This window comes from Enterobacter sp. 3U4, from assembly GCF_057224565.1.
The window spans coordinates 576,516-807,201 of sequence record NZ_CP136665.1 but is presented as its reverse complement, the minus strand read 5'-3'; the positions used below and the strand labels follow the sequence as shown (position 1 = coordinate 807,201).

Annotated in this window: 202 protein-coding genes, 8 tRNA genes and 1 pseudogene (2 of these 211 only partly in view); 71 read left to right on the top strand and 140 right to left on the bottom strand. The window is 55.8% G+C overall.

Going from position 1 to position 230,686, the window contains the following annotated elements; genetic code table 11:
- From RVY89_RS03825 to yejF, 8 genes are all read left to right on the top strand, one after another.
- On the top strand, nucleotides 1–885 hold the 3' portion of the coding sequence (locus RVY89_RS03825) for a CobW family GTP-binding protein (RefSeq protein ID WP_484826942.1). The gene continues 102 nt to the left of window position 1, outside the view; the window shows 885 of its 987 coding nt (coding positions 103–987); its start codon lies off the left edge, out of view; it ends in the stop codon at nucleotides 883–885.
- A gap of 33 nt (nucleotides 886–918) precedes the next feature.
- A complete protein-coding gene (locus RVY89_RS03820; protein ID WP_407601399.1) occupies nucleotides 919–1,632 on the top strand; it encodes a phosphatase PAP2 family protein in 714 nt (237 codons plus the stop codon).
- 415 nt (nucleotides 1,633–2,047) lie between these two features.
- Complete coding sequence (gene mepS, locus RVY89_RS03815) at nucleotides 2,048–2,617, top strand: bifunctional murein DD-endopeptidase/murein LD-carboxypeptidase (RefSeq protein WP_008500946.1); 570 nt, start codon at nucleotides 2,048–2,050, stop codon at nucleotides 2,615–2,617.
- Nucleotides 2,618–2,744: 127 nt separating this feature from the next.
- The gene (locus tag RVY89_RS03810; protein ID WP_484826941.1) at nucleotides 2,745–4,301 is read left to right on the top strand and encodes a cyclic di-GMP phosphodiesterase; all 1,557 of its coding nucleotides are present in this window, start codon (nucleotides 2,745–2,747) and stop codon (nucleotides 4,299–4,301) included.
- Between the two features lie 74 nt (nucleotides 4,302–4,375).
- On the top strand, nucleotides 4,376–6,181 hold the full coding sequence (locus RVY89_RS03805) for an extracellular solute-binding protein (protein ID WP_484826940.1): 1,806 nt from the start codon (nucleotides 4,376–4,378) through the stop codon (nucleotides 6,179–6,181).
- A 9-nt stretch (nucleotides 6,182–6,190) separates the two neighbouring features.
- Nucleotides 6,191–7,285 (top strand): microcin C ABC transporter permease YejB, encoded by a 1,095-nt coding sequence (locus RVY89_RS03800; protein ID WP_371897303.1) that lies wholly within the window; start codon nucleotides 6,191–6,193, stop codon nucleotides 7,283–7,285.
- The gene (locus RVY89_RS03795) at nucleotides 7,285–8,310 is read left to right on the top strand and encodes an ABC transporter permease (protein WP_484827896.1); all 1,026 of its coding nucleotides are present in this window, start codon (nucleotides 7,285–7,287) and stop codon (nucleotides 8,308–8,310) included. Before RVY89_RS03800 ends, RVY89_RS03795 begins: the two co-directional genes overlap by 1 nt.
- Nucleotide 8,311: 1 nt before the next feature.
- Nucleotides 8,312–9,901 (top strand): microcin C ABC transporter ATP-binding protein YejF, encoded by a 1,590-nt coding sequence (gene yejF / locus RVY89_RS03790; RefSeq protein ID WP_484826939.1) that lies wholly within the window; start codon nucleotides 8,312–8,314, stop codon nucleotides 9,899–9,901.
- Between the two features lie 3 nt (nucleotides 9,902–9,904).
- Here yejF and RVY89_RS03785 read toward each other — a convergent pair whose 3' ends face one another.
- From RVY89_RS03785 to rsuA, 3 genes are all read right to left on the bottom strand, one after another.
- Nucleotides 9,905–10,249 (bottom strand): YejG family protein, encoded by a 345-nt coding sequence (locus tag RVY89_RS03785; RefSeq protein WP_047744298.1) that lies wholly within the window; start codon nucleotides 10,247–10,249, stop codon nucleotides 9,905–9,907.
- Between the two features lie 279 nt (nucleotides 10,250–10,528).
- Nucleotides 10,529–11,725 carry a Bcr/CflA family multidrug efflux MFS transporter gene (locus tag RVY89_RS03780; protein WP_045402783.1) on the bottom strand — a complete coding sequence of 399 codons (1,197 nt, stop codon included), beginning with the start codon at nucleotides 11,723–11,725 and terminating at the stop codon, nucleotides 10,529–10,531.
- 15 nt (nucleotides 11,726–11,740) lie between these two features.
- A complete protein-coding gene (gene rsuA, locus RVY89_RS03775) occupies nucleotides 11,741–12,448 on the bottom strand; it encodes a 16S rRNA pseudouridine(516) synthase RsuA (protein ID WP_484826938.1) in 708 nt (235 codons plus the stop codon).
- A 152-nt stretch (nucleotides 12,449–12,600) separates the two neighbouring features.
- On the opposite strand from rsuA, the gene radD reads away from it, so the two are divergent.
- Together radD and rplY are read left to right on the top strand one after the other, a co-directional pair.
- Nucleotides 12,601–14,361, top strand: a complete 1,761-nt coding sequence (gene radD / locus RVY89_RS03770) for a DNA repair helicase RadD (protein ID WP_484826937.1) — start codon at nucleotides 12,601–12,603, stop codon at nucleotides 14,359–14,361.
- A gap of 125 nt (nucleotides 14,362–14,486) precedes the next feature.
- Entirely contained in the window at nucleotides 14,487–14,771 is a 285-nt protein-coding gene (rplY, locus tag RVY89_RS03765) for a 50S ribosomal protein L25 (protein WP_023312497.1), read from the top strand.
- A 52-nt stretch (nucleotides 14,772–14,823) separates the two neighbouring features.
- Here rplY and yejK read toward each other — a convergent pair whose 3' ends face one another.
- Nucleotides 14,824–15,831, bottom strand: a complete 1,008-nt coding sequence (gene yejK / locus RVY89_RS03760) for a nucleoid-associated protein YejK (RefSeq protein WP_008500957.1) — start codon at nucleotides 15,829–15,831, stop codon at nucleotides 14,824–14,826.
- Between the two features lie 134 nt (nucleotides 15,832–15,965).
- Here yejK and RVY89_RS03755 point away from each other — a divergent pair, with 134 nt between their 5' ends.
- The 3 genes from RVY89_RS03755 (at nucleotide 15,966) to RVY89_RS03745 (ending at nucleotide 18,122) form a co-directional block, all read left to right on the top strand.
- Nucleotides 15,966–16,193 carry a YejL family protein gene (locus tag RVY89_RS03755; RefSeq protein WP_008500958.1) on the top strand — a complete coding sequence of 76 codons (228 nt, stop codon included), beginning with the start codon at nucleotides 15,966–15,968 and terminating at the stop codon, nucleotides 16,191–16,193.
- Between the two features lie 19 nt (nucleotides 16,194–16,212).
- Complete coding sequence (yejM, locus tag RVY89_RS03750; RefSeq protein WP_484826936.1) at nucleotides 16,213–17,973, top strand: LPS biosynthesis-modulating metalloenzyme YejM; 1,761 nt, start codon at nucleotides 16,213–16,215, stop codon at nucleotides 17,971–17,973.
- A gap of 72 nt (nucleotides 17,974–18,045) precedes the next feature.
- Nucleotides 18,046–18,122, top strand: a tRNA-Pro gene (locus RVY89_RS03745).
- A 38-nt stretch (nucleotides 18,123–18,160) separates the two neighbouring features.
- Here the strand turns inward: RVY89_RS03745 and RVY89_RS03740 are convergent.
- Entirely contained in the window at nucleotides 18,161–19,348 is a 1,188-nt protein-coding gene (locus RVY89_RS03740) for an MFS transporter (RefSeq protein WP_484826935.1), read from the bottom strand.
- A gap of 125 nt (nucleotides 19,349–19,473) precedes the next feature.
- Nucleotides 19,474–19,734, bottom strand: coding sequence for a DUF2534 family protein (locus RVY89_RS03735; protein ID WP_008500962.1), 261 nt, complete (start codon nucleotides 19,732–19,734; stop codon nucleotides 19,474–19,476).
- 209 nt (nucleotides 19,735–19,943) lie between these two features.
- Here RVY89_RS03735 and eco point away from each other — a divergent pair, with 209 nt between their 5' ends.
- Nucleotides 19,944–20,447, top strand: coding sequence for a serine protease inhibitor ecotin (eco, locus tag RVY89_RS03730; RefSeq protein ID WP_048991686.1), 504 nt, complete (start codon nucleotides 19,944–19,946; stop codon nucleotides 20,445–20,447).
- Nucleotides 20,448–20,551: 104 nt separating this feature from the next.
- On the opposite strand, the gene mqo is transcribed toward eco, so the two are convergent.
- Nucleotides 20,552–22,201: a malate dehydrogenase (quinone) gene (mqo, locus tag RVY89_RS03725; RefSeq protein ID WP_484826934.1), complete on the bottom strand. Its 1,650-nt coding sequence runs from the start codon at nucleotides 22,199–22,201 to the stop codon at nucleotides 20,552–20,554.
- Nucleotides 22,202–22,388: 187 nt separating this feature from the next.
- Between mqo and RVY89_RS03720 the strand changes: the two genes are divergently transcribed.
- Nucleotides 22,389–23,678: a SulP family inorganic anion transporter gene (locus RVY89_RS03720; RefSeq protein WP_484826933.1), complete on the top strand. Its 1,290-nt coding sequence runs from the start codon at nucleotides 22,389–22,391 to the stop codon at nucleotides 23,676–23,678.
- Here RVY89_RS03720 and mgtE read toward each other — a convergent pair.
- The 7 genes from mgtE to RVY89_RS03685 form a co-directional block, all read right to left on the bottom strand.
- On the bottom strand, nucleotides 23,641–25,077 hold the full coding sequence (gene mgtE / locus RVY89_RS03715; protein WP_484826932.1) for a magnesium transporter: 1,437 nt from the start codon (nucleotides 25,075–25,077) through the stop codon (nucleotides 23,641–23,643). The genes RVY89_RS03720 and mgtE overlap by 38 nt on opposite strands.
- Nucleotides 25,078–25,225: 148 nt before the next feature.
- On the bottom strand, nucleotides 25,226–26,869 hold the full coding sequence (locus tag RVY89_RS03710) for a multidrug ABC transporter permease/ATP-binding protein (protein WP_484826931.1): 1,644 nt from the start codon (nucleotides 26,867–26,869) through the stop codon (nucleotides 25,226–25,228).
- A gap of 69 nt (nucleotides 26,870–26,938) precedes the next feature.
- A complete protein-coding gene (gene alkB, locus RVY89_RS03705) occupies nucleotides 26,939–27,595 on the bottom strand; it encodes a DNA oxidative demethylase AlkB (protein ID WP_484826930.1) in 657 nt (218 codons plus the stop codon).
- Nucleotides 27,595–28,653 carry a bifunctional DNA-binding transcriptional regulator/O6-methylguanine-DNA methyltransferase Ada gene (gene ada, locus RVY89_RS03700; protein ID WP_484826929.1) on the bottom strand — a complete coding sequence of 353 codons (1,059 nt, stop codon included), beginning with the start codon at nucleotides 28,651–28,653 and terminating at the stop codon, nucleotides 27,595–27,597. Before ada ends, alkB begins: the two co-directional genes overlap by 1 nt.
- 72 nt (nucleotides 28,654–28,725) lie before the next feature.
- On the bottom strand, nucleotides 28,726–29,745 hold the full coding sequence (gene apbE / locus RVY89_RS03695) for an FAD:protein FMN transferase ApbE (RefSeq protein WP_484827895.1): 1,020 nt from the start codon (nucleotides 29,743–29,745) through the stop codon (nucleotides 28,726–28,728).
- A 150-nt stretch (nucleotides 29,746–29,895) separates the two neighbouring features.
- Nucleotides 29,896–31,011 (bottom strand): porin OmpC, encoded by a 1,116-nt coding sequence (locus RVY89_RS03690; RefSeq protein WP_371897317.1) that lies wholly within the window; start codon nucleotides 31,009–31,011, stop codon nucleotides 29,896–29,898.
- A 341-nt stretch (nucleotides 31,012–31,352) separates the two neighbouring features.
- Nucleotides 31,353–31,616 (bottom strand): hypothetical protein, encoded by a 264-nt coding sequence (locus RVY89_RS03685; RefSeq protein WP_484826928.1) that lies wholly within the window; start codon nucleotides 31,614–31,616, stop codon nucleotides 31,353–31,355.
- A 138-nt stretch (nucleotides 31,617–31,754) separates the two neighbouring features.
- On the opposite strand from RVY89_RS03685, the gene rcsD reads away from it, so the two are divergent.
- Nucleotides 31,755–34,427, top strand: coding sequence for a phosphotransferase RcsD (gene rcsD, locus RVY89_RS03680; RefSeq protein ID WP_484826927.1), 2,673 nt, complete (start codon nucleotides 31,755–31,757; stop codon nucleotides 34,425–34,427).
- A 16-nt stretch (nucleotides 34,428–34,443) separates the two neighbouring features.
- Nucleotides 34,444–35,094 (top strand): response regulator transcription factor RcsB, encoded by a 651-nt coding sequence (gene rcsB, locus RVY89_RS03675; RefSeq protein WP_003859405.1) that lies wholly within the window; start codon nucleotides 34,444–34,446, stop codon nucleotides 35,092–35,094.
- Nucleotides 35,095–35,183: 89 nt separating this feature from the next.
- Here rcsB and rcsC read toward each other — a convergent pair whose 3' ends face one another.
- Together rcsC and gyrA are read right to left on the bottom strand one after the other, a co-directional pair.
- Nucleotides 35,184–38,030: a two-component system sensor histidine kinase RcsC gene (gene rcsC / locus RVY89_RS03670; RefSeq protein WP_484826926.1), complete on the bottom strand. Its 2,847-nt coding sequence runs from the start codon at nucleotides 38,028–38,030 to the stop codon at nucleotides 35,184–35,186.
- 135 nt (nucleotides 38,031–38,165) lie between these two features.
- Nucleotides 38,166–40,802, bottom strand: coding sequence for a DNA topoisomerase (ATP-hydrolyzing) subunit A (gyrA, locus tag RVY89_RS03665; RefSeq protein WP_371897320.1), 2,637 nt, complete (start codon nucleotides 40,800–40,802; stop codon nucleotides 38,166–38,168).
- 146 nt (nucleotides 40,803–40,948) lie between these two features.
- Here gyrA and ubiG point away from each other — a divergent pair, with 146 nt between their 5' ends.
- From ubiG to yfaE, 4 genes are all read left to right on the top strand, one after another.
- Nucleotides 40,949–41,677, top strand: coding sequence for a bifunctional 2-polyprenyl-6-hydroxyphenol methylase/3-demethylubiquinol 3-O-methyltransferase UbiG (gene ubiG, locus RVY89_RS03660; RefSeq protein WP_045908709.1), 729 nt, complete (start codon nucleotides 40,949–40,951; stop codon nucleotides 41,675–41,677).
- 347 nt (nucleotides 41,678–42,024) lie between these two features.
- Nucleotides 42,025–44,310 carry a class 1a ribonucleoside-diphosphate reductase subunit alpha gene (gene nrdA, locus RVY89_RS03655; RefSeq protein WP_484826925.1) on the top strand — a complete coding sequence of 762 codons (2,286 nt, stop codon included), beginning with the start codon at nucleotides 42,025–42,027 and terminating at the stop codon, nucleotides 44,308–44,310.
- A gap of 100 nt (nucleotides 44,311–44,410) precedes the next feature.
- On the top strand, nucleotides 44,411–45,541 hold the full coding sequence (gene nrdB, locus RVY89_RS03650; RefSeq protein WP_111965288.1) for a class Ia ribonucleoside-diphosphate reductase subunit beta: 1,131 nt from the start codon (nucleotides 44,411–44,413) through the stop codon (nucleotides 45,539–45,541).
- A complete protein-coding gene (gene yfaE, locus RVY89_RS03645; protein ID WP_008500234.1) occupies nucleotides 45,541–45,795 on the top strand; it encodes a class I ribonucleotide reductase maintenance protein YfaE in 255 nt (84 codons plus the stop codon). Before nrdB ends, yfaE begins: the two co-directional genes overlap by 1 nt.
- A 105-nt stretch (nucleotides 45,796–45,900) precedes the next feature.
- Here the strand turns inward: yfaE and glpQ are convergent, their stop codons facing one another.
- Nucleotides 45,901–46,959: a glycerophosphodiester phosphodiesterase gene (gene glpQ / locus RVY89_RS03640; RefSeq protein ID WP_484826924.1), complete on the bottom strand. Its 1,059-nt coding sequence runs from the start codon at nucleotides 46,957–46,959 to the stop codon at nucleotides 45,901–45,903.
- A gap of 11 nt (nucleotides 46,960–46,970) precedes the next feature.
- The gene (glpT, locus tag RVY89_RS03635) at nucleotides 46,971–48,323 is read right to left on the bottom strand and encodes a glycerol-3-phosphate transporter (protein ID WP_024908206.1); all 1,353 of its coding nucleotides are present in this window, start codon (nucleotides 48,321–48,323) and stop codon (nucleotides 46,971–46,973) included.
- Nucleotides 48,324–48,574: 251 nt separating this feature from the next.
- Between glpT and glpA the strand changes: the two genes are divergently transcribed.
- The 3 genes from glpA to glpC are packed head-to-tail and all read left to right on the top strand — an operon-like array spanning nucleotide 48,575 to nucleotide 52,597.
- Entirely contained in the window at nucleotides 48,575–50,203 is a 1,629-nt protein-coding gene (gene glpA / locus RVY89_RS03630) for an anaerobic glycerol-3-phosphate dehydrogenase subunit A (RefSeq protein ID WP_484826923.1), read from the top strand.
- Nucleotides 50,193–51,410, top strand: coding sequence for a glycerol-3-phosphate dehydrogenase subunit GlpB (gene glpB, locus RVY89_RS03625; protein ID WP_484826922.1), 1,218 nt, complete (start codon nucleotides 50,193–50,195; stop codon nucleotides 51,408–51,410). The genes glpA and glpB overlap by 11 nt, the downstream gene beginning before the upstream one ends.
- Nucleotides 51,407–52,597 (top strand): anaerobic glycerol-3-phosphate dehydrogenase subunit GlpC, encoded by a 1,191-nt coding sequence (gene glpC / locus RVY89_RS03620; RefSeq protein ID WP_371897324.1) that lies wholly within the window; start codon nucleotides 51,407–51,409, stop codon nucleotides 52,595–52,597. Before glpB ends, glpC begins: the two co-directional genes overlap by 4 nt.
- 33 nt (nucleotides 52,598–52,630) lie before the next feature.
- Here the strand turns inward: glpC and RVY89_RS03615 are convergent, their stop codons facing one another.
- The 10 genes from RVY89_RS03615 to RVY89_RS03570 form a co-directional block, all read right to left on the bottom strand.
- Complete coding sequence (locus tag RVY89_RS03615) at nucleotides 52,631–53,830, bottom strand: nicotinamide mononucleotide deamidase-related protein YfaY (protein WP_484826921.1); 1,200 nt, start codon at nucleotides 53,828–53,830, stop codon at nucleotides 52,631–52,633.
- Between the two features lie 93 nt (nucleotides 53,831–53,923).
- A complete protein-coding gene (locus RVY89_RS03610; protein ID WP_257260627.1) occupies nucleotides 53,924–54,463 on the bottom strand; it encodes a YfaZ family outer membrane protein in 540 nt (179 codons plus the stop codon).
- A 124-nt stretch (nucleotides 54,464–54,587) separates the two neighbouring features.
- The gene (gene menE / locus RVY89_RS03605) at nucleotides 54,588–55,949 is read right to left on the bottom strand and encodes an o-succinylbenzoate--CoA ligase (RefSeq protein WP_484826920.1); all 1,362 of its coding nucleotides are present in this window, start codon (nucleotides 55,947–55,949) and stop codon (nucleotides 54,588–54,590) included.
- Nucleotides 55,946–56,911, bottom strand: coding sequence for an o-succinylbenzoate synthase (menC, locus tag RVY89_RS03600; protein WP_484826919.1), 966 nt, complete (start codon nucleotides 56,909–56,911; stop codon nucleotides 55,946–55,948). The genes menE and menC overlap by 4 nt, the downstream gene beginning before the upstream one ends.
- The gene (gene menB, locus RVY89_RS03595; RefSeq protein WP_484826918.1) at nucleotides 56,911–57,768 is read right to left on the bottom strand and encodes a 1,4-dihydroxy-2-naphthoyl-CoA synthase; all 858 of its coding nucleotides are present in this window, start codon (nucleotides 57,766–57,768) and stop codon (nucleotides 56,911–56,913) included. Before menB ends, menC begins: the two co-directional genes overlap by 1 nt.
- Complete coding sequence (menH, locus tag RVY89_RS03590) at nucleotides 57,765–58,541, bottom strand: 2-succinyl-6-hydroxy-2,4-cyclohexadiene-1-carboxylate synthase (RefSeq protein ID WP_484826917.1); 777 nt, start codon at nucleotides 58,539–58,541, stop codon at nucleotides 57,765–57,767. The genes menB and menH overlap by 4 nt, the downstream gene beginning before the upstream one ends.
- Nucleotides 58,538–60,208: a 2-succinyl-5-enolpyruvyl-6-hydroxy-3-cyclohexene-1-carboxylic-acid synthase gene (gene menD / locus RVY89_RS03585; RefSeq protein WP_484826916.1), complete on the bottom strand. Its 1,671-nt coding sequence runs from the start codon at nucleotides 60,206–60,208 to the stop codon at nucleotides 58,538–58,540. The genes menH and menD overlap by 4 nt, the downstream gene beginning before the upstream one ends.
- Before the next feature lie 88 nt (nucleotides 60,209–60,296).
- Nucleotides 60,297–61,592 (bottom strand): isochorismate synthase MenF, encoded by a 1,296-nt coding sequence (gene menF / locus RVY89_RS03580; protein ID WP_484826915.1) that lies wholly within the window; start codon nucleotides 61,590–61,592, stop codon nucleotides 60,297–60,299.
- A gap of 86 nt (nucleotides 61,593–61,678) precedes the next feature.
- Entirely contained in the window at nucleotides 61,679–61,984 is a 306-nt protein-coding gene (elaB, locus tag RVY89_RS03575) for a stress response protein ElaB (RefSeq protein ID WP_008500219.1), read from the bottom strand.
- Nucleotides 61,985–62,037: 53 nt separating this feature from the next.
- Nucleotides 62,038–62,499: a GNAT family N-acetyltransferase gene (locus RVY89_RS03570; protein ID WP_484826914.1), complete on the bottom strand. Its 462-nt coding sequence runs from the start codon at nucleotides 62,497–62,499 to the stop codon at nucleotides 62,038–62,040.
- 71 nt (nucleotides 62,500–62,570) lie between these two features.
- On the opposite strand from RVY89_RS03570, the gene rbn reads away from it, so the two are divergent.
- Together rbn and RVY89_RS03560 are read left to right on the top strand one after the other, a co-directional pair.
- Entirely contained in the window at nucleotides 62,571–63,488 is a 918-nt protein-coding gene (gene rbn / locus RVY89_RS03565; protein ID WP_484826913.1) for a ribonuclease BN, read from the top strand.
- Nucleotides 63,489–63,552: 64 nt separating this feature from the next.
- On the top strand, nucleotides 63,553–64,557 hold the full coding sequence (locus tag RVY89_RS03560) for a chemotaxis protein (protein ID WP_058841552.1): 1,005 nt from the start codon (nucleotides 63,553–63,555) through the stop codon (nucleotides 64,555–64,557).
- Nucleotides 64,558–64,649: 92 nt separating this feature from the next.
- On the opposite strand, the gene nuoN is transcribed toward RVY89_RS03560, so the two are convergent.
- The 14 genes from nuoN to lrhA form a co-directional block, all read right to left on the bottom strand.
- Nucleotides 64,650–66,107 carry an NADH-quinone oxidoreductase subunit NuoN gene (nuoN, locus tag RVY89_RS03555; RefSeq protein ID WP_044597877.1) on the bottom strand — a complete coding sequence of 486 codons (1,458 nt, stop codon included), beginning with the start codon at nucleotides 66,105–66,107 and terminating at the stop codon, nucleotides 64,650–64,652.
- Nucleotides 66,108–66,113: 6 nt separating this feature from the next.
- Nucleotides 66,114–67,643: an NADH-quinone oxidoreductase subunit M gene (nuoM, locus tag RVY89_RS03550; RefSeq protein ID WP_484826912.1), complete on the bottom strand. Its 1,530-nt coding sequence runs from the start codon at nucleotides 67,641–67,643 to the stop codon at nucleotides 66,114–66,116.
- A 76-nt stretch (nucleotides 67,644–67,719) separates the two neighbouring features.
- Nucleotides 67,720–69,561: an NADH-quinone oxidoreductase subunit L gene (gene nuoL / locus RVY89_RS03545; protein ID WP_484826911.1), complete on the bottom strand. Its 1,842-nt coding sequence runs from the start codon at nucleotides 69,559–69,561 to the stop codon at nucleotides 67,720–67,722.
- A complete protein-coding gene (nuoK, locus tag RVY89_RS03540; protein ID WP_003861496.1) occupies nucleotides 69,558–69,860 on the bottom strand; it encodes an NADH-quinone oxidoreductase subunit NuoK in 303 nt (100 codons plus the stop codon). The genes nuoL and nuoK overlap by 4 nt, the downstream gene beginning before the upstream one ends.
- Nucleotides 69,857–70,411 (bottom strand): NADH-quinone oxidoreductase subunit J, encoded by a 555-nt coding sequence (gene nuoJ / locus RVY89_RS03535; protein ID WP_008500212.1) that lies wholly within the window; start codon nucleotides 70,409–70,411, stop codon nucleotides 69,857–69,859. The genes nuoK and nuoJ overlap by 4 nt, the downstream gene beginning before the upstream one ends.
- Before the next feature lie 10 nt (nucleotides 70,412–70,421).
- Nucleotides 70,422–70,964: an NADH-quinone oxidoreductase subunit NuoI gene (gene nuoI / locus RVY89_RS03530; RefSeq protein ID WP_003861491.1), complete on the bottom strand. Its 543-nt coding sequence runs from the start codon at nucleotides 70,962–70,964 to the stop codon at nucleotides 70,422–70,424.
- 13 nt (nucleotides 70,965–70,977) lie between these two features.
- Nucleotides 70,978–71,955, bottom strand: a complete 978-nt coding sequence (gene nuoH, locus RVY89_RS03525) for an NADH-quinone oxidoreductase subunit NuoH (RefSeq protein ID WP_008500211.1) — start codon at nucleotides 71,953–71,955, stop codon at nucleotides 70,978–70,980.
- Complete coding sequence (gene nuoG, locus RVY89_RS03520) at nucleotides 71,952–74,675, bottom strand: NADH-quinone oxidoreductase subunit NuoG (RefSeq protein ID WP_484826910.1); 2,724 nt, start codon at nucleotides 74,673–74,675, stop codon at nucleotides 71,952–71,954. The genes nuoH and nuoG overlap by 4 nt, the downstream gene beginning before the upstream one ends.
- Before the next feature lie 55 nt (nucleotides 74,676–74,730).
- Nucleotides 74,731–76,068 (bottom strand): NADH-quinone oxidoreductase subunit NuoF, encoded by a 1,338-nt coding sequence (nuoF, locus tag RVY89_RS03515; RefSeq protein WP_023312536.1) that lies wholly within the window; start codon nucleotides 76,066–76,068, stop codon nucleotides 74,731–74,733.
- Entirely contained in the window at nucleotides 76,065–76,565 is a 501-nt protein-coding gene (gene nuoE, locus RVY89_RS03510; protein WP_006176513.1) for an NADH-quinone oxidoreductase subunit NuoE, read from the bottom strand. Before nuoE ends, nuoF begins: the two co-directional genes overlap by 4 nt.
- Before the next feature lie 2 nt (nucleotides 76,566–76,567).
- Nucleotides 76,568–78,370, bottom strand: a complete 1,803-nt coding sequence (gene nuoC, locus RVY89_RS03505; protein WP_134347778.1) for an NADH-quinone oxidoreductase subunit C/D — start codon at nucleotides 78,368–78,370, stop codon at nucleotides 76,568–76,570.
- A gap of 89 nt (nucleotides 78,371–78,459) precedes the next feature.
- On the bottom strand, nucleotides 78,460–79,134 hold the full coding sequence (gene nuoB / locus RVY89_RS03500) for an NADH-quinone oxidoreductase subunit NuoB (RefSeq protein WP_003861482.1): 675 nt from the start codon (nucleotides 79,132–79,134) through the stop codon (nucleotides 78,460–78,462).
- A 15-nt stretch (nucleotides 79,135–79,149) separates the two neighbouring features.
- Complete coding sequence (nuoA, locus tag RVY89_RS03495; RefSeq protein WP_006176516.1) at nucleotides 79,150–79,590, bottom strand: NADH-quinone oxidoreductase subunit NuoA; 441 nt, start codon at nucleotides 79,588–79,590, stop codon at nucleotides 79,150–79,152.
- A 630-nt stretch (nucleotides 79,591–80,220) separates the two neighbouring features.
- Nucleotides 80,221–81,159 (bottom strand): transcriptional regulator LrhA, encoded by a 939-nt coding sequence (gene lrhA, locus RVY89_RS03490; protein ID WP_021241557.1) that lies wholly within the window; start codon nucleotides 81,157–81,159, stop codon nucleotides 80,221–80,223.
- Between the two features lie 938 nt (nucleotides 81,160–82,097).
- On the opposite strand from lrhA, the gene alaA reads away from it, so the two are divergent.
- Both alaA and yfbR read left to right on the top strand, forming a co-directional pair.
- On the top strand, nucleotides 82,098–83,312 hold the full coding sequence (gene alaA, locus RVY89_RS03485) for an alanine transaminase AlaA (RefSeq protein WP_008500204.1): 1,215 nt from the start codon (nucleotides 82,098–82,100) through the stop codon (nucleotides 83,310–83,312).
- Between the two features lie 118 nt (nucleotides 83,313–83,430).
- Complete coding sequence (gene yfbR, locus RVY89_RS03480; protein WP_090419955.1) at nucleotides 83,431–84,030, top strand: 5'-deoxynucleotidase; 600 nt, start codon at nucleotides 83,431–83,433, stop codon at nucleotides 84,028–84,030.
- A gap of 53 nt (nucleotides 84,031–84,083) precedes the next feature.
- Here the strand turns inward: yfbR and RVY89_RS03475 are convergent, their stop codons facing one another.
- From RVY89_RS03475 to yfbV, 4 genes are all read right to left on the bottom strand, one after another.
- Nucleotides 84,084–85,916: an SLC13 family permease gene (locus tag RVY89_RS03475; RefSeq protein ID WP_484826909.1), complete on the bottom strand. Its 1,833-nt coding sequence runs from the start codon at nucleotides 85,914–85,916 to the stop codon at nucleotides 84,084–84,086.
- 75 nt (nucleotides 85,917–85,991) lie between these two features.
- Nucleotides 85,992–86,651: a sugar phosphatase gene (locus RVY89_RS03470; RefSeq protein WP_484826908.1), complete on the bottom strand. Its 660-nt coding sequence runs from the start codon at nucleotides 86,649–86,651 to the stop codon at nucleotides 85,992–85,994.
- Nucleotides 86,652–86,662: 11 nt separating this feature from the next.
- The gene (locus RVY89_RS03465; protein WP_008502874.1) at nucleotides 86,663–87,157 is read right to left on the bottom strand and encodes a YfbU family protein; all 495 of its coding nucleotides are present in this window, start codon (nucleotides 87,155–87,157) and stop codon (nucleotides 86,663–86,665) included.
- Nucleotides 87,158–87,248: 91 nt separating this feature from the next.
- Entirely contained in the window at nucleotides 87,249–87,704 is a 456-nt protein-coding gene (yfbV, locus tag RVY89_RS03460; RefSeq protein ID WP_484826907.1) for a terminus macrodomain insulation protein YfbV, read from the bottom strand.
- Between the two features lie 337 nt (nucleotides 87,705–88,041).
- On the opposite strand from yfbV, the gene ackA reads away from it, so the two are divergent.
- A complete protein-coding gene (gene ackA, locus RVY89_RS03455; RefSeq protein ID WP_063145415.1) occupies nucleotides 88,042–89,244 on the top strand; it encodes an acetate kinase in 1,203 nt (400 codons plus the stop codon).
- A gap of 76 nt (nucleotides 89,245–89,320) precedes the next feature.
- Nucleotides 89,321–91,462, top strand: a complete 2,142-nt coding sequence (gene pta / locus RVY89_RS03450) for a phosphate acetyltransferase (protein ID WP_047174245.1) — start codon at nucleotides 89,321–89,323, stop codon at nucleotides 91,460–91,462.
- Nucleotides 91,463–91,579: 117 nt separating this feature from the next.
- Here the strand turns inward: pta and RVY89_RS03445 are convergent, their stop codons facing one another.
- The 5 genes from RVY89_RS03445 to RVY89_RS03425 form a co-directional block, all read right to left on the bottom strand.
- A complete protein-coding gene (locus RVY89_RS03445; protein ID WP_484826906.1) occupies nucleotides 91,580–92,533 on the bottom strand; it encodes a transketolase family protein in 954 nt (317 codons plus the stop codon).
- Nucleotides 92,526–93,356, bottom strand: coding sequence for a transketolase (locus tag RVY89_RS03440; RefSeq protein WP_484826905.1), 831 nt, complete (start codon nucleotides 93,354–93,356; stop codon nucleotides 92,526–92,528). Before RVY89_RS03440 ends, RVY89_RS03445 begins: the two co-directional genes overlap by 8 nt.
- Nucleotides 93,353–94,744, bottom strand: coding sequence for a PTS ascorbate transporter subunit IIC (locus RVY89_RS03435; protein WP_023617386.1), 1,392 nt, complete (start codon nucleotides 94,742–94,744; stop codon nucleotides 93,353–93,355). The genes RVY89_RS03440 and RVY89_RS03435 overlap by 4 nt, the downstream gene beginning before the upstream one ends.
- Nucleotides 94,745–94,765: 21 nt before the next feature.
- Nucleotides 94,766–95,038 carry a PTS sugar transporter subunit IIB gene (locus RVY89_RS03430; protein ID WP_023336413.1) on the bottom strand — a complete coding sequence of 91 codons (273 nt, stop codon included), beginning with the start codon at nucleotides 95,036–95,038 and terminating at the stop codon, nucleotides 94,766–94,768.
- Between the two features lie 80 nt (nucleotides 95,039–95,118).
- Nucleotides 95,119–95,562 carry a PTS sugar transporter subunit IIA gene (locus tag RVY89_RS03425; protein WP_484826904.1) on the bottom strand — a complete coding sequence of 148 codons (444 nt, stop codon included), beginning with the start codon at nucleotides 95,560–95,562 and terminating at the stop codon, nucleotides 95,119–95,121.
- 234 nt (nucleotides 95,563–95,796) lie between these two features.
- Here RVY89_RS03425 and RVY89_RS03420 point away from each other — a divergent pair, with 234 nt between their 5' ends.
- Nucleotides 95,797–96,816, top strand: coding sequence for a LacI family DNA-binding transcriptional regulator (locus RVY89_RS03420; protein WP_023336415.1), 1,020 nt, complete (start codon nucleotides 95,797–95,799; stop codon nucleotides 96,814–96,816).
- A gap of 3 nt (nucleotides 96,817–96,819) precedes the next feature.
- Here the strand turns inward: RVY89_RS03420 and yfcD are convergent, their stop codons facing one another.
- Genes yfcD through yfcF form a run of 3 tightly spaced genes read right to left on the bottom strand, consistent with a single transcriptional unit; the run spans nucleotide 96,820 to nucleotide 98,682 of the window.
- Nucleotides 96,820–97,374 carry an NUDIX hydrolase YfcD gene (yfcD, locus tag RVY89_RS03415; protein ID WP_023312551.1) on the bottom strand — a complete coding sequence of 185 codons (555 nt, stop codon included), beginning with the start codon at nucleotides 97,372–97,374 and terminating at the stop codon, nucleotides 96,820–96,822.
- Nucleotides 97,375–97,429: 55 nt separating this feature from the next.
- Nucleotides 97,430–97,981: a phosphodiesterase gene (yfcE, locus tag RVY89_RS03410; RefSeq protein WP_484826903.1), complete on the bottom strand. Its 552-nt coding sequence runs from the start codon at nucleotides 97,979–97,981 to the stop codon at nucleotides 97,430–97,432.
- Between the two features lie 56 nt (nucleotides 97,982–98,037).
- On the bottom strand, nucleotides 98,038–98,682 hold the full coding sequence (gene yfcF / locus RVY89_RS03405) for a glutathione transferase (RefSeq protein ID WP_484826902.1): 645 nt from the start codon (nucleotides 98,680–98,682) through the stop codon (nucleotides 98,038–98,040).
- A 140-nt stretch (nucleotides 98,683–98,822) separates the two neighbouring features.
- Here yfcF and yfcG point away from each other — a divergent pair, with 140 nt between their 5' ends.
- The 4 genes from yfcG (at nucleotide 98,823) to RVY89_RS03385 (ending at nucleotide 101,357) form a co-directional block, all read left to right on the top strand.
- Nucleotides 98,823–99,452 (top strand): GSH-dependent disulfide bond oxidoreductase, encoded by a 630-nt coding sequence (gene yfcG, locus RVY89_RS03400; protein ID WP_032646621.1) that lies wholly within the window; start codon nucleotides 98,823–98,825, stop codon nucleotides 99,450–99,452.
- Nucleotides 99,453–99,527: 75 nt separating this feature from the next.
- Entirely contained in the window at nucleotides 99,528–99,896 is a 369-nt protein-coding gene (gene folX, locus RVY89_RS03395; RefSeq protein ID WP_395304324.1) for a dihydroneopterin triphosphate 2'-epimerase, read from the top strand.
- A 13-nt stretch (nucleotides 99,897–99,909) separates the two neighbouring features.
- Nucleotides 99,910–100,803, top strand: a complete 894-nt coding sequence (locus RVY89_RS03390; protein WP_484826901.1) for a TIGR01777 family oxidoreductase — start codon at nucleotides 99,910–99,912, stop codon at nucleotides 100,801–100,803.
- Nucleotides 100,804–100,847: 44 nt separating this feature from the next.
- Nucleotides 100,848–101,357, top strand: a complete 510-nt coding sequence (locus RVY89_RS03385; protein WP_484826900.1) for a GNAT family N-acetyltransferase — start codon at nucleotides 100,848–100,850, stop codon at nucleotides 101,355–101,357.
- Nucleotides 101,358–101,496: 139 nt separating this feature from the next.
- Here RVY89_RS03385 and hisP read toward each other — a convergent pair whose 3' ends face one another.
- The 15 genes from hisP to pdxB all read right to left on the bottom strand — a co-directional run bounded on the left by hisP (nucleotide 101,497) and on the right by pdxB (nucleotide 115,607).
- Nucleotides 101,497–102,270, bottom strand: coding sequence for a histidine ABC transporter ATP-binding protein HisP (gene hisP, locus RVY89_RS03380; protein WP_023312558.1), 774 nt, complete (start codon nucleotides 102,268–102,270; stop codon nucleotides 101,497–101,499).
- An 8-nt stretch (nucleotides 102,271–102,278) separates the two neighbouring features.
- Nucleotides 102,279–102,995, bottom strand: a complete 717-nt coding sequence (locus RVY89_RS03375; protein WP_008502590.1) for an ABC transporter permease — start codon at nucleotides 102,993–102,995, stop codon at nucleotides 102,279–102,281.
- Nucleotides 102,992–103,678: a histidine ABC transporter permease HisQ gene (locus RVY89_RS03370; RefSeq protein WP_014832782.1), complete on the bottom strand. Its 687-nt coding sequence runs from the start codon at nucleotides 103,676–103,678 to the stop codon at nucleotides 102,992–102,994. Before RVY89_RS03370 ends, RVY89_RS03375 begins: the two co-directional genes overlap by 4 nt.
- Before the next feature lie 88 nt (nucleotides 103,679–103,766).
- Nucleotides 103,767–104,549, bottom strand: coding sequence for a histidine ABC transporter substrate-binding protein HisJ (hisJ, locus tag RVY89_RS03365; protein ID WP_024908950.1), 783 nt, complete (start codon nucleotides 104,547–104,549; stop codon nucleotides 103,767–103,769).
- Between the two features lie 226 nt (nucleotides 104,550–104,775).
- Nucleotides 104,776–105,558, bottom strand: a complete 783-nt coding sequence (gene argT / locus RVY89_RS03360) for a lysine/arginine/ornithine ABC transporter substrate-binding protein ArgT (RefSeq protein ID WP_032642008.1) — start codon at nucleotides 105,556–105,558, stop codon at nucleotides 104,776–104,778.
- A 291-nt stretch (nucleotides 105,559–105,849) separates the two neighbouring features.
- The gene (locus RVY89_RS03355) at nucleotides 105,850–106,419 is read right to left on the bottom strand and encodes a UbiX family flavin prenyltransferase (protein WP_484826899.1); all 570 of its coding nucleotides are present in this window, start codon (nucleotides 106,417–106,419) and stop codon (nucleotides 105,850–105,852) included.
- An 89-nt stretch (nucleotides 106,420–106,508) separates the two neighbouring features.
- Nucleotides 106,509–108,026, bottom strand: coding sequence for an amidophosphoribosyltransferase (purF, locus tag RVY89_RS03350; RefSeq protein WP_021241570.1), 1,518 nt, complete (start codon nucleotides 108,024–108,026; stop codon nucleotides 106,509–106,511).
- A 33-nt stretch (nucleotides 108,027–108,059) separates the two neighbouring features.
- Complete coding sequence (cvpA, locus tag RVY89_RS03345; RefSeq protein ID WP_000262116.1) at nucleotides 108,060–108,548, bottom strand: colicin V production protein; 489 nt, start codon at nucleotides 108,546–108,548, stop codon at nucleotides 108,060–108,062.
- Nucleotides 108,549–108,802: 254 nt separating this feature from the next.
- The gene (gene dedD / locus RVY89_RS03340; RefSeq protein ID WP_045908737.1) at nucleotides 108,803–109,501 is read right to left on the bottom strand and encodes a cell division protein DedD; all 699 of its coding nucleotides are present in this window, start codon (nucleotides 109,499–109,501) and stop codon (nucleotides 108,803–108,805) included.
- On the bottom strand, nucleotides 109,491–110,759 hold the full coding sequence (gene folC, locus RVY89_RS03335; protein ID WP_484826898.1) for a bifunctional tetrahydrofolate synthase/dihydrofolate synthase: 1,269 nt from the start codon (nucleotides 110,757–110,759) through the stop codon (nucleotides 109,491–109,493). The genes dedD and folC overlap by 11 nt, the downstream gene beginning before the upstream one ends.
- Nucleotides 110,760–110,829: 70 nt before the next feature.
- Nucleotides 110,830–111,735 (bottom strand): acetyl-CoA carboxylase, carboxyltransferase subunit beta, encoded by a 906-nt coding sequence (accD, locus tag RVY89_RS03330; protein ID WP_484826897.1) that lies wholly within the window; start codon nucleotides 111,733–111,735, stop codon nucleotides 110,830–110,832.
- A 154-nt stretch (nucleotides 111,736–111,889) separates the two neighbouring features.
- On the bottom strand, nucleotides 111,890–112,549 hold the full coding sequence (locus RVY89_RS03325; protein ID WP_484826896.1) for a DedA family protein: 660 nt from the start codon (nucleotides 112,547–112,549) through the stop codon (nucleotides 111,890–111,892).
- A 28-nt stretch (nucleotides 112,550–112,577) separates the two neighbouring features.
- Nucleotides 112,578–113,390, bottom strand: a complete 813-nt coding sequence (gene truA / locus RVY89_RS03320; protein WP_484826895.1) for a tRNA pseudouridine(38-40) synthase TruA — start codon at nucleotides 113,388–113,390, stop codon at nucleotides 112,578–112,580.
- Nucleotides 113,390–114,403, bottom strand: coding sequence for an aspartate-semialdehyde dehydrogenase (locus tag RVY89_RS03315; RefSeq protein ID WP_395314438.1), 1,014 nt, complete (start codon nucleotides 114,401–114,403; stop codon nucleotides 113,390–113,392). Before RVY89_RS03315 ends, truA begins: the two co-directional genes overlap by 1 nt.
- Before the next feature lie 67 nt (nucleotides 114,404–114,470).
- Nucleotides 114,471–115,607 (bottom strand): 4-phosphoerythronate dehydrogenase PdxB, encoded by a 1,137-nt coding sequence (pdxB, locus tag RVY89_RS03310; RefSeq protein ID WP_484826894.1) that lies wholly within the window; start codon nucleotides 115,605–115,607, stop codon nucleotides 114,471–114,473.
- A 113-nt stretch (nucleotides 115,608–115,720) separates the two neighbouring features.
- On the opposite strand from pdxB, the gene flk reads away from it, so the two are divergent.
- Complete coding sequence (flk, locus tag RVY89_RS03305) at nucleotides 115,721–116,725, top strand: flagella biosynthesis regulator Flk (protein ID WP_484826893.1); 1,005 nt, start codon at nucleotides 115,721–115,723, stop codon at nucleotides 116,723–116,725.
- 84 nt (nucleotides 116,726–116,809) lie between these two features.
- Here the strand turns inward: flk and RVY89_RS03300 are convergent, their stop codons facing one another.
- Nucleotides 116,810–117,988, bottom strand: a complete 1,179-nt coding sequence (locus RVY89_RS03300) for an arabinose transporter (RefSeq protein WP_484826892.1) — start codon at nucleotides 117,986–117,988, stop codon at nucleotides 116,810–116,812.
- A gap of 208 nt (nucleotides 117,989–118,196) precedes the next feature.
- Nucleotides 118,197–119,414 carry a beta-ketoacyl-ACP synthase I gene (fabB, locus tag RVY89_RS03295; RefSeq protein ID WP_023336433.1) on the bottom strand — a complete coding sequence of 406 codons (1,218 nt, stop codon included), beginning with the start codon at nucleotides 119,412–119,414 and terminating at the stop codon, nucleotides 118,197–118,199.
- A 158-nt stretch (nucleotides 119,415–119,572) separates the two neighbouring features.
- On the opposite strand from fabB, the gene mnmC reads away from it, so the two are divergent.
- Nucleotides 119,573–121,570, top strand: a complete 1,998-nt coding sequence (gene mnmC, locus RVY89_RS03290; protein ID WP_484826891.1) for a bifunctional tRNA (5-methylaminomethyl-2-thiouridine)(34)-methyltransferase MnmC2/FAD-dependent 5-carboxymethylaminomethyl-2-thiouridine(34) oxidoreductase MnmC1 — start codon at nucleotides 119,573–119,575, stop codon at nucleotides 121,568–121,570.
- A gap of 64 nt (nucleotides 121,571–121,634) precedes the next feature.
- Here the strand turns inward: mnmC and RVY89_RS03285 are convergent, their stop codons facing one another.
- The 6 genes and pseudogenes from RVY89_RS03285 to prmB form a co-directional block, all read right to left on the bottom strand.
- On the bottom strand, nucleotides 121,635–121,910 hold the full coding sequence (locus RVY89_RS03285) for a YfcL family protein (protein ID WP_167211729.1): 276 nt from the start codon (nucleotides 121,908–121,910) through the stop codon (nucleotides 121,635–121,637).
- 13 nt (nucleotides 121,911–121,923) lie between these two features.
- Nucleotides 121,924–122,469: an elongation factor P hydroxylase gene (locus tag RVY89_RS03280; RefSeq protein WP_371897351.1), complete on the bottom strand. Its 546-nt coding sequence runs from the start codon at nucleotides 122,467–122,469 to the stop codon at nucleotides 121,924–121,926.
- Nucleotides 122,469–123,278 (bottom strand): sulfite exporter TauE/SafE family protein, encoded by an 810-nt coding sequence (locus RVY89_RS03275; RefSeq protein WP_008502609.1) that lies wholly within the window; start codon nucleotides 123,276–123,278, stop codon nucleotides 122,469–122,471. Before RVY89_RS03275 ends, RVY89_RS03280 begins: the two co-directional genes overlap by 1 nt.
- Nucleotides 123,278–124,101 (bottom strand): annotated as a pseudogene (gene mepA, locus RVY89_RS03270) (penicillin-insensitive murein endopeptidase). Before mepA ends, RVY89_RS03275 begins: the two are co-directional and overlap by 1 nt.
- Nucleotides 124,102–124,103: 2 nt before the next feature.
- Nucleotides 124,104–125,189 carry a chorismate synthase gene (gene aroC, locus RVY89_RS03265; protein WP_484826890.1) on the bottom strand — a complete coding sequence of 362 codons (1,086 nt, stop codon included), beginning with the start codon at nucleotides 125,187–125,189 and terminating at the stop codon, nucleotides 124,104–124,106.
- 60 nt (nucleotides 125,190–125,249) lie between these two features.
- Nucleotides 125,250–126,182, bottom strand: a complete 933-nt coding sequence (gene prmB, locus RVY89_RS03260) for a 50S ribosomal protein L3 N(5)-glutamine methyltransferase (RefSeq protein ID WP_008502612.1) — start codon at nucleotides 126,180–126,182, stop codon at nucleotides 125,250–125,252.
- Nucleotides 126,183–126,327: 145 nt separating this feature from the next.
- Between prmB and smrB the strand changes: the two genes are divergently transcribed.
- Nucleotides 126,328–126,879: an endonuclease SmrB gene (gene smrB / locus RVY89_RS03255; RefSeq protein ID WP_484826889.1), complete on the top strand. Its 552-nt coding sequence runs from the start codon at nucleotides 126,328–126,330 to the stop codon at nucleotides 126,877–126,879.
- A gap of 46 nt (nucleotides 126,880–126,925) precedes the next feature.
- On the opposite strand, the gene sixA is transcribed toward smrB, so the two are convergent.
- From sixA to RVY89_RS03235, 4 genes are all read right to left on the bottom strand, one after another.
- Nucleotides 126,926–127,411 (bottom strand): phosphohistidine phosphatase SixA, encoded by a 486-nt coding sequence (gene sixA, locus RVY89_RS03250; RefSeq protein WP_032659231.1) that lies wholly within the window; start codon nucleotides 127,409–127,411, stop codon nucleotides 126,926–126,928.
- A gap of 209 nt (nucleotides 127,412–127,620) precedes the next feature.
- Complete coding sequence (gene fadJ, locus RVY89_RS03245) at nucleotides 127,621–129,768, bottom strand: fatty acid oxidation complex subunit alpha FadJ (protein WP_484826888.1); 2,148 nt, start codon at nucleotides 129,766–129,768, stop codon at nucleotides 127,621–127,623.
- A complete protein-coding gene (gene fadI / locus RVY89_RS03240; RefSeq protein WP_032643460.1) occupies nucleotides 129,768–131,078 on the bottom strand; it encodes an acetyl-CoA C-acyltransferase FadI in 1,311 nt (436 codons plus the stop codon). The genes fadJ and fadI overlap by 1 nt, the downstream gene beginning before the upstream one ends.
- A 238-nt stretch (nucleotides 131,079–131,316) precedes the next feature.
- A complete protein-coding gene (locus RVY89_RS03235) occupies nucleotides 131,317–131,601 on the bottom strand; it encodes a YfcZ/YiiS family protein (RefSeq protein WP_484826887.1) in 285 nt (94 codons plus the stop codon).
- A gap of 372 nt (nucleotides 131,602–131,973) precedes the next feature.
- On the opposite strand from RVY89_RS03235, the gene fadL reads away from it, so the two are divergent.
- Nucleotides 131,974–133,296: a long-chain fatty acid transporter FadL gene (gene fadL, locus RVY89_RS03230; RefSeq protein ID WP_484826886.1), complete on the top strand. Its 1,323-nt coding sequence runs from the start codon at nucleotides 131,974–131,976 to the stop codon at nucleotides 133,294–133,296.
- Between the two features lie 44 nt (nucleotides 133,297–133,340).
- Here the strand turns inward: fadL and mlaA are convergent, their stop codons facing one another.
- A complete protein-coding gene (gene mlaA / locus RVY89_RS03225; protein ID WP_023336447.1) occupies nucleotides 133,341–134,093 on the bottom strand; it encodes a phospholipid-binding lipoprotein MlaA in 753 nt (250 codons plus the stop codon).
- A gap of 315 nt (nucleotides 134,094–134,408) precedes the next feature.
- On the opposite strand from mlaA, the gene RVY89_RS03220 reads away from it, so the two are divergent.
- Nucleotides 134,409–135,338, top strand: a complete 930-nt coding sequence (locus RVY89_RS03220; protein WP_484826885.1) for a formate/nitrite transporter family protein — start codon at nucleotides 134,409–134,411, stop codon at nucleotides 135,336–135,338.
- Between the two features lie 75 nt (nucleotides 135,339–135,413).
- A tRNA-Arg gene (locus tag RVY89_RS03215) sits at nucleotides 135,414–135,485 on the top strand.
- Nucleotides 135,486–135,514: 29 nt separating this feature from the next.
- Here RVY89_RS03215 and RVY89_RS03210 read toward each other — a convergent pair.
- The 24 genes from RVY89_RS03210 to tssB all read right to left on the bottom strand — a co-directional run bounded on the left by RVY89_RS03210 (nucleotide 135,515) and on the right by tssB (nucleotide 164,678).
- Nucleotides 135,515–136,867, bottom strand: a complete 1,353-nt coding sequence (locus RVY89_RS03210; RefSeq protein ID WP_484826884.1) for a VasL domain-containing protein — start codon at nucleotides 136,865–136,867, stop codon at nucleotides 135,515–135,517.
- Between the two features lie 104 nt (nucleotides 136,868–136,971).
- Nucleotides 136,972–137,442: a hypothetical protein gene (locus RVY89_RS03205; RefSeq protein ID WP_484826883.1), complete on the bottom strand. Its 471-nt coding sequence runs from the start codon at nucleotides 137,440–137,442 to the stop codon at nucleotides 136,972–136,974.
- Between the two features lie 14 nt (nucleotides 137,443–137,456).
- On the bottom strand, nucleotides 137,457–137,909 hold the full coding sequence (gene tssE, locus RVY89_RS03200) for a type VI secretion system baseplate subunit TssE (RefSeq protein ID WP_484826882.1): 453 nt from the start codon (nucleotides 137,907–137,909) through the stop codon (nucleotides 137,457–137,459).
- Entirely contained in the window at nucleotides 137,902–138,438 is a 537-nt protein-coding gene (tssJ, locus tag RVY89_RS03195; RefSeq protein ID WP_484826881.1) for a type VI secretion system lipoprotein TssJ, read from the bottom strand. Before tssJ ends, tssE begins: the two co-directional genes overlap by 8 nt.
- Nucleotides 138,419–139,522 carry a type VI secretion system baseplate subunit TssG gene (gene tssG, locus RVY89_RS03190; protein WP_484826880.1) on the bottom strand — a complete coding sequence of 368 codons (1,104 nt, stop codon included), beginning with the start codon at nucleotides 139,520–139,522 and terminating at the stop codon, nucleotides 138,419–138,421. Before tssG ends, tssJ begins: the two co-directional genes overlap by 20 nt.
- Complete coding sequence (gene tssF, locus RVY89_RS03185) at nucleotides 139,477–141,240, bottom strand: type VI secretion system baseplate subunit TssF (RefSeq protein ID WP_484826879.1); 1,764 nt, start codon at nucleotides 141,238–141,240, stop codon at nucleotides 139,477–139,479. The genes tssG and tssF overlap by 46 nt, the downstream gene beginning before the upstream one ends.
- Nucleotides 141,241–141,260: 20 nt before the next feature.
- On the bottom strand, nucleotides 141,261–142,856 hold the full coding sequence (gene tssA / locus RVY89_RS03180) for a type VI secretion system protein TssA (RefSeq protein WP_484826878.1): 1,596 nt from the start codon (nucleotides 142,854–142,856) through the stop codon (nucleotides 141,261–141,263).
- Complete coding sequence (locus RVY89_RS03175) at nucleotides 142,856–146,275, bottom strand: ImcF-related family protein (protein ID WP_484826877.1); 3,420 nt, start codon at nucleotides 146,273–146,275, stop codon at nucleotides 142,856–142,858. The genes tssA and RVY89_RS03175 overlap by 1 nt, the downstream gene beginning before the upstream one ends.
- Nucleotides 146,262–147,416 carry a hypothetical protein gene (locus tag RVY89_RS03170; RefSeq protein ID WP_484826876.1) on the bottom strand — a complete coding sequence of 385 codons (1,155 nt, stop codon included), beginning with the start codon at nucleotides 147,414–147,416 and terminating at the stop codon, nucleotides 146,262–146,264. Before RVY89_RS03170 ends, RVY89_RS03175 begins: the two co-directional genes overlap by 14 nt.
- Nucleotides 147,417–147,419: 3 nt before the next feature.
- Nucleotides 147,420–147,686, bottom strand: a complete 267-nt coding sequence (locus RVY89_RS03165) for a PAAR domain-containing protein (protein WP_484826875.1) — start codon at nucleotides 147,684–147,686, stop codon at nucleotides 147,420–147,422.
- Between the two features lie 53 nt (nucleotides 147,687–147,739).
- Nucleotides 147,740–148,306, bottom strand: coding sequence for a tetratricopeptide repeat protein (locus RVY89_RS03160; RefSeq protein ID WP_484826874.1), 567 nt, complete (start codon nucleotides 148,304–148,306; stop codon nucleotides 147,740–147,742).
- Between the two features lie 78 nt (nucleotides 148,307–148,384).
- The gene (locus RVY89_RS03155) at nucleotides 148,385–149,032 is read right to left on the bottom strand and encodes a DUF2931 family protein (RefSeq protein WP_484826873.1); all 648 of its coding nucleotides are present in this window, start codon (nucleotides 149,030–149,032) and stop codon (nucleotides 148,385–148,387) included.
- 97 nt (nucleotides 149,033–149,129) lie between these two features.
- Entirely contained in the window at nucleotides 149,130–149,777 is a 648-nt protein-coding gene (locus RVY89_RS03150; RefSeq protein ID WP_484827894.1) for a DUF2931 family protein, read from the bottom strand.
- Nucleotides 149,778–149,874: 97 nt separating this feature from the next.
- On the bottom strand, nucleotides 149,875–150,522 hold the full coding sequence (locus tag RVY89_RS03145) for a DUF2931 family protein (protein WP_484826872.1): 648 nt from the start codon (nucleotides 150,520–150,522) through the stop codon (nucleotides 149,875–149,877).
- Nucleotides 150,519–152,102, bottom strand: coding sequence for a T6SS phospholipase effector Tle1-like catalytic domain-containing protein (locus RVY89_RS03140; RefSeq protein WP_484826871.1), 1,584 nt, complete (start codon nucleotides 152,100–152,102; stop codon nucleotides 150,519–150,521). The genes RVY89_RS03145 and RVY89_RS03140 overlap by 4 nt, the downstream gene beginning before the upstream one ends.
- On the bottom strand, nucleotides 152,099–154,624 hold the full coding sequence (locus RVY89_RS03135) for a type VI secretion system Vgr family protein (protein WP_484826870.1): 2,526 nt from the start codon (nucleotides 154,622–154,624) through the stop codon (nucleotides 152,099–152,101). The genes RVY89_RS03140 and RVY89_RS03135 overlap by 4 nt, the downstream gene beginning before the upstream one ends.
- A 291-nt stretch (nucleotides 154,625–154,915) precedes the next feature.
- Nucleotides 154,916–155,557, bottom strand: a complete 642-nt coding sequence (locus tag RVY89_RS03130) for a hypothetical protein (RefSeq protein ID WP_484826869.1) — start codon at nucleotides 155,555–155,557, stop codon at nucleotides 154,916–154,918.
- Nucleotides 155,558–155,582: 25 nt separating this feature from the next.
- Complete coding sequence (gene tssH, locus RVY89_RS03125) at nucleotides 155,583–158,216, bottom strand: type VI secretion system ATPase TssH (RefSeq protein WP_484826868.1); 2,634 nt, start codon at nucleotides 158,214–158,216, stop codon at nucleotides 155,583–155,585.
- A gap of 156 nt (nucleotides 158,217–158,372) precedes the next feature.
- Complete coding sequence (gene hcp, locus RVY89_RS03120; protein WP_023325816.1) at nucleotides 158,373–158,864, bottom strand: type VI secretion system effector Hcp; 492 nt, start codon at nucleotides 158,862–158,864, stop codon at nucleotides 158,373–158,375.
- Between the two features lie 5 nt (nucleotides 158,865–158,869).
- Complete coding sequence (locus tag RVY89_RS03115) at nucleotides 158,870–160,594, bottom strand: OmpA family protein (RefSeq protein ID WP_484826867.1); 1,725 nt, start codon at nucleotides 160,592–160,594, stop codon at nucleotides 158,870–158,872.
- A gap of 3 nt (nucleotides 160,595–160,597) precedes the next feature.
- Nucleotides 160,598–161,251 carry a type VI secretion system protein TssL, short form gene (gene tssL / locus RVY89_RS03110; protein WP_484826866.1) on the bottom strand — a complete coding sequence of 218 codons (654 nt, stop codon included), beginning with the start codon at nucleotides 161,249–161,251 and terminating at the stop codon, nucleotides 160,598–160,600.
- Nucleotides 161,248–162,585 (bottom strand): type VI secretion system baseplate subunit TssK, encoded by a 1,338-nt coding sequence (gene tssK, locus RVY89_RS03105; RefSeq protein WP_484826865.1) that lies wholly within the window; start codon nucleotides 162,583–162,585, stop codon nucleotides 161,248–161,250. The genes tssL and tssK overlap by 4 nt, the downstream gene beginning before the upstream one ends.
- An 18-nt stretch (nucleotides 162,586–162,603) precedes the next feature.
- A complete protein-coding gene (tssC, locus tag RVY89_RS03100; RefSeq protein WP_484826864.1) occupies nucleotides 162,604–164,148 on the bottom strand; it encodes a type VI secretion system contractile sheath large subunit in 1,545 nt (514 codons plus the stop codon).
- A 32-nt stretch (nucleotides 164,149–164,180) separates the two neighbouring features.
- Complete coding sequence (tssB, locus tag RVY89_RS03095) at nucleotides 164,181–164,678, bottom strand: type VI secretion system contractile sheath small subunit (protein ID WP_484826863.1); 498 nt, start codon at nucleotides 164,676–164,678, stop codon at nucleotides 164,181–164,183.
- A 757-nt stretch (nucleotides 164,679–165,435) separates the two neighbouring features.
- Between tssB and lpxP the strand changes: the two genes are divergently transcribed.
- Nucleotides 165,436–166,392 carry a kdo(2)-lipid IV(A) palmitoleoyltransferase gene (lpxP, locus tag RVY89_RS03090; RefSeq protein WP_484826862.1) on the top strand — a complete coding sequence of 319 codons (957 nt, stop codon included), beginning with the start codon at nucleotides 165,436–165,438 and terminating at the stop codon, nucleotides 166,390–166,392.
- A gap of 359 nt (nucleotides 166,393–166,751) precedes the next feature.
- Entirely contained in the window at nucleotides 166,752–166,823 is a 72-nt protein-coding gene (gene ypdK / locus RVY89_RS03085) for a membrane protein YpdK (protein WP_099458937.1), read from the top strand.
- Nucleotides 166,824–166,874: 51 nt separating this feature from the next.
- On the opposite strand, the gene alaC is transcribed toward ypdK, so the two are convergent.
- The gene (gene alaC, locus RVY89_RS03080; RefSeq protein ID WP_484826861.1) at nucleotides 166,875–168,113 is read right to left on the bottom strand and encodes an alanine transaminase; all 1,239 of its coding nucleotides are present in this window, start codon (nucleotides 168,111–168,113) and stop codon (nucleotides 166,875–166,877) included.
- A gap of 386 nt (nucleotides 168,114–168,499) precedes the next feature.
- Here alaC and RVY89_RS03075 point away from each other — a divergent pair, with 386 nt between their 5' ends.
- The gene (locus tag RVY89_RS03075) at nucleotides 168,500–170,206 is read left to right on the top strand and encodes a sensor histidine kinase (protein WP_024907633.1); all 1,707 of its coding nucleotides are present in this window, start codon (nucleotides 168,500–168,502) and stop codon (nucleotides 170,204–170,206) included.
- A gap of 3 nt (nucleotides 170,207–170,209) precedes the next feature.
- On the top strand, nucleotides 170,210–170,941 hold the full coding sequence (locus RVY89_RS03070; RefSeq protein ID WP_159125739.1) for a LytR/AlgR family response regulator transcription factor: 732 nt from the start codon (nucleotides 170,210–170,212) through the stop codon (nucleotides 170,939–170,941).
- A gap of 35 nt (nucleotides 170,942–170,976) precedes the next feature.
- Here RVY89_RS03070 and glk read toward each other — a convergent pair whose 3' ends face one another.
- Nucleotides 170,977–171,942, bottom strand: coding sequence for a glucokinase (gene glk / locus RVY89_RS03065; RefSeq protein ID WP_048029635.1), 966 nt, complete (start codon nucleotides 171,940–171,942; stop codon nucleotides 170,977–170,979).
- Between the two features lie 205 nt (nucleotides 171,943–172,147).
- On the opposite strand from glk, the gene RVY89_RS03060 reads away from it, so the two are divergent.
- Nucleotides 172,148–173,383, top strand: coding sequence for an ion channel protein (locus tag RVY89_RS03060; RefSeq protein ID WP_484826860.1), 1,236 nt, complete (start codon nucleotides 172,148–172,150; stop codon nucleotides 173,381–173,383).
- Here the strand turns inward: RVY89_RS03060 and ipdC are convergent, their stop codons facing one another.
- Nucleotides 173,384–175,042 (bottom strand): indolepyruvate decarboxylase, encoded by a 1,659-nt coding sequence (gene ipdC, locus RVY89_RS03055; protein ID WP_484826859.1) that lies wholly within the window; start codon nucleotides 175,040–175,042, stop codon nucleotides 173,384–173,386. It abuts the gene before it with no gap.
- Nucleotides 175,043–175,229: 187 nt separating this feature from the next.
- On the opposite strand from ipdC, the gene mgrA reads away from it, so the two are divergent.
- Nucleotides 175,230–176,228 carry an L-glyceraldehyde 3-phosphate reductase gene (gene mgrA, locus RVY89_RS03050; protein ID WP_484826858.1) on the top strand — a complete coding sequence of 333 codons (999 nt, stop codon included), beginning with the start codon at nucleotides 175,230–175,232 and terminating at the stop codon, nucleotides 176,226–176,228.
- A 127-nt stretch (nucleotides 176,229–176,355) separates the two neighbouring features.
- The gene (locus tag RVY89_RS03045; RefSeq protein WP_484826857.1) at nucleotides 176,356–176,706 is read left to right on the top strand and encodes a DUF2502 domain-containing protein; all 351 of its coding nucleotides are present in this window, start codon (nucleotides 176,356–176,358) and stop codon (nucleotides 176,704–176,706) included.
- Nucleotides 176,707–176,739: 33 nt separating this feature from the next.
- Here the strand turns inward: RVY89_RS03045 and RVY89_RS03040 are convergent, their stop codons facing one another.
- Entirely contained in the window at nucleotides 176,740–177,978 is a 1,239-nt protein-coding gene (locus RVY89_RS03040) for an Nramp family divalent metal transporter (RefSeq protein WP_484826856.1), read from the bottom strand.
- A 349-nt stretch (nucleotides 177,979–178,327) separates the two neighbouring features.
- Between RVY89_RS03040 and RVY89_RS03035 the strand changes: the two genes are divergently transcribed.
- On the top strand, nucleotides 178,328–179,515 hold the full coding sequence (locus RVY89_RS03035; protein WP_484826855.1) for a NupC/NupG family nucleoside CNT transporter: 1,188 nt from the start codon (nucleotides 178,328–178,330) through the stop codon (nucleotides 179,513–179,515).
- Nucleotides 179,516–179,559: 44 nt separating this feature from the next.
- On the opposite strand, the gene RVY89_RS03030 is transcribed toward RVY89_RS03035, so the two are convergent.
- The 3 genes from RVY89_RS03030 to RVY89_RS03020 form a co-directional block, all read right to left on the bottom strand.
- Entirely contained in the window at nucleotides 179,560–181,749 is a 2,190-nt protein-coding gene (locus RVY89_RS03030) for an EAL domain-containing protein (protein ID WP_484826854.1), read from the bottom strand.
- 214 nt (nucleotides 181,750–181,963) lie between these two features.
- Nucleotides 181,964–182,039, bottom strand: a tRNA-Ala gene (locus tag RVY89_RS03025).
- 41 nt (nucleotides 182,040–182,080) lie between these two features.
- Nucleotides 182,081–182,156, bottom strand: a tRNA-Ala gene (locus tag RVY89_RS03020).
- Nucleotides 182,157–182,373: 217 nt separating this feature from the next.
- On the opposite strand from RVY89_RS03020, the gene RVY89_RS03015 reads away from it, so the two are divergent.
- The gene (locus tag RVY89_RS03015) at nucleotides 182,374–182,736 is read left to right on the top strand and encodes a YfeC-like transcriptional regulator (RefSeq protein WP_045909399.1); all 363 of its coding nucleotides are present in this window, start codon (nucleotides 182,374–182,376) and stop codon (nucleotides 182,734–182,736) included.
- Nucleotide 182,737: 1 nt separating this feature from the next.
- Nucleotides 182,738–183,130, top strand: coding sequence for a YfeC-like transcriptional regulator (locus RVY89_RS03010; protein ID WP_484826853.1), 393 nt, complete (start codon nucleotides 182,738–182,740; stop codon nucleotides 183,128–183,130).
- Nucleotides 183,131–183,174: 44 nt separating this feature from the next.
- Here RVY89_RS03010 and gltX read toward each other — a convergent pair whose 3' ends face one another.
- The gene (gltX, locus tag RVY89_RS03005; RefSeq protein ID WP_484826852.1) at nucleotides 183,175–184,590 is read right to left on the bottom strand and encodes a glutamate--tRNA ligase; all 1,416 of its coding nucleotides are present in this window, start codon (nucleotides 184,588–184,590) and stop codon (nucleotides 183,175–183,177) included.
- Between the two features lie 258 nt (nucleotides 184,591–184,848).
- Between gltX and RVY89_RS03000 the strand changes: the two genes are divergently transcribed.
- The 4 genes from RVY89_RS03000 to RVY89_RS02985 all read left to right on the top strand — a co-directional run bounded on the left by RVY89_RS03000 (nucleotide 184,849) and on the right by RVY89_RS02985 (nucleotide 185,226).
- A tRNA-Val gene (locus RVY89_RS03000) sits at nucleotides 184,849–184,924 on the top strand.
- A 41-nt stretch (nucleotides 184,925–184,965) separates the two neighbouring features.
- A tRNA-Val gene (locus tag RVY89_RS02995) sits at nucleotides 184,966–185,041 on the top strand.
- A 29-nt stretch (nucleotides 185,042–185,070) separates the two neighbouring features.
- Nucleotides 185,071–185,146 (top strand) — tRNA-Val (locus RVY89_RS02990).
- Between the two features lie 4 nt (nucleotides 185,147–185,150).
- Nucleotides 185,151–185,226: transfer RNA gene (locus RVY89_RS02985), tRNA-Lys, on the top strand.
- Nucleotides 185,227–185,269: 43 nt separating this feature from the next.
- On the opposite strand, the gene RVY89_RS02980 is transcribed toward RVY89_RS02985, so the two are convergent.
- The 3 genes from RVY89_RS02980 to xapA all read right to left on the bottom strand — a co-directional run bounded on the left by RVY89_RS02980 (nucleotide 185,270) and on the right by xapA (nucleotide 188,354).
- Nucleotides 185,270–186,154 (bottom strand): LysR family transcriptional regulator, encoded by an 885-nt coding sequence (locus RVY89_RS02980; protein ID WP_484826851.1) that lies wholly within the window; start codon nucleotides 186,152–186,154, stop codon nucleotides 185,270–185,272.
- Between the two features lie 67 nt (nucleotides 186,155–186,221).
- On the bottom strand, nucleotides 186,222–187,478 hold the full coding sequence (locus RVY89_RS02975; protein ID WP_484826850.1) for a nucleoside permease: 1,257 nt from the start codon (nucleotides 187,476–187,478) through the stop codon (nucleotides 186,222–186,224).
- A gap of 51 nt (nucleotides 187,479–187,529) precedes the next feature.
- Nucleotides 187,530–188,354 (bottom strand): xanthosine phosphorylase, encoded by an 825-nt coding sequence (xapA, locus tag RVY89_RS02970; protein WP_484826849.1) that lies wholly within the window; start codon nucleotides 188,352–188,354, stop codon nucleotides 187,530–187,532.
- Nucleotides 188,355–188,561: 207 nt separating this feature from the next.
- Here xapA and RVY89_RS02965 point away from each other — a divergent pair, with 207 nt between their 5' ends.
- A complete protein-coding gene (locus RVY89_RS02965; RefSeq protein ID WP_484826848.1) occupies nucleotides 188,562–188,900 on the top strand; it encodes a FlxA-like family protein in 339 nt (112 codons plus the stop codon).
- On the opposite strand, the gene RVY89_RS02960 is transcribed toward RVY89_RS02965, so the two are convergent.
- Nucleotides 188,897–189,832 carry a LysR family transcriptional regulator gene (locus RVY89_RS02960; RefSeq protein WP_484826847.1) on the bottom strand — a complete coding sequence of 312 codons (936 nt, stop codon included), beginning with the start codon at nucleotides 189,830–189,832 and terminating at the stop codon, nucleotides 188,897–188,899. The two genes, RVY89_RS02965 and RVY89_RS02960, sit on opposite strands and share 4 nt — an antisense overlap.
- 89 nt (nucleotides 189,833–189,921) lie before the next feature.
- On the opposite strand from RVY89_RS02960, the gene RVY89_RS02955 reads away from it, so the two are divergent.
- The gene (locus RVY89_RS02955) at nucleotides 189,922–190,917 is read left to right on the top strand and encodes a bile acid:sodium symporter family protein (RefSeq protein ID WP_024907615.1); all 996 of its coding nucleotides are present in this window, start codon (nucleotides 189,922–189,924) and stop codon (nucleotides 190,915–190,917) included.
- Here RVY89_RS02955 and RVY89_RS02950 read toward each other — a convergent pair.
- The 3 genes from RVY89_RS02950 to zipA all read right to left on the bottom strand — a co-directional run bounded on the left by RVY89_RS02950 (nucleotide 190,914) and on the right by zipA (nucleotide 194,199).
- The gene (locus RVY89_RS02950) at nucleotides 190,914–191,129 is read right to left on the bottom strand and encodes a DUF3820 family protein (RefSeq protein WP_003861328.1); all 216 of its coding nucleotides are present in this window, start codon (nucleotides 191,127–191,129) and stop codon (nucleotides 190,914–190,916) included. The genes RVY89_RS02955 and RVY89_RS02950 overlap by 4 nt on opposite strands.
- A gap of 1 nt (nucleotide 191,130) precedes the next feature.
- Nucleotides 191,131–193,146, bottom strand: coding sequence for an NAD-dependent DNA ligase LigA (gene ligA / locus RVY89_RS02945; protein ID WP_484826846.1), 2,016 nt, complete (start codon nucleotides 193,144–193,146; stop codon nucleotides 191,131–191,133).
- Between the two features lie 69 nt (nucleotides 193,147–193,215).
- On the bottom strand, nucleotides 193,216–194,199 hold the full coding sequence (gene zipA / locus RVY89_RS02940; RefSeq protein ID WP_371897389.1) for a cell division protein ZipA: 984 nt from the start codon (nucleotides 194,197–194,199) through the stop codon (nucleotides 193,216–193,218).
- 230 nt (nucleotides 194,200–194,429) lie between these two features.
- On the opposite strand from zipA, the gene cysZ reads away from it, so the two are divergent.
- From cysZ to crr, 5 genes are all read left to right on the top strand, one after another.
- Nucleotides 194,430–195,191 carry a sulfate transporter CysZ gene (gene cysZ, locus RVY89_RS02935; protein ID WP_369604386.1) on the top strand — a complete coding sequence of 254 codons (762 nt, stop codon included), beginning with the start codon at nucleotides 194,430–194,432 and terminating at the stop codon, nucleotides 195,189–195,191.
- A 163-nt stretch (nucleotides 195,192–195,354) separates the two neighbouring features.
- A complete protein-coding gene (gene cysK, locus RVY89_RS02930) occupies nucleotides 195,355–196,326 on the top strand; it encodes a cysteine synthase A (RefSeq protein ID WP_014832831.1) in 972 nt (323 codons plus the stop codon).
- A gap of 317 nt (nucleotides 196,327–196,643) precedes the next feature.
- Nucleotides 196,644–196,901, top strand: coding sequence for a phosphocarrier protein Hpr (ptsH, locus tag RVY89_RS02925; RefSeq protein WP_045909449.1), 258 nt, complete (start codon nucleotides 196,644–196,646; stop codon nucleotides 196,899–196,901).
- 44 nt (nucleotides 196,902–196,945) lie between these two features.
- On the top strand, nucleotides 196,946–198,673 hold the full coding sequence (gene ptsI, locus RVY89_RS02920) for a phosphoenolpyruvate-protein phosphotransferase PtsI (RefSeq protein ID WP_023332954.1): 1,728 nt from the start codon (nucleotides 196,946–196,948) through the stop codon (nucleotides 198,671–198,673).
- Between the two features lie 40 nt (nucleotides 198,674–198,713).
- Nucleotides 198,714–199,223, top strand: a complete 510-nt coding sequence (gene crr / locus RVY89_RS02915; RefSeq protein WP_003861316.1) for a PTS glucose transporter subunit IIA — start codon at nucleotides 198,714–198,716, stop codon at nucleotides 199,221–199,223.
- Nucleotides 199,224–199,267: 44 nt separating this feature from the next.
- On the opposite strand, the gene pdxK is transcribed toward crr, so the two are convergent.
- The 10 genes from pdxK to RVY89_RS02865 form a co-directional block, all read right to left on the bottom strand.
- On the bottom strand, nucleotides 199,268–200,104 hold the full coding sequence (gene pdxK, locus RVY89_RS02910) for a pyridoxine/pyridoxal/pyridoxamine kinase (protein WP_484826845.1): 837 nt from the start codon (nucleotides 200,102–200,104) through the stop codon (nucleotides 199,268–199,270).
- Nucleotides 200,105–200,109: 5 nt separating this feature from the next.
- A complete protein-coding gene (gene cysM, locus RVY89_RS02905; protein ID WP_484826844.1) occupies nucleotides 200,110–201,021 on the bottom strand; it encodes a cysteine synthase CysM in 912 nt (303 codons plus the stop codon).
- Nucleotides 201,022–201,139: 118 nt separating this feature from the next.
- Nucleotides 201,140–202,234: a sulfate/thiosulfate ABC transporter ATP-binding protein CysA gene (gene cysA / locus RVY89_RS02900; RefSeq protein WP_196366499.1), complete on the bottom strand. Its 1,095-nt coding sequence runs from the start codon at nucleotides 202,232–202,234 to the stop codon at nucleotides 201,140–201,142.
- Nucleotides 202,224–203,099 carry a sulfate/thiosulfate ABC transporter permease CysW gene (gene cysW, locus RVY89_RS02895; RefSeq protein WP_484826843.1) on the bottom strand — a complete coding sequence of 292 codons (876 nt, stop codon included), beginning with the start codon at nucleotides 203,097–203,099 and terminating at the stop codon, nucleotides 202,224–202,226. Before cysW ends, cysA begins: the two co-directional genes overlap by 11 nt.
- On the bottom strand, nucleotides 203,099–203,932 hold the full coding sequence (cysT, locus tag RVY89_RS02890; protein WP_004123378.1) for a sulfate/thiosulfate ABC transporter permease CysT: 834 nt from the start codon (nucleotides 203,930–203,932) through the stop codon (nucleotides 203,099–203,101). Before cysT ends, cysW begins: the two co-directional genes overlap by 1 nt.
- A complete protein-coding gene (locus RVY89_RS02885; RefSeq protein WP_484826842.1) occupies nucleotides 203,932–204,945 on the bottom strand; it encodes a sulfate ABC transporter substrate-binding protein in 1,014 nt (337 codons plus the stop codon). Before RVY89_RS02885 ends, cysT begins: the two co-directional genes overlap by 1 nt.
- A 177-nt stretch (nucleotides 204,946–205,122) precedes the next feature.
- Nucleotides 205,123–206,022: a Dyp-type peroxidase gene (locus RVY89_RS02880; protein ID WP_484826841.1), complete on the bottom strand. Its 900-nt coding sequence runs from the start codon at nucleotides 206,020–206,022 to the stop codon at nucleotides 205,123–205,125.
- Between the two features lie 92 nt (nucleotides 206,023–206,114).
- Nucleotides 206,115–206,690, bottom strand: coding sequence for an RpoE-regulated lipoprotein (locus tag RVY89_RS02875; protein ID WP_024907606.1), 576 nt, complete (start codon nucleotides 206,688–206,690; stop codon nucleotides 206,115–206,117).
- A 63-nt stretch (nucleotides 206,691–206,753) separates the two neighbouring features.
- Complete coding sequence (locus tag RVY89_RS02870) at nucleotides 206,754–207,203, bottom strand: DUF2919 domain-containing protein (RefSeq protein ID WP_484826840.1); 450 nt, start codon at nucleotides 207,201–207,203, stop codon at nucleotides 206,754–206,756.
- Complete coding sequence (locus tag RVY89_RS02865) at nucleotides 207,190–207,615, bottom strand: GNAT family acetyltransferase (protein WP_023308738.1); 426 nt, start codon at nucleotides 207,613–207,615, stop codon at nucleotides 207,190–207,192. The genes RVY89_RS02870 and RVY89_RS02865 overlap by 14 nt, the downstream gene beginning before the upstream one ends.
- Nucleotides 207,616–207,827: 212 nt before the next feature.
- Here RVY89_RS02865 and amiA point away from each other — a divergent pair, with 212 nt between their 5' ends.
- Both amiA and hemF read left to right on the top strand, forming a co-directional pair.
- Complete coding sequence (gene amiA / locus RVY89_RS02860; protein WP_024907603.1) at nucleotides 207,828–208,703, top strand: N-acetylmuramoyl-L-alanine amidase AmiA; 876 nt, start codon at nucleotides 207,828–207,830, stop codon at nucleotides 208,701–208,703.
- A complete protein-coding gene (gene hemF / locus RVY89_RS02855) occupies nucleotides 208,703–209,602 on the top strand; it encodes an oxygen-dependent coproporphyrinogen oxidase (RefSeq protein ID WP_484826839.1) in 900 nt (299 codons plus the stop codon). The genes amiA and hemF overlap by 1 nt, the downstream gene beginning before the upstream one ends.
- 79 nt (nucleotides 209,603–209,681) lie before the next feature.
- Here hemF and maeB read toward each other — a convergent pair whose 3' ends face one another.
- Nucleotides 209,682–211,961, bottom strand: coding sequence for an NADP-dependent oxaloacetate-decarboxylating malate dehydrogenase (maeB, locus tag RVY89_RS02850; RefSeq protein WP_484826838.1), 2,280 nt, complete (start codon nucleotides 211,959–211,961; stop codon nucleotides 209,682–209,684).
- Nucleotides 211,962–212,250: 289 nt separating this feature from the next.
- Here maeB and tal point away from each other — a divergent pair, with 289 nt between their 5' ends.
- Together tal and tkt are read left to right on the top strand one after the other, a co-directional pair.
- Nucleotides 212,251–213,201, top strand: coding sequence for a transaldolase (gene tal, locus RVY89_RS02845; protein WP_484826837.1), 951 nt, complete (start codon nucleotides 212,251–212,253; stop codon nucleotides 213,199–213,201).
- A 19-nt stretch (nucleotides 213,202–213,220) separates the two neighbouring features.
- Complete coding sequence (gene tkt / locus RVY89_RS02840; protein WP_484826836.1) at nucleotides 213,221–215,209, top strand: transketolase; 1,989 nt, start codon at nucleotides 213,221–213,223, stop codon at nucleotides 215,207–215,209.
- Nucleotides 215,210–215,301: 92 nt separating this feature from the next.
- Here the strand turns inward: tkt and RVY89_RS02835 are convergent, their stop codons facing one another.
- From RVY89_RS02835 to aegA, 3 genes are all read right to left on the bottom strand, one after another.
- Nucleotides 215,302–216,345, bottom strand: coding sequence for a DUF1176 domain-containing protein (locus RVY89_RS02835; protein ID WP_484826835.1), 1,044 nt, complete (start codon nucleotides 216,343–216,345; stop codon nucleotides 215,302–215,304).
- Between the two features lie 101 nt (nucleotides 216,346–216,446).
- Nucleotides 216,447–217,040 (bottom strand): GDP-mannose pyrophosphatase NudK, encoded by a 594-nt coding sequence (nudK, locus tag RVY89_RS02830; protein ID WP_484826834.1) that lies wholly within the window; start codon nucleotides 217,038–217,040, stop codon nucleotides 216,447–216,449.
- A 66-nt stretch (nucleotides 217,041–217,106) separates the two neighbouring features.
- Nucleotides 217,107–219,083: a formate-dependent uric acid utilization protein AegA gene (gene aegA, locus RVY89_RS02825; protein ID WP_484826833.1), complete on the bottom strand. Its 1,977-nt coding sequence runs from the start codon at nucleotides 219,081–219,083 to the stop codon at nucleotides 217,107–217,109.
- A 151-nt stretch (nucleotides 219,084–219,234) separates the two neighbouring features.
- On the opposite strand from aegA, the gene narQ reads away from it, so the two are divergent.
- Nucleotides 219,235–220,929: a nitrate/nitrite two-component system sensor histidine kinase NarQ gene (narQ, locus tag RVY89_RS02820; protein WP_484826832.1), complete on the top strand. Its 1,695-nt coding sequence runs from the start codon at nucleotides 219,235–219,237 to the stop codon at nucleotides 220,927–220,929.
- Nucleotides 220,930–221,071: 142 nt separating this feature from the next.
- A complete protein-coding gene (gene acrD, locus RVY89_RS02815; protein WP_484826831.1) occupies nucleotides 221,072–224,185 on the top strand; it encodes a multidrug efflux RND transporter permease AcrD in 3,114 nt (1,037 codons plus the stop codon).
- 109 nt (nucleotides 224,186–224,294) lie between these two features.
- Here acrD and ypfM read toward each other — a convergent pair whose 3' ends face one another.
- Nucleotides 224,295–224,354 carry a protein YpfM gene (gene ypfM / locus RVY89_RS02810; RefSeq protein ID WP_015572204.1) on the bottom strand — a complete coding sequence of 20 codons (60 nt, stop codon included), beginning with the start codon at nucleotides 224,352–224,354 and terminating at the stop codon, nucleotides 224,295–224,297.
- Nucleotides 224,355–224,741: 387 nt separating this feature from the next.
- Here ypfM and RVY89_RS02805 point away from each other — a divergent pair, with 387 nt between their 5' ends.
- The 3 genes from RVY89_RS02805 to RVY89_RS02795 are packed head-to-tail and all read left to right on the top strand — an operon-like array spanning nucleotide 224,742 to nucleotide 226,452.
- Nucleotides 224,742–225,092: an ArsC family reductase gene (locus RVY89_RS02805; protein ID WP_484826830.1), complete on the top strand. Its 351-nt coding sequence runs from the start codon at nucleotides 224,742–224,744 to the stop codon at nucleotides 225,090–225,092.
- A gap of 10 nt (nucleotides 225,093–225,102) precedes the next feature.
- Nucleotides 225,103–226,230, top strand: coding sequence for a succinyl-diaminopimelate desuccinylase (gene dapE, locus RVY89_RS02800; protein ID WP_023294260.1), 1,128 nt, complete (start codon nucleotides 225,103–225,105; stop codon nucleotides 226,228–226,230).
- A 24-nt stretch (nucleotides 226,231–226,254) separates the two neighbouring features.
- Nucleotides 226,255–226,452 (top strand): YpfN family protein, encoded by a 198-nt coding sequence (locus RVY89_RS02795; protein ID WP_014171111.1) that lies wholly within the window; start codon nucleotides 226,255–226,257, stop codon nucleotides 226,450–226,452.
- A gap of 39 nt (nucleotides 226,453–226,491) precedes the next feature.
- Here RVY89_RS02795 and ypfH read toward each other — a convergent pair whose 3' ends face one another.
- The 4 genes from ypfH to purC form a co-directional block, all read right to left on the bottom strand.
- On the bottom strand, nucleotides 226,492–227,187 hold the full coding sequence (gene ypfH / locus RVY89_RS02790; RefSeq protein ID WP_484826829.1) for an esterase: 696 nt from the start codon (nucleotides 227,185–227,187) through the stop codon (nucleotides 226,492–226,494).
- A 73-nt stretch (nucleotides 227,188–227,260) separates the two neighbouring features.
- The gene (locus tag RVY89_RS02785; protein WP_484826828.1) at nucleotides 227,261–229,339 is read right to left on the bottom strand and encodes a tRNA(Met) cytidine acetyltransferase TmcA; all 2,079 of its coding nucleotides are present in this window, start codon (nucleotides 229,337–229,339) and stop codon (nucleotides 227,261–227,263) included.
- Nucleotides 229,339–230,208: a KPN_02809 family neutral zinc metallopeptidase gene (gene ypfJ, locus RVY89_RS02780; protein WP_032659348.1), complete on the bottom strand. Its 870-nt coding sequence runs from the start codon at nucleotides 230,206–230,208 to the stop codon at nucleotides 229,339–229,341. Before ypfJ ends, RVY89_RS02785 begins: the two co-directional genes overlap by 1 nt.
- A gap of 120 nt (nucleotides 230,209–230,328) precedes the next feature.
- Nucleotides 230,329–230,686 carry the 3' portion of a phosphoribosylaminoimidazolesuccinocarboxamide synthase gene (gene purC, locus RVY89_RS02775; RefSeq protein WP_484826827.1) on the bottom strand. It continues 356 nt past the right edge of the window, so 358 of the gene's 714 nt are visible here — the last part of the coding sequence; its start codon lies beyond the right edge, outside the window; the stop codon is at nucleotides 230,329–230,331.

Genomic DNA, 230,686 nt, shown 5'->3' with positions numbered 1-230,686 from the left:
CTGGTCAATGAATTTGGCGAGGTGGGCATTGACGGCGCGTTGCTGTCATCCAGCGGCGCGATGATTAAAGAGATCCCCGGCGGATGCATGTGCTGCGTCAATGGCCTGCCGATGCAGGTCGGACTCAATACCCTGCTGCGTCAGGGCAAACCTGACCGCCTGCTGATTGAACCCACCGGACTGGGTCACCCGAAGCAGATCCTCGATTTACTCACCGCCCCGGTTTACGAGCCGTGGATCGATTTGCGCGCCACTCTGTGCCTGCTCGATCCGCGTCAGCTTCTGGATGATAAGGCGGTGGCTAACGAGAACTTCCGCGATCAGCTCGCCTCGGCGGATGTTATCGTCGCCAACAAGGAAGATCGCGCCACGGCTGAAAGCCAGGCCGCGCTTGACGCGTGGTGGCAACATTTTGGCGGTAACCGCACGCGGGTGCAGACCACCCAAGGGAATATTGATAGCGCCCTGCTTGACCTTCCACGACTGAACCTCACGGCGTTGCCTGCCAGCGCGGAACATGCGCACAGTCACCCGGTTAAGCAGGGTTTAGCCGCTCTCAGCCTGCCGGAACATCAGCGCTGGCGTCGTAACCTGAACAGCGGCCAGGGATATCAGGCCTGCGGATGGATTTTTGATGCTGAAACCGTTTTTGACACCATCGGGATCCTCGAGTGGGCTCGCCTTGCGCCCGTCGATCGCGTGAAAGGGATCATGCGCACGCCGGACGGACTGGTGCGGATCAACCGCCAGGGCGACGATTTCTTTATTGAAACGCAAAACGTGGCTCCGCCTGACAGCCGAATAGAGTTAATTAGTGCGGTTAACGCCGACTGGAATGCCCTCCAGTCCAGCCTGTTGAGGATTCGTTTAAGTTCGGGCGGCTAACGTTGCCCCAGTTTTCACTCTATGCAGAACGTTATGACAACTCGATTTCCCCTGATATTACTGCTTAATGTCGCCGGTCTGGCGCTCTTCTTCTCCTGGTATATCCCGGCGGATCATGGTTTCTGGTTCCCGCTGGATTCTGCCATTTTTCACTTCTTCAACCAGGAGCTGGTGAAGAGCAACGCGTTTCTGTGGCTGGTGGCAATTACCAACAACCGCGCCTTCGACGGTTTCTCGCTGCTGGCCATGGGCTGCCTGATGCTCTCTTTCTGGCTGAAAGAGGATAAAGCCGGGCGTCGCCGTATTCTGATTATCGGTCTGGTGATGCTGCTGTTTGCCGTCGTCATAAACCAGCTGGCAACAGCGATTATTCCGGTTAAGCGTTCAAGCCCAACGCTCTTCTTCACCGATATTTATCGCGTCAGCGAACTGCTGCATATTCCAACAAAAGATGCGTCGAAGGACAGTTTCCCCGGCGATCACGGCATGATGCTGCTTATTTTTTCCGCAATTATGCTGCGCTATTTCGGCAGAAAAGCCTTTGCCATAGCCCTGATTATTTTTGTGGTTTTTGCCTTCCCGCGCGTAATGATTGGCGCGCACTGGTTCACCGATATTGCCGTCGGTTCGCTCTCCGTGGCGCTGATTGCGCTGCCGTGGTGTTTGATGACCCCACTTAGCGACAGGATAATAGCGCTGTTCGATCGCTATCTCCCTGGTAAAGCGCAACAACAATTAAACAAATAACTAACCTAAATTAACGTGGGCTATCAGGGATCGACATGATCCCTGATAGCGTTCTCGCCGCGATCTTTTCCCGCTGTCATATTCTCGTCATCATATTCATGATAAAAATGAAGCAATTGCACACTGGCGCAGCGGATCCGTCGCTATTTTGAGCAATTCTATGTTTTTACTTTCTGTATCACATTTTCTTATAAAAAAAAGGCTTTTTTTTCTCGCAATACCCCTGGCAATCGGTTAATCTCGAACTCGTTTTGCCCCATAGAGATAATTATTTCACTGGCGAATAATTTTGTGCGCTGTGCCACAAATGTGACCAGAAAGAATTGTCTCAATGTGAACAGATAATTAGTCTCGTCACGTTTGGCATTTTTATAACGATATTTGTCGTTAAGGACTTCAAGGGATAATAAACAAAATGGTCAAATCTCAACCGTTTCTGAGATATATCTTACGGGGGATCCCGGCGATAGCAGTCGCGGTACTGTTGTCTGCATGTAGTACATCGAACACCGCAAAGAATATGCATCCTGAGACGCGTGTTGTGGGAATGGAAGATTCCTCGTCACTGCAAGCCTCTCAGGATGAATTTGAAAATATGGTACGTAATCTGGACGTGAAGTCCCGCATTATGGACCAGTATGCTGACTGGAAAGGCGTGCGCTATCGTCTTGGCGGCAGCACAAAAACAGGTATTGATTGTTCCGGTTTTGTACAGCGTACTTTCCGCGAGCAATTTGGGTTAGATCTTCCGCGTTCGACCTATGAACAGCAGGAGATGGGCAAGTCGATTTCACGTACCAAACTGCGCACCGGTGATTTAGTCCTGTTCCGTGCCGGTTCTACAGGTCGACATGTTGGCATCTACATTGGTAATGACCAGTTCGTACATGCCTCCACCAGCAGCGGTGTGACCATTTCCAGCATGAATGAACCGTACTGGAAGAAGCGCTACAACGAAGCACGCCGCGTACTGACCCGCAGTTAATATGACTATTGTATCGTTGGTTATCCCTTGGCTGACGATATGATGAAAAAAAGCACTGCTTCGGCAGTGTTTTTTTTTGCCCGTTACACTGAATACATCCAGCGGCATTTCAGGAATCACGACGTCTATGCTCACCCGCTACTTCTCCAGTAATCGTAAGATACTGATCCTCAGTATTATCACGGGTCTCATCACCGCCCTGCTCCTGGGTATCCTGCAATTTTCCTGGAGTTACCACAAGCGGGAAGCCAAATTCGACACTCTGGTGAATGATGTAAGCGCCTATATGGGGAGCTATTTCGACGATTTAAAAAAAGCTGTCAATGTTCTCCAGCCCCTCACGCTGAACACGTGCCACGACGTCAATCAGGAACTCACCTCACGCGCGGCCTTCAGCATTAACGTTCGCGCCTTCCTGCTGGTCAGGGACAAAATGGCGTTCTGCTCTTCCGCCACAGGCCCAATGAATGTCCCGATGGAGACGCTGATACCTGAGCTGAATATCGATAAACCGATCGATATGGCGCTGCTTCCGGGTACCCCCATGCTGCCTGATGAGCCTGCAATTGCGATCTGGTACCGCAACCCATTAGTAAAGGGCGGCGGTGTGTTCACTTCAGTGAATATTAATCTGACGCCTTACCTGCTCTACACGGAGCGCCAGGACGAGTTCGCCGGTATAGCCATCATCATCGGCGATAATGCGTTGTCGACGCAGTCCAGTACCCTGGTTCATGCGCACGAATTACATGACATCCCGGTCCGTACCGCAACGCTGAAAGACGTTCCCCTGACCATCAACCTGTATGCGGACGCATGGACCAGCGATGAAATTCTCTACGCCGTGTTCTTCGGGCTGGTATGCGGTATTTGTGCCGGATCGCTTAACTACTACATCCTCAGCATTCGGCTCAACCCGGGTAAAGAGATTTTAAGCGCCATTAAGCGCGGTCAGTTTTACGTGGTTTATCAACCCGTCGTTGATGCCAAATCGCTCCAGATGACCGGGCTTGAAGTGCTGATGCGCTGGAAACACCCGACAATGGGGGAAATTCCGCCGGACGCGTTTATCAATTTTGCCGAAGCGCAGAAGCTGATCGTCCCGCTGACGCTGCATCTCTTTGATCTTATTATCGACGATGCGCCGGTATTACAAACGCTGTTACCTCCGGGCGCAAAGGTGGGCATCAACATTGCGCCGGGACATCTGCACGCGGAAAGCTTTAAGGACGATATGCGCACCTTCAAAGCGCTACTGCCGCCGGATTATTTCCAGATCGTGCTGGAAATTACCGAGCGCGACATGCTCAATCATCGGGAAGCTAACAGCCTCTTCGAATGGCTGCACAACGAAGGGTTTGAGATAGCCATTGATGATTTTGGCACCGGCCACAGCGCGCTGATTTATCTTGAGCATTTCACCATGGACTACCTCAAGATCGACCGAGGTTTTGTTAATGCGATTGGCACTGAGACCGTGACGTCGCCGGTGCTGGATGCCGTCCTGACGCTGGCAAGACGACTGAATATGTCGACCGTCGCCGAAGGGGTAGAGACGCCGGAACAGGCGGCCTGGCTGCGCGAACACGGCGTTAACTTCCTGCAGGGATACTGGATTAGCCGCCCGATGCCGCTGGCGCAGTTCCGCGAATGGCGGCCTGATATTTCGCCCGAAGGCGATTAATTTCACATTGCCCGCGACGTCACTTATTATTCAGCTTAACCGAGCCGGTCTGTAAAAGAGGGAGCTGCCGCGAGATGCTTATGCGCTTTATGTTGCTGATGTTGGCATTCACGAGCCTGTCCAGCCAGGCGCAAGCCATCAAAGAAAATATCGCCTTCGCGGTGATTGGCGAGCCGAAATATGCGGTCAATTTTACGCACTTCGATTACGTTAACCCTGCCGCGCCGAAGGGCGGAAAGGTCACCCTTTCCGCCACGGGGACATTCGACAACTTCAACCGTTTTGCCCTGCGCGGCGTGGCGGCCGCGCGGACGGAATCGCTTTACGATACGCTCTTTGTCACGTCGGATGATGAACCCGGCAGCTACTATCCGCTGATTGCCGAGAACGTGCGTTACGCCGATAACTTCGCCTGGGCGGAAATCTCGCTTAACCCACGAGCACGTTTTCACGATGGCACACCGGTTAAGGCCAGCGACGTTGCGTTCACCTTCCATAAATTCATGACCGAAGGCGTCCCCCAGTTCCGCATCGTGTATAAAGGGGCTTCCGTCAGAGCCATTGCGCCGCTCACCGTACGCATCGAGCTGAGCGAACCGAACAAAGAGAATATGCTCAGCCTGTTCTCGCTGCCGGTAATGCCGGAATCGTTCTGGAAAAGTCATAAGCTGAGCGACCCGCTTTCGACTCCCCCACTGGCAGGCGGCCCCTACCGCATCACCGACTGGCGCATGGGGCAATATGTCGTCTATTCCCGCGTCAAGGACTACTGGGCGGCCAATCTGCCGGTAAACCGCGGGCGCTGGAACTTCGACACCCTTCGCTATGATTACTACCTCGACGATAACGTGGCGTTTGAAGCGTTCAAAGCCGGGGCCTTCGATTTGCGCGTCGAGAGCAGCGCCAAAAACTGGGCGACCCGCTATATCGGCAAAAATTTCGCTAAAGGCTATATCGTCAAAGACGAGCACAAAAATGAGTCTGCGCAAGACACGCGCTGGCTGGCGTTTAATATTCAGCGCCCGGTATTTAATGACCGCCGGGTGCGAGAGGCGATATCTCTGGCCTTTGATTTTGAATGGATGAACAAAGCGCTGTTTTACGGGGCTTACAGCCGCGCCAACAGCTATTTCCAGAACACAGAATATGCCGCGCGTGATTACCCGAAAGCCGACGAGCTGGTCCTGCTGGCGCCGCTGAAAGCAGAGCTGCCCCCGCAGGTTTTCACCACCGTGTTTCAGCCGCCCGCCTCGAAGGGTGACGGCTATGACCGTGAAAACCTGCTGAAGGCCAGCAAGCTGCTGGATGACGCGGGCTGGCACCTGAAGAATCAAAAGCGTGTGGATGCCAAAACGGGCAAGCCTCTCAGCTTTGAGCTGCTGCTCTCGTCCGGAGGCAACGATCAGTGGGTGCTGCCGTTTAAGCACAACCTTGAGCGCCTGGGCGTGACTATGAACATTCGCCAGGTCGATAACGCGCAGATCACCAGCCGCATGCGCAGCCGTGATTACGACATGATGCAGCGCCTGTGGCCGGCGCAGCCGTGGCCCAGCTCGGATCTGCAAATCTCCTGGGCCTCCAGCTACATCGACTCCTCCTACAATGCGCCGGGAGTAAAAAGCCCGGCAATTGATGCCCTAATTGCGAAAATCGTGGCGGCGCAGGGTGATAAAGAAAAGCTCCTGCCGCTCGGGCGCGCCCTCGACAGGGTCTTAACCTGGAACTACTACATGCTGCCGATGTGGTATATGGGCGAAGATCGCCTTGCGCGCTGGGACAAGTTCTCCGTGCCTGCCGTGCGCCCTGTCTATTCCCTGGGCTTTGATACCTGGTGGTATGACGTTAACAAAGCCGCCAGACTTCCCGCTGAGCGGCGATAAGGAATCATCATGGGTGCCTATCTTCTCCGCCGTCTCCTGCTGGTTATTCCCACCCTGTGGGCCATCATCACGATTAACTTTTTTATCGTGCAAATCGCCCCCGGAGGACCGGTCGATCAGGCCATTGCCGCCATTGAATTTGGCAACAGCGGCGGCATGCCCGGCGGCGGCGGTGAAGGGATGGGCGCCAGCCATGCGCGAACCGGCGTAGGGAATATCAGCGAAAGCCACTACCGCGGCGGACGCGGGCTGGATCCGGAGGTGATCGCCGAGATCACCCACCGCTACGGCTTTGACAAACCGATTCACGAGCGCTATTTCAAAATGCTCTGGGATTACATCCGCTTTGATTTTGGCGACAGCCTGTTTCGCAGTGCGTCAGTATTAACGTTGATCAAGCAAAGCATGCCTGTTTCGATCACGCTCGGGTTATGGGGAACGCTGATTATCTATCTGGTCTCTATACCGCTCGGGATCCGCAAAGCGGTTTATAACGGCAGCCGGTTCGATATCTGGAGCAGCACGTTCATCATCATAGGCTACGCCATACCGGCGTTTCTGTTTGCCGTCCTGCTGATCGTCTTTTTTGCCGGGGGAAGCTATTTCGACCTCTTCCCGCTGCGGGGGCTGGTCTCCGCCGATTTCAGCTCCCTGCCGTGGTACCAGAAAATTACCGACTACCTCTGGCATATCACCCTGCCGGTTCTGGCAACGGTCATTGGCGGGTTTGCGGCCCTGACCATGTTAACCAAAAACGCCTTTCTCGATGAAATTCGTAAACAGTACGTCGTCACGGCCCGCGCCAAGGGCGTAAGCGAGAAGCAGATCATGTGGAAGCACGTGTTCCGCAACGCCATGCTGCTGGTGATCGCCGGGTTTCCGGCCACGTTCATCAGCATGTTTTTTACCGGCTCGCTGCTGATAGAGGTGATGTTCTCGCTCAACGGCCTGGGGCTGCTGGGCTATGAGGCCACCGTGTCGCGCGATTATCCGGTAATGTTTGGCACACTCTATATTTTCACCCTGATTGGCCTGCTGCTGAATATCATCAGCGATATCAGCTATACGCTGGTCGATCCCCGAATCGATTTTGAGGGCCGATGATGCCGCGCTTAAGCCCCGTCAACCAGGCCCGCTGGGCCCGCTTTCGCCACAACCGCCGCGGCTACTGGTCGCTGTGGATTTTTGCCGTGCTGTTTGTTTTAAGCCTGTTTTCAGAACTGATCGCCAACGACAGGCCGCTGCTGGTGCATTTTAACGATCGGTGGTACGTGCCGGTCATCGCCAATTACAGCGAAAGCGACTTTGGCGGCCCGTTTGCGACGCCGGCGGAATATCAGGATCCGTGGCTTCGCCAGCAGATTGAGCAGCACGGCTGGGCGCTCTGGGCGCCGGTGCGCTTTGGCGCAAACAGCATTAACTTCTCCACCACGACCCCCTTCCCTTCCCCGCCCTCCGCGCAAAACTGGCTGGGAACGGATGCTAACGGCGGCGACGTGCTGGCACGCATCCTGTACGGCACGCGAATCTCGCTGCTCTTTGGGCTGATGCTGACGCTCTTCTCCAGCGTGATGGGCGTCGTGGCGGGCGCCGTTCAGGGCTACTACGGCGGGAAGATTGACCTGTGGTGTCAGCGGATTATTGAAGTCTGGTCAGGCATGCCGACGCTGTTTCTGATCATCCTGCTTTCCAGCGTCGTACAGCCCAACTTCTGGTGGCTGTTAGGCATCACCGTCCTGTTCGGCTGGATGGCGCTGGTGGGCGTGGTGCGGGCGGAGTTTCTGCGCACCCGCAATTTTGACTATATTCGCGCCGCGCAGGCGCTTGGCGTGAGCGACCGCGGGATCATCTTCCGCCATATGCTGCCCAACGCCGTGGTGGCAACGCTCACCTTCCTGCCGTTTATTCTGTGTAGCTCCATCACCACCCTCACCTCACTGGATTTTCTCGGCTTCGGGTTACCGTTGGGTTCCCCGTCGCTTGGCGAACTGCTGCTGCAGGGCAAGAACAACCTGCAGGCGCCGTGGTTAGGCATCGCCGCCTTTCTTTCCGTGGCCGTGCTGCTGTCGCTGCTGATTTTTATTGGCGAAGCCGTGCGCGATGCCTTTGATCCGAACAAGGCGGTATAAGATGACCCAGCCCCTGCTCAGTATTGATAACCTGTCGATTGCTTTTTCAAAGCAGGACGAGACGCGCACCGTGGTCAGCGACCTGACGCTGCAGATCCAGCGCGGTGAAACGCTGGCCCTGGTGGGTGAATCGGGTTCAGGCAAGAGCGTTTCGGCGCTCTCCATCCTGCGGCTGCTGCCCGCTCCGCCGGTGAGCTATCCGCAAGGGGATATTCTGTTTCACGGCCGTTCGCTGCTGCACGCCGACGAACAGACCCTGCGCGGCATTCGCGGCAACAAAATCGCGATGATCTTCCAGGAGCCGATGGTATCGCTTAACCCGCTGCACAGCCTGGAAAAACAGCTCTATGAAGTGCTTTCCCTGCACCGTGGGATGCGCAAAGAGGCCGCGCGGGGAGAAATTCTGGATTGTCTTGAACGAACAGGCATACGCAATGCGGCCAAACGACTGAATGATTTTCCGCACCAGCTCTCCGGCGGCGAACGCCAGCGCGTGATGATCGCCATGGCCCTGCTCACGCGCCCCGAACTGTTGATAGCCGATGAGCCCACAACGGCGCTGGACGTGACGGTACAGGCGCAAATACTGACGCTGCTGCGGGAACTGCGTGACGAGCTGAACATGAGCCTGCTGTTTATCACGCATAACCTGAGCATTGTGAGAAAGCTGGCCGACAGCGTTGCGGTGATGCAGAACGGACGCTGTGTTGAACAGAACACGGCGTCAACGCTGCTGAGCGCACCGCAGCACCCCTATACGCAGCGGCTGCTCGACAGCGAACCCTCCGGCGACCCGATTCCTCTCGATGCGGACAGCACGCCGCTGCTGCGCGTTGAGGATCTGTCCGTCTCGTTCCCGATCCGCAAAGGTATTCTGCGGCGCATTGTCGATCGCAACCTGGTGCTGAAAAACATCCGCTTCTCGCTGTGCCCGGGGGAATCCCTGGGACTGGTGGGCGAATCCGGTTCGGGTAAAAGCACCACCGGTCTGGCGCTGCTGCGCCTAATCGCCTCGCAGGGCGAGATCCTCTTTGACGATATGCCGCTGCACCGCTGGAACCGCCGCCAGATGCTGCCCGTGCGGCCCCGCATGCAGGTGGTCTTTCAGGATCCCAACTCATCGCTTAACCCACGGCTCAGCGTGTTACAGATTATCGAAGAGGGTCTGCGCGTGCATCAGCCCGGCCTGAGCGTTCAGCAGCGAGAGCAGGAAGTTATGCGGGTGATGGCCGAAGTGGGCTTAGATCCCGAGACCCGCCACCGCTATCCGGCTGAATTCTCCGGCGGTCAGCGCCAGCGTATCGCCATTGCCCGCGCGCTGATCCTGAAACCAGAGCTGATTATTCTGGATGAACCGACGTCGTCGCTGGACAGGACCGTTCAGGCGCAGATCGTGGCGCTGCTGAAAGGGCTACAGGAAAAGCACCGGCTGGCCTATATCTTTATCAGCCATGATTTGCAGGTGGTGCGGGCGCTATGCCATCAGGTGATTGTGTTGCGACAGGGAGAGGTGGTCGAGCAGGGTGATTGCCAGCGCGTATTTAGCGCGCCAACGCAGCGCTACACGCGCCAGCTGTTGTCGTCAGACTAGCGCTCAGAACGGGTACTGGCCGGAGAAAGGCTCGGCAATGGCAACCCCAAAATTTTTCAGGCGGCAGGTGGCGGCAAACTCGTCCTGGCTTTTCACAAACAGGCACGGCTCCCCTTCGCACTCCAGCACGGAGCTGTCCACTTCGATATCCGTCAGGGCCTGACTGAGACGTTCCATCACCCGCCAGGCATTTTCGTCACTCGGGCTCAACAGCTTGAGCGCCACCAGGCAGTTTTCACAGCCCGTGACGTTTTGCGGAATCGGTTCAACTTTCGAACCAGCAAAACCCGCCGACCAGCGATAGCTCTGGGGCAAGCGATGGACAATAGAAAGTTGTAATGTATTCACGTTCGTTCCCCGGAAGCAAAATTTACTTCACAATTTATTTACATTTATAGTAACACATCATCGTCAGCCTGCACTATTCAGCACTTTTTTATCGGTATTCAGGCTCGCGTCGGCGCTATATGTACCCGTTTCTGCGATCTAACTCAACCTTTTTGAATACAATGATGTGACTTTTTACACAAATAGATTTTACATAAAATAAACAAACACGGCATAAACGAACGGGGGTTTGGTTGATATGTATCAACAAAAAAGGCCCTGCCGGGCCTTCTCTGTGTTTTAGTGGGCCGCTTTTCGCGGTCGACTGGCGTAAAGATAGAAGAGTATCGAGCTGGTAGCGCAAAAAGCCATCGCCCACAGCATGGGCCATGCCGTCGTAAAGGTGGCCATCGAAAGCAACGCTCCGACGATAGCGCCGATGCCAAAGCGGAACGTCCCTGCCAGGGAAGATGCGGTCCCCGCCATGTGCGGGAACTCATCCAGGATCACCGCCATCGCATTGGACGACACCATCGACACGCAGCCGACAAAGGCCGCCACGCCGACCACCAGCGCCCAGAAGCCCACGCCCAGAAACGCGCTCACCACCAGCCAGATCGCCATCACAAACTGGATCCACAGCCCGGCGCGGAACATGTTCAGCGCCCCCACCCGCCGGACAAAGCGGCTGTTAATGATGGTCATAATGAACAGGAAGACGATGTTAAGCGCAAAGTAATAGCCGAAGTGCTGCGGCGAAACGTGGTTCAGTTCGATGTAGACAAACGGCCCGGCGCTCAGGAAGGAGAACATTCCGGCGAAGCTGAACCCGCTTGCCAGCATATAGCTCAGCACCCGCTTGTGGCGAAACAGCGAGGCAAAGTTGCCGATGGTGGTTCGGATGTGAAACTTCTGGCGACGCTCGACGGGAAGCGTTTCATCAATAAAGAAGAAGATCATCGCAGAGGCCAGCAGCGCGGCCAGGGCCAGGATCCAGAAAATCACATGCCAGCTGAACCACACCAGCACCGCACCACCGGCCATCGGAGCCACCAGCGGCGCAATCGTCGTCACCAGCATGACAAACGACATCATGCGGGAGAACTCTTCTTTCGGGTAAATATCGCGCATCAGGGCGTTAATCACCACGCTTGCCGCTGCCGCCGCCAGACCATGGAAGAAGCGCATGACAATCAGATGATCGATGGTCTGCGCCAGCGCACAGGCAACCGCTGCGGCCGCAAAGACCAGCGTCCCGCCCAGAATGACGGGCTTGCGTCCAAGGCTGTCGGCCATCGGGCCATAAAACAGCTGGCCGAGGGCAAAGCCGAGAATATAGGTGCTGAGCGTCATCTGTGCGCTGCCCGCCGGAACGCCAAACTGCGCGGAAATCACCGGCAGCGCGGGCAGGTACATATCGATAGACAGCGGCATCAGCATGGCCAGCAGGCCAAGAATGAAGACGATTTTGAACGACGAGTGTGGCCTGGTGGTCACAGAGTTCTCCTGAAATTAGTGCGAAGGCAGACCGACGCTGGCGATCTCTTCTTCCGTTAACGGGCGATATTCGCCAGGCGCCAGGTCGGGATCGAGCTCAATCGCACCAATCCGCTCACGATGCAGGCCAACAACGTGGTTCCCCACCGCGGCAAACATACGTTTCACCTGATGGTAACGCCCTTCGCTGATGGTCAGACGGACTTCCGTCGGTGCGATCACCTCAAGCTCGGCGGGTTTGGTCAGATCTTTTTCATTATGCAGCTGAACGCCTTTCTTGAATTGCTCTGCCGTGTCATCCGACACCGGAGACTCCAGCGTGACCAGATAGGTTTTCTCGCAGTGGTGACGCGGGGAAGTAATGCGGTGCGACCACTGCCCGTCGTCGGTCATCAGCACCAGACCGGTGGTGTCGATATCGAGTCGACCTGCGGCGTGCAGCTTGTGCGCCACCGGCTCGTCGAGGAAATAGAGCACCGTCGGGTGATCCGGATCGTCTGTTGAACAAACGTAGCCTTCCGGCTTATTGAGCATGAAGTAGCGCGGACCGTGCTGCTGGGTCAGCGGATTGCCGTCATACTCTACCTGATGGTCAGGTTGCAGTTTGAACGCGCTGTCTCTCACAATGTCGCCATCCACGGTAACGCGGCTGGCGCGAATTTCGCGCCCGGCAATAGCGCGGCTTACGCCGAGTTGCTGAGCGATAAACTTATCAAGTCGCATGAAATCTTTTTAGCCTTAATGGTGCTGGAAGTCGGACAACAGGTCCGAAAAAAGAAGCAGTCTGGAACGGTTCAGTATAATGGTCTGGTTGCGCCACTCAAGGGAAAAAGTTTCGTGGCATACTATGTGCGGAATAACGAAACCGAGACCCCATGACTTTTACACTTCGTCCCTATCAGCAGGAAGCCGTTGACGCTACCCTCGCCTGGTTCCGTAAACATCGCGAGCCGGCGGCGATTGTGCTCCCGACCGGTGCAGGCAAAAGCCTGGTCATTGCCGAACTGGCGCGTCTGGCACGCGGCCGCGTGCTGGTGCTGGCACACGTCAAAGAGCTCGTCGCGCAAAACCATGCCAAGTATTGTGCGCTTGGGCTGGAAGCCGATATTTTCGCCGCCGGGCTAAAGCGTAAAGAGAGCCACGGCAAAGTGGTGTTTGGCAGCGTGCAGTCGGTGGCCCGCAATCTGGATCTGTTTCGCAGCGAATTTTCGCTGCTGATTGTCGACGAATGCCACCGCATCAGCGATGACGACGACAGCCAGTATCAGCAAATCCTGTCCCACCTGAAAGAGGTGAACCCTCACCTGCGCCTGCTGGGCCTGACGGCGACCCCGTTTCGTCTGGGGAAAGGCTGGATCTATCGCTACCATTATCACGGCATGGTGCGCGGCGATGACAAGGCCCTGTTTAGCGACTGCATCTACGAGCTTCCGCTGCGCTACATGATTAAACATGGCTATCTGACACCGCCTGAACGGCTGGATATGCCGGTGGTGCAGTACGATTTCAGCCGCCTGCAGGCGCAAAGCAACGGTTTATTCAGCGAAGCGGATCTTAACCAGGAGCTGAAAAAGCAAAAGCGCATTACGCCGCACATCATCAGCCAGATTGAGGAGTTCGCCACGACGCGCAAGGGGGTGATGATCTTTGCCGCCACCGTTGAGCACGCACGCGAAATCACCGGGTTACTGCCCTCCGGCGACGCGGCGCTCATCACCGGCGAGACGCCCGGCCCGGAGCGCGACCGCCTGATTGAGGCTTTTAAAGCCCAGCAGTTCCGCTATCTGGTTAACGTGTCGGTATTGACCACCGGCTTTGATGCCCCGCACGTCGACCTGATCGCCATTTTGCGCCCGACCGAATCGGTCAGTCTGTATCAGCAAATTGTTGGCCGCGGCCTTCGTCTGGCGCCGGGGAAAACCGACTGCCTGATTCTGGATTATGCCGGTAACCCGCACGATCTCTATACGCCTGAAGTCGGCGCGCCTAAAGGGAAAAGCGACAACGTGCCCGTACAGGTCTTTTGCCCTGCCTGCGGGTTTGCCAACACCTTCTGGGGCAAAACCACCGCCGACGGCACGCTGATCGAACATTTTGGCCGCCGCTGTCAGGGCTGGTTTGAAGATGATGACGGGCATCGCGAGCAGTGCGATTTTCGTTTCCGCTTTAAAAACTGCCCGCAGTGCAACGCCGAAAACGACATTGCCGCGCGCCGCTGCCGGGAGTGCGACACGGTGCTGGTTGACCCGGACGACATGCTGAAAGCGGCGCTAAAGCTGAAAGATGCCCTGGTGCTGCGCTGTTCCGGCATGGCGCTGCAGCCCGGCGCCGATGAAAAAGGTGAGTGGCTGAAAATCACCTATTACGACGAAGACGGAGCGGACGTCAGCGAGCGCTTCCGGGTGCAGACGCCTGCTCAGCGAATGGCCTTCGAACAGCTGTTTATCCGCCCGCATACCCGAACGCCGGGCGTGCCGCTGCGCTGGATCACCGTGGCCGATATCGTGCGCCAGCAGGTGCTGTTGCGCCATCCGGATTTTGTCGTCGCCCGTAAGAAAGGCCAGTTCTGGCAGGTGCGCGAGAAACTCTTTGACTACGAAGGTCGCTTCCGTCGCGCCAACGAATTGCGCGGTTAGCGGGACTTTTCATTGATGTGAGGGGCATTTGAGTATAAAATGCCGCCCGCTTCACATCCGTGAGGCAGAACACTCACCTGCTGCTGGGTCGCCTGTAGTAGGGTTTTAAATACAGAGAGAAATCAATGTTCACTATCGAAGCAGAAGTACGTAACGTGCAGGGTAAGGGTGCGAGCCGCCGCCTGCGTAACGCTAACAAGTTCCCGGCTATCGTTTACGGTGGCGAAGCTGCTCCAGTTGCAATCGAACTGGATCACGACAAACTGTGGAACCTGCAGACCAAAGCTGAATTCTACAGCGAAGTTCTGACCATCGTTGTTGGCGGTAAAGAAGAAAAAGTGAAAGTTCAGGCTGTTCAGCGTCACGCGTTCAAGCCAAAACTGACTCACATCGACTTCGTTCGCGCGTAATCGCAAACACGTCGAAAAAAAACCCCGCTTCTGCGGGGTTTTTTTATGGCTGCTATTTCCCGCCCGAGGTGCGGCGCTGAAGCTGATCGCGCAGGTTCGGCGGCGTACCTTTAATGGTCAGCGTATCGGTGGCCGGATCCCAGAAGATACGTTCCCCCAGCAGCATCGCATCAAAGTTGATGGTTAACCCACCGCCGCTGCCGGCAAACTTGGTTAGCTGACGCAGCGTGCTGCGATCCGCCGGGAAGCTCTCTTCAAGCTCATAGCCTTTTTCTGCGGTAAATTCCTGGAAGCTGACTTCGCTGACGCCCGCCAGCTCCTTTGACAGGGACTCCAGCTCGATCTCTTCCCCAGCCTGCAGCTGTTCGTTGCAGTAGCTGTAAACCTGCTGGCGCACGGTCTGGCGCTCAGATTTATCAAGCTGCGCTTCTGCTGTGAAGTCGTCAACCGCCTGGAGCAGCCCTTTGTTCTGCGCTTTGGCGTTAAGCCCTTCGCTGGCACCGAGGAAGTCCATAAAGAAATCCGCCACTTTGCGGCCCACGCGCCCCTTCAGGAAAGTCAGGTAGCGGGTCGACTCCGGGTTGGTTTCCCATTCGGTCAAATCAATACGCGCCACGATATCCGCATGGTTGATATCCAGATAATGCGTCGAGCTGATATCCAGCTGCTCGTTCACGCGCATGCTGCTTAAGTTATTCAGTACGGTAACCAGCAGATACTCTACCGCCAGATAGCGGTAATGGCAGAACAGCACAATCCCGCCGTCGGCGAAAGGATATTTCGCCAGCTCGTCGCGCAGACGCCCGGTTGCCGCACGGCTAAACGCCAGGAAATCCTCTTCGCCCTGGCGCTGCAGGCGCAGGCTATCGGCCAGTTCACTCTCTTCGCTGAACAGGCCATAGGCTTTATTTTTGGCGCTGTAGACGCGATGCAGCTCTGCCATCATCTCCACAACGGTCGCCGTGGGTTCCAGTAATGAATCGCGTAGCACCACTTCAAGGGTTTGCTCATCACGCTTGATAAGCTGGTGCAAGGCAATCTGGTTGATTTCCAGACTCATGATAAACTCTCCTTTTAGACCGGGCGGTATTCAACCACCACCAGGACATGTGTGCAACAACAGATAAAAAAGGGGAAAAAAAGCTGTTGCTACGGTAATATGTTGCCCTTTCATCAACAAACTGATTTTGATTTATGCCACAACATTCCCGCTACAGTGATGAACACGTTGAACAATTGCTCAGTGAGCTGGTCAACGTACTGGAAAAACATAAAACGCCGACCGATCTCTCCCTGATGGTTTTGGGAAATATGGTCACCAACCTGATTAACACCAGCGTTGCTCCGGCTCAGCGTCAGGCGATCGCAAAATCTTTCGCCCAGGCTTTACAGTCGTCCGTCAGCAACGACCCGGCCCATTAAGGGATACGAACAACAGTTTATGGTGACGAATCGTCAGCGCTACCGTGAAAAAGTCTCCCAGATGGTCAGCTGGGGGCACTGGTTTGCCCTGTTCAACATTCTGCTGGCGACGGTCATCGGCTGTCGTTATCTGTTTGTCGCAGACTGGCCAACAACGCTAACCGGGCGTATCTACTCCTGGATAAGCCTTGTCGGTCATTTTAGCTTTTTGGTTTTCGCCACCTATCTGCTGATCCTGTTCCCCTTGACGTTTATCGTCATGTCGCAGCGTCTGATGCGATTCTTGTCCGCCATCCTTGCGACGGTGGGGATGACGCTGCTGCTTATCGACAGTGAAGTGTTCACCCGCTTCCACCTGCATCTCAACCCCATCGTCTGGGAACTGGTGATTAACCCCGACCAGAACGAAACGGCCCGCGACTGGCAGCTGATGTTTATCAGCGTCCCGGTGATCCTGTTGATTGAGATGCTGTTTGCCACCTGGAGCTGGCAAAAACTGCGCAGCCTGACCCGGCGACGCCACTACGCGAAGCCCGTCGCTGCGCTCTTCTTCGTCTCTTTTATCAGTTCGCACATCATGTATATCTGGGCGGATGCGAACTTCTATCGTCCTATTACCATGCAGCGCGCGAACCTGCCGCTCTCGTACCCTATGACGGCCCGTCGTTTCCTCGAGAAACACGGCCTGCTTGACGCGCAGGAGTACCAGCGCCGTCTTATCGAGCAGGGTAACCCGGAAGCCGTCAGCGTGCAGTATCCTCTGAGCGATCTGCGCTATCGCGATATGGGGCGCGGGCAAAACGTCCTGCTGATCACCGTTGATGGCCTGAACTATTCCCGTTACGAGAAGCAGATGCCTGTGCTGGCCGATTTCGCGACTCAAAACGTCTCGTTTACTCAGCATATGAGCTCCGGTAACACAACCGACGCGGGTATCTTTGGCCTGTTCTATGGCATTTCAGCTGGCTACATGGACGGCGTATTATCTTCACGCACACCTGCGGCGCTGATCACCGGGCTGAATCAGCAAGGCTATCAGCTAGGGTTGTTCTCCTCCGATGGCTTTAACAGCCCGCTCTACCGTCAGGCGCTGCTGTCGGATTTCTCACTGCCGACGGCACAAAATCAATCCGATGCGCAGACCGCCGGCCAATGGATAAACTGGCTTCAGCGCTACGCTCAGGAAGATAACCGCTGGTTCTCATGGGTTGCCTTTAACGGCACAACGCTTGCTAACAGCAATAAGAATGACTTTGCGCGCCGCTACGGTCGCGCGGCTGGCGATGTTGATGCGCAGATAGGCCGAGTGCTTAATGCGCTTCGCGAGTCAGGCAAGCTGGACAATACCGTGGTGATCGTGACCGCCGGCCATGGCATCCCGTTGGGTGACGAGACGAAAAGTATGAGCTGGTCACGCCCGAACCTGCAGGTTCCGCTGGTCATCCACTGGCCGGGCACCCCGGCGCAGCGCATCAATATGCTTACCGAGCATAAAGATGTGATGACCACCCTGATGCAACGCCTGCTGCACGTCAGCACGCCAGCCAACGAGTATTCGCAGGGGCAGGATCTCTTCAGCGCCGCGCGCCGCCATAACTGGGTCACGGCAGCGGGGAGTAATACGCTGGTGGTGACCACGCCGAAGCTGACGCTGGTGCTGAACAACAACGGGAATTATCAGACGTATAATCTGCAGGGTGAACGGCTGAAAGACCAGAAACCGCAGCTAAGCCTGCTGCTGCAGGTCCTGACGGATGAGAAGCGCTTCATCGCTAACTGATTAATAATAAACCAGTTAGCGACGGATTCCCTTGCATTCAAAACGGAATCGAGTAGTATTCTTTCTATGCGTCGGCACGTAGCGCAGCCTGGTAGCGCACCGTCATGGGGTGTCGGGGGTCGGAGGTTCAAATCCTCTCGTGCCGACCAAAAACACATTTAAAACCAGCCTCTTATGGCTGGTTTTTTTATTTCGTCTCGTTCGGGGTTTTGCGCAAGTACATCAGCGTAACCAGGCAAATCACCGCTCCGGCATAGAACGTATATTCCGCGCCAAACGTTTCCCAGATGACCCCGGCGCCGAGGCTTGCGACTAACAATCCTACGCCGCTTACCAGACTAAAAATGCCGTAGGCGGTACCGCGCAGATCCGCAGGCGCAGTTTTCGCAATCATTGCCGCCAGCAGCCCCTGCGTCATCCCCATATGCACTCCCCAAAGCGCAACGCCCAGAAGCATTCCAGCCCAGTGGGTGCTCAGCGCCAGCACAATATCTGCCCCAATCAGCATCACCAGACCCCACTGCAATAGTCGGGTGTGGCTCATCCCGTCCGATAATTTGCCAAACGGATAGGCAGAGAGGAAATAGAGCAGATTCATGGCAACCATCACCAGCGGGATCAGCGCCAGCGGTACACCCGACTGCTGAGCGCGAAGCATAAGAAATGCTTCACTGAAGCGTGCGAGCGTAAAGATGGCCCCAAGGCCAATGACCCACCAGCAGCCTTTCCCGAGACGCTTTAGGTTCTCTTTTTTGATGGGGTTCGTGCGTTTATGTTCGACGGGCGTTTTCGGCTCATGCAGGCCGAAGAAAAGCAGCGCCACGGCGAGCACGCCGGGGATCACCGCGATCCAGAAAATCGTGCGGAAATCATCGTTCCACAGCAGCATTAATCCTACGGCCAGCAGCGGCCCGAGAAATGCGCCAACGGTGTCCATCGACTGACGCAGCCCAAAGGCCGCGCCGCGGAGTTCCGGCGGCGTAACGTCAGCGACCAGCGCATCGCGCGGCGCTCCCCGGATCCCCTTCCCGACACGGTCGATTAAGCGTGCCCCAAGGATCATGCCGGAAGAAGAGGCGATAGCGAACAACGGCTTACTCAACGCGCCAAGACCGTAGCCCAGAACCGCCAGTCCTTTACGCTTGCCCAGATAGTCACTGATGGCGCCGGAAAACACCTTGATAAACAGCGCCGTGGCCTCAGCCAGGCCTTCAATCAAACCAATGAAAATTACGCTGGCGCCCAGCGTCGTGACCATAAACAACGGCAGCAGGCTGTGAATAATCTCCGAGGAGATATCCATTAACATACTGACGCCACCCACAACCCAGACGCCTTTCGGGATCCGACTGAGCGTTGCAAACCGGGATAACATTGCGCATCTCCTGCTTTATGTCGAACAACCTTGTTCAAAACAGAATATCCTGGAAATGCGAATAAAAATCATCTGACATAAAAAAAGCCAGCCCGCAGGCTGGCTTCATTATCTGAGGTGAAGGCTTAGTGCTTCTCACGTCCACCCAGGAAGAAAATGCCCAGCGGGATGGCCAGCAGAACGGTGAACACCAGGCTGTAGACAAAGATCATCGCCGATTGCAGGACATACATGCTAGTTGTCCAGGCAGAGAGAGGAATGTTGTACTGTTCGATGACGCCAACAATGGTGGCCCGCCCCACGCACGCGGCAGCAATCATAAACACAACCAGCAGCGCCAGGAGGAACTTGCGGCCTTCAGGCGTTTTCAGTTTTGCACGAACCATCTCTCTTCCCTTTTACAGATGAATAACATTATATGAGGTCTAAAATAACACGAACTGGCACCTGACTCCACACCAGCATAAACAACCAATAAACAGGATGTTTAAAAGCGTATAACGCTATTCATATTGAAAATGTAAGTAAATAACACCAGTTATTAATAATCGATATGTTAACCTGTGCAGGATCGTTTTGACATAAAGGAATGACAATGAAAAACGCACCTAAATTTGCCATCGCCCTCATCGCCGCCGCGTGCGTCAGCACCAGCGCTTTCGCCAGCGAAACACCTAAAGAGCAGCCGCTGGAAAAAGTTGCCCCGTATCCGAAAGCGGATAAAGGAATGAAGCGTCAGGTGATCCAGCTGCCGGCACAGCAGGATGAAGCGAATTTCAAAGTAGAGCTGTTAATTGGCAAGACGCTGGAAGTGGATTGCAACCAGCATCGCCTGGGTGGTCAGCTGGAAAGCAAAACGCTGGAAGGCTGGGGTTACGACTACTACGTCTTTGATAAAGTCACCTCTCCGGTCTCCACCATGATGGCCTGCCCGGACGGCAAGAAAGAGAAGAAATTTGTGACGGCGTATCTGGGCGACAATAGCCTGCTGCGCTACAACAGCAAGCTGCCGATCGTGGTCTATACGCCTGAAAACGTGGAAGTGAAGTATCGCGTGTGGAAGGCTGAAGAGACTGTCGGACAAGCGGTAGTACGTTAAAACCAGGTGGGGTGCGCTCTGGTGCCCTCACCCCACCCCTCTCCCACCGGGAGAGGGGGAAAAACACCAAAAACGGCAACGTATGTTGCCGTTTTGCTTTTACCTTACAGCGCAATATCCGCAACCGGTTTGTTTTCCGGCTGAGGCTTCAGCTCCGCTTTTGGCGCAGCATCCGCAGCCTGCGGTTTGATGTACTGCAGCTGCAGTACGCGGCTGGTGTATTCCAGCTCCTGCTCCGTCGCGTCCACGTTACCGTTCAGCTTCGTGCCGTAGGATGGAATGATGGTTTTCAGCTTCGCCTGCCATTCCGGACTGGCGACTTTATCTTTAAACACTTTTTCCATCAGGTGCAGCATGATTGGCGCAGCGGTAGACGCGCCCGGTGACGCCCCCAGAAGCGCGGCGATGGTGCCATCCTTATCGCTTACCACTTCGGTACCCAGACGCAGCACGCCGCCCTCTTTCGGATCGCGCTTGATGATCTGCACGCGCTGACCCGCCTGCCACAGACGCCAGTCTTGTTTCTTCGCCTGCGGATAGTACTCTTTCAGCGCCTCGAAACGGTCGTCGTCAGAGAGCATCACCTGGCTAATCAGGTATTTCACCAGATCGAAGTTATCCAGCCCCACGTCCATCATCGGCTTAACGTTAGAGGTGGTGGTTGCGCTGAGCAGATCCCACAGGGAGCCATTTTTCAGGAACTTGGTGGAGAAGGTCGCGAACGGCCCAAACAGCACCACGCGTTTGCCGTCAAGCATACGAGTGTCGATGTGAGGAACAGACATCGGCGGTGCGCCAACTGAAGCCTGGCCGTACACTTTTGCCAGATGACGATTCACCACTTCCGGGTTATCGGATACCAGGAACTGACCGCCGACCGGGAAGCCCGCGTAGTCGTCAGCTTCCGGAATACCGGACTCCTGCAGCAGCTTCAGCGCCGCGCCGCCCGCACCGATAAAGACAAACTTCGCCTTGATGACGTGCTCGGCTTCGTTATTTTTCAGATCGGCAACGGTGACGCTCCAGCTGTTATCCGCGTTGCGCTTGAAACCGCGCACTTCGGTGCTGAGCTGCAGGTTGAAGTTCTCTTTTTTCTTCAGAGACGTCACCAGCTGACGGGTAATTTCACCGTAGTTAACGTCGGTACCAATTTCGGTACGGGTCGCCGCCACTTTCTGATTCGGGTCACGCCCTTCCATGACCAGCGGAGCCCACTCTTTAATCTGCGCGTGGTCTTCAGAGTATTTCATCCCGCGGAACAGCGTGCTCTGCTGCAGAGCGGCGTAGCGCGCGCGCAGGAAGTTAACGTTCTGCTCGCCCCACACAAAGCTCATGTGCGGCACGGTGTTGATGAAGGAGTGCGGGTCGTGCATCACGCCGCTGTTGACCTGATGAGACCAGAACTGGCGAGAAACCTGGAATGCTTCGTTGATTTCTACTGCCTTCTCGATACTAATGGAACCGTCCTTTTTCTGCGGCGTATAGTTCAGTTCCATGAGTGCCGAATGCCCGGTACCGGCGTTATTCCAGCCGTTCGAACTCTCCTGCGCCACGCCATCAAGGCGCTCGACCATAGTCATTGACCAGTCCGGCTGCAGTTCTTGCAGATAGGTTCCCAGCGTGGCGCTCATGATACCGCCACCGATTAAAAGGACGTCCGTTTCCTGCTCTTTTGGTGCGTCAGCTTTCGCCGCCATGGAGACGGTGTTAAGCCCCACGGCCAGAGAAAAGAGCATGGCAGTCATTTTTTTCATAATTTATGCCTTAGTGTAAAAGTGCTTGATGCGTGGAAATTGCAGGTGAAAAAAGCTGCGGGGGCACGGTAACAACTTTTAAATATTGTTTAAAGGTTACGAAATTATTGTAATTGTGAAATTTAATGATGGATTGTTTGTGAGGAATTATCGATGCGTCTGGTAAAGCGCGGTTTTACTGGCTAGTATGTTGCGTTTTGCGATTGCGCGCACGGAAGCCTGCCCTAACCAGCGAAACGTTATGTCCCTACCCCATTCTCCTTTATCTCCCGAAAACCGCGTAGCCAACGTGCTGCTTTCCCCTAAGCAGCTGACGCGTGAAACGCTGGCGGGCGTGATAACCGCCCTGGCGCTGATACCCGAGGTCATCTCATTTTCCGTGGTGGCGGGCGTTGACCCGAAGGTCAGCCTGATCGCTTCCGTGGTGCTCTGTCTCGCCCTGTCTGTACTGGGTGGTCGCCCGGCGATGGTCACGGCAGCGGCCGGCTCCGTGGCGCTGGTCATTGGCCCGATGGTGCATCAGCACGGCGTACAGTACATTCTTCCCGCCGTGCTGATGGCTGGCGTGATTCAGATTCTGTTTGGCGTGCTGGGCATGGCAAGACTGATGCGCTTTATTCCCCAGTCGGTCATGACCGGGTTTGTTAACGCCCTGGGGATTTTGATCTTCTTCGCTCAGGTGCCGCATTTCTGGAGCCGAAGCCCGCTGATTGTGGGTCTGTTCGTGCTGACGCTGCTGATAGTGCTGTGGGTGCCGCGCTATATCAAAAGCATCCCTTCCCCGCTGATTGCGATTGTTGTGCTTACCTTATTCACCGTTTCAACCGGTCAAATCCTGCCGACCGTGGGCGATGAAGGCTCCATGAGCGGCGGCTTGCCGGGTCTTACCGAACTTCTGGTCCCCCTCAATCTACAGACGCTGAGCATTATCTGGCCGTGCGCGTTGAGCATCGCGTTTGTCGGCCTGCTGGAATCCCTCCTCACGGCAAAGCTGGTGGATGAGCTGACCGCGACGCCGTCAGGTAAACGCCGCGAAAGCATTGGATTAGGCGTCGGCAATATTCTGGCCGGATTTTACGGTGGGATTGCGGGCTGCGCGATGATCGGACAAACCATCGTTAACGTGGAGATGGGGAAAGGCCGAAGCCGTATTTCAACCTTTGCGGCAGGTATTGTGCTGCTGATCCTGGTGACGGCGCTCAGCGACGTGATGGCCAACATCCCGATGGCGGTGCTGGCGGGCATTATGGCGATCGTCGCCGTCAAAACCTTCAGCTGGCATAGCCTTCAGCCAGCCACGGTGAAAGCTGCCCCGATAGCAGAAACGATCGTCATGCTGGTGACCGTTGCCGCCACGGTATCAACCGGCAATCTGGCGATTGGCGTGCTGGGCGGGATTATCGTCATGGTGCTGCTTCCCGCCCGCATTAAGCGTCGGCTTAAAGAAGAAAAATCGTCGCCAGCCCAAGAAAAATAAAGAAACCGCCGGTATCGGTGATGGCGGTGATCATCACGCTCGACCCCACCGCGGGGTCGCGCCCCAGTTTGGTCATCGTCAGCGGGATAATAACGCCCATCATCGATGCCACCAGCAGATTCAGCACCATCGCCAGCATCATCACCCCACCCAGCGCCAGATCGTCATACAGCCACCAGGTGATGCCGCCCATAATACCGCCCCACACCAGGCCGTTGATCAGCGCCACGCCCATCTCTCTGAAGATCAGAAAGGCGAAGTTTCCGGGCTGAATATTTTCCAGCGCCAGCGCGCGAACGATCATCGTGATGGTCTGGTTTCCGGTGTTGCCGCCAATCCCGGCCACAATTGGCATCAGCGAGGCCAGCGCCACCAGCTGCGAAATGGTGTGTTCAAAACCGTCGATCACGCGGGAGGCGATAAACGCGGTACACAGGTTAATGGCCAGCCACGCCCAGCGGGTTTTCACCGCCTTGCCGACGGAGGCATGGACGTCATCTTCCGCGCTGATCCCCCCGAGCGCGCGCAGGTCGTTGTCGGTTTCTTCGTAGACCACGTCAACGATCTCATCGATGGTCAGACGCCCCATCAGTTTGCCGACGGAATCCACGACGGCGGCACTCACCAGGTCGTCACGTTCGAAGGTACGCGCCGCTTTCTCCGCATCGTCTTCCGGGGAGAAGACCATCGGCTCGTTTTCCATCACCTCGCTCACCTTCCGCTGGGTGCTGTTGAGCAGGATGGTTTTCAGCTCCAGCTCGCCGAGCAGGGTTTTATCCCGGGAGGTGACAAACAGCTTATCGGTGTTGTCCGGCATTTTGCCCAGGCGACGCAGATAGCGCTGCACGGTGCCGAGCGTCACGTCCGGACGCACCGTGATAACGCCGAACTCCATGATCGCGCCGACGCTGTTTTTCTCGTAGTGCATCACCTGACGCACGCGCGCGCGTTCATCGGCAGGCAGTGACGCCAGCAGGCGACCGGTCAGATTTCGCGGCAGGTGCTGAACCAGGTAAATCTGCTCGTCGATATCCAGGGTTTGCAGAGCGTCAAGAATATCCCGGTCGCTCATCTCGTCGATCAGGTCGTCCCAGACGTTTTCGGAGGCCTCAAGCAGCACCTGCCCGCGCTCGTGATCCTGCACCAGCCGCCACAGGGCGTGGCGTTCCTCCGAGGGAAGCGCTTCCAGGGTATCCGCCAGATCCGGCGGGGGCAAGTGAGCAACCAGCGCACCTACCTCAGCAATATCGTCGGCTAAAGTGCCGACTTCATATTGCTCAGCCAGGGTGAGTTTGCCTAATAGCGTAGAGGTGACCGCTTTATCGGTCGTGAGAAGCCAGATGAGTCGCGCACGTTCCTGGTCACGCTGTCTGGCGCTGTTTTTCTTTAATACCGACATCAATCATAAATCCATGAAATAAGTTGGTATTAAGCATAGCGCGAGGATATGTAAATAAGAATAAACAACGGGGCGGGATGGAGAAAAAATCGGCATTACGGCTACGATCTATCCCCTCTCCCTGTGGGAGAGGGTTAGGGTGAGGGCATCAGGCCGTACGCGCCACCGCGTCACGCGAGGCAGCATCGCGCTCTTCACCGGTCAGCTCGCTCAGCCTGCCGTCGCGCATCTCCAGCAGGCGGTCGGCATGAATGAAGTAGTGATCGTCGTGGCTGATGGCGAAAATGGTTTTGCCCATCTCCTGCATCAGCGGCAGCAGCACCTGATAAAACTCGCGGCGGAAATGCGGGTCCTGATCCGCTGCCCACTCATCCAGCAGGATGATGTCACGCTCTTCCGCCAGCGCCAGAAGCAGCGCCACGCGCTTTTTCTGCCCTTTGGAAAGCTTCAGGTTGAGGATCTTCCCGTCCTGTAGCTCCAGCTTGTGCGACATCTGCAGCTGCGTCAGCCATTTTTCCACCAGCGCAGGATTAGCCTGTTGCCCGTCCGGCCCCAGCAGCCGATCGAACAGCCAGACGTCGGTGAACACCGCCGAGAAAAGCTTGCGGTAATCCTCGGGCTTTTCCGCGCTCAGCGCTCTGCCATCCAGTAAAATCTCGCCCGACTGCGGCTGATAGAGTCCGGTCAGCAGCATCGCCAGCGTAGATTTACCGCTGCCGTTGCCGCCAATCAGGAACAGCAGTTCCCCGCGGCGGATCGTCAGGTTGACCGGCCCCACGGAGAAGGCGCTGTCCTGATAGCGGAACGTGACGTTACGCAGCTCGAGCGTCTGCCAGTTCGGGAAGGCCTGCGGGCGCGGGAATTCGGCTTTAAACGGCGCGAGATCGAATTTTTTGAGCTTATTAAAGGCCACCTGCGCACTCAGCAAGGTGGGCAACGCGCCGACCGCCGAGAGCAGCGGCGTGCGTAAAAACAGCAGCGTCAGCGAGTAGGTTGCCGCTACGTTGGTGTCCGCCCAGCCCAGGCTGTTTGCCATCCAGAATACCAGGCCAATGGCGCCCAGCATCATAATGTTTGACCAGTTCACCGCGCTCAGGTGGAAGGTATCGGCGCGAATAATATGATGACGGTATTCTCGCGCGTCCGGGATATAGAGATGATTAAAGATATGCTCGGCGCGCTCGCGGTTAAGGGTGAGCTCTTTGCGCCCTTCCAGTACCGTCTGGTAATCGTTATAGAGCTTATCTTCGGTTTCGCGCAGCACCGCCATGTGTTTATAGACGCGTGACACCAGCACAAAACCGCCCCAGATGGTAATGGCAATCCACAGCGCGGTCACCGCCAGCATTTTGCTGGAGAGCCAGGCGAGATAGGCCGCCGAGCCAAAGGTCAGAATGATCCCCTGCACCAGCTCCGGCAAACGAACGAACGCGATGGTAATGGCGCGTACGTCGCTGGTCAGCCCCGCCAGCAGGGAGGCGCTGCCGAGCTGCTCAACGCGCTCTATCTGGGTGTCCAGGATCCGCTTGATAAACTCACTGCGCAAACGGAAAACGAAATGGTGCCCGAGTGCGGTTAGCGCAAGCTGGGAACCGAGCGTAACCGCCATCAACAGGAGCAGCAGGCCGAGAAACTCCGGCAATACGGAGAGCGAGGTATCGACCATTTCAATCAAGCGCACGTTAATAAACGCGATCAGGCCAATACCCAGCGCGGCGCTGGCAAGGCTTAACGCCATTACGGCAATAAAGGGCCAGCGGTACTGACGCCAGACAAGGAGAAGTAGTTGCATGCAGGCAATCCGGACAATAAAAATCAGCCAGCAGTGTAAACTGCCCTGCGCGGACATCAAGAATAATTCTTATTTTAGTTTACTCATACCCGCCTGACGGAAGGTCAGATTAAAGCGGTACTCACCCGTGAGGGAGTGGATGCCGGGCTTCAGCGGCTGAATGCCGTGATAATAAAGCCGCGATTCCCTGCCCCACACCACCACATCACCATGTTCCAGCATGATGCGTTTGAGCGGATCGTTGCGGCGTAATCCTCCAAACTGAAAGACGGCGGGCAGACCTAACGATACCGATACGATAGGCGCGCGCAGATCGGGCTCATCCTTGTCCTGATGCAGCGAGAGCTTCGCACCGACGGCATAGCGGTTGATCAGGCAGGCATCCGGCCGAAAGTCAGGATAATCCGCCGCCACGGCAGCCTCGTGACAAAGCGCCTGAAAAACCGCAGGCATGGGAGGCCACGGCTGGCCGGTCGTGGGATCGTTCGGAGCATACAGATAGCCTCGCTCGTTCGTCGCCCAGCCCAGTTCGCCGCAGTTGGCCATGGCCACCGACATGGTGTAGCCGCCCGGCGTCACCATATGGCGAAACGGCGAAACCGCCGTCACCTCGTCGATACCCGCAAGCAGCGCCGCCGCACGGGAGAGTGCAAAGCGGCGGAGAATCACCGCCCCCGGCGCAAGCGGCTCCTGCCAGGGTTCAGCATCCGCAAAAAGATCGAGCATTATCCCTCCCGGCGTTTCGCCTCGCGTTTCAGTAATAGCGCTTTTCGCGCCGTCCCCCAGCGATAGCCCGACAGCGCGCCGTCGTGACGAACCACGCGATGACAGGGGATCACAATTGCCAGCGTGTTTGCCGCACAGGCTCCGGCAACGGCGCGTACCGCATTGGGTTGACCAATCGCCTGCGCCACCTGCTGGTAGCTTGCCGTTTCGCCGCAGGGAATGTTGCTAAGGGCCTGCCAGACGCGCTGCTGGAACGCGGTACCGCGAATATCCAGCGGCAGCGCAAGCGGTGCGTCGCGGTTATCAATACTGGTAATCACCTGGTGGATCCGCTGCACAAAGGGTTCGTCCAGCGGCGCGTGCGTTGCTTTTGGAAATTGCGTGGCAAGCTCTGCGGTTAATTCAGCATCGGTGTCACCCAGCAGAATCGCGCAGATCCCCCGCTCGCTTTCGGCGACCAGACAGCGTCCTAACGAACAGTCATCGATGGCATATCGCACGGCCACCTCTCCTTTGCGATACTGCTTCGCCGTCATGCCCAGCGCATCGTTGGCTTTGCGATAATAGCTGCTGCTGTCGGGAAATCCCGCCGCCAGCACGGCGTCGGTAATTTTGTCTCCCTGCGCAAGCGCGGTGCGCAGACGCTGACCCCGCGCCGCCTGCTGCCAGGCTTTTGGCGTCATGCCGGTCACGGCTTTAAACAGACGGTGAAAATGGAAAGGACTCATGGCGACCTGCTCCGCCAGCCTCTCCAGGGTTAACGCAGGATCCTGCTCCAGAAGCCGGCAGGCATGTTCCACTTTTGCCAGCTTCTGCGCCTGCGGATCGCGTTTGTCCGGCATGCAGCGCTTGCACGGACGAAAGCCTGCCTGCGCGGCATGGTGGGCATCAGGATAAAAACGGACATTTTTACGCAGCGCGTGGCGGGCGCGGCATGACGGACGGCAGAAAATACCCGTCGTCTGCACGGCGAAGACAAACTGATCGTCAGCGAGCGGATCGCGGGCCAGCACGGCCTGCCAGCGATCCTCATCGGTATTTAAGGTTGGGTTTCTCATGATCGGCTCCTCTTGTAAGCATACATAGAGCGTGCCTGAGTGCCAGTGATAAAAAACCCGCAACCTTGCTTTTTAATTTTTGTCGCTTACCAGGAAACTGTTGAACTGCGGCGAGCTCCAGGTTTTGAACTCGTCGCCCTCTTTGGTGATCATATAAACCGCCAGCCCTTCCTGACGGACCACCTCTTTGGCTTTTTCCGGGCCGAGAACCATTAATCCGGTATCCCATGCATCCGCTTCCAGCGCGGTGGGGGCTATGACCGTCACCGAGACCAGGTTATGCGTGATGGGGCGTCCGGTCTGCGGATCAATCACGTGTGAAATACGCTTCCCGTCAAGCTCATAATAGTTGCGATAGCTTCCGGAGGTACTGATGCCATGTCCGTTGATATCCACTATCGCCTGCACGGCATTTTGCCGATCGGTCGGTTTTTGAATCGCTACGCGCCACGGCTTATCGCTGGCGTTCATGCCCCTGCTGACCAACGCGCCGCCCACGGAGACCAGATAACGGGAAATACCTTCCTGGGCCATCAGCGCAGCAAGATGATCCGCCGCATAGCCTTCCCCAACCGTCGACAGATCGACAAACAGATCGGGGATATCTTTTTGCAGATACTGCTGCCCGTATTGATTGATCACGGTCAGATGCTGTAGCCCCGTCCGGGCGCGGGCGTCATCAATGGCCGCCTGTTCAGGCGTGGTCACCGGCTGCTTGTTAGGGCCAAATCCCCAAAGGTTTACCAGGGGTCCGACGGTCACATCCATCGCACCGTTGGTTTTGTAACCCACGCGCATTGCCTCGGTCACGATATCGGCCATCGCCTCGCTCACCGGCCACAGGGAGGTGCTGGTGGAGAGATTAAAGCGCATCAGCGCCGAGTCATTTTTATAGGTCGACAGCAGCTGATCGTCGGCGTCCAGCTGCGACTGGATTTTGCCGCGAAGTTCATCTGTGCGTGTTTTATCGAGGTTCATCACGCTGACGCGCCAGAAGGTTCCCATCGTTTTGCCTTCGAGCACCGTCGCGGCGGGTGCGTCTGTTTTCACCACGGGAGTGGGATCGTTACACGCGGTCAGGAAAAAAAGCATAGCCAGAAAGCTGGCGCGTAAAAAAGTCATGTCCATTCATTATTATCCTCATGCCAGGGCGGCAAGAGTACACCAAAACGGGTGAGTAGTGAGAATCAGAGAGGCACAAAAAAGGGGCCATCTGGCCCCTTACGTCACACGATGAAGCGATTAGAACTGGTAAACCAGGCCCAGCGCGACGATATCGTCAGTACCGATACCCGCCTGACGGGTGAATTCATTTTCATCAACCAGGTTGATTTTGTAATCCACGTAGGTGGACATGTTTTTGTTGAAGTAGTAAGTCGCACCCACATCAACATATTTCAGCAGATCCTGATCGCCGTAACCTTCGATGTCTTTGCCTTTAGACTGCAGGTAAGCCACGGATGGACGCAGGCCGAAGTCGAACTGGTACTGAGCAACCACTTCGAAGTTCTGCGCTTTGTTAGCGAAGCCGTAAATCTGGCTGCTGCTCTGAGAGTTGCCGAAACGCGTTGCGTTGTAGGTCTGAGAGTACTGTGCCGCCAGGTAGATGTTGTTGGCGTCATATTTCAGGCCACCGGTATACACTTCAGCGTGGTCGCCTTCACCTTTCAGCGCCAGGTTAGCCGTGTTGTTCTGGTCAGCAGTGCGCTTAGAAGAAGACATTGCACCACCGATGCTGAACCCTTCGCCCAGATTGTAGGTCAGGGACGCACCGTAGCCGTCGCCGTTCTGTTTCAGGGTGCTACGACCGGTCTCGTTTTCACCGCTTACGCTACCGTTTTTACCCTGATACTGCAGAGCAAAGTTCAGACCATCGACCAGGCCAAAGAAGTCCTGGTTACGGTAGGTTGCCACGCCGTTAGCACGGGACTGCAGGAAGTTGTCAGCGCCGTAGGTATCGCCACCAAATTCTGGCAGAACGTCGGTCCAGGAGGTTACGTCGTAGATTACGCCGTAGTTACGACCGTAATCGAAAGAACCCGCGTCAGCGAATTTCAGACCCGCGAACGCCACACGCGTCCAGGCCTGGTTGTCGCTTTCAGAGGTGTTGCCCTGGATCTGGTATTCCCACTGGCCGTAACCGGTCAGCTGATCGTTAACCTGAGTTTCGCCTTTGAAGCCAAGACGCATGTAGGTCTGGTCACCGTCGGCACTCTTGTCGTCAGAGAAATAGTGCAGACCATCTACTTTGCCGTACAGATCTAATTTGTTGCCATCTTTGTTATAAATTTCGGCCGCATTTGCTGCGCCTGCCACCAGGAGTGCTGGTACCAGGAGGGACAGTACTTTAACTTTCATTTTATTAACCCTCTGTTATATGCCTTATAATTGCCACTGCTTACTGGTTAACCCTCATTAACCAGTCGGCAATTTCATTCTCCTCAAAATTACAGAATAATCCAATGCGAATATGATACGAAAACTTTGAAGATGTTTCATTCATCTATCAACATGTTTCAAAATGTAAATATCAAGGAACTTTTACAAAGCACAAATAGCTTAGAAAATTAGCACTTATAATCAAAATAAAGAATCACCGCATATACATCAATGAGTTACAATAAAATTCGTTACAGCACTGAATGACAAAACAAGATCGCACCTAATCTCTAAAATATCTCTCGCTATCATCATTAACTTTATTTATTACCGTCATTCAGTTTTGAATGTCTGTTTATCCCTAATTCAACCGGATGCTTCGCATTCGGTTTTTTTTTACCTTTCTTTACGTAACTTCTCTTTTTTTGTGCTACCGCACCGTAATTGTAACGACTATTAACTAAATTGCATCCCGGTATCCTTTGAAAGCCCGCAATTGATAGAAAACTTAATTTCTTGTTAATTCGTGCTATTTCTTGACTGCGTGCGCTGATTATTTGTACGCGCATGGCGAGTTTGTACATGTTTTCTGCACGCCTCGCCGCCGATATTGTCCGGAGAAAAAGTCGCCTTTTCCCGGATAGTCGCGCTGGAAATTCAGTTATTACCCTTTATACTGCCCTATCGCCACAGAGCACGACCATAACGGGTTAAAGATATCAATGAGTCAGACTGAAACTACCGCCCCGAGCAAATTCTCCCTCCTTCCCGGGAGCATCACCCGTTTCTTTCTTCTTTTGATCGTTGTGCTGTTAGTCACCATGGGGGTGATGGTACAAAGCGCGGTTAACGCCTGGCTGAAGGATAAGAGCTATCAGGTCGTTGATATCACCCACGCCGTGCACAAGCGCATCGATACCTGGCGCTACGCCACCTGGCAGATTTACGACAATATCGCGGCTGCCCCTACCTCCTCGTCCGGGGATGGACTTCAGGAGACGCGGCTTAAGCAGGATGTCTATTATCTCGAAAAACCGCAGCGTAAGACCGAGGCACTTATCTTTGGCTCTCACGACAGCGCGACGCTTGAAATGACGCAGCGTATTTCGACCTATCTGGATACCCTCTGGGGTGCCGAAACCGTACCGTGGTCGATGTACTATCTGAACGGTCAGGACAACAGCATGATCCTGATCTCAACGCTGCCCTTAAAAGATCTCTCGTCCGGGTTTAAAGAGACCACCGTGGGCAGCATCGTCGATTCCCGCCGTGCGGAGATGCTGCAGCAGGCGAACGCCCTTGATGAGCGTGAGAGTTTCTCTTCCCTGCGCCGTCTGGCCTGGCAAAACGGTCATTATTTTACCCTGCGCACCACGTTCAATCAGCCAGGGCATCTGGCGACGGTAGTAGCCTTCGATTTACCGATTAATGATTTAATCCCGCCGGATATGCCGCTCGATAGCTTCCGTCTGGAGCCAGACAGCAGCACCCAGAATCTGCGTGCTGCGTCTGACAAAGAGGCCGCAGAAAGCGTATCGATCTCCTTTAACGGCTCGAAAATCGAAATTGCCTCATCGCTGAATTCGACCGGTATGCGTCTGGTGTGGCAGGTGCCGTTTGGTACGCTGTTGCTGGATACCCTGCAAAACATCCTGCTGCCTCTGCTGCTGAATATCGGTCTGCTGGCGCTGGCCCTGTTTGGCTACAGCACCTTCCGTTTCCAGTCGGGGCGTCAGAGCGACGCCTCTGCGGTCCCGGCCGGTACCAGCAATGAGCTGCGCGTATTACGCGCGCTGAATGAAGAGATTGTTTCCGTGCTGCCGCTTGGGGTCTTAGTTCACGACCAGGAGGCGAATCGGACGGTGATGAGCAACAAAATTGCCGACCATCTGCTGCCGCATCTTAACCTGCAGAACATCACCACCATGGCGGATCAGCACCAGGGGGTGATTCAGGCCACCATTAACAATGAACTGTACGAGATCCGCCAGTTCCGCAGCCAGGTGGCTCCCCGCACGCAAATCTTCATTATTCGCGACCAGGATCGTGAAGTACTGGTCAATAAAAAGCTCAAGCAGGCGCAAAGGCTGTATGAGAAAAACCAGCAGGGGCGCGCCGCATTTATGCAGAACATTGGCGATGCCTTCAAGCAGCCGTTAAAAACGCTGGCGACCCAGGCAGCGGCGTTGAACACCGCCGAAAGCCACCAGCTTGCCTGCCAGGCCGATTCGCTGGTCAGAATGGTTGATGAGATCCAGCTGGCGAACATGCTGGAGAATGATTTCTGGAAGGGAACGCCAGCCCTCTTCTCCATTCAGGACCTGATCGATGAAGTGGTGCCGGAAGTGCTGCCCGTCATTAAGCGCAAGGGGCTGCAGCTGCTGATCAATAACAATCTTCCTGCGAATGACGAACGCCACGGCGATCGCGAAGCGCTGCGCCGCATTCTGCTGATGATTATTCAGTACGCCGTGACCACCACGCAGATCGGCAAGATCACCCTTGAAGTCAGCACCGAGGAGTCGGCAGAAGACCGTCTGACGTTCCGCATCCTGGACACCGGGGAAGGCGTCACAACGAGTGAAATTGATAATCTGCACTTCCCGTTCCTGAATGACACGCAAAGCGATCGCTACGGCAAGGCCAATGCCCTGACCTTCTGGCTTTGCGATCAGCTGGCGCGTAAGCTCGGCGGCCATCTGAATATCAAAGCCCGTGAATCACTCGGCACCCGCTACTCTCTGCACGTGAAAATGGCGGCCAATCCGCAGGAAGAAGATGAGGAGCGTCTGCTGGATGATGTCGTGGTGATGGTCGATGTGACCTCAAACGAGATCCGCAATATCGTTGTTCGTCAGTTAGAAAACTGGGGTGCGGCCTGCATCACGCCGGATGAAAGACTTGCAAGTCAAGAATTTGATCTGTTTTTAACTGATAATCCGTCTAATCTTACTGCCTCCGGCTTGCTTTTAAGCGATGATGAGTCTGGCGTGCGGAAAATTGGCCCTGGCCAGCTGCGCGTCAACTTTAATATAAGCAATGCGATGCAGGAAGCTGTACTACAACTAATAGAAGAGCAGCTGGCGCAGGAAGAGATAACGGAATCACCGTTAGGCGGCAATGAAAATGCCGAGCTTCACGCCAGCGGATACTATTCACTCTTTGTTGATACAGTACCAGATGATGTTAAGCGGTTGTATACTGAGTCCGCTGCGAATGATTTTGCAGCGCTGGCACAGACAGCACACCGGCTTAAAGGGGTGTTTGCCATGCTTAATCTGGTTCCCGGCAAGCAGTTATGTGAAACGCTGGAACATCTAATTCGTGAGAAAGATGCCTCTGGCATTGAAAAATACATCAGCGACATTGACGCCTACGTCAAAAGCTTGCTGTAGCAAGGTAGCCTTATACATGAACAATATGAACGTAATTATTGCCGATGACCATCCGATTGTACTGTTCGGTATTCGCAAATCACTTGAACAGATCGAGTGGGTGAATGTAGTCGGTGAATTTGAAGACTCTACAGCACTGATCAATAACCTCCCAAAGCTTGATGCACACGTGCTCATTACCGATCTCTCCATGCCTGGGGACAAATATGGTGATGGGATCACGCTCATCAAATACATTAAACGTCACTTCCCTGATATCTCGATCATTGTTCTGACCATGAACAATAACCCGGCGATCCTGAGCGCGGTGTTGGATCTGGACATCGAAGGGATTGTGCTGAAACAGGGCGCACCGACCGATCTGCCAAAAGCGCTCGCTGCGCTGCAGAAAGGCAAGAAGTTCACGCCTGAGAGCGTCTCTCGTCTGCTGGAAAAAATCAGCGCGGGTGGCTACGGTGACAAACGCCTGTCCCCGAAAGAGAGTGAAGTTCTGCGCCTGTTCGCAGAAGGTTTCCTGGTGACCGAAATTGCCAAGAAGCTGAACCGCAGCATTAAAACCATCAGCAGCCAGAAGAAATCAGCGATGATGAAGCTGGGCGTGGACAACGATATTGCACTGCTGAACTATCTCTCCTCCGTCACGCTGAGCGCAACGGACAAGGATTGATCTCAACGGGTGTGCGGCCTGATGCCCTCACCCCGTCCCTCTCCCACCGGGAGAGGGTGAAAAACGTAAAAGGCCCTTGCGGGCCTTTTTTATATTCTGGTTTTTCTCACGCGATCCGCGTAAATCGACAACGTCTGTTTCAGCACGTCCAGCGTCACCGGTTTCGACAGACAGCTGTCCATACCTGACTCCAGACAGCGCTGCTTCTCTTCCGCCAGCGCGTTCGCCGTTACGCCCACCACCGGCAGCGTCAGGCCCAGCTGTCGGATGCGCTGCGTCAGACGGTAGCCGTCCATATTTGGCATGTTGACGTCGCTAAGCACGATATCAATATGATTTTTACTCAGCACATTCAGCGCATCCACGCCGTCGTTGGCGGTTTTGCACTGGTAACCCAGCGATCCAAGCTGGTCAGCCAGCAGGCGGCGGTTAATCGGATGGTCATCCACCACCAGAATCATCATATCGTCATTCACCGACGCCAGAGACTCCGGTGACGGCAATCCGCCCGCACCGTCGCGCTCTTCAAGTTCCACTTTGTAGATGCGCGCCAGCAGGCTCAACAGCTCGTGCGGCGTTGCGACACTGTGTACCCATTCTCCAGGCGCACGCTCGACAGGAATGCCGATGTGGCGACGACAGAAGAGCACCGACCCTCTCCCCTGCCACGGCTGCTCCGGCATCTCGTCGGCGATCAGCACATCGTCCACATCCGGTGTTTGACCTTCATAGCGACACACCCTCACGCCGCTGTGGGCAAGCAGCGCCGTCAGGTAGTCATTCAGCGAGGCGTTATGCACCGCCAGCCAGCAGCGCTTGTCGCTCAGCCCATCCACCGTCGCTTTTGCCGGATACTGCGCCGAATAGAGCGGAATGCGGATGGTGAACTGGCTGCCCATGCCGGGCTCGGTATCCACGGAGATATCACCGTCCATCATGCTGACGAGCTTCTCACAAATCGCCAGCCCCAGTCCGGTACCCTGGAAGTTACGCTGCACGCCGGTCCCGACCTGGAAGAACGGGTCGAACAGGCGAACCACTTCCTTCGCCGGGATGCCGACGCCCGTGTCGCGCACGCGAATGCTCAGGTAATCCCCCGCCCTGCAGACGTGCAACACGATACAGCCAACATCGGTGAATTTAATGGCGTTGCTGAGCAGGTTAGAGATGACCTGCTGCAGGCGCATCGGATCGCCGTGCAGCGTCAGCGGCACGTCCGGTTCGATAAAGCAGTAGAGCCCCAGCTGTTTACGCACCACCAGCGGGAGATAGTTGGCGCTGATATGGTTCATCACCTCGCGCGGCGAAAACTCGCGCGGCTCGATTTTCAGCTGCTCGGACTCGATTTTAGAGAAGTCGAGAATATCGCTGATGATTTTCAGCAGCAGGCTGGAGGAGTTATTCATCGCCGTCACCAGCCGGTCGACGCCTTTCGGCAATTCCTTCGTCTGCAGCAGATCGAGGTTACCGATAATCCCGTACAGCGGCGTACGCAGCTCGTGGCTGACGGTCGCAAGGAACATGGACTTCGACTGGCTGGCCTGCTCTGCCGCCTGCGCCATCTCCTGCAACGACTCTTCCATTTTTACGCGCGCGGAGACATCCACCAGCACGCAAATCGCCACGTTTTCATTGCGATAGCGGGAATGGACAAAGCTAATCTGCAGATTGGTGTGCGTGCTGGTGAGCACGTCGACAAAGTTAACCTGCTGACCGCAGATAATTTGCGTCAGCCTCTGCCGGTCTTCGTGCGTCAGCATGTTCAGGTAGTTATGCGCCAGTTCGTTACTCAGGATATTGGTCCCGTCCTGGGTACGCAGAATACAGATCCCCACCGGCGCCGAAGCGACAATCTTCCGGTTAAACTGCTCGTGTTCCTCCAGCCGCTGGGCGTCGCTTTCGGCGGGAATAAAGATTTTCCGCTCATACATGCGCGCCAGGGTGAACAGCGCCCCACCCGCGATGAGGTTCAGCAGAATGGCATTCATGATGAGAATGCGTATCCGCTCAAGCACCATATCCACCGGCAGCGAATAGACGATACTGAGCGACGAAGGCGGCAGGCTCTTCTTCAGCACCAGCTCGCGGAAACCAGAGGTATAGCCAAACCACGACCGCTCCTGCATCCAGTGCGGTTCGACGTTTAGACGGTTATCGGGCCCGGCAAGCGAGATCAGCTGATGACCGTTTTCATCCAGAATGGTCACGCCCATGGGCAGGCTGCCCGGGGTGAAGAAGTTTTCCATGCGAATGGTCTGCTCAATCCCCAGCAGCGCCTGCAGGCGATTGCCCAGATACACCGGCGTCAGGGCGTAGAAATAGCCCACGCCCGGGCGCGGGCCCTGGCTCACCCAGAAGATGTTATTCCCGCGCTCGTCCTGCGGTGCATTGCGGTATTTGACAATACGTTCATGCAGGCTTTTCAGCGCATCGTCACGCTCAACGGGCACGTCGCGCAGGCCAAAATCAGCCATGCAGAGATTCTCGCTGCCAATCAGGAAAACGCGGTTCAGGTCATAGGCGGCGGAGAAATTGTCACGCCAGTAGCGCATAAACCAGGCAAGGGATTCCAGCGATCCGCGCCAGGAATTGCTCATTGTGGAGCAATCGGAGTCCGGAAACAGCGGCTGGAAATCCGGGACTTCGGTTTTGTCATCACGTCCGCGAAGCGCAAGGATGCCGTTTTCCGCCGTCAGACGATTTTCGGCAATATACTTCAGCTCCTTCATTACGTCAGACGTTCGCTGAATGTAACGCTGGGCCTGGTCGGAGCTTAAATTAAACTCCTGGCGGATCTCCGCTTCTTTCTGGTGCAGGGCGTTAACGATGTAAAACACCGAGAACAAGGCCACCAGCAGCCAAAGCAAGAGCGCCAGCGCCCGAAACAGATAGCGAGAGACTTTCAGCGTAGTACGAAAGGAGACGAGGTATTTCAAGGGGGCGAGGCTCCGCCGTCGGGGTCAAAAGAATGTGGTTAAGGTAGCGGTAAACGCGCCAGGTCGCAACGTTGACTTATCTGCTTGTGCAAAAGAAAAGGGCCGGAATCCGGCCCTTTTTTGCATCAGAAGACATTACTCGTCAGCGTCATCCGCTGCGTCATCGTCGGTGTCGGCTTCCGGTGCGATATCATCATCGCCTTCCGCAACGCTACCGTCGATGGAGTCAAGCTCTTCGTCATCTACCGGCTCAGCAACGCGCTGCAGACCCACCACGTTTTCATCTTCCGCTGTACGGATGAGGATAACGCCCTGGGTGTTACGACCCACCACGCTGATCTCAGACACGCGGGTACGCACCAGCGTACCGGCATCGGTGATCATCATGATCTGGTCGGCATCGTCTACCTGCACCGCGCCGACAACGGAACCGTTGCGCTCGGTCACTTTGATAGAGATAACGCCCTGCGTGCCGCGAGACTTGGTTGGGTATTCCCCTTCCGCCGTACGTTTACCGTAACCATTCTGCGTCACGGTCAGGATAGCCCCTTCACCGCGCGGAATAATCAGAGAAACAACGCTGTCTTCGCCAGCCAGTTTGATACCACGAACGCCCGTAGCGGTACGACCCATCGCACGGACGGCGTTCTCTTTAAAGCGCACCACTTTACCGGCGGCAGAGAACAGCATCACTTCATCAGAACCGGAGGTCAGATCCACACCGATCAGCTCGTCGCCTTCGTTCAGGTTCACCGCGATGATACCGGCGGAACGCGGACGGCTGAACTCGGTCAGCGCGGTTTTCTTCACGGTACCGCTGGCGGTGGCCATAAAGACGTTCACGCCCTCTTCATACTCGCGTACCGGCAGGATAGCGGTGATACGTTCGTTCGCTTCCAGCGGCAGCAGGTTAACGATTGGACGACCACGCGCACCACGGCTTGCTTCCGGCAGCTGATAGACTTTCATCCAGTACAGACGACCGCGGCTGGAGAAGCAGAGGATCGTGTCATGGGTGTTCGCCACCAGCAGGCGGTCAATAAAGTCTTCTTCTTTAATACGTGCTGCAGACTTGCCTTTACCACCACGACGCTGTGCTTCGTAGTCGGTTAACGGCTGATACTTCACGTAGCCCTGGTGAGACAGGGTCACAACAACGTCTTCCTGGTTGATCAGGTCTTCGATGTTGATGTCCGCGCTGTTGGCGGTGATTTCGGTGCGGCGTTCGTCGCCGAACTGATCGCGGACCAGCTCCAGCTCTTCGCGAATCACTTCCATCAGGCGCTCTGCGCTGCCCAGAATGTGCAGCAGCTCAGCAATCTGTTCCAGCAGCTCTTTGTATTCGTCGAGCAGTTTTTCGTGCTCAAGGCCGGTCAGTTTCTGCAGGCGCAGATCCAGAATCGCCTGGGCCTGCTGTTCAGTCAGGTAGTACTGACCGTCACGCACGCCGAATTCAGGTTCCAGCCACTCAGGACGCGCTGCATCATCGCCCGCACGTTCCAGCATCGCGGCAACGTTACCCAGATCCCACGGACGGGAAATCAGGGCAGCTTTCGCTTCCGCCGGGGTTGGCGCACGACGGATCAGTTCGATGATCGGGTCGATGTTGGCCAGCGCAACCGCCAGCGCTTCAAGGATGTGCGCACGGTCACGCGCTTTGCGCAGTTCGAAGATGGTACGACGGGTCACCACTTCACGGCGGTGACGAACGAACGCGCTCAGGATCTCTTTCAGGTTCATGATCTTCGGCTGACCATGGTGCAGTGCCACCATGTTGATACCGAAGGAGACCTGAAGCTGAGTCTGGGAGTACAGGTTGTTCAGCACAACCTCACCTACCGCGTCGCGTTTGATCTCAATCACGATGCGCATACCGTCTTTGTCAGACTCGTCACGCAGCGCGCTGATGCCTTCAACACGTTTTTCTTTTACCAGCTCGGCGATTTTTTCAATCAGACGCGCTTTGTTCACCTGATACGGGATCTCGTGAACAATGATGGTCTCACGGCCGGTTTTAGCGTCCGCTTCCACTTCGGCGCGGGCACGGATGTAAATCTTGCCGCGGCCGGTGCGGTACGCTTCTTCAATACCGCGACGACCGTTGATGATCGCCGCCGTCGGGAAGTCCGGGCCCGGGATGTGTTCCATCAGCCCTTCAATGCTGATGTCTTCATCGTCGATATAGGCCAGGCAGCCGTTGATCACCTCGGTGATATTGTGCGGCGGAATGTTGGTTGCCATACCGACCGCGATACCGGACGAACCGTTAACCAACAGGTTCGGGATCTTGGTTGGCATCACATCTGGGATGCGCTCGGTGCCGTCGTAGTTATCGACGAAATCAACGGTCTCTTTTTCCAGGTCGGCCATCAGCTCATGAGCGATTTTCGACATACGGATTTCCGTATAACGCATCGCCGCAGCGGAGTCGCCGTCGACTGAACCAAAGTTACCCTGACCATCTACCAGCATGTAACGCAAGGAGAATGGCTGCGCCATACGAACGATGGTGTCATAAACGGCGGTATCACCATGCGGGTGATATTTACCGATGACGTCACCGACGACGCGGGCAGATTTTTTATAGGCTTTATTCCAGTCATTGCCCAATACGTTCATGGCGTATAGTACGCGACGGTGTACCGGCTTAAGGCCATCGCGGACGTCCGGCAGCGCACGGCCAACAATGACCGACATCGCATAGTCCAGATAGGAGCTCTTCAGCTCTTCCTCGATGTTAACCGGTGTAATTTCTCTCGCAAGGTCGCTCATCTAACCGCTATCCCTCTACTGTATCCCGGATTCAAAGGTCGCAAATTATAACACAGCCGAGGTGATTGAGGTAAACCTATACGCTTTATTCACGGGGATTGCCTGATATACTCATTCGTCTTGCTAAATAAGGAGTAAAAGCGCCCATGAATGCCGAAAAATCCCCGGTGGCTCACAACGTTGACCACGAAGAGATTGCCAAATTTGAAGCGGTGGCGTCCCGCTGGTGGGATCTCGAAGGTGAGTTCAAACCGCTGCACCGTATTAACCCGCTGCGTCTGGGCTATATCGCGGAGCGTTCCGGCGGTCTGTTCGGTAAAAAAGTGCTCGATGTGGGCTGCGGCGGCGGTATCCTGGCGGAAAGCATGGCGCGCGAAGGGGCGAACGTCACGGGCCTGGATATGGGCTTTGAACCGCTGCAGGTTGCCCGTCTTCACGCGCTGGAGTCCGGCATACAGGTAGACTACGTGCAGGAAACCGTGGAAGAACACGCGGCAAAACATGCCCATCAGTACGATGTGGTGACCTGCATGGAGATGCTGGAACACGTTCCCGATCCGCAGTCCGTGGTGCACGCCTGTGCAAAACTGGTGAAACCGGGCGGCCAGGTCTTCTTCTCAACCCTCAACCGCAACGCTAAAGCCTGGCTGATGGCCGTCGTCGGCGCGGAGTATGTGCTGCGCATGGTGCCGAAAGGCACGCACGACGTGAAGAAATTCATCAAGCCTGCGGAGCTGTTAAGCTGGGTTGACCAGACGTGGCTCAAAGAGCAGCACATCACCGGCCTGCACTACAATCCGCTGACCAATAAATTCAAACTCGCACCGGGCGTTGATGTTAACTATATGTTGCACACAACCGCCAAAAACGACTAACGTCATTCGTTATTCTTATAAAGATTGCGCGACACCATGTTGCGCAATTCTGACCTCTCGTTGAAGAAATCAGCACTCGATCAAATTTTGAATTTTTTTTCTTAATTATTGACATGTCTTCCAGGCCTTACGGTACGAGGACTTAGCCTTTTTTACCCTTTCACAACCTCAATTTAACGTCAAAATCAACCCTTGTGCTGAAAAGATTCGATACTAGAATACTCACCATATAGCGTTTTTCTTATCGCAAACCCCCTATATGTAGTATTTATCCACAGAGTTAGTCACAAGACGGATCTGTGGATAAGCGGGGGATATTTTTTATTTCACGGACAGGTAAAACCCACATGAATCAGAGTCTGCTGGTGACAAAGCGCGACGGTACTACCGAGCGTATCAATCTGGACAAAATCCATCGAGTTCTCGACTGGGCAGCAGAAGGACTGAACAACGTATCTATCTCCCAGGTTGAACTGCGTTCTCACATTCAGTTCTACGACGGCATCAAAACGTCTGATATCCACGAAACGATCATTAAAGCAGCGGCAGACCTCATCTCCCGCGAAGCACCGGATTATCAGTACCTCGCTGCACGTCTGGCGATTTTCCACCTGCGTAAAAAAGCCTACGGCCAGTTTGAGCCGCCGAAGCTTTACGATCACGTGGTGAAAATGGTTGAGCTGGGCAAATACGACACGCATCTGCTGGAAGACTATACGGAAGAAGAGTTCGAGCAGATGAACGGGTTTATCGATCACTGGCGCGACATGAACTTCTCCTATGCGGCGGTGAAGCAGCTCGAAGGCAAATACCTGGTTCAGAACCGTGTAACCGGTGAGATCTACGAAAGCGCCCAGTTCCTCTACATTCTGGTGGCTGCCTGCCTGTTCTCAAACTACCCGCGTGATACCCGTCTGGATTACGTGAAGCGTTTCTACGATGCGGTATCAACGTTCAAGATTTCTCTGCCTACGCCAATCATGTCTGGCGTGCGTACCCCTACCCGTCAGTTCAGCTCCTGCGTGCTGATCGAGTGTGGTGACAGCCTGGATTCCATCAACGCCACCTCCAGCGCCATTGTGAAATACGTTTCCCAGCGCGCCGGTATCGGCATCAACGCCGGACGTATCCGTGCCCTGGGCAGCCCGATTCGCGGCGGTGAAGCGTTCCACACCGGCTGTATCCCGTTCTATAAGCACTTCCAGACGGCAGTAAAATCCTGCTCTCAGGGCGGCGTGCGCGGCGGCGCTGCGACCCTGTTCTATCCGATGTGGCACCTGGAAGTGGAAAGCCTGCTGGTCCTGAAAAACAACCGTGGTGTCGAAGGCAACCGCGTGCGCCACATGGACTACGGCGTGCAGATCAACAAGCTGATGTACACCCGTCTGCTGAAGGGCGAAGACATCACCCTGTTCAGCCCGTCCGACGTCCCGGGCCTGTATGACGCGTTCTTCGCCGATCAGGACGAGTTCGAGCGTCTGTACACTAAATACGAAAAAGACGACAGCATCCGCAAGCAGCGCGTAAAGGCGGTCGATCTGTTCTCCCTGATGATGCAGGAACGTGCCTCTACCGGCCGTATCTACATCCAGAACGTTGACCACTGCAACACCCACAGCCCGTTTGACCCGGTGGTTGCGCCAGTGCGCCAGTCTAACCTGTGCCTGGAGATCGCCCTGCCAACCAAGCCGCTGGAAGACGTGAATGACGAAAACGGCGAAATCGCGCTGTGTACGCTGTCTGCGTTCAACCTGGGCGCAATTAAGAGCCTGGACGAGCTGGAAGGGCTGGCCGTGCTGGCAGTTCGTGCGCTCGACGCCCTGCTGGATTACCAGGATTACCCAATCCCGGCAGCAAAACGCGGTGCGATGGGCCGCCGTACCCTGGGTATTGGCGTGATCAACTTCGCCTACTGGCTGGCGAAAAACGGCAAGCGTTATTCCGACGGCAGCGCTAATAACCTGACGCACCAGACGTTCGAAGCCATTCAGTACTACCTGATGAAAGCGTCCAACGAGCTGGCGAAAGAGCAAGGCGCGTGCCCGTGGTTTAACGAAACCACCTACGCGAAAGGCATTCTGCCGATCGACACCTACAAGAAAGACCTGGATGCGATCGTCAGCGAGCCGCTGCATCTCGACTGGGAAGGCCTGCGCGAGTCCATCAAGACTCACGGTCTGCGTAACTCCACCCTCTCTGCCCTGATGCCGTCTGAGACCTCTTCGCAGATCTCTAACGCCACCAACGGTATTGAGCCACCGCGCGGCCACGTCAGCATCAAAGCCTCGAAAGACGGCGTGCTGCGTCAGGTTGTACCGGATTACGAGACGCTGGGTGACAACTACGAGCTGCTGTGGGAAATGCCAAACAACGACGGCTACCTGCAGCTGGTGGGTATCATGCAGAAGTTTATCGACCAGTCGATCTCTGCCAATACCAACTATGACCCGACGCGCTTCCCGTCAGGCAAGGTTCCGATGCAGCAATTGCTGAAAGACCTGCTCACAGCCTACAAATTTGGCGTGAAAACCCTGTACTATCACAACACCCGTGATGGTGCGGAAGACGCGCAGGATGACCTGGTACCGTCAATTCAGGACGATGGCTGCGAAAGCGGCGCATGTAAGATCTAAGCACTTCGCCGGGTGGCGCTACGCTTACCCGGCCTACGGTTTTGTAGGCCCGGCAAACGCAGTGCCGCCGGGCAATAAAATCTCAACAGGACTCACCGCAATGGCATATACCACCTTTTCACAGACGAAAAACGACCAGCTCAAAGAGCCGATGTTCTTCGGCCAGCCGGTCAACGTGGCACGCTACGATCAGCAAAAATATGACATCTTCGAAAAGCTGATTGAAAAGCAACTCTCCTTCTTCTGGCGTCCGGAAGAAGTGGACGTCTCCCGCGACCGTATTGACTACCAGTCGCTGCCGGATCATGAAAAACATATCTTCATCAGCAACCTGAAGTACCAGACGCTGCTGGACTCCATTCAGGGCCGTAGCCCGAACGTGGCGCTGCTGCCGCTGATCTCGATTCCAGAGCTGGAAACGTGGGTGGAAACCTGGGCGTTCTCCGAGACGATCCACTCCCGCTCTTATACGCACATTATCCGCAACATCGTGAACGATCCGGCGGTGGTGTTTGACGATATCGTCACCAACGAGCAGATCCAGAAGCGCGCGGAAGGCATCGCCCATTACTACGACGAGCTGATCGAGATGACCAGCTACTGGCACCTGCTGGGCGAAGGCACCCACCACGTGGATGGTAAAACCATCACCGTGAACCTGCGCGCGCTGAAAAAGCAGCTGTACCTGTGCCTGATGAGCGTCAACGCGCTGGAAGCGATCCGCTTCTACGTCAGCTTCGCCTGCTCCTTCGCCTTTGCCGAGCGCAAGCTGATGGAAGGCAACGCCAAAATCATCCGTCTGATTGCCCGTGATGAAGCCCTGCACCTGACCGGCACCCAGCACATGCTGAACCTGCTGCGCAGCGGTACGGACGATCCGGAGATGGCGGAAATCGCTGAAGAGTGCAAGCAGGAGTGCTACGACCTGTTCGTGCTAGCCGCTCAGCAGGAGAAAGAGTGGGCAGACTACCTGTTCCGCGACGGCTCCATGATTGGCCTGAACAAAGATATTCTGTGCCAGTACGTTGAGTACATCACCAACATCCGCATGCAGGCTGTCGGTCTCGATCTGCCGTTCCAGACGCGCTCTAACCCGATTCCGTGGATCAACACCTGGCTGGTGTCCGATAACGTGCAGGTTGCGCCGCAGGAAGTGGAAGTCAGCTCTTATCTGGTCGGTCAGATTGATTCTGAAGTCAACACCGACGACCTGAGCAACTTCCAGCTCTGATGTCACGCGTCACGTTAAGTCTTTCCGGCACTGAGGTGCTGTGTCGGGAAGAGCATCCTTCTCTGCTTGTGGCGCTTGAGGCGCATCAGGTAGAAGTAGAGTACCAGTGTCGTTCGGGCTACTGCGGCTCCTGCCGCTGCCGTCTGGTCGCCGGCCAGGTGGACTGGCTGACCGAACCGCTGGCCTTTATCAACGAAGGGGAAATTTTGCCCTGCTGCTGCCGGGCAAAAGGCGATATAGAGATCGAGATGTAATGTTGTCCGTATCCCCTCTCCCGGTGGGAGAGGGTTAGGGTGAGGGCATCAGGCCGCAGAGCCTGATTGTCGGGTGGCGGCTTCGCCTTACCCGACCTGCCAAACCTACTTCCGGTGAATGAATTCGACCGCTTTATCCGGGAAATCCGTAAACAGTCCGTCCACGCCCGCCTGGTTATACAACACCTCATAAAGCTGATTCACATCCGTGGCATACGGCGGCAGCTGGTCGGCACGCACCGTATACGGATGCACCTGCATCCTGCTGGCATGCGCCTCTTTCACCATCGCCGTCAGCTTCACGTGGCCCGGCGCTGAGCCCTCCGCCACCAGCATGTGATAATCCGGCCCGATGCCGTCGGCATACTGCGCAATCTGCTTCATCGCCCCCGGCTTAAACATCCAGTCGTAGTTGTAGTTAACCCACTTCCCGTCCGGCTGCTTCTCCTGGGTTTCATTCCAGTCGGTGTAGGCAATCAGCTGTACCAGATTGAGATCCATCCCCATCTTCGGCTCCAGCTCGGTTTTGATGCGCTTCAGCTCGGCGGCATCAAAACACTGCAGGTAGACCTTGTCCTTCTTGCTGGTGTAGCCGTACTGTTTCAGCACCTCCAGCGTCTTCGCGGCAATGTCCTTCCCTTCCTGATGGTGGAACCACGGCGCTTTGATTTCCGGGTAGATGCCGATGTTTTTACCGGTGGAGTGGTTCAGCCCCTGAACAAACTCAATCTCTTCCTGGAAGGTATGAATGCGGAAGTCAGATTTGCCCATCGGGAAACGTCCCGGATAGACCTGCACCTTCTTACCGTTTTCAATCTCGAAGCCTTCGGTAAACTTCAGAGAGCGGATCTCCGCCAGCGTGAAGTCGATGGCATAGAAGCGCCCATCTTTACGGGCGCGGTCCGGGAAACGCTCCGCCACGTCCGTCACGCGGTCAAGATAGTGATCGTGCAGGACGACCAGCTGGTCGTCCTTCGTCATCACCAGATCCTGCTCCAGGTAATCCGCGCCCTGCGCATAGGCCATCGCCTTCGCCGGCAGCGTATGCTCCGGCAGATAGCCGCTCGCGCCGCGGTGGGCAATAACAATTTTATCCGCCGCCAGCGCGGACCCGGTCATCAGGCCCGCCAGCAGCAGGCCTGTCGCTAACTGAGTTAATTTCATCGCAAAGCTCCTTATTGACGACGTGCCAGCACTTCCGCGTGGTGACGTTTCTCACCGATCATCACAACAATCAGCAGCAGTACCGCCAGCACGCTACCGCCGATCATAACCATAAAGCCGCCGTCCCAGCCGAAGAAGTCAACGGTGTAGCCCACGATGGCGCTCGCCGCAACCGAACCGCCGAGGTAGCCGAACAGGCCGGTAAAGCCCGCCGCCGTGCCCGCCGCTTTTTTCGGCGCCAGCTCCAGGGCATGCAGACCGATCAGCATCACCGGACCGTAAATCAGGAAGCCGATGACGATCATGCAGGCCATATCTACTGATGGGTTGCCCGGCGGGTTGAGCCAGTACACCACGGTAGCAATGGTCACCAGAGTCATAAAGAACACGCCCGTCGCGCCGCGGTTACCTTTAAACACTTTGTCCGACATCCAGCCGCAAAGCAGCGTGCCTGGGATCCCGGCGTATTCATACAGGAAATAGGCCCAGGAGGATTTATCCAGCGCGAAGTGCTTCACCTCTTTCAGGTAGGTTGGCGACCAGTCGAGGATGCCGTAGCGCAGCAGGTAAACGAACACGTTCGCGACCGCGATGTACCACAGCAGCTTGTTCGGCAGCACGTACTTCATGAAGATCTGTTTTGCGGTCAGCTCCTCTTCATGCTCCTTGCTGTAATCATCCGGATAGTCGTTTTTGTACTCTTCAATCGGCGGCAGGCCGCAGGACTGCGGCGTATCGCGCATCAGGGCGAAAGCGAAAATCGCCACGACGATGGCGCCAAAGGCAGGCATATAGAGCGCCGCATGCCAGTCGTTGAACCAGGCCATCCCCAGCAGGAACAGCAGCGGCGGAATACCGCCGCCCACGTTATGGGCGCAATTCCACACCGACACGATGCCGCCGCGCTCTTTCTGCGACCACCAGTGCACCATGGTACGCCCGCACGGCGGCCACCCCATTCCCTGGAACCAGCCGCAGAGGAACAGCAGCACGAACATGATGGCAATGCTGGAGGTAGCCCACGGCACAAAGCCCATGAATAGCATGACCGCGGCCGCCAGGATCAGACCGGCGGGCAGGAACACTCGCGGATTCGAGCGATCCGACACGGAGCCCATGATGAATTTGGAAAAACCGTAGGCGATGGAGATCCCCGACAGCGCGAACCCCAGATCGCCTCGGGAAAAGCCCTGCTCCACCAGATACGGCATGGCGAGCGCGAAGTTTTTACGTACAAGGTAGTACGCCGCGTACCCGAAGAAGATCCCCAGGAAGATTTGCCAACGCAGGCGGCGATAGAGCGGATCTATTTCTGCCTCTGGCAGACGCGCCCTGTGGGGCGCAGGTTTGAAGATACTGAGCATAACAGCCTCCGTGGCCTTGAAATGAATGAGCAGGTGGCTCGCACCTGAATTCCAGAGGCGGGGATGTTAAGAAATCACGGTGATTGTTACTGTGAATCAACGCACAGATTGTTACAGAAATATGACAGAATGCGCAAAAAAGCGCATGAAATCACGTTTCACTTTCGAATTCCGCGCGTTTATGTTCGAAATCAAACAAACCACAAAATTAATATGGCTAAATGATAAAAAACGAACATAGAGGGTAAACAATGACCAGTCACGATCCTCGTTATAGTGATGTGATAATCATTGGTGGTGGCGCAACCGGCGCCGGGATCGCGCGCGACTGCGCCCTTCGCGGCTTAAGCGTCACGCTTCTGGAACGCCATGATATCGCCACGGGCGCTACCGGACGTAACCACGGCCTGCTGCACAGCGGCGCCCGGTATGCGGTCACCGACGCGGAATCCGCGCGCGAATGTATTGCTGAAAACCAGATTCTCAAGCGTATCGCCCGCCACTGCATTGAGCCGACCGACGGCCTCTTTATTACCCTTCCCGAAGATGATCTCGCTTTTCAGGACACCTTTATTACCGCCTGCACTGTAGCAGGCATCCAGGCTGAGGCCATGGATCCGGCGCTGGCGCGGCGGCTGGAACCGTCGGTTAACCCGGCGCTTATCGGCGCGGTAAAAGTCCCTGACGGCACCGTCGACCCGTTCCGCCTGACCGCCGCCAACATGCTGGACGCCCGGGAGCATGGCGCGCATATCCTCACCGGGCACGAAGTGACCGGTCTTATCCGCGAAGGCCACCGCATCTGCGGCGTGCGGCTTTTTAATGCGCAATACAATGAACACAGCGAGCTGTATGCCACCGTGGTGGTCAACGCGGCGGGCATCTGGGGGCAACGGATTGCGGAATACGCTGACCTGTCGGTGCGCATGTTCCCGGCGAAAGGCTCGCTGCTGATCCTCGACCACCGCATTAATAACCACGTGATCAACCGCTGCCGCAAACCGTCTGACGCCGATATCCTCGTGCCGGGAGATACCATTTCGTTAATCGGGACGACCTCAACCCACGTGGACTACAGCGAGATTGACTACAACCGCGTCACGGCTGAAGAGGTGGATATCCTGCTGCGCGAAGGGGAAAAACTGGCGCCGGTGATGGCCCAGACGCGTATTCTTCGCGCCTACGCGGGCGTGCGTCCGCTGGTCGCCAGCGACAACGATCCGAGCGGACGTAACGTCAGCCGGGGCATCGTGCTGCTCGATCACGCCGCGCGCGACGGCATGGACGGGTTTATCACCATCACCGGCGGCAAGCTGATGACCTACCGCCTGATGGCCGAGTGGGCGACCGATGCCGTCTGCCGCAAGCTAGGCAATACCGAGCCGTGCGTGACGGCAGAACAGCCGCTCCCGGGATCGCGGCAGTCCACCGAAAAAACGCTGCAAAAAATCATCTCCCTGCCCGCGCCGCTGCGCGGGTCCGCTATTTACCGCCACGGCGACAGAACGCCACCGTGGCTTGGTGAAGGACGACTGAGCCGCAGCCTGGTGTGCGAGTGCGAAGCCGTCACCGCCGGTGAGGTGCAGTACGCGGTGGAGAATCTGACGGTCACCAGCCTGCTCGATCTCCGCCGCCGCACCCGCGTTGGAATGGGGACCTGTCAGGGCGAGCTGTGCGCCTGTCGTGCCGCTGGATTATTGCAGCGCTTTCACACTACCACCGCCACCCAGTCGCTCGATCAGCTCAGCGCGTTTTTAAACGAGCGCTGGAAAGGCATTCAGCCCGTCGCCTGGGGCGATGCGCTGCGCGAAAGCGAATTTACCCGCTGGGTCTACCAGGGGCTTTGCGGTCTTGAGAAGGAGCAACGCGATGAAATTTGATACCGTGATTGTCGGCGGCGGGCTGGCGGGCCTGCTCTGCGGCATCAGGCTCACGAAGCAGGGTCTGCGCTGCGCCATTATCACCCGGGGCCAGAGCGCCCTGCACTTCTCGTCGGGCTCGCTGGATCTGATAGACGAAGCGTACCGCGATAAGCTGCCGCCGGAGCACCCGTATCACCTGATTGGCGCGCAGCATATTGACCGCTTTGCGCTGGAGACCGAAGCGCTGCTGGCGGACTGCGGCGCACGTCTGCAGGGAAGCGCCCGGCTCAATCACCAGCGCGTTACGCCGCTTGGCACGCTGCGTTCCGCGTGGCTCAGCCCGGAGGAGGTGCCCGTTGCCCCCATTCGCACGGGACGCGTGCGGGTGGTAGGGATTAGTGGCTTTCTGGATTTCCAGCCCCATCTCGCGGCGGCGTCACTTTGCCGCCAGGGGATCAATGCCGAAACGGCTGAGATAGAACTGCCTGAGCTGGATGTCCTGCGCGATAACCCGAGCGAGTTTCGCGCGGTGAATATCGCCCGTTTTCTGGATAACGAAGAGAAATGGCCGCTGCTGTATGACGCCCTCAGGCCGCTTAGCGACAGCTGTGACGCCCTGCTGATGCCCGCCTGCTTCGGTTTACGCGATAACCGGCTCTGGCGCTGGCTCTCGGATCGTCTGCCCTGCTCGCTCGGCCTGCTGCCGACGCTGCCCCCGTCGGTACCCGGCATCCGCCTGCACACCCAGCTCCAGCGCCAGTTTGTTGCCCAGGGCGGCGTGTGGATGGCGGGGGATGAGGTGAAGAAAATTACGCTGGTGGACGGCGCGGTGAGCGAAATCTGGACGCGAAACCACGAGGATATTCCGCTTCGCGCCCGCTATACGGTGCTGGCAAGCGGCAGTTTCTTCAGCAACGGGCTGCTGAGCAGCCGGGAGGGCATTCGGGAAGCCATTATGGGGCTGGACGTTCGCCAGCGAGCCTCCCGCGCGGACTGGTATCAGAGTGATTTCTTCTCGCCGCAGCCCTGGCAGCAGTTCGGCGTGATTGTCGATAACCACCTGCATCCGCAGCTTTCCGGTAAGCCCGTCAGAAATCTTTTTGCCATTGGTTCGCTGCTGGGAGGGTACGATCCCATTGCCCAGGGATGCGGTGGCGGAGTCTGCGCCGTCACGGCGCTGTATGTGGCAGAGCAGATTAGCCAGCGCACGGAGGCTGAACAATGAACGACACCCGTTTTGAAAGCTGCATCAAATGCACGGTGTGTACCACCGTCTGCCCGGTCAGCGGCGTGAATCCACGCTATCCCGGGCCAAAGCAGGCCGGGCCGGACGGCGAGCGTCTGCGCCTGAAGGACGGCAAGCTGTACGATGAAGCGCTGAAATACTGCATCAACTGCAAACGCTGCGAAGTCGCCTGCCCGTCGGATGTGAAAATCGGCGATATCATCCAGCGCGCCCGGGCGCGCTACAGCACGCAAAAGCCGTCGCTGCGGGACGCGATTCTGAGCCATACCGATCTGATGGGCAGCGTCTCTACACCGTTTGCCCCGCTGGTGAATGCCGCGACCTCCCTCAAACCGGTGCGCCAGCTGCTGGATGCCACGCTGAAGATAGACCATCACCGCAGCCTGCCGAAATATTCTCACGGCACCTTCCGCCGCTGGTATAAATCCGTGGCAGCGGAGCAGGCGCAGTACGACGAGCAGGTGGCCTTTTTCCACGGCTGCTATGTGAATTACAACCACCCGCAGCTGGGTAAAGATCTGCTGAAAGTGCTAAACGCCATGGGCACGGGCGTTCAGTTACTGAACAAAGAGAAGTGCTGCGGCGTACCGCTGATTGCAAACGGGTTTACCGATAAAGCGCGAAGGCAGGCTCAAAGCAATGTCACCTCCCTGCGCGAAGCGATTGTCGATAAAGGCATTCCGGTGCTGGCGACCTCTTCCACCTGTACCTTCACCCTGCGCGATGAGTATCCGCATCTGCTGGACGTGGACAACACAGGCCTGCGCGAGCACATCGAGCTGGCGACACGCTTCCTGTGGCGCAAGCTGGACAGCGGGCAGACGTTGCCGCTGGGGAAATTGCCGCTGAAAGTGGTGTATCACACGCCGTGTCATATGGAGAAGATGGGCTGGTCGCTCTATACGCTGGAGCTGCTGCGGTTAATCCCGGGGCTGGAGCTGACGGTGCTGGACTCGCGCTGCTGCGGGATTGCGGGAACCTACGGCTTTAAGCGTGAAAACTATGAAACGTCGCAGGCGATCGGCGCCCCGCTGTTCCGTCAGATTGAGGAGAGCGGCGCGGATATCGTGGTGACGGACTGCGAAACCTGCAAGTGGCAGATTGAGATGTCCACCAGCAAGCGCTGCGAGCATCCGATTACGCTGCTGGCAAAGGCGCTCGGGTGAACATGGCCGGGGCGAAAGGCCCCGGCACAGGCGTTACTCGATGAACAGCGACTCGACCACATGGATCCAGCCGTGCTCGCTGGCCACCTCTTTGCCATTCAGCCAGCGGCGCAGCATGTTCAGCGCCATCATCGCGCACACCTCCTGACGCACCGCCAGGCTGTGGCGGGTGATGCTCATTTTTACCCGCAGGGCCCAGGTGCCTTCCGGGGTCGCCAGCGCGAAGTTAAGGTATTCCTCGTCCAGCCCGCCGACAAACAGCGCCAGACCGGCAAAATGCTTCACCCTTCTCTCGGACGCCCAGCGGGCGGTCTGCGCCAGGGTCTCCTGCTGGAACGGCACCACTTCGCTCGCCAGCAGCGGCGCGTTGACGCGCGACAGCTGGAGCGCCAGCAGGCCACCGGTGAACTGCTCGCTTAAGGTCACGCTGAGCTGACGCGCCTGCAGCTGCGTCGCAATCTGTGCGGGCAACCCTTCCGTACCTTCAAAGATCAGGCTTTCGCCCGCCACGCGCTGTACCTCGGGCCACAGAGCCAGCATAGCCTCTTTCTGTTCGGCCGGGCCTGTCAGCTTAAGTTCAATGATCGGCATGGAGGAGCGATAGCCCATGGACACGCCCGGCGGCAGCGGAAGGTGATCGAGACTCTGGGCCAGATCGCTTTCCGAGCGGCCAAAAGTAGTCAGACGCAGGCACAGCGGCGGTTCCGGCAGGGTAAAACGATCGCGAAGGCGCGGCAGGATCTGCTGCTCGACCATCACTTTAAATTCTGAGGGCACGCCCGGCGTGAAGAACATCAGGCAGCGGTTCAGCTGCATGGCAAACCCGCACGCGGTACCGACCGGGTTATCGACCAGTTCAGCACTGGCAGGAATTTCAGCCTGTTTGCGGTTGCTGGGGGCCATGACGCGACCGCGTTCGGAGAAAAAGCGCTCCATCTGCGAGAGCCACGCCTCGTGCAGCACCAGCCCTTCGCCTTTTGCGGTCGCGGCGGCCAGGGCGCTGAGATCGTCGCTGGTGGGGCCGAGCCCACCGTTCACAATCAGCACGTCACAGCGTTCACTGCGCTCGCGCAGAATAGCGACCAGTGACTCAAGATTGTCGCCCACCGTATTGCGGCGCGTTAACGGTAATCCTTGCTCAAAGAAAAGATCGGCAAGCCAGGCAGCATTGGTATCAATAATTTGTCCATGCAGCACTTCGTCGCCGGTGGATAACATCTCCACGTTAATCATTATGTTCTCCCGCTTATTTGGTCAAAACACTATAGCGCAAACGCGGGGTGGAGAAGAGAGAAACTGGCGCGACAGAACGCCGCGCCGGAGTGATTAGAAGCCTGCGCTGACGCCCACGTACGGGCCGTCGGCCAGCGCGTTGTCGCGGTTGCCGTCTTTGCCGGCCAGGTTCAGATAGCGATAGCCCGCTTCGATGGTAATCGGACGCATGATGGTCCAGCGCGCGCCGGCGTTGGCCTCTTCATAGCTCTCGATACCGCTTGAGAGGGAATCCGGTGAATAGTAGTACTCACCAAACAGGCCGAAGCTGTCGCCAATTTTCCACTGCAGGCCGCCGCCTACTGCCGCCGCGTACCCTTCGTCACCGTCATTTGGGTTGGTATAGATACCTTTACCGCCGACGGTGGCCAGGAACGGGCCAAGAGGAACGTTCAGACCCAGGCCGAGGCTGGCCGCGTCGCCGTCGTCATCGTTATGCGTCCAGCCGCCGGTCATCGCCAGACCGGAAGTCTCGGTCCCCATGCCAAAGCCCAGGTGGGTATAATCCTGACCCGCCGAGCCGTTAATGCTGATGGCGTTAGCCGCCGCAGATACAACCATCAGGCCGAGGCCCAGTAATGCCACTTTTTTCATTGTCGTGATCCCACACAATTATTATAAAGAAGTCCCAAAACCGCGAGATTTTAACCGGAGTCTTCCGGGGATCAAGCACTCTGCGTGCGGCAGAACGGTAGATTGTAACTATTTGAAACGGCTGTTATCCCTTCAGCGATGCGTTGACCCACTCCTGCAACGCGCGACGTGAGACTTTAATGCCGCCATTTTTGAGTTCAGTCGGCAACAGCAGCCAGCGGACGGGTTGCTCAAAACGCGCCACCTTATCCCGCACCCAGTCAGGTAAACAGGTGATATCCGTTCCCGGCTCGCACTCCACTACCGCCACCGGACGTTGCCCGAATTCAGCGTCGTCCAGCGGAACGATAAACACCTGGTTAACCTGCGGGTGCGTGGCGATAACGCGCTCCAGCGATTCCGGCTGGATCCCTTCTCCGCCGCTAAAAAAGAGGTTGTCCATGCGGCCAAGGATCGTCAGACGGCCGTCATGCCATTCGCCGCGATCGCGTGTGGCGAACCATCCCTGCTCGTTAGTCAGCGGAATCAGTTCGCCATCCCGCCAGTAGCCTGAGGCCATGCTTTGCGCCCTGATCCAGACTTCCCCGTTAACGACCTGCACCTCTCTGCCCGGCAGCGCACAGCCCACGTCCGGCTCGCCGTCCGCCTCTTTCGCGCAGACGGTAGAGGCAAACTCGGTCAGACCGTAGCCGCAGAAGGTGCGTAAATCCTGCTCTCGCGCCTGCTGCGTCAATTCCACAGGGATGGCGGCCCCGCCCAGCAGTACCGCTTTCAGTGCGACAGGCTGGTGGGCATTAAGCAGACGCCAGAGCTGGGTTGGCACCAGCGAGGCGTGTGTGCAGCCTCGGAGAGCCTGCTCCAGAGGCTGTTTCTCGCGCACGGTTAACCGCGCGCCGGCCTGCAGCCAGCGCCATAAAATCCCCTGGCCGGAAACGTGGAACAGCGGTAGCGAAAGCAGCCAGTCGTCGTCTTCACCGTAAGGCATCAGCGACAAAACGCCGCGCGCGCTCGTAAGATGGGCCTCGCAGGTATGGACCGCCGCTTTCGGCAGCCCGGTGGAGCCGGAGGTCAGCGTCATGGAGGCCAGCCGCGCCGGTTGCCACGCTGGGCAATACGCATCGTCTGTCTCGTGCATGCGCAGGGCAGGAAGAGCGTCGTAGCTGCCGTCCAGCACCAGCGCAAAGCGCAGCGTCATCTGCGGGAGCAGCACGTCCAGCAGCGGGCGCGGCAGCTGTGGATTAGCGGGAAGAATACGCGCCCCGCACTGGAGCAGCGCCAGCCACGCCAGCAGGGTTTGCGGATGATTATGGGCCTGCAGCAGCACGCCGCAGCCCTCCTCCACCCCCTGCCGGTGAAAGCCCGCCGCAAGGCTGTCGATGCGCGCGCACAGCTGTTGCCAGCTGAGCACCTCGTCGTTCAGCCTGAGGGCCGGTTTATCGGCAAACTGTGCGCACCAGTGTCGCCACGGCCAGTCGTTAAAACTCATCGCAACGGCTCCAGCGCCGCGACGTCGAGGCACGGCAGCGCGCTGTCCGGCCACGAGCGGACAAGCTGAGCCTGCATCAGGTTCAGCGTGTCGAGGCCAGGAACCGTATCCGGCGTTAGCCAGGCGGCAATGCGCGCCAGCTGGGTTAGCCCAAGGCTGGACTCAATCGACGAGCTGATGACCGCCGTCAGCCCTGAGGCGTGCACCGCCGCGACCTGCTCGCGCACCTTCGCCAGGCTGCCGGTCAGCGTCGGTTTAATCACCACCGCGCTGACGCCGGGCTCGGCGACAAATTCAAAATCGTCCTCGCGCAGGCTTTCATCCCAGGCGATGGCAATCCCCGTTTCGCGGGCAAACGCGCGCGACTCGTCGCGGGTTTTGCACGGCTCTTCGAGGAAGGCAATGCGGCTGCGGTATGCCGGGTTGACGTACTTCGCAAACTGCTGCGCCTTGAGCGGCGTCCAGGCGCGGTTGGCGTCCAGACGCAGGTGCAGATCGGGAATCGCCTCCAGCAGCAGGTTGGCGACCATGCCGTCGCGCACCGCCTCGTAGAGCCCAACTTTAATTTTCGCCACCTTCTCCCCCGGCATGGCGGAGAGCAGCGCGAACAGCTCGTCAGGATCGCCCGTGCAGAGCGGCGCGGCGCGGTAATTCCCCGCTTCCGGCAGGCTACCATCCAGCTCAGCCAGCGCGCAGCTGATACCAAAAGCCGCGGAGGGCACCTCCGGCAGCGCCGGATCCGCACCCTCGCGCCACGCGTCCGCCCACGCCAGCAAGGCCGTCTGAGCGTCATCCAGCGACTCGAGGCTAAAGCCCGGCAGAGGCGAAATCTCGCCCCAGCCTTCCCGCTCGCCCTGCTGCAGATGCACGAAGAAGCCGTCACGGGTTTTTAACCGCCGTTCACGCAGCACCACGCCCGCGTCCATCGGTATCTGCCAGCGGTAAACCTGCGCGCGACGCATTACGGATTCCGTTTGTATTTGCTGAAGTCCGGCTGGCGTTTTTCGTTAAACGCGTTGCGCCCTTCCTGACCCTCTTCGGTCATGTAGAACAGCATGGTGGCGTTACCCGCCAGCTCCTGCAGACCCGCCTGACCGTCACAGTCGGCATTGAGCGCGGCCTTCAGGCAGCGCAGCGCCATCGGGCTGTTTTGCAGCATTTCACGGCACCAGCGCACGGTCTCTTTTTCGAGATCGGCAAGCGGCACCACGGTGTTCACCAGCCCCATATCCAGCGCTTCCTGCGCGTTGTACTGACGGCACAGGAACCAGATTTCGCGGGCTTTTTTCTGTCCGACGATGCGCGCCATGTAGGAGGCTCCCCATCCGCCGTCGAAGGATCCCACTTTCGGGCCCGTCTGGCCGAAGATGGCGTTCTCGGCGGCAATGGTCAGGTCGCACATCATGTGCAGGACGTGGCCGCCGCCGATGGAGTAGCCCGCCACCATCGCCACCACCGGTTTTGGACAGGTGCGGATCTGACGCTGGAAGTCGAGGACGTTCAGGTGGTGCGTACCCGCGTCGTCCTGGTATCCGCCGTAGTCGCCGCGCACTTTCTGATCGCCACCGGAGCAGAACGCTTTCTCGCCTTCGCCGGTCAGGACAATCACGCCAATGTTATCGTCGTAGCGCGCATCCGCCAGGGCCTGAATCATCTCTTTCACGGTCAGCGGACGGAAGGCGTTACGCACCTGGGGGCGGTTGATGGTGATTTTGGCAATACCGTCGGTGGACTTTTGGTAACGAATGTCGGTGTAGCCTTCGGAGCAGTCCTGCCATTCAACCGGGGCGTAAAGCATGTGTTCATCAGGGTAGATCATAGAGTGTCCTTTATTCGAAGACGCAGTATCTGAGCCAGACTTGCCGCAACCGCATCGGGGTTTTCCCGGTGGGCGTTGTGTCCGGCGTTGGGAATTTCATGACGGACGGCGTTCAGCTCCGCGGCAAGGGCCGCAAACTTCTCATCACGTTCGCCATAGAGATAATCAAAAGAGAAATCGCGCGCGCTCAGGGCGGCACGCAGGTCAGGCTGCACGGCCAGCGAGGTCGCCTCGAGCATCTTCGCCAGCGCCGCGCCGCTGTTCTGGCTGCGCAGGGTAATCAGCGCGTCGCGCTGGGCGTCCGTGAGGGAGGCGAACACGGGCTGTTGGTACCAGTCAGCGAACACCTTCTCCAGCGGTTCGCTGCGAAAACGCGTTGCCCAACGGCGGTCGGATGCCAGCCGCGCATGTCGCGCATCGGCATCCTGCAGGCCTGGATGTCCGCCTTCTACCGTCACGCCCAGCAGCCCCTTTGGCTGCTGGCAGGCATGGAACATCGCAATGCGGCCGCCGAGGGAGTACCCGATGAGCCAGAAATTAAGTATGTTGTAACTAATCAGAGTTCGGGTGAGCAACGCGCTCATCTCGTCAAAGCCCGCGACACCAAGGTGCCGGGATCCACCGTGACCCGGCAGATCCAGATACAGCCGGGGGTAGTCACGGAGTCGCTCACCAACGGCCTGCCACTCGCGGCAATCTCCGGAAAAACCGTGCAAAAAGACCAGCCAGGGATAGCCTGCTTTTCCGGCCTGCTGCACGCCTGAGAGGATCACAGCTGGCTCACCTGCGCCAGCAGGCTTTGCAGGGTCTGCGCACCGACAGCCTCGTTCACCACCAGCTCAATCAGCGTCGCGCCGGGCTGTTTCCAGGCCGCACCGAGCGCGGCATCCAGCTGTTCCCAGCTTTCCGGGCGATGATATTTCAGTCTGAACATCGCCGCGGCGTGTTCGAAATGCACGTTCTGCGGCATCAGATAGAAGCGCTCGCGCTCGCTCTGCGGCGTAGGCAGCAGAGAGAAAATCTGCCCGCCGTTGTTGTTGACCACAATCAGCACGAACGGGGCTGACGCCTGACGCAGCAGCGCCAGCGCGTTGAGATCGTAGAGTGCGGAGAGATCGCCTACAATCGCCAGCGTCGATTTCGCGCTGGCTCGCTGCACGCCCGCCGCCGTGGAGATCAGCCCGTCGATGCCGCTGGCGCCACGGTTGCTGTACACCGGGTAGCCCGCGGGCAGCTGCGAAAAAGCGTCAATCAGGCGCACCACCAGGCTGTTGCCGACGAACAATTGCCCCTGCTCGGGCAGGCACTGGCGAATACGGTGTGCCAGCCCGGCCTCGCTAAACGCTTCACAGTGCGCTTTGGTCAGTTCCCACGCCTGGCGCGAAAGGTCCGGGATGGCTACCGCCCAGGGCTTGCGTTTTTCAGCCGGATGAAGCGTCAGCCAGGCGTCGATACTGCTGACGAGACGACGACCGCGGTGGTGCGCCGGGTCAAGCCGCCCTTCCAGCGCGTCCACCAGCCAGTACTCTTCCGGCGTGCAGGTGGCCTGCCACTGCAGTAATCGTTTGCCGGTTAAACTCGATCCAAGCTGGACCACAATCTGCGCCTGCGACAGCTCGGTGACCGCTTTAGCATTACCCAGCCAGAGATCCGCGCACGGCAGCGGCTGACCGGTCTGAGAAAGTACGTCGCCTATCAGCGGCCAGCCCAGGGTTTGCGCCCATTCGGCAACCAGCTTGCCTTCGGCGGCGCTCATGCGCCCGGCAATAACCACGCCGCGCTTCTGCCGCCAGAAGAACCAGTCGCGCTGCTTCGCGCTCTCAAGATGCGTCTGCTCGCGCAGCCACGGTTTTTCACTCTGCCACCAGTCGCCGAGGGACTGCTGCCAGTCAAGACCCGTATCGTCCAGCTCGCCGTACAGCGGCTCGGCAAACGGGCAGTTGATATGCAACGCCCCGCTGCGCAGCGTCTCCATGGCGTGATCGACGGTGGAGACCAGCCAGCTTGCCGGGATATCCTGGGTGGGACGGGGTAACGAAATCGTCTGCGAAGGATGCGAAGAAAAGAGTCCCGGCTGACGGATGGCCTGATTGGCGCCGCAGTCGATAAGCTCTGGGGGACGATCGGCCGTCAGCAAAATAAGCTTTTCACCGGTTAACCCGGCTTCAATCAGAGCAGGATAGAGGTTCGCCACGGCAGTACCGGAAGTGACAATCACCGCCACGGGTTCTTTGCTGACCTTCGCCAGACCCAGCGCGAGATGCCCAAGACCACGCTCATCAAAGTGGGTGTGGTGAATCAACGCCCGGTTTTCAGCGGCCGCCAGCGTAAGCGGCGTTGAGCGAGAGCCCGGTGCAATACACACGTGCCTGACGCCATGGCGCGTCAGGGCTTCAAGGATCACCGCCGCCCAGCGTCGGTTAAAAGAACTTACTGACATGAGATTGTCCGGTATCAAGAATGCGACACAGTATAAATAATAGAAAAAATTGGAATTTTGATATGAATCGGGATTGCGCGATTCAGTATTAATCCCTTAGGAGCAGAGAGCGCAATCCGGCGGCTTTGTTTTCAATCTCCTGCCACTCCTGTTCCGGGTCAGACCCGCTGACAATGCCGGCACCGGCATAGAGCCGCAGGGAGTCATCCTGGACGCGAGCGGAGCGCAACGCCACGCAAAATTCACTCTGGTCAGGCGATAAATACCCGGCAGAACCGGCGTACCATTCGCGGTTAAAAGGCTCAACCTTCTGAATAAACTCGCGCGCAGGCTGTCGGGGTAATCCGGCAACGGCCGCTGTCGGCTGTAGCATATGCAGACACTGCTCATCATCGGCCTGTTTGAGCTCGGTCCAGATACAGCGGCGCAAGTGCTGCACTTTACGCAGGCGCACCACCTGAGGGGGCAGTACCTCAAGCGTCTGCGTATAGTGCTGAAGACGCTGGCAAATATCTTCCACGACCAGCATATTCTCACGCTGGTTTTTATCATCGTTCAGCAACCATTCGCCGAGACGCTGCGCCTGGCTATCATCGGTATGGCTGGCAACGGTGCCCGCCAGCGCTTCCGTGCGCAGCAGCTTGCCGCGCCGCCGCCAGAGACGCTCGGGGGTCGAGCCAAGAAACGCGTTGCTGGCGTCGAAAATCATGCAGAAATGGTAGCAGTGTAAATTCAGGGCGCGGCTGGCCGCCATCAGCGCGACAGGGTTAACGCGCTGTGTGAACTGCAGATCGGTTGCCCGGGCGAGAACCACCTTTTCAAAGTCACCGCGCGCGATGGTCTCAGTCGCTCTGCGAATAAGCTTCAGCCATTCGGCCTGCTGCGGCTGATGGGTTTCGTGCTCAACCTGAACGGACAGCGGGCGGATAGGCCTTGCGGGACGGAGCTGCTGTAAAAAATCCCGCGCGGCGTGGGCATCTTCCTGAAGCGAATAATCGCTCCACAGCTGCAGGCGCAGCGTGGCGGTGCCGGCGGTACGCCGCCAGAGCAGTCGCGGTAAAAAGAGGCTGCCCTGCTCCGGATTAAAGGCGTTCAGGCCGCAGATGCGGGTATCACCTGCCGCGTTTTGCTCGCGCAAAAACTGCGTGGCTAATGCCAGCGATGAAAATGGGATAACCGCCCCCAGCGCGGCAAGCTCTTCATCGCCGTTACGCTGCTGCCAGTAAAACTGCGGATAGCACTGCTGCTCGCCAAGCCAGGCGAGAGGATCGAAGGCATCGTTTAACGGGAAAGAGACGTCGAAATGACGTATGCCGGGTGCTGCGGGTAACGCTTGCGAAAGCTGGGTACGCAGTTGCTCCAGCGCGAGGAAAATTGAATTCACGCGAACCTCTCCCTGTTAAAACCTCGTATTATACGGGGTACTGGCAATAAATAGCAGTACCCACGTATAGGGAGTGGTTAAGCGGCTTAACGTCGGGCCAGCAGCAGCCCCAGCACCAGCCCTACGGCAGCGCCCACGCCAATACCTTGCCACGGTTTTTCATGCACGTAATCATCGGCACGATACACCGCTTTTTTGGCGCGGTAGTAGTAGGTATCAGACGCATGGCTGACGCGGTTTTTCACTTCATGCAGCGCCTGCTCGGCGCGGGCTTTTAGCTCAATATATTTCTGATCGGCAGGGTCGCCCGAGGAACGTAACACCTCTTCCAGCGTTTCGCTCAGTAAGGCCAGGTCGTCGTCGATACGGGTATCCCAGGATTGAAATGACATATTTTTCTCCATGTTAGTACACCAGTCCGCTAACTATAGCCAACGACTCGCCATTACGCCTGCTTCGCTTCCCGCGCCATGCCGATGTGGGGAATGCCGTCTTCGTCATACACTTCCGTTACCGGCGTGAAGCCAAAGTGGGCATAGAACGACTGCAGGTGCGCCTGCGCGCCCAGGTATAACGCCTTGTCCGGCCACTGTTTCTGGCATGCCTCGAGCGTTTTCTCCATCAGCTGATAGCCCAGTTTTTCACCACGCGCGCTACCGCTGATGATGACGCGGCCAATGACGACAGGCTCAAAATCGTCTTCGCTTTTCAGAATCCTCGCATACGCCACCAGCTCGTTATTCCACCAGCCGAGGATATGGCGGTTCTCGCCGACGAGGTCGTCTCCGTCGATGTCCTGATACGGGCAGGTCTGTTCAACCACAAACACTTCGCAGCGCAGTTTCAGCAGGGCGTAAAGTGAATGAACGGTGAGGTCACTATGGTGTAAATCTTGCCACTGGATCATGTCAGTCTCCTTCCTGGGGTTCATCACGTTATACTAAACCCCTCCCCGTTCGGCAAAGGGCTGATTGCGTTATGGAACTGATTTTTCTGGGTACGTCCGCGGGTGTGCCAACCCGCTCACGGAACGTGACGGCGATACTGCTGGATCTTAAACACCCCACCCGCGGCGGGCTGTGGCTGTTTGACTGTGGTGAAGGGACGCAGCATCAGCTGTTGCACACCGCTTATCACCCCGGCAAGCTGGATAAAATTTTTATCACCCATCTGCATGGCGACCATCTGTTTGGCCTTCCCGGCCTGCTGTGCAGCCGCTCGATGGCCGGTAACGCCAACCCGCTAACGATTTACGGGCCTGAGGGTATTCGTGAATTTGTTGAAACCACGCTACGCCTGAGCGGGTCGTGGACGGATTATCCGCTGGAGGTCGTTGAGATTAGCGAAGGCCTGGTTTTCGATGACGGCGATTATAAGGTGAGCGCTCAGCCGCTCAATCATCCTGTCGAGTGCTATGGTTACCGCATTGAAGCGCATGACAAACCCGGCGCGCTGGACGCCGCCGCGCTGATGGCCGACGGCGTAAAGCCCGGGCCGCTGTTCCAGCGTCTGAAGCACGGAGAGACCGTCACGCTGGAGGACGGGCGCGTCATCAACGGCCAGGATTATCTCGCCGCGCCACAGCCCGGCAAGAAGCTGGCGATTTTTGGCGATACGGCACCGTGCCCGGCGGCGCTCACGCTGGCCCAGGGCGTAGACGTAATGGTGCATGAAGCGACGCTTGAAACGGCGATGGAAGAGAAAGCCAACGGCCGGGGCCACAGCTCCACGCGTCAGGCTGCGCAGCTTGCCCGTGACGCGGGCGTCGGGAGGCTAATCGTCACCCACGTCAGCTCGCGCTACGACGCGCGGGGCTGTGAAAAGCTGCTGGCCGAGTGCCGCGCGCTGTTCCCGGAATGTGAGCTGGCCGAAGATTTCGCTCAGGTCAGCGTTTAGTCCTTCATTTTTCCCTCAGGATGCCGATAACGATTAAAAGGTCAGCATTTCTCTCGAGGGTAGAATGGATAATTTCCAGAAAGATATTGATGACAGGGCGAATCTGACCCTGTCGAACCGTTTTGAACTGTTGCTGTTCCGTCTTGGCACCTCTCTGAACGAAAATAAATCTGAGCTGTTTGGCATTAACGTCTTTAAGCTGCGTGAAATTGTGCCGATGCCGGAGTTCACGAAACCCGCCGGGATGAAGTCACCGCTGATGGGAATGGTGAATATTCGCGATCAGGTGATCCCTGTGATTGACCTGGCCGCCGTGGCGGGCTGTAAGCCCACCACCGGGCTGAACATCCTGCTGATCACCGAATATGCGCGCAGCGTGCAGGCGTTTGCCGTGGAATCGGTTGAGAACATCATGCGTCTGGACTGGAAGCAGGTGCACGCGGCGGAAACCGCCGTCAGCGGTCGCTACATCACCAGCATTGCGTGTCTTGACGAGAAAACCGATACCAACGATCTGGCGATGGTGCTGGACGTTGAGCAGATCCTGTATGACATCACTCCGGCCAACCACGATCTTCACGCCACGAACCTGAAGACCACCAAATTCCATATCAAGCCGGGCGCTGTGGCCATCGTCGCGGAAGACTCCAAAGTGGCGCGCTCGATGCTGGAGAAAGGTCTGCAGGCGATGGAGATCCCGGCGCAGCTGCATATCACCGGCAAAGAGGCGTGGGAAAAAATTGGCGTGCTGGCCGCGCAGGCGCAGGCTGAGGGAGTTCCCATCACCGATAAGATCGCGCTGGTGCTGACCGACCTCGAAATGCCGGAGATGGACGGTTTTACGCTGACGCGCAAAATCAAAACCGACCCGATACTGAAAGATATTCCTGTCGTGATCCACTCTTCCCTTTCCGGCAACGCCAACGAAGATCATATTCGCAAGGTGAAGGCGGACGGGTATGTGGCGAAGTTTGAGCTGAACGAGCTGTCGTCGGTGATTGAGGAAGTGCTGGACCGCTCGATGAAGAAGATTGACGGGCCGTTGATTAGCCGGAAGCAGCTGGCTTAGGTCCTGTGCGGGCTGGTGCCCTCACCCCATCCCTCTCCCACAGGGAGAGGGCGCAAACCATAAAAAAACCCGCCGAGGCGGGTTTTTTGTTTTTACATTAATGGCATTGCTCGCTGCACGATATCAATCAGCGGCTGCGGATAGATACCGAAGATCAGCACCAGCAGCGCGGAGATAAGCACTACGATACCACCGGCGCTGTACTGCCAGTTGGTTGGGGCATCGCGGTTGAGCTGCTGAGGCGCGCTCAGGTACAGGCTCACGGCCACGCGCAGGTAGTAGTAGAGACCAATCGCGGAACCGATCACCACGCCCGCAGTCAGCCACCACAGGTTCGCCTGCACACCGACGGCCAGCACGTAGAACTTACCGATAAAGCCGAGCGTCATCGGGATACCCGCCAGAGAGAGCATCATCACCGTCATCACCGCGGACAGGATCGGACGGTGCCAGAACAGACCACGGTAAGAGAACAGTGAATCGGCATCCGGACCACGGTACGGGCTGGACATCAGGCTCACCACGCCGAAGGCGCCGAGGCTGCTGAAGAGGTAGCCGGCCAGATACACGCCCACGGCTTCCATCGACATCTCACCGCTCTGCAGTGCAATCAGCGCCACCATCAGGTAGCCCAGATGAGAGATAGACGAGTAGCCCAGCAGACGCTTGATGTTGGTCTGGCTCAGCGCCATCAGGTTACCGAAGATGATGGAGACGAACGCGATAATGCCCAGCACCACGCGAACCGCTTCACTGTCACCCACCGGTGCGTACAGGAACAGACGCATAACCACCCCGAAGATGGCGATTTTGCTCGCCGTCGCCAGGAAGGTCGACACCGGAGCCGGAGCGCCCTGGTATACGTCTGGCGTCCACAGGTGGAACGGCACCAGAGAGAGTTTGAAGCCAAGGCCAACAATCATCATGCCCAGACCCGCCAGCAGCAGCGGCTCATGCAGCATGCCGTCACCGAGGCTCTTGCCGAGCGCCATAAAGGAGAGGTTACCGGACTGTGCGTACACCAGCGCAATACCAAACAGCAGGAACGAGGACGCCGCCGCAGACAGGATGGTGTACTTGATGCTTGCTTCCAGCGAGCGCTTCTGGCGGAAGGCGTAACCTATCAGACCGAACAGCGGCAGAGAGATCAGCTCAATGCCGAGGAACAGCGCGGCCAGGTGGTTCGCATTCGCCAGCAGAATGCCGCCCAGCGCGGCAATCAGAACCAGCAGGTAAAACTCTTCTTTGTTGTCGTTGTAGCCTTCGAGCCACGGGTACGCAAAGGTACAGGTTGCAAGGCTCGCCAGCAGCACCAGACCGGTATACAGCATGGCGTAACCGTCAACGCGCATCAGCGGGGTGACGTCCATCGCTCCGCCCTGGCCAACAAACCAGAGAGAGACTAACGCGGCGTTCAGGCCGATGACCGACAGCGTGGCATTCAGGAAGTGATTGCGTCGCCACGCAATGGAGAGCATCACAACCACCACCGTCAATCCGACGATCAGCAGCGGTAGCAGCGCGATCAGTTGTTGTGGAGTTATTGTCATGGCGAATTACGGCCTTGTAGTAGAAACAGAATTAACAAACCACTGCTGGATATTGCCCATCGCGCTGTGCGAGGTATCCAGAATCGGCTGCGGGAAGAAGCCCAGCAGCACCAGCAGTACGACCAGCAGCAGGATGATGAACAGCTCACGCAGCGACATCCCCGGCAGTTCTTGTGCAGCAATTTCGCTCTTCGCTTTACCGAAGTAAGCGCGGTGCAGCATCGCCAGCGAGTAGACGGAAGCGAACACCAGACCAAAGGTGGAGATCACGGTGATCACCGGTACCACTTTGAAGCTGCCGAACAGAATCATAAATTCGCCGACGAAGTTACCGGTGCCCGGCATCCCCAGAGTCGCCACCGCGAAGAACATGGACAGCGCTGGCAGCCATTTAATTTTGCTCCACAGGCCGCCCATCATACGCATGTCGCGGGTATGCAGACGTTCATACAGCTGGCCGCACAGGATGAAGAGACCGGCTGCGGACAGACCGTGCGCAATCATCTGGATCACCGCGCCCTGGTACGCCAGCTGGCTGCCGGTGTAGATGGCAATCAGCACGAAGCCCATATGGGAAACGGAGGTGTAGGCAATCAGACGCTTGATGTCGTACTGCGTGAAGGCCATCCAGGCACCGTAGAAGATACCGATCACACCCAGCCACATGGCAATCGGTGCGAATTCTGCGGAGGCATTCGGGAACAGCGGCAGTGCGAAACGCAGCAGACCGTAGGCCGCCGTTTTCAGCAAGATGCCCGCCAGGTCAACGGAACCCGCCGTTGGTGCCTGAGAGTGCGCGTCTGGCAGCCAGCCGTGCAGCGGAACCACCGGCATTTTCACCGCGAAGGCGATGAAGAAGCCCAGCATCAGCAGGTATTCCACGCCGTGAGACATTGGGGTCTTCAGCAGGTCTTCGTAGTTGAAGGTCCAGGTGCCGGTCGCGTTGTGGTGAACAAACACCAGCGCCAGAATGGCAATCAACATCACCAGACCACTCGCCTGGGTATAGATGAAGAACTTGGTTGCCGCCGTGATACGCGTTTTACCGTCGGACGCCTTGTGGCCCCACAGCGCGATCAGGAAGTACATCGGCACCAGCATCATCTCCCAGAAGAAGAAGAACAGGAACATGTCGATGGCAAGGAACACGCCGATCACGCCGCCCAGGATCCACATCAGGTTCAGGTGGAAGAAGCCCTGGTATTTTTCGATTTCTCGCCAGGAGCAAAGTACCGCCAGAACGCCGAGCAGGCCGGTCAGCACCACCATCAGCAGTGAGAGACCGTCAATCGCCAGGTGGATCGTAATGCCGAAACGTGGGATCCACGGCAGGATGAACTCAGACTGCCACTGCGGAATGCCCGCAGACTGGATCAGTGAGTAACCGCCCTGCAACCACAGTTGCAGGCCAAGCGCGAGCGTCAATCCCATGGTGATCAGCGCGATCCAGCGCGGCATCTTCACGCCAAAGCGTTCAGTCTGCCAGCACAGGAAGCCGCCGATGAAGGGAATTAATATTAGCCAGGGTAGTAACATGGCGATTTACATTCCTTTTTAAGGCCCCCAGCAGGGGCCTGATTTTCAACGAATTCGAATAAAATTCACTTAACGATCAACGCAACACCATCAGCAGCGCCAGCACGACAACCGCACCGATGCTCATGGACGCCACATACCAGCGCAGGTAACCGTTCTCGCTGTACAGCAGGCCTTTACCTGCAAAGCGGGAAAGGATCGCCGGGATGTTCATCAGGCTGTTCAGAGGGTCGCGCTTCAACAGCCACGCGATGCCCAGGAACGGCTTAACGAAGATCATGTCGTACAGCCAGTCGAAGCCCCACGCGTTGTACCACCAGGTGCCCAGCAGGCGGCCCGGCGCGCTGTTGGCAACGGCAGTCACCAGCGTACGTTTGCCCAGCCACAGCCATGCTGCAATCAGGATGCCCGCGATAGCGACCACACCGGAGGTGATTTCAAGCGTCAGAACGCGACCGTGCTCAAGCTCGGTGGTGTCTGGCAGTACGCCCTGCAGCGGCGGCACAATCATCGCGCCAACGAAGGTGGACAGTACCAGCAGCACAATCAGCGGCAGGTGATGGGTGATACCCTTCCCTGCATGAGCGTGAATTTGTTCTTTACCGTGGAATACGATGAAAATCATACGGAAGGTATACAGGGAGGTCATGAACGCACCGACCAGACCCGCAACCATCAGATTGATATGACCATTCGCCATGGCACCCGCAAGGATTTCGTCCTTACTGAAGAAGCCCGCGGTGATCAGCGGCAGTGCCGCCAGCGCCGCGCCGCCCACCAGGAAGCAGACATAGACCAGCGGGATGGACTTACGCAGTCCGCCCATCTTGAAGATGTTCTGCTCGTGATGGCATGCAAGAATCACGGAACCAGACGAGAGGAACAGCAGCGCTTTAAAGAACGCGTGCGTCATCAGGTGGAAAATGGCCGCGTCCCACGCCTGAACGCCCAGCGCGAGGAACATGTAACCAATCTGGCTCATTGTGGAGTACGCGAGAACGCGTTTGATGTCGGTCTGCACCAGCGCGGCAAAGCCTGCCAGCACCAGCGTTACCGCACCGACGATACCCACCAGATGCAGAATTTCCGGGGTCATCAGGAACAGGCCATGGGTACGCGCAATCAGGTAGACACCGGCGGTGACCATGGTCGCAGCGTGGATCAGCGCGGAGACAGGGGTTGGACCCGCCATCGCGTCGGCCAGCCAGGTTTGCAACGGCAGCTGCGCGGATTTACCCACGGCACCACCCAGCAGCATCAGCGTTGCCCACCACAGCATGTTGTTGCCTGCGGCGAAGTGCGCCGGCGCCAGTTCCACCATTTCGCGGAAGTTCAGCGTGCCCAGTTCGTTGTAAAGAATGAACAGCGCGAAAGCGAGGAATACGTCACCCACGCGGGTCACAACGAACGCTTTCATGGCCGCTGCGCCATTCTTCGGATCGGTATAGTAGAAACCGATCAGCAGGTAAGAACACAGACCTACGCCTTCCCAGCCCAGATACATCAACAGCAGGTTATCGGCCAGCACCAGAACAACCATGCTGGCGATAAACAGGTTGGTGTAGGCGAAGAAGCGGGAGTAACCCTCTTCACCGCGCATATACCAGGAGGCGAACATGTGGATCAGGAAGCCGACGCCGGTGACCACGGAGAGCATGGTCAGGGACAGACCATCCAGCACCAGGTTGAAACCGATGTTGAAATCACCGACCGACATCCAGGTCCACAGCGGTACGCTGAAAGGCTGACGCCCGTTGTTAAAGAAGTCGACACCCGCATACGCTGTCACCAGCGCGGCCAGGCCAACAGAGCCCATGCCGACGGTTGCAGACAGATTCTCAGACCAGCGGCCGCGAGAAAACGCCAGCAGCACGAAGCCAATCAGCGGAAAAATAATGGTTAAGGCAAGCATGTTCATCCACGCAACTCACTTACTGAATCGATGTTCAGATTCTGGCGGCGACGATGGAGCTGCAGCAACAGCGCCAGGCCAATACTCGCTTCAGCAGCCGCGAGGCTGATGGCGAGAATGTACATCACCTGACCATCGGTCTGGCCCCAGTAGCTTCCTGCGACCACGAAGGCCAGCGCGGAGGCGTTAATCATGATTTCCAGCCCGATCAGCATAAACAGCAGATTGCGGCGGATAACCAGACCGGTCAGACCCAGAACGAATAAAATCGCAGCGAGGATCAGTCCATGTGTTAAGGGGATCATGCGCGCTCCTCCGTTTTTCTTTTCGCGCGGTCGTCAGTGCGGTTGCTCAGCACCTCGCCAGCACGCTCTTCGCGGCCAACGTGGAAAGCCACAACCAGACCTGCCAGCAGCAGCATTGAGGCCAGTTCCACTGCCAGAACGTATGGGCCAAAGAGCGTGATACCCACCTCTTTCGCGCCAATCGGCGTGCCGTCGATGCCCTGATCGTTAACGCCCAGAATGGCGTAAACGATCACCACCAGCATGATGGCCGACAAAATTGCCGGGCCGATCCACACCTGCGGTTTTAACCACTGACGTTCCTGCTCAATTTCAGAGCCGCCCAGGTTCAGCATCATCACCACGAACACGAAGAGCACCATGATGGCCCCGGCGTAGACGATGATTTCCAGCGCACCGGCGAAGTGCGCGCCCAGTGCGAAGAACACCCCGGAAATGGCCAGCAGCGAGATGATTAAGTACAGCAGCGCATGCACCGGATTGGTGTGCGTGATCACTCGCAGCGTAGCCAGGATGGCGATAAGGCCACAGATATAAAAAGCGAATTCCATTGCCCTCTCCTTACGGTAACAGGCTCTTGACGTCGATAGGCTTAGCTTCGTTCTCTGCTTCGCCCTTATCTTTGCCGTCGATTGCCATACCCGCCATCCGGTAGAAGTTATATTCCGGGTATTTGCCCGGACCGGAAATCAGCAGATCCTCTTTCTCGTACACCAGGTCCTGACGCTTGTACTCACCCAGCTCGAAGTCTGGAGTCAGCTGAATCGCCGTGGTTGGGCACGCTTCTTCACACAGACCGCAGAAGATGCAGCGTGAGAAGTTGATGCGGAAGAACTCAGGGTACCAGCGGCCGTCTACCGTCTCGGCTTTCTGCAGAGAGATACAGCCTACCGGACACGCTACCGCACACAGGTTACAGGCAACGCAGCGCTCGGAACCGTCCGGGTCGCGCGTCAGCACGATACGGCCACGGTAGCGCGGCGGCAGATATACCGGCTCTTCCGGGTACATCCGGGTTTCGCGTTTGGCAAACGCGTGCAGGCCGATCATCCAGATACTGCGTACCTGGGTACCGAAGCCTACCAGTAATTCTTTTAAGGTCATGGTCTATAGCCCCTTATGGCTGCTGCCAGAGAATGACAGCGGCCGTTACCAACAAGTTGACGAGCGTCAGCGGCAGGCACACTTTCCAGCCGAAGGACATTACCTGGTCATAACGCGGACGCGGTAACGCTGCGCGAATCAAAATGAACATCATCATGAAGAACGCGGTTTTCAGCGCGAACCAGATGAACGGCGGTAAGAACGGGCCATGCCAGCCACCGAAGAACAGCGTTACCATCAACGCGGAAATGGTGACGATACCGATGTACTCGCCCACGAAGAACAGACCGAATTTCATACCGGAATATTCGATGTGGTAACCGTCGGCCAGTTCCTGTTCGGCTTCTGGCTGGTCAAACGGGTGACGGTGACACACGGCCACGCCCGCGATGGCAAAGGTGATAAACCCAAAGAACTGCGGAATAACGTTCCAGATGTCGGCCTGGTTGTTGACGATGTCGGTCATGTTGAATGAACCGGCCTGCGCCACCACGCCCATCAGGGAGAGACCCAGGAACACTTCGTAGCTCAGGGTCTGCGCGGAAGCACGCATCGCACCCAGCAGCGAGTATTTGTTGTTACTGGACCAGCCTGCGAACAGGACCGCGTAAACCGCGAGGCCCGCCATCATCAGGAAGAACAGAATGCCGATGTTCAGGTCAGCGACCACCCAGGTCGGGCTGACCGGCACGATAGCAAACGCCAGCAGCAGCGAGGTAAAGGCGATCATCGGTGCCAGAGTAAAGATCACGCGATCCGAGAAGCGCGGGATCCAGTCCTCTTTAAAGAACATCTTGATCATGTCCGCGACCAGCTGGAGTGAACCACCCCAGCCCACGCGGTTCGGTCCGTAACGGTTCTGGAACAGACCGAGCAGACGACGTTCACCAAAGCTCATGAACGCGCCGCAGGTGACCACCACCAGCAGGATAACAATCGCTTTCAGAATGCTCAGCAGGATGTCGATAAGATCCGGCGTTAACCAACTCATGCTTTTGCCTCCTGCAGATTATCAAGACGCGCACCCGCCAGAACCGGCGCGATGCCAGGCATACCCATCGGCAGACCGACCTGCCCTGCTGTCAGACTTTCAGAAATAATCAGCGGCAGGCTGATGGTCTGGCCGTCATAGCTAAAGGCGATGTTCGCACCCGCGTTAACGCCAAGCTTCGCGACATCCGCCGGGTTGAGCTTGATGTACGGCTGCGGCATACGGGTCTGGAAGACCGGTGAACGCTGGGAGAGCTCGTCGCTACCGAACAGATGGTAGTACGGGGCAATACGCCAGCTACCGTCCTGCGCCTGGAAGCTTGCCGGTACGGTGGTGAAGAAGTCCAGACCGGTTTCGGAAGCTTCAATCAGACGCACGCCCGGATCGCCGTGGCGCAGGGAGCCGCCCACTTCAGCCTGGAACTTGTTCCATGCCTGCGGGGAGTTCCAGCCCGGTGCCCATGCGAACGGAATTTGCGAACGCGGCGCAGACGGCTGGTTGTTCCCTTCCATGGAGAAGGCGAACATGGTGTCTTTATCCTGCGGCTGGCGCGGTTCGTGCACGCTGATATTGGCGCGCATTGCGGTACGGCCGCTGTAACGGTGCGGTTCACGCGCCAGTTTCTGGCCGCGAATGCGGAAGCTTGCTTCAGGCGCGGCATCTTTAATGCCTGCCAGCTGAGGCAGTTTTTCCACCACCGCGTCGATAACGTGGTCGAGCTGCGTCCAGTCCACTTCACGGCTCTGCACGGTGCTGTGCAGGGAGTGCAGCCAGCGCCAGCTTTCCAGCATCACGGTATTGCTGTCGTAGTAAGCCGGGTCATAAACCTGGAAGAAACGCTGCGCGCGGCCTTCGTTGTTGATAACGGTACCGTCGCTTTCTGCGAAGCTTGCCGCAGAGAGCACCAGGTGCGCTTTGTCCATAATCGCGGTGCGCTGATGGTCAATCACCATCACCAGCGGCGCTTTGGAGAGCGCGGCGTCAACGCGAGCGGCAGAAGCGTGACGATGCAGGTCGTTTTCCAGCACCACCACGGCGTCAGCGGCACCGGATTCCAGTTCGCTTAACGCAGCTTCCAGCGAGCCGCCGCCGATCATGCCCAGACCAATGCTATTCACCGCACGAGCAATCATGGTCACACCGACGTCAGCACCGCGGCCTTTCAGAGCTTTGGCCACGTTGGCTGCTGCCTGAATGATCTCTGCGCTACCGGCGTTGGTACCGGAAATAATCAGCGGTTTCTTCGCCCCTGCCAGGGCCTGAACAATCACGTCGACCTTGTTTTGCAGGTCGCGATCCAGCTCAACGGCCGGCGAGCTGTTGTCCAGCGCGTGGGCAATGGCAAAGCCAAGGCGCGCCTGATCTTCAACCGGTGCGCAGTAGGTCCACGCCGCGATATCGTCCAGACGGGTATTGTCGACGTTGGTCACAAACAGTGGATGCTTCGCGCGCTGACCGATGTTCAGGATCGCCGCAATCTGCCAGTCAGCCACTTTCTGCGCCGCCGCCATTTCACGGGCTTTACCCTTCACCGCCTGGCGAACCGCCAGAGCCGCGCGAGCGCCGGTCTGCGTCAGGTCTTCACCCAGCACCAGGACCGCATCATAGGATTCGATTTCGCGCAGCGCAGGGGTATGGATACCGCCTTCACGCAGCACTTTCAGTACCAGCTGCAGACGTTCCTGCTCGCCCTGGGCGATGCCGGTATAGAAGTTTTCCGCTCCAACCAGCTCGCGCAGCGCGAAGTTGCTTTCGATGCTGGCGCGCGGGGAGCCGATACCGATAACCTTCTTCGACTGGCGCAGAATATCTGCCGCGCCCTGCATCGCCTGTTCTGCGTTCAGGGTAATGAAGTCGTCGCCACGGCGCTGAACCGGCTGACGCGGACGGTCTTTCAGGTTCACATAGCCATAGCCGAAACGACCGCGGTCGCACAGGAAGTAGTGGTTAACGGTACCGTTGTAACGGTTTTCGATACGACGCAGTTCGCCGTAGCGCTCACCCGGGCTGGTGTTACAGCCGAGGGAACACTGCTGACAGATGCTTGGCGCAAACTGCATGTCCCATTTACGGTTGTAACGCTCGGAGTGGGTTTTATCCGTGAAGACGCCGGTCGGGCAGATTTCTACCAGGTTACCGGAGAATTCGCTCTCCAGCACGCCGTCTTCCGGACGACCGAAGTAGACGTTGTCATGCGCGCCATACACGCCCAGATCCTGACCGTCTGCATAGTCTTTGTAGTAACGCACGCAGCGGTAGCAGGCGATGCAGCGGTTCATTTCGTGAGAGATGAACGGCCCCAAATCCTGGTTACGGTGGGTACGCTTGGTAAAGCGATAGCGACGGAAGCTGTGACCGGTCATCACGGTCATATCCTGAAGGTGGCAGTTACCGCCCTCTTCACAAACCGGACAGTCGTGCGGGTGGTTGGTCATCAACCACTCCACCACGCTCTCGCGGAACTGTTTGGCTTCTTCGTCATCAATCGAAATAAAGGTGCCTTCGGTGGCTGGCGTCATACAGGACATCACCAGGCGACCACGCGTGTCTTCCGCGTTTTGATATTGCTTCACCGCACACTGGCGGCAAGCACCGACGCTGCCCAGCGCCGGATGCCAGCAAAAGTACGGAATATCGAGGCCAAGAGACAGACAAGCTTCCAGCAGGTTGTCCGCCCCGTTGACTTCGTATTCTTTGCCGTCTACATGAATCGTAGCCATTAGCATGCTTCCAGTTGGCTCGGTCGAAACCGAGCGTTAATCAAAATTCTTGTCGTTACCAGCGCGCTTTAAGCAGGTTCGGCTGAATCCCATTGATCGCATGGGTATTGCTGAACGGCTGCTTGATGCCTGCTTCGAACTCGTCGCGGAAATATTTGATCGCGCTCTGCAGAGGTTCGACGGCACCCGGTGCGTGGGCACAGAAGGTTTTACCCGGGCCTAAGAATCGACACAGTTGCTCAAGCGTTTCGATATCTCCAGGCTGGCCTTCGCCACGTTCGATTGCACGCAGGATCTTCACGCTCCACGGCAGACCATCACGGCACGGTGTACACCAGCCGCAGGACTCACGGGCGAAAAACTCTTCCAGGTTACGCACCAGCGAGACCATGCCGATCTCGTGGTCGACGGCCATCGCCAGCGCCGTACCCAGACGGCTGCCTGCTTTACCAATACTTTCGAATTCCATCGGCAGATCAAGGTGGGCTTCGGTCAGGAAGTCTGTCCCTGCCCCACCCGGCTGCCAGGCTTTAAATTTCAGGCCATCGCGCATGCCGCCGGCATAATCTTCAAGAATTTCGCGTGCGGTGGTACCGAACGGCAGTTCCCAGACGCCAGGATTTTTAACGCGACCGGAGAAGCCCATCAGCTTGGTACCGGCATCTTTGCTTGAGGAGATGCCCTGATACCACTCCACGCCGTTCGCGAGGATAGCCGGAACGTTACACAGGGTTTCAACGTTGTTTACGCAGGTCGGTTTACCCCATACGCCGGAGCTTGCCGGGAACGGTGGCTTGGAACGCGGGTTCGCGCGGCGGCCTTCCAGAGAGTTAATCAGCGCGGTTTCTTCACCGCAGATATAACGCCCTGCACCGGTGTGCACGAACAGTTCGAAGTCAAACCCGGTGCCCAGGATGTTTTTACCCAGCAGGCCCGCTTCGGTGGCTTCGGCAATCGCGCGACGCAGGTTTTCCGCCGCTTCGATGTACTCACCGCGCAGGAAGATGTAGCCACGGTACGCTTTCAGCGCAAACGCGGAGATCAGCATGCCCTCCACCAGCAGGTGCGGCAGCTGTTCCATCAGCAGGCGGTCTTTGTAGGTGCCCGGCTCCATTTCATCGGCGTTACACAGCAGGTAACGGATGTTCATGGATTCGTCTTTCGGCATCAGGCTCCACTTAAGGCCGGTGGAGAAGCCCGCACCGCCGCGCCCTTTCAGGCCCGAGTCTTTCACCGCATTAACGATGTCATCGGGCGCCATGCCGCCGAGGGCTTTACGCGCACCGGCATAGCCGTTTTTGCTCTGGTATTCGTCGAGCCATACCGGCTGTTTGTCATCGCGCAGACGCCAGGTCAGCGGATGCGTCTCAGCAGTACGAATTACAGTTTTCATTTGTACTGCTCCAGCAGGTCAGGAATCGCTTCCGGCGTCAGATGGCTGTGAGTGTCCTCATCAATCATCATGGTCGGCCCCTTGTCGCAGTTACCCAGGCAGCAGGTTGGCAGCAGAGTAAAGCGTCCATCGAACGTGGTCTGGCCCGGCTTGATATTGAGCTTCTTCTCAATCGCAGCCTGAATGCCCTGATAACCGGTGATGTGGCAGACAACGCTGTCACAGTAGCGGATCACATGGCGGCCAACCGGCTGACGGAAGATTTGGCTGTAGAACGTGGCTACGCCTTCTACGTCACTTGCCGGAATACCCAGCACTTTCGCGATCTCATAGATCGCCCCATCCGGCACCCAACCACGCTGTTTCTGTACGATTTTCAGCGCTTCAATGGACGCCGCACGCGGGTCTTCGTAGTGGTGCATCTCGTGCTCAATAGCGGCACGTTCTGCTTCACTCAGCTCAAAAGCCTCGGTTTGTGGTTGTTGATTCTCGTGCATAATTAGCGGTCCACATCTGACATAACAAAATCGATACTACCCAGATACACAATCAGGTCGGAGACCAGACTGCCGCGGATGGCGGACGGGATCTGCTGCAGGTGCGCAAAGCTCGGCGTACGCACGCGGGTACGGTAGCTCATGGTGCTGCCGTCACTGGTCAGGTAGTAACTGTTAATACCCTTGGTCGCTTCAATCATCTGGAAGGATTCTTGTGCCGGCATGACCGGTCCCCAGGAAACCTGCAGGAAGTGGGTGATCAGGGTTTCGATATGTTGCAGCGTGCGCTCTTTCGGCGGCGGCGTCGTCAGCGGGTGATCCGCCTTGAACGGGCCTTCCGGCATGTTGTTGAGGCACTGCTCAAGGATGCGCAGACTCTGGCGCAGCTCTTCCACTTTCAGCATCACGCGGGTGTAGCAGTCGGACACGCCGCCGCCCACCGGGACTTCAAAGTCGAAGTTCTCGTAGCCAGAGTAAGGACGGGCTTTACGCACGTCGAAATCAATACCGGTCGCTCGCAGACCTGCACCTGTCGTACCCCACTCCAGCGCTTCTTTCGCGCCGTAGGCAGCAACGCCCTGGGAACGGCCTTTCAGGATGGTATTGCGCAGCGCGGCTTTCTCGTAAGAGGCCAGACGTTTTGGCATCCAGTCAAGGAACTCGCGCAGCAGACGGTCCCAGCCGCGCGGCAGATCGTGTGCCACACCGCCGATACGGAACCAGGCCGGGTGCATACGGAAACCGGTAATCGCTTCTACCAGATCGTAGATTTTCTGACGGTCGGTAAAGGCGAAGAAGACCGGGGTCATCGCGCCGACGTCCTGAATGAACGTGGAGATGTACAGCAGGTGGCTGTTGATACGGAACAGTTCTGACAGCATGACGCGAATCACGTTAACGCGATCCGGCGTAACGATACCCGCCAGTTTCTCAACGGCCAGCACGTATGGCATTTCGTTGACGCAGCCGCCGAGGTACTCGATACGGTCGGTATACGGAATGTAGCTGTGCCAGGACTGACGCTCGCCCATCTTCTCAGCACCACGGTGGTGGTAACCGATGTCAGGCACGCAGTCGACAATCTCTTCGCCATCGAGCTGAAGAATAATACGGAAAGCACCGTGCGCAGACGGGTGGTTTGGACCGAGGTTGAGGAACATGAAGTCCTCGTTGTCGGTGCCGCGCTTCATGCCCCAGTCTTCCGGTTTGAAGGTCAGCGCTTCCATCTCCAGATCCTGCTTGGCTTTGGTCAGCTCAAACGGATCGAATTCGGTCGCACGTGCCGGGTAGTCTTTACGCAGCGGGTGGCCGGTCCAGGTCTGCGGCATCATGATGCGCGTCAGGTGCGGGTGGCCATCGAAGGTCATGCCGAACATTTCCCAGGTTTCACGCTCGTACCAGTTGGCGTTCGGGAAAAGTTTGACGATCGTCGGCAGATGCATGTCGTTTTCAGACAATGCCACCTTGAGCATGATATCCGTATTACGGTCTATTGAGATCAGGTGGTAGAAAACGGAAAAATCCGCAGCAGGGAGGCCCTGGCGGTGCGTTCTGAGACGTTCATCCATGCCGTGTAAGTCAAACAGCATGACGTACGGTTTTGGCAATTTCTTGAGGAAATCGACAACTTCCAGCAATTGTTCACGCTTCACCCAAACAACGGGTACCCCGGTGCGGGTAGCCTGAACAGTAAAGGCATCCGGCCCAAAACGGTTGCGCAGTTCGCCAATGACTGGGTCATCCAGATGATCCCGGGTCTGCCAGGCGGCTTCTTGCGCGGTTAAGTCGGTCATATTGTTCACCATTGCAAATGGTCCGTGGTGACTGTTGAGCCTGGCTTCGCGCTATTTGAGTAGTGATATGCGAAGGTGTTCTCCAGGCCTACAGGCGCAAATTAAATTTCGTCAGGCGTACGCAGATTGGTGACGGCAATACGTTCACCACGTTTACGCTCGCGCTCAGACTGCATGTTCGCGCGATACACACCCTGATCGCCAACGACCCACGACAGTGGGCGACGTTCTTTACCGATGGACTCCTGCAGCAGCATCAGCGCCTGCATGTAGGCTTCCGGACGAGGCGGACAACCCGGGATGTACACATCCACTGGGATAAATTTATCTACGCCCTGTACGACGGAATAGATGTCGTACATACCGCCAGAGTTTGCACATGCGCCCATGGAGATAACCCATTTTGGCTCCAGCATCTGGTCATAAAGACGCTGAATAACAGGTGCCATCTTAGTAAAGCAGGTACCGGCTACCACCATCAGGTCAGCCTGACGTGGGGAAGCACGCAGTACCTCTGCCCCAAAACGCGCAACGTCATGCACCGCAGTGAATGACGTCACCATTTCAACGTAGCAGCAAGAAAGGCCAAAGTTGTAAGGCCAGATGGAGTTCTTACGACCCCAGTTGACCATATCGTGCATGGCATGTTCGAGTTTGCCCATGTACACGCTTTTATTGACTTCTTGCTCCAGGGGGTCGGTTACGATCTCCTGTTTTTGCAGGGGGTAACGGTCATTCTCACCGTTAGGATCTATGCGGGTGAGCGTATAATCCATCTTATTGCCTCGCTGTTACTGCTGACGATTAGAGATACTGTTTTCCGGGTTGATGTGTTCACGACGTGAACGCGCAGGCGTCCAGTCAAGCGCGCCAATACGCACCAGATAAACCAGACCGGCCAGTAGCACTAAAATGAAAATTGCGGCCTCGACAAAGCCCACCCAACCACTTTCGCGTATGGACGTTGACCATGCGAAAAGGTAAAGCGCTTCCACGTCGAAGATGACGAAGAACATGGCTACCAGGTAAAACTTGGCAGACAGGCGTAAGCGAGCGGTACCTACTGAATCAATACCTGATTCGAAAGGTGTGTTTTTGTGCCTTGCACGGGCGCGACCGCCCAGGAACCAGCCGCCGACTAACATCAGGCAGCACAGGCCAATGGCTACAATAAGAAAGATTGCGAATGCCCAGTGATGAGCGATGACTTCTGTGGATGTTGACATACTCATTGCTTACTCATCAAAAGTGATACCAACGACACTGCTCTTGCTGGCAGATGGGCATCACATCGATTCATGGGGAGGAACAAATAACCTTACACTAACTGTCAGAAATGAGACGTAGACAGCAAAATGATGGGGTTTTTTACTCCTTTCTATAACCTATTGTCAACTTTAACAAAGGTTTCTTCACATTAAATTACATCGAGCGATTCTCATTAACATTTGGTGCCCTTTAACCCTGGTGGGTGCATGACTTTCCGTCAAATGTATGTTGTTGAATCGTGTCCGTTTCGGAAGTAAAAAAAATAACCCTCCTATTTTGACAGGATTTGCCAACGATTCCTCCCCCCAAATAGGAGTATTTTCTTGATCTGTGACACGCTTTTGTTAATTCAATCTGGAAAACGGCAACATATTTCCTGTTTTTTTAACATAGGAGGGATGTGGATGAAGTTAGAACGGAAAACGAGCAAGATTTTAGCAAAAGCATTTAGCATATTGATAAATATGAAGTATTTTGAAAATCCATACGCCATAAGCGGATATTTCTGCTAAAAAAAAGCCACTGCATGTGAAAATCACACGAGTGGCTTTTTTTTACACTTACATTTTGTTACCAGAATTCTGAGCTGGCGATCACTCAAAATCCCCTTCAACGATCAGGGAGTCATCCCCCCCTTCGGAGGTAACGCGCTCGAACTGCCACGGGTTATGGTAGTTTTCCATCGCCTCGAATACCACCTTGGCCAACTCGTTATGACTGGACGAATTGTGGCAGAGCAGATATTCAGTATCCGGCAGCGCAGGCAGGCCATCGGATTTGCCCAGAACGCGCAGATCGGGGCTCATCATCTCTACCGGACGTGCCGTAACACCCAGACCGGCCTTCACAGCGGCACGGACCGCTGGCAGCGTGGAGGCCACATACGCCAGACGCCACGGAATGTTGGCCTCATTCAGCGCCGTGAGCACCATATCGCGGAACGGGCTCGGATCATCCAGTAAGACCAGTGGAACCGGCTCGCCTTTTTGCAGCACGTATTCGGCTGCGCAATACCAGTGCGTAGGCGATGTGCGCAGCGTCAGGCAATCAAACTGCCCGGGACGATGCGTAGTCACCACCAGGTCGACTTTATTCTCATTTAACATCTCAACCATAAAAGCATTACGCTTTACGCTCACGTCCAGCGCAAGCTTCGGATAAACCGAACTAATTCGATTGAGAAGAAACGGCAATATAGTATCCGCCGACTCATCAGATGCACCTAACGTTAGCACCCCTTGTAGGTTGCTAAACATTAATGACATACATGCTTCATCATTAAAGCGAAGAATTTTCCTGGCATAACCCAGAAGCTGAATACCGTGTTCCGTTAAGAGCTTATTACGCCCATGACGCGCAAAAAGCTCTTTACCAACCAGTTGCTCCAGCCGCTGCATTTGCTGGCTGACGGCGGACTGAGTTCGGCAAACGGCGGCAGCAGCTGCTGCAAAAGTGTTGAGATCGGCGACCGCAACAAACGTTCTCAGCAGATCGAGGTCGAGATTCATTATCGGACGATTTGCATTTATCATATCTATTCACTTTCAGGTTGCTCGTGCGGAGCTGCCCGGGTTGAAGCTGTGTGTGTACAGTTAAGCAATTCCCTCTGAAGATTTTCCCTCGCATCCCGGCCCGGCAGACTGCCTGACAGATAGTTATTGTGCTGCTTTATATCAACAGTCAGAAAGCACGTTTCATGACGTTATTTTTATTCTCTTAAACGTTCAGGATATTTAGATGTTCGCAGGTTTATGTAAATTACATTAAAGGTATAACACCTTTTCTGCCATCTGTATCGCAGCGCTGTCAACGTAGCAGGAGATGTGCGACACATTCCAGCCAGAGATAACTCTAACAATAACAATCAATTAATTCGGAAAACCAGGGTCAGATATACAAAAAACGTGCATCTGTCCTCTGCTTTCCTGGAAGACATCTTAACCCAAATCCACTTTATTTATAAGTCTTATTGCAATATTAAGGATTAAAGAAGAATGTTAAGCTTCTAAACTAATTTTATTAAAATTAACTAAAGTTGCATTTTATAGGTTAATAATAAATAAATTTTAATTTAGATTAAGACCATTCATTAATGGCACTTAACATTAATTTCACATGGGTAACTTTTATCCACTGTCTGCTATTACAGAAACAGGTATCAAGCATTCAGGTTTTACGAAAAGTCACTCAGGGTGACTGCCACCGCTGTCCGGCTCACCACTTATTTTTAGCAGCACATTATACAGTATTTTGTTAAATGAATAGCACATTTAACCTAAGCTCTCGCTATGCGCACAACTTTAAGACAGTGAAAAAGCGTACGTGCAGCGAAAAAGATTCATCAAAAATTTGTACCCCGCGCAAAATCTTCTACTGCACACCCTTCAAAACGAAGCGAGGGGGGAGTACATTATTCCGTGCTGACTTCCACGGCAGGGAGCGGCAATAATAGCGAAAAGGTTAAAGGTTCATGTCCCCTATCGAAAAATCCAGCAAGCTAGATAACGTCTGTTATGACATCCGCGGCCCGGTTCTGAAAGAGGCAAAACGCCTTGAAGAAGAAGGCAACAAGGTTCTGAAACTCAACATTGGTAACCCTGCGCCATTTGGTTTTGAAGCGCCGGATGAAATTCTGGTTGATGTGATCCGCAACCTTCCTACTGCACAAGGCTATTGCGATTCAAAAGGACTTTACTCCGCACGTAAAGCCATCATGCAGCACTACCAGGCACGCGGTATGCGTGATGTTACCGTTGAAGATATCTATATCGGCAACGGCGTCTCCGAACTGATTGTGCAGGCGATGCAGGCGCTGCTGAACAGCGGGGACGAAATGCTGGTCCCTGCGCCGGACTATCCGCTGTGGACGGCTGCCGTGTCGCTGTCCAGCGGTAAAGCGGTGCACTATCTGTGCGACGAGTCCTCCGACTGGTTCCCGGACCTGGACGATATTCGCGCAAAAATTACGCCCCGCACGCGCGGTATCGTCATTATTAACCCGAATAACCCGACGGGCGCGGTTTACTCAAAAGAGCTGCTGATGGAGATCGTTGAGCTGGCCCGTCAGCACAACCTGATCATCTTTGCCGACGAAATTTACGACAAGATTCTGTACGACGCGGCGCAGCACCACTCCATCGCCGCGCTGGCCCCGGACCTGCTCACCGTCACCTTTAACGGCCTGTCCAAAACCTACCGCGTGGCCGGTTTCCGTCAGGGCTGGATGGTACTGAACGGTCCGAAAAAACACGCCAAAGGCTATATTGAAGGGCTGGAGATGCTGGCTTCCATGCGTTTATGCGCCAACGTTCCGGCACAGCACGCGATCCAGACCGCACTCGGCGGCTATCAGAGCATTAGCGAGTTTATCGTGCCCGGTGGTCGCCTGTACGAACAGCGTAACCGCGCGTGGGAACTGATCAACGATATCCCGGGCGTCTCCTGCGTGAAGCCGAACGGGGCGCTCTATATGTTCCCGAAAATTGACGCGAAGCGCTTCAATATTCACGACGACCAGAAAATGGTGCTCGATTTCCTGCTGCAGGAAAAAGTGCTGCTGGTCCAGGGGACGGCGTTTAACTGGCCGTGGCCGGATCACGTGCGTATCGTGACGCTGCCGCGCGAAGATGACCTCGAAATGGCCATCAGCCGCTTCGGGCGCTTCCTCTCTGGATACCATCAGTAACGTTGCCTTACGGCCGGGTGGCGCTGCGCTTACCCGGCCTACAAAACCTGCAAATTTGCATCTTCCCTCCCCTCCCCGCACAATGAACGCCTGTCGCAGTGAAGACAAAAGGTAACCTATGAGTCAGAGTCATTTCTTTGCCCACCTCTCCCGCCTGAAACTCATCAACCGCTGGCCGCTGATGCGCAATGTCCGCACGGAAAATGTGTCAGAGCACAGCCTGCAGGTTGCGATGGTCGCTCACGCTCTGGCCGCCATTAAAAACCGTAAATTCAACGGTCAGGTCAATCCAGAGCGCATCGCCCTGCTCGCGATGTACCACGATGCGTCAGAAGTGCTGACCGGCGATCTACCTACGCCGGTGAAATATTTCAACTCGCAAATTGCGCAGGAATATAAGGCCATCGAGAAAATTGCCCAGCAGAAGCTGATTGAGATGGTGCCGGAAGAGTTGCGCGACATCTTTGAGCCGCTCATCGATGAGCATCAGTACACGGAAGATGAAAAGTCGCTGGTCAAGCAGGCGGACGCGCTTTGTGCCTATCTGAAGTGTCTCGAAGAGTTGTCCGCAGGGAATAACGAATTTTTGCTGGCAAAAACGCGCCTGGAAAAAACGCTGGAATCCCGCCGCAGCGAAGAGATGGATTACTTTATGCAGGTGTTTGTACCGAGCTTCCACTTATCGCTGGATGAGATCAGCCAGGATTCGCCGTTGTAATTTTTCGCCGGGTGGCGGCTTCGCCTTCCCGGCCTACGTTTCTACGCTCACGCTTAAAACGGAAACAGGACCGGTATCAATACCACGCACACCAGCATCACCAGCACGGTGAACGGCACGCCCAGCTTCACGAAATCGCTGAATCGATAGTTCCCCGGCCCGAGCACCAGCGTGTTTACCGGTGAAGAGACCGGCGTCATAAATGCCGCGGAGGCCGCCATCGCCACCATCATCGCAAAGGGATACGGCGACACGCCCATGGTTTTGGCCATCGCCAGCGCGATAGGCGCCATCAGTACCGCCGTCGCGGTATTCGAGATAAACAGACCGATCGTGGCGCACATGATAAATAAACAGACCATCATCATGTACGGCCCATACCCGCCGCCAACGTCCATTAAGCCTTTAACGATCAGATCCACCCCGCCGGTTTTTTGCAGCGCCAGGGCGAAGGGCATCATTCCGACAATGAGAATTATGCTCGGCCAGTGAATGGCTTTATAGGCGCTTTCGGCGTCAATGCAGCGGAATTTGCCCATCAACAGACAGGCAATGATTGCGGCAACCGGATTGGGGATCTCATCGGTCAGCATCAGCGCCACCATCAATACAAGACAAAAAATCGCGTGTGGCGCCTGGCTGTGCGCTGGCGACGCGTCGCTCTCCTCAACAGGCATGTTGAGCACCACAAAATCGCGCCCTTTTTGCCCTAGCTGGCTAATCAGCTTCCAGTTACCGACAACCAGGAAGATATCGCCCAGCAGGATCGGCTCATCCACCACCGCCCCTTCCATCGCTACGCCATCGCGCTTCAGCCCCACGACGTTCAGGCCATAGCGGGTTCGGAACCCCATTTCCCGCACGGTTTTGCCCAACAGCTCCGATTCAGGGATGAGCGATACTTCGGCCATGCCAACATCCAGCGCCTGATCGGAGAAATACTCCCCGCGCAGCACCATCGGCTCCAGCAGCTGTTCGCTGCAGAACTCGCGCAGGTCCACATCGGCGGTGGACATATCAATCAGCAGGACGTCCCGCGCGCGGAATTCCGACACCCCGTTGACGTTGACGATCACCCGACGAAAACGGCGCCAGCGCTCTACGCCGATCACGTTCGCGCCATACCGCTCACGCAGCTTCAGGTCGTCAAGGCGCTGCCCCACCATCGGCGAGCCGGGGCGAATAGCCAGACGGCGCGCCCGCCCGGCAAGACGATACTCTTTAATCAGATCGCGGAAGGTGCGTCGCTTCCATCCTTCTTTATTTTTGTCCTGTTTTTCACCTTTCAGGGCGAACCGGGTCAGCAGCATGTAGACCACGCCCATGACCAGAATGACCAGCCCAAGCGGGGTGACGCTGAAAAAACTGAAGCCCTCAAATCCCTCCCGGATCAGTTCGCTGTTCACGACCAGGTTCGGCGGCGTTGCCACCAGCGTCATCATCCCGCTGATCAAACCGGCAAAACTCAGGGGCATCATCAGGCGCGACGGCGAGCTCTGCATCCGCATGGAAACGCTAAGCACCACCGGGATAAAGATGGCGACCACGCCCGTGGAGCTCATAAACGCCCCCAGCCCGGCGACGGTCACCATCAGGTAGATCAGCATTTTGGTTTCGCTGCTGCCCGCCACCTTAACCAGCCACGACCCCATGATGGTCGCTACGCCGGTACGCACCAGGCCATCCCCAATAATAAACAGAGCGGCAATCAGGATAACGTTGGGATCGCTAAATCCGGAGAAGGCTTCCGGTAGCGTGAGCGTACCGCTCAGCACAAACGCGACGATGACAAACAGGGCGACGGCGTCCATGCGTACCTTGCCCGTGGCAAAAAGAATGATGGCGATTAAAAGCAGGCTCAGGACCCAAATCAGTTCACCGTTCACAACCTATCCTTGTCAGTGGAAGATGAGGAATTTTGCCATAAAAAAGCCCCAGCAATGTGGGGCCATATCATGGGATTACACTTTTAGCGAGACGGTTACAACTCCGTCAGAGGCTTTTGAAACAGACAGGGCCGTCAGTGAATCCAGCACCAAATCTGCCTCGTCCAGCCGGGGGGATCCGGCCGGAACGTTAACAGCGATGACGTGGCTCCCTGCGTTCAGCCCGGCCAGTACGCCAGCCGCCGCATCTTCCACCACCACGCACTCTGCGGGGGCGAGGCCCAGCAGCTCAGCGCCCAGTAAAAAAGCGTCGGGCTCCGGTTTACCGCGCTTAACGCGCTCCGCAGTGATAAACACTTCCGGCTTCGGTAAACCCGCCGCCTTATGACGGGCGTGGGCAACGGGAATAGAGCCTGAGGTGACGATAGCCCACGGGATCTGCGCTTCGTTCAGATGCTCAAGCAGCTCGCGCGCGCCAGGTAAGGCGGTGATGCCGTCCGTGTCCGTGGCTTCAATGTGTTCCAGATACTTGAACTCCGCCTGAATTTCGTCCTCAGCGCGTCCGGCCAGGAAGTGCCGTAGCGAGGTGATGGCCTGTTTGCCATGGATAAAATTCAGCACCTCCTGATGGTCGATGCCATGTCTGTCAGCCCAATGGCACCAGGAACGCTCCACTACCGGCAGCGAATCCACCAGCGTACCGTCCAGATCAAACAGAAAGCCTCTACACTGCACACGCACCTCCGTCAGGCATTAATGATTTGTTGAATTTCGTTGCTGCTTAAATGGTACTGACGCGGGCAGGCGTGCCACGCGCTCAGCATACGCTGATATTTATCCCACATCGGGGTCTGCGCGTTGAAGCCGTGGGTTCCCGCATCAAAATGGGTATAGCGCCCTTCCGTATTCACCATAAAGCGAACATAGCTCAGATAACGCGCTTCCGTTGCGGCATCAAAGCCTAAGAAGGTCACGCGGCGCTCGTCAATGGACTGTTGATCTTTGAGATTCGTCCAGGACACGTGCAGGGCGTGATACATCTCCATAATGTCGATCACGATGCGGCAGGTTTCTTCTTTCAGCTCGCCAAACTCGCGGTCAAGTTCGCGCATTTGCAAACCAAAACCGCGTTCGACGATGGTTTGCAGGCGGCTGTAGCGCGCAGCGTTATCGGGATCAAGCATAGTCATCATCTTGTACTGGTTAGACAAAATCAGACGTTGAGCATGGGTCATTTCCATCTTTCGACTCCTGTAGCGCATTGCACTTAAAAAAAAGACACGGTAACTGATTGTTACTGTGCCTTCTTTTCGTCGTCGTTTCGATGATCAATCACAAATCATCGAGGAATGTTTTATCCAGTTGCTTAAAAGCACGATTTAACGTGTCCGCCAGCGCCTGGTAATCCGGCTTGCCTTCAACCGGGGCGAGCGCCTGTCCGGCCTCCTCCAGTTTTCCGCGCACTTCATAAAACCAGTGTAAAATAGAAGGGGGAAGTGGGGTGATGGAGCGTTTACCTAACCACCACAGGCCCTGCATAGGCAGGCTTAACGCGAAGAGCGCCGTCGCGACCGCGGGGCCAAGCTGCCCGCCCAACGCAATCTGCCAGCACAGCGTAAAGACAGCGACAGGCGGCATAAAGCGAATCGCGTAGCGCGTGGCGCGGATGGTGCGATTCTCAATGAACATAGGCGCAAGGCGCTTTTCCATCGGCCACGTCTTTGCGTAATGCTGTCCCCGACGAAACAGACTGAAGAAATTTACGGACGGGTTCTCTGGTGTCGACATGGCTGTACCTCAACTTCACATATAAAAATTAAAATTTTCGTGCAAAACCACAACAAGCTATGACAACGTTCAAAATATTTTGTCATCTCTACCCCGTATCGGGTATCCTGTGCCAGCCTGATAGGGCCATAGACGAGAATCATTAACTCGTCAAATTATTGCATATTATGCCATTGGCTGAAAATTGTGCAAAATGGCATAAAATCATAGTTATTTCTTTCATCATGCCACAATGTTCGTTTGGCATGATGTTAATCATAAATGTCTGAGTCGTCATGCGTTACGCTGTTAGACTCACTGACGTTTTTTTAGCCACGTATCAATAATAGGTACTTCCATGTCGAGTAAGTTAGTACTGGTTCTGAACTGCGGTAGCTCCTCACTGAAATTCGCCATCATCGATGCGCTCAACGGTGACGAATACCTCTCTGGTTTGGCCGAATGTTTCCATCTGCCTGAAGCACGTATCAAGTGGAAGATGGACGGCAGCAAACAAGAAGCGGCTTTAGGTGCAGGCGCCGCTCACAGTGAAGCGCTGAACTTTATCGTTAACACTATTCTGGCACAAAAACCAGAACTGTCTGCTCAGCTGACTGCGATTGGTCACCGTATCGTCCACGGCGGCGAAAAATACACCAGCTCCGTCGTCATCGACGAATCTGTGATCCAGGGCATCAAGGACTCTGCGTCCTTCGCACCGCTGCACAACCCGGCTCACCTGATCGGTATCGCTGAAGCGCTGAAATCCTTCCCGAATCTGAAAGACAAAAACGTGGCCGTGTTTGACACCGCGTTCCATCAGACCATGCCGGAAGAGTCTTACCTCTATGCCCTGCCGTACAGCCTGTACAAAGAACACGGCGTACGTCGTTACGGCGCGCACGGCACCAGCCACTTCTATGTGACTCAGGAAGCCGCAAAAGTCCTGAACAAGCCGGTTGAAGAACTGAACATCATCACCTGCCACCTGGGCAACGGTGGTTCTGTTTCTGCTATCCGCAACGGTAAATGTGTTGATACCTCCATGGGTCTGACCCCGCTGGAAGGTCTGGTGATGGGTACCCGTTCCGGTGACATCGATCCGGCGATCATCTTCCACCTGCACGACACCCTGGGTATGAGCGTTGACCAGATCAACAAAATGCTGACCAAAGAGTCTGGCCTGCTGGGTCTGACCGAAGTCACCAGCGACTGCCGTTACGTTGAAGACAACTACGCTGAGAAAGAAGACGCTAAACGTGCAATGGACGTTTACTGCCACCGTCTGGCGAAGTACATCGGCTCTTACACCGCGCTGATGGAAGGCCGTCTGGACGCGGTTATCTTCACCGGTGGTATCGGTGAGAACGCGGCAATGGTCCGTGAACTGTCCCTGGGCAAACTGGGCGTTCTGGGCTTCGAAGTTGATCACGAGCGTAACCTGGCTGCCCGCTTCGGCAAGTCTGGGTTCATCAACAAAGAAGGCACCCGCCCTGCTCTCGTTATCCCAACTAACGAAGAACTGGTCATCGCGCAAGACGCGCACCGCCTGACTGCCTGATTCCACACCGCCAGCAATGCTGGCGGTGCTGTTTTGTAACCCGCCCCATTTGGGCGGTAACGAAAGAGGATAAACCGTGTCCCGTACTATTATGCTGATCCCTACCGGAACCAGCGTCGGCCTGACCAGCGTCAGCCTTGGCGTTATCCGTGCTATGGAACGCAAAGGCGTTCGTCTGAGCGTCTTTAAGCCAATCGCCCAACCGCGTGCCGGTGGCGATGCGCCAGACCAGACCACCACCATCGTTCGCAAGAACTCCAATCTGCCAGCGGCTGAACCGCTGAAGATGAGCCACGTTGAATCTCTGCTGTCCAGCAACCAGAAAGACGTGCTGATGGAAGAGATCATCGCCAACTACCATGCCAACGCGCAAGACGCGGAAGTGGTGCTGGTTGAAGGTCTGGTCCCGACGCGCAAACACCAGTTTGCCCAGTCTCTGAACTTTGAAATCGCGAAAACCCTGAACGCAGAGATCGTTTTCGTGATGTCTCAGGGCACCGACACCCCAGAGCAGCTGAACGAGCGTATCGAGCTGACGCGCAGCAGCTTCGGCGGCGCGAAAAACACCAACATCACCGGCGTGATCGTCAACAAGCTGAACGCGCCAGTGGATGAGCAGGGCCGTACTCGCCCTGACCTGTCCGAGATCTTCGACGACTCTTCCAAAGCGAAAGTCATCAAAGTTGACCCGGCTAAGCTGCAGGAATCCAGCCCGCTTCCAGTTCTGGGCGCGGTGCCATGGAGCTTCGATCTGATTGCCACCCGAGCAATCGACATGGCGCGTCACCTGAACGCCACCATCGTTAACGAAGGCGACATCAACACCCGCCGCGTGAAGTCCGTGACCTTCTGTGCGCGTAGCATTCCGCACATGCTGGAACACTTCCGCGCAGGTTCCCTGCTGGTGACCTCCGCAGACCGTCCTGACGTGCTGGTTGCAGCCTGCCTGGCCGCAATGAACGGCGTGGAAATCGGTGCGATCCTGCTGACCGGTGCCTACGAGATGGACCCGCGCGTCAGCAAGCTGTGCGAACGCGCGTTCGCCACCGGCCTGCCGGTCTTCATGGTGAACACCAATACCTGGCAGACCTCCCTGAGCCTGCAGAGCTTCAACCTGGAAGTGCCGGTTGATGACCACGAGCGTATCGAGAAAGTTCAGGAATACGTTGCCGGCTACATCAACGCAGACTGGATCGAATCCCTGACTGCGACCTCCGAGCGCAGCCGCCGTCTGTCTCCTCCAGCATTCCGTTACCAGCTGACCGAGCTGGCGCGTAAAGCGGGCAAACGCGTTGTTCTGCCAGAAGGCGACGAACCACGTACCGTTAAAGCGGCTGCCATCTGCGCAGAGCGCGGCATCGCGACCTGTGTGCTGCTGGGTAACCCGGATGAGATCAACCGCGTAGCGGCCTCTCAGGGCGTTGAGCTGGGCGCTGGCATCGAAATCGTTGACCCTGAAGTGGTTCGCGAAAGCTACGTTGCCCGTCTGGTTGAGCTGCGTAAGAGCAAGGGCATGACCGAAGCCGTTGCGCGCGAGCAGCTGGAAGACAACGTGGTGCTGGGCACGCTGATGCTGGAGCAGGACGAAGTTGACGGTCTGGTTTCCGGTGCGGTTCACACCACGGCGAACACCATCCGTCCACCGCTGCAGCTGATCAAAACTGCACCGGGCAGCTCTCTGGTTTCTTCCGTGTTCTTTATGCTGCTGCCTGAACAGGTTTACGTTTACGGCGACTGCGCGATCAACCCGGATCCAACCGCAGAACAGCTGGCAGAAATCGCTATCCAGTCCGCGGACTCCGCGATTGCCTTCGGTATCGAACCGCGCGTGGCGATGCTCTCCTACTCCACCGGTACCTCTGGTGCAGGTAGCGACGTAGAGAAAGTGCGCGAAGCGACCCGTCTGGCTCAGGAAAAACGTCCTGACCTGATGATCGACGGCCCGCTGCAGTACGACGCCGCGGTCATGGCCGACGTTGCGAAATCCAAAGCGCCGAACTCTCCGGTTGCAGGTCGCGCTACCGTGTTCATCTTCCCGGATCTGAACACCGGTAACACCACCTACAAAGCGGTACAGCGTTCTGCCGACCTGATCTCCATCGGGCCAATGCTGCAGGGCATGCGTAAACCTGTGAACGACCTGTCTCGTGGCGCACTGGTAGACGATATCGTCTACACCATCGCGCTGACGGCGATCCAGTCTTCGCAGCAGCAGTAATTGTAAGGTCTTGCCGGATGGCGCTTCGCTTATCCGGCCTACAGGACCGTAGGCCCGGTAAGCGCGAGCGCCACCGGGCAACAAAAAGGCGACCACTAAACCGGTCGCCTTTTTTATTCACAGCAGCTCGCGCGCCGCCGATACAATGTCATGTGCCGTCAGGCCATACTCTTTCTGCAGAAAATCCTGCGTCCCCACCTGGCCATAACGCTCCTTAACGCCCACCCGCCGCATCGGCACCGGGCAGGTTTCCACCAGCACTTCCGCTACCGCCGACCCCAGCCCGTTGTGAATGCTGTGGTTTTCACAGGTGACGATGCGCCCGGTTTTCTCGGCGTAGTTTTTCACCAGCATCCGGTCGATGGGCTTGAGGGTAAACATGTCGATGACCGCCGCGCTGACGCCCTCCTGCTCAAGCTGGCGCGCCGCTTCCAGCGCTTCCGACACCATGATGCCATTGGCAATCAGGGTGATATCGGTTCCTTCGCGCAGCACGTTGCCTTTTCCGATGGTGAAGGTTGAGCCAGGCGCATACACGCTCGGCGCCTGCTTACGGATGGTACGTACCCAGTAGAAGCCCTGGAGGTCGATAAGCTGGCGCAGCACGTCCTCGAACATCATCGCGTCGGTGACCTCCAGCACCACCGAGTGTGCCAGACCGCGCACGATGCCCATATCCTCAAACGACATGTGCGTGCCGCCGTTGTGGCAGGCCGTCACGCCCGCGTCTGAGGCAATCACCTTCACGTTGTTGCGCTGATAGTCCAGGGACATAAACAGCTGGTCAAAGCAGCGGCGGCTGGCAAAGGCGGTGAAGGTGTGAACGAACGGCTTGCGTCCGGTAAGCGACAGCCCGGCTGCCGTGCCGATGACGTTGGCTTCCATAATGCCACAGTTAATCACGTGCTGCGGATAATCGCGCGCCACGCCGTCCATTGCCATCGAGCTCATCAGGTCTGCTTCGAGCGCAATGATGTCACTTCCGGTCTCAATCTGTTTTGCCACGAAGCCAGCGTAGACTTTACGCATCTCAACGGCGTCTTTCTGTCCTGCCGGTGCAACCTTAATCATGTGAAGCCTCCAGTTGGCGAATCGTCTCGTTGAGAGCCGCTTTGCTCTCCGCGGTCAACCGCAGGTGGTGCGAGTTGCTGAGCTGCTCCAGATACGGCACCCCCTGGCCTTTGATACTGTCGAGGATGACGATTAACGGACGCGCATCGGCCTTGGGGACCCGAGACGTTAGCGCCAACAAACCCGGAATGTCGTCGCCCTTCACCGTGGCCACGTCAAAGCCAAAGGCGCGGAATTTGCCCTCCAGGTCAAACGCGCTGATGATTTCGTCCAGCTCGCCGTCGAGCTGCTGTTTGTTCCAGTCGACAAATACCGTCAGGTTGTTCAGGCGATGGTGGGCAATAAACTGGAACGCCTCCCAGCACTGTCCCTCGTTCAGCTCGCCGTCGCCGACGATGCAGAAGACCCGATTCGGTCGCCCCGCCAGCCTGTGCGACAGCGCCATACCGCCAGCAATTGAGATCCCCTGCCCCAGCGAACCGGTGGTGGCGTCTACGCCGCGCGTTTTCAGACGGTCCGGGTGGCTTGGCAGGCGCGTGCCGTTCTGGTTCAGGGTGCTCAGCTCTTCCACCGGGAAGTAGCCCTTGATCGCCAGCGTGCTGTAGAGCGCCGGACCCGCATGGCCTTTCGACAGGACAAAGTAGTCTCGCTCCGGCCAGTCCGGATCCGCCGGGTCGATTTTCATCACCGTGCCGTACAGCACGGCCAGGGTTTCGACCACCGACATACTGCCGCCATAGTGGCCAAAGCCCAGCTGCGTCAGGGATTTCAGCGTCTCAAGACGGATCTGACGCGCGAGTTCGGTTATCTCTTTCTCATTCATGATTTGGCTCCGGTGTTTTCCTGCGCGTTACCGCCCGCAGGTTTGTTTTTCGCGAAGACGTTGTACGCCACCAGCAGCGCGAACAGCGCCACAACCAGCCCGGTGATGGCAAGCGGCGACAGGAAGCGCGCCAGGTTGCCGAGGACAATCCCGACAGCGCCGAAGTCGGCGTCAGAGAAGGTGGTGTTCGCAAAGCCAATGGCGCCCAGCACCGGCAGCAGCAGGACCGGCAGGAAGGTGATCAGCAGGCCGTTAGCAAAGGCGCCAATCATTGCCCCGCGACGTCCGCCGGTGGCGTTTCCGAACACGCCCGCCGTTGCGCCGGTGAAGAAGTGCGGCACCACGCCCGGGAGGATCAGCACCCAGCTAAACTGACCGCAGATGAACAACCCCACAATCCCGCCGAGGAAGCTGAACAGAAAGCCAATCAGCACCGCGTTTGGCGCATAGGGATAGACCACCGGGCAGTCCAGCGCAGGACGCGCGTTCGGCACCAGTTTTTCGGAGAATCCGGTAAAGGCCGGGACGATTTCAGCAAGAATCAGGCGTACGCCCTGCAGGATGATGAACACGCCCGCCGCGAAGGTGATCGCCATGATGATGGCGTAGACGAGATAGTTCTGACCGGCGCTGAAGGTGGCCTCGACGTACTCGCGTCCGGCGCTCACCGCCATGATCAGGTAGATAATCATCATGGTCAGAGAGATGGAGATCGAGCTGTCGCGAAGGAAGCTCAGGTTCTTCGGCAGGTTCATCTCTTCGGTTGAGCGGGAACCTTTGCCAACCTTGCTGCCAATCCAGCCGGACAGCACGTAGCCCAGCGTGCCGAAGTGGCCGAAGGCAATCTCATCGTTGCCGGTAATGCGCTTCATGTAGCGCTGCGCAATCGCCGGGAAGAAGGCCATGATCAGGCCGAGGATCAGTGACCCGGTAAAGACCAGCCCCACGCCCTCAAAGCCCGCCACCGTCAGGATCACGCCAATCATGCACGCCATATAAAACGTGTGGTGTCCGGTCAGGAAGATATACTTCAGGCGGGTAAAGCGTGCGACGATAATATTCGCCACCATCCCGAAGGCCATAATAAGCGCGGTCGCTGCACCGTACTTTTCCAGCGCAATGGACACTATCGCTTCATTGTTTGGAATAATGCCCTGGATAGTAAAGGCGTGTTCAAACATACCGCCTAATGGATTTAATGACCCGACCAGCACCGTGGCGCCGCCGCCCAGTACAATAAAGCCCAGGATGGTTTTAATGGTTCCTTTCACCACGTCGGAAAACGCTTTTTTCTGCGCAACCAGACCGATTAACGCAATTAAACCCACCAGCACCGAAGGGACTTTTAAAATATCAACAACGAAATTCAGCGTTTCAAGGATAAACATATCCACCTCGCCTTATCAGGGTTATTGTCTGTCGAACCAGGCGCGCAGCTGCGCTTCAAGTTCGTTGATGTCGATGATGTTGTTGATCACTACCAGCTGGCTTTCCGGCACGCTGGCGCTGGCGGCAATGTCTTTTGCCATCACGAACAGATCGGCCGCGCCGGGTGTGGCCGAGGAGAGATCGGAGTGTTCAACTTCAGCTTCAATCTCCAGCTTTTTGAGCACCTTTTTAATATTCATTTCGACCATAAAACTACTGCCCAGGCCAGAACCGCAAATAGCCATGATTTTCATTGATGTCCCCTTATTTTGAGTAGAGTACGCCCCATCACGCTGACGCGTAATGTTGTGAAAAACCGGATTAAAGAATTAAATCAGAAGCGGTTAATAATCGTTTTAATTTCCTCCAGGGTATTCGCCTGATGCAGTTTCTCCATATCCTCGTCGCTGGAAAATAATTCTGCGAGTGCGGATATCATTTCGATATGGCTATGTTTGTCCGGCGCCGCGAGCATAATAACGACATCGACAGGGTCAAACTCACCGGCACCAAACGAGACGCCCTGTTTTAGTTTTAATAAAGACAACCCCAGTCCTTTGGCTCCTTCCTCCGGCCGCGCATGCGGCATCGCCAGCCCTGGTGCCAGCACATAATAAGGTCCTAACGTGTGGTGCTGCTGGATGATGGCCGTGACGTATTCAGGCCCAATCACCTGCATATCCAGCAGCGGCTTCGCGCACAGCTCCAGCGCCTGCGGCCAGTTTTCCACGCTATCCTGCAGCGCGATGGTTGTATCATATATCCATTTTTTGAGCACTTTTCACTCCCGCTACACGCTAAAGATGAGCAAACTTTATTCAACACATCGCTGGATGACTGCGATCGGGATCACAAAGATAGCGCTACCAATCTTTAACATGCAGAAATGTGATAGCGCTATCAAATTGCAATCACGGCGCTAAATCACAGCAAAAAAAGGGATTTAAGGCGTATACTGCCTGTCACGTGAAGCGAAGGAAATGAAGAACGCGTCTGGTCAGCAGGAAGGTGTATGTCTCTAACCCGAAAACGGCGCAGTACTGGTAAAGTGACACTCGCCGATGTCGCACAGCTTGCCGGTGTGGGCACGATGACCGTGTCCCGTGCACTCCGCACTCCCGAACAGGTTTCCGATAAACTACGAGAAAAAATTGAAGCTGCCGTGCAGGAGCTGGGTTATATGCCTAATCTTGCCGCCAGCGCGCTGGCCTCGGCGTCGTCATGGACGATCGCGATGGTGGTGCCTAATCTCTCCGAAGCCGGATGCTCGGAGATGTTTGCCGGGCTACAGCAGGTACTGCAGCCTGCCGGGTATCAAATCATGCTGGCTGAATCCCAGCATCGTCTAGAGCAAGAGGAGAAATTGCTGGAGACGCTGCTGGCGTCGAATATTGCCGCCGCTATCCTGCTCAGCGTTGAACATACCGACACCGTTCGCCACTGGCTGAAAAATGCGTCTATTCCGGTGATGGAGATGGGTGCCATGCGCGCCGATCCGATTGATATGAATATCGGAATTGATAACGTAGCGGCCATGTATGAACTCACGGAAATGGTGATTAAGCGCGGCTATCAAAATATTGGCCTGCTGTGCGCCAACCAGGAGCAGTGGATTTTCCAGCAGCATCTGCAGGGCTGGTACAAAGCCATGCTTCGCCACCATATGTCGCCAAACCGGGTCATTAACGCGGCGATGTCGCCGAGCTTCTCGACCGGTGCAGCACAGCTGCCCGAATTTCTGCTGGCCTGGCCGGAGCTGGATGCGCTGGTATGCGTCTCTGACGAGCTGGCCTGCGGCGCGCTTTACGAGTGCCAGCGCAGGCGAATCAAGGTGCCGGACGATCTGGCGGTAGTAGGCTTTGGCGATAGCGACGTGAGCCGCGTCTGTCAGCCGCCGCTGACGACCATGGCGGTGCCGCATCGTAAGATTGGAATTGAAGCCGGGAAAGCATTGCTGGAGCGTCTGAATGACGGTGACTGGCGCGATCAAAAGCCCATCGCGTCCAGTCTTTGTCTGAGAGAGAGCTGCTGAAGCTTACTCAGCCTCTTCCTCTTTCTCTGATTTGGTCGATTCGTTTTTGGCGTTGCGGGTCATCCACAGCGCCAGCGCTTTTAATGAATCCGGCGTAAACTCATCGCAGCGCGCGGTGATCTCTTCCGGCGTCATCCAGCTGACTTCGCTCACTTCTTCTTCCTGCAGGGCGAACGGGCCGTGAGAAACGCAGCTAAACAGCCCGCCCCAGACGCGGCAGTTTTCGTCTTCGAAATAGAACTGACCGTGCTCGGCAAACGGCACTCCGGCGATGCCTAACTCTTCTTCTGCTTCTCGACGCGCGGAATCCAGCAGCACTTCATCAGCCTGGACAACACCGCCTGCGGTGGCATCCAGCATACCCGGGAGAAAATCTTTGGTGTCCGTGCGGCGCTGGACCAGAATTTTGCCCATCCCGTCATGCACAACGATATACGTTGCGCGGTGACGTAAACGCTCCGCACGCATTTGTTCGCGGCTGGCCTGCGCGATCACTTCATTCTCTTCGCTGACAATGTCAACCCACTCTGTACTTGCCAAATGACTCTGCTCCACCATCGGGAAACCTTCTCTTCTAAGCGCTCTTTCGGCGCGTTTGCAGTTGAGGTGTAACTTACGGATTAATCGCTACCTGCGCAATAACTTGCTGATCATTAAGTGCGATAACGCTCAGGGTATTTCCATCCAGCAGGCCATAGCTCGCAGGATAGCCGCCTTTCGGTATGCTGACCGAACCCGGGTTAAAGTGATAAATCTCACCGCGCTTTTCAGCAACCGGAATATGAGTATGACCGTAAACCAGGACATCGCCAGCCGCGAGCGCCGGGAGATTATCCGGGCTAAAAAGATGCCCGTGCGTCAGGAACAGACGGCTTTGTTCCAGCAGCACCTGTTGCCACGGTGCGGTAAGGGGAAAATGCAGCAGCATCTGGTCCACTTCGCTGTCGCAGTTGCCGCGAACGGCGATGATGCGCGAGGCGTACGGGTTAAGCTTTTCCGCGACCTGCGCAGGGGCATAGCCTTCCGGCAGCGCGTTGCGCGGGCCGTGATTGAGCACGTCCCCCAAAATAATCAGCCACTGCGCACCGCTTTGTGCAAACAGGGAAAGGACACGCTCGGTAGCGGGCAGCGATCCATGGATATCCGACGCAAACATCAGTTTCATCAGTCACTCCTCGGGAAAACAGACTGCCCCCATCATACCTGAAGCGGCATGGCTTATCAGCCCGCGCGCTTAGCCGAGAGTGCCACATAGCGCTGCACGGAGGCACGCTGCCACTGAAACGCGGCATAATCCACCAGCAGCTGCGGCATCTCATCGCCGTTGAGGATCAGGCGGTTTAGCATCAACGCCAGATCTGCATCAGCAATGCACCACTCGCCGAACAGGTTCGGGTTGCCGTGGTCGAGGAGCGAGGTGGCGGTTTCAATCAGTTTTTGCGCGCTTTCACGGCCTTCTGCGCTGAGCGCTGGTTTTTTAACCCCGGCAAACACAACGTCCGTCGAGCGCTCCACGCGAATCGGCACCAGATCGCTTCGCAGCCACGCCTGGATCTGCCGCGCCCGCGCGCGTTTTTGCAGGTCGTGAGGATAGATGCGCTCCCACTCGGGCGGCGCGAACCGATCTTCCAGATATTCATCAATTGCCGACGATTCGCTCAGAGCAAATCCATCAATCTCCAGCACCGGCACGCGTCGGGTCAGGTCGTAGCCCTGCCACTGCGGTTTAAGATGTTCACCACCGTCAAGATCAACGGTCTTTAGCGTAAAAGTGAGCCCTTTTTCGGCCAGCGCAACGTATACGCTCATAACATAGGGAGAAAAGAAATTCGCATCGGACCACAACGTGATGACGGGCTGGTTCATAACATCCTCATAGGCTGATCGGTTTTTACTCAACATATAATCTCTTTGCCTCGCTGTCACTTGATGAAAACTCACGATTTACAACAACCACCTATACTCATTTGTCATGGCACCACTCTTCGCATGGACAGGAGTTGAGAATGATCGACCTTTATTACGCCCCTACCCCAAACGGCCATAAGATCACCCTCTTTCTTGAAGAAGCCGAGCTGGATTACAGGATCATTCGCGTGGATATCAGCAAAGGCGAACAGTTCAGCCCTCTTTTTCTGGCTATCTCGCCGAATAACAAAATCCCGGCCATTATTGATAACCAGCCGGCGGACGGGGGCAGACCGCTGAGCCTGTTTGAATCCGGTGAGATTTTGCTCTATCTGGCGGAGAAAACCGGCAAACTGCTGAGCGGCGAGCTGCGTGAGCGTCATCATACCCTGCAGTGGCTTTTCTGGCAGGCGAGCGGGCTGGGCCCCATGCTGGGTCAAAATCATCACTTTACCGCATACGCCCCGCAGCCCATTCCTTACGCGATAGAACGCTATCAGGTCGAGACGCAGCGGCTCTATGACGTTCTGAACCGTCGGCTGAAGAAAACGCCGTGGCTCGGGGGCGATCATTACAGTATTGCCGATATCGCCTGTTGGCCGTGGGTGAATACGCATGAAAAACACCGAATTGACCTGGCCTCTTACCCGGCAGTGAACAACTGGTTTGAGCGCATCCGGACCCGCCCGGCCACCGAGCGAGCGATGCAAAAAATCCAGCAGATTTAACCCTCTATGAAGCTGGGTGCCTGCGAGCCTCTCATGTATTATGAGCAGGAAATACTGACACGGAGAAGACCTGCAATGTCACAGCCAGATGCTGTTATTCGTATAAAAAATTTACGCTTGCGTACCTTCATCGGTATCAAAGAGGAAGAGATCGCCAACCGTCAGGATATTGTCATTAATGTGGTGATTCACTATCCCGCAGACAAAGCGCGGGCCAGCGAAGACATCAACGACGCGCTGAACTACCGCACAATAACCAAGAATATTATCCAGTTTGTGGAGAATAACCGGTTCTCTCTGCTGGAAAAATTAACTCAGGATGTGCTCGATATCGCACGCGAACATCACTGGGTCACTTATGCTGAAGTTGAGATCGATAAACTTCACGCCCTGCGCTACGCCGATTCCGTCTCCATGACGTTAAGCTGGCGACGCCAGGCGTAAACCTGGAGGTTGTATGAAGATTTTGCTGACCGGCGGGACAGGCCTGATTGGTCGTCACCTCATTGCGCGTCTGCAGGCCTTGCATCACGACATTACCGTGGTCACGCGCAGCCCGGAGAAGGCGCGTCAGGTGCTGGGGGCGGGCATCGATATCTGGAAAAATCTGGCCGAGCAGCAAAATCTGGACGGCTTCGACGCCGTCATTAATCTCGCGGGTGAACCCATCGCCGATAAGCGCTGGACGGAAGAGCAAAAACAGCTGTTATGCAGCAGCCGGTGGAACATTACCGAAAAGCTGGTCGAGCTGATCCGCAATAGCCAAACTCCGCCTTCGGTACTGATTTCAGGTTCAGCCGTGGGCTATTACGGCGATCTCGGCGAGGTGGTGGTGACCGAGGAAGAGCCGCCGCATAACGAGTTTACCCATAAACTCTGCGCCCAGTGGGAGCGTATCGCCAGTGCGGCGCAGAGCGATCGAACCCGCGTCTGTCTGCTGCGGACCGGCGTTGTGCTTGCGCCGAAAGGCGGCATTCTGGCTAAGATGCTTCCCCCTTTCAGGCTCGGACTCGGCGGCCCCATCGGTAATGGCCGTCAGTATATGGCGTGGATCCATATTGACGATATGGTCAACGGGATTCTGTGGCTGCTGGAAAACGATCTGCGCGGGCCGTTTAATATGGTTGCGCCGTATCCGGTGCGTAATGAACAGTTTGCCCACGCCCTGGGGCATGCCCTGCACCGCCCGGCGATATTGCGCGTGCCTGCCACGGTCATTCGTCTGCTGATGGGTGAAGCGTCAGTGCTGGTATTGGGCGGACAGAGAGCGCTGCCAAAACGGCTGGAAGCGGCAGGGTTTGCGTTCCGCTGGTATGAATTAGAAGAGGCGCTGGGGGATGTGGTGCGGTGAATATGGTACTGTGACAGGCTATGTTCCGAAGATATGGCGTAACAATGGCAACCATCACCACACCCCGGCTTCACCTCACTCCTTTCGAACCTACTGACTGGGCCTTCTTCCGCTCGCTGCGTGAAGATCGCAGCATCATGCGCTACATGGCCGCCATCGCCCCGGAAAAAGAGACTCGCCGCGTGTTTGCCGCACGCCTCGCTGCTGCTCATGTGTTTGTCATTCGCTCCCGGGATGATGATACGCCGCTGGGCGATATCGGCCTGCAGATTAGCGCTGAGAATCGTGAAGAGGCGGATATCGGCTATACGGTTGTGCCTGCCGCGCAGGGGAAAGGTATCGCCAGCGAGGCGCTGCGCGCGGTGTGTGATTATGCGTTTAACCAAACCGGCGTGAAGGCGATTAACGCGTACGTGCTGGCGGACAACGGCGGGTCGGTGCGGGTGCTGGAGAAAGCCGGGTTTGTGCGTATCCAGGTGCTGGAAAAAGCGTATGAGATTGACGGCGTGCACTATGACGACTGGGTGTACCGGCTGGAGTGTAGTGCGGCCTGAATGCCGGGCGGCACTGCGTTTGCCCGGCCTACGGTTTTGTAGGCCCGGTAAGCGAAGCGCCACCGGGCGATTGGGCGGTACTGCAGTCTGATGCCCTCACCCCGCCCCTCTTCCACAGAGAGAGGGTGAAAGGCAAAACCTACTTCAAAGACCCCTTCAGGAACTGCTGCAAACGCGGGCTTTGCGGGTTCGCCAGCACCTCGTCCGGATGCCCCTGCTCTTCAATTTTCCCCTGATGCAGGAAAATCACGTGGTTCGAGACGTTACGGGCGAAGCCCATCTCGTGCGTCACTACCACCATCGTTTTGCCCTCTTCGGCCAGCTTCTGCATGATGCGCAGCACTTCGCCAACGAGTTCCGGGTCGAGCGCGGAAGTCGGTTCGTCGAACAGCAGCACCTCGGGCTCCATCGCCAGCGCGCGCGCGATGGAGACACGCTGCTGCTGACCGCCGGAGAGATGCACCGGGTATTTCATCTGCTGGCGCTCGTCGATGCCCACTTTCGCCAGGTATTTTACCGCGCGCTCGCGGGCTTCCTGCTTGCTCAGGCCCAGCACCTGAATCGGCGCTTCCATCACGTTCTCCAGCACCGTCATGTGGCTCCAGAGGTTGAAGTGCTGGAACACCATCGTCAGGCGCGTACGCAGCAGGCGCAGCTGGTGCTTATCGGCCACCTTCAGCTGGCCGTCTTTGTCGCGCACCAGGTTGATGTTCTGTCCGCTCACCACAATCGAGCCTTCGCTCGGCTTTTCGAGGAAGTTAATGCAGCGCAGGAAGGTACTTTTACCCGAGCCGGATGAGCCGATGATACTGATCACGTCGCCCGCATTCGCCTGCAGCGACACCCCTTTCAGCACTTCATGTTCGCCGTAGCGTTTGTGCAAATCAATAACGTTTAATTTGTTCTCAGCCATCATCTTTCTCAGTGCGTCGAAGAAGGTTTTATATGCTGCAACCAGCGTTTTTCAGCCTTACGGAACAGGCTGATCAGAACATAAGAGATAATTAAATAGAGCACCGCCGCAATGCCAAACGCGGTAAACGGCTGATAGGTCGCGGAGTTAATATCGCGCGCGATCTTGAGCAGATCCGGCACCGTCGCGGTAAAGGCGAGCGCGGTGGAGTGCAGCATCAAAATCACTTCGTTACTGTACGCCGGTAACGCGATACGCAGCGCCGACGGCAGAATAATGCAGCGATAAAGTTTCACCGAGGAAAAGCCGTACGCGCGCGCCGCTTCAATCTCACCGTAAGGGACAGAGCGAATTGCACCGGCGAAAATCTCGGTGGTGTAGGCGCAGGTGTTGAGCGTCAACGCCAGCACCGTACAGTTCAGGCCGCTGCGGAAGAACGCATTCAGCATCTCAGTGCCTTTTACGATCTCAAGCGTGTACATCCCCGAATAGAATACCAGCAGCTGCACGTACAGCGGCGTACCGCGAAACACGTAGGTAAACAGCCAGATCGGGAACTGGATAAATTTATTGTTCGACACGCGGCCAATGGCAAGAAACACCGCCAGAATGCCGCCCATCACCACGGAGGAGATCAGCAGCCAGAGCGTAATCGCCACGCCGGTAAAGCGGTAGCCATCCGTCCACAGCAGCGATTTCCAGTATTCCTGAATAATCTCAATCACAGGTCAGCCCTCTTCACACCCACGGAGTAGCGACGCTCGAGCAGAAGCAGCACACCATTGGAGACGGTCGTAAAGACCAGATAAATCACGCCGCAGACCACCGCAAAGTAGAACGGCTCCCAGGTGCTCTTGCCCGCCAGCTGAGTCGCTTTAACCACATCTTCCAGGCCGAGCAGCGAAACCAGCGCAGTGGCTTTGAGGATAACCTGCCAGTTGTTGCCGATGCCCGGCAGCGCATAGCGCATCATGGCCGGGAACATAATCCGACGAAACGTTTGTGAAGAGGTAAAACCAAATGCGGTTGCCGCCTCAATGTGGCCTTTCGGCACGGCCATATAAGCACCGCGGAAGGTTTCGGTGAAGTAGGCACCGTAGATAAATCCGAGGGTAATAATACCGGCCACCATTGGGTCGATATCAATTTGTCCCATGCCCATCGCGTCCGTCACGCTGTTCAGCGCAATCTGCAGACCGTAAAAGATCAGCAGCATCAGCACCAGATCGGGAACGCCGCGAATAAGCGTGGTGTAGCCTTCAAAAATTAGCGCCAGCGGTTTGTTAGCCGAAAGCTTCGCCCCTGCGCCTGCCAGACCTATCAGCACCGCCAGCACCACGGAGCTGATAGCCAGCTCAAGGGTGACAAGCGCGCCCTGTAAAATAACGCCAGAAAATCCGTACAGCATACCGCGAGCCCTGTCGTATCGTGAGTGGTGGAACCGTGTCTTTTCCCCTCCCACAGCGGGAGGGGCCGCACGTTATTTGACGGGGCGATTAGCCGCCGTAAACATTAAAATCAAAGTACTTTTTCGCCAGCTTATCGTAGGTGCCGTCAGCGCGCATTTCAGCGAACGCTTTGTTCAGCGCCTCACGCAGCTCGTTGTCTTCTTTGCGCAGGCCCATACCGGTACCCACACCAAACAGCTTCACATCCTTAATGGACGGGCCGCCAAACTTGTAATCTTTACCCACCGGCGTTTTCAGGAAGCCTTCGCTTGCCGCGACTTCATCCTGGAATGCCGCATCAATACGGCCTGCCGTCAGGTCAGCGTAGATATTTTCCTGGCCCTGATAGGAGACAATTTCAATCCCCTTCGGTGCCCAGTGTTCGTTACCGTAGGTTTCCTGCGTGGTGCCCTGCAGCACGCCGACGCGTTTGCCTTTCAGGGACTCCAGCGTTGGCTGAACGTCAGAAGATTTAGCCACCACCAGACGTGAATCGGCCGCGTAGAGTTTGTCGGTGAAGGCAATCTCCTGCTGGCGTTTTTCGGTGATGGAGAGCGAGGACATGATCACGTCGATTTTTTTCGCTTTCAGGGAAGGGATCAGCGCATCCAGCGGGTTCTCAACGTAGGTACACTGTGCTTTGATGCGTTTGCACAGCTCATTGGCCAGATCGATGTCAAAACCGACCAGCTCACCCTTTGAATTCTTCGATTCGAACGGCGCATAGGTAGGATCGGTGCCAATGCGAATTTTCTGCGGAATTGCTGCAAATGCCGCGGTGGCGCTGGAAAAGGCCAGTACCAGAGATAATGACAACACGAGTTTTTTCATATTTGTCCTCAACAAACTGTCTTCATACGGGATTTTTACGACGACGGGGTGGTGCTAATGTGCCATTAATCCCCTCAGTCAGGCAAAGATTAATGCCTTCAGGGCGGGAATTTTTGCATTATAAATGCGTAAGTATGCACAAAGCGATCCAATACGGTGCAACAGATGCACCGTATTGGGTCAACCATTCCCGTAACGCACCTTTCCGGTGCGTCACCGCCAGGGGTTATTCACCGTATACGTTGAAGTCGAAGTATTTCTTCGCCAGTTTGTCGTAAGTACCGTCTTTACGCAGCTCAGCAAAGGCTTTGTCGAAGGCGGCTTTCAGCTCGGTATCATCCTTACGCAGGCCAATACCGGTGCCGTCACCAAAGTATTTTTTGTCTTTCACCGACGGGCCTGCAAACGCGAAGTCTTTGCCCGCAGGCTGCTTCAGGAAGCCTTCGCTTGCGGCGACTTCATCCTGGAATGCGGCATCCAGACGACCGGCGGCCAGGTCAGAGTAAATCAGATCCTGGTTCTGGTAAGCCACCACGTCTACACCCTTTTCACGCCAGTTAGCATTGGCATAACCTTCCTGCGTCGAGCCCTGAAGCACGCCGACGTGTTTGCCTTTCAGCGAGTCGATGGTGGGCTTAATCGGGGAGCCTTTAGGGGCAATCAGGCGAGAATCCGCGGCGTAGAGCTTGTCAGAGAAGGCAATCTCCTGCTGGCGTTTTTCGGTGATGGAGAGAGAAGAGATAATGGCGTCGATTTTCTTGGCTTTCAGCGACGGGATTAACGCGTCAAAGTCGCTGCCCACCCATGTGCATTTCACCGCAATGCGTTTGCACATTTCATTACCCAGATCGATATCAAACCCCACGAAATCGCCTTTCGCATCCTTGGAAGAGAATGGCGCGTAGGTTGCGTCTGTACCGATACGAACCGTCTGTGGAAGCGCTGCGTAGCTACCTGCTGCCGCACTTAACCCCACGAGCAAAGACAGAGCCAGAACCGTCTTCTTCATACATTTACCCTCAAGTACCGTGATTTTATTATGTATTGTGTTGTGTGTTGTGTTGCAGGCTTCATCTTGCAGGTCTTATGCCACATTGCCGTCTGGTCAAAACTTCGACGTTAAATATGTTAATAAAACGTTGCGATATTGCCTTAATGGTGAAAGATAGCAGGTCTGCCGAACGAACCGGAAAGAGAAAAAGGGAAAAAACGAATTAAATGTCGAGGATATGATCGCCGTTGCATAATTGCCCTGAAACAGGGCAACGTCTCTTTTCATGCACTCTGTTTGTGCACAGATTCAGGCACCCTGCCAGCGGGTGAAGAGATCTTCAGGCAGGTCGATGTCAAACTGATCCAGCACGCGATTAACGGTCTGATTAACCACGTCATCCAGCGTTTGCGGGCGATGGTAGAATGCGGGTACCGGCGGCATGATGATGGCTCCAAGCTCGGCGGCCTGGGTCATCAAACGCAGATGGCCGAGGTGCAGCGGCGTTTCCCGCACGCACAGCACCAGAGGACGACGCTCCTTCAGCACCACATCCGCCGCGCGCGTCACCAGGGTGTCGGTATAGCTATTCACAATGCCGGAGAGCGTTTTAATGGAACAGGGCAGGATTACCATGCCGGCTGTTTTAAACGAGCCTGAGGAGATGCTGGCAGCGATATCACGGGCATCGTGAACGACATCCGCCAGCGCCTGAACATCGCGCAGGGAGAGATCGGTTTCCAGAGAGAGGGTCTGCCGCGCCGCCTGGCTCATCACCAGATGGGTTTCGACGTCCGCCACGTTACGCAGAACCTGCAACAAACGTACGCCGTAAATCGCGCCGCTGGCGCCGCTGAGCCCAACAATGAGTCGTTTCATGATTTTCGCCCTTACTGATTTCAGGGCAGACTGTGCAGGATTTTGCGGGGAGTTGCAAGTGAGGGCATTCGCCCTCACCTGCCGGAGCATCAACCTTCGTTGTGCATCTCTAAGCTTTCGAGATCGTTCTGCAGCTGGACGGCTTTCGCATCGTCGTTGCGCAGCGAATCAAGATAGTCGAGGTACTGCTGGTCAACGTCTTTGGTCACGTAAATACCGTTGAACACGGAGCATTCAAACTGCTGAATTTCCGGGTTCTCGGCACGCACCGCGTCGATGAGATCGTTCAGATCCTGGAAAATCAGGCCGTCGGCACCGATGATCTGGCGAATTTCATCCACTTCACGGCCGTGAGCGATCAGCTCGTTGGCGGTTGGCATATCGATGCCGTACACGTTCGGGAAGCGAATCTCCGGCGCAGCAGAGGCCAGGTAGACTTTCTTCGCACCCGCTTCGCGCGCCATCTCGATAATCTGCTCAGAAGTGGTACCGCGAACGATTGAGTCGTCCACCAGCAGAACGTTCTTGTCGCGGAATTCCGCGCGGTTGGCGTTCAGCTTGCGGCGCACGGACTTACGGCGCAGATGCTGTCCCGGCATGATAAACGTGCGGCCAACGTAGCGGTTCTTCACGAAGCCCTGACGGTATGGCTTGTCCAGAATGCGGGCGATCTCCAGCGCGATATCGCAGGAGGTTTCCGGGATAGGAATAACCACGTCAATGTCGAGATCGTCCCACTCGCGGGCAATCTTCTCGCCCAGCTTGGTGCCCATGTTGACGCGCGCGCTGTAGACGGAAATTTTGTCGATGAACGAATCCGGACGGGCAAAGTAAACGTATTCAAACAGGCACGGGTTGCTGACCGGGTTGTCGGCACACTGGCGGGTAAACAGCTGGCCCTTCTCGGTGATGTAAACCGCTTCGCCCGGCGCAACGTCGCGCAGGAATTCGAAGCCCAGGGTATCCAGCGCCACGCTTTCAGAGGCAACCATATATTCAGTACGGCCATCGCCGAGGTCACGCTTACCGAGCACCAGCGGACGAATGCCGTTTGGATCGCGGAAAGCGACCATACCGTGACCGATGATCATCGCAACGCAGGCGTACGCGCCGCGGATCTGACGGTTTGTCGCGGCAATCGCGGCAAAAATATTATCTGCTTCCAGCGGATAGTGACGGAAGTTATCCAGCTCGCTGGCGAACACATTGAGCAGGATTTCAGAATCAGAGGTGGTGTTAATGTGGCGACGTTTCTCTTCGAACAGCTTTTTACGCAGCTCATGCGCGTTGGTCAGGTTGCCGTTATGAGCAAGGGTGATGCCATACGGTGAGTTGACGTAGAAAGGCTGTGCCTCCGAGGCGCTGGAACTGCCAGCAGTAGGATAACGAACGTGACCGATCCCCATATTACCTTGCAGACGCTGCATATGGCGGGCTTCAAACACATCGTTTACCAGGCCATTCGCCTTGCGTAAACGGAAGCAGTTGTTTGCATCAATGGTGATGATACCCGCAGCATCCTGCCCACGGTGCTGAAGCACCGTTAACGCGTCATAAATCGACTGGTTTACCGGCATGAAACCGGCGATACCGACAATACCGCACATTCGTCTTTTCCTCGTTAAGCCACATCTCAGGGTTTATGCCCTGGGCAAAAAACTCGACGAGCTTTGCAGATAGTCAAAGAACCATCTGATGATGAAGCTGAACTCTGGAATGAGCTGCGATTTTTGCCAGTCTTCGCTTTTGGAGAACCCGGTGAAGGTATCCAGGAAGAACAGGATCGCGGCCACAATCAGCACGCCTCGTAACGCCCCGAAACAGATCCCGAGCACCCTGTCCGTTCCTGACAGACCGGTTTTCTCGACCAGCTGACCTATCACGTAATTCACGATAGCGCCGACAATCAGCGTTGCGATAAAGAGCACCGCGATGGCAATTCCGTTTCGGACCAGTTCATCTTCAAAGCCCGTGAACCAGACAGACAGGTAAGTGTAGTAATGACTGGCAACAAAGAAAGCACAACCCCAGGTTACCAGCGATAACGCTTCACGAACAAAGCCACGGATCAGGCTAACCAGACAGGAAAAACCAATCACCGCAATGATGGCGTAATCAATCCAGACCATATGTGTCCCACGATTTAACGCCCTGTCATCCAGTTCGGGGCGAATTCTAACAGAAAAAGAAAACGTTTGCGTAGGGATTTCCTTCCCGCGCGTAAATAAAAAAGGCGCTGAAAAAATGTTCAACGCCCCCGGTCCTTTTGACGTTTCTTTGAACGTCTGCTCTCCCTCCCCCCAGCCCTCTCCCACAAGATAGAGGGAGAAAATCGTCCCCTCTCCCCTCAGGGGAGAGGGTCAGGGTGAGGGGCAAGATCTTATCAGTTTGCGCTGTAGCCCATCACCACACCGCTCAGGCCGGAGATCTGCTTCAGCTCACCGAGTGAACCTTTAAGCTTATCTTTGGACGCTTCTGGCCCCACGAGGATACGGGTAATTTTACCCTGCACCGGCGTGGAAGGTGAAGTGTAAACACGATATCCCGCACTGCGCAGTTTGCTCACGACCTCGTTGACTTTATCGGCGTTTTTCAGCGCACCGAGCTGCACCACGTAGGCTTTCCCCGTTGGAGCAGCAGCGTCCTGCTGCGTCGGTTTTGCTGGCGGAGGCGTCTCTGACGCCGCGGCGAGCTGTTCTGCCGCTTTATCACGCTGCGGTTTCGGCTGCGGCTTCTCAACCGGCTTCGGTTTTTCAACCGGTTTAGGCTGTTCGACCGGCACGGGATCGATATCGCTGTTGCTCGTGGCCGCCAGGCGAGACGGGTCGAGCGACGGTGCGGCGGCATCACCCGCGCGCACCTCTTCCGCCGCGCCTTCCGGCGGCTGAGCAGGCAGCGCCTGCGTCGCCGCGGGCAGCATATCCGGCTCATCGCGGTCACCCGGCTTCGGCACCAGCGGAATAGCGGCAAACTCATCCTGATAATGCTTTTTCTGCCCGTCGAGCAGCCCCGGGAGAATAATCACCCCGAGCGCGACCAGCACAATGGTTCCTGTTAAACGGTTCTGAAACTTACTCGCCACCGGTTCTCCCCGCGTCCATCGCTTCCATGACATGTGCCACCGTGTGGAATGACCCACACACCAGCACGGTATCTTCTGGTTTAGCATCCGCCATCGCGGCATGCCAGGCCTGAGCCACGCTACTATAGATTGCGCCTTTGCCGAGATGTTCCATCAGCTGCTCAGCCGTCGCGCCGCGCGGCCCCTCCAGAGGAGCACAATACCAGCTATCGACCACACTCTCCATGCAGGCCAGCGTCCCGCCGATATCTTTATCATGAAGCATACCGATAACCGCCAGCACGCGCCCGGTTTTTGGTAACGATTTGAGACGTCCCGCGAGATACGCCGCCGCATGCGGGTTGTGCGCCACGTCCAGAATCAGGCGCGGTGACTCGCTGACGATCTGGAAACGCCCGGGCAGAATTGCGCTCTGAATGCCGTTGCGGATTGCCTGCTCGCCCACCGCTAATCCGCTGGCGCGCAGTGCAGCCAGCGCGGTGGCCGCGTTCGGCTGCGGCACCTGCGGCAGCGGCAGGTTGTCGAGCGCGCCCTGCGCGTCGCTAAAGCGCCAGCCGTTGCCCTGAACCTCATACTGCCAGTCAACGCCGCGGCGCAGCAGCTGCGCCCCCTTCTCGTTCGCAACTTCAGCAATGGTATGCGGCATATCCGGTTCGCCGACCACGGCGGGTTTATTTGCGCGGAAAATACCGGCCTTCTCGCGGCCAATGCTTTCACGATCCGGCCCCAGCCAGTCGACATGGTCCAGCGCGATGCTGGTGACCACCGCCACGTCCGCATCCACGATATTGGTTGCATCAAGACGTCCGCCGAGGCCAACCTCAAGGATCACCACATCCAGCTGCGCCTGTTTGAACAGCCACAGGGCCGACAGGGTACCGTATTCAAAATAGGTTAATGAGATCTCTCCGCGCGCGGCTTCAATTTCTGCGAACGACGCCGTATGCGCGGATTCCGGCAGTTCGCGATTTTGCACGCGGACCCGCTCGGTGTAGCGCACCAGGTGCGGAGAGCTGTAAACGCCAACTCTGTAACCGGCCGCCATCAGGACGGATTCCAGCGTGCGGCAGGTCGTGCCTTTACCGTTGGTTCCCGCGACGGTGAACACGAACGGCGCCGGTTTGAGCACATCAAGACGCGCCGCAACCTGGCTTACGCGCTCAAGCCCCATATCGATGGTTTTACTGTGCAGGTTTTCCAGATAAGAAAGCCACGCGGCCAGGGGCGACGTGGCTTGGGGAATGCTTTTATTTTCCATAATGCCCGGTTGTCATTAACAGATTAGAAAGCAAAAGGGCAGCGCCAACCGGCCCTGCCCTTTTCAGTTATCAGGCCTCGGGTTCCTGATCCGGTACCACCACGCCTTCGCGCGGCTCATCCGGGTTCGGCGCTGGCAGATTCATCAGCTTCGCCAGGATGCTCGCCAGCTTCAGGCGCATTTCCGGACGGCGGACGATCATGTCGATGGCGCCTTTCTCGATAAGGAACTCACTGCGCTGGAAGCCCGGCGGCAGTTTTTCACGAACGGTCTGCTCGATAACGCGAGGACCGGCAAAGCCGATCAGCGCTTTTGGCTCAGCGATGTTCAGATCGCCCAGCATCGCGAAGCTCGCGGAGACGCCGCCCATGGTTGGGTCGGTCAGCACGGAGATGTACGGCAGACCGCGCTCCTGCATCTTCGCCAGCGCAGCAGAGGTTTTTGCCATCTGCATCAGCGACATCAGCGCTTCCTGCATACGCGCACCGCCGGAGGCAGAGAAGCAGATCAGCGGACAGTTGTCTTCCAGCGCCTGCTCTACGGCACGCACGAAGCGCGCACCGACCACGGAGCCCATTGAGCCACCCATAAAGGAGAACTCAAAGGCAGCGGCGACAACCGGCATCTCATGCAGGGTGCCTTTCATGACGATCAGCGCGTCTTTCTCGCCGGTCTCTTTCTGTGCAAAGGCCAGACGATCTTTGTATTTTTTGGAATCGCGGAACTTCAGCACGTCTTTCGGCTCGAGTTCGCTACCCAGCTCTACCAGAGAGCCTTCGTCCAGCAGGCTATGCAGGCGGTTGCGCGCCGACATACGCATATGGTGGTCACACTTCGGACACACCTCAAGGTTGCGCTCCAGCTCTGCGCGATACAGAACCTGGCCGCAGCTATCACACTTCGTCCATACCCCTTCAGGAATGCTCGCTTTGCGAGTTGGGGTAATGTTGCTTTTAATTCGTTCAATCCAGCTCATTGATAACCTTTCTGCCTGAACCTGGTCGTATGCCAGTTTTGCTATAAGAGGCGAATAATGCCATTTTTGCCTCCAACAGACCATGAATGTTGCACATTAAAACATAACAGCCCGAAACTTTGGATAAAAAAGTGGTCGAACCGCCAGCGTGCATTTACTTCGCTTGCTTTGCCGCCGCACGTTTGTGACGAATGATTTCGATAACGCCCGGCAGTATGGAAAGCACAATAATCGCTACAATCAGCAACTTAAGGTTTTCCTGAACGATCGGAAGATCGCCAAAAAGGTAGCCTGCATAGGTAAACAGCAGCACCCACAGCAGCGCCCCCAGGACGTTATACATGGCAAAATGACGATAGGACATATGCCCCATTCCCGCCACAAACGGTGCAAATGTGCGCACAATAGGCACAAACCGCGCAAGGATAATGGTTTTTCCGCCATGGCGTTCATAGAACGCATGGGTTTTGTCTAAATAGCTGCGACGGAAAATTTTCGAATCAGGATTGCTGAAAAGCCGCTCACCGAACACTCGTCCAATCGTATAGTTAACCGCATCACCGACAATAGCGGCAATCACCATCAGCACAACCATAAGATGCACGTTCAGATCGTTAGTGGGTAACGCCGATAGCGCGCCGGCAACGAACAGCAGCGAATCCCCTGGCAGGAATGGGGTAACGACCAGTCCGGTTTCACAAAACAGAATGAGGAACAGAATGGCGTAAACCCAGACGCCATACTGCGCGACCAGCTCCGCCAGGTGAACATCAATATGCAAAATGAAATCAATCAGAAAACGTATTACGTCCATATTGTCTAAGCCCTAATTGCACCTTTGTTTAGTCCGCTAAAAACAGCGGGCCCATTGGCGGTTTCGGCAGGTCAAACCGATCCGGATAGTCTACCGAGACCAGATACAACCCTTCCGCTTTCGCCGTAGCTGCCGCAAGCGTTCTGTCCTTCGCTGCAAGCAGGTCTGCAATCCAGCTCTCCGGCTGGTGTCCGGCACCCACTTCCATCAGGCTGCCCACAATATTCCGAACCATATGATGTACAAAGGCATTGGCTTTGATATCCACCACCACATACGCGCCAAAACGGCTGACGTTTATGTGCATGACGTTGCGCCACGGCGTACGGGACTGGCACTGCACCGCACGAAACGACGTAAAGTCATTTTCTCCAATCAGACACTGCGCCGCGCGATGCATACGTTCTGCATCAAGCGGTTCATAAAAATGCGTCACGCCCTGGCTTAACACCGCTGGACGCAGGCGCTGGTTGTAGATGACATAACGGTAGCGACGCGCCGTGGCGCTAAAGCGCGCGTGAAAATCATCCGGCACAGCTTTTACCCAACGCACCGCAATGTCACCAGGCAAATTCGCATTTACCCCCAGCGTCCAGGCGGCATCCTTACGCACGGCGGTGGTTTCAAAGTGCACCACCTGCCCCGTGCCGTGAACACCCGCGTCCGTACGTCCTGCGCACAGGACGTTAATCGGCTCGTTTGCCACCTGAGAGAGCGCTTTCTCCAGCTTCTCCTGGACGCTGCGCACTTCGTTCTGACGCTGCCAGCCATAATATTTACTGCCATCGTACTCAATTCCGAGGGCAATTCTATGGACCGGCTTTTGTTCCACGCCTGACATCAGTACAGATACTCCTGCACCAGTTTTTCGGCGATTTTGACCGCCATCAGCGCGCCGCCAAAGCGAACGTTGTCGGCAACGGACCAGAACTGAACCTGTTCCGGCATGCCGTAATCGTTACGCACGCAGCCAACGGAAAGATGCGCGCTACCGGTGGCATCGCCAACCTGGGTCGGGAACTCGCTCTCTTCAGAGAGCACGATGTCTTCGCCGCGGCCAAACGCGTCGCGCGCCTCTTCCGCCGCCAGCGGACGCAGGGCTTCAAAGCCAACCATCTGCGCGTGGCCGTAAAAGACCGGGGACTGCACGACGTTCGCGGAGATCATCAGGCCATCGTCCTGCAGAATTTTACGCACTTCATCAACGATACGACGCTCTTCGCGCACGGAGCCCTCGCGGTCCGGCAGCAGCGGCAGCATGTTGAACGCCAGCTGGCGGCCAAAGAAATCATCTTCGTCAATCGGGATACCGTTCAGCAGCTTCGCACTCTGCCCGGCCAGCGCGTCAACGGCCTTTTTGCCGTTCGCGGACGCGGACAGCAGGCTGGTAACGGTAATGCGCGACAGGCCACCGTCGTCGATCAGCGGTTTCAGCGCGGTCAGCAGCTGGCTGGTCAGGCTGTTCGGCACCGCAATAACGTTACGGTTGCGGTAGTCAGCCAGCACAAACGGGTTCACGTCCGGTACCACCAGCGGCACATCCGGCTCCATGGAGAACAAGCCGCTCAGGTCGATCACCAGGCAGCCTGCGTTGGTCGCCTCTTCAACGTACGCCGCAGTGGCTTCAGTACCTGCGGCGAAAAACGCCAGCTGCGCCTGCGTCCAGTCGAACGCTGCCGCGTCCTGGACCATGACGGATTTACTGTTAAAACGCAGATGCTCACCTGCACTGTCGGTACGCGCCAGCGCATAGATGTCGCCCACCGGGAACTGACGCTCAGCAAGGGTTTCGAGCAGGGCTTCGCCCACGGCACCGGTGGCACCTAAAATGGCAATGTTCCAGCCTTCAGACATGGTGGTTTACTCCAGAAATAAAAAAGCGTCCCTGTCGGAGTATCCGACAGGGAGCATTAAGAAGACATTAACGTGCCGGGTGATGAACGGCGTTAAATCCCAGCTTATGCAGCAGCGTCGCCGCCGACGCGTCGTCGCACATCACATACAGGGAAGACCACTCGCGGCGCTCAACGTAGTTCTTGCGCAGCTTATCAAACTCACCCGGGATCCCCGCCACTTTACGCAGCAGCGCATCATCGCGGCGCACATCATACACCAAATGCACCAGCCTTTTCAGCGTTGCCTGATCGAGCGGGCCGTGCAGGGTAATGCGGCCAAATTCAGGCGCCGGGAGTAAGGTGTCCAGGGCTACCTGCTGCGGATGACCGATAAAAGCGCTGTAGGCCTCGAAGACCTGCGTTGTGCCGCGCGCTTTCCCCTCAAGGGTGTAACCGGCGATATGCGCCGTGCCCACGTCCACCTTGTGAAGCAGCTCAACGTTGAGATCCGGCTCCGGCTCCCAGACGTCCAGCACCACGCTGAGATCTTGTCCTTCATTCAGGCACGTCAGCAGCGCGGCGTTATCGACTACCGGACCACGGCAGGCATTTATCAGAATAGTGCCAGCCTTCAGACGACGGATCAGCGCTTCGTCAGCAAGATGCAGCGACTTATACGGCCCCTCTTTAAACAGCGGCGTGTGGAAAGTCAGCACGTCACACTGTTCAACCAGTTCGTCCAGCGAGCGGAAATCCCCATCATCACCGTTGTCTTTGCGCGGCGGATCGCACAGCAGCGTGCGGATCCCTAACGCTTCCAGGCGCTTTTGCAGGCGCCCGCCGACGTTACCCACGCCGACAATCCCCACGATGCGGTCTTTCAGCGCAAAACCGTCGCGCTCGGCCAGCATCAGCAGGGACGAGAAAACGTATTCCACGACGGCAATGGCGTTACAGCCCGGCGCGGCGGAAAAACCGATTCCAGCCTGCGTCAGCCATTTATCATCCACATGATCGGTCCCTGCCGTTGCGGTTCCGACAAACTTAATCGCTTTACCGGCGAGCAACGCCTCATTTACTTTGGTCACCGAGCGAACCATCAGCGCGTCTGCGTTATCCAGTTCGTTGACCGGGATCGGGCGACCAGGGACAGCCTTAACGTTACCCAGGCGGCTAAACAGCTCGCGGGCGTAAGGCATATTTTCATCAACGAGGATTTTCACGTCTGAGTACCTGTTTGAGAGGAAGAAAACCTGCCAAGTGTGCCATAATCTGGCCGCCAGGCATATACGTCTGCCAGGTTTACGCTGAGTTTTGACTTTAAGGATTTTTGACGATGCAGCCCATTTCAGGTACGCCGCCACGCCCTCCGGGTGAAGGCCCCGTCACGCCAAACGTTGCCGGTGAACAACCGCTATCCACGCAACAGCGCACCGTGCTGGAGCGACTGATCACGCGCCTGATTGCGTTGACTTCGCAGCAAAACGCGGAAGTCTGGGCCGGGGTGAAGCATGATTTAGGCGTGAGGAACGATGCACCGCTGCAGTCGCGTCATTTCCCCGCCGCCGAGCAAAACCTGAACCAGCGTATTACAACCGCGCAGCAGAACCACACCACACGTCAGATTGTTTCTCAGCTGACGGAGCTGCTGGGCCAGGGAAATAATCGCCAGGCGGTGAGTGATTTTATTCGCCAGCAGTATGGTCAGACCGCGCTGGGCCAGCTGACGCCCGATCAGCTCAAAACCGTGCTGACGCTGCTGCAGAACAATGAGCTGTCGATTCCGCAGCCACAGGTGCGCCCGGCGACCGAGCGTCCGCTGCTCCCCGCCGAGCATAACACGCTCAAGCAGATGGTGACCAAGCTGGCTGCGGCCACCGGCGAACCGACGAAGCTTATCTGGCAATCCATGCTGGAGCTGTCCGGCGTGAAGGCGGGTGAGCTGATCCCGGCCAAACAGTTTACCCATCTGGTGACCTGGCTCCAGGCGCGCCAGACGCTTAGCATCCAGAGTGCCCCTACCCTGCATACCGTCCAGGCCGCGCTGAAACAGCCGCTTGAGCCGCACGAGTTTGAAGCCATCCGGGATTACGCCCAGCAAAACTGGCAGGCCACGCCGCAAACGGTACTGACCACCGCGCAGGTGCAGGATCTGCTCAACCAGATCTTCGTTCGCCGCGCCGAGCGTGAGGGCGGCGTGCCGGAGGTGAGAAACATTCAGCCGATCTACAGCCCGCTGTTTGCGCCAGTCGTCGAGACGTTCAAAACGCTCTCTGCGCGTCCAGGACTGATGTTTATTGCTCTACTGATTGCGCTGGCGATTTTCTGGCTGGTTGCTTAAAACTGGCGGGTGGCGGCTTCGCCTTACCCGGCCTACGGCTAGTGCGGTTGTAGGCCCGGTAAGCGAAGCGCCACCGGGCAAAAACTACGACCTGCGAAACGCCACCAGCGTCACCACGATCCCAACGACCGCGGAAACCGCACCGGCCAGGAAGACGGACGGATACCCAAACGAGGTGGCTAACACCCCGGCCAGCGGCCCGGTTACTCCGTATGAGATATCCTGAAACGCCGCATAGCCGCCCAGCGCCGTGCCGCGCACCTGTGGGGCCACGCGCTTCACGACTTCAACACCGAGCGCCGGGAAGATCAGTGAACAGCCGCAGCCGGTCAGCGCCGCACCCAGCAGCGCAACGGATGCCACGGGTGCATTCCACAGTAGCAGCAGACCCACGGTCTCTATCATCAGCGACGCTACCGCGACCTTAACGCCGCCGAAGCGATCCGGCATCCAGCCGAAAAGCACGCGCATCAGCACAAACGCGCCGCCAAACGCGGTAAGCGTAAAGCCGGCCATCGCCCAGCCGCGGCTCATAAAGTAGAGCGAGACGAAGGTACCAATCACCGCAAAACCCACGCCCTGCAGCGCCAGGCCAAGACCCGGCTGCCAGATTTGGCCGACCACGCTCCACAGGGAAGGACGCTCGCCTTTGTGCGCGGGCACTTTACGCACCGAGCCGTTAAACGCCCACGCCAGCAGGGGTAAAGCCATCGTGGTGGCGGCCAGCGCCGCAAACCCAAACTGGCTATTAATCAGCAGCCCAAGCGGCGCACCGGCGGCCAGCGCGCCGTAAATGGCCATGCCGTTCCAGGACATCACCTTGCCGGAACGTGCTGGCCCCACCAGCCCCATTCCCCAGGTCAGGGTACCGGTCAGCAGCTGGCTTTCACCGAAGCCAAGAATTAAACGGCCCAGCACCAGCAGCGCAAATTTATACGCGGCGTCTACCGGCAGGAGAGCCGCCAGCAGCCAGGCGCCGCCCGCCAGCCCACAGGCAAACATCCCCTGCAGCGCCGAGCGTTTTGCACCGTGCTGATCCGCCAGTCTTCCGGCGTATCCGCGGGTCAATACCGTGGCTAAAAACTGAATACCCACGGCAATGCCGACCATGGTGTTGCCATAGCCCAGCTCCTGATGAACGAACAGCGGGATCACCGGCAGCGGCAGGCCAACGGTCATATAGGTTAGAAATACCGCAAAAGCGATACGGAACAGCGAGACGTTCGCTGAAGAGGTTGTTTCTGTTTGAGTTACTGCAGTCATGCTTTACTCCAAAATGAAGAGTAAGGCGGGGAAATGCCACGCCCCCTCTACCTGATTATCAGGATTAAGGTGCGTTGGTTGACGTTAAACGCTTACGCATTATCGTGAGGATAATGTTGAGGGATGAAGTTTGCCTGTGAGATCAGCTGCTTGTCAATGCATAAAAAAAGGGAGTCTTATGGCTCCCCTTCTGAATCAAACATAAAACTTATGCTTTCAGCTTACGCATGACCAGCGTGGCGTTGGTGCCACCGAAGCCGAAGCTGTTGGACATGACGGTAGTCAGCGTCGCTTCCGTTGGTTTGGTCACGATGTTCAGGCCAGCGGCCTGCTCGTCCATCTCATCAATGTTGATGCTTGGAGCGATAAAGCCGTTTTCCAGCATCAGCAGAGAGTAGATCGCTTCCTGCACGCCAGCCGCACCCAGAGAGTGACCGGTCATGGCTTTGGTCGCAGAGATTGCCGGGCTGTTGTCGCCGAAGACTTCACGGATCGCACCCAGCTCTTTCACGTCGCCTACCGGAGTAGAGGTACCGTGGGAGTTCAGGTAGTCGATTGGGGTGTCAACGCCGTGCATCGCCATCTTCATGCAGCGCACCGCGCCTTCGCCGGATGGCGCAACCATGTCGGCGCCGTCAGACGTAGCTCCGTAGCCCACGATTTCAGCGTAGATGTGCGCGCCACGTGCCAGGGCATGCTCCAGCTCTTCAACCACAACCATACCGCCGCCGCCCGCGATAACGAAACCGTCACGGTGCGCATCGTAGGTACGTGAAGCTTTATCCGGAGTTTCATTGTACTTGGTGGACAGTGCGCCCATGGCGTCGAATTCACAGGCCATTTCCCAGCCCAGCTCTTCGCCGCCGCCAGCAAATACGATGTCCTGTTTACCCAGTTGGATCTGCTCAACAGCATTACCGATACAGTGCGCGGAAGTCGCACACGCGGAGCTGATGGAGTAGTTCACACCGTGGATTTTGAATGGGGTCGCCAGGCATGCGGAAACCGCAGAACCCATGGCTTTAGTAACCACGTACGGACCTACTGCTTTCAGACCACGCGGGCTACGCATTGCGTCAGCGCCGAATACCTGCGCTTTAGATGAACCGCCGGAACCGGCGATCAGACCCACGCGCGGGTTGTTCTGATAAACCTCTTCGCTCAGGCCGGAATCTTTGATCGCTTCCTGCATGGAGAGATAAGCATAAATAGAGGCATCGTTCATGAAACGAACCACTTTGCGGTCAATCAAACCGGTGGTGTCCAGTTTGACGTTACCCCATACGTGGCTACGCATACCTGAATCTTTAAACTCTTCAGAGAAAGTGATCCCGGAGCGTCCTTCACGCAGAGATGCCAGGACTTCCTGCTGGTTATTACCGATGCTGGAAACAATGCCCAGGCCAGTAATCACTGCACGTTTCATTCAATACCTCTGTAAGTCGCACTATAGTAAGTTTCGAGTCGCACAATAGCGTACACTTGTACGCCGAACAAGTCCGATCAGACATTTTCTGCGGAAATTTGCACCGATGGACTCACATCGTTAAGATCGTGCCACTGCCTGTCAGACGAGTAACTTACGTGAAACAAAACGCTATACAACCCGCCAACCTCGAATTCAACGCTGAGGGTACACCTGTTTCCCGAGATTTTGATGACGTCTATTTTTCTAATGATAACGGACTCGAAGAAACTCGCTATGTTTTCCTCGACGGAAACCAGCTCAGCACCCGCTTCCCGGAGCATCCGCGGAGCCTTTTTGTGGTCGCGGAAAGTGGATTCGGCACCGGGCTGAATTTTTTAACCCTCTGGCAGGCGTTTAACCAGTTTCACGCTGCACACCCTGAGGTTACGCTACAAAGATTACATTTCATCAGTTTCGAAAAATTCCCGCTTACCGCGCACGATCTGCGGCTTGCCCACCAGCGCTGGCCGGAGCTTGCGCCCTGGGCGGAGCAGCTTCAGGCGCAGTGGCCGCCCCACATCGGCGGCTGCCACCGCCTGATTCTGGACGATGGACGCGTGACGCTGGACTTATGGCTCGGTGACATCAACGATCTGACCGACAGGCTCGATGACTCGATGAATCAGAAGGTTGATGCATGGTTCCTGGACGGTTTTGCCCCCGCCAAAAACCCGGACATGTGGAGCCAGCATCTGTTTAACGCGATGGCGCGGCTGGCGCGCCCTGGCGCAACGCTTGCCACCTTTACCTCGGCGGGCTTTGTCCGCCGCGGGCTGCAGGAGGCGGGCTTTACCATGCAGAAGACCAAAGGCTTTGGCCGCAAGCGCGACATGCTGGTCGGCAGAATGGAGCAGACGCTGGATATCCCCGCGCAGGCGCCCTGGTTTGCACGCCGCGCCAGCGAATCCCGCGACGTGGCGATCGTTGGCGGCGGGATCGCCAGCGCCCTGCTCTCGCTCGCGCTTCTCCAGCGTGGCTGGCAGGTCACGCTCTACTGCGCTGACGACGCGCCCGCCAGCGGCGCGTCCGGCAACCGTCAGGGGGCGCTTTATCCGCTTTTAAGCGCGCACGACCCGGCCCTGTTTCAGTTTTTCCCTGCGGCATTTACCTTCGCCCGTCGCCTGTATGACGCGCTTCCGGTGGCGTTCGACCATAACTGGTGCGGCGTCACGCAGCTTGGCTGGGATGAAAAGAGCCAGCAGAAGATCGCGCAGATGCTGTCGCTGGGCCTGCCTGACGAGATTGCCCGCGCGGTAAGTGCGCAAGAGGTGGCAGACACCGCAGGCGTGGAAACCAGGTTTGGGGGCATTCAGTATCCGCTCGGCGGCTGGCTGTGCCCGGCTGAACTGACCGCGGCGGTCCTTGCCCTGGCGCAGTCGCGCGGGCTGACGGCGCATTATGCTCACAAGGTTGAATCGTTGAGCCGGACAGAACGTTGGAATCTGCGTTTTGCTGATAGCGAAGAGGCCAGTCATGCCAGCGTTGTACTGGCAAACGGGCATCACATCAGCCAGTTTATCCAGACAGAAACGTTGCCGGTTTATCCGGTCGGCGGCCAGGTAAGCCATATTCCTTCCGCGCCTGAGCTCGGCAAACTGCGCCAGGTGCTGTGCTATGACGGCTATCTGACGCCGCAAAATCCGTCTAACGGCCATCACTGCATCGGGGCCAGCTATCATCGTGGCGAAACGGAAATGCGCTACAGCGAAGCGGATCAGGCGCAGAATCGCCAGCGCCTGATTGACTGTTTCCCGGAGGCGGCATGGGCGAAAGAGGTTGACGTCAGCGCCGGAGACGCGCGCTGCGGCGTTCGCTGTGCCACCCGCGATCATCTGCCGATGGCGGGAAATGTGCCGGACTATGAGGCAACGCTTGAGGCCTATCAGGATCTTGCTGATAACCGGGATAAAGCGGTAAGCGCGCCGGTTTATCCGGAGCTGTATATGCTGGGTGGATTAGGATCTCGCGGGCTGTGTTCCGCACCGCTGCTGGCAGAAGTGTTAGCCGCGCAAATGAGCGACGAGCCAATTCCGCTGGACAGGGTTACGCTTGCGGGGCTGAATCCGAATCGCTTGTGGGTACGAAAACTGCTGAAGGGGAAGAAGGTTAAGTAGGGTGCGGTCGAATCCCCTTCCCCTGACCCTCTCCCAAAGGGGAGAGGGAAGAGAAGGCGGCGGCTTAGCGTTTAGCCTGCTGGAATAAATTGTCCCACATGCCCAGCACCAGAGACTGGTCGCGCGGAGAGAGCTCTCCGGCCTGAATGGCTTTCTCCAGACTGCGGGCCACTTCGGCGTGAACGGCGTCAGCAGAGTGATCGTCACCTGCTTCCAGCTCGGCTACCGCGAGCGTCAGGTGACCACGCAGATAACCGCTGGCGAACAGCTCATCATCACTGGCGTGTTCCACCATGTCATCAATTAACGCCAGAATGCGTGATTCAAATTCTGCGATCATCTTCTTTCCTCTGTTAAAGATCTTCCGGCCAAGGGAAGCATTCCGCCGCGATCGCCGGCGTGTGGTAATAATTCTGTAAGGCCTCGATCAGGCGCGCCGGACGTTCCGGGATGCCTTTCTCAAGATATTCCATCACCTGCGCATGCACGCGGCGCTGGAAGACGATACGGTCTGGCTCGAAGTCGCCTTCGAGGTTATCGCAGCTGACGTTGAACGGAAAACCCGCCGCGACGCAGAATAGCCATTCCAGCGCCTGCGGTTTCACTTCCACATCTTCAAACTGGCCCTGCGTAGCGGCGTCACGCCCGTCCGGGCAGTACCAGTAACCGAAGTCCACCAGCTCGCGCCGCGCTTTCCCCGCAATACACCAGTGCGAAATTTCGTGCAAGCCGCTGGCATAAAAGCCGTGGGCAAAGACTATACGGTTATACGGAACCTCTTCATCAGCAGGAAGATATATCGGTTCGTCGTCGCCTTTAATCAGACGGGTATTAAAATCGTCAGCAAAACAGCTGTCGAAAATCTCAATCAGCTGTTCGTATTTATGCGTACTGTTCATTAGTGCATCCCCAACCAGGTGAGGATCTCCTGTCCATGGCTGTCATAAAGAAGTTTGGCGCTCATTACGGCCGAGACGATGACGATCATCGGGCGAATAAGCTTTTGTCCTTTGCTTAACACCAGACGCGAGCCCGCGCGCGCGCCCAGGAACTGCCCTGCCATCATCACAAATCCGGTTGCCCAGATAACCTTGCCGCCAATGATAAACAGCAGCAGGCCGCCGACGTTAGAGGTCGCGTTGAGCACTTTGGCATGAGCGGTCGATTTGGCGAGGTTAAACCCGGCTAGCGTCACGAACGCCAACGCGTAAAACGAGCCTGCCCCCGGGCCGAAGAAACCGTCGTAAAAACCAACGCAGCCCCCGGCAATCAGGGCAAACGGCAGGCCGTGCAGACGACGCTGGCGGTCTTCTTCACCGAGCTTTGGCATCAGCAGGAAGTAAAGCCCGATGCAGATGACCAGAACCGGCAGGATCTGGCGCAAAATATCCGACTGCACGTGCTGAACCAGCAGTGCGCCCGACGTGGAGCCGATAAAGGTCATCAGGATATTAAGCTTCTGGTCGGCCAGGCTCACCACCTTACGGCGGATAAAATAGAGCGACGCCGAGAGCGAGCCGCCGCAGGCCTGCAGCTTATTAGTGGCAAGAGCCTGCGCCGGGCTCATGCCCGCCGCCAGCAGCGCGGGAACGGTTAACAACCCGCCGCCGCCCGCAAGGGCATCGATAAAACCGGCCAGCATGGCCACAAAGAACAGCACCACCAGCAGCAGCGGTGACACCATAAACAGATCGACGAAATTATCCATTAAAGTACATGCTCATCCAGTAGCGCCTGCAGGAAGGCGGCAACGGAGGCGGTGTCTTCTTCTCAGGCTTAGAGGTTCCAGGTTTTGCCGGTTCAAACCAGCTTTGCAGTTCCGCACCGCAGCCATCGCCAGGCGGCGGAAGCGGCTGATCTTCACATTCCAGGCTATTCGCCGGGCAGCGCAGACGAACGTGCATGTGCGCACGATGCTGGAACCACGGGCGCACTTTGCGCAGCCAGTCGCGATCGGTTCCGGCATCAAGGCAGAGCTGCTGCTTGATGGCCGGGTTAACGAAAATCCGCGTGACGTCGTTATCTTCTGCCGCCAGCTTGATCATGCTGGATACGTCCCGCGTCCACAGGGACGGCACAACGCGCTTGCCGTCGCTCGCCACCAGATCCAGCGCCTGCGGTTTCAGCAGTTGGGCGGAGGTCCAGCGCGTTTTCGGCAGCTGCAGGAAGATATCGACATCCAGTCCGGTCTGGTGACTGGCGTGTCCACCGTTAAAACGACCGCCGGCAGGCATCCCCATATCGCCAATCAGCATCGTGCCCAGCCCCAGGTTATGCACCTGATTTCCCAGACGCTGAATGAACAGCACCAGATCCGGGTGGCCGAAATAGCGACGCTGATCGGTACGCATCACCTGATAGGTATCCGATTGCAGCGGAAGTTCCTGCGCGCCCACGATACAGCCGTTTGAGAAGGCGCCGATCGACTGCGCGCTCCCCGCCACCGGGTGGGTGATTTTTTGCCATGGCGTCGCGGCCAGACTGGCTCCACTGGCGAGCAGCGCCAGCAGAGCAATTGCGGTTTTTTTCATGTTTACCAGCGTGGAATGGTGGTCGTCACATCCGCATTCTGCGCGCGCTGGCGCAGGAAGTGATCCATCAGCACGATCGCCAGCATCGCTTCTGCGATCGGCACCGCGCGGATCCCCACGCACGGATCGTGACGTCCTTTGGTGATCATCTCAACTTCTTCGCCATCGCGGTTAATCGTGTGGCCCGGCACGGTGATGCTGGAAGTTGGCTTCAGCGCGATGTTGGCAATAATCTTCTGCCCGCTGCTGATGCCGCCCAGAATGCCGCCCGCGTGGTTGCTCTGGAAGCCCGCCTTCGTGATCTCGTCACGGTTCTGGCTCCCGCGCAGGGATACCACGTCAAAACCATCGCCAATCTCAACGCCCTTCACCGCGTTGATGCTCATCAGCGCGTGGGCAATGTCGGCGTCGAGACGGTCAAATACCGGCTCGCCCCAGCCTGGCGGGACGCCGTCGGCCACGACGGTAACTTTCGCCCCGATGGAGTCGCCCTCTTTTTTCAGGCCGCGCATCAGTTCGTCCAGCGCTTCCAGCTTGTCGGCATCGGCGCAGAAGAACGGGTTTTGCTCGACCAGATCCCAGTCTTTGATCGCCAGCGGAATGTCGCCCATCTGGGTCAGACAGCCGCGGATAACGATGCCAAATTTCTGCTGCAGGTATTTCTTGGCAATGGCGCCAGCCGCCACGCGCATCGCGGTTTCACGCGCGGAAGAACGCCCGCCGCCGCGATAGTCGCGGAGGCCGTACTTTTGTTCGTAGGTGTAGTCGGCATGGCCCGGACGGAAGACGTCTTTGATGGCACCGTAGTCCTGGGAGCGCTGATCGGTGTTTTCGATCAGCAGACCAATGCTGGTTCCGGTGGTGCGGCCTTCAAAGACGCCGGAGAGAATTTTGACCTGGTCCGGCTCGCGACGCTGCGTGGTGTAGCGAGAGGTGCCCGGGCGACGACGGTCGAGGTCGTGCTGTAAATCGGCTTCGGTCAGTTCGATGCCTGGCGGTACGCCATCAACGATACAGCCCAGCGCCAGCCCGTGCGACTCGCCAAAGGTGGTCACGCGGAATAACTGTCCAATACTGTTTCCTGCCATCACGGCTCCGATGTTGTTGTTTGTGTTTGAGCGTTGTGAAACGGGCCGAAGCCCGCTGGATTAATCTTTATAGATGCTGAAGTGTTCGCGCGCGTCGAGCAGCTGCGCTTTGGTCAGCATAAAGACGCCGTCACCGCCGTTGTCAAACTCAAGCCAGGTGAACGGCACATCCGGGTACTGCTCTATCAGATGTACCATGCTGTTGCCCACTTCACAAATCAGAACGCCGTCGTCGGTCAGATAATCCGGCGCGCAGGCCAGAATGCGGCGGGTCAGCTTCAGGCCGTCAGACCCTGACGCCAGACCCAGCTCCGGCTCGTGACGGTATTCGTTCGGCAGATCGGACATGTCTTCCGCATCAACGTACGGCGGGTTGGTAACGATCAGATCGTACTGCAGCGTTGGGAGATCGCGGAACAGGTCAGAGCGAATTGGCGTAACGTGATGGATCAGCCCATGCTCTTCGATGTTGTGCTCGGTCACGGCCAGCGCGTCGGTGGAGATATCAACGGCGTCTACTTCCGCTTCCGGGAAGGCGTAAGCGCAGGCGATGGCGATGCAGCCGCTGCCGGTACACATGTCCAGAATGTGCTGCGGCTGATGGCCAATCAGGCCTTCAAAGTGGTTGTTAATCAACTCACCAATCGGCGAGCGCGGCACCAGCACACGTTCATCGACATAGAACTCGTGGCCGCAGAACCAGGCTTTGTTGGTCAGATAGGCGACCGGAATTCGCTCGTTCACGCGGCGGATCACGCGCTCAACGATGCGGTGTTTTTCGCTGGAGGTCAGGCGCGCGGTGCGCATGTCTTCTGGAATATCCAGCGGCAGGTAGAGGGACGGCAGCACCAGCTGCACGGCTTCATCCCACGGGTTGTCGGTACCGTGACCGTACCAGATATTGGCGGCGCTGAAGCGGCTAACCGACCAGCGCAACATGTCCTGTATGGTATGCAGCTCGTTTACTGCTTCATCGACAAATATTTTATCCACTCTTTCCTCCAGGGCATGCTCGCATAATTTTCGGCGGCTAGTTTGCCATGAAGACGGCGATAAATCAGCAATGACGCGTCTCGCTTGAGGTTAAAAAATGCGTTTAGTCGGGTACACTATCGGAAATACGAGATGAGAATGACGAATGAAAAAGAAAACATCGCTCAGCGAGGAGGATCAGGCGCTCTTCCGACAGCTAATGACCGGGACGCGTAAAATCGCTCAGGACACCATTGTCCATCGCCCTCAGCGTAAAAAAATCAGCGAAGTACCGGTCAAACGTCTGCTGCAGGAGCAGGCGGATAACAGCCACTATTTTTCAGATGAATTTCAGCCGTTGCTCAATACTCAGGGTGCGGTGAAATACGTACGCGAAGACGTCAGCCATTTTGAGCTGAAAAAGTTACGTCGCGGAGATTATTCGCCGGAGCTGTTTCTCGATCTGCACGGTTTGACCCAGATGCAGGCGAAACAGGAGCTGGGGGCATTGATTGCAGCCTGTCGTCGTGAACATCTTTTCTGCGCCTGCGTGATGCATGGCCACGGTAAACATATCCTCAAGCAACAGACGCCGCTGTGGCTGGCTCAGCATCCACACGTGATGGCGTTTCATCAGGCACCGAAAGAGTACGGCGGAGATGCCGCATTGCTGGTGTTGATTGAAGTGGAAGAGTGGCAGCCGCCAGAGTTGCCCTGACAGAATGGCGGGAAGCACATTGCACCCCGCCATATCGCACGTCACGTCAGATGGCTTTTGCCATCTTCAGGTTGCACGGACTCATTTGCCAGTTGAAGACACCTTTGCCCGTTTCGTCGAGAGAAACATTGGCAATGGCGGATGTCGTGAACATCGGCGGAGTCTCGCCCGGGCACAGCTCAGATACCAGATAGCCAACCAGTGGCAGGTGGGAAATGACCAGCGCGGAAGCGACACCTTCATTGCACAGCGCCTGAAGATAAGCGCTGACAAGACCTACATCGCCACATGGGGTGAGTTCAGGGAGAACATCCACACTGGTCGGCAGGTTCATACATTCACCTACCACATCCAGCGTCTGTTCTGCACGCAGGAACGGACTCACCAGAACGCGTTCGATGTCCACTTTTTGACCGTTAAGCCAGGTCGCCATCAGACGAGATTCGTCGCAGCCACAGACGGTCAAAGGACGTACTGAGTCACTGGCGGCATCGAGTGCCGCGTCGCCGTGACGCATGATAAAAACTTGCATATTGCACCGCTTTTGTTAACCAGAATCACCGGCGTTAACTACCCGCGATAAATGCTAAGAGGTAGAAAACCCGATGGCCGGGCATTGTGCCTGATCCATTCGGTGAATGAAACGCTGTTTTTTACCTCAATGGCGTAAGTATAGTCAATCTCTGTTTACAAAATCGCCAGAACAGGTCCATTCACTTCAGGATTTACCCTTCTTTGACCTCAGCTTACGAGGACAGTTTCCCTTGCAGGCCAAAATGTCTGGCCGCGTTCCGCCATCTGCAATAATTCGTCACACGGCGTAAACCGGGGACCATATTGCGAAGCCAGACGTTGCAGGATTGCAACCACTTCACCCGCGCCGAGCGTATCCATGTAACGGAACGGGCCGCCAAGGAACGGCGGGAAACCAATACCAAATACCGCGCCGATGTCGCCATCGCGTGCATTCTTGATCACCTGCTCATCAAAGCAGCGCGCCGCTTCATTGAGCATCATCATCACGCAGCGCTCAGCGCACTGAACGGCGGACAGTTTTCCCTGACCTGTGGTCGAAATGAGTCCATATACCGAAGGGTCGACCTGTTTCCTGCTTTTACGCCCTTTCGCGCCGTAAAGATAGAAACCGCGTTCATTTTTTCTGCCTTTGCGATCGTCCTTCAAAATCGCAGAAACAATATTTGCAGGTGGGCTAAAACGATCGCCATAGGCGGCTTCCAGCACTGGTATAATTTTAGTGCCGGTGTCTATTCCCACCTCATCCAAAAGTTGGATTGGACCAACGGGAAAACCAAACTTTACCAATGCCTCATCGACGTGCTCGATTTTCTCGCCTTCCGTCAGCAACCGCATTGCTTCATTAATGTAGGGAGCCAGAATGCGGTTGACGTAGAAGCCAGCTTTGTCCGCTACCACAATCGGGGTTTTACCCTGTTTTTTCGCCAGCTTCACCACGGTGGCAACAGTTTGCGGACCGGTAGTCGCGTGCGGAATAACTTCTACCAGCGGCATTTTTTCGACCGGGCTAAAGAAGTGGAGTCCGATTACCTGCTCCGGACGCGCCGCTTTCGCCGCGATATCGCCAATCGGTAATGACGACGTATTGGAGGCAAAAATGGTATGCGGGGCGCAATGCTGCTCAACGTCTGCCACCATCTGCTGCTTAAGCGCCAGATCCTCAAACACGGCTTCAATCACCAGATCGCGGTGCGCAAAACCGCTGTAATCCGTCGTACCGGAGATCATCGCCAGGGTTTTATCACGCTCGCTTGCTTTGATATGGCGGCGTTTGACCTTTTGATCAAGGTTCTGCCAGCTGTACTGCAGCGCGTGGTTGATCCCCTTAGGATTAATGTCCTTGATTCGTACAGGTAATTTGCCTTTGCTGGCGGTAACAAAAGAGATTCCGCCTCCCATGAGCCCCCCACCGAGTACGCCGATGGCACGCAGCGGCGCAGGCTGCGCCTCGCTGCCGGGATCTTTTTTCACGTCCGTGCTGGCGAAGAAGATGCTGCGCAGTGCCTGAGACTGTGGTGTCATCGCCAGTTCGCCAAAGGCTTTGGCCTCCGCGGCATAGCCGCTGCTGCTTCCCTGCGACAGCCCGGTCTCGATCACTTCCAGGATCCGCTTTGCCGCCGGGTAATTGCCTTTGGTTTTTTGTTCGGTCTTTTTGCCCACCATGCTGAACAGGAGCGTTCTTCCCAGCGGGCCGGCCAGCACGCGCTCACGTACCGGCAGAGGACGTTTTGCCTGCCGACCTTTCAGCGCAAGCTCAACGGCGGCCTCCAGCAAAATAGACTGCGGCACGACGTCATCGACCAGACCGGCTTTCAGCGCCTGACGGGCACGCAGCTGTTTACCGGTTAAGATCATCTCCAGCGCCGTGCTCACGCCCACCAGGCGCGGCAGCCGTTGCGTTCCGCCGGATCCAGGCAGCAGCCCCAGCTGCACTTCCGGCAGACCCAGAACGGTTTTCGCATCGTCAGTACAAATCCGGCTGTGACAGGCCAGCGCCAGCTCAAGCCCACCGCCCAGACAGGCACCGTGGATCGCGGCAATGACCGGGATCGGCAGGCCGTTGATCTCCGCCATCACCTGCTGACCCTGACGCGCCAGCTCTTCGGCTTCCAGAGCGCTTTGCGCCCGGGCGATCATGTTGATATCCGCGCCGGCGATAAAGTTATCGGGCTTGGCAGAGATAAACACCAGGCCGCGAATCGCTTTGTTGTCGCGGATCTGCTTTAGCATCGCGCGCACCTGAACACCAAATTCGGCCTTCAGGGTATTCATCTTTTCATCAGGCACATCAATAGTGATAACGGCCACGTTATCGAGGCGAACCGTCAGATTAAATGCAGATGGCAGATCCATTATTCAGCCTCCAGAACCATTGCTGCGCCAAGGCCACCCGCCGCACAGGCGGTAACAAGGCCAAACCCGCCGCCACGGCGACGGAGTTCATGTAATGTTTGCGTGATCATTCGCGCGCCGGTGGCGGCAAACGGATGACCATAGGCGATAGAGCCGCCAAGCACGTTGAATTTACTCTGATCCACTTCGCCTGTGGCATGGGCGCGGCCCAGCACATCGCGCGCGAAACGCTCGCTTGCCAGCAGCTGGACGTTTGCCAGGGTTTGTGCAGCAAACGCTTCGTGCATATCAATCAGGGTTAAATCAGCCAGCGTCAGCCCTGCTCGCTCCAGCGCCAGCGGCGTAGACCACGCCGGACCTAACAGCATGTCCTGCCAGACATCAATGGCGGTGAAAGCATAGCTGCGTAAATAACCCAGGGGTGTAATGCCCAACTCCTTCGCGCGGGATTCGGTCATCAGGATCACGGCGGCGGCCCCGTCCGTCAGCGGTGTACTGTTTGCTGCCGTCACGGTGCCGTGCTTGCGGTCAAACGCCGGGCGCAGTTTTGCGTAATCCGCCAGCGTTGAGGTGCCGCGAATATTGTTATCTTCGACAAGCGGTTCGCGATAGGGAGGAATATAGGCGGTCATGACCTCGTCGGTCAGCTTGCCTTCCGACCAGGCTTTTGCCGCAAGCTGATGCGAGCGATGCGCCAGCGCATCCTGTTGTTCACGGGTGATGCCGTAGGTTTTCGCCATCTGTTCGGCGGTATCGCCCATGCGCAGGCCGGTAGAATATTCCGCTACGGCAGGGGGAACAGGCATGAGGTCGCGCAGACGTAAACGCGAGAAGAGTTTGAGTTTCTGACCCGTAGTACGGGCTTTGTTAGCATCGACCAGAATACGCGCCAGCTTTTTACTGACCCCAATCGGCAGTACCGAAGAGGAGTCCGCTCCACCCGCTATCCCGGCGCGAATAGTACCCGCCATCAGGCTTTCGGCGACGTTAGCCACGGCCTGAAAGCTGGTTGCGCAGGCGCGGCTGACGCTGTAGGCATCGGTATGCACGTTCATCCCGGTACCGAGGACGATTTCACGCGCAATATTGGGAGCTTCAGGCATCTGCACGACCTGACCGAATACCAGCTGTTCGATGACCTCAGGCGGAATTTCGCTGCGAGCCAGCATCTCCCCCACTACCATTTTCCCCAGGTCGACGGCCGGTATGCCATGAAACGCCGTTGCCTGACGCGCAAACGGCGTGCGCAACCCACTGACTATGGCAATGCGATCGCCCTGACGGGTAATAAGCGGTAATGCCTGACTCATAACACTCCCCTGTAAAAAAAATTTTCGCAAACATAAAGTGGTCTGACCTGATAATAGTCTTAACCATTTTTTTACATTCAGCCAATCGGGGAAACGAAAAAGTGCGAGCTAAGGCACAGAGAAGAAAAAGAAAATGCCCCGAGGTAAAAGCAAAACGGTAACCCGTAGGTTACCGTTTTTAGTGTTTGCTCCCTCTCCCGTGGGAGAGGGCTGGGATGAGGGCTCCAGACCGCAGGGATTAACGCAGGCCCAACTGAAAAATCAGCGTTTCTGCTTCGCAGGCGAAGACAAAGTCGATGTCCAGCTTCACGCCGCCTTCCACTTCGGTAAAGGTCGACTTGATTTCACACGGATCGGATTCAACGTCACGCGCACGCTTGCTCAGCGCGGCCAGGGTCTCTTCCGCTTCGTTGCGGTTGGTGAACACACGGCTGTAAGACGCGGTGCAATCGGAGTTGTCCATGATGGTCCCAACATCCATACAGCAGCAAACCGGGGTTTCATCAGCACTGCATTTACTCATAGCTCAATTTCCTCTGTATTCGCGCAGCGCGCGAGATAGACACGATGCTGATATTTTACGCCCCAGCGCGGGTGCTCTCCAGCCGTTAATGGCGCAAAAACGGATAAGTGACCAATATCACACTAAAAAATGATCTAAAACAAAAACCACCCTTTTGGGTGAGTCGCGATGGTCACAATTTTGCCAACCAGATCTCGTTTCGCGAAACATGTTTGAAAATATTAATAAACAAACTTGCAACATTCAGGCTGGTCAGACCTATACTCTGGCCACTGGTCTGATTTGTCTGTCATACCTCAGACCCTACACTTCGCGCTCCTGTTACGGTATGTAACAAATATTGAATAAAAATAACTCAATGAGGTTATGGTCATGAGCCAGAAAACCCTGTTCAACAAGACTGCGCTGGCAGTCGCAGTGGCACTCGTCTCCACTTCCGCATGGTCAGCGGGCTTTCAGTTAAACGAATTTTCTTCCTCTGGCCTTGGCCGCGCGTATTCGGGGGAAGGTGCGATTGCGGATGATGCGGGTAACGCGAGTCGTAACCCCGCGTTGATCATGATGTTTGATCGTCCCACTTTCTCTGCCGGTGCTATTTTTGTCGATCCAGGTGTTGATATCTCAGGTCGTTCCCCGACAGGTGCCAATCTGAAAGCGGATAACATTGCCCCAACGGCATGGGTTCCAAACATGCACTTCGTGGCGCCAATTAACGATCAGTTCGGCTGGGGCGCATCCGTGACCTCTAACTACGGTTTAGCAACCGAGTTCAATAACGACTATGCAGCCGGGGCGTTTGGCGGTAAAACCGACCTGGAAACCTTGAACCTGAACCTGAGCGGTGCTTACCGTCTTGATAATCACTGGAGCTTCGGCGTTGGCTTTGACGCTGTGTATGCTAAAGCGAAGATCGAACGTTACGCGGGCGACCTGGGTAAAGTCGTTGCTGGCTCAGGTGCGCTACCGCCAGCACTGGCACAGCGAGTGGCTGGTATCCCGGCAGACACTCAAATCGCTTATCTGAAGGGCGACGAATGGGGCTTTGGCTGGAACGCCGGTATCCTCTATGAACTCGATAAAAACAACCGTTACGGCTTTACCTACCGTTCCGAAGTAAAAATCGACTTTGATGGAGATTACAAAAGCAGCCTCCCTTCTGCCTATAACCAGATCCTCGGCAACTTCGGCCTGCCGATGGGTACCAATGGCCAAACCACTGGCGGCTCTCTGAGCCTGCACTTACCAGAAATGTGGGAACTGTCTGGTTATAACAAAGTGGCACCACAGTGGGCGGTTCATTATAGCCTGACCTACACCAGCTGGAGCCAGTTCCAGGAGCTGAAGGCAACCAATAGCAACGGCGACACGCTCTTCTATAAAGATGAGAGCTTCCGTGATGCTTACCGCATCGCGCTGGGTACCACCTACTATATGGATGACAACTGGACATTCCGTACCGGTATTGCCTTCGATGACAGCCCGGTACCTGCCGACAAGCGTTCCATCTCTATTCCGGATCAGGACCGCTTCTGGCTGAGCGCAGGTGCGACCTATGCATTCAACAAGGATGCCTCTATTGATGCGGGCATCTCTTATATGCACGGTCAAAAAGTTAACTTCAAGGAAGGTCCGTATGAGTTCTCTTCCGAAGGTAAAGCCTGGCTGTACGGCATGAACTTCAACTACGCGTTCTAATCGCACTGGAATCAAAAAAGGTGAGCATTGCTCACCTTTTTTATTTACTCCGAATCGATATCTTTTAGTTCGTTTTCGATCGCCTTCGCGTTTGGATTCTCTTCCGGCTTCAGCTTACCGCCGTTGGCAATAAAGTCATGATTCTGGAAATACGCTTCACGTACCATAATGTACGGGTCAGAAGACTGGCGCAGTAGACCATCAGAGTCGAGGAGTTGCGCGCGGGTTTCAATCCCTTCCACCGTCCATTTACCCACCGACAGCGGCCATGTCAGCCACGACAGAACCGGATACAGCGTATCGACCATATCACCGCCATCATCACGCACGGTGAAGCTGCCATAGAACGGCAGATGAACGTAAGGGCCGTAGCCGACACCATAATGCCCCAGCGTACTACCAAAACGGTGCGGCTGTTCACGCTGCAGTTTCGGGTTCGCCATGCCTGCAACGTCAATAAAGCCGCCCATCCCCAGTATGGAGTTCAGGAAGAAGCGGGTAAAGTGGACCATCCCCTGATACGGGTCGCCCTGCAGGAAGTAGTTCACCATTACCGCTGGTTCTTCAAGGTTGCTGGTAAAGTTACTCAACCCGTTACGCGCGGGCTGTGGAACATAGTCGCGCCATGCCACTGCCACCGGGCGAACCACATACGGGTCCAGCACGTTGTAGTTGAAGCTATACATGGAGCGGTTAAATCCTTCGAGAGGATCGGAGCGTCCCGTTTGCTCCCCGGAGCTGGCGCAGCCCACAAGCATCGTCGCGCCAAGCGCAAGCGCCGACAGCCGAAGTTTCATAAATATCTCCCTGTTCAGTATGGCTATCGTTGATTGCCATCCGTAACGGAGCCGTTGACGCTCCGTCTGTAAACGTGCAAGCGATTGTAACAGCACGTTTACCGATGTCTATGAGCACAATTACGGGCAGTAACCACCGTGACTCTGATCTCAGCATAGCCTGGCTTTTGGAATTCGTTTCGCTGCCAATTTTATAATGTCTTTGAAAGAGATGTATCACCTTTGTTGTCATTGCCGCCAATTTAAGAGCATCCCCACAGGCATCCTGACAAAAGCCGCTACGCTTAACAGAAAGATCAACCTCCGGGAGCAGATATGAAAGAAGTGGGCGAAGAAAAAATTGGCGAGAGCAATGAGGAAATTGAAATTGAAAGCGAGGAAAAAGCGCGCGGCGAGAAAATAGAAATTGATGAAGATCACCTTCCTTCCCGCGCGATGGCCATCCACGAGCATATCCGCCAGGACGGTGAAAAAGAGATGGAGCGCGACGCGATGGCCCTTTTCTGGTCAGCTATCGCGGCAGGGCTCTCAATGGGCGCATCCCTGCTCGCCAAAGGGATATTTCATGTTCAGCTGGAAGGTGTGCCCGGGGGATTTTTACTCGAGAACCTCGGCTATACCTTCGGCTTTGTGATTGTCATCATGGCCCGCCAGCAGCTGTTTACCGAGAACACGGTAACCGCCGTTCTGCCGGTAATGCAAAACCCTACCCTCGGCAATTTCGGCTTATTGATGCGTCTGTGGAGCGTCGTCCTGCTGGGTAATATCATCGGAACGGGCATCGCGGCCTGGGCGTTTGAATACATGCCGATCTTTGATGAACCCACCCGGGACGCGTTTGTAAAAATCGGCATGGATGTGATGAAAAACACCCCGATCGAAATGTTCTCGAATGCCATCATCTCCGGCTGGATCATCGCCACGATGGTCTGGATGTTTCCTTCAGCAGGGAGCGCCAAAATTGTGGTGATTATATTGATGACCTGGCTGATTGCGCTGGCTGATACCACGCATATTGTTGTCGGTACCGTTGAAATACTGTATCTGGTCTTTAACGGTACGCTTCACTGGAGCGATTTTTTCTGGCCGTTCGCCCTACCGACGCTGGCAGGAAACATCTGCGGCGGAACGTTTATCTTCGCGCTGTTGAGCCATGCCCAAATCCGTAACGACATGTCAAACAAACGCAAAGCTGAGCTTAAGGCACGGGAAAATGATGATAAATCGACAAAAAAATCGTCCTGAATGGTGACTCTTTGAGCAGTCAGGCGGCGATGCGCTTAACGCATAGTGTAAATAAGGCTATACTCGTGCCGCCTCGTCCCCTTAGTTAAATGGATATAACGAGCCCCTCCTAAGGGCTAGTTGCAGGTTCGATTCCTGCAGGGGACACTTTGCCTTCAACGCTTTTTCAAGCACATTCACCTGTCCGCCGTCAGAATTCGCTGCGCAGAAGAATCCTGTTTTATTTGAGCGTAACGCGTTGCCAGCTGCCTGAGACGTAATTCCAACTGGGTCTTTTCGGCTTCAGGAAGCGTATCTCCTGCTGGATGCTGTGACAGGCGTCTGAGTTGCTCTTCGGCCGGTATTGTTTGGTTAAATGACTGTATGGTCGAAAAAACCACCGACTTAAGCTCACTCACCGTAATATATTTTCCTTTTTGCTCATCCAGACTACTCAGCCGGTGGCTCAGTTGCTGAAGCTTCATCATCCCCTGATACCAGCGGTTCATGGCCTCAACCGGCAACGCTGCCGCGTTAAATTTTTGCTGCCACTGCACGATGAGCGGCTTCGCTTCCTCCGGCCGCAATGTCTGGAGTTGCGCTAACAACTGAAGGCTGTAGGAAATATTCCAGTCAGGTGGCAGCTTATCCAGTCGGGCAAGCTGCTGCTGCGTTTCTGCGATAAACGTGGACGGTAAAGTCCCTCGCTGTGCTAACGCGTCTTGCTGAACAGGTGTAAGCGCTTCAGGTAAAGGTGCCAGCGAGGCAATAGCCTGCGTCGTTAAGGGATCGGGTCTGGACAGAAAGCCCCCTCCCCACGCCACGGCGACGCAGACCACCAGCATAGAACACATCCCGGCGACAAAGGGCTTCCATGGTCTGACAGACCCGTACGCTGTCGCACAATGCTCTGCATTCGGCTGCTTTTCCGGCTGCACAACATAAACCCATTTCACTTCATCATTCGGTTCTGCCCTCTCCTGAGGTAATTCGCCACCGGGCATCATGAGTGCATTCAGATCTGATGCATCATTACTGCCTTCAAGCCGTTCAGCATTTGAACGTATCAACCTTCGTAACGTATCGAACTGGCTAAGGTGTTTGAGCTCAAGGCGCTGGAGCACCGCACTCAGGCGGGTAAGCAACACTTCAGCGCTATAAAGCTCACTGAGATGGCTGTTGTTGAGTGGAAGCATACGCATGCGCTGCTGCAGTCGCTGGCTCAGGCCGGTAAGGATTTCCAGACGAGCGTGTAGCGTCTTCGGCCAGAAAACGTCCCACTGGTGGCTAATCAGGGCCTCCAGAATCGCCAGTCCTTCGTTCAGGCCAGCTATTCCAGACAGGTGGGTACGGGCAAGGGTGTACCCGGCCGCAGTCTGCAACTCCACACCGTTTTGTTCAAACAGAGAGAGACAGAGTCTTTCGACATATTGCCAGTTCACATCCGGGCGAGCAGGATGCGTCAGCTTGCTGAGTTCATCGCGGAGGGCGGCGTAATCTGGCAGCGCACGCGGGTCGCCGCCGGTTTTTAGCGTTATATGTGTGGTCATCCTGGAGGGCCTGCATATCCGTATCGGTTAATTTCGTTAGTTGATGTGAGGGGCTATTTTGCGATTTAAAAAGCAATGACTGATAAAAGGAATAAATGTCAGCGCTATGGCAGCAGCGCTAAAATCAGACCGAAGAAAATGCCTTCATCAAATAGTTGTCCTGACTGAGGCGACGTATCAGGGGGAGTAAAGATCCAGTCATTTACGCTCCCCACCCTCATGAAAAGGCGTCCTTGAGAAATCGCGCTGCACCCGGTAAAAAAAGTCACCTCAGCACAGCCTGCGACTCCCTGTCCATAAAGAAAGATCGGCATAAAGTTAACCGCCCGGCTGCCATAACGCAGAACGATCCCGGAAATATCAAAAGCCCCACTCTCCACCAGCAGATCCGGAACGGATACGCTCAGTGGCTCCACTTTCATTCCCGTATCCGTCAGCCACGCGTCCATTTCATCCTGAAGCTGAGCCATTCGCTGGCGAAACTCTGCAATATCAGCCTGACTCTTGCTGATTGCAGGAACAGGTACAGGTTGTCGCGCCTGCAACTTCTTCAGGAACTGTGATTTTACGGACATGATGTTATCGGGCCTTATATACGGAGAGTGGTGTCGAGATACTGCTGTTGCCTGAGATGCCTTAACAAAACCCGTCCTTCGGGCATAAATTCAGTCCCATAGCGCACCAGGCCAATCCCTTTAAGTTCAGCGTCAATGGCATAGCGCAGTTCGCCGGGGACGCTCTGTTCCAGCAGGACAACGGTTATTTTTTTCAGGCGTGGTTCATATTTGAGCAGGACGGCAGACAATGTGCCCATGAGCTCATGGGCCGTTCCCGGCATGCCCTGCAGGATTTTGGTCATATCGGGCAACCCATAGTCAGGCAGATGCGCCAGCGTGCCGGCACGACAGTTGAGGATACGCTGCATGTTATCCAGTACCGAGAGGATGACCTGATTTTCCTCACTGACCTGATGCAGATCGAGGCCGCCGGTGAAGTTGCCATAAAGTGTTTCATACAGTGAAGGACGGGATGACTCACTCATCTTTCAGCGCCTGCAGAGTCAGTCGATTGTTGCCCGCGTCAATAACCCGGGCCTTCTCCGGATCAAGCTCATCGCGGCTCAATACTACACGCCAGGTGTTGTTCTCCAGGTCCGGTGACATAAACATCCCGGCCACTGCCACGTACTGCGCATCTTTTTCCATTGGCATATCAACCGTGACCGCACCACCCGGCTGCAGCCTTATATCTTTCTGCGCCACGAGGTCTGCCTTGACGGCCTGGCTATCGTCTTTAAACAATGACGGGTAGTCCGTGCTGTCAAAGGTTTTGCGGTCTTTAAGCTGATAAATACGCACTACCGTCGACAGAGCTACACCTCCAGCATTGCTGTTCACGGCTTCACGGGCACGAATATCGAGATGCAGGTTCTTCACCTGCTTATAAAAAATCGATTTAGTCACGGCGACAGTGCCATCCGTAACACTCTGAGTAAGCCCACAGCCAGCCAGCATCAGCGTAAAGCCTGTAGCCAGCATAATCAGAGGAAATTTACCAGCGGTAATCGCCATCTTCATCAGTCTCCCTGCGGTGAATGTTTTCCTGTACGCGCTCGTAGCGGCCAAGATTGATGGTTATTGTTTTAGGATGTTTTGCGGTGTGCAGCGGATTCAACGGCCGCATAACAGCAGTGCGTCCCAGTTGCACCGCATCTGCTCTGGAGCTTGTGCTCATCGTCGCATCAGGCAACAGACTGCGGTCCACACATAGCTGAAGACGGACATCAAGCCGCGAGCCAAGATATACATGCAATAACGCCATCAGATCCGTGTAAAGCTCCCCGCCGGGCAACCAACCCTGCACTTCCACAGGGTCTGTGGTGGTCAGACGCATTAGTACCTGGCTGTTCACATCGGTGGCATAACTGCCCATAACCGGGCGATGCGTCAGCGTGACAGGCTGGCTAACGCTCATTTTCAAAGGTTTCTTAAGCGGTACCCGACGTCTGTCGTGGTGCCAGATTTTCGCCTGCGTGTTGGGCGCCAGAAGACGCACCAGTGAAGCCATGCCTTCCGCAGTGCGTCCTGGCAACAACATCACCGGCAGCAGCGCCAGAAAGCGTGAGGCGGGCGCCGCTATGCTGTCTGTGCAGCCGTCAATCCCGAGCCCAGCCAACCCCAGTAGATACTGTGAAGTTTTGTCCTTTCCGCCTTCTTCAAACGTTGCCGGATACGAATATTTACGCCAGATACGGTAGTACTGAGCAATCAGCCGGTGGTTGAAGATGTCGAGGAAGTCCGCGTTAGCTTCGTATCCTTCCCGTCGCTGGGTGATGTCATCGATATAATGCGTCGGCAGCGGAGACTCCACGCCGTAGAGCCCCATAAAGGTGGTACGGATAGTGGGTGGAAGGTGCGGATGTTCCGGTAGCTCTGCCCCTTTGATTTCAGAGGCCGGGAATCCCATCCCCGAATGGGGTCGGAAGCGTACCGGCTCATGTCTCACCTGCCAGGTGCTGCCGGTGACCGGTTTATCCGGCTGGCTCTGCTCCAGTAGATGACAGAAGCGGTAAAAGTTGATATGCGGCAGCCGGTTCCCCAACTGCGCTATCAGCCGGGCAGACGCGGACTGTGATTCTCTTTCCACCGGATGCATTTTCCTTCTGGCTGAACAATGAGGGTGAGCTGGTTAAACTGGTTCATATCGGCATACAAGGCAAAGAACCGGTTGAGCATTTCACCGAACAGGTAAATATCGCCCTCACCGGTGAAGCCGTTGCTGTCGAGAGTCACTTCGATATCCAGCCCCCGCAGCAGGTAGCCCTGTTCAAAGCGTTGCAGGCGGTGGTGCTCAACCTGCTGAATCGCCTCCAGACGCCGGGTGTTCATTTCATCTTCTTGCCAGTTATAAAGGGCAAGCGTGCCGCGCAGCACTTCGGCGGTACTCATCATATTCAGGAAACCGGATCCCAGGTGGCTCAGTACCCGCCAGTGGAAACGGTCTTCGGAAGGCGGATAGACTGGCAGCGTTGGTTTGCAGAGGTTGCGTACTGAAAGTTGTGTACTGACCACCTGCTCACAGCGGTCAAGCAGCGTACTCTGTAGTGCACGGCGCGGCAGCTGGCCGTTGGTGCCGGTGATTTGCAGCGAGACAGCTTCACGCTCAAACAGGCGGTCCTCTTCCCACTGGTGCCCACCAAGGATGAGCCAGGTGTCATAAAGCCCGGTCACGCTGCGCTTCACGCGGGTGTGGTAGTAACGGGGTGGTGCATGACGGCGCATCATCCCGCCCTTGTGCCTGAAGCTGCTGAACGGTACATACTCCGCGTCATTGGTGCGGTTTGAGCCAGTGACTGAATCCACCGAATAAATCTCGGTATGTCCGTCCTGAAGACGTTTTGGACGCAGCAGGTATTCGCTTTCAAGCCCGGTAATGGTGAGCGGGTCAGCTTCCAGTGTGAACAGGTTAATCACTGGCACGCAGTGCAGACGAACCGCGTCATCGGTGAGCGGCAGCTCTGATGGCCATGGTGTGCTGAACACCACTTCAATATCAAAATACTCGGCCCCCGCTGGAGGCGTGATGCCCTCAAGGCCGTTAAGGTGGACAAACATAAACTTGTCGCGGAAGGTGAAATACTCCAGCAGAAGCTGGTAGCCGCTGAACGCGGTATCGCCTTTCGGCCACAGGCTGTCTTCCTCCGCAAAACCACCCGGCGAGAAATACCCGTCGAGGCGAATACGGTCGGTCTGCCCGGGCAGACGCATATACAGGGCAGCCTGTCGTTTGGTCAGCATCAGATGCAGCTGGCTGCTGACCGGGGCATCCGCCCCGAGATACAAACTGAGGTGGCTGAGATCAGCATGGGACCAGTCCGCCTGGGTGCTGCAGGCAAAACGCATCCGCAGCAGCGAGCGCCCGTCCGGCTCAGTGGTCATAATCACCCGAGAGATATTCAGCGGGTTGAGCATCACATCGCGGGTTGTGCGGTAACGGCAGACCGTGTTTTTCGGCCCGACCGTGCGGGAGTAAACTTCCAGACCCGCGGGTATCACTTCTGCCATTTTAACGGTCTGAAGCGCAGGCGTGAACGCCACCACTGAGAGTGACGGAACGGTCTGCAGGTAATGGGGCCAGAGCATACTAACCAGCCCTTCGGTCAGCTCCGGCAGGTCGTCGTCAATCTTTTCGCGCAGCCGCCCCATTGAGAAGGCAAACCCTTCAAACAGGCGTTCAACATACGGATCGGGGGTACCGGCTTTATCAAGGTCGAGCATCGCTGCTCGATCTTGATGGGTTTGAGCAAATTCTTTCGCAGCTTCACGAAGGTAGCGCATTTCTGCGTCGTAATAACGCAGGGTCAAATCTTCCATTTATTTCAGTTCCTGTGGATTTAACCGCAAAGCACGGCAGCACGGGCGGGATCGACGGCGATCAGCCCGGCAAGTAACTGGTCCATTACTGGCGTAAGGCGGGCTTTATCAGCCTCACTGCGACCGGCTTTCAGGCGCAGGAGTTTCAGATGGCGGGCCTGTACCTCGAACAACAGCTCAGGCTCCCAGTCACTGAGGGTCACTACACGGGCACGCTCACCCAGCTCCGCGAACAGGTGCACCGCCAGCTCATTTTTGCCGTACTGCTCAGCAATGCGCCCCATCAGCAGACGCAGAAGCCACTTCTGACGATCGGTGGTCACACCCGGGCGTTTCTGTAGCCAGACCAGCGCAGTTTCCGGGCCTTCACTGTCCGCCATCGCCACGGCTTCTGGCTCCAGCATCAGAATGTCGTCGTTACCGGCGGTGGCCAGGGCTGATGGCGTATCGTTGTCCCACCCACCAGTGGTATCAAGCACGCTCTGCTGGATCCAATTCAGCGTTACTTCATCCGCAAATGGCGTTCCGTCACTGAACGCCAGCGTTTCCAGACCGGACAGACGGGTGAGCAACCCTCTCAGGTCAGCGGCAATAATGCCAGCCAGAGTGTCCTGACCTGATTTCGTCAGGGCCTGGTGGATGTACCACTGCAAATCCAGCCACAGGTGATTAGCACCGCGAGAAAAAGTGCTATCTGCCGTTTCCAGCATCTCTACCCAGTTCTGCTGCAGATAGAGGCGTTTAAGCAACGCGCGCTGGTCTGCTCTTGGCGGTTCGATGCGGGTACGGCCCTCCGCATCCGGGGCCGGAATGGCCCGCAGGGTGTCGTGACGCAGGCTCTTCATCAGATGGTGCGCTGACAGCCAGCCATCTGGTTGCTCACGCAGGTATTCGGTGAGGGTGCGGGCCTGGGCCAGCAAATCCTGACCGGACGTGATACGTCCGATGACCGGGGCATCGAAGTGGCTGGCAGTCGCTGGGGGTTCGCAAGCACTGGCGTTCTGCGGAACAACCGCATCCACACCACCCGCTTTCTGCAAGCGGCTTTCAAGAGCACCATACAGAGTATTGAGTTCCGGTCGAATTTCATCCGGCTCATTTTCCGTCATTTGCTCTATCAGTAGCAGTGCCCCGGTGGTACGTATCGCATCGATCCTGACCACTTCGGGGTACAGGGAAAGAGAGTCAGTCATTCGCGATCCCGCAAGCCATTCCAGTGCCGCCTTACGGCTGCGCTCACGCTGTGGATGCAGTTGTGTACCAAAGCGCTCTAGCAGGCCGCACAGCAGTTCAAGTCCTTCAGCGAGCCCCTGCTCACCTTCGCGGTGCAACTTTGCCCAGCAGTAGTAGGTGGCCACACGGATATCTTTGGCGGTCGTGGTCAGAAGCTTCTCTGCAAGCTGGCAGATAAGTTCGGTATCTGCACCTGAGAGTTTGTTGACCTCCTCGCGCATCTGCTGAAAGTCATCGTCATAACCAGGGTCGTCACCCTGAGGTGATAGACCGGACAGCGGTTGCAGCCAGCTGTCCCAGAGCGCCACCCGCTCACGTGTGGCCGCAAGCAGTGGTTCCTGCTCAGCCTGGCAGGCGCTGAGTAAGGCATTGAGCGTGCTCATCAATATACGTCCTCTGTATCATTTCCTGTGCTGTCTATCTGGTCTGATGCTGCCACAACTGTCATGTTGAAAATGGTCTCCGGCAGGCGGAAATTACGCAGTTTCAGGAGCGCCAGCGGCCCCTCGCCGGCTTCGGTACGCAGGGTGTAATTGAGCGTGCGACCGTCCTGTGCCTTCCAGCTCAGGCTGTAGCTGCTGCCCACACCCGGGTACGCACTGACCGCAGCCTTATCGAGCAGGCGGATCCAGCCCCAGGCACCCGGGATATCGGCGTACTGGCGGGTGCCTGCCTGCGTGCTAATCCAGCTCAGGTTCGCACCCGGAGCCTCAGTATCCGCAGGCCAGGTGAAGCGCTTCCAGGCTGGCATCTGGTTAACGTATACCAGCTTCAAGCCGTCGATAATCATGGTGGTCTGCATCACGCCATCGGCAGTACCTGGACGTAGTTCGAAGTTCATCCCGGCGTTGCCTTCGGTGAAGGCAACATCCGAGATATGACTCAGGGTGTTGATGGCGTTGAGGAACGCCGGATTAAACGCCAGCCCCTGCGAGTTGATGCTGTCCGGCACCCAGTGATTGCCCTCTTTGTGCAACACGCCTTTGAGGCGGGTCTGCAGGAACTGAGCGATACGCCCGGAATCCGCGTTGAGATATTTGGCTAGCAGAGGCAAGGAGACATCACTACTGGAATTGTTAAACGGATAGCGTCCACCAAAGGCACTGTTCCACTCAGCCACTACCGCCTGTTGCCACTGGGCATTGAGACTGTCGGCAGCCGGGGTTAGCACCTGCTGCCAGGCCTGTTCCATCGGACTCACAAAAACCGAACGACCAAAACCGCTCCACTCCTGCCCCAGACCTGCCGTAATCAGACTGCCGTAGTCACGGGTTTCAGTGAGGTCCACGGCTTTACCCTGAAATACGGTCTGGGCAATGGTCTGAGTCATTGCCTGAGGGTCGGCAGCATTAGTCACCTGTTGCAGACGCAGACGCACCTGCGTCACCCGGGTCAGGTATGACTGCAGGCTCAGCACCTGCGCACCGGTATTGCTTTTATCCATCAGTGCCAGTACCGGACCAAAGGTTGCATCCAGCGGACCTTGAACGCTGGCACTCTGGTCAATGGCATCTTTGTTGTCACCACCGAGCAGATTCTTTGCTGATTTTACCAGGGAATCCGAAATGGCTTCGCCAGTCTGACCTGTACGCCCCTGCACATTCAGGGTATTCATCAGCGCCACCAGAGGTGACTGACGAACATCGGCCATCAGGGTCAACTGGTCAATGGAATCCGACAGCGTCGCGGCCTGATTCCAGCGCAGGCTGTTGAGGAATTCCAGCCAGGCCCCGCCAAAATCAGCGAAATAGCGTTCCGTCAGGCGTTTTTTCAGCGCTTCCGGCGAGGTCTCGTCCTGTTTATTCACCTGACGCTTGCTGTCCGTGAGCACCCAGTCGAGCTCGTCCCGGCGTGCCTTCACCACCTTTTCTATAGCGGGCTGCACGGCCTGCTCCCAGGCCTGGCGGGTGAACACTCCTGGTACGATTTCGTTGGTGCCAAACAGACGGGCGGCATCACTATCCCCAGTCATGTCTTCAAGTCGCATATCGACATACAGATGTGCCACCTGTGAAAGCATTTTCTGGTACAGGGTCGATTCGCTATTACGCACGCCCATCAGGCGAACCAGCAGGGAACGCGCCTGGCTGACCATGTTTTCATCAGCTCGCAGTTTCCACTCAGGATGTGTGACCAACTGTGCGCCATAAAATGACAGCAGCGAAGGGGACAGCCCCTGCCAGATACCGTCCTTCACACCGTCACGCCTCGGCCAGTCCCACAACAGCGCAGAGCTGAACCAGGCGGAATCCATATGTTCCGGGCGCGCCAGCATCAGGTAAAGCTTGAGTTGGTCATAGGTGTTTTTTGCCATCTGCTCGCGCAGCGGACTATCCGCAGGCAGCGCGTTAAAGGCACTGATCTGCTTCTGCAGATGGTCTGCGGCCGCATCGCGCAACAGCGGCAACGCGCTGTCCTGATAGCGTGGCCAGAGTGCCGCCAGCAGCGCATTGTTCTGGCTCAGCCCGGCCCGTTCGTACCACGGCACGCCATGCTCTGAACGGTATTGCAGACGGGCCAGCGTTTTCTGGAGTTCAGACAGCGCGTGCAGACGCTGCTCCAGGGGCTGATTCTTTCTGGCGGCAAGTGTGGCCTGGGCATTCGCACCAGCAATCTGGCTGCAGTTGATGACATATGCGATGCTCATCCACATAGCCCAGCTCACCATCGTGAGCACAGCAGCAGATGCCATTACCTTGCGCCATGGAATACCAGGCTTGCGAGGACGCAGCCCGGCAGGAAGCGTCCGGACTGATTCAGGCAGAACATCCCAGCGCTTATCCATGCCCCAGTGGTGCGGCACGGCACGTTCGGCACCATTAGAGGGCTGACTGAACACCACACCAGCCAGCGGCAGCGGGCGATACGGATTGAGCATCACCGACAGCGGTGCGGTCACGCTCTCCGGCTCACAAATGAGCTGATCGGCAAGCTTCAGCAGGAAGTTATGTTTCACTTCACCGCAGGTCTGCTGCAGGCCCTGTGATATCAAATCTGGCGTCAGGGCGGAAAGTTGTTCTGCCAGCCCTTCGGTACGACAACCGGCAGGCAACAGACAGCCGGTCGCCTGCGTAATGCGACCTTCCGGCTTACCGGCACGCGGGTGCAGGGACCAGACATACAGCGGGAGCTTCCAGCCAAGCGCTTCCATACGTGCGCTGATGGCGTGAGACAGGAAATCCATGGTGCTTTCAGACGGTACCGGCAGCGGCGGCTCCAGCCATGGTGCTGAGAGCTGGTCAAAGGCCGAGGTGACCCACACCATGCCATCCACCGGACGACGGCGCAGTTTGCGCAGCGCGGTCAGCCAGGCACTGTCCGCTGGCGTATTGAGGTCACCGCCCCACAGCAACAGTATGCCGTGGTCTTCCTGCCAGAGCTGGCCCGTAAGACCCGGAGTCAACTGCTCCACCTCAGATATGGTCCCAGTGACCAGCAGAATGCGTGTTTTACGTCCCCAGCGCCGACCGTAGAGGTTACGCATGGCGTCACGGATTGTGTCGACGGTGACGTTACGGGGGGCAGTCTGCTCAACACGCCCCTCATCGACGGGCAGAACATTTTTGCGTTTTGCCTGGAAGCGATGCCAGCCCTGTTTAATGGCAAGCGTAATGGTTTTGCCATGGCGCAACAGCATCAATAAAATCAGGGCACCGGCAAAGACTAATCCTTTATGTAACGGAGTATGCAGCCCCATTTGATCGCCAAAGTGCCAGATGCCCCAGGCAATTCCGCCTGCTAAAAGCGCTGAGAAGCCCAGCCTTCCCCAGCCTCCGCGCCATGCTGAATCACCCGTGATCATCGTTTCGGCTCCCTGTTTGCACTGTATTAATAAATTTCTGCTCACCATCTGTAGAAAGCATCAGACAGTATGCTTTTTGTATGTTCACGATATCGCTGGCGACTGCTGCCATTATCCATGGAGAAAAGGGGCCGCTGAGCCCGGCATATTTCTCAAGCCAGTGGAGTTGTTCAGGTTTCCAGTGACCGCCATAATCCTGTGTCGCTGCGAGCAAATCAGAAAAAGCCTTACCCCATTCCACTCTGTCGCCGACAATACTGGCGGTGGCACAGGCCTGAGTTTGTGTTGAGAAAAATGTACCCAGCGATTTTTCTGAAATCGCCATATCAAAAGCCATTGGCCGCAAAAGACGGGCATTAAGCGAAAGATTATATTTTGTAGCGACATCATCGGAGGTCAACAACAGGGTTGCGAGTGCATCACTGTACGCGTCCCGTCCCCGTGTCTGGTAAATAAGGATTAAATCCACTTCCAGCGTTGGTGATTTAATTCGCTCATCCAGTGAGAGGAAGGTCTTTGAAGTAAGAATCGTCAACTGTGGAACAGGGAGATCCAGAATAGCTGCCTGCCAGGCCTGCATAAATGCATCCTGCAATACCTGTATGTCATCGTAGAAATCTGTCAGTAGCGTGACAGCGGGTACCAAATCTAAAGGCAACTTTGCCAGCACAGGACTTAACCCGGTCAACAGAACTGAAAAATGTGTCTCATGATCTTGCAGACAAATTCGTCGGGTCAGAGATGTGCTCTGCTCCAGCGTTGGCGGGGCTGCAATAAAATTTTGCGGTGTCAGATTTGCAGGGAGCATTACACCGCTGTGTAACACTGCGATATTGCGTCCTGACCACTCCATCCACTGTTGTTGCGCATACTCTGCCTCGTTGGTTTCAAATTCGTGTCTGTCAAAAGCATTGTTATAGATCCAGCCACGCAGACACAAAAAGAAAAACCAGACAACTGCAGGGCATGCGGTGACAGCCCAAATATTAAAGGTTTGAAGTGGCCCTGCCAGTTTATTGGCATGCAGGACAAACAGCAGTACACAACCGACCAGAGCGAAAAACCCCAACATCATCCACAGGATGAATGACGGTTCTTCAGGCTTAGTCGATATTGTTGATTTCTGACGCTCCCAGCTCATTACTTATCCTATTACACAATCCGGTGCACTGGAGATCACCTGACAACCACACTCACAGTGGCAATCATCCACAACCACGGCTTTGCCATCAGAGGTCCATTCAGGCGAACCTTCAATAATGGCATTAATGCCATGCCCCACTATTGGGCAACTGACCTTATCACCCACGAGGGCAACATTTTTTCCATTTACTACCATTGTTGATGAGGCAGAAATGACCTGGCCGCCATGCGTGGTTTTATCACCAATCAATACAAAACCTTTAGACATACGAATCTCCCTTTTTCGTTTCCTGATATTCATTTCTTTATGCAGGTAAAACATTATTTCTCTATATTAATTTCTTTTAACTTATCGCACGCATTAGAATCACCTGCAGAGCAGCTTTTTTGGAATAGTGGGATGGCCTTACTTCTATTTACAGCAATTCCTTTACCATCAAAATACATCGTACCTAAATGATACATGGCTGAAGGCTCGTCTTGATTAACTGCAAGCTCGAGAAAATTTTTGGCTTTATCATAATCCACAGCAACGCCCTTACCATTAAGGTATGCGTAACCTAAATACATCTGAGCTTTAGCGTTGTTGTTTTTCGCAGCCTTCTCATACCAATAATTGGCCTTTTCGTAACTCTGAGAGGTTTCTTCGCCAGAATAATACATGTCACCTAAATCGACCTGAGCATCCGTATTTCCCAGTTCAGCAGCAACCTGATAGAGTTCAAATGCTTTTTTCATATCCTTAGGAACACCCATGCCCAAACGATAAACATTAGCCATTGAGTTTGCATCGTCGGATTGAGTTGTTGATGTTGGGTCTATAGTGATAGTTTCAGAAAAACACAAAGCGGAGATAAAAAACAACATTAATACGTAAAATGGTTTCATAAAAACACCCTTCACAAAAGCATGATAGATCATTAATGGTTAATGATTCTCATCATTACAAATTACTATTTACAACGATTACCAATTACCATAAGGGTATGTCTTATCTTTGATAAAATCAGGAGTATCTCCATAGTAAACATACCCATCAGGATGCCCTGTCACCCCTTTACACATATCAAGGTCTTTACCTGAAACAGTCGTTATTTTTGTTTCATTTAGTGGGATGTCCGAATGACCATATTGTCTCAACCAGACTCGTACTTTTCCCTCAGGTGCCAAACCTATCAGCATCGTCTGTCTGTATGCATCTTTCCCAGGTTCTAAAACATCAGGATAAGGGCTAATCATTTTAGCCCATGTATCATGCGTAAAAAATAAAGTTGACTGATATGTTTTTTTATCAATGATTGAGTCCCAACAAAATATCATTATCTGTGGTAACCTGTCGGCTTTATTAAACTGGGTGTTCCCCGCAGAGTTACGTTCACTCCATTTTCCGACACTGATTCCACGCGGCTGATCAATAGTCCGATATGTAGACGCATATCCATCAACATCCAACAGTTTTAACAATGTAACCTGTGCTGGTAAAGCTTTTGGTGTGGTAAAGGCAAAGTACCATTTGTCCCAGGGGGTTTTAAGACTGTTAGGTTGTTCACTGGCACAGGCGTTAGCAAAACCCACAAGTAATAAAACCGAAGTTATTCTGGCGATAGTTTCCATGATTTCCCTCACTGCATATTTCAGACAACGCGCCCCCAACCGAGGCTTGAATGATTCGCGGATATTTAGCGCACTACCATCTTTTAAAGAAGTTGGTTCACCATGAACCATAAGGATATTTTTTACCCTTGATGAACTCTTTGGTTGTATTACTATACCCATAGGAAAAATCACTTCCCGTTACCCCCTTACACATATCAAGGTCTTTACCGGAAACTGTCGTTATTTTTGTATCAATTAATGGGATATCCGAATGGCCATATTGTCTCAACCAGACCCGTACTTTTCCTTCCGGCGCTAATCCTATTAACATCGTTTGCCGATATGCATTTTCCCCAGGTTCTAAGACATCAGGATAAGAGGTTGTCATCTTATTCCAAGCATCCTGAGTAAAGAATAAAGTGGACTGATAAACCTTTTTATCAATGATTGAGTCCCAACAAAATATCATTATCTGTGGCAACCTGTCGGCTTTATTAAACTGGGTGTTCCCCGCAGAGTTACGTTCACTCCATTTACCTACACTGATCCCTTGCGGCTGATCGATAGTCCGATATGTCGATGCATAACCATCAACATCCAACAGTTTTAACAATGTAACCTGTGCTGGTAGAGCTTTTGGTGTAGTAAAGGCAAAGTACCATTTGTCCCACGGGGTTTTAAAACTGTTAGGTTGTTCACTGGCACAGGCGTTAGCAAAACCCACAAGTAATAAAACCGAAGTTATTCTGGTGATAGTTTCCATGATTTCCCTCACTGCATATTTCAGACAACGCACCCCCAACCGAGGCTTGAATGATTCGCGGATATTTAGCGCACTACCATCTTTTAAAGATGTTGGTTCACCATGAGCCATAAGGGTATTCTTTACCATTTATAAATTTCTTAATACTCTCGCTATATTCATAGCCATTAGGAAAGTTCGTTTCACCTTTGCACATGTCAAGGTCTTTACCTGAAACAGTCGTTATTTTTGTATCATTTAATGGGATGTCCGAATGACCATATTGTCTCAACCAAACCCGTACTATCCCTTCCGGGGCCAACCCTATCAGCATCGTCTGCCGGTATGCATCTTTCCCAGGTTCTAAAACATCAGGATAAGGGTTAATCATTTTAGCCCATGCATCATGCGTAAAAAATAAAGTTGACTGATATATTTTCTTGTCAATAATTGAATCCCAGCAGAATATCATTATTTGCGGAAGCCTTTTGGCTTTATTAAACTGTGTATTCCCTGCAGAGTTACGTTCACTCCATTTACCTACACTGATCCCTTGTGGCTGATCGATAGTCCGATATGTCGATGCATAACCATCGACATCCAACAGTTTTAACAATGTAACCTGTGCTGGTAAAGCTTTTGGCGTAGTAAAAGCGAAATACCACTTGTCCCAGGGCGATTTGAGGCTGTTAGATTTCTCACTAGCACAGGCACTAACAGAGCCCAAAAGAAATAAAATCGAAATAATTCTGGCGATTGATTTCATGATTTCCCTCCCTGCATATTCCAGACAGCTCGAAGCCAACCCGGATTTGGACGATTGATATAAAAAAGCAAATCAGATGATTTCACTGCCCCGTAGATGGTTTTCACTTTATTCCCATCCAGCCAGACATCTTTTACAACCACAGGGTTCCAGTGAGCGGAGCAGTGAATATATTTGCCAATTAACTGTAATTCTGGTGAGATAAAAGGCGTCGGCACACCACCATTTCTCACAGCCTTACCCTGGTCAATTGCTTTTTGACACAAAGCTTCGAGCTCAGGCGGTAAAGAGAAATTCTCATCCTTGGGGAGGATCTCATTAAATAAGCCTCCAGCCTCCTGAGCCGCATCCAGCATCACCCGTAAACTAACTTTACTCCAGTCATTAGTCACTACCCTCTCAATAGTGACTGCCGCACCTACACGTTTTTGTGTGATGCCACCACGTTTTTTATCCTCGTTAACAAGATAGTCGTACCAGGTTTCTGTTTTTACTTCACCACTCGGAATTATCGCACTTAACGCTGGCAGGCTCTTTAAGTCAGGTATTTCAGCCGCTGAACGCCGGTAGATATCGGTCACTTCAGGAGGGATACTCTCACTGACAGTTTCATTTTGGGGCTCGGTCAGAAAAAGATACTCCTTTTCCTTTGGATTATAGCCACCGCCGATATCGGAATGTGCTCCCGGCAAAGCCAGTTCCGGCCAGGATTCCTTAATACTGTTCAGGCTGAAGTTGTATCGGCACTCATGCATTGCCGTTATCTGAAAGACTTTCTGTGCAATATCTGGAGGCAGGCCCAGCTCAACTCCGGGGTTCACACCACTATGAACATCAAATAGATTACTGACTGTACCTACGGCGCAAACGGTATCAAATAACCCCAGAAAGCGGGTTTCACCTGCAGGTTTCCCATGCTGATTTCGACCACCAAGCCCTTTCGTTATGGCCTGCTGTATAGCTTTATCGTTATTTCTTACACGGTTAACAAAGTGGCGAGCCGCCGCCGCACCGCGACTAAATCCAAAAACATCAAACTGGATTTTCTCAATTGCAAAATTTTGCCCTTGGTTAAGAACCAGAAATTTCGAAATTTGTTCAGAAATAAGGCTGACGCCTTCATCTGTTTTTTCAACGACACCATAAAACCAACTGCCTGTCCCCATACTTATCGAGCTATCGCTACTACCTTTATCGGTACCGATCCCCTGTACATAGACTGCTCGTTGATAAACTGTTTGTCCCTCAATCACTTCGTCATTTGTGGCGTAAAGCGTATTAAGCCAGTGGATGTTAGAATAATAGCCAATATAACTCCCCGCATTATCAAGATTTTTCCCTAGCTTTTTGGCGCAGGCTTCAGCGTCTTCTGGCTTCATTCCAACGTCAAGATGAGAACAGGACTCCAGGATGCGATTCTGGGTATTAAACGCATTATTCCCTGTACCATCAAAAAACATCCCGATCGTGATAGTTATTCCCGGAACGGGTTTTCGTTTGCAGACAACTATTTTCTCGGAAATATTAACATCAGTGAAATGCTCGCACTCACTGGCTTCCCATGCATGGTAATCGGTCATGATTTATTGCTCTCTGCAGTTGAGTTACCAGTTCCAAGTATTTCAATATTGATTTTACCCGGCATTGAAGTATAAATTGGCAGTGTTTTGCCATTTTCATCTGAAATCCCATGGAATACCTGCCCATCTGCTGTCGTCACTTTATATTCAGTATTAGGAATGATGTTCCCACTTTCATCATTGAGAGCATAAACACCTCCATAACCTTTAGGGAATTCATGTGGAGGTGAACTTACAGTTGCTGGTCCCATTTTCTGAACATTGGCACATTTCAACAGGATATTGCCTCCACAGCCCAGAATAATATTCTTACCCTGCAGCTGGATGAACGACCCATCAAGATTTTTCAGCACGACATCTTTCGCAGCCGTGATTTCTACCCGTCCATCGGTGCTGGTTACGGTCACATCCTTTTTGGCTATCGCATCAAGCGCATCATCCTGAGCCTGAATTTCTACTTTTCCCTTAGCAGCAAAAAGTTTCATTCCGGCCTTTCGGGCCAGCATACTCACGGCTTCACCTGCTGCTACAGTAAATCGTTTAAGTGCGCTAATGTCTGTATTCTGTTGCGACATGATCCCAACGCTGGCACTACCCGACGCCATGCGAACCGCCTGTGGGCTGGTGATGCTCACGCCTTCTGGTGCATTCAACACCATTCCTGGCTGCACCAGATCTTTGAGGGCATCACTCAACTTCACCTGGCTCTGAATATCAGCGGGTAGCGCCTGTGCGGTTTCAGCGGCATCTGACATGCTTCGGGCAATACTCAGGGCATTCTCAAGCTGGGCAATCGCCTCCTGCATGGATAGCATCTTGTCCCCGGCAAACGGTTGTTTATCTGCTGTGATAAACACCCCGGCACCGCCCCGGATGGAAACATACCGATCGGTACGCAACTCCGCACCCTCACCGCGCAGTTCGCGGGAAGCATCCACGTTGTGACCTAAATTGAGCTGCGTCTTACCCCCGTACTCCGTGCTGAGCTTGATATGCTCCTCACCCCGCTTGTCCTCCATCCTCAGCTTGTTCAGGCCAGCTGTGCGGATAACATTGCGCGTGCTGTTGGCCTCAGTGACGTGGTCGACGTGGCGAGAGTCGTGAAGGGCATGGGCTATATACGGCCTGTCCGGGTCACCTTCGTGGAACGCAATGGCAACTTCAGTGCCCTGGATCAGCGGGAAGTGGAATCCGTATTTGTCCCCACCGTAAGGCTTGGCAAACCGCACCGGCATACTTTCCATGCCCTGGCGTTTATCGTCGCGGTCGGCATCGAACTTCACCCGGTACATGCCGGATGCATCCTGCCAGGCGTAGATGTCGTTATCTTTGGCACTGGTCACACGCGCTATCAGGGTGCCGCTGACCACCGGACGCTTTTTCGCGGCTGGACGCCAGCAGCGGTTCTCGTAGTACGGCATCGCTACCCATGTCACTTTCAAGGCATTCTTACGGCTGCCGTAGTAGCCAGTGCGAATAACAACAACACCATTCTCCGTTTCCCGGGGCAGCGTTGGCGGAATAGCCGTTTCCGTGATAGTCAATACCTGTGCCGGACCCAGGGTGTGGTCTGTACTGCTTCCGGTCACTGTAGTCTGGGCGGACAAAAAACGTTCATGCTCCAGACGAGCCCAGAAGTTACCGGTTTCGGTTGCAGGGGTAATTTTGTCACCCCGCTCGAGGTGACGCGGACGATAGTGATACACATCACCATAAGTGATACCGTCACCGTCGCCCCGGGTCATGTCTGCCGGGACGGACGTCAGAATATTCTGCGCTTCGCGATGGTTATAGTCGCTGGCGGTGACCGAACGTTCCACCACGTTGTACCAGACGTGGATATCCCACACCGAGTCAACGGCATTGTCATTGGTGCCCGAAGGGCTGTTAAGCGGCAGTTTTTTACCGAATGTCCAGGCACTCTGCTTATCCGCAAAGTGCACCACTTCAGTCTGGGTATCCGGTTGCAGGGTGAAGAAGTAAAAAATCCCTACCTCAGCCAGCAGACGTTCGATAAACGCGAGGTCACTTTCCTGGTACTGATTTATCTGTTCCCGTTTTGGGTAGGTTTGTTTAAGCTTGAATTCATATTCCCACCCCTTCAAACCATGCTCGCCAAGAATTTGCTCTACCACTTCCGGCACTGATTTGTTGACGAAGAAACGGTGAGTACGAAACTGCTTATCCAGTAAGGATATAAAAGGTTCCAGAATAATTTCATACGTAACCTGATCGCGTGAACCGGCCAGGCGTCGGAAATTTGTCACCACACCATGAACAATTTTACCGACAACAGAATCTAATAATTTCCCCACCCCCATGCTCAGCGTAGCGGTTTTACTTAACATCATTTCAGCCGTAAGATCCGGATGTGAACTGGTAAAACGAATGGTGTAATGATAGAGAGCACTCATTTGTTCTAAACCATCAAAACGTTCCACATCCAATGGATAAGGGCAGGAAGGAATATCCAGTTTATAGCGATTAAGGATACCCTCTGTCATTTTAAATATATTTTCCATTTCTATGATTCCTGTCCTGGGTTAGAGTGATATTAAATAGAACCAAACTCAACAAATATGATGAATACTATCTATAATGCTCCCATTCATCATAAATATATTTCAAGGCGAGTTTATAAAGTCCATAACCTATGAGAAAGGCTACTATACCTGCCCCACCTAGAATAAAGCGATAAGGATTGGTTGAAAAAAAGAAACAGTAGAAAGAGTAAATCATACTGATAGTTCCTAGCGTCATCCCGATACCGGCTACGATCCGTGAAACAATGATAAGTATAAAATCTTTTATATTCATAAACCTCCAAAGAAGTATTCGCAGACATTATTAAACTCTTCAGGATTTATCTTTGCAATTTCACAAGCCGTCTCATAAGGTCTAACAATGTCCTCAACAAGATAATAAAAAAGATCAAAATCACCCATACTGTTTAATTTCTCATACATTATGGGGTTTCTTTCACGCAAGTACCGTGATGTATAAATAGATCTTGATGCTTCAGCACCAACTCCCAATACACCACCAGCAACAGAACCAGAAAAAAAGGCACCAACGCCTTGAGATATAATCGCCCTTCCGAGGTTAACTCCCGTAAACTGCGAGAACATCATTTTACCTATAACACTTCCAGTTATATTTTTTGAAAAATGTGAAATTTTATGCATATCTACATGAGAAACAAAATCATCTATAAATGGTTTAATAACCTTATAAATTATCTCATCGTTAAAAGTTACTTTTTTAACCAGTGCTGCTAACCGAAATTTATCATCCTGATTCTCTCTGCGGTGTTCCGTATCTATAAAATCATAGCCAAGATAGGCAAGGCTGACGGGTAAGGAAATAACACCTTTCGCCACAGCACCGATAAACCCAGCCCCATCGATATGAATGGCCTCAAGCATATCTCTGGCAATCTCTTTTGCGCTGTCCATAATTGCTACCCTTTAGATAAACCACTTAATCAAACGCCAGCACAATCCCTTCTTCGTCATCCCAGCCCAGCGTCAGGCTTTGCGGCTTCTGCTTCGCGGCCATGTGCGTGAGCAGCTGCTGGCTCAGCACCGGCAGGATTTGCTGATTGAGCAGGCTGTCGACGTTGCGTGCGCCGGTGTCCGGCAGCAGGCAGGCGGCGGTCAGGGCGTCATACAGGCTCTCATCAATGTGCGTGGTCAGGCCGTAGTGTCGATGCAGGCGCTTGCTAACCTGTAACAGCTTCATTTCCACGATGGTACGCATAGCCGCTTCCGCCAGCGGACGGTAAATGACGGTCTGGAAGCGGGCCAGCAGCGCGGGCTGGAAGCGATCGCGCAGTATCGGACGCAGCAGTTCGTGGAGATCGCCTTCGCTGGCCTCCGGCTGTTCATCGAGCAGCCGCATCAGATGGTCGCTGCCAAGATTCGAGGTCATCAGAATGACGGTGTTGCGGAAGTCGATTTCACGCCCTTCGCCATCGCGCATAAAGCCGCGATCAAAGACCTGATAGAACAGGTTCATCACGTCGCGGTGGGCTTTTTCGACTTCATCGAGCAAAACCACACTATATGGTCGCTTGCGCACGGCTTCGGTCAGGATCCCTCCCTGGCCATAACCGACGTAACCAGGAGGGGAGCCCTTCAGCTGGGAAACCGTATGCGGCTCCTGGTATTCAGAGAGGTTAATCGTAATGAGTGACTTCTCACCGCCGTACAAGACATCGGCCAGCGCAAGCGCGGTTTCGGTTTTCCCCACCCCGCTCGGTCCAACAAGCAGAAACACGCCCTGCGGGCCATTCTCGGATGCGAGACCCGTTTTTGCCGCACGCAGACGCTGGGCGATGGCTTCGAGCGCCACATCCTGTCCGACCACGCGTTTAGCAATTTCCTTTTCCAGGGTCAGCAGTTCGGTCTGCTCATTTTTCATCAGCGATGACAGCGGCACGCCTGTCCAGTCAGCTATCACGTTGGCAACGGTGCGCACGTCCACATCCACGGAGAGCAGCGGGTTGCTCTGCTGCATGCCGTTCAGTTCCTGCTGCAGCGCGTGCGTCTCGCTCTGACGGGAGATATCCTGGCGGCTTTCCAGCAGTTGTTCGGTGAGTTTCAGTTCCTGCCCGTACTGCGTTTCAAGCTCGTCGAGAGCAACGATAAGAGCGTTCTCTTCCTGCTCAATGACGGTCAGGCGTTCACCATGGCTCTGATTGCCGACAGCAATATCCTCAAGCAGCGCCTGCTTCTCCATTTCAAGAGAGGTAATCTGCGAGCGAATGCAGGTAAGCTGTTCCGGCACCGTGTCGAGGCCCATGCGGACGCGCGCTGCGGCGATGTCGAGCAGGTCAACCGCCTTATCCGGCAACTGGCGGCCCGTCAGATAGCGGCGCGAAAGCGTAACTGCCGCGCGAACCGCATCGTCGGTAATATGCACATTGTGGTGTTCGGCATAGCGGGATTTCAAACCACGGAGCATTAGACAGGCGGTGTCATCGTCAGGCTCATCTACTTTTACCATCTGGAAACGACGCTCCAGGGCCGCGTCGCGCTCGAAATATTGTTTGTATTCAGACCAGGTGGTGGCCGCGATGGTACGCAGTTCACCACGCGCCAGCGCAGGTTTCAACAGGTTGGCCGCATCGGCGCCCCCCGCCTGGTTACCCGCTCCGATGATGGTGTGGGCTTCATCAATAAATAGCAGGGCCGGGGACGGTGATTGCTGCACCGCATCGATGACGTTTTTCAGCCGCTGTTCGAACTCGCCTTTCACGCCTGCACCGGCCTGCAGCAGGCCAAGGTCAAGGGTACGCAGAGTAACCGTTTTCAGGGATTCAGGCACATTACCCTCGGCAATACGCAACGCCAGGCCTTCAACCAGTGCGGTTTTCCCCACGCCCGGCTCGCCGACCAGAATCGGGTTGTTTTTGCGGCGACGGGAGAGGATGTCGACCATCTGGCGGATTTCTGTGTCACGGCCAAACACAGGATCGATCTTCCCTTCCTTCGCTTTGGCGGTGACGTCGAGCGTGAATTTATCCAGCGCATTCTGCAGGGCCGGGGTCAGTTCCCCCTCTTTCAGTTCTGCACCCACCGGACGGCCGACAAACTCCACCTCGCCACCGTGGCTCTGCGCCAGCTCTGCTTCCTGCTGCACGTCCGGGCGTTCATCCGATTGTGCATCCAGTAAAGGTCGCAGGCGCTCCAGCTGGCTCTGACCAAGCGTTAACAACGGCCAAAGGCCGTCACAACGTGCCAGTTTCGGTTTTTCCACCAGGGCCATCAGCAGATGGACGCTGCGAATGTGCTCTTCGCCATTGAGTGATGCAAGTAGCCAGGCTTGCTGCATCAGAGTCTGGATGTCATCAGAGAGCTGTGGCCGATGGCGCACGGAGCGAGGTTGTCTGTCGAGCCAGCCAAGCAAATCCTGCCAAATGCTATCCATATCCCATTCATAGCGACGCGCCAACACAGTCAGGTCACCTTCCCCCTGCTCCAGCAGCTTCAGCAGCCAGTGCTCCGGCAGAATTTCGGCATGGGCACGGGTCTGACAGAGCGAAGCTGCGCCTTCCATTGCTCGGGCACAGTAAGGGTTCAGACGACGTAACAGGATGGCTGGATTTTCCATGAGATTCTCTCTTTGTCGGTTCCTGGACACGCTACCGCCCCTCGCTGTTCACCAAAGCGCATAAGGTCAGGCAGGCAGATTGTTTTCTTTGCTGAGTGCCCGCATCTCAGGCACTCAGCAAAAAACTGCGGACAGGAAAACCTGCCCGCATCAGGATTACGCGGTGGCGCGTTCGTTCCAGGAATCGGAATGAATGATGTTGCCGTCTTTGTAGGTCCAGGTGATTTTTTCGTAACGCAGTTCAACGCGTTCAAGGTGGTTGTGCTTCTCTTTAGAAGGATCCTTGATGTCATACATTTCAGGATTCACTTTCACTACCTTCACGTTTTCCAGTTTGGTATTGAAATACTCCACTTCCTGGCCCGCGTCGTTGATTTTGTACCACTTGAATTCAGCGGATTTCAGGGTCTGACCGGTGGTCACCGCCTTGTACAGGTACGGGCTGGAGGAATCGATTTCCTTCGTGAACAGGAACGGCGTGTGGATGCGGGTGCCGGTCAGCTTGCCGGTGTTGTTGTCGGTCGGGATGTACAAATTATGTTCCTGAGCGACCACTTCAATGCTGCCTTCACGATCCTGAACGTCAACAGAACCTTTGATGTCCGCGCCGCCGTCGTCCTTCAGCCAAAGATAAACAGGAATTGCCATGTTAATTACTCCGTTTTATTTTCTGAGACGCCATCATCCTGCGATGACGCCGGGTTTTTGCCGGGTATCTGACAGGCACTTGCCTGCGGTACCAGACTGATTTCGACACGGCGGTTAAGCGCACGCCCTTCCGGGGTGTCGTTGGTTGCGACAGGGCGGCTTTCGCCATAGCCCTGCACCGCAAAACAGCTTTCCGGCACGTCACCGGTGTCACGCATCCAGTCGCGCACTGCTTCGGCACGTTTCTGAGAGAGTGTCTGGTTCAGTTGCGGATTGCCGGTGTTATCGGTATGCCCTGACACGACAATCAGCCAGCCGGGCTTCGCTTTGATGCCAACCAGTGAATTCACCAGCATCCTGGTGGAACCTGCCTTCAGCGCCGATTTGCCCGAATCAAACAGCGACATGCTGTCAAGACGGATGGTTTTCGGACCCTGAATGATTTTCTTGATGACCGGTGGCGGCGGCGGCGGAGGTGCCCAGTCGCTGAGAGCGGCCTCAACGAGCGGAATCAGGCGCAGCCCCTGATATAGCCCCAGGCGATAACGTAGTGGTTCCCCGCGACGCGCCCAGTCGTCCAACAATGCGCCATCGGCTCTGAGGCGCTGCTGTGCGCGCAGTTTCGGTGCTACAGGCTTCCCCGTCAGATGGTGATACAACGCAAGATGATCACCCACATTACGGATGAGACGCTGGTTGTTCATCCAGGACGCCAGCATGGCCAGCGCGAGGAAAATCCCGCCCAGCAACCCGGCGTAACGCCAGAACACCATTCTGCTGCTGACGCCCCGTCGGCGCGGCAGCGCTGGCAGCAGCAGTTCAGGCAGCGGCAGTGGATCTGTCGTCACAACGGTATCCGGTGGCAGCGCCGTCACGGTAGTGATGTGCTGTTGCCAGAGATTGCCCCCGATACCGCTCACCGGCACCATGCACATGCCCTGTACGCAGGGCTTCATCACCGGCAGTTCGCCCCGGCGTACCGACAGCAGGTCATTCACCGCACTGTTCTGCCAGGCAAGCAGGCTCTCCAGCCACAGGCCCTGATTCAGACGCGAAAGGCGTCCATCTGCGCCGCTCTCCCGGGTCCACTCTGTCAGTGAGACATTGCCCTGACCGGGCTGGTACACCTGAATGCCGCTTCGCTGGCTGACCGTGATAAACCAGACGGGCTCTGCCTGAGCGCAGACCACAGGGGGTGATACCCAGGTCACGGTCCACAGCGGGGGCAAAGTGCCAAAAGCCGCACGGCACTGGACAACGGCCCGCTGCCAGCCCCGAAGAGACTGGGTAAAATCATCGCTGGATATGTGCTGTTCAGGGACCACCGCCAGCATGACGGAGATTTGCGACACCAGGGCCGGGCGTACCAGGCTCAGGTGCTGTGCAAATAAAGGCAGTTGTTCCGCATCCTTCACCCATAGATACCAGCCCTGCCGGGTTTCCCGGTGACGGGAACCGGACACAAACAGCGGGGCGTTGTCACCACAGACGAGGATCACTGCCCCCTGAAAATCTTCCGGCGGCAGGTTTTCATCCACAATTTCCCGAACAGCAGTTGCCCGCGTCTGCGAAGCCCGACACTGACGCCAGAACATCACCCCGGACACCAGAACAACCAGCAGGCCGAGAGCTACACGACTGCCCGTGGACAGTGGCCAGAATCCCAGAATGAGCCACAGCGCCAGAATGGCCCCCTGGGCAGTTAACAGACTTCGGTACGTATCCCGCATCGCTTACCCCGGCCTGACGATTTGGCTTACCAGCCCGGTAAGAGAAGTCGAAAGGAAAACCCAGAGAGCAGTCAGAGCGACAGCGGCCACTACCCAGCCTAGCCAGTACCAGCGACGGCCGCTGCGCAGCCGCGATGCGCGGGCAACAATGGGGGCATCCTGTGCCAATGTGAAGGCGGGCACCCGCTCTGCGAGAGCACGAACAATATCTTCCCTACGCTCATCATCCTGAGCGCGATACTGACCCACGAACCCCAGTTGCAGAGTCCGGTACATACAGGTCAGGACAGCGGTATCAGGGGCCGTTTCTTTCAGCAGGTTACGGATCCTTTCCCACAGCTCTTCACCGGCGTTGAGGGTACCAAAGAAGTGTGCCTGCAGCGGGTCACGGCGCCAGATCAGGTAGCCATCATCGGTAGTTCCCCGGTTCATCACGCTCTCATCAAGCAGTGCACACAGGGTATACACCATATGGTCACGGCTGATGTCGCTGTAACCTGCCTCCGTGAGCGCAGCTTTCGCCTCTCGTACCAGACGGCAGGCACGGCGATAGAGCCCTTCCCCGTCACGTACTTCCTGACCACCCCGCAACTGGCTGGCCATCAGCCAGCCCGGGTAGAAGATATGTTCTATCTGACTGAGTTCAGATTTATTCATGTACGCAGCACCGCAAAGAGTTCGAGATCAACATCCCCCAGCGAGCGCGGGGTATAGAAGGTGCAACAGCCCATCTCAAGCATCGCGCGAGCCGCCTCACTACTCAGATCCAGCGAGAAATACTGGTTCTCAAGGCGCAACGGGATAGCGGCCGGAACATGCGTCAAAGGCTTAATAAGCATCCCACTAAGAGCTACATTCACCACATCCGAAACATCATCAAAGCTGCCCGCTTTACACAGCTGCGGGAATTTTGTCTGAAGCTCATGGTTCGGCATGGAAGAACGTACTGAGAGATAGAAGTCAGCCTCTTCGCGCAGACGCGCGTCGTGCAGGGCACCTTTCCAGATCTGGTCCTGATGCTCCAGGTGGATACTTACTACCCGCGACGGCAGGCTCGCTTCCAGAAGCTTGTCCAGCAGTGCCAGCAACGGTGGAAATACCCGTTCAGGAGCATCGTGCTGATAAGCAGGAATGTCCCCGGCGTCATGCTCCAGTGAAAATGTCAGCAGGCTGCCGGCAAGACGGGTCAGTTCACGGTACAGGAGTTCAGGGTGACGATCGGGCGTCTGCAGAAGTTCCGTTAACACCGGCTCGGCGCTGTTCAGAGCATTCAGCAGCCAGAACAGGGAGACATCCGCGACAGCAAAGTCTGCCATCCGCTCATTGCTTTCACGGCGCATGGCCATCAGGCGACGACGACGGGCCTGCAGACGAACCAGTAGATCACCCAATTCTGCGTTCAGAGACGGGCTTGCAGAAACGGAAAGCATTGGGGGAATGAAAGCAGGGTCCCGACCCCACTGCCCCTGAGCATTACGCACCAGACGGGTCACCGGACAGGTTAAGTATGCCTTGTTTTCCTGGCTGGACAGACGCAGGGTTAGCGCATTACGTAGAATGGCGAGTTCCCCGCTTTCATGACCAGCCAGCTCCTGCACCACCACACGTTCGGCTTTCCAGCGACGGGGACGCTCACTATCCTGTCCGTTATCGAGGTTGCCACCACTGGCGCTCAGTAGCGGCAATGCGGCCACCACCTCAACAGCCTCTGAGCCGTTTGCAGCAGACAAATCACAGACCGGCGGAATATTATCCGCCAGATCCGTATCAACAATCGTGCCATCCTGGAAACGTACGACCAGGCGGATGGCATTCAGGCGCGAAAGCGCAAGTGCAGCATCATCAAACTCTGCCGCAACCACGCCCCAGGGATGAGAAATACCCATCCGGGCGACCATGCTGGCAACGTGCTCACCCCAACGGACCTGCTGCTGGAACTGTTGCGGGGCCAGAGCGGCCCCATCCTCCCAAAGTGGGCGATAAATTTTCATCCCTGCTCACCCCTCGCCTTACGATTTCGCCTTAGGCATCTGGGAAACCAGCGACAGGTTGACGTCCATCCCTTCCACCTGGAAGTGCGGAATCGCATACAATTTCACGCGGAAGAAGCCCGGGTTATCCTCAATATCTTCCACTACCACTTTTGCATCACGCAGCGGGTGAGATGCCTGAAGTTCGTCGCCCGGATCGGTCATTTCGGTCACCAGACTGCGGACCCAGGTGTTCAGCTCCAGTTCCAGAAGTCGGCGATCCTTAGTGGTACCGATGTTTTCGCGCTGAATCAGCTTCAGGTAATGGGCGATACGCGACAGCAGGAAGATGTACGGCAGGCGGGCGTTGATGCGGCTGTTGGCCGTCGCATCTGCGGTATCATACAGCGCAGGTTTCTGAGCGGAGTTGGCTGAGAAGAAGCAGGCGTAGTCGCGGTTTTTGTAGTAGGACAACGGAATAAAGCCCAGATTCGCGAACTCGAATTCACGCGTTTCAGGGATCATTACCTCAGACGGGATTTTTACCTGATTGCCGGTACCCAGGTCATACAGATGGATAGGTAGATCCTGAACCGCACCGCCGGCCTGCGGGCCACGGATTTGTACACACCAGCCATTGTTGATAAAGCTACGCACCATGTTGGACGCGAAGGCAAACGACGCATTCGTCCACAGGTATTTGTCGTGATCCGGACCTTTGACTTCTTCTACATAGTTAAAGCTGCGAACCGGAACGGTATCCGGACCATACGGTAAACGTCCCAGTACGCGGGGCATGACCAGACCGATGTAGCGTGCATCGTCCGTATCGCGGAACGATTTCCACTTGATGTACTCTGCGCGGTCAAAATAGTTACCAATATCTTTAATCGCAGCAACGTCTTCCATTGACTCCTTGAGGAAGAATTTCGGGCCTGCCGAGCCGATAAATGGCATATGTGCAGCCGCAGATACTTTAGAGATGTTGCGCAGCAGGGCGACATCCTGCGCTGAAGCATCGAACTCATAAGCGGAAATCAGCGCCGCAATCGGCTCGCCGCCCGGGGTATCATATTCATCAATGTAGGCGTGTTTATAGAGACCACTCTGGATGATTTCCGGACTATCTTCAAAGTCCTGGCGCAGGTCTTCTTTAGACATGCTCAACAGCTCAATTTTCACGTTCTGGCGAAAATCTGTTTTATCAACCAGCGACTTTACCCCTCGCCATAGGCTCTCAACTGCCTGAAACTCGTCATGATGCATTACAGCGTCCAACTGGCGGCTGATCTGGTAGTCGAGCTCAGCGATGTGGTGATCGATCAGGTTTTTATCCAGTTTGTCGACCTTCGAGCCTGCCTTGGTCAGGCATTCCAGAAAGACCTGCATACCGGCCGTCAGACGCTCGTCAGCGGTCGCATCCGACATCGCCTGCGCATCTTGCCAGAGGTCCAGCGCGCTCAACTCGGAGACAGGGCTCAGATTGATTTTCTCAAACAAGGAGGCGTATACCCCACCCGCAGCGGGACGTTCCAGCACCACGCTTTCACCGCCAGCAATATTATTTTGTACAGACATGAGCATTCCTTGATAAATCCGTTAAAACAGCATGATGATTAAGGTTTTTTTGATGCCAGTGCAGAGAGTTCATTTCGCAACTCAGCGCTAAGCGACTGGTCCAGAACGATTTTTTCAAGCTCTTTTCGGAAAGTCTGGTTATCCAGCAGGTTGGCCTTCAGATCGCGCAGCAAGTTGCGCATCGCCAGCATCGCCTTCAGCTGCGGGATCTGAGCGGCCACCTGCTCTGGCGTGAAATCTTTCATGCTCTGGAAAGTCAGCTGAATGTTGTCCTCGCCACCATCATCAGACAGCGTATTTTTAACGGTCAGATTTACTTTTGGGGAATATTCGGAAAGAACGCTATCAAAATTATTTTTGGTGATGTTAACCTTTTCGCGCTCAGATATTGTCGCAGAGTCCTGCCCATTGCTGAAATCACCCGCAATAAGCAACTTTAAGGGTAATTCCATTTTCTTGCTTGCTCCGCCAGTATGCAGATCAAGCTTCAGGTTAATACGTGCCTTAGGCACCTCATTCTGAAAACTGTCAGCCATCTCATCATCCCTCTTTGTTTTGCTATGCCAATTTCACGGTGTCGTTCTTGATGCGCAATATTAGAACAATGATCGAAACAAAATCAAATACACAGATCTTTTATCTGAAATGAGAAATTTCTTAAGAATTTTACACTAAAATATTATGGCGGATTACTCTGCCACCTTAGTAAAAGACACTGCTTTTGTTATGCAAACCGAATATTTGTATCGAAAAAATGATTACAGACAGATAGACGCCAAGAAAACCACCTTACAATGATTTGCATCAAAAACCTGAGACCAAAAATCATAAATGGACTGCAATGCATTATTGCAGAACGAAAAAAGAGAATACTTTTAAATAATGAAAAAAAACCGAATCATTGATTATGTAAATAATACATCAGAAATTTCATACGGAATTTTCCTGGATGATATAGGCGGAAGAGATAAATAAATTTCTCAAGTACGTAATCGGTCACGAATAAATACACTGCTCTTTTATCCGTTCACGTCTTGATTACAAGGTGCCCTACCTTCATGGATCGGGCAGATGGCATGCTATTGAACATGAGTGATTATAAAAACTGTAAAATCAAGCACCTCCCGAATTGCCGCTTTTTTAATCAAAAACGAGTAATAGCACATATCGTATAACGGTGTTACATTATGCCGCCCACCCAATGTCAGCTATGGCCAGGTAACGCCGTAAAGATCGGTAAAGCCTGCAACCATGACCTTGTACTACGGTCTAATAGGCACGTGGTATCGCACTATGCGTTACTTTCACCGGCTCTACATAGGTTTATCTATTTTGTCTCAATCCAATTTCAAACGCGCATTTTTGCACCCGCGTTACTGGTTTACATGGTTTGGTCTTGGCGTACTCTGGCTGCTGGTTCAACTTCCGTACCCTGTTCTGCGTTTGCTGGGATCTAAACTGGGCAGCGCTTCCCGCGTTTTCCTGAAACGTCGCGAATCCATCGCGCGTAAAAATCTTGAGCTTTGCTTTCCTCAGTACAATGCCGAAGAGCGCGAGAAACTCATCGCTGAAAACTTCAAGTCTATCGGCATGGCGCTGCTTGAAACCGGCATGGCCTGGTTCTGGCCGGATGAGCGTGTCCGCAAGTGGTTTGACGTGGAAGGACTGGATAACCTTAAACGCGCCCAGATGCAAAAACGCGGCGTGATGGTCGTTGGCGTTCACTTTATGTCGCTGGAGCTGGGCGGCCGCGTAATGGGGCTTTGTCAGCCAATGATGGCAACCTACAGACCTCACAACAGTGAGCTGATGGAGTGGGTGCAGACGCGAGGCCGCATGCGTTCCAATAAGGCGATGATTAGCCGTAACAACCTGCGCGGTATGGTCGGTGCCCTGAAGAAAGGTGAAGCCGTCTGGTTTGCACCCGATCAGGATTATGGACGTAAAGGCAGCAGCTTTGCGCCCTTCTTTGCGGTGAAAGACGTTGCGACGACTAACGGCACCTTTGTCATTTCTCGTTTGTCAGGCGCCTCCATGCTGACCGTGACGATGGTGAGAAAAGCAGATAAATCAGGCTATCGTCTGCACATCTCTCCTGAAATGGCTAACTATCCGGAAAACGAGTGCGAAGCCGCGGCGTTTATCAACAAAGTCATCGAAACTGAAATCATGCGCGCGCCAGAGCAGTATCTGTGGATGCATCGTCGTTTCAAAACCCGCCCTCTTGGCGAAGCCTCGCTCTATATTTAAGCCTTTCATTAAGGTTAGTTTCGCTAAGAAACTAACCTTTTCAATCACCTGTCATCCCGTTGAGAAATCGTCTTTTCATTGCGTCGCCCAAAGTGAATTTATTGCGATGCGAAATCAAACTGTCGCCGTTCCACGACACTCGTAAGTAACGGAAATTATTTAAAAAATCCCCTCTTGTCACCCCTCATTTTTAGGCGTACATTAGCGCCGTCTGGCAACAGGAAAGCACAGAATTCTGAGCTGGAGTGAGCGGCGAAACGGGAAAATTCTCATTTCCGTTTTGACCGGATTTCAGTTCTCTATAATCAGGTGGACTCTGTTTTTAAATGCGTACCACAAGATACGCGGAGCGATGAAACGTGAAATATTTCTTTATGGGCATTTCGGTGATTGTTTTAGTCTGGGCCGGAACCTTTGCCCTGATGATCTAGTGAAGAACATGCAGTCAAAAAAACAGGAGCCCTCGGCTCCTGTTTTTTATGTCATGTCGACGCGGGATTTTCAGTCACGCTCTTCGAGGAGATAAGGCCGTCGGCCCGGAACATGCTCTTGATGCCCCTCACCGCCTGACGAATGCGGTCGCTGTTTTCAATCAGGGCAAATCGCACATGGGTGTCGCCATAATCGCCAAAGCCAACGCCCGGTGACACACACACCTTCGCATCCTGCAGCAGCTTTTTGGCAAACTCCAGCGATCCCATCGCCGCGTACGGCTCCGGAATTTTTGCCCAGACGTACATAGACGCCTTCGGCATTTCCACCATCCATCCCGCTTCATGCAAGCCCTTTACCAGCACGTCACGGCGGCGCTTATACTGGGCGGCAATCTCGTGAACGCACTGCTGGTCGCCCTCCAGGGCAGCAATAGCCGCGACCTGCAGCGGGGTGAAGGTGCCGTAATCGTGATAACTCTTAATGCGCGCCAGTGCGCTCACCAGCGTTTTGTTACCCACCATAAAGCCAATACGCCAGCCCGCCATGTTGTAGCTTTTTGACAGCGTAAAGAACTCTACCGCCACGTCACGCGCGCCCGGAACCTGCATAATAGAAGGCGCTTTCCAGCCGTCATAGACGATGTCAGCATAGGCTAAATCGTGAACCACCAGCACGTCATACCGCTTGGCCAGGGCGACGACTTTCTCGAAGAAATCGAGCTCCACGCACTGGGCCGTTGGGTTCGACGGGAAACCGAGGATCATCATCTTGGGTTTCGGATAGCTTTCGCGAATCGCACGTTCCAGTTCGTTAAAGAAATCGACGCCTTCCACCAGCGGCACGGAACGGACCTGAGCCCCGGCAATCACCGCGCCGTAGATGTGGATCGGGTAGCTTGGATTAGGCACCAGCACCGTATCGCCATGATCCAGGGTGGCCAACATCAGGTGTGCCAGCCCCTCTTTCGAGCCGATGGTGACAATCGCTTCACTTTCCGGATCGATATCAACCTGATAGCGATCCTGATACCAGCGCGAGATCGCGCGACGTAATCTGGGAATACCGCGAGAGGTCGAGTAGCCATGCGTATCCGGGCGCTGGGCAACCGTGCAGAGCTTCTCAACGATATGCGGTGGCGTTGGGCCGTCAGGGTTACCCATGCTGAAATCGATAATATCTTCGCCGCGTCGACGCGCAGCCATTTTCAGTTCAGCAGTGATATTGAAAACATAAGGGGGGAGACGATCGATACGCGTAAAACGGCGTTCAGGACTGAATTCAGCCATAGATTCCTCAGATTAACGTTAGCGCCCGGACCGTCCGAGCGACGCTGCCACCGATGTGGCATGCTTAGAAAATAACCTGAAAAAAATCATGCTGTCGAGAGGGAAATGAAAAAAAAGTGATAGTCTGAAAACCGGAACCCGGCTGTGTCGAAAAGCGGAAGTCTCTGTTTCGGGAATAGCTTTCTGATAGCTGTTATTTAACAGGGTGATATCAACCCAGTTACCTGATGGTGCGCCGGTAAGAAAAAAACTGGACGCATCGGTCACCGCCTGACAATCCCCTTTACAAATTATGGTTTTTCCTCATTTGATAAACCTGACGGATAGCTGGTCAATACGCGCCAGGTTTTTTATCATGGTCCTTTCCCGTTTTCCCAGGTCTACTCGTGCACGAAATATTCACTATGCTGCTGGCGGTTTTTGACCGTGCGGCATTAATGCTGATTTGCCTGTTCTTCCTCATCCGCATTCGCCTGTTTCGCGAGCTGTTGCACAAATCAGCCCACTCGCCAAAAGAGCTGCTGGCCGTTACCGCCATCTTTTCGCTGTTCGCCCTGTTCAGTACCTGGTCCGGCGTGCCGGTAGAGGGTTCGCTGGTAAACGTGCGCATAATCGCCGTCATGTCCGGCGGGATTTTGTTTGGCCCTTGGGTGGGCGTTATCACCGGCGTGATTGCCGGAACCCACCGCTACCTGATTGATATCGGCGGCGTAACGGCGGTGCCCTGCTTTATTACCAGCATTATCGCCGGGGTGCTCTCCGGCTGGATCAGCCGCAAAATCCCGAAAAAACAGCGCTGGCGCGCCGGGATCGTCGCAGGCATGGTATGCGAAACGCTGACCATGATCCTGGTCGTCGTCTGGGCCCCGACCACCGCGCTGGGGCTGGATATCGTCTCGAAAATCGGGATTCCGATGATCCTGGGCAGCGTCTGCATCGGTTTTATCGTGCTGCTGGTGCAAAGCGTTGAAGGGGAAAAAGAGGCCAGCGCCGCCCGACAGGCCAAGCTGGCGCTGGATATTGCCAACAAAACGCTGCCGCTCTTCCGCCACGTTAACGCAGAATCATTGCGTCAGGTCTGCGAAATTATCCGCCACGACATCCACGCGGACGCCGTCGCCATCACCAATATTGACCACGTGCTGGCCTACGTTGGCGTCGGGGAACACAACTATCGCGATAATGATGACACCATCAGCCCAACCACCAGACAGGCGATTAACTACGGTAAAATCATTATTAAAAACAATGACGAAGCCCACCGAACGCCGGAAATCCACTCTATGCTGGTGATCCCGCTGTGGGAGAAAGGCGTCGTGACCGGCACGCTGAAAATTTATTACTGTCACGCGCATCAGATCACCTCCTCGCTACAGGAGATGGCGATTGGCCTGTCGCAGATTATCTCCACCCAGCTGGAGGTCTCCCGGGCAGAACAGCTGCGTGAGATGGCAAATAAGGCAGAGCTGCGCGCGCTGCAGAGCAAAATCAATCCCCATTTCCTGTTTAACGCGCTGAACGCTATCTCCTCGTCCATTCGTCTTAATCCGGACACCGCTCGCCAGCTGATTTTTAACCTGTCGCGCTATCTGCGCTACAACATCGAGCTGAAAGATGACGAGCAGATCGACATCAAAAAAGAGCTGTACCAGATCAAAGACTACATCGCGATTGAGCAGGCGCGCTTTGGCGACAAGCTCACGGTCATTTACGATATTGATGAAGAGGTCAACTGCGTGATCCCGAGCCTGCTTATCCAGCCGCTGGTCGAAAACGCGATTGTTCACGGCATTCAGCCCTGTAAAGGCAAAGGCGTCGTTACCATCAGCATCACCGAAAGCGGCAACCGCGTGCGCATTGCGGTGCGCGATACCGGCCACGGGATTGATCCTAAAGTCATTGAGCGCGTGGAGTCTAACGAGATGCCCGGAAATAAAATCGGCCTGCTGAACGTGCACCACCGGGTCAAGCTGCTCTATGGCGACGGGCTGCACATTCAGCGTCTTGAACCGGGCACCGAAATTGCTTTTTACGTTCCGAACGAGCGCTCGCCCGTTCATTCGACAACATCACTGCTGCCCCAGGTGGAGTAACCCATGAAAGTCATCATCGTAGAAGATGAAATCCTGGCTCAACAGGAGCTAACCTGGCTTATCAACACCCACAGCCAGATGGAGATTGTGGGCACCTTTGATGACGGTCTGGACGTGCTGAAGTTTCTGCAGCATAACCGGGTCGACGCCATCTTCCTGGATATCAACATTCCGTCGCTGGATGGCGTATTGCTGGCGCAAAACATCAATCAGTTTGCCCATAAGCCGTTTATTGTGTTCGTTACCGCATGGAAAGAGCACGCCGTAGAGGCCTTCGAGCTAGAGGCGTTTGACTATATCCTTAAGCCTTACCAGGAGTCGCGGATTGTCAGCATGCTGCAGAAGCTGGAGGCCGCATGGCAGCAGCAGACCGCCCCCGCTAGCGCCAGCCCAACGGTACGGGAAAACGATACCATTAATCTGGTCAAAGACGAGCGCATCATCGTGACGCCAGTCAATGATATCTACTATGCCGAAGCCCATGAAAAGATGACGTTTGTCTATACGCGGCGGGAATCTTACGTGATGGCGATGAACATCACCGAGTTTTGCAGCAAGCTGCCTGCGGCGCACTTTTTCCGCTGCCACCGCTCGTTCTGCGTGAATTTAAACAAGATCCGCGAGATCGAACCGTGGTTTAACAACACCTATATCTTGCGCCTGAAGGATCTGGATTTTCAGGTGCCGGTGAGCCGCAGCAAGGTGAAAGAGTTCCGCCAGCTCATGCACCTGTAACGAAAAAGCCCTCTCCCGCGGGAGAGGGCCATGCATCAGAGAATTTGACCGAGAACCTGACGCAGGTGGGCACCCGACCCCAGCAGGCCTGGGTTATCATGCACGATCAGATAAACCGGAATGTCCTGCACGTAGCTTCTGAAGCGCCCTTTATCCTCAAACCCGCCGCGGAAGCCGGAGGCTTTGAAGAAGTCGAGGAAGCGCGGCACAATTCCGCCCGCAATATAAACGCCCCCGAAGGTGCCCAGCGTCAGCGCCAGGTTGCCGCCGAAGCGCCCCATAATCACGCAGAACAGCGACAGGGCACGACGGCAATCAATGCAGCTGTCCGCCAGCGCGCGTTCGGTGACGTCTTTCGGCTGCAGGTTTTCCGGCAGACGACCGTCCGACTTCACAATCGCCCGGTACAGGTTCACCAGCCCCGGTCCTGATAGCACGCGCTCGGCGGAGACGTGGCCGATCTCCGCGCGTAATTCTTCGAGGATAATGCCCTCTTCTTCGCTGTTTGGCGCAAAGTCAACGTGACCGCCTTCACCCGGCAGGCTCACCCAGCGCTGAGCGACATGCACCAGATGTGAAACGCCCAGACCGGTACCGGCCCCGTAAACCGCAATCGGCTTACCTTCTACCGGTTCAGCGCCACCGAACTGGATCAGATGCTCAGGCTTCAGCATCGGGATCGCCATGGATACCGCGGTGAAGTCATTGATGATTTCAAGATGCGCAAAGCCGAGGTTTTTTTTCATCTCGGCGATGGAGAATGCCCAGGTATGGTTGGTCATGGCGACCCAGTCGCCGGTTATCGGACAGGCAATGGCGATGCAGCCATCTTCTACGCTTACCTGATGCTCGTCCAGATAGACGCGGACAACGGCCTCAAGGCTTGGATAATCCAGCCCTGAGTAGGTTTTCGCCCGGGAAATTTCACCGCTACTTACATCGCATAATGCGAGGCGCGCGTTTGTGCCGCCCACATCACCTACCAAAGCATACTTTGTCATTCTTCTACTGCTCCGCTAAAGTCAGAATAAATCTTTGGGACACTGTAAATTCAAGGCGTGATAACAACAACGGCCGTAAGGTGAATGCCCATGGATTATCGATCTTCGTCACAGAATAACTTTACCGTTTCAGCACCTTTTGCACTATTGCCATAAAGCTTAATGTGCAAAGTAACGTAATACCGTTTTGTACAAGGAAATCATCATGCTCCACCCGCGAGCCAGAACCATGCTGTTGCTGGCCATTCCGGCGCTCATCATTGGCGTGGTTTCAAGTCTGGTGCTCATCGTCGTGATGAAAGTCGCGTCGGTGCTGCAAACACTGTTATGGAACGCGCTTCCTGCAGGACTGGGCGTCACCGCTGACTCTCCTGCCTGGATCGTTGGGATGCTGACGTTAACCGGTATTGCGGTGGGCCTGGTGATCCGTTTCAGTCCCGGCCATGCCGGCCCCGATCCGGCACAGGAACCGTTGATTGGTGCCCCGGTTGCCCCCGCCGCATTGCCAGGGCTCATCATTGCGTTGATTATCGGTCTGGCTGGAGGCGTTAGTCTGGGACCTGAGCATCCGATTATGGCCGTGAATATTGGCCTGGCTGTTTTTCTTGGTTCACGCATTTTGCCCCGCGTCGGCGCGCTGGACTGGACCATTCTCGCCTCAGCAGGCACCATCGGGGCGCTTTTCGGCACGCCCGTTGCGGCGGCACTGATCTTTTCGCAGACGCTCAGCAGCAATAACGACGTCCCGCTGTGGGATAAGCTGTTTGCACCGCTGATGGCCGCAGCCGCCGGAGCGTTGACCACCAGCCTGTTTTTCCATCCCCATTTTTCACTCTCCCTTCCCCACTACGGCCAGATGCAAATCGCCGATATTTTCAGCGGCGCCATCGTCGTCGCCATCGCCATTGCGCTGGGCATGGTGGCGGTATGGTGCCTTCCACGTCTGCACCGGCTGATGCATAGACTCAAACACCCGGTGCTGATTCTGGGAGCCGGCGGTTTGATCCTCGGTATTTTAGGGGCAATCGGCGGGCCGGTGACGCTGTTTAAAGGTCTGGACGAGATGCAGCAGCTGGCCTTCAGCCAGGTGTTTAGCGTCTCTGACTATCTGCTGTTTGCCGTGATTAAGCTGGCCGCGCTGGTGGTAGCGGCCGCCTGCGGTTTCCGCGGTGGACGCATTTTTCCGGCGGTCTTTGTCGGCGTCGCGCTGGGTCTAATGCTGCACGAGCATGTCGATGCGGTCCCGGCGGCGATTACCGTCTCTTGTTCTATTCTGGGATTGGTTCTGGTGGTCACGCGCGACGCGTGGCTAAGCCTGTTTATGGCGGCGGTAGTCGTACCGGATTCGACGCTTTTCCCTCTGCTTTGTATCGTGATGTTGCCCGCCTGGCTCCTGCTGGCGGGCAAACCGATGATGATGGCCTGGCGAAACGACAAATAATCAGGCGCTATTGCGCGCTTCCAGCGCTTTGGTGATCGCCCCCAGCAGCGGTGGGATGTCGGCTTTCGGCAGCATCACCTCAATCAGCGAGAGCCGCTCGTGGTGCGCCACTTTTTCAAGGACGTCCGCCAGCTGCTCCGCTTCACTAACCCGCCAGCACTGGGCCTGAGGATCAAGGCTCAGTGCCTGCGGGATTTGCGTCCAGTTCCATAGCGCGATGTCGTTATATCTCTGCTCCGGCCCGTGGATCGCCCTTTCTACCGTGTACCCTTCGTTGTTAAGGACCAGAATGATGGGGTGTTGTTTATCCCGCAGCATCGAGCCGAGCTCCTGGATAGTAAGCTGCGCCGCGCCATCTCCCGTCAGGACAATCACGCGCCGGTTCGGGCAGGCCGTTTGTGCGCCAAACGCCGCCGCCAGCGTATAGCCGATCGATCCCCACAGCGGCTGGACGATAAAATTCACGTCAGCCGGAAGACGCAGGTCGATCGCGCCGAAGGCCGAGGTGCCCTGATCCGCAAGAATGATGTCTCCCGGACGAATAAACGTCTGCAGCGTTTGCCAGAAATTCGCCTGCGTCAGCGAGCCATCCGGCTGCGGGTAGGCCATTGTGCTTTGAGAGGACGGCAAGGGCGTCTCGCGCACGTGCTGTTTGCACAGATCCACCAGCGTTTCGATTGCCTGAAGCATGGGGATGCCGGTAAACCAGATATCACCGACGCGTGAGGCATGAGGCTGAACTTCTATCGTCTGCGCCGGGGTGAGCTGATGCGTGAAGCCGGCGGTCAGGGTATCGGTAAAACGCGTGCCGATGCACAGCACGGTATCCGCCCCTTCAATCGCCTCTTTTACCGCGCCAGCGCTCGCCGAACCGCTGTAGGTGCCGTAAAAACCGGCGTGACGCTCGTCGAATATCCCTTTGCCCATCAGCATGGTGGCGTGCGCCATCGGCACGTCCTTGACCCATTTCTGTAGCGCATGCTTCAGGCCATGGCGCAGGACAAGGAAATCGGCCAGCAGCGCAGTACGCTTGCTCCCGGCAAGCCTGTTTTCTGCGGCATCCCGGAATGCTTTCAGGCAGGCGCTATCGGCATGCTTATGCCGGAGCGTGAGAGCGTTTACAGGAGGGGTGGCGGCTTTTTTTGCCACGTCGGCAGGCAGCATCAGGTAGCCGGGGCGACGCTCCCGGAGCATGGTTGTTAACACCCGGTCGATTTCATAACAGGCGTTTTGCTCGGTCAGGATCGCCTGCGCAGCGGTGATCGGCTCGCTCATATGATAGAAATGACGAAACTCACCGTCGCCCAGCGTATGGTGCAGCAGCTCACCTCTTTGCTGTGATGCCATCCCCGGCGCGCCCACAATATGCAAGACCGGAACATGCTCGGCGTAGCTGCCCGCAATGCCGTTCATGGCGCTTAACTCTCCTACGCCAAATGTCGTCAGCAGCGCGGCGAAGCCCTTACAACGGGCATATCCGTCCGCGGCGTAAGAGGCGTTTAACTCGTTGGCACAGCCCACCCAACAGATATCCGGGCTGTCTATTACATGGTCGAGAAACTGCAGGTTATAGTCGCCCGGCACGCCAAACAGATGATCGGCTCCACAATCTGTTAGACGGTCCAGCAGGTAATCGGCGACGCAGTATGGGGTACGCATAAACAGGTATCCTTCTAATGTTTTGACCTCACCTTGAGTATTAAATAAGCGTGATGGCTGTCCAGAATTGGCGATAAGAAGGACATGGAAAGAATGCTTTACAAAAAAGGCTGCGCTATGCTGCTTTTTTTCACGTAAATGTAAACGCATACACTGATTTTTCACTTCAGCGCCAGAGGTTACGAAAATGGGTTATCAGCCGGACAAAAATCGTTACGGGACAATGGAGTATCGCCGCTGCGGGCGAAGCGGGCTCAGGTTGCCCGCCATCTCGCTTGGGCTGTGGCATAACTTTGGTGACACCACCCTTATCGAAAACAGCCGTCAACTTTTACAGCGCGCGTTCGATCTGGGTATTACGCATTTCGACCTTGCCAATAACTATGGCCCGCCTCCCGGATCGGCCGAACGTAATTTCGGGCGTATTTTACAGGAGGATTTCCTGCCCTGGCGCGACGAGCTGATCGTCTCAACCAAAGCGGGTTATACCATGTGGGATGGCCCTTACGGCGACTGGGGGTCACGCAAATATCTGCTGGCAAGCCTCGATCAAAGCCTGAAGCGCATGGGGCTGGAGTATGTGGATATCTTCTATCATCACCGTCCAGACCCACAAACGCCGCTGCTGGAAACCATGAAAGCGCTTGACCATGCGGTGCGCCAGGGAAAAGCCCTGTACGTCGGGTTATCCAACTACCCGGCTGTTCTGGCTCGCCAGGCGATTGATATCCTCAATGACCTCGGAACGCCCTGCCTGATCCACCAGCCGAAATACTCCCTTTTTGAACGAGCCCCGGAAGCGGGACTGCTGGACGTGCTGCAGGAAAAAGGGGTTGGCTGTATTCCCTTCTCGCCGCTGGCCGGCGGGCAGCTGACCAATCGCTATCTGAACGGCATTCCGGCAGACTCTCGCGCGGCAAGCGGCAGTCAGTTCCTTAATCCCGATCAGATAACCGAAGAGAAGCTGGAGAAGGTAAGAAAGCTGAACGCCATGGCGGAAGAGCGTGGCCAGAAGCTCTCCCAGATGGCGCTGGCCTGGGTATTACGCCATGAGGAAGTGACATCGGTGCTGATTGGGGCAAGTAAAGCTGCGCAGATTGATGACGCCGTGGGCATGCTGGCAAACCGCCATTTCTCTGCAGAAGAGCTGGACCGTATAGAAGGGATTCTGAGCAGCTCAAAATAGAACCGCTTTTAGCAAAAAGTGCTCTCACCCAGGAATTCGGAGTTGAGGCGATGATACGAAGGTTTACCAACTCGTAAAATTGCGTTAACAGGCCCAACAAAGGCCCCGATCGTGAAGGAGAAAGAGTATGTTCAGGTCACTGATTCTTGCAGCGGTATTACTGGCTTCGGCTCCGCTGATCGCCACTGCGGGCGAAATCACCCTGTTGCCATCAGTAAAATTACAAATTGGCGATCGTGACGACTACGGCAGATACTGGGACGGCGGCGACTGGCGCGACCGTGATTACTGGCATCGTCACTATGAGTGGCGCGGCGATCGCTGGTGGAAACATGATAACGGCAGACATCGCGGCTGGTATAAAGGCAGCGCCTACGAGCGCGGCTACCGTGAAGGGTGGAACGATCGTGACGACCGTCGCGGCGGCTGGGGTCGTGGCAAAGGTCACGGACATGGCCACCACGGTCATGACGACTAACAGCAAAAAGGAGCCTCACGGCTCCTTTTTCTTTTACAGCCCCAACGCTGTGCCAATCAGCAGCCACAGGTTCAGCGCCACCACCACCACCACGATGGCCCACCCGGTACGCTTCACCAGCGTTGAGTTGACCAGCTCGCCCATCAGGGATTTGTTGCTGGTAAAGATCAGCAGCGGCACCAGCGCCAGCGCAATACCAAAACTCAGCAGAACCTGGCTCATGACCAGAATTCGCGTTGGGTCGAGCCCCATCAAAATCACGACAAATGACGGCAGCATGGTGACGGAGCGACGCACCCACAGCGGAATATGGAACCGGACAAACCCCTGCATCACCACCTGGCCTGCCAGCGTACCCACCACCGTAGAAGAAAGACCGGCAGCCACCAGGCTGAGACCAAATATCGTAGCGGCAGCATGGCTCAGCAGCGGCTCCAGCGTGAGATACGCCTGGTCGAGATCGGCAATACCGGTGTGACCGTTAAAGTGGAAAGCCGCGGCTGCGGTTGCCATCATCGCCAGATTGACAAACCCGGCGATGGTCATGGCGATCGCCACGTCCCATTTGGTAGCGGAGTACCGCTCTTTGCGCGTCCCACCGTGGAGATGCTGCGTCAGCGAAGAGTGCAGATAAATCACGTGCGGCATGATGGTCGCCCCCAGCACCCCGGCGGCCAGGAACACCGCTTCCGAGGTTGGCAGGCTTGGGATCGCCATCCCTTTAGCGAGCTGGGCCAGATTCGGCTGTGAGAAAATCAGCTCGACGATATAGGCCGCCGCGACAAACAGCAGCAGACCGCCGATGACCTTCTCCAGCGGCTTTTGGCCCCGACGCTGCAGCATCAGGATCAGGAACGTGGCAATCCCGGTCAGCACCGCCCCCTGCAACAGCGACACGCCCAGAATCAGCTTAAAGCCGATCGCTGCGCCGATAAATTCAGCAAGATCGGTGGCCATGGCGATGATTTCCGCCTGGACCCAATAGAGCCAGACGGCCGGGCGCGGATAATGGTCGCGAATTTGCTCCGCCAGGTTTTTACCCGTGGCAATCCCCAGCTTTGCGGAGAGCATTTGAATCAGCATCGCCATCAGGTTAGCCCAGACGACTACCCACAGCAGCTTATAGCCGAAGCTGGCCCCGGCCTGAATATTGGTCGCAAAGTTACCTGGATCGATATAGCCAATGGCAGCGATGAACGCAGGTCCCATTAATGCGAACCGCAACTTGCGCGCGGCTCTGCCACTGCTACCCTCTACGCGACTGTTTGTCATTTCTGCCTCTGAAATATAGCCTTTGCTATGTTTAATGCTATCAAAATGAGAATGATTATCAAGATCATTTGTGAAGTTTACAGTGATTTCTCTGATAGCTTTGAACGATAGGCGGGCGGGTAAGTGGGGCGATCTTACAGAAACTGAATATCGCGCGCGCTTTTGTGAAGACTAGCACACAAACTTAACTTTTCACTCATTTACCTAACATAACAAAAATGTATTGTGGATCACTATTTTTGAGACTCGTCACAGGATGTAACTATAGTGTGTCCTCGATCTCGTTTTCTTTTCGCTTGTTACATAGAATGTGCACGAAAATTAAACCTGCCTCATATTTGGAGCAAATATGGACCGCGTCCTTCATTTTGTCCTGGCACTTGTTGTCGTTACTGCACTTGCATTGCTGGTCAGCACAGACCGCAAAAAAATTCGTATCCGTTATGTTGTCCAGCTGCTGGTCATTGAAGTTTTACTTGCGTGGTTCTTCCTGAACTCCAACGTAGGCCTCGGCTTCGTGAAAGGCTTCTCCGAAATGTTCGAAAAACTGCTCGGATTCGCCAATGAAGGGACCAACTTTGTCTTCGGTAAAATGAACGACGAAGGTCTGGCGTTCTTCTTCCTGAAGGTTCTCTGCCCTATCGTCTTCATCTCCGCGCTGATCGGTATTCTGCAGCACATCCGCGTTCTGCCGTTCGTGATTCGTGGCATTGGTTTCCTGTTATCCAAAGTGAACGGTATGGGTAAGCTGGAATCCTTTAACGCCGTCAGTTCCCTGATCCTCGGTCAGTCTGAGAACTTCATCGCGTATAAAGATATTCTCGGCAAGATGTCCCGCAACCGCATGTACACCATGGCGGCAACCGCAATGTCTACCGTTTCCATGTCTATCGTGGGCGCGTATATGACCATGCTGGAACCAAAATACGTGGTTGCTGCGCTGGTTCTGAACATGTTCAGCACCTTTATCGTTCTCTCGCTGATCAACCCGTACCGCGTTGACGCCAGCGAAGAAAATATCCAGATGTCAAACCTGCACGAAGGCCAGAGCTTCTTCGAAATGCTGGGTGAATACATTCTGGCCGGTTTCAAAGTGGCGATTATCGTTGCCGCCATGCTGATCGGCTTCATTGCGCTGATTTCTGGCCTGAACGCCCTGTTCGCCGCGGTGCTGGGTATCTCCTTCCAGGGCATTCTGGGCTACATCTTCTACCCGATTGCATGGGTGATGGGTGTTCCGGCTCACGAAGCGCTGCAGGTGGGCAGTATCATGGCAACCAAGCTGGTTTCTAACGAATTCGTTGCGATGATGGATCTGCAGAAAATTGCCAGCACGCTTTCTCCGCGCGCGGAAGGTATTCTCTCCGTGTTCCTGGTCTCCTTCGCGAACTTCTCGTCCATCGGGATTATCGCGGGTGCGATTAAAGGCCTGAACGAAGAGCAGGGTAACGTGGTTTCTCGCTTTGGCCTGAAGCTGGTTTACGGTTCTACGCTGGTGAGCGTCCTGTCTGCTTCTATCGCGGCACTGGTGCTCTAACCTTTAGCGTTAAACAAAAACCGGGAGCCTGGCTCCCGGTTTTTTTATGCCCGCAATTCTTCCAGCGGTTTGGGTTTGCCTATCAGGTAGCCCTGCAGGTAATCCACACCGAAGCGAAGGAGCATCTCCCGCTGCGCCGGTGTTTCGACGTATTCCGCTACAACGCACAGCGATTTCGTCTTCGCCAGATTACACATCGACTGCACGATCATGGCATCCATGTCGTCTGTACAAATGTCTTTCACAAAGCAGCCGTCGATTTTAATGATGTCCGCCTGCAGGCGTCTGAGACGCTCATAGTTAGCGTAGCCAGTACCAAAATCATCGATAGCAATCCGGAAACCATAATCCCGCAGCTGCTGAATATTGTTTATACTCGAGCCTGAATTGGAGAATGCCTGCTCTTCGGTAATCTCAATCACGACGGCCTGAGGTGCCACACCGTACCGTTCAAATAGCGCGCAAATCTCGGTCGCCACCTCTTTTTGCATCAGCGTAAGCGGCATCAGGTTGACGGAAAAACGGGCGCCAGAGTGCGGTGCAGGGTTATCGCGCAGCCACACCAGTAATTTTTCCATGACGCACATATCAAACCTGTGGCTGAGGTTGAACTGCGCAATCAGCGGAATAAAGCGGTCAGGAGTGAAGATCTCGCCCTCGCTCTCCATACGCGCCAGAATTTCGTAGTAGCCGCTCCCGTCCGCCTTCTGGATCGGCTGCGCATACAAATGGAACTGCCCCGCATCCAGGGCATGCTTAATCCGCGCCAGCATCAGGACACGCTCTGTCGTTTGTCCTGAGGCCGCCTCAAGGCTATTCGTGAGCGCGAGTACGTTTTGCTCTCCGCAGGCCTGTTCTGCCAGCCAGCTCAGTTGCCCCAGCGTGTGATGCAGGTTTTCGCCGTTTTCAACCATTCCCCAGGACGCGCCAAACTCAATATCCAGCCCGGTGTTGTTCCAGAAAATTTTATTGCTGTTGAGCCGATCGACCATATGCTGGAGACGTTCAGCAATTTCCGGCCCGAGCAATACCAGCACCAGCTCGCTTCCGGGCAGCTGGAAGAGCAGCTCATCTTTTTGCAGGAGCGGCTGAAGCGACGTGGCGATCGTTCTTTTGCAGTGGACCCGCATGATAATCCCGTAGTGGCGGCTCAAAAACTCCAGGTTATCCATGCGCAGAATGCACACTTTGGCATCCGGATGGATCTCAAGGTAATCCTCCAGCGCACGAATATTGGGCAAACCGGTAAGAGGATCGGTTAGCGCCCTGTCCTGCCAGCCCCGCTTCAGCCACTCGCTGCGCTGGTAAATTCGCGACATGTAAAGTAAGCAGATGGCGAAAGAGATCAACACGGAGAGGATAAAGGAGAGCGAATGGCCCGATTCCACCCCGTTAAGGAAGTTGTAGTTGTAGGTCAACAGCAGGAGCGCAGATACCGCCCACAGCAGAGAAATCAACGCATAGGTCAGTCGGCTTATCGCTAAGGTAAAAAGAATAAAAATCAGCGGCATCAAATAACCCGCAATGACGGGAGATTCAAAAGGACCACATAAAATGACGAGAATGAAGCCTAAAAGCATCAGCCAGACAAATATAAATAATAGATTCTTGTGATAAAACACAGGCTTCACGCTTCGCCGCCAGAAGGTGATGGCATAACGAGGATTAATTATCATTCTTAATGGGTAATAGAACATCATGGTGAAAATCAATGCCGCACATATCAGGCTTTGTATATCCACAACGTTATAAATTACCGTTCCTTCGCCGAAAAAGGTGGAAATAGTCACCGGAAAATCAAATAAATAGCCTGCCAAATACATCGAAAGTTTAATACCTAACGGCACGATAAAACCGAGCCAGAATATACGTAGCCCGATGTGCTTGTTAGGGATGCTGTGACGCCAGCGCTTGCCCAGCATGAGACGTAGCAGGCCGCACGCCGCGAAAAGCGCAAAGGTCTGACAGAACAGTAAAACTGAATATTGTAGCGGTGCTAAATTAACGTAAAATAAATTAGTAACAGTAAAACCTAACACAATGGGAAGAATAGCCCTGCGTCCAAATAGCAGTATTACCGCGAGCATTACGCTTAAAGGTAACCATGCTAAATAAACGTCGTGACCATTAACAATTGCGCGTGGAGAAAGATATCGGGAGACGGGTACCGAAATCAGGCAGAGTGCCAGGGCAATCATAAATATCTTTACATTATTATACGTTTTTTTATTCATTAATCAGGGACATTATTTTCCGGGAGAACCATTGACCGGATGGATAATAGGTTTATTAATTTCGCGAATCAAGTTCAAGTCTATTTATAGACTGGTTTATTGATTTCGATTGAGGAGAGGTACAGGAATACCTTCTTTTTGATAACAAAATGCGGTAACGGGCGTTACATACAGATAAAAAAAACCCCCGTCATTCGACGAGGGTTTACAATTTTGGTGGAGCTAAGCGGGATCGAACCGCTGACCTCTTGCATGCCATGCAAGCGCTCTCCCAGCTGAGCTATAGCCCCACATGTGACTTTACTGACCGCACTCTGTTGGGTTCAGAGTTTGGTGGAGCTAAGCGGGATCGAACCGCTGACCTCTTGCATGCCATGCAAGCGCTCTCCCAGCTGAGCTATAGCCCCATCGTAAAGCTGTCATGTTGACGGGCGGCATAATATGAATTCCGCTGCGGAGTGTCAACGGCAAAATCAATTCCAGCGATTCAATCGCCGAAAAATCATGCAAATGAATCACTTTGCGAGTCTGCTCGCAGTCAGGAGTTAAGCGTGTCACGTTTTCACGTTAAACGGTGCTATAAAATGAGCCGTTAATTAACCCCACAGATATTCAGGAAATTGCATGATCAAGGAACGAATGACGCCAGAAGAGTTAGCCCTCCTCACTGGCTATAGCCGCCAGACCATCAATAAATGGGTACGCAAAGAGGGTTGGATTACATCACCAAAACCAGGCGTCCAGGGCGGAAAAGCGCGCCTGGTGCATGTGAACGAAAAAGTCCGTGACTTTATCCGCAGCGCACGTCGGGCAAGCGAAACGTCCGAACTGCCAGAAGGCACCAGCCATGACCGTTCGCTTCACACCCTACTCCTGACGCTGGCTAATGAAATGACGCCGGAAGAGCAGAAGCAGATGACATCGCTGTTATTACGGGAAGGGATCACCGGCTTGTTGCAACGTTTAGGGATACGCGATCGGGACTGATATGAAAAGATTACGGAGCAAAATGACCACGGAAGAGCTGGCGGAGAGTTTGGGCGTCGCCAGGCAAACGGTTAATCGTTGGATACGCCAGCAGGGGTGGAAAACCGAAGGGCTCAACGGCGTGAAAGGCGGTCGCGCGCGGCTCATTCATGTCGATGCGCGCGTGAAAGAACATATTATGAGCCTCCCGGCGATCCGCAACCGTCAGGCGGTTTACCATCTCGCGGAGGCCACTGCTTCCTACAGTGAACCCATTTCAAACCTGCCCTCAGGCATTATTGATACGCTGGAGAGTATGACTCCGTCAGAGCAGAAGCGTCTGGACGTCTTATTAAAACGCGAAGGCATTCACGGCTTTCTTACGCGTCTCGGTATCGCGGAAAAAGAGGCATAAAAAAACGGCAGGTTACCCTGCCGTTTGTTTTTTCTTAGACGTAATTACTGCTGATTTTCACGTTCAGCGATGAAGTCCAGCGCCTTGTTAATGCGCGCCACGCTGCGTGATTTGCCGATGGCATGAACCGTTACGTCCAGTGCCGGAGACTGACCCGCACCGGTCACCGCAACGCGCAGTGGCATACCGACTTTACCCATACCGACTTCCAGCTCGTCCGCCGTCGCCTGAATGGCGTGATGCACATTCTCAGCGGTCCACTCTGTGAGGGCAGCCAGCTTGTCACGCACCACTTCCAGCGGCTGACGCGCAACCGGGCGAAGGTGTTTCTTGGCAGCGTCCGCATCGAACTCAGCAAACTCTTCATAGAAATAGCGGCAGCTTTCAGCAATCTCTTTCAGCGTTTTGCAGCGCTCGCCGAGCAGTTTCACCAGATCCGCCAGCTCAGGGCCAGTGCGGGTATCAATATTTGCCTGCTCAATGTGCCACTGCAGGTACGTCGCCACATATTCTGGCTGCATGGTATTGATGTAGTGATGGTTCAGCCACAGCAGCTTGTCAGTATTAAACGCGCTGGCTGATTTGCTGACTGAGCTCAGAGAGAAGAGTTCGATCATCTCTTCGCGGCTGAAGATCTCCTGGTCACCGTGGGCCCAGCCCAGACGCACCAGATAGTTCAGCAGCGCTTCTGGCAGATAGCCATCGTCGCGATACTGCATAACGCTTACCGCACCGTGACGTTTAGACAGTTTTTTGCCGTCATCACCGTTGATCATGGAGACGTGCGCATAGACAGGCACAGGAGCGTTCAGCGCCTTCAGAATGTTGATCTGACGTGGCGTATTGTTGATGTGGTCTTCACCACGGACAACGTGGGTAATTTCCATATCCCAGTCGTCAACCACAACGCAGAAGTTGTAGGTTGGGGAACCGTCGGTACGACGGATGATCAGATCGTCCAGCTCCTGGTTGCTGAATTCAATTGGGCCACGGATCTGGTCGTCAAAGATCACCGAGCCTTCTTGCGGGTTAGCAAAACGTACCACGCAAGGCTCATCAGCAGCATGCTCGCTATGGTCATGGCGGCAGCGGCCGTCATAACGCGGCTTTTCACCATTCGCCATCTGCGCTTCACGCAGTTCATCCAGACGCTCTTTTGAGCAGTAGCATTTATACGCCGTGCCCGCTACCAGCATCTCATCAATGACAGCGTTATAGCGGTCAAAGCGTTTGGTCTGGAAGTAAGGACCTTCATCCCATTCCAGATTCAGCCAGTTCATCCCATCCATAATGGCTTCAATTGCTTCCGGCGTGGAGCGCTCAAGATCGGTGTCTTCAATACGCAGCACGAACTCACCTTTGTTGTGGCGTGCGAAAAGCCAGGAATAGAGAGCGGTACGTGCACCACCGACGTGCAGATAGCCTGTCGGGCTCGGCGCGAAGCGAGTTTTGATTTTCATGAAATGGCCTTACGTTATATAGATGCCGGCAATCGGCAAATCCTGGGGAAAAAACGATGGGCAATATTCTATCACTGTGGGGGGATTCCTCAATGTTGATCCCTTTATCGTGACCGAGTTTGCGATTTTTGTTTAGAAATCATGCGCCACTGCCCGTTTCGCGATCGTTTTGTTTAATTTTACGACGAACAAATAAAAACTTTAGAAAATGCGTTGACTCATTTTCAACTCTCCCTATAATGCGACTCCACACAGCGGGGGTGATTAGCTCAGTTGGTAGAGCATCTCCTTTACACGGAGGGGGTCGGCGGTTCGAGCCCGTCATCACCCACCATCTACTTCGGTAGGCTCGCAGTGTAGATAAGAATTGAGATTGGGCGATTAGCTCAGTTGGTAGAGCATCTCCTTTACACGGAGGGGGTCGGCGGTTCGAGCCCGTCATCGCCCACCATTCTCACCTTATCGCAGCAGTTCCGAAATGGGCGATTAGCTCAGTTGGTAGAGCATCTCCTTTACACGGAGGGGGTCGGCGGTTCGAGCCCGTCATCGCCCACCATTTCGGGTCGTTAGCTCAGTTGGTAGAGCAGTTGACTTTTAATCAATTGGTCGCAGGTTCGAATCCTGCACGACCCACCAATGTAAAAAAGCGCCCTAAAGGCGCTTTTTTGCTATCTGCGATTTACATTTTCAACGTCGCAATCAATGTCTTCACCGCTGGCGTCGCCTGCTTCTCGTCATAGACTACATACAAATCTGCCGGTATACGCTCTTTCAGCGGGCGGAACACCACGCCCGGCCACTGCATTTGCGCGTAGCTGTCTGCGGCGAGCGTAATCCCCATGCCCATACTGATCATCGCCAGTACCGTTTGCGGCTCAACGGCTTCACGCACGATCATCGGCGAAAACCCGGCCTGCTGGCAGACTCGATGTAAAAATGCCCAGTCAGAATGCGCTGAAGGCATCGTGACAAAATACTCGTCCTGCAACTCTGCGAGCGCAATCGATGATTCGCTCACCAGCCGGTGATCTTCCGGCATCGCCACCAGGAAAGCCGCTTCACGCAACCGCAGGCTGGTAAACCCCGGGGTAGGTTCCGTTGCCATTCGCCAGATGCCCACATCCAGCTCCCGGCGCTCAAGCAGCGCCATCTGCATTACCGGGGATTTCTCGCGGAAAACGACATCAACATTCGGGTGCGATTTCAAAAAAGCGCGCATCACCGTGCGCACCTCACTCCACATGGCGGTGCCCACAATCCCGAGCTCAATGCGCCCTGCTTCCCCCCGGCCAATTTGCTCGACGCGAGCCAGCGCCTGGTTTGCACTGGCGAGCAGCCGACGGGACTCTTCCATTAGCACTTTGCCGGCATGCGTCAACGCGACGCTCCGCGAGTGGCGAATAAACAGTAACGTGCCCAGCTGACTTTCCAGCTCTTTAATATGCAGGCTCAACGGCGGCTGAGACATATTGAGACGGGCCGCAGCCCGTCCAAAATGCAGTTCCTCCGCCACGGCCAGAAAATAGCGCAGCAGCTTGAGATCGGTCCGATAGGCGCGTTCCATCAAAACATATCCTGGCGATAATACTCATGTGCCTACCTTAAAGCCTTTCATCGCCCTGAGGGGAAATTTAGTGCACAACTGCGCGCATCTCGCTGTTTTTACACGTATAGCGATAGTTAAAGCTGAAATAAAAGACCACCGCGAGCGCCAGGGCATAGGCCGCAAATACCAGCCAGATCGTCTGCCAGTCCTTCACTCCGTCCACCGAGAAGTAATCGACTGCCATACCGCTCAATACCGAACCGAAATACGCCCCGATACCGTTAACGGTCGTCATAAACAACCCTTGCGCGCTGGCGCGGATATCGGCGCTGACCTCCTGTTCAACAAATACCGAGCCTGAAATATTGAAAAAGTCGAACGCGCAGCCGTAGACAATCATTGAGAGCATGAGCAGCATAAACCCTGTTGCAGACGGATCGCCAAAGGCAAACAGCCCGAACCGCAGCATCCAGGCCACCATGCTCATCAGCATGACGGTTTTGATACCAAATCGTCCGAGGAAGTACGGAATGGTCAGAATGAAGAACACTTCAGCGATTTGCGAAACGGAGAGCAGGATGGACGGATATTTGACGATAAAGCTATCTGCATACGTCGGATTACGCGCAAAATCATGCAGGAAGGGGCTGCCAAACGTGTTGGTTATCTGCAGCACGGCGCCGAGCAGCATCGCGAATAAAAAGAACACCGCCATGCGGGGCTGTTTAAACAGGATAAACGCATTGAGGCCCAGCTTGCTTGCCAGAGACGGAGACGTTTTTGTCGTCGCAACCGGAATGGCTGGCAACGTCAGAGAATAGAGCGCCAGCAGCACGGACGCGGCAGCCGCAATATAGAGCTGCACGTTGCTCAGCTCCGCCCCCATCAGGCTTATGGCCCACATCGCGGTAATAAAGCCCACGGTGCCATACACCCTCACTCGCGGGAAATGGCTCACCGTATCCAGCCCTGCCCGTTCAAGACAGGAGTAGGAAATGGTGTTCGACAGCGCAATCGTGGGCATGAAGGCCATCGCATTCACCAGCATGACCCAGAACATCAGGCCCGGCTCATTGACCTGCGCGGCATAGCAGAGCGCGACGGCGCAAACGAGGTGGCAAATCACGTAGGCGCGGTCCGCCCGCAGCCACTTGTCGGCAATAATCCCCACCAGCGAAGGCATAACGATCGCGGCAAGTCCTTTGGAGCTGTACACCATGCCCACGTCGGAGCCGGTAAAGTGTAGGGTGTTAATCATGTAAGCGCCGAGGGTAACCAGCCAGCTCCCCCAGATAAAATATTGTATAAAGGACATCATCTTTAAGCGAGTCGTGATGTTCATAACCCATTCCCTATAGCAGCGTGGCCCTGCCGGGCCACTTTATTGTTTTACTCAGGCAATATGGCGAAGAAAACCGCAGATAAGATTGATAAAGTTCTGACGGGAAAGCTCAGCGGCAGCGAGGGTTTGTTCATGCGAGAGTTTGACATTGCCCAGCCCTTCCGCAAGATTGGTAATTGCAGAAACGGCCACGACCTTCAGGCCGCAGTGGCGTGCGGAAATCACTTCCGGCACCACGGACATGCCCACCACATCACCGCCGATAATTTGCATCATGCGGATCTCGGCCGCCGTCTCGAAGTTTGGACCGGGATAAGAAACAAATACCCCTTCATGGAGCGGGAAGCCGGCTTTCGTCGCCACGGTTTGCAGAATGGCGCGGTAATCCGCGTCGTAAGCATTGGCCAGGGAGAAGAAACGCTCGCCAAAGCGCTCCTCGTTCAGCCCCACCATCGGCGTGCCCGGCATGGTATTGATATGGTCGCTCAGAGCAACCAGGCTTCCTGGCTGAACGTCAGGACGCAATGAACCCGCCGCATTGGTGCTAAACAGCAGCTCGCACCCCAGCAGCTTAAAGGTGCGGATCGCATCGGTCATGATGGTCATCCCGCGCCCTTCGTAGAAATGGCCGCGCCCCTTCATGCAGGCAACCGGCACCCCGGCCAGATGCCCGAGCACCAGCTCGCCGGCATGCCCGTTCACGGTGCTCACGGGGAAGCCCGGCAGCTTTTCGTAGCTCATAGAAACGGCGTCATCAATCTGGTCGGCAAGCGCGCCCAGGCCAGAGCCGAGAATAAACGCCACGCGGGGCGTGAAGTTCGGCTTAGCGGCGCGAATGATGTCGGCGCAGTACCACGGATTATTCGAGAGGGTCATAGAGGCTCCTTAAGGATGAAGATCGCGACAGCGGGGATCGCATGACTTACGTCTTATATCTTCAGACTGCCGGTGACCTCCAATACACTTTCACCGCACCATCAATACTGATTGTGTATCGATGCAACTCCCTGCCAGATATGGCAGTTTTGCTCAAGCTAATCCCGTCGGTGCCGATACCTCTGTTTTATAACGCGAGGAAAAAGTATGACGACCATTCAGGCTTCAACCCAACAGATTCAAACCAGCGGCGCGAGTGGCACTTCGAGCAGTAACGATATATCTGCGCAAATCACCCGCATTCTCGACAAGATCAAAAAGCTGACCCAGCAGTTAAAAGAGCTGTCGAACAGCCCCATCAGCACCGATGAGAAGAAGAAGCAGCAGGAACTGATTCAGACCCAAATCAAAGTGCTGCAGGCACAGCTCGCCGCACTGCAGCGCCAGCAGGCCGAAGAGGCCCAGAAGAAGCAGGAGCAAAAGCTTGGCAAAGTGGAAGGTGTAAACAGCCCGTCAGACAAAAATCAGATCGATATCTACATCTAATCTTCTGATGCGTTAAACAGTGGGTCGCGTATGCGGGCTTCGGTTAATCGTTGTGCCTGGATACGCACCACTTCCCAGATAGCCTGCGCCGCCCCCGAGAGTGAACGATTTTTTCGCCGCACCAGCATTAACTTTCGCTCGATAGCGGGCGTTAATCGCCTGACGGCCAGCCGGCTTCCCTGCGGCAGGGGAAGCGCCAGGGCGGGCAACACGCTGATGCCAATGCCAGCTTCCACCATGGGAAACAGCGTCGCCGGGTGACCAATCTCCTGCACAATTGTTGCCTTTACGCCCTGATTCACCAGCGCGGAATCAATCAGCGGACGGCTGCCCGAGGCATAATCCTGTAAAACCAGGTTCGCGCCTTGCAGGGACTGCCAGCTGACTTCCGGTAACGTGGACAGCGGATCGTCGTCTCGGCAGAGCAGCAAAAAGGGCTCCGAAAGTATGCTTTCACACGCCAGATCGCTCACCTGACCGGGATCGATAACAATACCAAAATCAACATCCCCCTGGCGGATGCTTTCCAGCACCCACTGTTGCGGTCTGTCATGCAGCACAAAATCAATGTCCGGGTAGCGTTGGCTTCCCTCGGCAATACACTGAGGGATAAGGTGCGCAGAGATCGTCTGGCTGGCCGCGACCCGCACGGTTCCCGAAAGCTGCTGGCCCAGCCTTCCCACGTCTCTGAGCGTGCTGTTCAGCTCATCCAGCAGCCGTTCAAGGCGCAGGGCCAGCTGCTGCCCTGCTTCTGTCAACACCACTTCGCGCGTGGTGCGATCGAGCAATCTTACCCCCGTCTGATTCTCCAGCTCTTTCACGCTGTGGCTGACCGCCGACTGGCTCAGGCCAATCATCTCTCCTGCCCGGCTAAAGCTGCGAGCCTGCGCCACGGTGACAAAAACACGAAGCTGACGTAATGAATAATTCATCTGTTTAATTCATGAATGGATGCAATAAATCAATTTTATTTCTCAAATGGAAGAAAGCACAATAGCGACATCTGCTTTCAGGAGTGATTATGAAACTTTTTCGTATCCTTGATCCGTTCACGCTTACCCTGGTGGTTACCGTTTTACTGGCTTCGTTTTTCCCGGCTCGCGGCGGGTTCGTCCCGTTCTTTGAGGGGCTGACCACGGCGGCCATCGCCCTGCTGTTCTTTATGCACGGCGCCAAACTCTCCCGCGAGGCCATTATCGCAGGCGGCGGACACTGGCGGCTGCATCTGTGGGTGATGTGCAGCACCTTCATTCTGTTCCCGATCCTCGGGGTGCTGTTTGCCTGGTGGGCGCCGGTTAACGTCGACCCGGCGCTCTACACCGGTTTCCTGTATCTCTGTATTCTGCCAGCTACCGTGCAGTCTGCCATTGCCTTTACCTCTCTCGCGGGCGGGAACGTGGCGGCAGCAGTTTGCTCAGCTTCCGCCTCCAGCCTGCTGGGGATTTTCGTCTCCCCGCTGCTGGTGGGCCTGCTGATGAACATGCACGGTGCGGAAGGTAACCTTGAGCAGGTGGGCAAAATCTGTCTGCAGCTTCTGCTGCCGTTTGTGCTGGGCCATCTCTCCCGCCCGTGGACCGGGGCGTTTGTGGCGAAGCATAAAAAATGGATTTCAAAAACCGACCAGACGTCGATTCTGCTGGTGGTTTACTCCGCCTTCAGTGAAGCGGTGGTAAATGGCATCTGGCACAAGGTGGGAGCAGGCTCGCTGCTGTTTATCGTGGTGGTCAGCATTGTCCTGCTGGCGATCGTAATAGCGGTAAACGTCTTTGTGGCACGCAAATGCGGCTTCAACAAAGCGGATGAAATTACGATTGTCTTCTGCGGTTCGAAGAAGAGCCTGGCGAACGGCATCCCGATGGCCAACATTCTGTTCCCGACCTCGGTGATTGGGATGATGGTGCTGCCGCTGATGATTTTCCACCAGATCCAGCTGATGGTCTGCGCGGTGCTGGCGCGTCGCTACAAGCGCCAGACCGAAAAGCTGGCGCAGGAAGAGACCCGCGCCGCGAAGGCTTAAGGACGTTTCAGGGGCTGCACCAGCTGGGTCAGCCCCTCGGTTTTGATCAGTAACGTTATCGCCATCAGCTCGCCCAGCCGCCCTGCCGGAAATTCATCCTTACGGGCAAACCACAGCAGATACTCCTCCGGCAAATCAATCAGCCTGCGGCCCTTGTATTTACCGAACGGCATCTCGGTATTGGCGATCTCAACGAGCTGCTCTTTCTCCACGTTACTCTCCTAACAGACGCATCATTTCCGCTTCGTCGATAACCGCAATGCCGAGCTCCTGGGCTTTCGCCAGCTTCGAACCCGCCGCTTCCCCGGCGATCACCAGGTCGGTTTTCTTCGACACGCTGCCCGCCACTTTTGCCCCCAGCGCCACCAGACGCGCTTTTGCATCGTCGCGTGAAAGCTGGCTCAGGCTGCCGGTCAGCACCACCGTTTTACCGGCGAACGGGCTGTCGATCTCTTCGGCGTTGACCACTACCGGTGCGGGCCACCTGATGCCCTCTTCCAGCAGTTTGCCGATAACTTCACGGTTGCTCTCTTCGGCGAAGAAGTTAAAGACGTGCGTGGCGACGACGATGCCGACATCAGGGACTTTCTGCAGCTCCTCGATGCCCGCCTTTTCCAGCGCCTCCAGCGTACCAAAGTACGCCGCCAGACCAGCGGCCGTCGCTTCACCCACCTCACGAATGCCCAGCGCGTACAGGAAGCGGGCGAAGGTGGTCTCTTTTGCGGCTTCCAGCGCGTTAACCACGTTCTGGGCTGACTTTGGCCCCATGCGATCCAGACCGGTCAGTTTGCCCGCCGTCAGTTTGAAGAGATCCGCTGGCGTGTGGACATACTCTTTCTCAACCAGCTGATCGATAATTTTATCGCCCATGCCGTCGACGTCCATCGCCCGACGGGAGACGAAGTGCTTCAGCGATTCTTTACGCTGGGCACCGCAGATTAAGCCCCCCGTACAGCGCGCCACCGCTTCGCCTTCCACACGCTCGACGTCAGAGCCGCACACCGGGCAGTGGGTTGGGAAGACGATTTCGCGCGTTTCAGCAGGGCGTTCTGACTCCACTACGTTAACTACCTGCGGAATAACGTCGCCCGCTCGGCGAATCACCACTTTGTCACCAATGCGCAGGCCCAGGCGTTCGATTTCATCGGCGTTATGCAGCGTGGCGTTACTCACCAGCACGCCCGCAACCTGCACAGGCTCCAGACGGGCAACCGGAGTAATGGCACCCGTACGGCCGACCTGGAACTCTACGTCACGGACAAAGGTCATCTGCTCCTGAGCCGGGAACTTAAACGCCACCGCCCAGCGCGGCGCGCGCGCCACAAAGCCCAGCTGCTCCTGCAGCGCCAGTGAGTTCACCTTGATGACCACGCCATCAATATCAAAGCCGAGCGTCGGACGATCCTCTTCCACCTTGTGGTAGAACGCCAGTACCGCTTCCGGTGAGTCGCAGAGCTGAACGCGGTTGCTCACCGGCAGTCCCCACGCTTTAAACTGCAGCAGACGCCCGAGATGGGTATCCGGCAGCTCGCCGCCCTCCAGAATACCGACACCGTAGCAGAAGAAAGTAAGCGGTCGCTTCGCGGTGATGCGCGGGTCAAGCTGGCGCAGCGAGCCCGCCGCCGCGTTACGCGGGTTAGCAAACACCTTCCCGCCCGTGCGACGCGCCTCTTCGTTAATTTTCTCAAAGCCCGCCTGCGGCAGAAACACCTCGCCGCGCACTTCCAGACGCGCAGGAATGTTGTCACCCTGAAGCTTCAGCGGGATCGCGCGGATGGTACGCACGTTGGTGGTGATGTCTTCCCCCGTCGTACCGTCGCCACGCGTCGCGGCACGCACCAGCACGCCGTTTTCGTAGAGAAGGCTGACGGCCAGGCCATCCAGCTTCAGCTCGCAGCACCAGGTGAGGGAGTCGCTGCTTTTCAGGCGATCCTGCACGCGCTTATTAAACGCGAGGAAGCTCTCTTCATCGAAGACGTTATCCAGCGACAGCATAGGCACTTCATGACGCACCTGGCTGAAAGCCCCCAGCGGCTCAGCGCCGACGCGCTGGGTGGGGGAATCCGGTGTGATGAGTTCAGGATGCTGCGCCTCTAATTCGCGCAGCTCGCGCATCAGGCGGTCATACTCCGCATCCGGGACTTCCGGTGCGTCCATAACATGATAGAGATATTCATGATGGCGAAGCGTGGTTCGCAGTTCAGTGATTTGTTGTTCGATTGAGTCCATATCGCACCATCAATGAGAAAAAACCCCCGACAGGCGGGGGTTGAGGAGGAGTCGAAGTCAACGCGACGATTACGCGTTAGCTTCCTTAACTTCGCGGATGCGGTCCTGATACTCGCGCAGCTTCTGCGGGGTCATCATTCGACGCTGATCGTCGAGCACCACGCCGCCGACTTCGTCAGCGATGTGCTGAGCGGACTGCAGCATCAGCTTAAAGTTTTGCAGTTCGTCGCCGTAGGACGGCACCTGCATAAAGATAGTCACGCCCGGGGTCACAAAATCACCGGTCATTTCCGGATCAAAGGTGCCAGGGTTAACCATATTGGCCAGGCTGAACAGCGCCGGGCCGCTACCGTCAGGGCTCAGGTGGCGATGGAAAATGTTCATATCGCCAAACTTGAAGCCTGCCTGTTGAATACTGTTAAGCAGCACGTCACCGTTGAGGTGGCTGCCGTGATGCGCGGCCACGTTCATGATGATCACCGCTTCTTTGCGCTGCGGTTTTTCAACAACCGGCTCTGGCTCTACAACGGGCTCAGGCTCAACGTGCGGGGCCGGGGCGGGCTGAGGAGCAGGCTGCACATGAACAGGCTGCTGCGGTTGTGCTACCGGCTGAGCAGGCTGTTGCTGCACGGGCTGCTGCACCGGTTGCTGTTGAACCGGCTGTGGCGCAGCAGGCTGCTGATAGACAGGCTGTTGCGGCGGCTGGCGCACCGGCTCTTCCACAGGCTGTGGCGCTGGCTGGCGCGGCTGTGCAGAAGCATACGGCGGTTGATACTGGTGCTGCGAAGGACGAGGCGCTTCATGCTCCCCATGGCCTGCGCCGGGCGCAGTATTGACCCGATGAACACGAACTTCACCCACGCCGTCGTCATCGCTTCCGTCGATGTCATCTTCACTGTCATCGTCGTCACGACTGGACTTCATGCGCTTCAGTGGGCGATCGCGAAACATCGAGGAACGCTCTTTACGGCTGGTCCAGAAACCATGTACCAGTAAAGCGATTATGGCGATCGCGCCAACAATGATTAATATCAGACGCAAATCCTGCATCATTATATTCTCTGTTGTTCTAACACCTTGCCACCACGGCAAACATTTACTCACTAAGAGTATTTGCCGTTTACGTCAAGTGCAAGTGTGTGCAGAGCATTCACAGCATAAAGATGAAGGAAATCGTGCTTTTTGCTGGTTTTTCGAACATTTCCGAACTGGTCATTGCTCCTTAAGTGGATAATATAGGCGGGCAATTCCACTGGTTGTGTAAAAAGGAGTACAGCCTGGCTATGGTTTCAACATCTTCTTCTCCCCCGCGCAGCGGCGTTTGGTATTTTTCTCAGGGCTGGAAACTGGTCTCCCTGCCGGGAATTCGACGCTTCGTCATCCTGCCGCTGTTGATCAACATTATTCTGATGGGCGGCGCGTTCTGGTGGCTGTTCACAAAGCTGGAGAGCTGGATCCCGTCGCTGATGAGCCATGTGCCAAACTGGCTGCAGTGGCTTAACTACCTGCTCTGGCCGGTGGCGGTGATCTCCGTGCTGCTGGTGTTTGGGTACTTCTTCTCGACGATTGCCAACTGGATAGCCGCACCGTTTAACGGTCTGCTGGCGGAACAGCTGGAAGCGCGGCTTACCGGCGCGACGCCGCCGGACACGGGCGTACTGGGGATCATGAAAGACCTGCCGCGCATCATGAAGCGCGAATGGCAGAAGTTTGCCTGGTACCTGCCCCGCGCGATTGTGCTGCTTATACTCTATTTTGTGCCAGGCATTGGCCAGACGGTGGCGCCGGTGCTGTGGTTCCTGTTCAGCGCCTGGATGCTGGCCATCCAGTACTGCGACTATCCGTTCGATAACCACAAGGTGCCGTTTAAAGAGATGCGCACCGCCCTGCGCAGCCAGAAGGTCGCCAATATGCAGTTTGGCGCGCTGACCAGTCTGTTTACCATGATTCCCTTCCTGAATCTGTTCATCATGCCCGTCGCCGTCTGCGGCGCGACGGCAATGTGGGTGGACTGCTACCGTGCTAAGCACGCGTTATGGAAATAATGCAAAAATGTGTAAAGCAGGGGTGGCTTATGCCGCCCCTTATTCCATACTGATCCCCATTATTTCCTTGCAGTATATAGATATGCGAATTCCTTACTTCCCCCTACCTGCTTAGCAGGTATGCTGGGTCGGTATCCCAATTTCATACAGTTAAGGACAGGCCATGAGTAAGATTTATGAAGACAACTCGCTGACTATCGGTCATACGCCCCTGGTTCGACTGAACCGTATCGGTAATGGACGCATCCTGGCGAAGGTCGAATCACGTAACCCGAGCTTCAGCGTAAAATGCCGCATCGGTGCAAACATGATTTGGGATGCTGAAAAACGTGGCGTACTGAAGCCTGGCGTTGAGCTGGTGGAACCGACCAGCGGGAACACCGGTATCGCTCTGGCCTATGTGGCTGCCGCGCGTGGCTACAAGCTGACGCTGACCATGCCTGAAACCATGAGCATCGAGCGTCGTAAGCTGCTCAAAGCGCTGGGCGCGAACCTGGTGCTGACCGAAGGCGCGAAGGGCATGAAGGGCGCCATTCAGAAAGCCGAAGAAATTGTGGCCAGCGATCCGGCGAAATATCTGCTGCTGCAGCAGTTCAGCAACCCGGCGAACCCGGAAATTCACGAGAAGACCACCGGTCCGGAAATCTGGGAAGATACCGACGGCCAGGTTGATGTCTTTATCTCCGGCGTGGGTACCGGCGGTACGCTGACCGGCGTGTCACGCTATATTAAAGGCACAAAGGGTAAAAAAGACCTGATTACCGTTGCCGTTGAGCCGACTGACTCACCGGTTATCAGCCAGGCACTGGCGGGTGAAGAGCTTAAGCCAGGCCCGCATAAAATTCAGGGTATTGGCGCAGGCTTCATTCCGGGCAACCTGGATCTGAAGCTGATCGATAAAGTGGTTACCATCACTAACGAAGAAGCTATCTCTACCGCGCGTCGCCTGATGGATGAAGAAGGCATTCTGGCGGGTATCTCTTCCGGTGCGGCCGTTGCGGCAGCGCTCAAGCTTCAGGAAGACGAAGCCTTTACCAATAAGAATATAGTGGTTATCCTTCCTTCCTCGGGTGAGCGTTACTTGAGCACCGCGCTGTTTGCCGATCTGTTTACCGAAAAAGAGCTGCAACAGTAGTGCCAGCATGTTAATAACGCGTAAAAAAGCACCTTTTCAGGTGCTTTTTTGTGGCCTGCTTCAAACTTTTGCCCCTCCTGGCATTGCTTCACCCCGTTGGGTCTGGTATTTAAACCAGCAATTATTTTGATGCGTGAAATTAATCGGTGAATGAAATAGCCTTGCTGAATCGATTTTATGATTTGGTTCAAGTCTTGCTTTCGCTGCATAATGTTTAATGACGATCGAAACGTCAGCGCTAACAATACAGGCTAAAGTTCAGTCGCCAGGCTAGACTTTAGTTCCACAACACTAAACCTATAAGTTGGGGAAATACAATGTTCCAGCAAGAAGTTACCATTACCGCTCCGAACGGTCTGCACACCCGCCCTGCTGCTCAGTTTGTTAAAGAAGCAAAAGGCTTTTCTTCTGAAATCACTGTGACTTCCAACGGCAAAAGCGCGAGCGCAAAAAGCCTGTTCAAACTGCAGACTCTGGGCCTGACTCAGGGCACCGTAGTCACCATCTCTGCGGAAGGTGAAGACGAGCAGAAAGCAGTTGAGCATCTGGTAAAACTGATGGCTGAGCTCGAGTAAGTTTCCGGGTTCTTTTAAATATCAGTCACAAGTAAGGTAGGGTTATGATTTCAGGCATTTTAGCATCCCCGGGTATCGCTTTCGGCAAAGCACTGCTGCTGAAAGAAGACGAGATCGTCATCGACCGGAAAAAAATTTCTGCCGACAAGGTTGATCAGGAAGTTGAACGTTTTCTGAGCGGTCGTGCCAAGGCATCTGCGCAACTGGAAGCGATCAAAACTAAAGCTGGCGAAACTTTCGGTGAAGAAAAAGAAGCCATCTTCGAAGGGCATATTATGCTGCTCGAAGATGAGGAGCTGGAGCAGGAAATCATAGCCCTGATTAAAGATAAAGGCATGACGGCCGACGCGGCTGCGCATGAAGTTATCGAAGGTCAGGCAACTGCCCTGGAAGAACTGGATGATGAATACCTGAAAGAGCGTGCGGCTGATGTACGTGACATCGGTAAGCGCCTGCTGCGCAACATCCTGGGTCTGGCCATCATCGACCTGAGCGCGATTCAGGATGAAGTGATCCTGGTTGCCGCTGACCTCACCCCGTCTGAAACCGCACAGCTGAACCTGAAAAAGGTCCTCGGTTTCATCACCGACGCGGGTGGCCGTACCTCCCACACCTCTATCATGGCGCGCTCTCTGGAACTGCCTGCCATCGTGGGTACCGGTAGCGTCACCTCTCAGGTGAAAAACGGCGACTATCTGATTCTGGATGCCGTAAACAATCTGGTTTACGTCAACCCAACCAATGAAGAGATCGATAAACTGCGCGCGGTTCAGGAGCAGGTAGCGACTGAAAAAGCGGAACTCGCTAAGCTGAAAGACCTGCCGGCCATCACCCTTGACGGCCATCAGGTTGAAGTGTGCGCAAACATCGGTACCGTCCGCGACGTTGATGGCGCTGAGCGCAACGGTGCGGAAGGCGTAGGTCTCTATCGTACTGAATTCCTGTTCATGGACCGCGACGCGCTGCCAACGGAAGAAGAGCAGTTTGCTGCTTACAAAGCCGTGGCTGAAGCGTGTGGCTCTCAGGCGGTTATCGTCCGCACCATGGACATCGGTGGCGACAAAGAGCTGCCGTACATGAACTTCCCGAAAGAAGAGAACCCGTTCCTGGGCTGGCGTGCAATCCGTATCGCGATGGATCGTAAAGAGATCCTGCGTGACCAGGTTCGCGCAATCCTGCGTGCCTCTGCGTTCGGTAAGCTGCGCATCATGTTCCCGATGATCATCTCTGTTGAAGAAGTGCGTGCACTGAAGAAAGAGATCGAAATCTACAAGCAGGAACTGCGCGACGAAGGTAAAGCGTTTGACGAGTCAATCGAGATCGGCGTGATGGTGGAAACACCTGCGGCGGCGACCATTGCGCGTCATTTAGCCAAAGAAGTTGATTTCTTTAGTATCGGTACCAATGATTTAACGCAGTACACCCTGGCAGTTGACCGTGGTAATGATATGATTTCACATCTCTACCAGCCAATGTCACCGTCCGTACTGAACTTGATCAAGCAAGTTATTGATGCTTCTCATGCAGAAGGTAAATGGACTGGCATGTGTGGTGAGCTTGCAGGCGACGAACGTGCTACACTTCTGTTGCTGGGTATGGGTCTGGACGAATTCTCTATGAGCGCCATTTCCATCCCGCGCATTAAGAAGATTATCCGTAACACGAACTTCGAAGATGCGAAGGTGTTAGCAGAGCAGGCTCTTGCTCAACCGACAACGGACGAGTTAATGACGCTGGTTAACAAGTTCATTGAAGAAAAAACAATCTGCTAATCCACGAGATGCGGCCCAAATTACTGCTTAGGAGAAGATCATGGGTTTGTTCGATAAACTGAAATCTCTGGTTTCTGATGATAAGAAAGACTCCGGAACTATTGAGATTGTTGCTCCGCTCTCCGGCGAGATCGTCAACATCGAAGACGTGCCGGATGTAGTGTTTGCTGAGAAAATCGTTGGTGATGGCATTGCTATCAAACCAACTGGCAACAAAATGGTTGCTCCAGTTGACGGCACCATCGGTAAAATTTTTGAAACCAACCATGCGTTCTCTATCGAATCTGATAGCGGTATCGAACTGTTCGTTCACTTCGGTATCGACACCGTTGAACTGAAAGGCGAAGGCTTCAAACGTATCGCGGAAGAAGGCCAGCGCGTTAAAGTTGGCGACCCGGTGATTGAATTCGATCTGCCACTGCTGGAAGAAAAAGCCAAGTCTACCCTGACGCCGGTTGTTATCTCCAACATGGACGAAATCAAAGAACTGATCAAACTGTCTGGCAGCGTCACCGTGGGTGAAACCCCGGTTATCCGCATCAAGAAGTAATTCTTGCCGCACAGAAAAATGGCGCCTTCGGGCGCCATTTTTGTTTATGCGGGGAGGATAAGCTCGTCGTAGCCCTTCGACTGGGTATAGAGCATCACGTCCGTCACCCGATCGCCGGCCATGCGAATGGCATCGGCAACGGTTTTTCCCTCAACAATGCCGCTTACCAGTTCTGAACAGAACAGGTCTCCCGTCCCTTTCAGATCGGTTTCTACACGCGGATGCGCGCTAACGGTCACGCCATCGCGGGTGACCAGCACCACGTGGATGTTTTGCGGGTCGTCAGCGACCGGCGCGCTGGTAATCGCCACCCATTTCAGGCTGTCAGAGAGCAGTCCCTGTGCCGCCGCGATGGCGCTTTCCGGCGTGCGGCACGGTTTGCCGCTTAACACTTCCAGCTCGTAGACGTTTGGCGTAATCCCCTGCGCCAGCGGCAGCAGGTGCTCCCGATACGCTTCTGGGATCTCGGGCTTCACGTACATCCCGCTGTCGATATCGCCGATAACCGGGTCAACCAGCACCAGTAGGTCAGGATGCTGAGCTTTGACCGCCTTCAGCCACTGCGCCAGCAGGACGATCTGGCTGGCATTTCCCATATAGCCGGTAGTGACCGCCTTAAGCTCGCGCAGGATCTCGCGCTCTTCCAGCGCCTTCAGGTAGCCGCTGAACCACTCGTCGGGGATCACTCCACCATAAAACGTGTCATAGTGCGGCGTGTTGCTAAAAAGTACCGTTGGCACGGCTGTGACGTTCAGCCTGTGGGTTCGAATATTCGGCACCGCAATGCTGTTACCCACGCTGCCGTAGACCACCTGAGACTGTACCGCGACAATATCGGTTTGCTGCGCCCGGGTATTATCCCGGAATAGAATCATCTCCATGACGCTTAAATCCCCGCCCCCTGCGAATAACTCTCTTCACCAAAAACGCCGGTAGACAGATAGCGATCGCCGCGATCGCAAATAATCGCCACCACCACCGCGCCCGGGTTTGCCTGCGCCACCCGAATCGCGCCCGCTACCGCGCCGCCCGAGCTGACGCCACAGAAGATACCTTCGCGCACGGCCAGCTCACGCATGGTATTTTCCGCCTCGCGCTGGTGAAGATCCAGCACCTGGTCCACAAGCTGCGCATTAAAGATGCCGGGCATATACTCCGCCGGCCAGCGGCGAATGCCCGGAATGCTGCTCCCCTCTTCCGGTTGCAGACCCACAATAGTGACGGTTTTATCCTGCTCGCGCAGAAAACGCGATACCCCGGTAATGGTGCCGGTGGTGCCCATGCTGGAGACAAAATGAGTGATTCTCCCCTCGGTTTGCTGCCAGATTTCCGGGCCGGTGGTGGTGTAGTGGGCGTAAGGGTTATCCGGGTTGTTGAACTGATCGAGCAGTTTACCTTCGCCGCGCTCGGCCATTTCTAACGCCAGGTCGCGCGCACCTTCCATCCCCTGCTCTTTGGTCACCAGAATCAGCTCGGCTCCGTAGGCACGCATCGCGGCGCGGCGCTCCTGGCTCATGTTGTCCGGCATCAGCAGCTTCATGCGGTAGCCTTTCAGCGCCGCAATCATCGCCAGCGCGATACCGGTATTGCCGCTGGTGGCTTCAATCAGCACGTCGCCAGGCTTAATCTCGCCGCGCTTTTCGGCCTGGACGATCATCGACAGCGCCGCCCGGTCTTTTACCGACCCCGCCGGGTTATTGCCTTCGAGTTTGACCCAGATTTCGCTGCCGTTGTCAGGCCCCATGCGCTGAAGCTTGACCAGAGGCGTGTTGCCGATGGTGTGTTCGAGTGTATTCACGATTTTTACTCAATAAAAAAGCCGGGGGGCGCGCAGCGATCCCGGCCTACAAGACGCAGTGATAACTGTAGGCCCGGTCAGCGCAGCGCCGCCGGGCGATAAACATCCTACTAACCTATCAGGCTGACTCCGCCAGAGCAATATCCTCGCGCGTCTCGATGCGATCCTTGCCGTGATAAATACGGGCATGCTGCAGACCGACAAACAGGCGCTCTCCCCGATGCGGCGGCACGTCATCGCGCATCACCACGGTCAGCGGCTCGGTGTACCAGCCCAGCGGCTGTACCACCAGTTGGGTGTAGTGCCCTTTAGGGCTAGCTTCCAGTACCTGCACCGGCAGCGGTGAATCCAGGCTGGTTCGACGGCTCACGTCCACTTCCCACGGACGCAGGAACAGATCGACCGGGCCCTGATGCGCGGAGGTATAGCCCAGCGGCCAGCGGTGCGCGCCCACGTGGAACTGTCCGCCGCGAATGGTGCCCTGCAGACGGTTCACCTCGCCCATAAACTCCAGCACGAAGCGGGTCGCCGGTTCACGCCAGAGCTGCTCCGGCTCGTCAACCTGCTCAATGTTGCCCTGGCTCATGACCACCACGCGATCCGCGACTTCCATCGCCTCTTCCTGGTCGTGGGTCACGAAGACGCTGGTGAATTTCAGCTCTTCATGGAGCTGACGCAGCCAGCGGCGCAGCTCTTTACGCACCTGCGCATCCAGTGCGCCAAAAGGTTCATCCAGCAGCAGAATTTGCGGCTCAACGGCCAGCGCGCGCGCCAGCGCCACGCGCTGTTTCTGCCCGCCGGACAGCTGGGCCGGGAAACGATCCGCCAGATGCGCCAGCTGCACCATCTCCAGCAGTTTGGTTACCTTCGCCTTAATGGTTGCCGCATCCGGGCGCTCGCGACGCGGCAGTACCGTGAGGCCAAACGCAATGTTGTCAAACACGGTCATGTGGCGGAACAGCGCGTAGTGCTGGAACACAAAGCCCACTTTACGATCGCGGGCGTGCAGGCGGCTCACGTCGGTACCGTGGAAGCGGATGTGCCCACTGGTCTGATGCTCAAGCCCGGCGATAATACGCAGCAGCGTGGTTTTGCCGGAGCCAGACGGCCCCAGCAGCGCCACCATTTGTCCGGAAGGGATATCCAGCGAGATATCATTCAGCACCTGGGTGCGACCAAAAGACTTCTTAATATTGGCAATCTCAATGCTCATGATTTCCCTCCTGATGCAGACGTTTTTCCTGATTTTCTAAACGCCACTGCACCACACTCTTCAAAAACAGGGTCAAAATGGCCATCAGCGTCAGCAACGCTGCGGCAGTAAAGGCACCGATGGTGTTGTAGTCCTGCTGCAGCAGTTCAATCTGGAGCGGCAGCGACAGGGTTTCACCCCGGATGGAACCGGAGACGACGGAAACGGCACCGAACTCGCCAATCGCGCGGGCGTTGGTCAGCACCACGCCGTAAAGCAGCGCCCAGCGGATATTCGGCAGCGTCACGCGACGAAACATCTGCCAGCCTGACGCGCCGAGCAACACCGCCGCTTCGTCTTCGTTGCTCCCCTGGCTTAACATCACAGGCACCAGCTCACGCACCACAAACGGACAGGTCACGAAGATAGTAACCAGCACCATGCCCGGCCAGGCGAACATGATCTGCAGGTTATGCTCATCCAGCCAGCCGCCCAGCGGGCCGTTTGAGCCGTAAAAGAGCAGATACACCAGACCGGCAACAACCGGCGATACGGCGAAAGGAATGTCCAACAGGGTCAGCAGCAGCTGACGTCCCGGGAAGTTGAAGCGGGTCACCAGCCACGCCAGCAGGGTACCGAACACGAGGTTCACCGGGACGGTGATCAGCGCAATTAGCACGGTCAGCCAGATGGCGTGCAGCATATCCGGGTTCGCCAGGTTTTCCAGCGCGGGCATCAGTCCCTTGCTGAACGCCTGAACGAAGATATAAATCGTCGGCACGACGAGAATGAGGGCGGACACCAGCACGCCCGCCCCAATCAGAAACCATTTACCCCAGTTGATGCGGGGCGCATCGTATCGCTTCAATTGCGTAACTTCCGCCATTAGTGACCTACCACACGTCGACCAAAGCGACTTTGCAGAGTGTTAATCGAGTACAGCAGCAGCAGCGAGGCCGCGAGGATCACCGAAGCAATCGCGCTCGCCGCTGGATAATCAAACTCCTGCAGGCGAATGAAAATCATCAGCGAGGTCACTTCCGTTTTCCAGGCGATGTTCCCGGCGATAAAAATCACCGCGCCGAACTCGCCGAGGCTGCGGGTAAACGACAGCGCGACGCCCGCCATCAGCGCCGGAGACAGCTCCGGCAGCACCACCTTGCGGAAGCTCTGCCAGCGCGTAGCGCCCAGCGTTTCCGCCGCTTCTTCGTATTCCGGACCTAACTCTTCCAGCACCGGCTGCACAGTACGCACCACAAACGGGATGCTGGTAAAGGCCATCGCCACCGCGATACCGAGCCAGGTATAGGTCACCTTGATGTCAAACTTCGCCAGCCACTCGCCGTACAGCCCGTTCACGGAGAAGAGCGACGCGAGGGTCAAGCCCGCCACCGCCGTCGGCAGCGCGAACGGCAGATCCATCAGGGCGTCAAGCAGCGTGCGGCCCGGGAAGCGATAGCGAGTTAAGATCCACGCCATCAGCAGGCCAAACACGCCGTTAAAAATGGAGGCGACAAACGCCGACAGCAGCGTCACCTTATAGGCCGCCACTACCTGCGGGTTAGTGACCACGTCCCAGTACTGCGCCCAGCTCATCTGCGCAAGCTGCATCACCAGCGCGCTCAGCGGCAACAGCAGGATCAGGCAAACGAACAGCAGGCTGGTCCCGAGGCTTAAGGTAAAGCCCGGCAGCACGCGTTTAGTCGAGACTGCAAACATTACTTATGCCCCGCCGCCAGCAGTTTGTCTAATTCACCGCCGCTGGCAAAATGCGTTTTCATCACGTCTGGCCAGGAGCCAAAATGATCTTCCACGCGGAACAGCGCGGTCTGCGGGAACTTATCTTTCAGCTTGTTCATCACGTCCGGGTTGTTCACGCGGTAGTAGTAATCGGTAATGATGGTCTGCGCCTGCGGGCTGTACAGGTAGTTGAGATAGGCTTTTGCCGCTTTCTCGGTACCGTTTGCCTGCACGTTTTTATCCACCCACGCCACCGGGAATTCGGCCAGGATGTTGGTTTTCGGGATAACGACCTCGAAGCCCTGCGCTTCGTACTGTTTGCGGATGTTATTCACTTCCGATTCAAAGCTGATCAGCACATCGCCCAGGCCGCGCTCTGCGAAAGTCGTGGTCGCCCCGCGGCCACCGGTATCAAACACTTCGACGTTTTTCAGGAACTGGGTCATGAACTGCTCGGTTTTGGCTTTATCGTTACCGTCAGCCTTGTCCGCCGCGCCCCACGCCGCTAAATAGGTGTAACGTGCGTTACCGGAGGTTTTTGGATTCGGGAAAATCAGCTTCACGTCGGAACGCACCAGGTCGCTCCAGTCGTGGATATTCTTCGGATTGCCCTTACGCACCAGGAAGCCCATGGTGGAGTAGAACGGCGAGCTGTTGTTCGGCAGACGGCTCTGCCAGTCCGCCGGGATGAGCTTACCTTTGTCGTGCAGTATCTGCACGTCGGTCACCTGGTTGTAGGTCACCACATCCGCTTTCAGCCCCTGCAAAATCGCCAGCGCCTGCTTGGACGAACCGGCGTGGGACTGCTTGATGGTCAGCTTATCGCCGTCATTGTCTTTCGCCCACTGCTGTTCGAAAGGGGGGTTAAGGGCGGCAAACAGCTCGCGGGAGACGTCATACGAACTGTTTAACAGTTCAGTCGCCTGCGCCTGCGCCACCAGCAGTAAACCTGCCAGCGCCAGAGTTCCTTTTTTCAGTACAGTAACGGCCATTGCGCACCCTTATAAATGTGATGACTATCTTATAGTCATAATATTTATAACGGGGATGAAAGGAGTAACGGTTTTATATACCGTTTGGTGATTTAGAAGCAGAAAAGGGAATAAGGGGTGCGGGGAAAATTGCCGGGTGGCGCTAACGCTTACCCGGCCTACGTATGGAGAGCGATTTTACAGCGCCAGCAGGCGCTCAACGGACGGCGCAAAGTAGTAGCCGCCGGTCACCGGTTTGGTGAAGCGCAGCATGGCGTCGCGCTTGCCGTCGGTATCGCCGAACATGCTCAGCAGCTGCTGTTCAATATTATGCAGGCGCGCGCAGTAGGCGCAGAAGTAGAGGCCGTGCGTGCCGCTTGCCGTGCCATACGGCAGGCTCTGGCGGACAATCTTCAGTCCTTTACCGTCTTCTTTAAGGTCAACGCGGGTCAGGTGAGAGGTCACAGGACGGTCGTCGCCGTCGATCTCTTCGTTGGCTTCTTTCGTACGGCCAATCATCATCTCCTGGTCGTGCACGCTCATGCGGTTAAGCTGCTTGAGGTTATGCTCCCAGCGCTGCACGAACACGTAGCTGCCGCCAGCGTCCACGCCGTCTTTGATTACCGCGACTTCACGTCGCGTCTCTTCCCCTGCCGGGTTTTCCGTTCCGTCGACGAAGCCGCTCAGATCGCGCTCTTCCACCCAGCGGAAACCGTGAACCTCTTCCTGCACCTCAATGCTGTCGCCAAAGGCCGCCACCGCCGCCTGGGCAACGGAGAAGTTCACGTCGTGACGCAGGGAGAGAATGTGGATCAGCACATCATATTGGGTCGCAGGTGCCAGACCTTTGCCGTAAGGGATGAAGTCCTTCAGCTCTTCCGCCCCTTCGCCACCGCTCAACTGACGCCAGACGTTTTTGCCAAAGGCAACAACGGCGCCGAGGTGGGCTTCCGGGAATTTGGCCTGGAAGGTGGCCAGCTTATCAACAAACGCTTTACTGGCCGCACGCAGGGCATCCACGTCCCCTTTAACATTGGCTTCAATCCAAATCGCCGCGCGGCAATGTTCTGGCAAAATGCCACTCTGAACCTGAGACATCGCTCCTCCTGAAATAAAGATGCCACGTCAGCGTGGCATTGATGGCGGGTATTATACCCGGATTTCAGCGAGGCGGTTTGTTCAGGCGCAAATTACTGCTTCCAGAGTATTTTGCTCACTTTCCAGCTCTTGAGCGTGTCGTCAGAGGGCATCAGTCCCTCCGGTCCGCTCCAGGTTCCGGTGAAGACATAGCTGATGTGCTGGCTGCCTTCCGCCTTACATTCCACCGCGACCTTGTCGTCAGACGGCAAGCTGGTGCAATTGCCAAAAGCCTGCTTATAAAGATCGCTAAACGGGGTCCCTACCTTCACGCCGCTAGCGGTCGGAATATCTTCATCCATCACCGCAATTCGGTTTACCGTGCCTTTGTCACCGTTGATCACCAGCGCCAGCTTGTCGCCCTTCAGCGCTTCGTAATAGCGAACAATATTGCCATTCTCCGTTTTCATGCCGCTGCGCAGACGGTAATCGCTGCTGAGCGCATCCTGAATAGCATTCTGATCCAGCGCCGTCGCGGCGGTAATTTTCCCCACGCCCTGCTCGGTCACTTCCGTTGATGAGCCAAACCAGTTCCACGGATACGCGGCGGACCAGTTAATGGAGGAGAGCGTCGAACAGCCGGTCAACGCCAGCGGGAGAGCGCATAAAAGTAAACGCAGCGATTTCATTGAAACGTCCTTTCTTGTTAAATCAACGCTTGTTGGAGTGCGGCATCGGCAAAAAGTGCCGGATTAATCATCCTGCGGCGCAAAACAGGCGCGAAGGCGCGGGTTGGTCAGCAGCCACAGCAGCGCCACAATATCGGCAACCACCAGCGCAACGCCGATGCCCGTCAGCGGTTCACCGTACCACCAGAGTACCGGCTGCCAGAAGAGCAGCGCAATCTGGGCAAGGATCAGCAGCCCACGAAGCGCGCGCCACAAACGCGGGATCGCATGCCGTCGGCCGCTGCACAAGAAAGCCACGACCGCCGGTACGCCCGGCAGCAAGCCGAGCCAGAAGGCATCGCGATCGGGATAAAAGAGCGTCAGCAGCGTGTCGCCCTGCCCGCGCGACGCGGCGGCCATCACAAACAGCACCCAGGTCCGGGCCTGGAGCAGCAGAACGCACCAGAATAATAAGGGCAACCTGACGCGCCCCTGCGCATCATAGTCGGCCGGATGAATCTCAGTACTCTTCATCTTCGATCAGACGCTTTCCTAAACTCAGCACGTCAGAATGCTCGTAGCCCAGACGCTCATACATGCCCAGCACCACGTCGTTATCTTCCCGCACCATGATCTGGATTTTCGGGCAGCCGCGGGCGATCAGCTTCTTCTCGAGCCGGTTCAGCAGCGCATTGGCTATGCCGCGGCCACGGTATTCCGGGTGCACGCCCAGATAATAGGCCGAGCCGCGGTGGCCGTCGTAACCTCCCATTACCGTCCCTACAACCTCGCCATTGACTTCCGCGACCAGAAACAGACTGACGTCGTGATTCACCTTACGTTCGATATCCATTTCCGGATCGTTCCACGGACGCAGCAGATCGCAGCGCTCCCAAAGGGTGATCACCTCTTCGAAATCTTCCTGGCGAAAAACGCGTATCTCCATGGTATTAACCGCCTTTTCGGGTTTAAAAACAGTGATTATGGCGCGAAGCTCGCCTTTCGCCAATAACCGGGGAAAATCTCGCCAAAATTTGGCATAATGTCACTTTGTCACGTATTGAAATGAAAAGTAAAACAATTCTCAATATGGACTGTCGTAACGGGAAACACGATACGATATAACACCAGGACCCCATTTTTTAGTATTCAGGCCGCATGAGCACATTCAAACCATTAAAAGCACTCACATCGCGTCGTCAGGTTCTCAAAGCGGGGCTGGCGGCCTTAACGTTAACGGGCATCGCAAAGCAGGCTCAGGCGAAAGACGAGAGCACGCTCAAAACCAGTAACGGACACAGCAAACCGAAAGCCAAAAAGCCGGGCGCGAAGCGTCTGGTGATGCTAGACCCAGGGCACGGCGGCATTGATACCGGCGCCATCGGCAAAAACGGGTCGAAAGAAAAACACGTCGTGCTGGCAATTGCAAAAAATGTGCGCGCAATTTTACGCAGCAACGGCATTGACGCCCGCCTGACGCGCTCTGGCGATACCTTTATTCCGCTGTATGACCGGGTTGAGATCGCCCATCAGCACGGAGCGGATCTGTTTATGTCGATTCACGCCGACGGCTTTACCAACCCGTCAGCCGCCGGTGCCTCGGTGTTTGCGCTTTCCAACCGTGGCGCCAGTAGCGCCATGGCAAAATACCTCTCCGACCGTGAAAACCGGGCGGATGAAGTCGCCGGGAAGAAAGCCACTGACAAGGATCACCTGTTACAGCAGGTGCTGTTTGACCTCGTGCAGACGGATACGATCAAAAACAGCCTGACGCTCGGCTCGCATATTCTGAAAAAGATTAAGCCGGTGCATCGACTGCACAGTAAAGGCACCGAGCAGGCGGCGTTCGTGGTGCTGAAATCACCGTCCATCCCGTCCGTGCTGGTGGAAACCTCGTTCATTACCAACCCGGAAGAGGAGCGACTCCTCGGCACCACGGCGTTTCGTCAGAAGATTGCCAACGCCATCGCCTCCGGCATTATCAGTTACTTCAACTGGTTCGATAACCAAAAAGCGCACTCCAGGAAACGTTGATGAAACCCGATGCTCAACTGGTCAAAACCTTCCTGCTGCAGCTGCAGGATGAGATTTGCCAGAAACTAGCCGCCGCAGACGGCGGTGAATTTCAGGAAGATACCTGGCAGCGCGAGGCCGGTGGCGGCGGGCGCAGCCGCGTGTTGCGTAACGGCGGCATCTTTGAACAGGCGGGCGTGAATTTTTCCCACGTTCACGGCGACGCCATACCCGCGTCTGCGACGGCGCACCGTCCTGAGCTGGCGGGCCGCAGCTTCGAGGCGATGGGCGTCTCGCTGGTGGTGCATCCGCACAATCCGTTTGTGCCCACCAGCCACGCCAACGTGCGCTTTTTCATTGCGGAAAAACCGGGCGCCGATCCGATCTGGTGGTTCGGCGGCGGTTTCGACTTAACGCCCTATTACGGCTTCGAAGAAGATGCCGTGCACTGGCACACCACCGCGCGGGATCTTTGCCTGCCGTTTGGCGAAGACGTCTACCCGAAATTTAAAAAGTGGTGCGACGACTACTTTTACCTGAAGCACCGCGACGAGCAGCGCGGCATCGGCGGGCTGTTCTTTGACGATCTCAACACGCCTGATTTTGATACCGCGTTCAGCTTTATGCGCGCGGTGGGCGAAGGCTATACCGACGCGTACCTGCCGATTGTCGAGCGCCGAAAAAATACCGACTACGGCGTGCGCGAGCGCGAGTTCCAGCTCTACCGCCGCGGGCGCTACGTGGAGTTCAACCTGGTGTGGGATCGCGGGACGCTGTTCGGCCTGCAGACCGGCGGGCGTACGGAGTCGATTCTGATGTCGATGCCGCCGCTGGTGCGCTGGGAGTACTGCTACGAGCCCAAAGAAGGCAGCCCGGAGGCTGCCTTGAGTGAATTCCTGAAAGTACGCGACTGGGTGTAACTGCCGGATGGCGCTGCGCTTATCCGGCCTACTTAACCCGTAGGTCGGGTAAGCGAACGCGCCACCCGACACCACGCGCTTACAGAGGCTGCGTCTGCGCCTCAACCACCGCCAGCGCCACCATGTTCACGATACGACGCACGGAGGCAATCGGCGTTAACACGTGCACCGGTTTCGCCACGCCCATCAGCACCGGTCCTACGGTTACCCCTTCAGAGCTGGAGACGCGCAGCAGGTTATAGCTGATACGCGCCGCTTCCACGTTCGGCATAATCAGGATGTTAGCCGATCCCTTCAGCGGGCTGTCCGGCATACGTTCGTTACGGATGCTCTCCACCAGCGCCGCATCGCCGTGCATTTCACCGTCAATCATCAGCTCCGGCGCACGCTCGCGCACCAGCGCCAGCGTCTCACGCATTTTGCAGGCCGCCGCGGATTTAGACGAACCAAAGTTAGAGTGCGACAACAGCGCCACCTTCGGCTCAATACCAAAGCGACGCACGGTCTCGGCGGCCATCACGGTGATCTCCGCCAGCTCGTCCGGGGTCGGGTCGTCGTTAACGTAGGTATCGGCAATAAAGGTGTTGCCGCTTGGCAGCAGCAGCGCGTTCATCGCCCCGGCGGTATGGACGCCGTCGCGATAGCCGAAGATCTCCTGCACCACGCTAAAGTGCTCGTGGTAATCGCCGATGGTGCCGCAGATCAGCGCATCCGCCTCGCCGCGATGAACCATGATCGCGCCGATCACCGTCGTGTTGCTGATGACGGCTTTCTGCGCCTGCTCCTGGGTGATCCCCCGACGCTTCATGATCGCGTAGTATTCGCTCCAGTACTCTTTAAAGCGCGGATCGGATTCGTTGTTAACGATCTCGAAGTCGACGCCCGGCTTAATCTGCAGGCCCAGCTTCTGGATACGCATTTCAATCACGCTCGGTCGACCAATCAGGATCGGCTTCGCCAGGCCTAAGGTGATCAGCTCCTGGGTAGCGTGCAGCACTCGCGCCTCTTCCCCTTCCGCCAGCACCACGCGCTTCGCGTCGGCGCGGGCCTGAGAGAAGATCGGCTTCATGAACAGGTTGGTTTTATAGACAAACTCGGTGAGCTTATCGACGTAAGCGTCGAAATCCTGAATCGGACGCGTCGCTACGCCGGAGTCCATCGCCGCTTTAGCCACCGCTGGCGCAATTTTGACAATCAGACGCGGGTCGAACGGTTTTGGGATGATGTAGTCCGGGCCAAAGCTCAGATCCTGATCGCCGTACGCAGACGCGACCACTTCGCTCTGCTCGGCGTGCGCCAGCTCCGCGATGGCGTGAACGGCGGCCAGCTTCATCTCTTCGTTGATCGCCGTCGCGCCGACGTCCAGCGCGCCGCGGAAGATGAACGGGAAGCAGAGCACGTTGTTGACCTGGTTCGGGTAGTCGGAACGCCCGGTACAGATAATGGCATCTTCACGCACCGCTTTCGCCAGCGGCGGAAGAATTTCCGGCTCAGGGTTCGCCAGGGCCAGGATCATCGGCGCGCGCGCCATCTTCTTCACCATCTCCTGGGTCAGCACCTTCGGACCCGAGCAGCCGAGGAAGATATCCGCGCCGTCAATGACGTCCTCAAGCGTACGTTTACCGTCGTCTTCTACCGCATACGCCGCTTTGGTTTCCGCCATGTTCGGCTCGCGGTCTTTGTAAATTACGCCCTTGGAATCGCAGACCACAATGTTGTGTTTCTGCATCCCCAGCGCAACCAGCAGGTTCATACAGGCGATGGCCGCGGCGCCTGCGCCAGAAACCACCATGCGCACGTCGGAGAGATTTTTCTCTACCACGCGCAGGCCGTTCAGAATCGCAGCGGTGCTGATAATGGCCGTGCCGTGCTGGTCGTCATGGAACACGGGAATGTTCATACGTTCGCGCAGCTTCTGCTCGATATAGAAACATTCCGGCGCTTTGATGTCTTCCAGGTTAATCCCGCCGAAAGTCGGCTCCAGCGCGGCCACCACGTTGATGAATTTGTCAGGATCGAGTTCATCCACCTCGATATCGAACACGTCGATACCGGCGAATTTCTTGAACAGTACCCCCTTGCCTTCCATCACCGGCTTGCCGGCCAGCGCGCCGATGTTGCCCAGCCCCAGCACCGCCGTGCCGTTAGAGATTACGGCGACCAGGTTGCCACGCGCGGTATATTTGTAGGCCGCCAGCGGATCTTTTTCGATTTCCAGACACGGTGCCGCCACGCCCGGCGAATAGGCCAGCGCCAGATCGCGCTGGGTTGCCAGCGGCTTGGTTGGGGAGACCTGGATTTTTCCCGGAACAGGGAACTCGTGAAAATCGAGGGCACTCTGTTTCAACTGCTCATCCATCTTATTTTTCCTTTCACGTATCGGTCAAAAGGGTGACGAAAGCGATCCTGTTGCACACCCTGGTGTGCCGCCTAGTATCGCCTCAGACCGCCTCCTAAACTTTGAAGGCTGCCAAACTCTCACCATCACACATTAAAAATTGTTATCAATTTATAACAGCCATGTTACCCGTCTCAAAAGCAATGGCTCCCCCGTCTGCTATGCTTTTTTGTTAAGTCCATCATGATTTTTCCAGAAGTGTGAACTAACGCACTCATCTAACTCTTTTATTTCCAAGGAGTAATCATTTATGAACCAGCTAGACGGCATCAAACAATTCACCACCGTAGTGGCCGACAGCGGCGATATCGAGTCGATTCGTCACTACCAGCCGGAGGATGCGACCACTAACCCTTCGCTACTGCTCAAGGCAGCCGGGCTAACCCATTTTAGTCATCTGATTGATGACGCCATTGCCTACGGTAAACAGCGCGGGAAAACGCAGGAGCAGCAGGTCGCCGAAGCCAGCGACAAGCTGGCGGTTAATTTTGGTGCGGAAATTCTTAAAAGCATTCCGGGGCGCGTCTCGACCGAAGTTGACGCCCGCCTCTCCTTCGATAAAGAAAAGAGCATTAATAAAGCGCGTCGTCTGGTGGAACTCTACCAGGAGCAGGGGATCGATAAATCACGCATTTTGATTAAGCTGGCGTCTACCTGGGAAGGCATCCGCGCCGCAGAAGTGCTGGAAAAAGAGGGGATTCACTGTAACCTGACGCTGCTGTTCTCCTTTGCCCAGGCGCGCGCCTGTGCCGAAGCGGGCGTGTTCCTGGTGTCACCGTTTGTCGGGCGCATCTACGACTGGTATCAGGCAAAACAGCCGATGGATCCGTACGTGGTGGATGAGGATCCGGGCGTGAAATCGGTCCGCAATATTTACGACTACTACAAACAGCACCGCTACGAAACCATCGTGATGGGGGCCAGCTTCCGCCGTACCGAGCAGATCCTTGCCCTGGCAGGCTGCGACCGCCTGACCATCTCCCCTAACCTGCTCCAGGAGCTACAGGACAAAGAAGAAACGGTGATCCGCAAGCTGGTGCCGACCTCTACCGTTCTGCCAAAACCGAAAGCCATGGCCGAAGCGGAGTTCCGCTGGGAGCACAATCAGGACGCGATGGCCGTGGAAAAACTGGCGGAAGGTATCCGTCTGTTCGCCGTCGACCAGCGCAAACTTGAAGATCTTCTCGCTGCCAAACTTTAACCTTGCCACGGAGTGAACTATGTCCCGTAAAGATCTCGCCAATGCCATTCGCGCCCTCAGCATGGATGCCGTGCAGAAAGCCAATTCCGGCCACCCCGGCGCACCGATGGGCATGGCCGATATTGCCGAAGTGCTGTGGAACGACTTCCTGAAGCACAACCCCAACGATCCCACCTGGTACGACCGTGACCGCTTTATTCTCTCCAACGGTCACGCCTCGATGCTGCTCTACAGCCTGCTGCACCTGTCCGGATACGACCTGCCGCTTGAGGAGCTGAAAAACTTCCGCCAGCTGCACTCCAAAACCCCGGGACACCCGGAGATTGGCTATACGCCGGGCGTGGAGACCACCACCGGGCCGCTCGGTCAGGGGCTGGCAAATGCGGTCGGACTGGCGATTGCCGAGCGTACGCTGGCGGCACAGTTCAACCAGCCGGACCACGAGATTGTCGATCACTACACCTACGTGTTTATGGGTGACGGCTGTCTGATGGAGGGGATCTCGCACGAGGTCTGCTCCCTGGCGGGCACCCTGGGGCTGGGCAAGCTGATCGGGTTCTACGATCACAACGGCATCTCTATCGACGGGGAAACCGAAGGCTGGTTTACCGACGACACGGCAAAACGCTTCGAGGCCTACCACTGGCACGTGGTGCATGAGATCGACGGCCACGATCCTGAGGCGGTGAAAAAAGCGATTCAGGAAGCGCAGAGCGTGAAGGACAAACCGTCCCTGATTATCTGCCGCACGGTTATCGGCTTCGGCTCACCGAACAAGGCCGGCAAAGAAGAGGCGCACGGCGCGGCGCTGGGCGAGGAGGAAGTGGCGCTGACCCGGCAGAAGCTGGGCTGGAAATACCCGCCGTTTGAGATCCCGAAAGAGATCTACAGAGCCTGGGATGCCCGTGAAGATGGTGAGAAAGCCCAGCACGCCTGGAACGAGAAGTTTGCCGCCTATAAAAAAGCGCACCCGGATCTGGCCGCCGAGTTTTCCCGCCGCATGAGCGGCGGTCTGCCAGAGGACTGGGACGATAAAACTCAGGCGTTGATTGAAAACCTGCAGTCCAACCCGGCAAAAATCGCTACCCGAAAGGCGTCGCAAAATACCCTGAACGCAATCGGCCCTATTCTGCCCGAACTGCTCGGCGGCTCGGCGGACCTGGCGCCAAGCAACCTGACGATCTGGTCGGGCTCGAAATCGCTGAAAGAGGACATTGCCGGGAACTATATCCACTACGGCGTGCGCGAGTTCGGGATGACCGCGATCGCCAACGGCATCGCTCACCACGGCGGCTTCGTACCCTACACCGCCACCTTCCTGATGTTCGTCGAATACGCCCGTAACGCGGCGCGCATGGCAGCGCTGATGAAGGCGCGGCAGATTATGGTCTATACCCACGACTCCATCGGTCTGGGAGAAGACGGCCCCACCCACCAGGCGGTTGAACAGCTGGCGAGCCTGCGCCTGACGCCAAACTTCAGCACCTGGCGTCCCTGCGATCAGGTCGAAGCGGCGGTGGGCTGGAAGCTGGCGGTAGAACGCCATAACGGCCCGACGGCACTGATTCTGTCACGCCAGAACCTGGCGCAGATAGAGCGCACTCCGGAGCAGGTGAAGAACATCGCCCGCGGCGGCTATATCCTGAAAGACAGCGGCGGCAAGCCGGACGTGATCCTGATTGCGACCGGTTCAGAGGTGGAAATCACGGTGAAAGCGGCGGAGAAACTGACCGCAGAAGGCCACGCGGTGCGGGTCGTATCCCTGCCCTCAACGGATATCTTTGACGCCCAGGACGAGGCGTACCGGGAATCGGTCCTGCCGTCCAGCGTCGCGGCGCGAGTGGCGGTGGAGGCCGGAATTGCCGACTACTGGTACAAGTATGTCGGGCTCAAAGGAGCGATTGTGGGCATGCGGGGCTACGGTGAGTCCGCCCCTGCCGATAAGCTGTTCCCGTACTTCGGCTTTACCGTTGAGAACGTGGTTGAGAAGGCGTTGAGCGTGCTGTAGCGCGGTCTGCGTGCCCGGTGGCGCTACGCTTACCGGGCCTACGGTTCGGTTTTTGTAGGCCGGATAAGGCGAAGCCGCCACCCGGCAAAAAGCTACCGCGTGATCCACAGCGTGGGCCAGGCGTCTGGCCCGTTCCAGTTATCGCAGCTGGGTTCCTCAGCATAACGCACCAGGCGGAAACACTGGCCGTCAAAACGCCAGCGCGTCTGGATCCCGCAATCGCCCAAACCACGCCCCAGCGCAAGCGTTGTCAGCTCGCGAGTCTTCTCATCAAAGCTGGCGTTCATCAGCTCCATTTCGCTGCTTTCGCTTGAAGGCGTAAACGGCAGACGCAGCCTGACGCTGCGGGCAGAGAACGGTTTCTTACGTGACACCAGCCACGCCAGATCGACGGTGTTATAGGCCCCCGCCTCGCAGCTGACGATCAGCAGCGCCTTGTCATCGGTTAACGCGGTGACGCGCACCTCCCGGCGGTTAGGATCGAGCGAGCACTGGCTGCTGTTCATCCTGCCGGTACCGTAATCCAGCAGGTCGTTCAGTTCGGCATGGGAAAGCGGAGTTGGGGTAGGATTAACGGTCGCCACCTTTTTCAGGGCGGGTGCGGGCGGTACGCTTAACGGCGGATCGTCACCTTTCCTGATCCACGCGGTTTCGCTGCCAACGCGCTTTTGCTGCGCATCAATGAACAGCAGCGCGGCTTTCAGACCGCTGAGAGAAATCACCTGTTTACCGCCGCGCAGGGTCAGGGCCTTCCCTTCCTGGATATTTTTCAGAAAGGCGGTGATGGTGGCCGCATCGTCCGTTTTCAGATGCCAGGGCGTAAGCTGCCAGCGCTGTTTGTCCAGCTTCACGGGAACATTATCCAGCAGCAGCCGGGGGGCAATCTCAGGTTCTTTCACGGAAGGAGTATCAAGACCGCCGAGATCGATACGCAGCGTGGCATCCGTTTTCGCCCCGGCGCTTCGGGTGAGCGTCATGACCAGGCCACGGTGTTCGCCCGTGTTGCGGGCAAGGCAAAAGTTCTGGTTATTGCAGGTCACCTGCCAGTCAGAAAAGCCTTGCTGCGCGGGTGCAGCCCACACCTGCGTCGCGAGGAGCACATAAAACAGGGAAAAGAAAAAGACGCTGTAGCGCATGAATGGCACAATCCCGGAACGAAAACGCGTAACTGGGCAGTATCTTCGTGTTCCCGCCGGGGTTGCTCAATCGGATTTATCAGATATACCCGAAAAAGAGGTTATATCCGTTCGAAAGGAGTATTCATCAGCCCGGTAGTCTGTAAATACTGCAGTAAGATCACCGCTTTACCATCCCTGATTTCGCCTGAACGCACCATCTCCAGCGCCCGGACAAAAGGAAGCTCCAGCACTTCGATATCTTCATCCTCTACGCCACCGCCCCGGTGGGTGCGCTGCGCGTCGCTGTATTCCGCAATGAAGAAATGGACGATTTCCGTTACGCCGCCCGGCGACATAAACAGCTCGAAGACCTTTTTGACCTCGCCCACTTCGAAGCCGGTCTCTTCGACGGCCTCTTTGCGGATGCATACTTCCGGCTCATCGTCATCGAGCAGGCCCGCGCAGGTTTCAATCAAACGTCCGTCAGGGTTGCCATTAACCCATGTCGCCACCCTGAACTGGCGGATCAGCACCACGCTCTGCTTTTCACGGTTATAGAGCAGAATGGTTGCTCCGTTACCGCGGTCGTAGACCTCGCGCCTGTGGCGGATCACTTCACCGTTGTTACGCGTAAGATCGTAGGTGATGTTACGCAGGACAAAGTAGTTTTCAGAAAGAATTTTGTCTTTGATAACGTCAATTTTCAGGGTCATACGGGCTCCACGACACAATGAGTCGTCCTATACTACGCCGTGAATCCCGCTTTGTCGCCCGCCGGCTTAATGATGTTTTGGCGCGTTAACCCCAAGCCAGTCGAGTATCCCTTGCGCGGCATGACGGCCTTCCGCCATCGCGGTCACCACCAGATCCGCGCCGCGTACCGCATCGCCCCCGGCGAAGATCTGCGGGTTGGTCGTCTGGTAACGGTAACGACTCTCGACGGAGGCCACGATCCGCCCCCGGTCATCCGTTTCGACACCCTGCGCCTGCAGCCACGGCATCGCGTGCGGGTTAAAACCAAACGCCATGATGACCGCATCAGCGGCCATCACAAACTCGCTGCCCGCCACCGGAACGGGCCGACGCCGTCCCTGCGCGTCCGGCTCTCCGAGCTCGGTACGCAGCATCCGGATACCGTTGACCTTACCGTTCGGATCCAGCGTGAGCTCAACCGGCTGGACGTTAAATTCAAATGCGGCTCCCTCTTCTCTGGCATTCTTCACCTCTTTCTTCGAGCCCGGCATGTTGGCCTCATCCCGACGATAGGCGCAGATGACGTTTTCCGCTCCGTGGCGTAACGCGGTGCGGACGCAGTCCATCGCGGTGTCGCCTCCGCCCAGCACCACCACGTTCAGGCCGCGGGTGTCGATGAACGGCTCGCTGGCTGTCGCCTCCAGGCCCATAACATGCCGCGTGTTACCCACCAGGAAAGGCAGCGCGTCGTAGACCCCCGGCGCGTCTTCATGTGGGATACCCGCCTTCATCGAACGATAGGTTCCCACGCCAATAAACAGGGCGTCGTAATCGTTCTTTAACTGCGACATCGACACGTCCTGGCCCACCTCGCAGTTCAGCTCGAAGCGGATCCCCATCGCGGTAAATATCTCTCTGCGCCGAGCGAGCAGCGATTTGTCTAGCTTGAACGCCGGGATACCGAAGGTCAGCAAACCGCCGATCTCCGGATGACGGTCATAGACCGTCACGCTCACGCCGCTGCGCGCCAGCACGTCGGCGCACGCCAGCCCGGCGGGCCCCGCGCCGACGATCGCGACACGTTTATCTGACGGCGTGACGGCGGACATATCCGGCCGCCAGCCCATCGCCAGCGCGCGATCGGCGATATAGCGCTCGATGTTACCGATGGTCACGGATCCCGCCACTTCACGTATTGTGCAGGCACCCTCGCATAATCGATCCTGCGGACAGACGCGGCCGGTAATTTCAGGTAAACAGTTGGTCTGATGAGAAAGCTCGGCCGCGCCGGTGATGTCCCCCGCGCTGAGGCGCTCGATCCACTGCGGGATATGGTTATGCAGCGGGCAGGTCCATTCGCAAATGCTGTGCTCTCCGCACTTCAGGCAGCGCGACGCCTCGCGGGCGGCCTGTTCGGCCCGGAACGGCAGGTAAATTTCGTTAAAATGGCTCACGCGTTCTGCGGCAGCCAGCTTGTCGGGCTCGCCGCGTGGCGCCGTCGCCTGCATCTGCTGCAGTTTGGTGCGCGAAGCGTCTTCTCTGACGGCTTCCGCATGCCAGGGCTGCGCCTCCAGGCAGGCCGTGCGCAGGCGGCGCGATTTCGCCAGGTTATCCAGCGCGGCAGGCGTTACCAGAGAGAGGACATCCGCGGGGCAATTTTCGATACATGCCGGGCCGTGTGGACGCGTCAGACAGAGATCGCATTTATTCGCCGAGGCCTTCACGCCGCCGTTGTCGAGCGGGGTGACGATAATCTCCATCGTGCCAAACGGGCAGGCCACCACGCAGGCCTTACAGCCGATGCATTTTTGTTGATTCACCTGTACGCTGTCATCGCATTTGCTGATGGCGCCGTTCGGGCAGCTTTGCGCGCAGGGTGCATTTTCGCAATGATGACAGGTCACCGGGCGGCTCTTCTCGCCAGATCTCAGTACCGTGATACGGGGATGAAAATGGCGCTCGCTCAGGACATGCTGCTCATCGTTGTGCGCCATCACGCAGGCCACTTCGCAGGCGCGACACCCAATGCACTGCTGGCTGCTAGCCATAATAAAACGATTCATAACCACACCTGTTTTTGGTTCAATAACCTTTCTCTTTATAAGAGTATGGTATTTACGCATCACGGTGCGATCGGGCAATGTTCAAATGCCCGGAACGCCCAATTATTTCCAGTGAACCTGTGGCAGATCAATTTATTCAGAGAGCCGTTCTGTGACCGTTAAACGACCCGTTTCCGGAAGCCTTGCCTGGGCTTTCTTTTCGATCATTGCCTTATCCGTGCTGACCAGCACCGTCGCGCTGCTGACGCTGGCCAGCAGCCAGCGTGATGCCGAAGCCATTAATATCGCCGGTTCGCTGCGCATGCAGAGCTATCGTCTGGGTTATGAGATGCAGCGCAACAGCCCTTCCCTTGCTGTACATCGCGAGAGCTGGCAACAGACGCTCGGCGCGCCTGCCCTGCAGAAGCTGAACCGCTGGTACGTCCCGGACAATGTTAAAGCACGCTATCAGCAGCTGCATGTGGCCTGGCAGGAGATGGATGCGCGCATCGCCCGCGGCGACAGCGCGTGGTATCAACGCAATATCGAAGATTTTGTCGGGCGCATTGATGCCTTTGTCCTGGCCCTCCAGCACTACACCGAACATAAAATACAGACGGTCACCCTGCTCTCGCTGGCTGGCGCACTTGGGATCCTGCTGCTGACGCTGTTTACCCTGCGACGCATCCGTCGTCAGGTGGTGCTTCCGCTGAATAACCTGGTGGCGGCCAGCGAACTCATTCAGCGCGGCGAGTTTGCCACTCCTGCGCCGGATAGCGCCCTGCCGAACGAGCTGGGCCAGCTTTCGCGCGCCTTTAACCACATGTCAGCCGAGCTCGATACGCTCTACCGTTCGCTCGAAGCCTCGGTTGCGGAAAAGACGCGGCACCTGCACGAAGCCCACCAGCAGCTCGACATGCTGTTCAAGTGCTCGCAGGCGCTGAATACCGGCCAGATAGACAGCCTCTGTTTCCGGCATATCCTGCAGATTGTCCATGACTATACGCAGATGAATTATCTGGAGTTGCGCACCAGCGACGACTGGCGGCTGTGTGAAGGGACGGAGTCCGAGGGTATCCCTCTGCAAAACCTGCCCGTACTGATGCAGGACACGCTTTACGGCGAGCTGCGCTGGCAAAGCGAGGCGGACAGCGTCCCCCTCCCGCTGATGAGAAGCGTGGCGACCATGCTCGGGCGCGGGCTGTACTTTAACCAGGCGCAAAAACATTACCAGCAGCTGCTGCTGATGGAGGAGCGCGCCACCATTGCCCGCGAGCTGCACGATTCGCTGGCGCAGGTGCTGTCGTATCTGCGCATTCAGCTTGCACTGCTCAAACGCGCCGTGCCGGAGGACAATACCCCAGCGCAGGCCATTATCACCGACTTCTCCCGCGAGCTGAACAACGCCTGGCAGCAGCTGCGCGAGCTGCTGACCACCTTCCGCCTGACGCTGAACCACGCGAATTTACCCGCGGCGCTGCAGGAGTCCCTCGACGTCCTGCAGAGCCAGACGCAGGCGAAGCTGCATCTTGACTGCCGCCTCTCCTCGCTGGCGCTGGACGCGCAAAAACAGGTGCATTTGCTGCAGATCGTGCGTGAGGCGGTGTTGAACGCCATTAAGCACGCGCAGGCCAGCGAAATCGCGGTGAACTGCGTGACCGCAGCGGACGGGACGCACAGCGTCAGCATTCGCGACAACGGTATCGGGATTGGCGAAGCCAGCGAGCCGCCGGGACACTACGGGCTGAACATTATGCGCGAACGCGCGCAACGGCTTGGAGGAGTGCTGCACTTTTCACAGCCGCAAAACGGCGGTACCCTGGTCAGCGTGACGTTCCCGGCGCCTGTGCCGTTAACGGGTAAATAACGGTAAAGGGGCACGCACAGGGAAAAGCGCATGATAATTTACATTATCTCCTTTATTTCTCCACGTTTGACCTGGGCCTTACCGCTAAAGTTATGCGGGCAATAAACAATAATGACGTGCAGCAAAACGAGGTCACACTTTCATGGCGAATTTTTTCATCGATCGCCCCATTTTTGCCTGGGTGCTTGCCATCCTGTTGTGTCTGACAGGCGTCCTGGCGATTACTTCACTTCCCGTTGAGCAATACCCCGACCTGGCACCGCCGAACGTGCGCGTCACCGCAAACTATCCCGGCGCGTCCGCACAGACGCTGGAAAATACCGTGACGCAGGTTATCGAGCAGAACATGACGGGTCTGGATAACCTGATGTACATGTCCTCGCAAAGCAGCGCCACGGGACAGGCAACGGTTACCCTGAGCTTTAAGGCGGGCACCGACCCGGACGAAGCGGTGCAGCAGGTTCAAAACCAGCTGCAGTCGGCCATGCGCAAGCTGCCCCAGGCGGTGCAGAACCAGGGCGTGACCGTGCGTAAAACCGGCGATACCAACATATTGACCATCGCCTTTGTCTCGACGGATGGCTCGATGGATAAACAGGACATCGCGGACTACGTCGCCAGTAATATTCAGGATCCCATCAGCCGGATTAACGGCGTCGGGGATATCGACGCTTACGGCTCACAGTACTCCATGCGTATCTGGCTCGATCCCAACAAGCTGAACAGCTACCAGATGACGGCAACCGACGTGACGGATGCCATAAAAGCCCAGAACGCCCAGATTGCCGTGGGGCAACTGGGGGGAACGCCTTCCGTTGATAAGCAAGCCCTGAACGCCACCATTAATTCACAATCCCTGCTGCAGACGCCGGACCAGTTCCGCAACATCACCCTGCGCGTGAATCAGGACGGGTCGGAAGTGCGTCTGGGCGATGTCGCCACGGTGGAAATGGGGGCGGAGAAATACGACTACCTGAGCCGCTTTAACGGCAATCAGGCCTCCGGTCTGGGGATTAAACTGGCCTCCGGCGCGAACGAAATGGCGACGGCGAAACTGGTGCTGGACCGCCTGGACGAGCTGTCGCAGTATTTCCCGCACGGGCTGGAGTACAAAGTTGCCTATGAAACCACCTCCTTCGTAAAAGCATCGATTGAGGACGTGGTGAAGACCCTGCTGGAAGCCATCGCGCTGGTGTTCCTGGTCATGTACCTGTTCCTGCAAAACTTCCGCGCGACGCTAATCCCCACCATTGCCGTTCCGGTGGTGCTGCTGGGGACCTTTGCGGTGCTTTACGCGTTCGGGTACAGCATTAATACCCTGACGATGTTTGCGATGGTGCTGGCGATTGGCCTTCTGGTGGATGATGCCATCGTGGTAGTTGAAAACGTCGAGCGCATCATGAGCGAAGAAGGGCTCTCTCCGCGCCAGGCGACGCGCAAGTCCATGGGGCAAATTCAGGGGGCGCTGGTCGGGATTGCGATGGTGCTGTCGGCCGTCTTTATCCCGATGGCCTTCTTTGGCGGCACCACCGGGGCGATTTACCGTCAGTTCTCGATCACCATCGTCTCGGCGATGGTGCTCTCCGTGCTGGTCGCGCTGATCCTCACCCCCGCGCTGTGCGCCACTATTTTGAAACCGCTGCACAAAGGGGAGCATCACGGGCAGAAAGGCTTCTTCGGCTGGTTTAACCGGATGTTCAACCGCAATGCCGCGCGCTATGAATCTGCCGTCGGTGGTGTGCTCCATCGCAGCCTGCGCTGGATGATGATTTACGTTGTGCTGCTGGGCGGCATGGTCTGGCTGTTTATGCATCTTCCCACCTCATTCCTGCCGATGGAAGACCGGGGAATGTTCACCACCTCGGTGCAGCTTCCGAGCGGCGCAACGCAGCAGCAGACGCTGAAAGTGGTTCAGAAAGTGGAGCAGTACTTCTTCACCAAAGAGAAAGATAACGTTGTGTCGGTCTTCTCTACCGTCGGCTCCGGTCCGGGCGGGAACGGGCAGAACGTCGCCCGCATGTTTGTCCGCCTGAAGGACTGGGACGAACGCGATACCAGAACGGGAACGTCATTTGCCATCATTGAACGTGCGACAAAAGCCTTTGCGCACATCAAAGAAGCGCGCGTCTTTGCCAGCAGTCCGCCGGCGATAAGCGGGCTGGGCAGTTCCGCCGGGTTCGATATGGAGCTGCAGGATCACGCCGGTGCGGGCCACACGGCGCTGATGGCGGCACGCGATAAGCTGTTAGCGCTGGCGGGAAACGATCCCGGCCTGACCCGCGTTCGTCATAACGGCCTCGACGACAGTCCGCAGCTTCAGGTGGATATCGATCAGCGCAAGGCTCAGGCGCTGGGCGTCTCGATCAACGATATCAACGACACCCTGCAAACGGCGTGGGGGTCGAGCTATGTGAATGACTTTATGGATCGCGGCCGCGTGAAAAAAGTGTATGTCCAGTCCGCCGCGCCGTTCCGCATGCTGCCGGATGATATAAACCGCTGGTTTGTCAGGAATAACGCTGGCGGCATGGTGCCGTTCTCTGCCTTTGCGACCTCACGCTGGGAAAGCGGATCGCCACGCCTGGAGCGCTATAACGGCTATTCTGCGGTTGAAATCGTCGGGGAAGCCGCGCCGGGCGTCAGCACCGGTACCGCCATGGACACCATGGAAAAACTGGTGCAACAGCTGCCCGCCGGTTTTGGTCTGGAGTGGACGGCCATGTCTTACCAGGAGCGTCTCTCCGGGGCACAGGCTCCCGCACTTTACGCGCTCTCTCTGCTGGTGGTCTTCCTCTGCCTTGCCGCCCTGTATGAAAGCTGGTCGGTCCCGTTCTCGGTCATGCTGGTCGTCCCTCTTGGGGTTATCGGCGCGCTGCTCGCGACCTGGATGCGCGGCCTGGAGAACGATGTTTACTTCCAGGTGGGCCTGCTCACCGTCATTGGGCTATCGGCGAAAAACGCCATTCTGATCGTTGAGTTTGCCAATGAAATGAATGCCAAAGGTCACGAGCTGATGGCCGCTACGCTTCACGCCTGCCGCCAGCGCTTACGCCCGATCCTGATGACGTCGCTGGCGTTTGTCTTTGGTGTTCTGCCAATGGCAACCAGTACGGGTGCAGGCTCCAGCAGCCAGCATGCCGTCGGCACTGGGGTGATGGGCGGCATGATTTCGGCCACCATTCTGGCCATTTACTTCGTTCCGCTGTTCTTTGTGCTGGTGCGTCGCCGCTTCCCGCTAAAGGAACGGGCGGAGTAAGTAATTGAAATAAAAAAAGGCGGCTTTATCGGCCGCCTTTTTATTGTGTGATTAATTCACACTATGGTTATTTTACTTATTTTAGTGCTCTTGCAATTCTTACTGAATGTCATTTACGAAGCATACCTTCGATAAAATCTTTCCAGTTCCCCAGTTCACGTTCAATCATAACAACCTCTCTTATTATTATTCGCATTCTACAAAAACGTACCATCATTGTGAAGACTATTTAACCAATTGCTGTGATTGTACCCCACGTCCTGCGGGGATTTATGATAAATATGAACGGAGAGCCCTCAATTTTTTGTGACCGCCAGCAATATTTTGAAATAACCCTACGGACGGGTGAGTTTTATTTTATTGGCTGAGTTTATTGGGTTTTTAAAGTTTATGGACATCTATGCTTAAATGATGAAAGAATATTCAGCGTACAGATGTGAGTTGAATTAAGATGAAGCGTAAATCCAGACGATTCCTGAATGTGTTATATTCCACTTAAGGATATATCTTCGAATTTACTGAACATTTAATTATCAGAACGTCAAAAGGATTCACCATGGTTGTGATGTACGGCATTAAAAATTGCGACACCATCAAAAAAGCCCGCCGCTGGCTGGAAGCTAACGGCGTGGAGTACCGCTTCCACGATTACCGTGCCGACGGGCTTGATGCAGAATTTCTGCATAGCGCGATCGGCGAACTGGGATGGGAAGCCCTGCTGAACACCCGCGGCACCACCTGGCGTAAGCTGGACGAATCTCTGCGCGCCAGCATCGTTGACGCCGACAGCGCGGCAAAACTGATGCTCGAGATGCCGGCAATTATCAAACGCCCATTGCTCTGCGCGCCAGGGCAGCCTATGCTGCTGGGTTTCAGTGAAACCCTTTATTCCGACTTTTTTCGTTGAGGTGTAGTTTATGTCATGCCCGGTCATTGAGCTGACTCAGCAGCTTATTCGCCGTCCTTCCCTTAGCCCGGACGACGCAGGTTGTCAGGCTCTTATGATTGAACGCCTGCGCGCCATCGGTTTTACCGTTGAACGCATGGATTTTGGCGATACCCAGAACTTCTGGGCGTGGCGCGGCCAGGGCGAAACGCTGGCCTTTGCCGGGCATACTGACGTCGTTCCCGCAGGTGACGCGGACCGCTGGATTAACCCGCCGTTTGAGCCGACCATTCGCGATGGCATGCTGTTTGGTCGCGGCGCGGCAGACATGAAAGGCTCTCTGGCGGCGATGGTCGTGGCGGCAGAGCGCTTTGTGGCGCAGCATCCGAACCACAAAAATCGCCTCGCGTTTTTGATCACCTCTGACGAAGAAGCCAGCGCGCACAACGGTACCGTGAAGGTCGTTGAAGCGCTGATGGCGCGCAACGAGCGTCTCGATTACTGTCTGGTCGGCGAGCCGTCCAGCACCGAAGTGGTGGGTGACGTCGTCAAAAACGGACGCCGCGGCTCGCTGACCTGTAACCTGACCATTCACGGCGTTCAGGGCCACGTTGCTTACCCGCATCTGGCCGATAACCCGGTCCACCGCGCCGCGCCAATGCTGAGCGAGCTGGTGGCGATTGAGTGGGATAAGGGCAACGAGTTCTTCCCGCCGACCAGCATGCAGATTGCTAACGTCAAGGCCGGGACCGGCAGCAATAACGTGATCCCGGGGGATTACTTCGTCCAGTTCAACTTCCGCTTCAGCACTGAGCTGACCGATGAGATGATCAAGGCGCGCGTTATCGCCCTGCTGGAAAAATATCAGCTGCGCTACACCGTGGAGTGGTGGCTTTCCGGCCAGCCGTTCCTGACGCAGCGCGGCAAACTGGTGGATGCGGTGGTGAACGCCATCGAGCACTATAATGAAATTAAGCCACAGCTGCTGACAACGGGTGGTACCTCAGACGGACGCTTTATCGCCCGTATGGGGGCCCAGGTTGTCGAACTGGGACCAGTGAACGCAACCATTCATAAAATCAATGAGTGTGTCAATGCGGCAGATTTACAACTGCTGGCCCGTATGTATCAACGTATTATGGAGCAAATCGTCGCCTGACGAACGCTCTGAGAGGAATAGCGAATGGATTGGCTTTCAAAGTACTGGTGGATTCTGGTGTTGGTTTTTCTGGTCGGCGTACTGCTTAACGTGATTAAAGACCTTAAGCGCGTGGACCATAAAAAATTTCTCGCCAATAAACCGGATCTTCCCCCGCACCGTGATTTCAACGACAAGTGGGACGATGACGACGACTGGCCGAAGAAGGACCAGAAGAAGTAATCGATCCGATTCCCCCTCTCCATGGGAGAGGGGGAAGAATCACATAAACTCAACAATATCATCATTATCCGGCTTACCGCCGCTGAGCGCTTCATCAAAGTAGTGCTTAGGAACGGTATAGCGCAAACGATCGAGCGCGAACTGCATGCTACGGTCGTCAATGGCATGGCCCAGATCGTCAACGATATCCAGCGTCACATCCCCACCTTCGCGAATCAGCGCTTCCTGGGCGGCAACCGCATGCGAGAGCTCAATCACCCGATCTTCGCCACCGTGGATCAGGTGGATCGTGGTCTGCGTGGTCGCACTGGTCGGTAGCGTCGCAAAACGGCCGTTAAATGCGATCACCCGCGAAGCCAGACCCGGGTGCGCCTTTACGCTTTCCAGCGACATGATTGACCCCTGCGAGAAGCCGATCAGCGCGGTTGCGTCGGCACCCACGCCGCTCTGCTGCTGCCAGTAGCGGACGACGTCGATAAAGGTCGGCATGATGGCATCAATGCGCGCCTGACGGTTCTCTTCCGTCACGCCCTGAACCGAGAACCACTGGCGCCCGCTCGGGCCGCATGGCTCTACGCCACCGATGCTGACAATCAGCGCTTCGGGGAAAACGGGCGCAAACCAGCTGCCAATCTGCCCCATATTGACGGCATTATCGCCAACACCATGAAACAGAAGCAGTAACTGTTTAGCCGGTTTGTCTGGGCTTTGAACAACAAAATGGTCGTGTTTCATGGTGGTCTCCTTAATAGATGACCTGGATTCTACGCCTCCCGACGTGAATGACCATGCCACTTTACTGAAGAAGTCATTGAAAAAATTGCCATTGCAAAATGTCTTCTTTCAACTGCTGGCTGCGCGGATAGTCAAGGCTTTCAATCGCTTGCGCGGTTTCACTCCGCAACGTTGCCAGCAACGCTTTTCGCCCAACGTCTTCTGTTTTTCCTGCCATTTTCCCACGCAGGGCCGGAAGCGGCATGTCCACGGTTAACAACAGCCGCGTCAGTGCGGCAACCGAGGTTGAAAACGCCCGATGAGCAAAAGCAAACCCCGCCAGCTCCAGCCAGTCGTCATTATTAAGGGTAGCTTCCCAGCCGTCTTCTACGGGGATCTTTTCACCGTTCCAGGCCGACAGGACGCGCATATCCCGGCACAAACGCTGATGTTCCTGCTCACACAGCTGACGCCCTGCCTCACTCTGCGGCAGCAAGGCCATTGCGGTGTAGCAGCCGCTGCTGGCTTCACGATGGCTGCCCATCCGCACCAGCACAAACCCACATTGCTGCCAGAAACGCCAAAGCTCGTCGGTAAAGCCAAAGCTCACCGACAGATAATCTTCGCCGCTGGCGCCGCGAACAAGCGCCTGGCCAATCCCTTCCCGCTGACGGTGAGGATGTACGGCAATGCGGGTCACCCGTCGTCCTCTGAGCGTCGCCGCCAGCGGAGAGCCACCGTGCGCCGCCAGAGACTGCGCCACCAGGTTCCCGCGCGGACGCCGGTAACCTGCCCACACGGCGCGGCTTAGCTCAGGAGAGAGCCCGCCCTCCTCCACCAGCCAGAGCGCCCCGGCGATAACCGGGTTCGTTTCGGCAACGGCAAACTGCTGCCCGGGCGCGTCCATCATGCGGCGTAAATCGAGCGGCGAGGTGCGATAATGCGCCGCACAGAGGAGCTCGTATACGCTCGCAGCAAGCGCCCCGGCGATAACCGGGTTCGTTTCGGCAACGGCAAACTGCTGCCCGGGCGCGTCCATCATGCGGCGTAAATCGAGCGGCGAGGTGCGATAATGCGCCGCACAGAGGAGCTCGTATACGCTCGCAGCAAGCGCCGGGCGGCTTTCCCATGCCGTCGGCGTCAGAGACGTTAAATGCACCTCTCCTTCCGGGCGACGGTCGATCAGCGTGTCGTCAAACAGCAGCGCGCTGGCGACAACCCGCTCAAGCGGGCAGCCCGCCGCCCAGCGTACCGGTGTAGATAAGCTGTAGCGTCGCAGCCCGGCAAACCGACCGCAGAATTTAAGCAAGAATCCCCGGCCCGTTCCTTCATATCCCTGCACCGTGGTGGTCAACAGCACGCGAGGAAAACGGACAACTAACTTTTCCAGCAGAGGTCCGGGGATCGCAGCGGCTTCATCAACAATCAGCCAGTCTGCCTGGTGTGAAGAGGCAAGTAGCGCGTCCGGGGCCATAAAGTGAAAACGCTCTCCGGCAAAGCGGGCGATGATATCCGTCGCTCCTTTCGACGGCGCGGTAACCACGGCGCTGCCTGCAATGCGGTTTAGCAACATTCCCGCCAGGGCTGATTTTCCGCGCCCGCGCGCGGCGGTGACGGCCACGATGCCATCCGGCATTGTCTGCAGCACATCCAGGATCTCTGCCTGCTCGCGCTGCGGGGCGCCGCTGGCAGGCTGCCAGTCTGGCGCGTCGGGTAAAGGCGGAAGGGATAACGCGCGGCCCTGAAGCCAGACGATCGCGTCGGGGTCGGCGTCAATTGTCCGGCAGAAATGGTGAACAAAATGCGGCGTGGCTATCGCTTCAGCGCTGTCGCTCCAGCGCAAAGAATCGCTGTCAGGCCTGTCGGCCCAGTCAGAAAGCGACGGAACCCGCAGCACCAGGAGGCTTCCGGCGCTCAGCGTTCCGCTCAGGGCGGCAAACGCGGCGACATCAAACCCGGCGCTGGCGTCAAAAACAGCATGGCGGAACTCGCGTCCCAGCATGCCGCTGATGGCCTTTGAAGGGTGCTCGTCCAGCCAAATCCAGTCTCCGGGCAAGGCGTCACGCAGGGCAACCGCCTGGGTTAACGTCCACTGCGCCTCACCGCTGAGCACCACCAGCCGACGATGGCCGGTGCGCTCAAGCTCGCGTATCAGCTGTTCAAACGCCAGCATTACATCGCTTTGCCGAAGGTATTACACTGCGCCGGATCGCCGCTGTCGAAACCGCGTTTGAACCAGCTGTAGCGCTGCTGTGAGGTACCGTGAGTGAAGCTGTCCGGCACGACGCGCCCCTGGCTCTGCTGCTGAAGACGGTCGTCACCGATAGCCTGAGCGGCATTTAACGCCTCCTCAAGATCGCCGGATTCCAGAACGCCCTGCTGCTGCATGCTGTGGCCCCAGACGCCCGCGAAGCAGTCCGCCTGCAGCTCCATTTTGACGGACAGCCGGTTAACTTCCGCCTGCGAGGCATTTTGCTGCAGCTGGCGTACTTTTGGCTCAATCCCCAGCAGCTTTTGCACGTGATGGCCGACTTCATGCGCGATCACGTAGCCCTGGGCAAAATCACCGTCAGCGCCAAGCTTGCGTTTCATGTCATCGTAAAAAGAGAGATCGATATAGACGGTGCCGTCTGCCGGGCAGTAGAACGGCCCCATCACAGATTGCCCGGTACCGCATCCGGTGCGGGTTGCACCCCGGTACATCACCAGCTTCGGCTGCTGGTAGGTACGCCCCATCTTCTCGAACAGCTGACCCCAGGTGTCTTCTGTTGTGGCGAGAATAACGGAGGTAAATTTGGCCGCTTCATCTTCATTCGGGCTGATGGAGCGCTGAGAATGCTCCTGCTGTTGCAGCGGCTGACCGGTCATCAACCCGGTGAGATCGACGCCGTAATACCCCGCGACTAAAACCACAATCAGCAGGATGATACCGCCCTTGCCGCTGGGTAAGCGGAAGCCTGGCCCACCCATAGAAGGACCGCCGCCGCCATCACTGCGTCTGTCTTCTACATTGTCACTTTCACGACGCCCTTGCCAGCGCATAACCACCTCGAACTATTCCATTAATAATAGCTATGATCGTAGGCGGTTAACGGCAAGATTACCATAGGAAACAAAGGTAAGACGCCAAAGGATGGGAACATCCTTTGGCAAGTGAGGGAGTTAGTCGAGCTTAACGCCTAAACGGTGAGCAACCGCTTCGTACGCTTCAATCAGGCCACCCAGGCTCTGACGGAAACGGTCTTTGTCCATTTTATCCAGGGTTTCTTTATCCCACAGGCGGCTACCGTCCGGTGAGAACTCATCGCCCAGCACCACTTCGCCTTTGAACAGACCAAACTCCAGCTTGAAGTCGACGAGGATCAGGCCCGCGTCATCAAACACTTTTTTCAGCACGTCGTTAGCTTTGTAGGTCAGCTCTTTCATGCGCGCCAGGTTCTCTTTGTTCACCCAGCCGAAGGTTTCGCAGTAGGATTCGTTGACCATCGGGTCGTGCATGGCATCGTTTTTCAGGAACAGG

What these genes read in the sequence shown, in the direction of transcription:
- RVY89_RS03820 (WP_407601399.1), top strand. Translation starts at nt 919, where the DNA reads ATGACAACTCGATTTCCCCTGATATTACTGCTTAATGTCGCCGGTCTG.
- mepS (WP_008500946.1), top strand. Translation starts at nt 2,048, where the DNA reads ATGGTCAAATCTCAACCGTTTCTGAGATATATCTTACGGGGGATCCCG.
- RVY89_RS03810 (WP_484826941.1), top strand. Translation starts at nt 2,745, where the DNA reads ATGCTCACCCGCTACTTCTCCAGTAATCGTAAGATACTGATCCTCAGT.
- RVY89_RS03805 (WP_484826940.1), top strand. Translation starts at nt 4,376, where the DNA reads ATGCTTATGCGCTTTATGTTGCTGATGTTGGCATTCACGAGCCTGTCC.
- RVY89_RS03800 (WP_371897303.1), top strand. Translation starts at nt 6,191, where the DNA reads ATGGGTGCCTATCTTCTCCGCCGTCTCCTGCTGGTTATTCCCACCCTG.
- RVY89_RS03795 (WP_484827896.1), top strand. Translation starts at nt 7,285, where the DNA reads ATGCCGCGCTTAAGCCCCGTCAACCAGGCCCGCTGGGCCCGCTTTCGC.
- yejF (WP_484826939.1), top strand. Translation starts at nt 8,312, where the DNA reads ATGACCCAGCCCCTGCTCAGTATTGATAACCTGTCGATTGCTTTTTCA.
- rsuA (WP_484826938.1), bottom strand. Translation starts at nt 12,448, where the DNA reads ATGCGACTTGATAAGTTTATCGCTCAGCAACTCGGCGTAAGCCGCGCT.
- radD (WP_484826937.1), top strand. Translation starts at nt 12,601, where the DNA reads ATGACTTTTACACTTCGTCCCTATCAGCAGGAAGCCGTTGACGCTACC.
- rplY (WP_023312497.1), top strand. Translation starts at nt 14,487, where the DNA reads ATGTTCACTATCGAAGCAGAAGTACGTAACGTGCAGGGTAAGGGTGCG.
- yejK (WP_008500957.1), bottom strand. Translation starts at nt 15,831, where the DNA reads ATGAGTCTGGAAATCAACCAGATTGCCTTGCACCAGCTTATCAAGCGT.
- RVY89_RS03755 (WP_008500958.1), top strand. Translation starts at nt 15,966, where the DNA reads ATGCCACAACATTCCCGCTACAGTGATGAACACGTTGAACAATTGCTC.
- yejM (WP_484826936.1), top strand. Translation starts at nt 16,213, where the DNA reads ATGGTGACGAATCGTCAGCGCTACCGTGAAAAAGTCTCCCAGATGGTC.
- RVY89_RS03740 (WP_484826935.1), bottom strand. Translation starts at nt 19,348, where the DNA reads ATGTTATCCCGGTTTGCAACGCTCAGTCGGATCCCGAAAGGCGTCTGG.
- RVY89_RS03735 (WP_008500962.1), bottom strand. Translation starts at nt 19,734, where the DNA reads ATGGTTCGTGCAAAACTGAAAACGCCTGAAGGCCGCAAGTTCCTCCTG.
- eco (WP_048991686.1), top strand. Translation starts at nt 19,944, where the DNA reads ATGAAAAACGCACCTAAATTTGCCATCGCCCTCATCGCCGCCGCGTGC.
- mqo (WP_484826934.1), bottom strand. Translation starts at nt 22,201, where the DNA reads ATGAAAAAAATGACTGCCATGCTCTTTTCTCTGGCCGTGGGGCTTAAC.
- RVY89_RS03720 (WP_484826933.1), top strand. Translation starts at nt 22,389, where the DNA reads ATGTTGCGTTTTGCGATTGCGCGCACGGAAGCCTGCCCTAACCAGCGA.
- mgtE (WP_484826932.1), bottom strand. Translation starts at nt 25,077, where the DNA reads ATGTCGGTATTAAAGAAAAACAGCGCCAGACAGCGTGACCAGGAACGT.
- RVY89_RS03710 (WP_484826931.1), bottom strand. Translation starts at nt 26,869, where the DNA reads ATGCAACTACTTCTCCTTGTCTGGCGTCAGTACCGCTGGCCCTTTATT.
- alkB (WP_484826930.1), bottom strand. Translation starts at nt 27,595, where the DNA reads ATGCTCGATCTTTTTGCGGATGCTGAACCCTGGCAGGAGCCGCTTGCG.
- ada (WP_484826929.1), bottom strand. Translation starts at nt 28,653, where the DNA reads ATGAGAAACCCAACCTTAAATACCGATGAGGATCGCTGGCAGGCCGTG.
- apbE (WP_484827895.1), bottom strand. Translation starts at nt 29,745, where the DNA reads ATGCTTTTTTTCCTGACCGCGTGTAACGATCCCACTCCCGTGGTGAAA.
- RVY89_RS03690 (WP_371897317.1), bottom strand. Translation starts at nt 31,011, where the DNA reads ATGAAAGTTAAAGTACTGTCCCTCCTGGTACCAGCACTCCTGGTGGCA.
- RVY89_RS03685 (WP_484826928.1), bottom strand. Translation starts at nt 31,616, where the DNA reads ATGTACAAACTCGCCATGCGCGTACAAATAATCAGCGCACGCAGTCAA.
- rcsD (WP_484826927.1), top strand. Translation starts at nt 31,755, where the DNA reads ATGAGTCAGACTGAAACTACCGCCCCGAGCAAATTCTCCCTCCTTCCC.
- rcsB (WP_003859405.1), top strand. Translation starts at nt 34,444, where the DNA reads ATGAACAATATGAACGTAATTATTGCCGATGACCATCCGATTGTACTG.
- gyrA (WP_371897320.1), bottom strand. Translation starts at nt 40,802, where the DNA reads ATGAGCGACCTTGCGAGAGAAATTACACCGGTTAACATCGAGGAAGAG.
- ubiG (WP_045908709.1), top strand. Translation starts at nt 40,949, where the DNA reads ATGAATGCCGAAAAATCCCCGGTGGCTCACAACGTTGACCACGAAGAG.
- nrdA (WP_484826925.1), top strand. Translation starts at nt 42,025, where the DNA reads ATGAATCAGAGTCTGCTGGTGACAAAGCGCGACGGTACTACCGAGCGT.
- nrdB (WP_111965288.1), top strand. Translation starts at nt 44,411, where the DNA reads ATGGCATATACCACCTTTTCACAGACGAAAAACGACCAGCTCAAAGAG.
- yfaE (WP_008500234.1), top strand. Translation starts at nt 45,541, where the DNA reads ATGTCACGCGTCACGTTAAGTCTTTCCGGCACTGAGGTGCTGTGTCGG.
- glpQ (WP_484826924.1), bottom strand. Translation starts at nt 46,959, where the DNA reads ATGAAATTAACTCAGTTAGCGACAGGCCTGCTGCTGGCGGGCCTGATG.
- glpT (WP_024908206.1), bottom strand. Translation starts at nt 48,323, where the DNA reads ATGCTCAGTATCTTCAAACCTGCGCCCCACAGGGCGCGTCTGCCAGAG.
- glpA (WP_484826923.1), top strand. Translation starts at nt 48,575, where the DNA reads ATGACCAGTCACGATCCTCGTTATAGTGATGTGATAATCATTGGTGGT.
- glpB (WP_484826922.1), top strand. Translation starts at nt 50,193, where the DNA reads ATGAAATTTGATACCGTGATTGTCGGCGGCGGGCTGGCGGGCCTGCTC.
- glpC (WP_371897324.1), top strand. Translation starts at nt 51,407, where the DNA reads ATGAACGACACCCGTTTTGAAAGCTGCATCAAATGCACGGTGTGTACC.
- RVY89_RS03615 (WP_484826921.1), bottom strand. Translation starts at nt 53,830, where the DNA reads ATGATTAACGTGGAGATGTTATCCACCGGCGACGAAGTGCTGCATGGA.
- RVY89_RS03610 (WP_257260627.1), bottom strand. Translation starts at nt 54,463, where the DNA reads ATGAAAAAAGTGGCATTACTGGGCCTCGGCCTGATGGTTGTATCTGCG.
- menE (WP_484826920.1), bottom strand. Translation starts at nt 55,949, where the DNA reads ATGAGTTTTAACGACTGGCCGTGGCGACACTGGTGCGCACAGTTTGCC.
- menC (WP_484826919.1), bottom strand. Translation starts at nt 56,911, where the DNA reads ATGCGTCGCGCGCAGGTTTACCGCTGGCAGATACCGATGGACGCGGGC.
- menB (WP_484826918.1), bottom strand. Translation starts at nt 57,768, where the DNA reads ATGATCTACCCTGATGAACACATGCTTTACGCCCCGGTTGAATGGCAG.
- menD (WP_484826916.1), bottom strand. Translation starts at nt 60,208, where the DNA reads ATGTCAGTAAGTTCTTTTAACCGACGCTGGGCGGCGGTGATCCTTGAA.
- elaB (WP_008500219.1), bottom strand. Translation starts at nt 61,984, where the DNA reads ATGTCATTTCAATCCTGGGATACCCGTATCGACGACGACCTGGCCTTA.
- RVY89_RS03570 (WP_484826914.1), bottom strand. Translation starts at nt 62,499, where the DNA reads ATGATCCAGTGGCAAGATTTACACCATAGTGACCTCACCGTTCATTCA.
- rbn (WP_484826913.1), top strand. Translation starts at nt 62,571, where the DNA reads ATGGAACTGATTTTTCTGGGTACGTCCGCGGGTGTGCCAACCCGCTCA.
- RVY89_RS03560 (WP_058841552.1), top strand. Translation starts at nt 63,553, where the DNA reads ATGGATAATTTCCAGAAAGATATTGATGACAGGGCGAATCTGACCCTG.
- nuoN (WP_044597877.1), bottom strand. Translation starts at nt 66,107, where the DNA reads ATGACAATAACTCCACAACAACTGATCGCGCTGCTACCGCTGCTGATC.
- nuoM (WP_484826912.1), bottom strand. Translation starts at nt 67,643, where the DNA reads ATGTTACTACCCTGGCTAATATTAATTCCCTTCATCGGCGGCTTCCTG.
- nuoL (WP_484826911.1), bottom strand. Translation starts at nt 69,561, where the DNA reads ATGAACATGCTTGCCTTAACCATTATTTTTCCGCTGATTGGCTTCGTG.
- nuoK (WP_003861496.1), bottom strand. Translation starts at nt 69,860, where the DNA reads ATGATCCCCTTAACACATGGACTGATCCTCGCTGCGATTTTATTCGTT.
- nuoJ (WP_008500212.1), bottom strand. Translation starts at nt 70,411, where the DNA reads ATGGAATTCGCTTTTTATATCTGTGGCCTTATCGCCATCCTGGCTACG.
- nuoI (WP_003861491.1), bottom strand. Translation starts at nt 70,964, where the DNA reads ATGACCTTAAAAGAATTACTGGTAGGCTTCGGTACCCAGGTACGCAGT.
- nuoH (WP_008500211.1), bottom strand. Translation starts at nt 71,955, where the DNA reads ATGAGTTGGTTAACGCCGGATCTTATCGACATCCTGCTGAGCATTCTG.
- nuoG (WP_484826910.1), bottom strand. Translation starts at nt 74,675, where the DNA reads ATGGCTACGATTCATGTAGACGGCAAAGAATACGAAGTCAACGGGGCG.
- nuoF (WP_023312536.1), bottom strand. Translation starts at nt 76,068, where the DNA reads ATGAAAACTGTAATTCGTACTGCTGAGACGCATCCGCTGACCTGGCGT.
- nuoE (WP_006176513.1), bottom strand. Translation starts at nt 76,565, where the DNA reads ATGCACGAGAATCAACAACCACAAACCGAGGCTTTTGAGCTGAGTGAA.
- nuoC (WP_134347778.1), bottom strand. Translation starts at nt 78,370, where the DNA reads ATGGTGAACAATATGACCGACTTAACCGCGCAAGAAGCCGCCTGGCAG.
- nuoB (WP_003861482.1), bottom strand. Translation starts at nt 79,134, where the DNA reads ATGGATTATACGCTCACCCGCATAGATCCTAACGGTGAGAATGACCGT.
- nuoA (WP_006176516.1), bottom strand. Translation starts at nt 79,590, where the DNA reads ATGAGTATGTCAACATCCACAGAAGTCATCGCTCATCACTGGGCATTC.
- lrhA (WP_021241557.1), bottom strand. Translation starts at nt 81,159, where the DNA reads ATGATAAATGCAAATCGTCCGATAATGAATCTCGACCTCGATCTGCTG.
- alaA (WP_008500204.1), top strand. Translation starts at nt 82,098, where the DNA reads ATGTCCCCTATCGAAAAATCCAGCAAGCTAGATAACGTCTGTTATGAC.
- yfbR (WP_090419955.1), top strand. Translation starts at nt 83,431, where the DNA reads ATGAGTCAGAGTCATTTCTTTGCCCACCTCTCCCGCCTGAAACTCATC.
- RVY89_RS03465 (WP_008502874.1), bottom strand. Translation starts at nt 87,157, where the DNA reads ATGGAAATGACCCATGCTCAACGTCTGATTTTGTCTAACCAGTACAAG.
- yfbV (WP_484826907.1), bottom strand. Translation starts at nt 87,704, where the DNA reads ATGTCGACACCAGAGAACCCGTCCGTAAATTTCTTCAGTCTGTTTCGT.
- ackA (WP_063145415.1), top strand. Translation starts at nt 88,042, where the DNA reads ATGTCGAGTAAGTTAGTACTGGTTCTGAACTGCGGTAGCTCCTCACTG.
- RVY89_RS03445 (WP_484826906.1), bottom strand. Translation starts at nt 92,533, where the DNA reads ATGATTAAGGTTGCACCGGCAGGACAGAAAGACGCCGTTGAGATGCGT.
- RVY89_RS03440 (WP_484826905.1), bottom strand. Translation starts at nt 93,356, where the DNA reads ATGAATGAGAAAGAGATAACCGAACTCGCGCGTCAGATCCGTCTTGAG.
- RVY89_RS03435 (WP_023617386.1), bottom strand. Translation starts at nt 94,744, where the DNA reads ATGTTTATCCTTGAAACGCTGAATTTCGTTGTTGATATTTTAAAAGTC.
- RVY89_RS03430 (WP_023336413.1), bottom strand. Translation starts at nt 95,038, where the DNA reads ATGAAAATCATGGCTATTTGCGGTTCTGGCCTGGGCAGTAGTTTTATG.
- RVY89_RS03420 (WP_023336415.1), top strand. Translation starts at nt 95,797, where the DNA reads ATGTCTCTAACCCGAAAACGGCGCAGTACTGGTAAAGTGACACTCGCC.
- yfcD (WP_023312551.1), bottom strand. Translation starts at nt 97,374, where the DNA reads ATGGTGGAGCAGAGTCATTTGGCAAGTACAGAGTGGGTTGACATTGTC.
- yfcE (WP_484826903.1), bottom strand. Translation starts at nt 97,981, where the DNA reads ATGAAACTGATGTTTGCGTCGGATATCCATGGATCGCTGCCCGCTACC.
- yfcF (WP_484826902.1), bottom strand. Translation starts at nt 98,682, where the DNA reads ATGAACCAGCCCGTCATCACGTTGTGGTCCGATGCGAATTTCTTTTCT.
- yfcG (WP_032646621.1), top strand. Translation starts at nt 98,823, where the DNA reads ATGATCGACCTTTATTACGCCCCTACCCCAAACGGCCATAAGATCACC.
- folX (WP_395304324.1), top strand. Translation starts at nt 99,528, where the DNA reads ATGTCACAGCCAGATGCTGTTATTCGTATAAAAAATTTACGCTTGCGT.
- RVY89_RS03390 (WP_484826901.1), top strand. Translation starts at nt 99,910, where the DNA reads ATGAAGATTTTGCTGACCGGCGGGACAGGCCTGATTGGTCGTCACCTC.
- RVY89_RS03385 (WP_484826900.1), top strand. Translation starts at nt 100,848, where the DNA reads ATGGCAACCATCACCACACCCCGGCTTCACCTCACTCCTTTCGAACCT.
- hisP (WP_023312558.1), bottom strand. Translation starts at nt 102,270, where the DNA reads ATGGCTGAGAACAAATTAAACGTTATTGATTTGCACAAACGCTACGGC.
- RVY89_RS03370 (WP_014832782.1), bottom strand. Translation starts at nt 103,678, where the DNA reads ATGCTGTACGGATTTTCTGGCGTTATTTTACAGGGCGCGCTTGTCACC.
- hisJ (WP_024908950.1), bottom strand. Translation starts at nt 104,549, where the DNA reads ATGAAAAAACTCGTGTTGTCATTATCTCTGGTACTGGCCTTTTCCAGC.
- argT (WP_032642008.1), bottom strand. Translation starts at nt 105,558, where the DNA reads ATGAAGAAGACGGTTCTGGCTCTGTCTTTGCTCGTGGGGTTAAGTGCG.
- RVY89_RS03355 (WP_484826899.1), bottom strand. Translation starts at nt 106,419, where the DNA reads ATGAAACGACTCATTGTTGGGCTCAGCGGCGCCAGCGGCGCGATTTAC.
- purF (WP_021241570.1), bottom strand. Translation starts at nt 108,026, where the DNA reads ATGTGCGGTATTGTCGGTATCGCCGGTTTCATGCCGGTAAACCAGTCG.
- cvpA (WP_000262116.1), bottom strand. Translation starts at nt 108,548, where the DNA reads ATGGTCTGGATTGATTACGCCATCATTGCGGTGATTGGTTTTTCCTGT.
- folC (WP_484826898.1), bottom strand. Translation starts at nt 110,759, where the DNA reads ATGGAAAATAAAAGCATTCCCCAAGCCACGTCGCCCCTGGCCGCGTGG.
- accD (WP_484826897.1), bottom strand. Translation starts at nt 111,735, where the DNA reads ATGAGCTGGATTGAACGAATTAAAAGCAACATTACCCCAACTCGCAAA.
- RVY89_RS03325 (WP_484826896.1), bottom strand. Translation starts at nt 112,549, where the DNA reads ATGGACGTAATACGTTTTCTGATTGATTTCATTTTGCATATTGATGTT.
- truA (WP_484826895.1), bottom strand. Translation starts at nt 113,390, where the DNA reads ATGTCAGGCGTGGAACAAAAGCCGGTCCATAGAATTGCCCTCGGAATT.
- RVY89_RS03315 (WP_395314438.1), bottom strand. Translation starts at nt 114,403, where the DNA reads ATGTCTGAAGGCTGGAACATTGCCATTTTAGGTGCCACCGGTGCCGTG.
- flk (WP_484826893.1), top strand. Translation starts at nt 115,721, where the DNA reads ATGCAGCCCATTTCAGGTACGCCGCCACGCCCTCCGGGTGAAGGCCCC.
- RVY89_RS03300 (WP_484826892.1), bottom strand. Translation starts at nt 117,988, where the DNA reads ATGACTGCAGTAACTCAAACAGAAACAACCTCTTCAGCGAACGTCTCG.
- fabB (WP_023336433.1), bottom strand. Translation starts at nt 119,414, where the DNA reads ATGAAACGTGCAGTGATTACTGGCCTGGGCATTGTTTCCAGCATCGGT.
- RVY89_RS03285 (WP_167211729.1), bottom strand. Translation starts at nt 121,910, where the DNA reads ATGATCGCAGAATTTGAATCACGCATTCTGGCGTTAATTGATGACATG.
- RVY89_RS03280 (WP_371897351.1), bottom strand. Translation starts at nt 122,469, where the DNA reads ATGAACAGTACGCATAAATACGAACAGCTGATTGAGATTTTCGACAGC.
- RVY89_RS03275 (WP_008502609.1), bottom strand. Translation starts at nt 123,278, where the DNA reads ATGGATAATTTCGTCGATCTGTTTATGGTGTCACCGCTGCTGCTGGTG.
- aroC (WP_484826890.1), bottom strand. Translation starts at nt 125,189, where the DNA reads ATGGCAGGAAACAGTATTGGACAGTTATTCCGCGTGACCACCTTTGGC.
- smrB (WP_484826889.1), top strand. Translation starts at nt 126,328, where the DNA reads ATGAAAAAGAAAACATCGCTCAGCGAGGAGGATCAGGCGCTCTTCCGA.
- sixA (WP_032659231.1), bottom strand. Translation starts at nt 127,411, where the DNA reads ATGCAAGTTTTTATCATGCGTCACGGCGACGCGGCACTCGATGCCGCC.
- fadJ (WP_484826888.1), bottom strand. Translation starts at nt 129,768, where the DNA reads ATGGATCTGCCATCTGCATTTAATCTGACGGTTCGCCTCGATAACGTG.
- fadI (WP_032643460.1), bottom strand. Translation starts at nt 131,078, where the DNA reads ATGAGTCAGGCATTACCGCTTATTACCCGTCAGGGCGATCGCATTGCC.
- RVY89_RS03235 (WP_484826887.1), bottom strand. Translation starts at nt 131,601, where the DNA reads ATGAGTAAATGCAGTGCTGATGAAACCCCGGTTTGCTGCTGTATGGAT.
- fadL (WP_484826886.1), top strand. Translation starts at nt 131,974, where the DNA reads ATGAGCCAGAAAACCCTGTTCAACAAGACTGCGCTGGCAGTCGCAGTG.
- mlaA (WP_023336447.1), bottom strand. Translation starts at nt 134,093, where the DNA reads ATGAAACTTCGGCTGTCGGCGCTTGCGCTTGGCGCGACGATGCTTGTG.
- RVY89_RS03220 (WP_484826885.1), top strand. Translation starts at nt 134,409, where the DNA reads ATGAAAGAAGTGGGCGAAGAAAAAATTGGCGAGAGCAATGAGGAAATT.
- RVY89_RS03210 (WP_484826884.1), bottom strand. Translation starts at nt 136,867, where the DNA reads ATGACCACACATATAACGCTAAAAACCGGCGGCGACCCGCGTGCGCTG.
- RVY89_RS03205 (WP_484826883.1), bottom strand. Translation starts at nt 137,442, where the DNA reads ATGTCCGTAAAATCACAGTTCCTGAAGAAGTTGCAGGCGCGACAACCT.
- tssE (WP_484826882.1), bottom strand. Translation starts at nt 137,909, where the DNA reads ATGAGTGAGTCATCCCGTCCTTCACTGTATGAAACACTTTATGGCAAC.
- tssJ (WP_484826881.1), bottom strand. Translation starts at nt 138,438, where the DNA reads ATGGCGATTACCGCTGGTAAATTTCCTCTGATTATGCTGGCTACAGGC.
- tssG (WP_484826880.1), bottom strand. Translation starts at nt 139,522, where the DNA reads ATGCATCCGGTGGAAAGAGAATCACAGTCCGCGTCTGCCCGGCTGATA.
- tssF (WP_484826879.1), bottom strand. Translation starts at nt 141,240, where the DNA reads ATGGAAGATTTGACCCTGCGTTATTACGACGCAGAAATGCGCTACCTT.
- tssA (WP_484826878.1), bottom strand. Translation starts at nt 142,856, where the DNA reads ATGAGCACGCTCAATGCCTTACTCAGCGCCTGCCAGGCTGAGCAGGAA.
- RVY89_RS03175 (WP_484826877.1), bottom strand. Translation starts at nt 146,275, where the DNA reads ATGATCACGGGTGATTCAGCATGGCGCGGAGGCTGGGGAAGGCTGGGC.
- RVY89_RS03170 (WP_484826876.1), bottom strand. Translation starts at nt 147,416, where the DNA reads ATGAGCTGGGAGCGTCAGAAATCAACAATATCGACTAAGCCTGAAGAA.
- RVY89_RS03165 (WP_484826875.1), bottom strand. Translation starts at nt 147,686, where the DNA reads ATGTCTAAAGGTTTTGTATTGATTGGTGATAAAACCACGCATGGCGGC.
- RVY89_RS03160 (WP_484826874.1), bottom strand. Translation starts at nt 148,306, where the DNA reads ATGAAACCATTTTACGTATTAATGTTGTTTTTTATCTCCGCTTTGTGT.
- RVY89_RS03155 (WP_484826873.1), bottom strand. Translation starts at nt 149,032, where the DNA reads ATGGAAACTATCGCCAGAATAACTTCGGTTTTATTACTTGTGGGTTTT.
- RVY89_RS03150 (WP_484827894.1), bottom strand. Translation starts at nt 149,777, where the DNA reads ATGGAAACTATCACCAGAATAACTTCGGTTTTATTACTTGTGGGTTTT.
- RVY89_RS03145 (WP_484826872.1), bottom strand. Translation starts at nt 150,522, where the DNA reads ATGAAATCAATCGCCAGAATTATTTCGATTTTATTTCTTTTGGGCTCT.
- RVY89_RS03140 (WP_484826871.1), bottom strand. Translation starts at nt 152,102, where the DNA reads ATGACCGATTACCATGCATGGGAAGCCAGTGAGTGCGAGCATTTCACT.
- RVY89_RS03135 (WP_484826870.1), bottom strand. Translation starts at nt 154,624, where the DNA reads ATGGAAAATATATTTAAAATGACAGAGGGTATCCTTAATCGCTATAAA.
- RVY89_RS03130 (WP_484826869.1), bottom strand. Translation starts at nt 155,557, where the DNA reads ATGGACAGCGCAAAAGAGATTGCCAGAGATATGCTTGAGGCCATTCAT.
- tssH (WP_484826868.1), bottom strand. Translation starts at nt 158,216, where the DNA reads ATGGAAAATCCAGCCATCCTGTTACGTCGTCTGAACCCTTACTGTGCC.
- hcp (WP_023325816.1), bottom strand. Translation starts at nt 158,864, where the DNA reads ATGGCAATTCCTGTTTATCTTTGGCTGAAGGACGACGGCGGCGCGGAC.
- RVY89_RS03115 (WP_484826867.1), bottom strand. Translation starts at nt 160,594, where the DNA reads ATGCGGGATACGTACCGAAGTCTGTTAACTGCCCAGGGGGCCATTCTG.
- tssL (WP_484826866.1), bottom strand. Translation starts at nt 161,251, where the DNA reads ATGAATAAATCTGAACTCAGTCAGATAGAACATATCTTCTACCCGGGC.
- tssK (WP_484826865.1), bottom strand. Translation starts at nt 162,585, where the DNA reads ATGAAAATTTATCGCCCACTTTGGGAGGATGGGGCCGCTCTGGCCCCG.
- tssC (WP_484826864.1), bottom strand. Translation starts at nt 164,148, where the DNA reads ATGCTCATGTCTGTACAAAATAATATTGCTGGCGGTGAAAGCGTGGTG.
- tssB (WP_484826863.1), bottom strand. Translation starts at nt 164,678, where the DNA reads ATGGCTGACAGTTTTCAGAATGAGGTGCCTAAGGCACGTATTAACCTG.
- lpxP (WP_484826862.1), top strand. Translation starts at nt 165,436, where the DNA reads ATGCGTTACTTTCACCGGCTCTACATAGGTTTATCTATTTTGTCTCAA.
- alaC (WP_484826861.1), bottom strand. Translation starts at nt 168,113, where the DNA reads ATGGCTGAATTCAGTCCTGAACGCCGTTTTACGCGTATCGATCGTCTC.
- RVY89_RS03070 (WP_159125739.1), top strand. Translation starts at nt 170,210, where the DNA reads ATGAAAGTCATCATCGTAGAAGATGAAATCCTGGCTCAACAGGAGCTA.
- glk (WP_048029635.1), bottom strand. Translation starts at nt 171,942, where the DNA reads ATGACAAAGTATGCTTTGGTAGGTGATGTGGGCGGCACAAACGCGCGC.
- RVY89_RS03060 (WP_484826860.1), top strand. Translation starts at nt 172,148, where the DNA reads ATGCTCCACCCGCGAGCCAGAACCATGCTGTTGCTGGCCATTCCGGCG.
- ipdC (WP_484826859.1), bottom strand. Translation starts at nt 175,042, where the DNA reads ATGCGTACCCCATACTGCGTCGCCGATTACCTGCTGGACCGTCTAACA.
- mgrA (WP_484826858.1), top strand. Translation starts at nt 175,230, where the DNA reads ATGGGTTATCAGCCGGACAAAAATCGTTACGGGACAATGGAGTATCGC.
- RVY89_RS03045 (WP_484826857.1), top strand. Translation starts at nt 176,356, where the DNA reads ATGTTCAGGTCACTGATTCTTGCAGCGGTATTACTGGCTTCGGCTCCG.
- RVY89_RS03040 (WP_484826856.1), bottom strand. Translation starts at nt 177,978, where the DNA reads ATGACAAACAGTCGCGTAGAGGGTAGCAGTGGCAGAGCCGCGCGCAAG.
- RVY89_RS03035 (WP_484826855.1), top strand. Translation starts at nt 178,328, where the DNA reads ATGGACCGCGTCCTTCATTTTGTCCTGGCACTTGTTGTCGTTACTGCA.
- RVY89_RS03030 (WP_484826854.1), bottom strand. Translation starts at nt 181,749, where the DNA reads ATGAATAAAAAAACGTATAATAATGTAAAGATATTTATGATTGCCCTG.
- RVY89_RS03015 (WP_045909399.1), top strand. Translation starts at nt 182,374, where the DNA reads ATGATCAAGGAACGAATGACGCCAGAAGAGTTAGCCCTCCTCACTGGC.
- RVY89_RS03010 (WP_484826853.1), top strand. Translation starts at nt 182,738, where the DNA reads ATGAAAAGATTACGGAGCAAAATGACCACGGAAGAGCTGGCGGAGAGT.
- gltX (WP_484826852.1), bottom strand. Translation starts at nt 184,590, where the DNA reads ATGAAAATCAAAACTCGCTTCGCGCCGAGCCCGACAGGCTATCTGCAC.
- RVY89_RS02980 (WP_484826851.1), bottom strand. Translation starts at nt 186,154, where the DNA reads ATGGAACGCGCCTATCGGACCGATCTCAAGCTGCTGCGCTATTTTCTG.
- RVY89_RS02975 (WP_484826850.1), bottom strand. Translation starts at nt 187,478, where the DNA reads ATGAACATCACGACTCGCTTAAAGATGATGTCCTTTATACAATATTTT.
- xapA (WP_484826849.1), bottom strand. Translation starts at nt 188,354, where the DNA reads ATGACCCTCTCGAATAATCCGTGGTACTGCGCCGACATCATTCGCGCC.
- RVY89_RS02965 (WP_484826848.1), top strand. Translation starts at nt 188,562, where the DNA reads ATGACGACCATTCAGGCTTCAACCCAACAGATTCAAACCAGCGGCGCG.
- RVY89_RS02960 (WP_484826847.1), bottom strand. Translation starts at nt 189,832, where the DNA reads ATGAATTATTCATTACGTCAGCTTCGTGTTTTTGTCACCGTGGCGCAG.
- RVY89_RS02955 (WP_024907615.1), top strand. Translation starts at nt 189,922, where the DNA reads ATGAAACTTTTTCGTATCCTTGATCCGTTCACGCTTACCCTGGTGGTT.
- ligA (WP_484826846.1), bottom strand. Translation starts at nt 193,146, where the DNA reads ATGGACTCAATCGAACAACAAATCACTGAACTGCGAACCACGCTTCGC.
- zipA (WP_371897389.1), bottom strand. Translation starts at nt 194,199, where the DNA reads ATGATGCAGGATTTGCGTCTGATATTAATCATTGTTGGCGCGATCGCC.
- cysZ (WP_369604386.1), top strand. Translation starts at nt 194,430, where the DNA reads ATGGTTTCAACATCTTCTTCTCCCCCGCGCAGCGGCGTTTGGTATTTT.
- cysK (WP_014832831.1), top strand. Translation starts at nt 195,355, where the DNA reads ATGAGTAAGATTTATGAAGACAACTCGCTGACTATCGGTCATACGCCC.
- ptsH (WP_045909449.1), top strand. Translation starts at nt 196,644, where the DNA reads ATGTTCCAGCAAGAAGTTACCATTACCGCTCCGAACGGTCTGCACACC.
- ptsI (WP_023332954.1), top strand. Translation starts at nt 196,946, where the DNA reads ATGATTTCAGGCATTTTAGCATCCCCGGGTATCGCTTTCGGCAAAGCA.
- crr (WP_003861316.1), top strand. Translation starts at nt 198,714, where the DNA reads ATGGGTTTGTTCGATAAACTGAAATCTCTGGTTTCTGATGATAAGAAA.
- pdxK (WP_484826845.1), bottom strand. Translation starts at nt 200,104, where the DNA reads ATGGAGATGATTCTATTCCGGGATAATACCCGGGCGCAGCAAACCGAT.
- cysA (WP_196366499.1), bottom strand. Translation starts at nt 202,234, where the DNA reads ATGAGCATTGAGATTGCCAATATTAAGAAGTCTTTTGGTCGCACCCAG.
- cysW (WP_484826843.1), bottom strand. Translation starts at nt 203,099, where the DNA reads ATGGCGGAAGTTACGCAATTGAAGCGATACGATGCGCCCCGCATCAAC.
- cysT (WP_004123378.1), bottom strand. Translation starts at nt 203,932, where the DNA reads ATGTTTGCAGTCTCGACTAAACGCGTGCTGCCGGGCTTTACCTTAAGC.
- RVY89_RS02885 (WP_484826842.1), bottom strand. Translation starts at nt 204,945, where the DNA reads ATGGCCGTTACTGTACTGAAAAAAGGAACTCTGGCGCTGGCAGGTTTA.
- RVY89_RS02880 (WP_484826841.1), bottom strand. Translation starts at nt 206,022, where the DNA reads ATGTCTCAGGTTCAGAGTGGCATTTTGCCAGAACATTGCCGCGCGGCG.
- RVY89_RS02875 (WP_024907606.1), bottom strand. Translation starts at nt 206,690, where the DNA reads ATGAAATCGCTGCGTTTACTTTTATGCGCTCTCCCGCTGGCGTTGACC.
- RVY89_RS02870 (WP_484826840.1), bottom strand. Translation starts at nt 207,203, where the DNA reads ATGAAGAGTACTGAGATTCATCCGGCCGACTATGATGCGCAGGGGCGC.
- RVY89_RS02865 (WP_023308738.1), bottom strand. Translation starts at nt 207,615, where the DNA reads ATGGAGATACGCGTTTTTCGCCAGGAAGATTTCGAAGAGGTGATCACC.
- amiA (WP_024907603.1), top strand. Translation starts at nt 207,828, where the DNA reads ATGAGCACATTCAAACCATTAAAAGCACTCACATCGCGTCGTCAGGTT.
- hemF (WP_484826839.1), top strand. Translation starts at nt 208,703, where the DNA reads ATGAAACCCGATGCTCAACTGGTCAAAACCTTCCTGCTGCAGCTGCAG.
- maeB (WP_484826838.1), bottom strand. Translation starts at nt 211,961, where the DNA reads ATGGATGAGCAGTTGAAACAGAGTGCCCTCGATTTTCACGAGTTCCCT.
- tal (WP_484826837.1), top strand. Translation starts at nt 212,251, where the DNA reads ATGAACCAGCTAGACGGCATCAAACAATTCACCACCGTAGTGGCCGAC.
- tkt (WP_484826836.1), top strand. Translation starts at nt 213,221, where the DNA reads ATGTCCCGTAAAGATCTCGCCAATGCCATTCGCGCCCTCAGCATGGAT.
- RVY89_RS02835 (WP_484826835.1), bottom strand. Translation starts at nt 216,345, where the DNA reads ATGCGCTACAGCGTCTTTTTCTTTTCCCTGTTTTATGTGCTCCTCGCG.
- nudK (WP_484826834.1), bottom strand. Translation starts at nt 217,040, where the DNA reads ATGACCCTGAAAATTGACGTTATCAAAGACAAAATTCTTTCTGAAAAC.
- aegA (WP_484826833.1), bottom strand. Translation starts at nt 219,083, where the DNA reads ATGAATCGTTTTATTATGGCTAGCAGCCAGCAGTGCATTGGGTGTCGC.
- acrD (WP_484826831.1), top strand. Translation starts at nt 221,072, where the DNA reads ATGGCGAATTTTTTCATCGATCGCCCCATTTTTGCCTGGGTGCTTGCC.
- RVY89_RS02805 (WP_484826830.1), top strand. Translation starts at nt 224,742, where the DNA reads ATGGTTGTGATGTACGGCATTAAAAATTGCGACACCATCAAAAAAGCC.
- dapE (WP_023294260.1), top strand. Translation starts at nt 225,103, where the DNA reads ATGTCATGCCCGGTCATTGAGCTGACTCAGCAGCTTATTCGCCGTCCT.
- RVY89_RS02795 (WP_014171111.1), top strand. Translation starts at nt 226,255, where the DNA reads ATGGATTGGCTTTCAAAGTACTGGTGGATTCTGGTGTTGGTTTTTCTG.
- ypfH (WP_484826829.1), bottom strand. Translation starts at nt 227,187, where the DNA reads ATGAAACACGACCATTTTGTTGTTCAAAGCCCAGACAAACCGGCTAAA.
- RVY89_RS02785 (WP_484826828.1), bottom strand. Translation starts at nt 229,339, where the DNA reads ATGCTGGCGTTTGAACAGCTGATACGCGAGCTTGAGCGCACCGGCCAT.
- ypfJ (WP_032659348.1), bottom strand. Translation starts at nt 230,208, where the DNA reads ATGCGCTGGCAAGGGCGTCGTGAAAGTGACAATGTAGAAGACAGACGC.